This is a genomic window from Bacillus cereus group sp. MYBK195-1 (genome assembly GCF_051916605.1).
Lineage (GTDB): Bacteria > Bacillota > Bacilli > Bacillales > Bacillaceae_G > Bacillus_A > Bacillus_A cereus.
The window spans coordinates 856,539-1,087,224 of sequence record NZ_JBQAGZ010000001.1; the positions used below are offsets into that span (position 1 = coordinate 856,539).

Sequence of the window (230,686 nt, forward strand, 5' to 3'; positions counted from 1 at the left end):
GGTACCGATTTGTTAATTGCAGGAACAGTAGGGATTATGTTTCTTTGTTCAGGAGTAAGGATTAATTTATGGATTAAACGAATTGTTTTAACTTCTATAGTATGGATTCCAGCTCTATATTTTTTGGCTAATTATAAATTAAGTGGATATCAAAAGGCACGTTTTTCAGTTTTTCTTGATCCATTCAATGATCCTCAGAATGATGGATTCCAATTAGTAAATTCTTTTATTGGAATTGCTTCAGGAGGGCTAAATGGTCGAGGATTAGGAAATAGTGTGCAAAAATATGGGTATTTACCAGAACCGCAAACAGATTTTATTATGGCTATTATATCTGAAGAATTAGGTTTTATTGGTGTAGCTATTATTTTAATTTGCTTGCTACTTATTATTATTCGTTCATTCAGGATTGCTCAAAAATGTAACGATCCTTTTGGAAGTTTAATTGCAATCGGAATTGCAAGTTTAATAGGAGTACAAACTTTTGTTAATGTTGGTGGTATGTCTGGATTAATACCGCTTACGGGAGTGCCTTTACCGTTTATTAGTTATGGTGGAAGTTCCTTAATAGCTAATCTACTTGCAATGGGAATACTACTCAATATTGCTAGTCACGTGAAACGACAAGAGAAACAACAGAATGGTGTAATGAAAGAAAGAGAACAAAATGGACCACATCTTGTAGTTGTAAAATAAAAACACATTGTGCTTTAGAGCATGATGTGTTTTTTATTTTTAAATATGATGTACTAATTTCTCTTTCAGTTAAAAGATATATCACATTAAGTTAAATGTGATATACAATTAAGTTGTTAGGAAAGGAAGAGGTATGCTATACTATTTTTGTGAAACAAATTGCACAGAAAACTTATCATTTGTTAGAAAATAAGGTATGATGGATAAAAATAAAGTGAAGCTTTCTAAGTATAATATAATGTGGAAAGTGAAGAACTTCACGCTTTTTAAGGTGTGTGTATATTTTATCTCTAGAGTGGTAGGAAAGTAGAGGGGGAAAATCATGACAAAGCTGCAACGTATTCAAAAAGTATTGGTAGCTAACCGTGGAGAGATTGCAATTCGTGTGTTTCGAGCTTGTTCGGAACTTGGATTAAAAACAGTTGCAATCTATTCTAAAGAGGATAGTGGTTCTTATCATCGCTATAAAGCCGATGAGTCCTATTTAGTTGGGGAAGGAAAAAAACCAATTGATGCTTATCTAGATATTGAAGGCATTATTGAGATTGCAAAAAGTAATCATGTAGATGCAATCCACCCTGGATATGGTTTCTTGTCAGAAAATATTCAATTCGCTAAACGTTGTGAAGAAGAAGGAATTATCTTTATCGGTCCGAAAAGTAAGCATTTAGATATGTTTGGAGATAAAGTGAAAGCAAGAACACAAGCGCAGCTAGCACAAATTCCAGTTATACCTGGTAGTGATGGTCCAGTAAATTCATTAGAAGAAGTCGAAAAATTTGCTGAAAAGTATGATTACCCGATTATTATTAAAGCATCCCTTGGGGGTGGCGGTCGTGGTATGCGTATTGTGCGTACTAGTGAGGAATTAGGAGAATCATATAATCGAGCGAAATCAGAAGCGAAAGCAGCTTTTGGTAATGATGAAGTTTACGTCGAAAAATTTGTTGAAAAACCTAAACATATAGAAGTACAAATTTTAGCAGATGAAGAAGGCAATGTTGTTCATTTATACGAGCGTGACTGCTCTGTACAACGTCGTCATCAAAAAGTTGTAGAAATTGCACCGAGTGTATCACTTTCAGATGATCTGCGTCAGCGTATTTGTGATGCTGCTGTGAAGTTAACGAAAAATGTAAACTATTTAAATGCAGGAACAGTAGAATTCCTTGTAAAAGATGATGAGTTTTACTTTATTGAAGTAAATCCACGTGTTCAAGTAGAACATACGATTACAGAAATGATTACGGGAGTAGATATTGTTCAATCACAAATTTTAATAGCGGATGGACATTCATTACATAGCAAAATGGTAGGTGTTCCGAAGCAAGAGGAAGTAGTTGTACATGGATTTGCAATTCAATCTCGTGTAACAACTGAAGATCCGCTAAATAATTTTATGCCGGATACAGGAAAAATTATGGCGTATCGATCAGGTGGTGGTTTTGGTGTGCGTCTTGATACAGGAAATAGCTTCCAAGGTGCAGTTATTACACCGTACTACGATTCTTTACTTGTAAAAGTTACAACTTGGGCACTTACTTTTGAGCAAGCTGCTGCAAAAATGGAACGTAACTTAAAAGAATTCCGTATTCGTGGTATTAAAACAAATATTCCATTCCTAGAGAATGTAGTAAAGCATAAAAACTTCTTATCAGGAGAATATGATACTTCATTTATCGATGCGTCACCTGAATTGTTCTTGTTCCCGAAACGTAAAGACCGTGGAACGAAAATGTTAAATTACATTGGTACAGTAACAGTAAATGGTTTCCCAGGAGTAGGGAAAAAAGAAAAACCAATATTCCCAGATGCTCGTATTCCATGTTTAAAACATTCAGAGCCAATCCAAAATGGAACGAAACAAATTTTGGACGAGCGTGGAGCGGACGGATTAGTAAAATGGGTACAGGATCAAAAACGTGTACTTTTAACGGATACAACATTCCGTGATGCACACCAGTCATTACTTGCAACTCGTATTCGTACAAAAGATTTACATCAAATTGCGGAGCCAACAGCGAGAATGTTACCGAACCTATTCTCAGCAGAAATGTGGGGCGGTGCAACGTTTGATGTTGCGTATCGTTTCTTAAAAGAAGATCCATGGGAACGATTACTAGATCTTCGTGAAAAAATGCCGAATGTGTTATTCCAAATGTTACTTCGTTCTTCAAACGCAGTTGGATACAAAAACTATCCAGATAATTTAATTCAAAAATTTGTGGAATGTTCTGCTCAAGCAGGCATTGATGTATTCCGTATTTTTGATAGTTTAAACTGGGTGGAAGGCATGAGAGTTGCAATTGACGCTGTACGAGACACTGGTAAAATTGCAGAAGCAACAATGTGCTACACAGGGGATATTCATGATCCACTGCGTAGTAAATATGATTTAAATTATTATAAAAATTTAGCAAAAGAGTTAGAAGCATCAGGAGCTCACATTTTAGGTATTAAAGATATGGCGGGCTTACTAAAACCAAATGCAGCATATGATTTAGTTTCTGCATTAAAAGAGACAGTGTCGATTCCAATTCATCTGCACACGCACGATACGAGTGGAAATGGTATATTAACGTATACGAAGGCAATTGAAGCAGGTGTTGATATCGTCGATGTAGCAGTGAGTTCTATGGCTGGTCAAACGTCACAACCAAGTGCGAACACGCTATACTATGCGTTAGGCGGAAAAGAAAGACAACCAGATGTTAATATAGATTCTTTAGAAAAACTATCTCACTATTGGGAAGATGTACGCAAATACTATGCACCATTTGAAAGTGGTATGAATGCGCCTCATACAGAGGTATATATGCATGAAATGCCGGGTGGGCAGTATAGTAATCTTCAGCAACAAGCGAAGGCGGTTGGTTTAGGAGATCGCTTCGATGAAGTGAAAGTAATGTACCGCCGTGTGAATGACATGTTTGGAGATATTGTAAAAGTAACACCATCATCAAAAGTTGTTGGTGATATGGCATTATTTATGGTTCAAAACCATCTGACAGAACAAGATGTTTTAGAGCGTGGACATGCGATGGACTTCCCAGGGTCTGTTGTTGAAATGTTCTCTGGTGATTTAGGTCAACCGTACGGTGGTTTCCCGAAAGAATTACAAAAGATTATTTTAAAAGGGAAAGAGCCATTAACAGTAAGACCAGGTGAATTACTAGAGCCAGTAGATTTCGAAGCGTTAAAAGAAGAATTATTCCATAAACTTGGACGCGAAGTAACGATTTTTGATGTAGTAGCATATGCTTTATATCCAAAAGTATTTATGGATTATGAAAAAGTTGCTGAGCTTTATGGAAATGTATCTGTACTTGATACACCGACGTTCTTCTATGGTATGAGACTAGGTGAAGAAATTGATGTAGAAATTGAACAGGGTAAAACATTGATGGTTAAACTAGTATCAATTGGAGAACCTCAGCCGGATGGAAATCGTGTTCTTTACTTGGAATTTAACGGTCAACCACGTGAAATTATCGTGAAAGACGAGAGTGTAAAAGCAACAGTTGCACAACGTGTGAAAGGAAACCGTGAGAATCCAAATCATATTAGTGCAACGATGCCAGGAACGGTAATTAAAGTAGTTGTAAAAGAAGGCGAAGAAGTGAAAAAAGGCGATTCTATGGCAATTACAGAAGCGATGAAAATGGAAACGACAGTTCAAGCGCCGTTCAATGGTAAAGTGAAGAAAGTATATGTTAACGATGGTGATGCAATTCAAACGGGTGATTTACTTATTGAATTAGATCACTAAAATAAGAAAAGAGCTGTGTAAATACAGCTCTTTTTTATTGCAAAAAATCCCTTGCCGAATTGGCAAGGGATTTTAGTTTTAAATTATTTTGTTTGTTTAGAAGTTGATTCGGCTTCTTTGGCATTCACTTTACTTCTTGTTCCTAACATAACTAAATAGCATAGTACGGCAAACAAGCAAGAAATGAATAGAGAATGTAACAATGCCATCGCTAAACTAGCGTTTGTAAATACAACTAAAACTCCTACTACAGCTTGAAGTGTAACGAGGATAAATGAAATGATCCATCCCCAATATACTACAGGTTGCTGCTTGTAATGGCGAATAGCGAGAATCATGGCGTATAGTATCCAAGCGAAAATTAACATCGCTGCAACTCTATGGCCCATTTGAACCCATTCATGTAGTTGAGTTGGCATAGGTCTGTTTTTGCTACATAAAGGAAAGTCTGGACAGGCTAAGCTAGCTCGTTCGTGACGTACTAAAGCACCTGTGTAGACGACAATATAACTGTAAATTGTTACACCATAAATATGAAATTTCATTTTTTTGTCCATAATAAGTGAACGTGCATCAAATTTTTGGTCAATTTCAAAGATAAGACACGTTAATAAAATGACAGAAGCAAATGAAATTAAGGAAATACCGAAATGGATAGCAAGTACAGCTGGCATTTGTCCCCAAACAACTGCTGCTGCTCCCATTAATGCTTGTGCAACTAAAAATACGAAGGATAAAATTGCTAACGTTTTTGTTTCACGCACATGTTTATAATATTTCCAGGACAAAATACAAAGGAGAGTGACAAGAATTCCAGCTGATCCTGATGTTAATCGGTGGCTAAGTTCAATAATAGTTTCCATTGATAAATTAGATGGAACAAATTCACCGTTACAAAGTGGCCATGATTTACCACAACCTTGACCAGAACCTGTTTTTGTAACTAAAGCGCCTCCTAATAAAACTATTAATAAATCAATGCTTGTAATGACTGCTAACCATTTAATAAAGCGTTGCAATCTCTTTCACCATCTTTCTGCTATGAAGTTATTGCGAAATATTTTCATTCCATTATGTATAGAATAAAACGCGCTAGTTCCTATGATATATAAAAAATAATAAAATAGCAAAGAAATGGAGGGGGAAGGAAAGGGAGAGAAAATAGGTGTAAAAACAGGGTTTGAAAGGAAAAAATTAGGTGAAAAATAGGCTGTTTTGAAAAGAAATGGGGAGAATACGTGTTAAATAGGACAAAATAGTTTATTATAGAAGGTAACATCATGTTATGATAAGGACAAGTCAGAATGAAGTTTTTTATATCCGACACAAAAAGTTCATGTTTTCTTCACAAAATGTTCGGGAAATATGATTTAATATATTGGAGTATGGGCGTAGATTAGTAGTAGAATGGGTTAACAATGTTTCTACTGTAATAATATTGCTATATAGAAGCGAATTATTTCATTTGAAATAAGCGCAAAAAGAAAGATGAAAGTTTTAAGAGGGGGTTAGAGTGATGAACCATGCAACAAGTGAGCTGCATGATGAGTCCGCTGTTACAAGTGTACCGGAAACAACTCGGTTACAAGATTTATCAGCACTCGTTAAAATGGGGATTGTAAACTCAAATACACTTACTGTATTTACAGGATTTTGGTTGGCGTTACACTTTAATGGATTAAGTGTGATGGACAATCTGGATAAGCTATTTTTTACAATCGTTGGTTCAGGATTAATTATGGCGGGGGTATGTTGTTTAAATAACTACATCGATAGAGACATCGATCCGTTAATGGAAAGAACAAAGACTCGTCCAACGGTTACTGGAAAGTATAAACCAGGATTTGCACTTACATTTGGACTAGTTATATTACTTCTTGGATTTGTATTCTTATTATTAACAACACCAATGGCAGTTTTAATGGGATTTATTGGTGCTTTCACATATGTTGTCCTATATACTTTATGGACAAAGAGAAAGTATACACTAAATACTGTTGTAGGTAGTATATCTGGAGCAGTTCCACCTTTAATTGGATGGGCAGCAATCGATCCATCTTTAGGTCATCCAATTGCTTGGATGTTATTTTTAATTATGTTTATTTGGCAAATCCCACATTTCCTTGCATTAGCGATGAAACGTGTTGATGAATATCGAAATGCAGGAGTTCCAATGCTTCCTGTAGTTCATGGATTTGAAATTACGAAACGCCAAATTATGATTTGGACAGTATGTTTATTACCACTCCCATTTTATATGAGTGGACTAGGGATAACATTTATGGTAATTGCAACACTGCTTAACATCGGATGGATCGTTTTAGGATTTTATGGCTTCCGTAAGAAAGATGACATCAAATGGTCCGTGCAAATGTTTGTTTATTCCCTAAATTATTTAACAATCTTATTTGTATCAATGATTGTAGTTACATTCTTCTAAGACAACGACATAATTGGATTTCTTTACGTTGAGATTTACTTTACTTAACTATAAAGTACAATCTAATTCACAAGGAAAGTGGGGGTTGTTTGTATGAAGAAACAGTGGCGACTGCTTTCGTTCGTTTCACTGCTGGCTTTACTGTTAGGGGGATGCGGTAAAGCCTTTCAATCTACTTTAATTCCGCAAGGAGAAGTAGCAAAAATGCAATATGATTTACTTCTACTGGCTAGTGCAATCATGGTAGGAGTAGTACTAGTAGTTACTATTATTTTCTTGTATGTAATTGTGCGTTTCCGACAAAAGAAAGGTCAGGAAGATTATATTCCAGAGCAAGTTGAAGGGAATCACAAGCTAGAAATTATATGGACAGTTATTCCGATTATTCTTTTACTAATCTTAGCTGTTCCAACGGTTACATATACATTCAAACTTGCTGATGTAAGTGCGATGGAGAAAAAGAATATTGATAAAGATACTATCGTTGTTGATGTAACAGCGAATCTTTATTGGTGGGAATTTTCTTATAAATCAGAAAAGATAGTAACTTCGCAAGATTTGGTCATCCCCACAGGTAAGAAAGTGTATTTAAATTTGAAGGGTGCCGATATTAAACACTCATTTTGGGTTCCATCTTTAGCAGGGAAAATGGATACAAATACAGACAATGTGAACAAAATGTGGTTAAAGGCAGATAAATCGGGCACTTATAATGGTTTTTGTACAGAATTTTGCGGTCCATCACATTCTTTAATGCAATTTAAAGTGAAAGCTTTAGATGAAAGCGAGTACAAAAAATGGCTTGCTGATATGAAGAAGATTGATGGAAAAAAAGAAGTAGCTTCAACAAAGGCGCAAGAGGGCCAAGAAATATTTAATAAAAGCTGTATTGGTTGTCACGCAGTTGGATCTAATGATAGTAGACCACCTTCCGCTCGTATCGCACCAAACTTAGCAAACTTTGCGGATCGCGATATGGTTGCCGGTATTGCCGAAAACAATGAAGAAAACTTAAAAAAATGGCTGAAGGATCCTGAAAATATGAAGCCAGGAAACAAAATGACTGGCAAATATGGCAACTTAACGGATGATCAAATTGATGCATTAAATGCATACTTACAAACGTTAAAAGTTGAAAAGTAAAGAGGGATTATTCGCGAAGGGGAGGTTGAAAACGTGAGTTCTGTAGCAAAAAAACAGGGGATGGGTGCTGTCATATGGGATTATTTAACGACAGTAGACCATAAAAAGATTGCCATTCTCTATTTAATTGCAGGTGGATTGTTTTTTGTAATAGGCGGAATAGAAGCTCTATTTATTCGCCTTCAATTAGCAATTCCTAACAACGCTTTTCTTGTTGGGGATGCTTATAATCAAGTATTAACGATGCACGGTACAACAATGATTTTCCTCGCAGCTATGCCACTCGTGTTTGCATTTATGAACGCCGCTGTACCACTTCAAATTGGTGCACGTGATGTAGCGTTCCCGTTTTTGAATTCACTCGGATTTTGGTTATTTTTCTTTGGTGGAGTATTTTTAAATTTAAGTTGGTTTTTAGGTGGAGCACCTGATGCAGGATGGACATCTTATGCATCTTTAGCTTTAGCCTCTAAAGGTCATGGTGTTGATTTCTATGTACTCGGCTTGCAAATCTCAGGTATTGGTACATTAATTGGAGGAATTAACTTCCTTGTAACCATTATTAATATGCGCGCGCCAGGAATGACGTATATGCGTATGCCGATGTTTACATGGACAACATTTGTAACATCTTCGCTTATATTATTCGCTTTTCCGCCGTTAACTGTAGGATTAGGACTTTTAATGTTAGATCGTTTATTTGGAACAAGTTTCTTTAATCCGGCATTGGGCGGGAATACAATTATATGGGAGCATTTATTCTGGATTTTCGGTCATCCAGAAGTATACATTCTTATACTCCCAGCTTTCGGAATATTCTCGGAAATCTTCGCGACATTTTCGAAAAAACGATTGTTTGGCTATTCATCGATGGTGTTTGCGACGGTATTAATTGGATTTTTAGGATTTATGGTATGGGCGCACCATATGTTTACTGTTGGACTTGGTCCAGTTGCTAATGCTATTTTCTCAGTTGCAACAATGGCGATTGCGGTTCCGACTGGTATCAAAATATTCAACTGGCTCTTTACAATGTGGGGTGGAAGTATTCGTTTTACGACACCAATGATGTGGGCAGTAGCTTTCATTCCATCATTCGTAATGGGTGGAGTTACAGGGGTTATGCTAGCATCTGCACCAGCTGATTATCAATTTCATGATAACTATTTCGTAGTAGCGCATTTTCATTATGTAATCGTTGGCGGTGTTGTATTTGGTTTACTTGCAGGAGCCCATTATTATTGGCCACTGATGTTCAATAAAGTATTAAATGAAACATTAGGAAAGATAACGTTTTGGCTATTCTTTATCGGTTTCCATTTAACGTTCTTTATTCAGCATTTCCTTGGCTTGATTGGTATGCCACGCCGTTACTACACATATCTTGAAGGGCAAGGGTTGGAAATGGGGAATATGATTAGTTCTATCGGAGCGGTGTTTATGGCTCTTGGAACGATTGTTCTTCTATTCAATGTAATTAAAACGACAGTATCAAAAGAAAAAGCTGGTCGTGATCCGTGGGATGCACGTACATTAGAATGGACAATGCCAGCACCGACACCAGAATATAACTTTAAACAATTACCATTTGTTCGCGGATTAGATCCGTTTTGGATTGAAAAACGTGAAGGTAATAAAGAGATGACAGCAGCGGAACCAGTTGGTGATATTCATATGCCAAATCCTTCGTTTTCACCATTTGTCATTTCTTTCGGATTGTTTATAGCGGCATTTGGTGCGATGTATATGCAGGGCGGAAAAGATAAGTTCTGGTTATTAGTAGCAATTATTGGTTTAATCATTACATTTGGCGCAATGTTCCTACGTTCAGTAATTGATGATCATGGGTATCATATTCATAAAGAAGATTTAGAGGATAAGGGGGGCAAGGCATAATGCATGTAGATGAAAAATTAACGAATGAAACATTTCCAGCAGAGCCTGAAAAAGCAACCCTTGAAGGGAAAAATAAGTTTGTCGGTTTTTGGTTATTTCTTGGAGGCGAAACAGTGCTGTTCGCTTCATTATTCGGCACATATTTAGCGTTAAAGAATTCTACAAATGGTGGACCAACATCTCAAGAGATGTTCCAAATGCCACTCGTTTTTATTATGACGATGCTTTTATTAACGAGTAGCTTAACGAGTGTATATGCGATGTATCACATGAAAAACTTTAACTTTAAGAAAATGCAGCTTTGGTTACTAGTAACAGTATTGCTAGGTTTAGGGTTTTTAGGATTTGAGATATATGAGTTTTATCATTATACACATGAATTTAAGCATACTATGAGAAGTAGTGCGTTTGGCTCTGCGTTTTATGCTCTTGTTGGTACACATGGACTCCACGTATTGTTTGGGTTATGTTGGATTTTAACATTAATCTTTAGAAATGCGAAGAGAGGTCTAAATTTATACAATGCACCGAAGTTTTATGTTGCATCGATTTATTGGCACTTTATTGACGTAGTTTGGGTGTTTATTTTCACTGTAGTATATTTAATGGGAATGGTGGGATAAACAATGGCGATAAAGCAAACGAATAATCCTAAAGTTGATCTTGTTTATCGGAAGAGAAAAAGTGCGGAGGAAATGAGGCATCAAGTTATTACGTTTGCATTAATGATTTTTTTAACATTAGTTGCATTTGTAGCAGTGGCGTATCCAAAAACTTTTAGTCCGATTTTCTCTGTACCGTTTATTTTACTATTAGCAGTGGTACAAGTAATTTTTCAATTGTATTATTTTATGCATATGAGTCATAAAGGACATGAAGCAGCAAGTTTCTTTCTTTACTCTGGTCTGCTAATAGGATTAATTACAATTTTAGCTTTTATGACAATCGTGTGGATTTGAAAAGTGAAAAATAAGGGAGCTTGTGTTGTCACAGCTCCCTCTTCATATTATGAGATAACCTTACGAAGGTAGGTGTGAAAATGAGTAACTTGTGGATATTTGGTTTTCAGGCTTTATGGAGTCCAATCTTTTTATTATTTATGCTTTCAATTCTTATTGGGTACTTCTTAATTATTGGGCCATATAGAATGCAATTTGAAAATGCGACGAAGGTAAGTAAGAAGCAAATTTTTTATTTTACGACTGGTATTGTTCTTTTGTATTTTGTAAAGGGAGGACCTATTGATTTAATTGGCCATATTATATTTAGTGCTCATATGTTTGAAATGGCAGTCATGTATATTGCAGTTCCACCGTTACTGTTGCTTGGTATACCAATTTGGTTATATCGTTACATTACTTCTTTTAAGTTCGTTCAAATTATATTAAAGGCATTTGCTAAACCACTTATTGCGTTGTTTGTATTTAACGGCCTGTTTTCTTTTTATCATTTACCAGTTGTTTTTGATACAGTAAAACAAAGTCAAATAGCTCATCCTATTTGTCTCGCTATATTGTTTTTTACAGCAATCATGATGTGGTGGCCGATGTTAAATCCATTACCAGAATATCAAACGTTAAGTGATATAAAGAAACTTGGTTATATGTTTGCTAACGGCATATTATTAACGCCTGCCTGTGCGTTAATCATTTTTGCGACAGCGCCGTTATTTGCAACGTATACGGATCCAGCTGCTTGGATGAAAGCGATGGAACTATGTGTACCAGTGGACACTTTATCAGATTTGAATATAACGGGACCAGAATTTTTGCACTGGATGCCAGTCGTACAAGACCAGCAAACTGGTGGTATTATAATGAAAATTGTCCAGGAAATAGTATACGGTACAATTATAGGCTATGTATTCTTTAGATGGGCACGTAGAGAACGTGAAAAGGATAAGGAGCAGTTGCAACAATTGCCGCCGTATTTACAGACTAAGTAAAAAAGTGTATGGGATTCCATGCGCTTTTTCTTTTTTAGTTTTAGCTACCTTTAAAAAGATTGAATTTTCTAACTTTTTATGTTAAGTTAGTGTAGGCGTGTACTAAAAGTGGAGATAAAATTTACTACTAGCTTTCATGCGTAATAATTCCATATGTAGTGCAAGTTTTTTAGAGAGTTACAAATATATATTGTTATCTTTAATAAACACGAACTATTTTAAGGGGGAGTTTAAATGGGTAGTAGTGGAAGTATGGTAAAGCCGATTAGTGGTTTTTTGACAGCACTAATTCAATATCCAGTACCAGTAGTAGAATCGCGTGCAGACATTGATAAACAAATTCAACAAATCATAAAAACAATTCATTCGACCAAATCAGGTTACCCTGGTTTAGAATTGATAGTATTTCCTGAATATAGTACACAAGGGCTCAATACAAAAAAATGGACTACAGAAGAATTTTTATGCACAGTGCCTGGGCCAGAAACAGACTTATTTGCTGAGGCATGTAAAGAATCTAAAGTATATGGTGTTTTTTCAATAATGGAGAAAAATCCTGATGGTGGAGAGCCATATAATACAGCAGTTATTATTGATCCACAAGGTGAAATGATTTTGAAGTATCGTAAGCTAAATCCTTGGGTGCCAGTCGAGCCTTGGAAAGCTGGAGATTTAGGCTTACCTGTTTGTGATGGACCTGGAGGAAGTAAATTAGCTGTTTGTATTTGTCATGATGGCATGTTCCCTGAAGTAGCTCGTGAAGCGGCCTATAAAGGTGCAAATGTCTTAATTCGTATTTCTGGATATAGTACACAAGTTAGTGAACAATGGATGCTAACCAATCGCTCAAATGCATGGCAAAATTTAATGTATACATTGTCGGTAAACTTAGCGGGTTATGATGGTGTATTTTATTACTTTGGTGAAGGACAAGTATGTAACTTTGATGGGACTACTTTAGTACAGGGTCATCGAAATCCGTGGGAGATTGTTACTGCTGAAGTATATCCAGAACTAGCAGATCAGGCTAGATTAGGATGGGGATTGGAAAATAATATATATAATCTAGGTTCAAGAGGATATGTAGCAACTCCTGGTGGGGTGAAAGAAAATCCATATACGTTTGTAAAAGATTTAGCTGAAGGTAAATATAAGGTTCCTTGGGAAGATGAGATTAAAGTAAAAGATGGATCTATTTATGGATATCCAGTAAAAAAAACGATTCATTCTTAGGGAAGGGAAATAAAACAAGCGCATCATATTGATGCGCTTGTTTTTGTTAATCAATAATTTGAAATTCTTTTAACTCTTTTTCGACATTTTGTAGGAGTTGTTCGCTTTTTTGAAGTACATTCGTTGGGAAAGTCTCATCATCACCATATTCAACGCCGTGAGGATAATAATGTTTTCCTAATAAGGGGGGAAGTAGTTTTACTTCAGCGTGTCTACTGCCGATGTCACCTTCAACAGCAACTCCTTGCACTCGTAAATAATAAACATCCTTTAATATTTCAAATTTATAATCGTATGTAACTCGTTCATAATCCCACTGTCCGGCAAGTACGAAGTGGTTGTTTTCCATGATTTCAGTTAAAAGAGTTAATTCAACGACGGCTCCATTAAATTTCGTATTTGTAAATTGCATATAATACCTCCTTTTTTAATGTTACACCATTATTTTTATAATAGTATGAATAATAAGAAAGTGCAATTCATATTGAGAGAAAAGGGATAATCCAGACTTTTTTCACAAAAATATGATATAGTGAAAAGAGTACGGTACACACAAAAAGAAAGAAAAGGATTTGTGTATATCTCAATTTTATGTTTTGTTCAGGAGGTATATCGTTTGAAGAAATTATTGCGTATCGTAATGATTACATTTTTAATTTTAGCTGTTGATTTATACGGGAAATTACTCGTTTCACAATATATATTAACCCCATCTCAATCAAAGCAAGAAAATAAAATTGTGAAAAAGAAAAAGCAAATTAAGGAAGACTCCTCAGACACTGTTTTAAATATGATTGGTGAAGACTCTGAAAACTTATTAGCGAAGTGGGGAGAACCCTCTCGAATAGAGCCATCTGCATACGGATATGAATGGTGGGTATACAACCAGGATTTAACTCAGTATGTTCAATTTGGAGTTTCTGAACGTAAAGTTGTAACGGCATACGCAGCTGGTGAACAAGTTAAGGTTCCACCTTATTATATAAATGAAAAATATGAAGAAGTATATAAAAAAAGTCCGCTTTCGCATGAAATTTCATTAAAAAGAGGGAAAAATAGTTATCAATTTGAGCTATCTGATACCGAAGTCATGGAACAACCGTTAATACCTGTAGAAGATGGATGGGCGCAATTGTATTTTGATCAATTTACACATGAGCTTGTTGGTGTTCGTTATATGGATGATGAAACTTTATTACGCCAAAGACCGTATCAGCTCGTTTATTCAGGTGAATTAATAGCAGAACAACCATTGACTCCAGAAAAAATAAAACAAGTAGAAAATGGGAATATGCAACAAATTTTTGATTTAACAAATATCATTCGAAGTCGTCATAAATTACCGTTATTAACATGGGATCAGGAAACAGCAGATGTTGCTGTTGGTCACAGTAAAGATATGAAAGACAATAATTATTTTTCTCATGACTCACCTACATTAGGTACACTAGGAGATCGTTTGCAGCGCGGGAAAGTAGGATTTCAACTTGCTGGTGAGAACATAGCGGCGCAACATAGTGATGGAATTGCGGCAGTGCAAGGTTGGTTAAATAGTGAGGGGCATAGAAAGAATTTATTAAATGAACAATTTACAGGATTAGGTGTTGGTGTATACGATAAATTTTATACACAAAACTTTATTCGAAAATAAAGCGAAACTGTAAGCGGTGGGGTGTCACATTACCAAATTAGTTACTTCGTATTCACTGAATTGTAGGTGGGAATCTGACCGTATGCAAATAGCAGAAAAAAAGGTGCATGAATCGTCTAAAAATAGGCGAACCATGCGCCTTTTTTTTCTTACTATATAGTAGATATACATGGAGAGGTGAGGATTATGCCAACAACAAAAGGACCGTTACATCCATCGATTCAACAGTTTAAAGAATTTGTAAACCATCACCCTAAAATGGTTCATGAGGTTAGAAGTGGTCATAAAACATGGCAACAATTTTATGAAGAATGGTACTTACTTGGTGAAGAAGATCCAATATGGGCAACTTATAGACCGGATGGAGCGCCTGCGTTTTCTTCGGTAAAAGAAAATAAAAAAGAAAAAGATAATCGAACTGAAGAGGAAAAAACTGCTGATGTGATGGGGCAAATGCTTTCTTTTTTTAAAAAGTTGGACGTGGAACAAATGCAGAACCATTTAGCCAATGTGACGAGTGCAATTGGGAGCGTGCAACAAGTTATTCAGCAATTTCAAGGTAACCGTACGCAGCAAGAGCAAAGTACTTCAGAAAATAACCCGTTTTTCTTTCAAAAGGATTAGGGGGAAAGATGATGAGAGCAGAAATTATGGAGTTTATAAAGGCTGATGAGGATTTATCTCGCTATATTAGAGAGCAACCGTACTGGTATAGAAAATTAACACGAAATCCTGAAGAAAAAGAGGCTTTTGAGTTAGCGGCGATGCAACATTTCAAAAAAACGATACCAGATAAAGTGGAAAAGTTTCAAAATCAATTGGCCGTTGCTTCGATCATGATTGATATGTTTCAGTATATGAAGCAACAAAATGCAACCTAATTGGAAGTGAAAAATATGTCCGTCATGCAGAACTTTTGTTACAATAGAAGTTGATTATTTAAAAAGGAGTTGCAGCATGACGGAAATTTGTTTAGTACGACATGGACAAACTGATTGGAATTTTCAAGAAATTATTCAGGGGCGAGAAGATATTCCGCTTAATAAAGTTGGTAAGAAGCAAGCGAGTCAAAGTGCAGCTGCTTTACAAGAAGAAACGTGGGATATCATTATAAGTAGCCCGTTAATTAGAGCGCAAGAAACGGCTAATGAAATCGCAACGGCAGTTGGATTACAATCGATTTTATTAGATGAGCGATTTGTTGAACGGAATTTTGGAGAAGCTTCAGGGAAGCCGGTTGCGGCTGTTAGAGAGTTGATTGCTGAGGGTAAAGTAGAAGGTATGGAGCGAGATGAAGAGATTGTAGCTCGTTGCTTTGCTGCTTTAGAAGATGTTGCGACAACTCATTTTGGCAAACGTATTATTATTGTTGCTCACTCACACGCGATAAAAGCGATTTTACATGCCATTGAACCAGATGAAATTACATTTAAGACACCATTAAAAAATGCGTGTATTAGTTATGTGAAACAAAATAGTGGAAAATGGGATGTTCTTAAATATAATATAGCGGAACATATTAATGTATAAGTGTGTACGGATATAGTGTAAAAATAGTTACGTTATATCTTTCTTTTGAGTAAGTCACTTCAATTAGTAGTTCTAATCTAAATGTGGTATGATGGATACTCGGAGGTGTCTCTCATGATTGTAGCGACGCTAGAAAGCGTATTAATATTAGATAAGGCAGAGCAGCTTGCAAAAGCGATTATCTGTTCAGATATAGCAGAAGATTATCGTAAGTATTATAGAGAATTACATGAAGATATGGAACTTCAGACGCTAATTCAGCAATTTACAGCGATGAAAGAACGGTATGAGGAAGTACAGCGTTTTGGAAAATACCATCCTGACTATACTACCGTGTCGATGAAAATGAGAGAATTAAAGCGTTCTGTGGACTTACATGATAAGGTTGCAGCTTTTAAAAGAGCAGAAACTGCTTTGCAGAAGTTATTAGACGAAGTTAGTGTAGCAATCGGTTCGGAAGTGTCTTCTTCCATTAAAGTGCCAACAGGAAATCCATTCTTTGATGCTGGTGGCTGTGGTGGAGGTTGTGGTACTGGCGGAGGTTGTGGTTGTAAAAAAACGGGGTGATGTACCCCGTTTTTTAGAAGTTGGAAGAAAACGTATACAGAGTTTGTCCTGTAATGTTATAAATTTCTGATTGGTTTTCATAGAATATAAAATATATGTTTTTAAAAGGAGAAGATGGAGAAGATTATGTTCGGGCAACGACAAAGTATGATTGTTTATTTACATTCATTGAAACATGCCAAGATTTTAAGGAAATATGGTAACATACATTACATATCAAAACGATTAAAATATGCTGTAGTATATTGTGATATGGAACAAATTGAGCATATGATGCATAAGTTGAACAAACTTCCTTTTGTGAAAAAGATAGAACAGTCGTATCGCCCGTATTTAAAAACGGAATTTGAAAATTCCCGTCCTGATCGAGCAAAAGAATACGATTATAGCTAATAGAAAAAATCCCCTGCTAAATTTAGCCGGGGATTTTTCACTTGAAATAACACGTTATTTCATCGGAGGAATGAAATTGTTCATTCGTAAAATACCAATTAAATGATTAAAAAATAGTTCTTTTTCTGGGAAAGTTGTAGATGGTTTTACAGTAAAGGTAGCCACTTTTTTTCCGAGTTGTTCTGCCGTTTCTTCAAATAAAATGACACGTTTACTTTTTTTATTTTCAAATACAGGAATGCCTTCACGACATATGTATAATGGTTGGAAATCACCAGTAGTAGTTGGTTTTAATATTACAACAAGCGAACACACTTTTTTATCGTTTTTTATCGTTTCAAATTGTAACATATGTGCTATACGTTCTTGATTTGTTTTGGCAATTTCAAGTAATTCATATAAATCAGAGTAGCCTTCTCCAAGTTCTATAAAGCGTTGAATCATATCTTTTCCTCCTCTTTCTTTTACTGTACCATTTCACTTTTTAAATGAAAAGCACACAAAGAAAAAAAAACCCTGCATAGCAGGGCCCTTCTTATACTAGCATGTACTAGTAAGAAGGCAAAGGGAGAGGAGAAACCGGAGGAAGAACTTATGGGGAAACGTAAGTCTTCTCCGCGGTTGGCAACAACATCGAAGGTGATGTTGTTATAATTATTTATGTCCAATCTAAATGAAGATATACATAATGAAATTAAATTTTATGTTGGGCTTTTTATTTTTCTTTTTTTTATTTTGTGATAGGATAAAAAAGATAAAGTGGAACTAATATACATATTGGGTTCATATTAGTGAATGATGAGATGAATACATAAAAATAACGAGAGGTTATTTGAGGCCGAGTTTTTCTATAGTTAGGTGAATGTGGTTTGTTAACTGTTACCGAAGTGGGAATGGCTTTCTATAATCGCTCGATAGATTGAAATAAAGGTAGTGACAACAGATGAGAGTAGTTTCAGGAAAATGTAAAGGACACCCACTTAAAGCGGTTCCTGGTAATACAACACGTCCAACGACAGATAAAGTAAAAGAATCTATTTTTAATATGATAGGTCCTTATTTTGATGGTGGTATCGCCCTTGATTTATTTGGTGGTAGTGGTGGTCTTGGAATTGAGGCTTTGAGCAGAGGGATCGATAAAGTAATTTTTGTTGATCGGGATAGTAAAGCAATAAAAGTAATTCATCAAAATTTAGAAAGTTGTAGAGTACAGGAACAAGCTGAAGTATATCGAAATGATGCAGAACGCGCGGTAAAGGCTCTTATAAAACGTGAAATAGCATTCGATCTTATATTAATTGATCCGCCATATAAAGATCAAAAAATTGTATCTTTAATTAGTGTGATGGATCAACATGGATTGCTACATAGAGATGGATTAATTATGTCAGAGCATGGTAATGATGTAGTTTTACCTGAGTCTATAGGAAGACTTGTAAAAGTGCGAGCTGAGAATTACGGCATTACAGCAATATCGATCTATAAGTATGAAGGTGAGGGGACAGAATGACTAGTATAGCTATTTCGTCGGGAAGTTTTGATCCAATTACCCTTGGGCATCTGGATATTATTAAAAGGGGAGCAAAAGTATTTGACGAGGTATACGTAGTAGTTTTAAACAACTCGTCAAAAAAACCGTTCTTTTCAGTTGAAGAGCGTTTAGACTTAATTCGAGAAGCAACAAAGGAAATCCCGAATGTAAAAGTAGATTCACATAGTGGACTATTAGTAGAGTATGCGAAAATGCGTAATGCAAATGCAATTTTACGTGGGTTACGAGCAGTTTCTGATTTTGAATATGAGATGCAAATTACTTCTATGAATCGAAAATTAGATGAAAACATTGAAACCTTTTTTATTATGACAAATAACCAATATTCATTTTTAAGCTCGAGCATTGTGAAAGAAGTTGCGAGATATGGCGGAAGTGTAGTAGATCTTGTACCTCCTGTTGTAGAACGTGCTTTAAAAGAAAAGTTTCAAACCCCGTTAAAGTGAACGGGGTTTTTCTTTGTTGCTACGGAAAAATAATAAAATAACATATACGTATAAACAAAATAAAGTAAATATCGGTCCATAGTGTATAAAAGATGTCCAAATTTCATGCAGTATAAAAGAAGAATTGGAAAAAAATACGGGAATATCTTTTTGCATAGGTGAAAAAGAGCTTACTTTTTCATAAAATGGTTTCCAAAATATAAAGGTAAAAATAGGAGCGAGAATACTTTGGATAATTCGTGCGAAAAAATAGGGCTTAAATCGTATGTCTGTTTCAGCTAATATGCTAGCAACTTGTGCCTGAATAGAAAGGCCGCTAAATGCTAAAATGAAGCTTGTTACCATCGCTTGCTGCAGGAGGGGTGTTTCATTTATTTGACTAATCATTTGGCTCCCGAGTGTCATTTCGAAAATGCCTGATAAAATGGGAATACTAAATTCAGTAGTTAGTTGGAAGAATGATAAAATATGTTGCATAATAAAAGAAAGAGCTGCTGTAATGTGGAATACAGTAATCATTTTATTTAACACAGAGAATAAAATAATAAATCCGCCAATCATAAGTAATGTTTGAATAGAAGAAACAATGGCATCCCCAAGTAATTTACCAATTGGTCTTTTTTCTTGTAAGCGTGTCTCGTGAAGAATTAAAAAAGGGTTTTGAAAGCGACGTTTTTTTGTAGTGTGTGTATTATTTTTGTAAGCGGTATTATCGCCGTAAAAACGCATAATTAATCCGACAGCAAAGTTACTGAAATAATGGGCAGCGGCTAATATAATTCCTAATTTCGGATTATTAAAAAAACCGATAGACACAGCACCGAAAATAAAAAGTGGATTGGAAGAATTTGTGAAAGAAACGAGGCGCTCCGCTTCAATCTGAGTTAAAAGATTGCTTTTTCGTAGTCTAGCGCTTAATTTGGCGCCTGCAGGGAAACCAGAAGCCATTCCCATCGCCCAAACAAATCCGCCTATCCCTGGAACGCGAAAAAGTGGGCGCATGAGTGGTTCTAATATAACGCCAATAAATTTTACAACACCGATACTAATTAGAAGTTCCGCAATGATGAAAAACGGTAGTAGTGAAGGGAATACAACTTCCCACCATATATTTAACCCGCGAATAGAAGCTTGCAAAGCGGCTTGGGGGTGGAGTACAAGAGAAAAGGTTAAAAATAGCGTTGATATGGTAAGGAAAGCGGTTTTCCATTTTTCATACATGTAAGTAAATCCCCCTTTGTCCCAAAAAACGTTCATTTCAGTATACGTGGATACGTAGTGAATTTAGACCATAAGTATGAAAAAGGAATGAAAAAAATTAAAGGGTGAGAAAAATGAAAGAACCAAAGATTGGTTTAGCACTTGGGTCTGGAGGAGCGAAAGGGTTTGCTCATATTGGTGTAATAAAGGTTTTAAGGGAAGCGGGTATCCCTATTCACATGATTGCAGGAAGTAGTATGGGGGCGCTAATAGGTACGTTTTATGCGGCAAGTAGTAACGTTGAAAGATTGTATAAATTGGCATCTGTTTTTAAGCGGAAGTATTATTTAGATTTCACGGTACCGAAAATGGGATTTATTGCTGGAAAACGTGTCAAAGATATGATTAAAATGTTTACATATAATAAAAATTTAGAAGAGTTAGATATCCCGACGGCTGTTGTGGCTACTGACATATTGAAGGGGGAAAAAGTGGTTTTTACAAGTGGGCCAGTTGCAGATGCGGTGAGGGCTAGCATATCTGTTCCTGGAGTGTTTGTACCAGAAAAAATAGATGGAAGATTATTAGTGGATGGTGGAGTCATTGATCGCATCCCAGTATCGGTTGTGAAAGAGTTAGGGGCCGATATTGTTATCGCTGTTGATGTATCTCCAATTAAGGTGAATGGCGATGTTACGTCCATTTATGACGTAATTATGCAAAGTATTGAAATTATGCAGCATGAGCTTGTAATGAATCGGCAAATTGCATCGGATTTAATGATGCGACCAGCTGTAGAGCAATTTAGTTCACGTGCTTTTACAAACATTGAAGACATTATTCGAGTTGGAGAAGTAGAAGCAGAAAAACATGTTTCAAATATTTATTTATTAATTGAGCAGTGGAAGGAGAAACATAATGTTTAAGCGTTTTCGGTTTATATATGCAATCTTAATAGGGGTTATATTGGCGATGTTACTTGTTTACGTACGTTTACCGTATTATGTAACAAAACCAGGAATGGCTGCCAAATTAGAGCCTTATGTTCAAGTTGAGGGTGGAACGAAAGAATCTGGTGATTTTATGCTTGTTACGGTTTCAATGGGACCAGCAAATGTGGTGAATTTAATAGCGGCACAGTTTAATAAATATACACATATTTCGAAAGCGGAAGAAATATTGCAAAAAGGTGAGAGTGATGAAGAATATCAATTTCGCCAAAATTATGCGATGAAAGATTCGCAAAATGCAGCAATTTATAATGCATATAAACGTGCAAATCGCTCAGTATCTTTTGAAAATAAAGGTGTATTAGTTGCTGGTGTGGCAAAAGGAATGCCGTCAGAAGGAAAGCTTAAGCTTGGTGATGTTATTATAGCTGTTGACGGAAAAACATTTGAAAAGACGGAGCAATTTATTGAATATATGACAGGGAAAAAAGAAAACGATGCTGTAAGTATTGAGTACATGAGAAATGGAAAACAATTGAAAGAGAATTTAAATGTAAAGACGATTCCTAATGGGAATGGACGTGTCGGTATAGGTGTTTCTATCGTTACGGAAAGAGAATTAGTGGTCGATCCGAAAGTGAAAATTAATTCTCATGAAATTGGTGGACCATCCGCAGGTTTAATGTTCACATTAGAAATATATAATCAACTTGTGGAAGAAGACTTAACGAAAGGACATGAAATAGCTGGAACAGGTACAATTAATGAAAAAGGAGAAGTGGGCCCGATTGGTGGTATAAATCAAAAAGTGGTGGCTGCTAGCGATGCCGGGGCTGAAGTGTTCTTTGCGCCAAATGAAAAAGGTGCGGAGAAATCGAACTATAAAGATGCACTTGAGACTGCAAAGGATATTAAAACAAAAATGAAAATTGTACCAGTAGATACGCTGGATGATGCGTTAACATATTTAGAAAAGATGGATAAGGAAAAAACCTCTCTGAAATAGAGAGGTTTTTTATAGGAATTTTGTAGTTGTTTCATCATAGCGAATAGGATGGTGTGTTATATCCTGTTTTAATAGTTGTGTGCGTAACGGTTCGTGCATGATGGAGAAATATACAGAGTTTGCTTTTTTCTCTATATCTAAAGCGGCATGGTCGAATGTTTTTGTATGAGTAAGGATTGGAAGTTCGATTTTTTTCTTGTTTTTTGAAAGGTAAGTTTGTCCTTTTTGTGACATGCCTAGCAGGCGAATATATGGTGCGTGTTGTTCTATATTTGCGCTACGTATTTCCTCTTTTGTTGTGTTTGTTAAAATGTGTGTACAAGCTCTTTGTAATCTAGTCCATGTATAACGTTTTGTTTTTAATGCTTCCATGAATGAATAGAAGGAGGAACTGTTTTGTATTTTTGATAAAATACGATGCTCTAAACCTTCTTCTATTTCATATATATGTCGTAAGTCCCCTGGAGACATCGTCATGAGTCTATATTTAAAAAATGAAAAGTATTGTTCCCAATTATGTAATATCCCGTAGTTTTGTTTGTAATTTGCTAAAAGCGAAGTGGTTGCCTGTGGGAGAAAAGGTTTAATTGTTGTAAATGATCCTTCTTCGCTAAAGAGTTGTTTTCGGATGCTTGTTGCGCTTGCAATATGTTGGTCATTAAATGTTTCATCATGATAATGAGAGGCAAATCTTTTTATAGTTTGAGCTTGTATAGAGCTATTTTGTGACAGAATTGCTTTCATATATTGGAAGCCTAAAATATTATTTGGTTGTGACATATCTATGTTTTTTTCAGATGTTAAAATGTGTGAGAAAGCATCCGATGTTGCTTTTGCATAACTATTACCAGCGTCCATGAATTGTTTTACAAGGTAGTTAAAAGTCTCTTCTTCGTTTTTTTGTACGGAGATGGTATTATAAAAATTTTCGATTTGTCCATCCTCACTACCGAAACAAATTTCAGAAACACGTAGGGCATTTAAAATGGAAATAGCACCATTTGCGAAGGTTTCAGCCTTTTGTGTTGCAAAGACGTATGGAAGCTCTACAACAAGGTCTACGCCGTTTGCTAAGGCCATTTTAGTGCGATACCATTTGGAAATGAGTGCGGGCTCACCACGCTGTAAAAAAGGACCACTCATAACGGCAATTATTATATCAGATTGTGTTAACTTTTTTGTCTGTTGCACATGATAAAGATGACCGTTATGAAAAGGGTTATATTCAACAACAATACCACCAGCTTTTATGGTAATCTCTCCTTTCGATGTAGCATCTTTTTGAAAAACGTGATACTCTATATATTATTTACTATGATGACTTCATTATAGTGTAAAGAAAAAACATTGACAAATATAAAATGGCTAGCTATAATTTTGTTTGTTGCCTTGAGGTGATATGATATGAAATGGTCCATCCATCAATTGAATAAATTGAGAAATAAAGGATTGACATTGGATGAGATGGTAGATGTAAGTGAGCTAAAAGAGGTCGAGAAAGATATTCGTGAAATTAATCCTGTTCATGTAACGGGAAGAGTTGATTTTGGCTCCGGTAAGTTTACGTTTCATCTACATATAACTGGAAGCATGGTTTTACCATGTTCTCGCTCTTTAGTAGATGTGACATTACCATTTGACATTAAAACAACTGAGGTGTTCCAAACTTCACAAGAAGAATTTGAAACTGAAGCTGAAATTCATTCTTTAGAAGGAGAAGTACTTGACTTACTGCCCGTAATCAAGGAAAATATACTTTTGGAGATTCCAATGCAAATTTTCAGTGATGATGTTTCTGGTGGAGCACCGACGCAAGGTCAAGACTGGCAAGTGATTTCGGAAGAAGACAAAGAAAAGACTGTTGATCCAAGATTGGCAGGACTTGCAAAGTTTTTTGACAAATAATCGGAAGACTGGTTCAGGCCTTCATATGAAAATAACTATTTCTTTTAAGGAGGTGGGAAGAATGGCTGTACCTTTTAGAAGAACTTCTAAAACAGTAAAAAGAAAGCGTCGTACGCATTTCAAATTATCAGTACCTGGTATGGTAGAGTGCCCAAGCTGTGGTGAAGCGAAATTAGCTCACCGTGTATGTAAAGCATGCGGTACTTACAAAGGTAAAGAAGTAATCAGCAAGTAATTGCGGGAAAATAAACGCAGAAGATATCTTCTGCGTTTATTTTTTTTGTCTTAATCTTTAGTTGTTGTATTCTATCTTTTCTAGTAACTGCATATGCTTAATAAAAAATGCATAGGGAGGACTAGAGAGATGGCGACAACAAGACAAGATGCTTGGACTGATGATGAAGATTTGCTTCTGGCAGAAGTAGTACTCCGGCATATTCGAGAAGGTGGAACACAACTTTCTGCCTTTAAGGAAGTGGGGAAAAATTTATCTCGTACACCAGCAGCATGTGGGTTTAGATGGAATTCTTACGTAAGAAAGCAATATAAAGAACGTATTGAGGAAGCAAAGCAACTTCGTAAAGTAGAAAATTATGAAGTGAAAGAGACAAAGGTGTTAGAACCTACGTCAATTACGTTGAATGATGTTATTGATTTCTTGCAAAATTATAAAGATGAAAACTCTTTAACAGTGTTGCAACAACAAGTTGAATCATTACAAACAGAAAGAGAGCGTCTTCTGGAGCGATTATCAGTATATGAAGAAGAGTATAGAACACTACTTGATTATATCGATCAAAAAAGAAGTGTAATGGTAGCGGAAAGAAACAATGCTCGCTCGAATGAGAAGTTAGAGAAGCTTAAGAAATAAAAAACAGCTGTTATACAGCTGTTTTTTTATTTCTTAAGCCGATTCTTCGTTTGTAACCGCATTCAAATTTGCTTCTGGCTGCCAAATATAAAAATCTCCATCAGTTACTGATACGGGGTTGAAATTTAATTTATCCCAAAAACCAGCTGAATGAATACGTGCTATCGTTTTAATAGGAAATTGCATTTGTTTCGCATGATTTACAAGCATTTGCCCGAATCCTTGTTTTTGAAAAGTTGGTAATACTTCAAGTTTATAAAGTTCTAGGTAGGGACCTGTAATTTCGAATGGTTCTCCGCCGTTTCTTTTCATATATAGACTCATACGTGCGATTAGTGATCCGCCATAATAAATACCGTAAAATGGAGATTCACTGTCGTTTTCAATAATGTTTGCTTGCAATTCTTCCAGCATAGATAGTTCCTGGGCTCCGCACCCTTTAAATTTTTTGAATTCATCTAACGTTTTATAATTGATGAGCAAGCGCTCAACTTTTGGGAATCCCATTACATCACATCCTTTTCTTGTCTCGTTGAATGCAGAAAAGTAAAAATATTTATAATAATAGTATAACTCATTTTTTTATTTTTATGAAGAAGATAGTATATTTCTTTTTTTATTTTTTTTGAGGATTTGCTAAACTAAGAGTAGAAGCGTATTAATAGGTGGTACATACATAGTGAAAAATGAGAGTATATTTGTTGGGCAGAGGACAGCGGAATTATAGGGCGTGCTCAGGTGCTTTAAAAAGATATAAAGGGGGGAAGGCAAGGGCACTTAGTGTGAATTCCTTGTGTGAAAATGAAAATTGGAATTGTCGGACCAGGTGCTATTGGTCTATTGTATACATTTTATTTACAAAAAAATAACCAAGATGTTACGTTGTTTACAAGAACAGCTAAGCAAGCTGAAGAATTAAATGAAATAGGTGTAACTTGTATTAGAGATGGAAGATGTGAAACAGTATATCCATCTGTTTTACCGATAGAAAGTATGGTAGCGCAAAATTTAGATTATATATTTATTGCTGTGAAGCAATATCATATAGATGACGTACTACCGTTTGTGGAAGGGGCATCATCATTAATCTTTTTGCAAAACGGAATGTCGCATCTTCAAAAGATGCTGAACATAGGGAGTAAAAATATAGCTGTTGGTATTGTAGAACATGGTGCGAAAAAAGAGGGAGGGCATATCGTTCATCATACTGGGATAGGGGTAACAAAATTTGGAGTGGTTTGTGGTCAATCTATACATTTTAACAAAATATTCAATTATTTTCCTGTTGCTTATTTTCCAGTTCAAATAGAAACGGATTGGGAAGAGATTATGCATAAAAAATTAGTAGTAAATGTATGTATCAATCCGTTGACAGCACTATTGGGAGTTAAGAATGGTGAATTAATCACGAATCGTTTTTTTTATCAAATGATGGAGCAAGTGTTTCAGGAGGCAGCATTTCTTATTAGAGGAGAAAAAGAAATGGTATGGCAAATGGTACGAAATGTGTGTGAAGGAACGTCTCGTAATACATCTTCTATGCTAGCGGATGTAAGAGCGAGTAGACAGACGGAAATTAATGCGATTGTTGGATATGTATTAGAAGAAGCTAAGAAACAGCAACGACCAGTTCCGACACTTCAATTTTTGTTCGATGCAATAAAAGGTTTAGAAACAAGAGTATAAGTGTTATTCTTTGCTTTTACGTGAAACATTGACTACAATGTGGATTGGTGAGAGAACTGGATACGAAAGGAAGAATTATATGGAGATAAAAGAAATCTCTGTTCCGCAACAAGGTATTGTAGCGGACTATATGAACGGTAAAAAAGAGATACAGTCATGTTTTGATTATATGTTAACAGAAGATGCTTTTAAACAACGTTTACATGATTTGCGTGAAAGGGAGTTTTTCCGCCAAGATTTAGTAGCGCATTTATTAGAATATAATACAAAATTACAAGCGGGAGAATCTACACTTCAAAATGTAAAAGCGCTTGGAGATGAAAATACATATGTTGTTATAGCTGGACAACAAGCGGGGTTATTAACTGGACCGCTTTATACAATTCATAAAGTTATTTCAATTTTACAGCTTGCAAAGGAAAAGGAAGAAAGTTTAGGAGTTAAAGTTGTCCCTGTCTTCTGGATTGCGGGTGAAGACCATGATATGGATGAGATTAATCATACTTTTGTAGCGAAAAATAAAAAGATGAAAAAAACTATTTTTTATGACCGTAATCCGAAAAAGGCAAGTGCTTCTGAGTCTGAACTTTCTGTTGAAGATTGTAGAAATTGGATTGAAGAGATTTTTAAAACATACCCAGAAACAAATTTTACAAAAGATGTATTAAAATTTGTTGATGATGCTTTGAAAAAATCGAATACGTATGTAGATTTCTTTGCTCATCTTATTACGAAAATCTTTGCTAATTCTGGTTTAATCCTTGTTGATTCACATCATCCTGAATTAAGAAAGTTAGAAATTCCATTTTTCAAGCGAATTATAAGTAAGTATAAAGAGGTACAAAAGGGCCTTCGTAATCAGCAGGAAGTAATTAAAGAACTAGGATACAAACCGATTATTGAAACGAAGTCTCATGCAGTGCATATATTCATGGAAATAGATAATGAACGAGTATTGCTTGAAGAGCATCAAGGGAAGTTTGTTGGAAAGGATGGGGCGCATTCCTTTTCATACGAAGAGTTGATTGAAGAGATGGAGAGAAATCCGGCACGTTTTAGTAATAATGTTGTAACACGTCCTCTTATGCAAGAGTATGTATTTCCTACGCTCGCATTTATTGGAGGTCCAGGGGAATTAGCTTATTGGAGTGAATTACAACAAGTATTCCATACTGTCGGTTTTCAAATGCCACCTGTCGTTCCTCGTCTTACAATTACTTATGTGGAGAGAGATATAGCGACAGATTTATTCGATCTGCAATTGAGAGAAATTGATCCGTTTTTAAATGATGTCGATAAACTGCGTGAAAACTGGTTGTCTAATCAAATAGAGGAACCGATTGATGATCATTTTGAAAAGGCGAAAAAAGAAATTGCCGATATTCATACATCTTTACAGCAATTTGTAAAGAAAATAGAGCCAGGGTTAGGTGCGTTTGCAGGGAAAAACGAATTGAAAATTAATGAACAAATTGAACTGTTGGAAAGAATGTTGAAAAGAAATGTTGAGAAAAAGTATGAGGTTCAGCTAAATAAATTCCGCCGTATACAATTCGCACTTCGTCCATTAGGTGCACCGCAAGAACGTGTGTGGAATGTATGTTATTATTTAAATCAGTTTGGTTTGGATTTCGTTGATCGTGTAATGGAAAACCCTTTTTCTTGGGACGGAAAACATCATGTTATAAAACTATAAAATCTTGCTCTTTGGAGCAGGATTTTATTTTTATTCCGTTGAATTTACTGTGAAGTGATTTTTTTCTGAATTATCAATCAAAAAATGTTAGATATGGCAATTGTGTTGGATACTTAAATATATGACAAAATAGCACAAAATGTAAACGTATTATTCGCTTTTTCGACAGTTTTTTATTTAAATTCCCGCAAAAGATGATAAAATTTAGTATATAATAAAAGAAAATAGCGATTTGTATAGTATGTTGCCTTTGTTGGTAAGTTAAATGAGTCGTTCTTTCGTATTATTTCATTCTCTAAGCGTGAAATATGTGTTTAGAGGAAGGGATACATTCAACATAATTAATTGGAAAAAGAGTAGGTGCAACAATGTTTAAACACGTAACAGTGCTTTTAAAGGAAACAGTAGACGGCTTAGATATAAAGCCAGATGGTACATATGTAGATTGTACACTGGGGGGAGGAGGACATAGTTCTTATTTATTATCCCAATTAACTGAAGGTGGAAAATTAATAGCGTTTGATCAAGATGAGATAGCGATTCAAAACGCGAAAGAAAAGTTCTCTTCATACGGTGAACAGTTTATAACAGTAAAGAGTAACTTCCGTTATTTAGCTGAAAAACTGCAGGAAATAGGTATAACAGAAGTAGATGGCATTTTATTTGATTTAGGTGTTTCATCCCCACAATTAGATACACCAGAACGAGGCTTTAGTTATCATCATGATGCACCGCTAGATATGCGGATGGATCAAGATGCCCCATTAACAGCGTATGATGTTGTAAATAGCTGGTCATATGAACAACTTGTAAGGATTTTCTTCCAATACGGTGAAGAGAAATTTTCAAAACAAATTGCAAGAAAAATTGAAGCTTATCGTGAGAATAAAGCTATTGAAACGACAGGAGAATTAGTAGAGCTAATTAAAGAAGGTATTCCGGCTCCAGCTCGTAGAACGGGTGGGCATCCTGCTAAGCGAGTGTTTCAGGCAATTCGTATAGCTGTAAATGATGAATTAAAAGTATTTGAAGAAGCATTGGAATCTGCTATTGAGATGGTTAAGCCAGGTGGAAGGGTTAGTGTTATAACATTCCATTCATTAGAAGATCGTATTTGTAAAACAACGTTTAAGCGAAATAGTACAACGCCACAATTGCCGCCAGGATTACCGATTATTCCTGATGAATTTAAGCCGAAATTAAAGCTTATTACAAGAAAACCGATTTTACCTTCTGATATAGAGCTAGAAGAAAATAATCGTGCGCGTTCTGCGAAGTTGAGAATCGCTGAAAAACGATAAAAGGGAGAGAGAGGTATGACTAATTTAGCTGTAAAGTACAAACAACAAGCGCAAGAAGAGGTGCAAATTCAAACGCCCCCACAGCAGATGGCTAAGCCGAAGGTTAAAGCAAAAATTACAAGAATCGAAAAACTGTTGTATGTAGCGTTTATTGGCTTTTTATTGTATGCCTGTGTCGCGTTTATTGGAAATAAAGCAGGCCTTTATCAAGTTAATGTAGAAGCAGCGACGATAGAAGAAAAAATTGTACAGCAGCAAAAAGAAAATCAAGAATTACAAGCTGAAGTAGAGAAGTTAAGTCGCTATGAACGAATCGCTGAAGTTGCAAAAAAACACGGGCTAGAAATTAATGCGAATAATGTGAAAGGCCTCAAATAAGGCAATAGGTGTGAAGGAACGATGAAGAAGAATATGACTAAATTTCATACCAATAAGGGAGCAGGTTATTTTATGATATTTTTCCTCCTGCTCTTTTTGCTGTTATTAGCCCGATTTTTTTACATACAATCAACAGGAACAGTTCATAATCAGGATTTAGATGCACTTGCTAAACAAAAGCATAGTAAAAAAGGAGTTCTTGAAGCGAACCGAGGAACCATTTATGATCAAAACGGTCATGTGTTAGCGCAAGATGCAAACTCTTACAAAATGGTAGCTGCACTAAAAGGTGCTAACTCAGTTGAGAATAAAGAAGATACTGCAAAGAAAATTGCAGGAGTACTTGGAAAAGGCGAAGAGGATATTTTAGCTTCTTTAAATAAGGAAGGTAGAAGTCAAGTCGAATTTGGAACGTTAGGCAAGGATTTGACGAAAGAAAAGAAGGAACAAATAGAAGCGTTGAAGTTGCCGGGAATATCTTTTATTACAGAAAATGCAAGGGTGTATCCAAACGGTGATTTTGCATCTTACGTTATAGGTCATGCAAAACCAAATGAGAATGGAACCTCGGTAGGTCAATTTGGCATAGAGAAAAGCTTGGATAAATACTTAAGTGCTTCGAACGGAGAAGTAGCGTATACAGGTGATCGTAAAGGTGTGTCCCTTGATGGTGGAAAAGTTAATGTAAAGGCACCTAAAAATGGAGATAACGCGTATTTAACAATTGATCAACGTGTCCAAAGTTATTTAGAAGACGCGATGAAAGCAGCAAGTAAGCAATATGAGCCAGAAAGTTTAATAGGGATTGTTGCAGATCCGAAAACTGGGAAAATATTAGCGATGTCTACTAAACCTAGTTATGACCCTAATGATCGTCAAATTAAATATTTCTTCAATGATGCAATTGCCAATGCATTTGAACCTGGATCAACAATGAAAATTTTCACGTTAGCGGCAGCCATTAATGAAGGTGTGTACAAAGGGCAAGATTATTATCAGTCCGGGACATATCAAGTCGGAAATAGGAAAATAAAAGATCATAACGGTGGTGCTGGTTGGGGCTCTATCACGTTTGATGAAGGGGTAGAGCGTTCTTCAAACGTAGCGTTTGCAATTTTAGGAGATCAAAAACTTGGTCCAGAACGTTTCCGAAAATATATTCATAGTTTTGGATTAGATGAAAAAACGAACATTGATTTATCAGGTGAAGGATCGAATACAATTTTATTTGATCAGCAAATACAACAAGTGACAACAGCTTTTGGACAAGGTTCCACTGTAACACCAATTCAGCTTGTACAAGCTGCAACGGCCATTGCAAATGATGGGAAAATGATGAAACCTTATGCAATTGATAAAATTGTAGATCCGATAACAGACAAAGTAAAATTAGAACATAAGCCAGAAGAAGTAGGAAAACCTGTTACAAAGGAAACAGCAGCGCAAGTAAGACAATTATTAGAACGTGTTGTTACATCTCCGAAAGGTACAGGGACAGCTTATAAAATTGATGGATATTCAGTTGGTGGTAAAACAGGTACAGCGCAAATTCCGGATGGAAAAGGCGGCTATATGACAGGGAGACAGAATTATATATTCTCATTCTTAGGTATGGCACCAATGGACGATCCACAACTTGTTGTGTATGTAGCTGTTAAACAGCCGAAATTAAAAGATGATGAGAACGGTGCACAACCGTTAGCTGATATTTTTAAATATGTAACAAAAAATAGTTTAGAGTATTTAAAGATTAAGCCAAATGAAGTGAAAGATCCGAAAAAACATCTGAAAGAACAACAAACTACTGTTCCGGATGTAAATGGTAAAACGATGGCTGAAGCGGGGAAAGCGATTGATAAAGCAAAACTTCGTCCAATCGTACTAGGTGAAGGGAAAGTACAGCAACAAGTACCAAAAGCGACTGAACAAACATTAAAAGGCGACCGAGTCTTCTTGGTAGGAGATAAGCCTACAATGCCAAATATACAAGGATGGGCACTGCGTGATGTTATGAATTTAGCGAAGACATTACAGCTTAACTTGAAACCTTCTGGTACAGGATACGTAACAGAACAAAGTGTGGCGGAAGGAACATTATTACAACCTGGTACAGAATTAGGTGTCACACTCGTACCGCCACTCGAACCACAGCAAGAAGCAGAAAAGCCGTAATGGTAAAAGAGAATAAGTTCTAATTAAATAAGTACAAGCATATATTGGAACAAGCTAGGCGTAAGGGAGGCTTGTTCCGATATGCGTGTATCAAATGTAACAGTTAGAAAACGACTTATTTTTATACTTATATCAGGTATACTTATTTTCACGATTATCGATATTCGTCTTGGATATGTGCAATTTTTTCTTGGGAATATGTTAACGGATCGTGCGAAAGATTCATGGAGTCGTAATATTACTTTTGAACCCGAACGTGGGAAAATTTTAGACCGAAATGGTGTGGAACTTGCCACGAATAAAAGTGCTCCAACTGTCTTTGTTGTACCGAGGCAAATTGAAAAACCAGCAGAGACTGCAGAGAAGTTAGCTGCAGTATTAGGTGTGGAAAAAGATGAGATTTATAAAAGGATTACAAAAAAAGAATCGATTGTAAGGTTAGATAAAGGCGGAAGGAAAATATCACATGACAAAGCGAAAGAAGTACGAGGATTAAGTCTGAAGGGCGTGTATATCGCAGAGGATTCTATCCGGTACTATCCATTTGGAAACTTTTTATCACATGTATTAGGTTTTGCAGGTAGCGATAACCAAGGTCTTATGGGACTAGAAAAATATTATGATAAAGAGCTAAATGGGGACAAAGGTCATGTGCGTTTTTTTGCAGATGCGAAAGGACAAAGGATGCCTAATGTTGGTGATGATTTCAAAAAGCCAGAAGCCGGTTTAAATTTAGGATTAACAATCGATGCGCGTATTACAAGGATTATGGAAAGAGAAATGAATATTGCGGAGTCAACTTATAATCCTGACGGTATGATTGCGATTGCGATGAACCCTAAAAATGGTGAAGTTTTAGGGATGTCTAGTCGACCGAGTTTTGACCCAGCGGATTTTCAAAGTGTCTCTCCAGAAGTGTATAACAGAAATCTACCTGTATGGAGTACGTATGAGCCTGGTTCAACATTTAAGATCATTACATTAGCTGCAGCATTGAATGAAAATTTAGTAGACTTAGAGAAGGATACGTTTTATGATGATGGAGCAGCTGAAGTAGGTGGAGCTAGATTGAAATGCTGGAAAGCAGGAGGTCATGGCAGTCAAACGTTTTTAGAAGTCGTTCAAAACTCATGTAACCCGGGATTTATTGAACTTGGTGATCGCCTTGGTAAAGACCGATTATTTAAATACATTCGTAATTTTGGTTTTGGGCAGAAGACTGGAATTGACTTGCAAGGTGAAGGCAGTGGGATTTTATTTAATTTAGATAAAGTTGGTCCAGTAGAGCAAGCAACAACTTCATTCGGCCAAGGGGTTTCTGTTACACCGATTCAACAAGTAGCAGCTGTAGCGGCGGCTGTAAATGGTGGAACATTGTATCAGCCGTATATAGCTAAGGAGTTTATTGATCCGAAAAATAATCAAGTTGTTAGTAAAAAGACACCTGTTGAGAAAAGAAAAGTTATTTCCAAGGAAACTTCAGAAAAAGTTCGTTATGCATTAGAGAATGTTGTAGCGAAAGGTTCTGGTAAAGGTGCTTATATTGATGGATATCGTGTAGGTGGAAAAACGGGTACTGCTCAAAAGGTGAAAGATGGTAAATATTTAGAGAATAATTATATAGTATCTTTTATCGGATTTGCTCCAGCGGATGATCCAGAGATTGTTGTGTATGTTGCTGTTGATAATCCAAAAGGGGTTACACAGTTTGGTGGAGTGGTAGCAGCTCCAATTGTCGGGAATATTCTTCGAGATGCGCTTCCTGTTATGGGAGTGAAACCGAGAAAAGAACAAGTTGAGAAAGAATATAAATGGGGCGATACACCAACTGTGGAAGTTCCGAATTTAATTGGAATGAAAAAGAAAGACTTACAAACACAACTCGTCGATTTGAAGCTTGATATAAGTGGAGATGGAGAGAAAGTAATTAAACAATCACCAGAAGCGGGAGCTAAAGTAAAAGAAGGCTCAAAAATTAGAATTTACTTCGGGAATTAAAGGTAACATAGTACGTTTTATGGTACAATTGGTGGAAGTGAGTTCTTTATAGAACAGTTACTTAATTTGAGACAGTAAGTGTCTCATTCATAAATAGGTCAGTAGCACTTACCTCCTTATATAGGAGGTAATGTGTTGCTTACTAAAAAAGATAAATAAACAATGTAGAGAGGGTTTAGTGAAATGAAGTTGCATACACTTGTATCATGTTTGCATGATTTTCCAGTTGTTCCAAAAGAAAATCCAGAAATCACATCTATAGAAGCTGATTCACGTAAAGTGAAAGAGGGAAGCTTATTTGTATGTATGAAAGGATATACGGTTGATAGCCATGATTTTGCTAAGCAAGCAGCGGCACAAGGAGCGGCTGCTATTGTTGCGGAAAGACCAATTGATGTTGACGTTCCAGTTGTACTTGTGAAAAATACTTTTCGTTCGTTAGCGGTTTTAGCTGATTATTTTTATGGTCAACCGACACACAAGTTACATTTAATCGGAATTACAGGTACAAATGGAAAGACAACAACATCGCATATTATGGATGAGATTATGCGAGCACATGGTCATAAAACAGGGCTAATTGGAACGATTAATATGAAAATCGGTGATGAAACATTTGAGGTGAAAAATACAACACCAGATGCACTAACACTTCAACAGACGTTTTCAAAAATGGTTGAACAAGGTGTGGACAGCACGGTAATGGAAGTTTCGTCACATGCGTTAGATCTTGGTCGTGTACACGGATGTGATTACGATGTAGCGGTATTTACGAATTTAACACAAGATCATTTAGACTATCATCAAACGATGGAAGAATATAAACATGCAAAAGGGTTACTATTTGCACAGCTTGGCAATAGTTATAATCATAATGGCGAAAAGTACGCTGTGCTGAATAGCGATGATAATGTAACAGAAGAGTATATGAGAAGTACTGCAGCAACAGTTGTAACATATGGTATTGATACAACAAGTGACATTATGGCAAAAAATATCGTTATGACGAGTGGCGGGACTACATTTACGCTTGTCACACCATATGAAAGTGTAAATGTTACGATGAAATTAATAGGTAAATTTAATGTATATAACGTACTTGCAGCAACAGCAGCAGGACTTGTTTCGGGTGTGAAATTAGAAACAATCATTGCTGTTATAAAAGAACTAGCTGGGGTTCCAGGGCGTTTTGAAGTTGTTGATGGAGGACAAAATTATACAGTTATTGTTGATTACGCACATACGCCGGATAGTTTAGAAAATGTATTAAAAACTGCAAAACAATTTGCAAAAGGTGATGTGTATTGTATCGTTGGTTGTGGCGGCGATAGGGACCGAACGAAGAGACCGATAATGGCAAGTGTTGCAACAAAATATGCAACTCATGCAATTTACACATCAGATAATCCAAGAAGTGAAGATCCAGCGGCTATTTTAGATGATATGGTACATGGTGCAAGTGGGAAAAATTATGAAGTGATTATTGATAGAAAAGAAGCGATACACCATGCAATCACTAAAGCGAAAGCAGATGATATCATTATTATTGCTGGTAAGGGTCATGAAACGTATCAAATTATTGGTAAAGAAGTTCATCATTTTGATGATCGTGAAGTTGCTAAAGAAGCAATTAAAGGGCGTTTAAGCAACGAAGAGTAACAACGTGAGAGGAGGACTACATGTGCTTGAGCAAGGTTTATTAGTAACGGCTGGGGTAGCATTCTTAATTTCTGTTGCCCTTTCGCCATTGTTTATTCCATTTTTAAGAAAATTAAAGTTCGGACAGAGTATTCGTGATGAAGGACCAAAGTCACATCAAAAAAAATCAGGGACACCAACAATGGGTGGTATCGTCATATACGTATCTATGATGGTAACTTCACTTATTATGGCGATTAAGTTTAATTATTTAGGTGCAGAGGTTTCGTTATTACTATTAGTGACGTTTGGTTACGGATTGATTGGATTTTTAGATGACTACATAAAGGTAGTTAAGAAGAGAAATCTTGGTTTAACATCAAAACAAAAATTAGTAGGTCAGCTTGTTATTGCTATTGCATTCTTTTTAATTGGAAAAGGGCAAGCGTTCCACACATACATCATGATTCCGGGAACGGATGTTAAGTTTGAATTAGGTTGGGCGTATTTCGTACTTGTACTATTTATGCTTATTGGTGGATCAAATGCAGTTAACTTAACTGACGGTTTAGATGGTTTATTATCAGGAACAGCTGCTATTGCATTTGGAGCATTTAGTATTATTGCTGTGGCACAAGAGCAATTTGGAGTAGCGATATTCTGTATGGCAGTTGTAGGAGCTGTACTTGGATTTTTAGTATTCAATGCGAATCCAGCAAAAGTGTTTATGGGAGATACAGGTTCATTAGCTTTAGGTGGAGCCATTGCAGCTGTAGCGATTTTATTAAAACAAGAATTGCTACTTGTAATTATTGGCGGAGTATTCGTAATGGAAACTTTATCGGTTATCATTCAGGTCATTTCATTTAAAACAACAGGAAAACGTGTCTTTAAAATGAGTCCATTACACCATCATTATGAATTATGTGGTTGGTCAGAGTGGCGTGTTGTTGTGACGTTTTGGTCTGCAGGATTTTTATTAGCTGTGTTAGGAATTTATATCGGGGTGTGGATGTAATTGAAAACTGTAACTGAATTTCAAAATAAGAATATTCTTGTATTAGGCATTGCAAAAAGTGGTTATGCAGCAGCTACATTGTTACAAAAGTTAGGGGCAAATGTTATTGTAAATGACGGAAAGCCTTTAGCAGAGAATGTACTTGCTGCAGAATTACAAGCAAAAGGAATGGACGTTGTATGCGGTGGTCATCCTTTAGAATTATTAGAGAGAAATATTTCTCTTGTAGTAAAAAATCCAGGAATCCCGTATTCTAATCCAATATTAGTTGCTGCGAAAGAAAAGCAAATTCCAATTGTTACGGAAGTTGAATTAGCATATCGTATTTCAGAAGCACCATTTGTTGGGATTACGGGGTCTAACGGTAAAACGACGACGACAATGCTGACATTTGAAATGCTAAAAGAAGGACAAAAGCATCCTGTAATTGCAGGGAACATTGGAACTGTAGCGTGTGAAGTAGCACAGGGTGCAAAAGAAAGTGAAGTTGTAGTTACAGAACTTTCATCGTTTCAATTGATGGGAGTAGAATTGTTCCAACCTAAAATTGCTGCGTTTTTAAATTTATTTGAGGCCCACTTAGATTATCATGGGACGAAGAAAGAATATGGTTTAGCGAAAGCAAATATTTTTAAAAACCAAACAGAAAATGATTATAGTGTAATAAATGCGGATGATGCAGATGTGATGGCTTTGTCTGCGTATTCTAAAGGTCAAAAAATCCTGTTTTCGACAACGAAAGAAATTGAAGATGGCGCGTGTATAAAAGATAACGCTCTTTATTTCAAAGGTGAAAAAGTTGTTGAAGTAAGCGATATCGTTTTACCTGGTCAACATAATTTAGAAAATATTTTAGCTGCGATGAGTATTGCGAAATTATTAGGTACTTCTAATGAAGCAATTACGGTCGTGTTAAAACGTTTTACGGGTGTAAAACATCGTTTAGAATATGTAACAACGATTAACAACCGTAAGTTTTATAATGATTCAAAAGCAACGAATATGTTAGCGACTGAGAAAGCACTATCTGCGTTTACACAACCGATTGTGTTACTAGCAGGTGGGCTTGATCGCGGAAATGAATTCGATGATTTAATTCCGTATTTCAAAAATGTAAAAGCGATTGTAACATTTGGACAAACAGCTCCTAAACTAGTAAGAGCGGCAGAAAAAGCGGGATTAGATATAATTGAAAGTGCCGATACTTTGGATGAAGCAGTGGTGAAGGCTTATGCTCATTCTAAAGATGGCGATGTTGTTCTTCTTTCTCCAGCGTGTGCAAGCTGGGATCAATTTAAAACATTTGAAGAAAGAGGAGACATTTTTATACAAGCTGTGCATAAACTTATATAAAGTAAATCAAAACATCAGTAGGCTAACACCTACTGATGTTTTGTTACATAGGGCAAAAGGTTCTGCCTAAAGAGGTGGTGTTTGTGGGTAATGAAGAAAACGCCTGATTTTATTCTCATCATCGTAACACTTTCATTGTTGACAATCGGAATGATTATGGTTTATAGTGCGAGTGCAGTTTGGGCCTCTTATAAAATGGGGGACTCATTCTTTTTTGCAAAAAGACAATTACTGTTTGCGGGTCTTGGTGTAGTAGCTATGTTTTTTATTATGAAAATTGATTATTGGGTGTGGCGTACGTATTCAAAAGTGATTTTGCTAGTTTGCTTCATTCTTCTTATTCTCGTTCTTATTCCTGGAGTAGGTCTTGTTCGAGGAGGAGCACGAAGTTGGATTGGAATCGGAGCATTTTCGATTCAACCGTCAGAATTTATGAAGTTTGCGATGATTATTTTCTTGGCAAAGTTTTTAGCAGAACGGCAAAAATTGATTACATCTTTTAAACGTGGTTTATTACCGGCTCTTAGTTTTGTTTTTCTTGCTTTTGGGATGATTATGTTACAGCCAGACCTTGGGACAGGAACGGTAATGGTTGGGACATGTATCATTATGATATTCATTTCGGGAGCGAGAGTCTTTCACTTTGCAATGTTTGGTTTGATTGGTGTAGCAGGATTTGTAGGGTTAATTGCATCAGCACCGTATCGAATGAAACGCATTACATCATATTTAGATCCGTGGTCAGATCCGCTCGGGAGTGGATTTCAAATTATCCAATCATTACTTGCAATTGGACCTGGTGGATTATTTGGGCTTGGACTTGGACAAAGTAGACAAAAATTTCTTTATTTACCTGAACCGCAAACTGACTTTATATTTGCAATCTTATCCGAGGAATTAGGTTTTATTGGTGGTTCATTTGTGTTATTATTATTTAGTCTATTATTATGGCGCGGGATTCGTATCGCATTAGGAGCGCCAGATTTATATGGTACGTTTTTAGCAGTAGGTATTGTGGCGATGATTGCGATTCAAGTAATGATTAATGTTGGTGTTGTAACAGGACTGATGCCTGTTACGGGTATTACCTTGCCGTTTTTAAGTTATGGTGGATCAAGTTTGACATTAATGTTAATGGCAGTAGGTGTATTATTAAATATAAGTCGCCATTCTCGCTACTAAACCCTGTTTATAAGACAGGGTTTTTCGTATGTGTGTAAAAATGCAATATGTATATAGAAATAAGTATAATGGAAATAAGAAAAGAGAAGCGGAGGAGTTAGTAGTGCGTGTATTAGTGAGTGGTGGGGGTACTGGTGGTCATATTTATCCAGCTCTTGCTTTAATTAGAGAAATAAAAAAGTTAAATCCAGAAGCGAGATTTTTATATATTGGTACGGAAAATGGACTAGAGAGTACAATCGTTCCAAAAGCAGGTATACCATTTCAATCTATTGTTATAAGTGGATTTAAACGAAAAATATCATTAGATAATGTGAAAACAGTAATGCGTTTTCTAAAAGGTGTACAGGATAGTAAACGATACATTCGTCGTTTTAATCCGGATATCGTAATTGGAACGGGTGGATATGTATGTGGACCAGTTGTATACGCTGCAGCCAAACTAGGTATTCCAACTATTGTACATGAACAAAATAGTGTACCAGGTGTAACGAACAAGTTTTTAAGCCGTTATGTTGATAAAGTTGCTGTTTGTTTTGAAGCAGCTATAGAGCATTTTCCAGAGTCAAAAGTGGTAATGACAGGCAATCCACGAGCATCAGAGGTAATGGATCAAAATGGAATGAAGGGGAAACGTTCAGTTGGGCTTTCTCTTCCTAAAAAGTCTGTACTTATATTTGGTGGAAGTCGTGGGGCTAGACCGATTAACGATGCCTTCGTTGAAGCAATTGAACAGTTTGGGAACAAAAGCTACGAAATACTATATGTAACGGGTGAAGTACATTATGATAAAGTGATGGAAGCCGTGAAGCAAAAAGGAAACCCAAGCAATGTTATTATTAAGCCGTTCATTCATAATATGCCAGAGGTACTAACTGGTGTAGACCTTGTTGTTTCAAGGGCTGGGGCAACAACACTTGCAGAATTAACAGCGTTAGGAAAACCAAGTGTGTTAATACCGAGTCCGTATGTAACAAATAATCATCAGGAAAAGAATGCACGTTCAGTTGTTGATAAAGGAGCGGCAAAAATGTTACTTGAAAAAGATTTAACAGCTGAAACGCTTATTCGTGATATTGATGAGATTTTATTGAATGCACAAACATTACAAAATATGAAGCTAGCGGCTAAGCAACTAGGTATTCCAGATGCAGCAAATAAGCTGTATGAAGTAATGAATAAGCTTGTAAAAAAATAAAGTGAGGCTTTAATCAGTGGGGAGTGATTCTCTCTCTTTGATTATTATCTTTCACTAATAGGATGTTTACTGACATCCTGATTCCGTCTAATTTCTTTGTTATCGCCGAATTTTGATTTAGGAGCTGTACTGCCCGTAAATAGAGGGATAACGTTAGGTGAACGCCCTGCATATTATTGTCATAAGGAGACTTAATATGGGGGAGATTGTCTATGGAACAATTAGTAAATGAGCTTATAGAAGCAGACGTTGGTCGTGTTTTAGTTAACGAGCCGTTAGCACGTTATACAACTATGAAAATAGGTGGACCAGCGGATATTTTAATTGTGCCAAAGCATGTAGCCGGTATTGAAAAAACATTACAGTTAGTAAAGCAATACAAAACGAAGTGGACTGTAATTGGTCGCGGTTCAAACCTTCTTGTATCTGATCAAGGCATAGAAGGTGTTGTTATTCGTTTAGGAGAAGGATTAGATCACTTAGAGGTCGAAAAACATAAGGTAAGAGTTGGTAGTGGATATCCTCTTATTAAATTGTCAACTTTACTTAGTCGTCAAGGGTTAGCTGGATTGGAGTTTGCGAGCGGTATTCCAGGAAGTGTCGGTGGTGCAGTATACATGAATGCAGGTGCACATAAATCGGATATATCGAGTGTATTATCGAAGGCTCTCATTCTGTTTGAAGACGGTACAATTGACTGGTTAACAAATAAAGAACTGGAGTTTTCTTATCGGGCATCTGTATTGCAAACGAAACGTCCTGGTATTGTTTTAGAGGCGGTGTTTCAATTACAGGCGGGAAAACGTGAAGAAATTGTACGTAGTATGCAAAATAATAAAGATTACCGCCGTGAAACGCAACCATGGAATCACCCGTGTGCAGGAAGTGTATTTCGGAATCCAATCCCACATTTTGCAGGAGATTTAGTAGAAAAAGCAGGGCTTCGTGGTTATAGGATTGGTGGAGCTCAAATTTCTGAAATGCATGGCAATTTTATTGTTAATACCGGGGGAGCTTCAGCGCAAGATGTATTGTCTTTAATTGAATTAATAAAACATACAATTAAGGATAAATTTGATGTAGATATGCACACAGAAGTAGAAATCATTGGAAGATAACGGTTATTCGTTCCGCTCATTATCATTTATGTTATAATAAGAAGATAAGAACGGCATGAGGAACATGCCGTTCTTTATGTTACATAGGGGGATCGTACATGAATAATAGTAAAGTGATTAAACTACAAGATCGTGTACCAAAATTGAAAAATCAAAAGAAAAAAAACAAAAAAAATGTTAATCATCGATTGATTTTATACATATCAATTTTATTTTTATTAGTGCTCTTTTTAATTTATTTTCGGTCTCCGCTTAGTAATATAAAAAAGATTAGTGTGTTTGGAAATCACTATATGACGGATGAGCAAGTAATGAAGGATTCAGGCGTGACATATGATACAAGTTATTTCCGAGTGACAGCACATAAAGCTGAAGAAAACTTAACGAAGCGAAAAGAAATTAAAGCAGTAAATGTAAAAAAACGTTTTCCAAACAAGATTGATATTCATATCGAAGAATATTTAACGATTGGTTATATAAATAAAGAGGGAAAATTACAACCGTTATTAGAAAATGGAAAAACGCTTGATGTACTACCTAATGGAAAACTTCCTGTTGCAGCACCGATTTTTGAACCTTTTAAAGAAGAGAAAATGAAGGAGTTAATCGCTGAACTAGAAAAATTAACACCAGCTATTTTAAAATCTATTTCGGAGATTCGCTATTCACCAACGAATGCGAATGAAGATCATCTTACTTTATATATGAATGAAGGTTATGAAGTGAGCACTACGATTCAAAATTTCGCAAAACGTATGGAAGCCTATCCACTTATTTTAAAAACAATTGAGCCAGGTAAGAAGGTATTAATTGACTTAGAAGTAGGTGCATATACGAAAGAATTAGGTGCGGAAGAAAAAAAAGAATAGAATGGTAGTTTTCGTTGCTTATAGCAGAAAAAACAAAACAAACGTTCTATTATATGTATACGAATTTAGAAGAATGGTTCATTTGATGAAAAATATGTAAAAATTCTTAGATTCATACTAGTATTGGTACAAGTTTCACTTTTCTATGAGTACATCTTAGTGTAGACTTATACTTGGCGGTAAACTTTACACTCGAAATAGAATTATTTCAAGATAAGCAGTTATTCATAGTTTACTGCGATATTCTTAATTGAATGCTAAATAAAAATAAGAAAAATATAGGGTTAAAAAAGGGAAACGTATAAAGACGTTGAATATTTTTCTTATAAATAGTAAAGTTGCGATTGTTGTTCCATATATTGAGTTGTATGGTATAAATAAAGAAGGAGGTGCCAAAGAATGAACAGCAATGAAATATATGTTAGTCTTGACATCGGTACATCCAATGTTAAAGTCATCATTGGTGAAATGGTTAATGACAGCTTAAACATTATTGGTGTTGGAAATGTAAAATCAAATGGTTTAAAGAAGGGATCGATAGTTGATATAGACGAGACTGTTCGATCAATTAAAAAAGCAATTGAACAAGCTGAGCGCATGGTGGGAATCCACATTGAGCAAGTTGTAGTAGGTGTCAATGCAAACCAGGTACAGCTACTTCCTTGTCACGGAGTAGTCGCTGTTTCAAATGAAGATCGTGAAATCGGGAATGAAGATGTCTTACGCGTTCTAGATGCAGCACAAGTTGTGTCAATTGCTCCAGAACGTGAGTTTATTGATGTGGTACCTCGACAGTTCATCGTAGACGGTCTTGACGAGATTAACGATCCACGCGGGATGATCGGTGTAAGATTAGAAATGGAAGGTACACTTATTACAGGCTCGAGAACTTTACTACATAACCTACTTCGTTGTGTAGAAAAAGCAGGTCTTGAAATTGTTGATATTTGTCTTCAACCTTTAGCGGCTGCAACAGTTGCTATATCTTCAGATGAAAAAAATAGAGGAGTAGCCCTTGTTGATATGGGGGGAGGCTCTACAACTTTATCTATTTTTAAAGATGGAGAGTTACAAGCGACGAGCGTATTACCATTAGGTGGAGACCATATAACGAAAGATATTGCGATTGGGTTGAAAACTTCAACAGAAAATGCAGATCAAATTAAGTTGAAATATGGACATGCTTTTTATGATACAGCATCTGAAGAAGAGATGTTTACGGTTTCTATTATGGGAAGTGATCAAACAGAACAATATTCTCAGTTGGAATTATCGGATATAATAGAGGCTCGTGTAGAGGAAATTTTAATGTTTGTTCAAGATGAAGTGCGTAAGTTAGGAGTAAAGCAAGTGGCTTCTGGTTATGTACTAACTGGCGGAATTGCTTCTATGCCAGGTGTTCTTGATCTTGCATATGATATTTTACATGAAAATGTTCGTGTAGCAACTCCTGATTATATTGGTGTGCGTGAGCCTCAATATACAAGTGGAGTTGGATTAATTAAACATTCTTATCAAAAAGCTAAATTACGTGGGAAAAATGTGCAGGAAAAGCAAGAGCATTTTGAACCAGTACCAGCACCAGCACCAACGCCGGTACAACAGCAACCCGCGAAACAAAAAACTCGTAATCAAAACAATAATAATCAAAATGATGACCGCATGATGTCAAAAGTAAAACGTGTATTCCGTTATTTATGGGATTAAAATTGGACACGAAAAATGAGGTTCTAGGGGGATTTCGACATGTTAGAGTTTGATACTACTCAAGATCAATTAGCGAATATAAAAGTTATCGGTGTCGGCGGTGGCGGAAACAATGCTGTAAACCGTATGATTGAACACGGTGTACAAGGTGTAGACTTTATCGCTGTGAACACTGATGCACAAGCATTAAATCTATCAAAAGCTGAAACAAAAATGCAAATTGGTGGAAAATTAACGCGTGGACTTGGTGCAGGCGCAAACCCTGAAGTAGGGAAAAAAGCTGCAGAAGAAAGTAAAGAACAGATCCAAGAAGCACTTCGTGGTGCGGATATGGTCTTCGTAACTGCCGGTATGGGCGGTGGAACTGGAACTGGTGCAGCTCCAGTTGTTGCTCAAGTTGCAAAAGAATTAGGTGCTTTAACAGTTGGTGTTGTAACACGTCCATTTACTTTTGAAGGACGTAAGCGTGCGACGCAAGCAGCATCTGGTATTGCAGCATTTAAAGAAAATGTAGATACTCTTATTGTAATTCCAAACGATCGCTTATTAGAGATTGTTGATAAAAATACGCCAATGTTAGAAGCATTCCGTGAAGCTGATAACGTATTACGTCAAGGTGTTCAAGGTATTTCGGATTTAATTGCAACGCCAGGTTTAATTAACTTAGACTTTGCAGACGTAAAGACAATTATGTCTAATAGAGGTTCTGCTTTAATGGGTATTGGTTCTGGTAACGGGGAAAATCGTGCTGCAGAAGCTGCGAAAAAAGCGATTTCTAGTCCATTACTAGAAACATCTATTGATGGAGCTCAAGGTGTTATCATGAACATTACGGGTGGCGCTAACTTAAGCTTATATGAAGTACAAGAAGCGGCAGATATTGTAGCTTCAGCTTCAGATCCAGAAGTAAATATGATCTTCGGTTCTGTTATTAACGAAGGATTAAAAGATGATATCGTTGTAACTGTAATTGCAACTGGTTTTGATGATAGCATTGCAACTCAACCACCAAAACCAATTATTCGTCCGAATGCGAACCACACGCAACAACAGCAACAACCAGTAGCTCAACCTTCAAAACAACGTGAAGTAAAACGTGAAATGAAGCGTGAAGAGCCAGTTGTACATGAGCGTCATTCAGATTCAGATGATATCGATATTCCAGCATTTTTACGTAACCGTCGTAGACGATAAAAAAAGGAGCTTTCATGCTCCTTTTTTGTTTTTTAAATGGAAAAGACCTGCTAAGCAGGTCTTTTTTTTATTTGGTATATTTTGTTGGTGAAAATAAGAGTATATCATTCTATGAATTTGTACTTTTATTTTTTACCGACAGATTATGTCTAGAAATCACAAAATAACAAAAAAACACCTCCGCAAATTGACACACTTTCCTATTGGATATGCATTATACTAGTCTCAACTTGAAAAAAGAGGTGAATTGTTTGGTTGTTTACGCCGACGTTGTTTGGTTGTTAAACGCCTGCATTGATTTTCTTTTGCTTTTATTAACAGCTACCGTGTTAAAAAAGAAAATCAAAAAATGGAGGCTTGTGTTAGGGGCATTTATAGGTTCAACTATTGTTATTTTTGCCTTTACTCCTTTTGCTTCTATGATGACACATCCAATTATGAAACTACTGTACTCATTACTTATTGTGTATACAGCATTTGGGTTTACAACATTTAGAAATTATGCACAAACTGTTTTTACTTTTTACTTTGTAACCTTTATGGTTGGCGGAGGATTAATTGGAACTCATTTCTTTTTGCAAACGAATGAAATGGTAAATGGATTGGTTCAATCTCAGTCAATTTCTTACGGTGATCCAATTAGTTGGTTATTTGTTATTTTTGGTTTTCCAGTAATTTATTATTTTTCTAAAAAGCGTATTGAAAGCGTAGAGGTCACGAAAATACACTATGATCAAATTGTGAAAGTAAAAATTCAATTAGCAGAAGAAGAACTAGAACTGGCAGGTCTTATTGACAGTGGGAACCAACTTTATGACCCATTAACAAAAACACCCGTTATGATTATGCATGTTTCATCATTAGAACATTGCTTACCATCTTGGTTAACAGAACAAATTTATTCCAAAACAGAAATTCCTCAAATACCAGAAAATGATTCTGGTTGGGCGACAAAATTACGCTTAATTCCTTTCCGTGCAGTAGGAGTAGAGAGTCAATTTTTGTGGGCAATTAAGCCTGACAGTGTGCAAGTTGACCATGAAGGTAGTTCTATTGTTGTAAACAAAGTATTAATTGGATTAAATACACAACAGCTGTCTACTAATGGGGAGTATCAATGTATTGTGCATCCAAAAATGTTAATTTCGCAAAAAATGGTAATCGCTTAATAATGAGAGGCGGGATAATATGATGAAATTAAAATTTTATTTAGTATACCTTTGGTATAAAGTATTGCTGAAATTAGGAATTAAGACCGATGAAATTTATTATATTGGTGGAAGTGAAGCGTTGCCACCACCGTTAACAAAAGAAGAAGAGGAAGTTCTTTTGAATAAATTGCCAAAAGGAGATCAGGCAGCAAGGTCATTACTTATTGAACGTAACTTAAGGCTCGTTGTATATATAGCAAGAAAGTTTGAAAATACAGGGATAAATATTGAAGATTTGATTAGTATCGGAACAATCGGCCTTATTAAAGCGGTAAATACATTTAATCCAGAAAAGAAAATAAAATTAGCAACATATGCATCGCGTTGTATAGAAAATGAAATTTTAATGCATTTACGTCGAAATAACAAAAATCGTTCGGAAGTTTCTTTTGATGAACCACTAAACATTGATTGGGATGGGAATGAACTGTTATTGTCTGACGTGTTAGGTACAGATGATGATATTATTACAAAAGATTTAGAAGCTACTGTAGATCGTCACCTTTTAATGAAAGCATTACACCAATTAAATGATCGTGAAAAACAAATTATGGAACTTCGGTTTGGGCTTGCTGGAGGAGAGGAAAAGACGCAAAAAGATGTGGCTGATATGCTTGGGATTTCACAGTCATACATTTCGCGTTTAGAAAAAAGAATTATAAAAAGATTACGAAAAGAATTTAATAAAATGGTGTAAAGAATAAGACCAGCCGTTATGTAGGCTGGTCTTATTCTATTTAGTTGTATTAGGAAAGATAATTTAAATAACAAATCGTGAAAAAACCACATGCATAAAATCCCCTTCAAAGGAAATACTTTACACTGTACAGCAACTCCCGATAGGAGGGAACACTTTGACGAGAAACAAAGTAGAAATTTGCGGTGTTGATACAGCTAAACTTCCAGTATTAAAAAATGAAGAGATGCGTAAATTATTTCGTGAAATGCAAAGTGGAGAGATAAGCGCAAGAGAAAAATTAGTGAATGGAAACTTACGTCTTGTACTGAGCGTCATCCAAAGATTTAATAACAGAGGAGAATATGTTGACGATTTATTTCAAGTTGGTTGCATCGGACTTATGAAATCAATTGATAATTTTGATTTAGGCCAAAATGTAAAATTTTCAACGTATGCTGTGCCGATGATTATTGGGGAAATACGCAGATATTTGCGTGATAATAATCCGATTCGCGTATCGCGCTCATTGCGAGATATTGCGTATAAAGCTTTGCAAGTAAGAGAAAAGTTGATTGCAGAAAATTCAAAAGAACCAACAGCAATGGATATTGCAAAAGTGCTAGAAGTAACTCATGAAGAGATAGTATTTGCTTTAGATGCAATTCAAGATCCAGTCTCATTATTTGAACCGATTTATAATGATGGGGGAGATCCTATCTTTGTTATGGATCAGTTAAGTGATGAAAAACAAAAGGACGAGCAGTGGGTTGAAGAATTAGCATTGAAAGAAGGAATGAAGCGTTTAAATGATAGAGAGAAAATGATTATTAGAAAACGTTTCTTCCAAGGAAAGACACAGATGGAAGTTGCAGAAGAAATTGGGATTTCCCAAGCGCAAGTATCACGTTTAGAGAAGTCAGCCATTAAACAAATGAATAAAACGATTCAAGGATAAGGTCTCACCAATTATGGTGAGACCTTTTTATATGTAATATGGTTTGTGCTCATAGTAGGGGATTAGTGTTCATATAATTTCGTATAGGTGGCTTCCTGTAAATATGAGAAACAGTTTCCAATTTGTCATATAAGGGAGAGGATGAAAATGGTGATACGAATTTCAGAGTTACAGATGAAGGATGTTATAAATATTTCAGATGGAAAAAGGATTGGGAATATTGGAGATATTGAAATTGATATGAACACAGGGAAAATTTGTTCTGTTATTATTTCCAAACAGACACGTATGCTAGGTATTTTTGGAAAAGATGTTGAGATTGTAATTCCTTGGAAGGAAATTGTGAAAATTGGGGAAGATGTCATACTTGTAAGAGTAAATCCTGTTAATTCTGTAACAGAATCAATACAAACACCGACAATTTCATAAAGAATATTACAAATTCCTCTTTTTTTTCTGTTAGGATTATGAAAAAATAAAAGTATGGTAAAATAGACAGGAAGTACCATGCTTTTTTCTGTTATTTTAATTAAAAGGAGCCGCTTTATTATGAGAGAACCATTTAAATATGTGGACGGTATACTGTATTTACAAGCGTGGAAAGAACTTGGAAACATTACTGCTGGATTTACGACAAAAGATGGTGGGATAAGTACGGGCTCCTTTCATGCGATGAATTTAGGATTACATGTGAATGATATCGTGGAGAACGTTCATGAAAACAGACGCATTTTAGCAAATAAGTTACAAAAACCATTAGAAAACTGGATTTGCTCTGAACAAGTTCATGCTCATCATGTTGAAAAAGTAGGGCAACAGGAAAAGGGAAGTGGTGTCTATTCATATGAGGACGGCATTTCAAAAACAGATGGCATTTATACGAGCAATGAAGATGTTCTGTTAACGTCTTGTTACGCGGATTGTGTTCCGCTCTATTTTTATGCACCATCACATGGTATGATAGGACTTGCGCATGCTGGATGGAAAGGTACTGTACAAGAGATTGCAAAGGAAATGATTCAAAAGTGGAATGCAGAAGGTATTTCAAGTGATGAAATTCATGTTGCAATTGGGCCGTCGATCGGATCTTGTTGTTATGTTGTGGATGATCGTGTATTAACAGCAGCACAGGAAGTAGTTAGGGGTGCTGTTCCTCATCAAAAAATTTCTGACGGGCAGTACGCAATTAATTTAAAAGAAATTAATCGTATATTATGTGTACAAGCAGGCATAAAAGAAGAGCATATTGTAATGTCATCTCTTTGTACAAGCTGTGAAGAGCAACTATTTTTCTCTCATCGTCGTGATCAAGGTAAGACAGGAAGAATGTTGAGTTTCATAGGTTTTAAGGAGGAAGAAAGCAAGTGACAGTACAAGAAAATTTAGTAATTGTAAACGAAGCTATTAAAGAATCTTGCGCTCGAGCTGGACGTTCGTTGCAAGATATTAAACTTGTTGCAGTTACAAAAACTGTAGGGATTGAAAAAACAAACGAAGTAATTGAAGCTGGAGTTATCGATTTAGGTGAAAATAGAAATGAAGGTTTCTTACAGAAATACGAGCATTTCGGTTCAAAAGTTAATTGGCACTTTATTGGCTCATTACAAACGAGAAAAGTAAAAGAAATCATTAATGAAATTGATTATTTACATTCGTTAGATCGTCTTTCACTGGCGAAAGAAATTCAGAAACGTGCTGATAAGAAAGTGAAATGCTTTATTCAAGTGAAAACCTCATCTGAAGAATCGAAGCAAGGATTGGCAATAGAAGAGGTTGTTTCTTTTATTCAAAGTTTGCAAGAATTCGATAAAATTGAAGTGGTTGGACTAATGACGATGGCTCCATTTACAGAAGAAGAGGAAGAAATCAGACGCTGTTTTAAGGAATTACGTATGCTGCAAACAGAGGTGCAGGAGCTAGAGTTATTACATGCGCCATGTAAAGAATTATCAATGGGAATGTCCAACGATTACAAGATTGCAATTGAAGAAGGGGCTACATATATTCGTTTGGGAACGATTTTAGTAGGAAAAGCGTAAAAGGAAGGAGAATCTTATTATGAGTTGGTCAAAAGTAAAATACTTCTTTTTTGATACACCGGAAGAAAAAGAAGCAGCTCAATATGGTTATGAAAAGGAGCAAACAGACATGAAAAAGCAGCAAGATCCACCAGAACAACAAGACGTTACGTTTCCGAAAGCGCAACCGAAGCAAAATGTTGTGAGTATTGAAACAGCAAAACAATCTTCAAAAGTTGTTTTATTAGAACCACGCACATATTCGGAAGCACAAGGGATTGCGGACCACTTAAAAGGTAGACGAGCTGTTGTAATTAATTTGCAGAGAATGTCTACTGATCAAGCGGTACGTATCGTTGACTTTTTAAGTGGTACTGTATACGCTATAGGCGGGGACATTCAAAAAATAGGGCCGAAAACATTTATGTGTACACCTGAAAATGTAGATATTGTTGGTGCGATTTCAGAGTTATTCGGTGAAGAAGAAGAAACAAATATAAAGAGGTGGTAATACGCCATGACAACAGTTTTTATAGTGTTAAGTTATGCTATCGAGATTTACTCGTGGGCACTTATTATTTACATTCTCCTATCATGGTTTCCTGGTGCGAAGGAATCATCTTTTGGAGAGTTCCTGGCACGTATTTGTGAACCGTATTTAGAACCGTTCCGCCGCTTTATTCCGCCGCTTGGAATGATTGATATTTCTCCAATCGTTGCGATCTTTGCGTTGAAACTTGCTAAAACTGGTTTGTTCAGTTTATTAAGCTATTTCTTATAGTAAGAAGGTAAATACATGAGCATCTACGAACATTTTAGGCCTGATGAGGAGGTCTTTGTGGATAAAGTGCTAGAGTGGAAGCGAGCGGCGGAGTACCATCAAGTGAAGTTAACGGATTTTCTCGATCCTAGGCAACAACAAATTGTTTCTATGGTAATAGGACAAGGTGATGTTGCTGTGCAATTTGGTGGTGCAACGCCTAATGCAGAGCGTAAAAGAGCACTTATTTATCCAGACTATCTAGAATTAAATGAAGAAGAATTTCAAGTAGAAGTATTAGAAATTGACTATCCTTCCAAGTTTTATACGCTAGAACATAGGCAAATATTAGGTACATTTATGTCTCTTGGTTTAACAAGAGAAAAATGTGGTGATATTTTGCTGCAAGAAAATCGTGCCCAAATTGTAGTTGCGAAAGAAATTGTATCGTATATTGAGATGAACTTACAATCAATAGGGAAAGTAAAAGTCTCTTTAGCGTCAGTGCATGGAGAACAAATTCTACAGATACATGAAACGTGGGGAGAGAAATCTGGAACGGTTTCTTCACTTCGTTTAGATGTTATGTTAGCTGAAATGTTACATTTATCTAGACAGAAAGTACAACCTTTCATAAAAAATGGTTTAGTAAAAGTCAATTGGAAAACAGTGGAGCAAACTTCTTATGAATGTTATCCAGGAGATGTTTTTTCTGTTAGAGGATATGGCCGAAGTAAATTATTTTCTGTAGAAGGTAGAACAAAACGCGACAAATGGAGAATTTTGTATGGTATACTAAAATGATTGGTTTTTTAGAAGGAAATCCTCCTATTTTGTCGAAGAAAAGATATAATTGAAAGAGGAAATTTAGATAACTACTTGGAGGTGGCGTTGTGCCGTTAACACCATTAGATATTCATAACAAAGAATTTGGTCGCGGATTCCGTGGCTATGATGAAGATCAAGTAAATGAGTTTCTTGATCAAATTATCAAAGATTATGAATTGGTCATTCGTGAGAAAAAAGCTTTAGAAGAAAAAGTTGCGCAGTTAGAAGGGAAGTTAGATCATTTCTCTAATATTGAAGATACGTTAAACAAATCTATCGTTGTTGCACAAGAAGCAGCGGAAGAAGTAAAACGTAATGCGCAAAAAGAAGCGAAATTAATTGTGCGTGAAGCTGAAAAGAATGCTGATCGTATTATTAACGAAGCATTAGTAAAATCAAGAAAAGTTGCTTTTGATATTGAAGAGCTAAAGAAACAAGCGAAAGTATTCCGAACTCGTTTCCGTATGTTATTAGAAACACAGCTTGAGATGTTAAACAACGATGATTGGGATAAACTAATTGAATTAGAAGACGAAGTAGATGAACTGTTGAAAAAAGAAGAAACAGTGTAAGCTTGACGTTTTTCTCATTATTACATATAATTTTAAACAACATATTTATTAAGAAAAACGAAGATAGGGATAAGTACCTTTTCAAACCTTATATAGCGAACTGAGGATGGTGTAAGCTCAGGATAAGGAGATAGTGGGAATATCACCCTGGAGTTCCGCGCTGAACAAATAGAGTAAGCGTAGGCGTGTATTCGCGTTAAGAATATAAAGAGGATTCTATACATATGTATATGATCTACTAGGGTGGTACCGCGGGAGACTTTCTCGTCCCTTTTTGGGATGAGAAGGTCTCTTTTTTATTCCGTTTTTTAAGTATTTCTTTTATACATGTAAGGAGGAATTGAGCATGGAGTACAAAAATACATTACTGATGCCAAAAACTGAGTTCCCAATGCGTGGGAATTTACCAAAACGTGAGCCTGCAATGCAAGAAAAATGGGCTGAAATGAATATTTACGAAAAAGTACAAGAACATACAAAAGGTCGTCCTTTATTTGTATTGCATGATGGACCTCCATATGCGAATGGTGACATTCATATGGGACATGCATTAAATAAAGTATTAAAAGACTTTATTGTTCGTTATAAATCAATGAGTGGTTTTAGTGCGCCATATGTTCCAGGATGGGATACGCACGGTTTACCAATTGAACAAGCTTTAACAAATAAAGGTGTAAAACGTAAAGAAATGACAGTTGCTGAGTTCCGTAAGTTATGTGCAGAGTATGCATATGAACAAGTAGAACGTCAACGTGAACAATTTAAGCGTCTAGGTGTACGTGCAGATTGGGATAATCCATATATTACTTTAGAGCCAGCTTATGAAGCACAACAAATTAAAGTGTTTGGTGACATGGCGAAAAAAGGTTATATCTATAAAGGTCAAAAACCAGTTTACTGGTCTCCAACGAGTGAATCTGCTTTAGCGGAAGCTGAAATTGAATATCAAGATAAAAAATCAGCATCTATTTACGTAGCATTCCCTGTAAAAGATGGAAAGAACGTATTAGAAGGTGATGAAAAGTACATCATTTGGACAACAACACCTTGGACATTACCTGCAAACTTAGGTATTTCTGTTCATCCAGAGCTTGAATATAGCATTGTAAAAGTAAATGATGAGAAATATATCATTGCTTCTGAGCTGTTTGAGACAGTTGCAAAAACGTTAGAGTGGGAAAATGCTGAAGTTGTGAAAACAGTAAAAGGTAGCGAACTTGAGTATACAGTTGCAAAACATCCATTCTACAATCGTGATTCATTAGTTATGCTAGGAGATCACGTAACAACAGATGCAGGTACAGGTTGTGTTCATACAGCACCAGGACACGGGGAAGATGACTTCGTTGTTGGTAAAAAGTATGGATTAGAAGTACTTTGCCCAGTCGATGATAAAGGTGTATTAACAAATGAGGCACCTGGATTTGAAGGCTTATTCTATGATAAAGCTAACAAACCAATTACAGAAAAATTAGAAGAAGTAGGCGCGTTACTGAAACTAACATTCATTACACATTCATACCCACATGATTGGAGAACGAAAAAACCAATTATTTTCCGTGCGACAGCACAGTGGTTTGCATCTATTGAAGCATTCCGTAAAGAATTAATAGAAGCTGTAGCAGAAACAAAATGGGTACCAGCATGGGGAGAAACTCGTCTTCATAATATGGTTCGTGACCGTGGTGACTGGTGTATTTCTCGTCAGCGTGCATGGGGTGTGCCAATTCCGGTATTCTATGCTGAGAATGGTGATCCAATTATTACGGATGAAACAATTAACCATGTAGCAGATTTATTCCGTGAACACGGTTCTAACGTATGGTTCGAGCGTGAAGCGAAAGATCTATTACCAGAAGGATTTACACATCCAGGTAGCCCAAATGGCGAATTCCGTAAAGAAACAGACATCATGGATGTATGGTTCGATTCAGGTTCTTCTCACCAAGCGGTATTAGAAGAGCGCGAAGATTTACAGCGTCCAGCTGATTTATATTTAGAAGGATCTGACCAGTATCGTGGTTGGTTTAACTCTTCATTATCAACAGCAGTTGCTGTAACAGGTAAAGCTCCATATAAAGGCGTACTAAGCCACGGTTTCGTACTAGATGGTGAAGGACGTAAAATGAGTAAGTCGATTGGAAACATCGTCGTACCGAAGAAAATCATGGATCAATTAGGCGGAGACATTTTACGCTTATGGGTATCTTCTGTTGACTATCAATCTGACGTACGTATTTCAGATGATATTTTAAAACAAGTAGCAGAAGTGTATCGTAAAATCCGTAACACATTCCGTTTCTTATTAGGAAACTTAGACGACTTTAAGCCAAGTGAAAATGCAGTAGCTGTAGCTGAACTTCGTGAAGTAGATCGTTACATGTTAGTAAAATTAAATGACTTAATTACAAAAGTTAAAGAAGCATATGAGACATACGACTTCGCTGCTGTGTATCATGCAATTCATAACTTCTGTACAATTGATTTAAGTTCATTCTACTTAGACTTTGCAAAAGACATTTTATACATTGAAGGTGCAAACCACGAAGATCGTCGTGCAATTCAAACTGTATTATATGATGTTCTTGTTGCGTTAACGAAACTTGTAACACCAATCTTACCGCACACAGCTGATGAAGTATGGCCATATATTCCAGGCGTAACAGAAGAAAGTGTACAATTAACTGATATGCCAGAAGCTGTACAATTAGATGACGCGGAAGCGTTAAAAACAAAATGGGATGCATTTATGACATTACGTGATGACGTGTTAAAAGCACTAGAAGTAGCTCGTAATGAAAAAGTAATCGGTAAGTCATTAAATGCAAGCATTACGCTATATCCAACTGCAGAAATGAAAGCTATGTTAGAGTCTATTAGCGAAGACTTAAAGCAATTATTCATCGTTTCTGAGTATAAACTTGGTGGTATGATGGATGAAGCGCCAGCAGATGCACCGAAGTATGAACATACAGCGGTTGTTGTTGTTCAAGCAACTGGTGAAACATGTGAACGTTGTTGGGTAGTTTCAGAAACAATTGGTAAAGATGCTGAACATGAAACATTATGTGAGCGTTGTGCAACAGTTGTTAAAGAAAACTATGTAAAATAATAAAAAACTGACTGCTATTGATGCGGTCAGTTTTTTTGTTGATGGCATATCAAGATCACTTTCAGACTCTTTCCTGTGAAGGAAAAATGTGTGTGAGGTAAGCAAATAAATTTCGGACACACTAACTGTACATTACAGCTAGGAGGAATGTACACGTGAATGAAATTTACATGGAAATAAAAGAAGAATTGCAATTGATGAGAAAAGAGTTGCAAGAGAGACTAGCTAAAGAAGTAATGCACAAATATGATGTCGAGTTCAGCCAAGAGCTTGGATATGAAATTAAGGAAGAGATAAAGAAAAAATTGCTATTACATGATATAAAAGAGGATTTAAAGGATGTAGAACGCGCATTATTTAAAATGGAAATAGACATGTATGGTATTTGTGAAGAGACAGGGAGATTAATTTCGACAAAGCAAATGAAGACAATGCCGACTGCCCGTACGATTCATGAATTCTTCTACGAAAAGGTAAATGTATGAATACGCACAACGATATTATATTACCTTTTTTAAATTTATTTTATTCTTCTATAAAGGTTCATTGTGAAAAGGTAGCAGCTATGCTAAAATTTTGAGGTACACTGTCTTTGTGGGGGAAATGAAAATGATATATTATGTAATAGCGTTATTCGTCATTGCTATCGATCAAATATCGAAGTGGTTAATTGTAAAGAACATGGAATTGGGTACGAGTATTCCGATTATCGACAATGTATTATACATAACATCACATCGAAATAGAGGCGCTGCTTGGGGTATTTTAGAAAATAAAATGTGGTTCTTCTACATTATTACAGTTGTTTTTGTAGTGTTTATTGTATTTTATATGAAAAAGTATGCGAAAACAGACAAGCTTCTAGGTATTTCGTTAAGCCTAATTTTGGGCGGGGCAATTGGTAACTTTATTGATCGTGTATTTAGACAAGAAGTAGTGGATTTCATTCACGTGTATATTTTCTCGTACAACTATCCAGTATTCAATATAGCTGATTCAGCATTATGTATTGGTGTTGTATTAATTATTATTCAAACATTATTAGAAGGCAAGAAAGCGAAGGAGTAATTGAATGAGTGAAGTAGTACAAGTAACAGTTGCAGCAGAGCAAAAAAACGAGCGAATTGATAAATTCGTTGCAGGGATAAATAACGAATGGTCACGTACGCAAGTGCAGCAATGGATTAAAGATGACGTTGTGACAGTAAACGGAAAAGCGGTAAAAGGGAATTATAAAGTAAAAGAAGAAGATGAAATTACAGTAACAATTCCTGAACCAGAAGAGTTAGATATTCAACCAGAGGATTTAAATTTAGAAATTTATTATGAAGATGCAGATGTGCTTGTTGTAAATAAGCCACGTGGTATGGTTGTACATCCAGCACCAGGGCATACAAGTGGTACACTTGTAAACGGCCTTATGCACCATTGTACAGACTTATCAGGCATTAACGGTGTAATGCGCCCAGGTATCGTGCATCGTATTGATAAAGATACATCTGGACTATTAATGGTTGCTAAAAATGATATGGCACATGAATCGCTTGTAAATCAGCTTGTAGCAAAAACAGTAACGAGACGTTACAAAGCGATTGTACACGGTGTGATTCCGCATGATAAGGGAACGATTGATGCTCCGATTGCTCGTGATAAGAAAGAGCGTCAAAGTATGACAGTTGATGAAAATGGTAAGAACGCTGTTACGCACTTCCAAGTGTTAGAACGCTTTAAAGACTTTACGCTTGTAGAATGTCGCTTAGAAACGGGACGTACGCACCAAATTCGTGTTCATATGAAATATATTGGCTATCCACTTGCAGGAGATCCGAAGTATGGTCCGAAGAAAACGTTAGATATGAATGGACAAGCACTTCATGCGGGTATTTTAGGCTTTGATCATCCTCGTACTGGTGAATATATTCAGTTTGAGGCACCGATTCCAGAAGTGTTTGAAGACGTATTAAATATTTTACGAAAATAGTATTGACAAATCATAAGAAAACTGAGATACTGACAACAGTTAAATAATGATCCTTTAACACAGCCCCGTGAGGTTGAGAAGGTAACGGTTTGAAATACTTAGGGTATGTTGTACCCTTTTTTCAAAAGTCCTCTCGCACACGCTGAGAGGACTTTTTTTATACCATTACTCTCACGCAAGAAAAAAGCTTGGAGGTGTAGAGCATGCAAGAGAAAGCTGTCGTTTTAGATGACCAAATGATTCGCCGCGCTTTAACACGAATTAGTCATGAAATCGTGGAACGAAATAAAGGTGTCGATAATTGTGTTCTTGTCGGAATTAAAACTCGTGGAATTTTTATTGCACAACGTTTGGCAGAACGAATTGGTCAAATTGAAGGAAAAGAAATGGAAGTTGGAGAGTTAGACATTACGTTATATCGTGATGATTTAACACTACAATCGAAAAATAAAGAACCACTTGTAAAAGGTTCTGATATCCCTGTAGATATTACGAAGAAGAAAGTTATCCTTGTGGATGACGTATTATATACAGGAAGAACAGTTCGAGCAGCAATGGATGCTCTTATGGATTTAGGTAGACCATCTCAAATCCAATTGGCGGTTCTTGTTGATAGAGGTCATCGCGAATTACCAATTCGCGCTGATTATGTAGGGAAGAACATTCCAACATCAAGTGAAGAGCGTATCGAAGTTGATTTGCAAGAGACAGATCAACAAGATCGAGTAAGCATATACGATAAGTAAAGCCCTTTTAAATGTAGTCCTGTGAGGCTGCCAAAGGGTCTTGGCTTTCATATGTCAAATTTGGCATACGAAAGTGTAGGACTCTTTGTGCACAGGCACAAAGAGTTTTTTTATTGCAAAGATTTAAACTGAAGGAGGATGTAACAATGGAACAAAAGCCAGTGTTAGACGTTAATGAAGTACCGAAACCGGGAAAATGGTTATTTTTAAGTATACAACATTTGTTCGCGATGTTTGGATCAACAGTGCTTGTTCCGTTTTTAACAGGATTGAATCCATCAGTAGCATTAATATCAAGTGGATTAGGAACGTTAGCGTTCCTTCTTATAACGAAAGGTCAAGTACCTGCCTATCTAGGATCATCATTCGCCTTTATCGCACCGATTATAACAGCGAAAACGGCAGGTGGACCGGGAGCAGCAATGCTTGGTGGTTTGCTAGCAGGACTTGTGTACATCTTAATCTCACTCGGAATTAAGAAGTCAGGATCAGAGTGGATTATGAAATTACTTCCGCCAATCGTAGTTGGTCCAGTAGTAATGGTAATCGGTCTAGCTTTAGCACATACAGCAGTTAACATGGCGATGAACGGTGCGGATGGCAAATATAGCTTTACACACTTTTCAGTAGCGTTAGTAACGTTAGCAATTACAATTATCTGCTCGATATTCGGGAGAGGTTTTTTCAGTATCATACCAGTGTTACTAGGGATTGTCGGCGGATATATCTTCGCTTACTTCCAAGGGCTAGTAGACTTAAAGCCGGTAGCTGAGGCAAAATGGTTTGTTATACCAGATTTCACAGTACTATTTGTAACATATACGCCGGAGTTTTCGTGGAAGATTGTACTCCTGATGGTACCAGTTGCACTAGTAACAATTTCAGAGCATATCGGACATCAAATTGTACTTGGAAATGTTATTAAAAGAGATTTAATTGAAAAACCAGGTTTACACCGTTCAATCTTCGGTGATGGGGTAGCGACATTAATCGCGTCACTAATCGGTGGACCGCCGAATACGACGTATGGTGAAAACATCGGTGTGCTAGCAATTACGAGAGCATACAGTGTATACTTATTCATCGGTTCAGCAGTGTTTGCAATCATATTCGGGTTTATCGGTAAGATTTCTGCACTGATTCATTCGATCCCAACACCAGTTATGGGTGGTGTATCAATCCTACTATTCGGTGTAATTGCATCAAGCGGATTACGCATGATGGTAGATGATAAAACAGACCTAAGTGACAAACGAAACTTAATGATTGCATCAGTGATACTAGTGATTGGTATTGGCGGAGCGGTACTTCACGTAGGAGAATCGTTCCAAGTAGAAGGAATGGCACTAGCAGCAATTGTAGGTGTACTATTAAATCTACTACTACCAGAAACGAAACAAATAAAACAATCTAAGCAAATTGCTTCATAATAATAACCTTTTAATTCAGTCCTGTGAGACCGAAAAGGGTGACTTCTTTCTTGCACCCTAGTCTCACATGACTAGGGTATTTTTATACAAAGGTTGTTATAAATATACGAAAGTGGTAACATAAAAATTAGAAAGATGAGGGATGACGATGAGCCATTTGTTAACGATGAGTGAATTATCGGAAGTAGAAATTTCAGAAATCCTAAAAGACGCAGAAGATTTTGCGAATGGAAAAGAAAGCAAAACGACAGAGCAAACTTTTGTTGCGAACTTGTTCTTTGAGAATAGTACGAGAACGAGATTTAGCTTTGAGGTTGCTGAGAAGAGATTAGGACTTGATGTTTTAAACTTTTCAGCTGATGCATCTAGCGTACAAAAAGGAGAAACTTTATACGATACGATAAGAACATTAGAATCAATCGGAACAAAAGCGGTAATCGTCCGCCATGAGCAAGATCGCTACTTCGATGAACTAAAAGATCAGGTGAATATCCCAATCTTAAATGCTGGAGATGGATGTGGAAACCACCCAACGCAGTGCCTACTCGATCTCCTTACAATTAAACAAGAGTTTGGAAGATTTGAAGGATTAAAGATTGCGATAGTAGGAGATGTTCGTCATAGCAGAGTAGCGCGTTCGAATGCAGAAGCATTAACGAAACTAGGTGCAACAATCTACTTTGCAAGTCCAGAAGAGTGGAAAGATGAAGACAACACATTTGGAACATACAAACCATTAGATGAACTTGTTCCAGAAGTGGATGTAATGATGTTACTTCGTGTACAACATGAGCGTCATGATCATTATGAAACAGACATTATGAAAGAGTATCATGAGAAACACGGATTAACAGTGGAAAGAGAAAAGCGTATGAAAGAAGGAAGCATTATTATGCATCCAGCTCCTGTAAACCGTGATGTTGAAATTGCAAGTGAACTTGTTGAGTGTGAGCGTTCACGCATATTTAAACAAATGGAAAATGGAGTTTACGTAAGAATGGCTGTACTAAAACGCGCCTTACCAAATGTATTAGGAGGAATGAAACATGAATTACTTGTTTAAAAATGGTCGTTATATGAATGAAGAAGGAAAAATCGTAGCAACGGATCTTCTCGTACAAGACGGTAAAATCGCTAAGGTAGCAGAAAATATTACGGCAGATAATGCTGAAGTAATCGATGTGAACGGAAAGTTAATCGCACCTGGATTAGTAGATGTACACGTACATCTTCGTGAACCAGGTGGTGAACATAAAGAAACAATTGAAACAGGTACACTAGCAGCGGCAAAAGGTGGATTCACTACAATTTGCGCAATGCCAAATACACGTCCGGTACCAGATTGCAGAGAACATATGGAAGACTTGCAAAAACGTATTGAAGAAAAAGCTCATGTTAACGTACTACCATACGGAGCAATTACAGTACGTCAAGCTGGTTCTGAAATGACAGATTTCGAAACATTAAAAGAACTTGGAGCATTTGCTTTCACAGATGACGGCGTAGGCGTACAAGATGCGAGCATGATGTTAGCGGCTATGAAACGTGCAGCAAAATTAGATATGGCAGTAGTTGCGCACTGTGAAGAGAATACGCTTATTAATAAAGGTTGTGTACATGAAGGGAAGTTTTCTGAGAAACACGGATTAAACGGTATCCCATCAGTATGTGAATCTGTACATATTGCAAGGGATATACTGCTTGCTGAAGCAGCAGATTGCCACTATCACGTATGTCATGTAAGTACGAAAGGTTCGGTACGTGTAATCCGTGATGCGAAACGCGCTGGAATTAAAGTAACAGCAGAAGTAACACCGCATCACCTAGTGTTATGTGAAGATGATATCCCATCAGCTGATCCTAACTTTAAAATGAACCCACCGCTTCGTGGAAAAGAAGACCATGCAGCATTAATTGAAGGTTTATTAGATGGAACGATCGATATGATTGCAACTGACCATGCACCGCATACAGCGGAAGAGAAAGCACAAGGAATTGAAAGAGCACCGTTTGGAATTACTGGTTTTGAAACAGCATTCCCACTTCTATACACAAACCTTGTGAAAAAAGGAATTATTACATTAGAACAATTAATTCAATTCTTAACAGAAAAGCCAGCTGATACATTCGGCTTAGAAGCAGGTCGCCTGAAAGAAGGTAGAACAGCTGATATTACAATCATTGATTTAGAACAAGAAGAAGAGATTGACCCAACAACATTCTTATCAAAAGGAAAAAATACACCATTCGCAGGTTGGAAATGCCAAGGATGGCCGGTAATGACAATCGTTGGTGGTAAGATCGCATGGCAAAAGGAGAGTGCATTAGTATGAAAAGACAACTTATCTTAGAAGATGGAACAGTATTAATTGGAACAGGTTTCGGAGGCGAAATCGAAAAGTCAGGTGAGGTTGTATTTACAACAGGAATGACTGGATATCAAGAAACATTATCTGATCCATCATATTGCGGTCAAATCGTAACATTCACGTACCCATTAATCGGAAACTACGGCATTAACCGTGACGATTTTGAATCCATTCACCCATCTGTAAATGGTTTAATCGTAAACGAAATTTGTGATCATCCATCAAACTTCCGTAATGAAATTTCGTTAAATGATTACTTGAACGAAAGAAATATCCCAGGATTAGCAGGGATTGATACGAGAAAATTAACGAGAAAAATTCGTCAATACGGTACATTACGCGGACGCCTTTGTAATATGGATGCAGATGTAGAGTACATTGTAAGTCAATTAAAAGCGACAGTATTTACAGATCATGTAAAACGCGTATCAACGAAAGATCCATACCCAAGCCCAGGTCGTGGTCACCGAGTTGTACTAGTAGACTTCGGTATGAAACATGGTATTTTACGAGAATTAAATAAGCGTGACTGTGATGTAATTGTAGTTCCTTACAACACAACAGCAGAAGAAATTTTACGCCTTAGCCCAGATGGAATTATGTTAAGTAATGGACCTGGAGATCCGAAAGATGTACCAGAAGCAATTGAAATGTTAAAAGACATTATCGGTAAAGTTCCTTTATTCGGAATTTGCCTAGGACATCAATTGTTCGCTCTAGCATCAGGTGCAAATACAAGTAAGTTGAAATTTGGTCACCGTGGTTTAAACCATCCAGTAAAAAATCTTGCAACTGGAAAAGTAGCAATTACATCTCAAAACCACGGATACGCAGTAGAAGAAGAATCAGTTGAAAATACAGATCTTGAAATTACACATGTTGCTTTAAACGATGGAACGGTAGAAGGTCTTCGTCATAAGAAGTTCCCAGCATTTACAGTACAATACCATCCAGAAGCTTCAGCGGGACCAGAAGATGCAAATGATTTATTCGAAGATTTCTTAACAATGATTGAAAACTTCAAGAAAGAAGGGGAAGAGTTATGCCAAAACGCCTAGACATTAACACAATTTTAGTAATCGGATCAGGACCAATTGTAATTGGGCAAGCAGCGGAGTTTGACTACTCTGGTACACAAGCTTGTCAATCTCTTAAAGAGGAAGGTTACAAAGTAATCCTTGTTAACTCTAACCCAGCAACAATTATGACGGATACTGCAACAGCAGATAAAGTATACATCGAGCCATTAACATTAGAATTCGTAAGCCGTATTATTCGTAAAGAACGTCCTGATGCAATCCTACCAACATTAGGTGGTCAAACAGGTTTAAACATGGCTGTTGAACTTGCAAAATCAGGCGTACTTGACGAGTGCGGAGTTGAAATTTTAGGAACAAAATTATCAGCAATCGAGCAAGCGGAAGATCGTGATTTATTCCGTACATTAATGCAAGATTTAAATGAACCAACACCACCAAGTGAAATTATTCATAACCTTGATGAAGCATATGGATTTGTAAACGAAATTGGTTATCCAGTAATCGTTCGACCAGCGTTCACATTAGGAGGAACGGGCGGCGGAATTTGCCATAACGAAGAAGAGCTAATTGAAATCGTAACAAGTGGTTTAAAACATAGTCCAGTAACACAATGTTTATTAGAGAAAAGTATTGCTGGCTGTAAGGAAATTGAATATGAAGTAATGCGTGATTCAAATGATAACGCGATTGTAGTATGTAACATGGAAAACATCGATCCAGTTGGTGTTCACACAGGTGATTCGATTGTAGTAGCACCGAGCCAAACGCTAAGCGACCGTGAATATCAAATGTTACGTAACACTTCATTACGAATTATTCGTGCACTAGGAATTGAAGGCGGATGTAACGTTCAGCTTGCGCTTGATCCATATAGCTTCCAATACTATGTAATTGAAGTAAATCCACGTGTAAGTCGTTCATCTGCACTAGCATCTAAAGCAACTGGATATCCAATTGCGAAATTAGCAGCAAAAATTGCAGTCGGCTTAACGTTAGATGAAATCGTAAACCCAGTAACACAAAAAACTTACGCTTGTTTCGAGCCAGCGTTAGACTATGTTGTTTCAAAAATTCCACGTTGGCCGTTTGATAAGTTTGAATCAGCGAACAGAACGCTTGGAACACAAATGAAAGCAACTGGTGAAGTTATGTCAATCGGACGTAACTTAGAAGAATCATTACTAAAAGCAGTTCGTTCTTTAGAGCTTGGCATTTATCACTTAGAATTAGAGCACTTAAAAGAACTTGATAAAGAAACGATGAAAAAACGTATCATTAAAGCGGATGATGAACGACTGTTTATTGTAGCAGAAGCAATTCGCCAAGGTGTAACGAAAGAAGAAATCAATGAATGGTGTGAAATGGACTTCTTCTTCTTACAAAAAGTTGAAAACATCGTAAATATGGAACGTGAAGTAAAAGCGAACGTAGGAAATATGGAAGTACTACAAACTGCAAAAGAAATGGGCTTCAGCGATCACTACATTGCAGCAGCTTGGAACAAAACGGAGCGCGAAATTTACGATATGCGTAAAGAAAATAATATGATGCCAGTATTCAAAATGGTAGATACTTGTGCGGCAGAGTTTGAATCTGCAACGCCATATTACTACAGCACATATGCGGACGAAAATGAATCGATTGTAACAGATCGTAAGAGTGTAGTAGTTCTAGGATCTGGTCCGATCCGCATTGGTCAAGGTGTTGAGTTTGACTACGCAACAGTTCACTCAGTATGGGCAATTAAAGAAGCTGGATATGAGGCAATCATTGTTAATAACAACCCAGAAACAGTTTCAACAGACTTCAGTATTTCTGACAAATTATACTTTGAACCATTAACGATTGAAGATGTAATGCACATTATCGATTTAGAAAAACCAGAAGGTGTTATCGTTCAGTTCGGTGGACAAACGGCAATTAACTTAGCTGCTAAATTAGAAGCTCACGGTGTGAAAATCTTAGGAACATCACTTGAAGATTTAGACCGCGCAGAAGATCGTGATAAGTTTGAAGCAGCGCTAACACAACTTGGTATCCCGCAACCAGTTGGTAAAACAGCAACGACTGTAGAGCAAGCAGTAGCAATCGCTGACAAAATTGGTTACCCAGTATTAGTAAGACCATCTTACGTACTAGGTGGACGCGCGATGGAAATCGTATATCGTCAAGAAGAACTGCTGCACTACATGAAAAATGCGGTTAAAGTTCACGCAGATCACCCAGTATTAATCGATCGTTACATGGTTGGTAAAGAAATTGAAGTAGATGCAATTTCAGATGGTGAGAATGTATTCATTCCGGGTATTATGGAACATATTGAACGCGCTGGAGTTCACTCTGGTGACTCAATCGGAGTATATCCACCGCAAAGCTTATCTGCAAAACTAAAAGAACAAATTATTGAACATACAATTGCACTTGGAAAAGGTTTAAACATTGTTGGATTACTAAACATTCAGTTTGTAGTATTCAAAGATGAAGTGTATGTAATCGAAGTAAATCCACGTGCGAGCCGTACAGTACCATTCTTAAGTAAAATTACAGGCGTACCGATGGCGAATGTTGCAACGAAAGTTATTTTAGGGCAAGACCTAGTAGAGCAAGGATACGGAACTGGTTATCACCCAGAAGAGAAAGAAGTATATGTAAAGGCTCCGGTATTCTCATTCGCAAAACTACGCTCAGTTGATACAACATTAGGACCTGAAATGAAATCAACAGGGGAAGTAATGGGTAAAGACTTAACGCTTGAAAAAGCATTATACAAAGGATTAGTTGCTTCTGGAATTAACATCCCAACGCACGGATCAGTAATCATTACTGTAGCGGATAAAGATAAAGAAGAGGCAATGGAAATTGCAAAACGTTTCCACGAAATCGGTTATAACTTATTAGCAACAGCTGGAACAGCACAGTCGTTAGCTGAGCAAAATATTCCAGTGCAAGTTGTAAACAAAATTGATTCTGAAGACTACAACTTACTAGATATTATCCGTCAAGGAAAAGCACAGTTTGTAATCAATACGCTAACGAAAGGCAAACAACCAGCGCGTGATGGTTTCCGCATTCGCCGTGAATCAGTAGAAAATGGTGTGGCTTGCTTAACATCACTTGATACAACGAGAGCAATCTTACGAGTACTAGAATCTATGACATTCTCAGCTCATTCAATGAAAGAAATTACGCAAACAAAGCGTCACGAGGTGGTACATGCATGATGCAAAAGCAAAATATGATTGTCGTTAACCAAAAAGAAATCGCAAAAAACATTTACGAATTAGTGCTTCAAGGAACGTTAGTACAGCAAATGAACGAACCAGGGCAGTTTGTACACATTAAGGTAGCAGAGGGCATTGCGCCCCTTCTGCGCCGCCCGATTAGTATTTGTAATGTAAATCAAGAGAAGAACGAATTTACAATGCTATATCGTGCAGAAGGACAAGGGACAAAAACATTAGCAACTAGAAAACAAGGTGAAATGGTAGACGTACTAGGACCGCTAGGACATGGTTTTCCTGTAGAAGAAGCAGAAGCTGGTCAAACAGCTTTACTAGTAGGCGGGGGAATTGGTGTACCACCACTTTATGAATTATCACAGCGCCTCGTTGCAAAAGGGGTACGCGTAATTCACATCCTAGGTTTTCAAACGAAAGATGTAGTTTTCTATGAAGAAAAATTTGCAGAACTTGGTGATACGTACGTTGCAACAGTAGACGGTACACACGGTACAAAAGGATTTGTCACAGATGTAATTGATAATTACGGAATTGACTTTGATATTCTTTATTCATGTGGTCCGTTAGCGATGCTTCGTGCATTAGAAGGACGTTACAAAGAGAAAAAAGCCTATATTTCATTAGAAGAACGTATGGGCTGTGGTATTGGAGCTTGTTTCGCATGTGTATGCCACTTACAAGAAGATCCAAGTGGACATTCTTACAAGAAGGTGTGTAGCGACGGACCAGTATTTCCAATCGGGGAGGTTGTACTATGAACAGATTGCAAGTTGAATTACCAGGATTATCGTTAAAAAATCCAATTATACCGGCATCTGGATGCTTTGGGTTTGGTCGTGAATATGCACAGTTTTACGATTTAAGTGTACTAGGATCAATCATGATTAAAGCGACGACAGAACAACCACGTTATGGAAATCCAACGCCTCGTGTTGCTGAAACACCAGGCGGCATGCTAAATGCAATCGGACTTCAAAACCCGGGATTAGACAAAGTAATGAATTCGGAATTACCATGGTTAGAACAATTTGACCTTCCAATTATTGCGAACGTTGCAGGCTCACAAGCTGAGGATTACGTAGCGGTTGCGAAGGAAATTTCTAAAGCGCCTAATGTCCATGCGCTAGAATTAAACATTTCTTGTCCGAACGTAAAAACAGGTGGTATCGCCTTTGGTACAAATCCTGAAATTGCTGCTGATTTAACGAAGCGAGTAAAAGAGGTTTCTGAAGTACCTGTATACGTGAAGTTGTCACCGAACGTGGCAAACATTGTGGAAATTGCAAAAGCGATTGAAAATGCAGGTGCAGATGGTTTAACGATGATTAATACATTGCTTGGTATGCGTCTAGATTTAAAAACAGCTAAACCAATTTTAGCAAACCGTACAGGTGGATTATCAGGTCCTGCGATTAAGCCAGTAGCAATTCGTATGGTACATGAAGTAAGCCAAGCGGTAAACATTCCGATTATCGGAATGGGTGGTATTGAGACAGCGGAAGATGTAATTGAATTCTTCTACGCTGGCGCAAGCGCAGTTGCAGTAGGTACAGCGAACTTTATTGATCCGTTCGTATGTCCGACAATTATTGAAGAGTTACCAGCATTACTAGATGAATTAGGATTTGATCACATTTCGGAATGTCAAGGAAGGAGCTGGAAGCAAACATGTCACAGTCGTTAATCGTTGCATTAGATTTTCCAGGGAAACAAGATGTAGAACAATTCTTGCGCCACTTTGAAGGGGAAAAGTTATTTGTCAAAGTTGGTATGGAGTTATTTTACAAAGAAGGCCCTGCGATTATTACGTACTTAAAAGAAAAAGGACATAAGATTTTTCTAGATTTAAAACTTCATGATATTCCGAATACAGTAAAAAGCGCTATGCGTAGCCTAGCTAGTCTAGATGTTGATATGGTAAATGTTCATGCTGCTGGGGGAAGCAGTATGATGAAAGCTGCGATTGAGGGATTAGAGGAAGGTAAGCAAGAAGGAAAAGAGAGACCGATTTGTATTGCAGTTACACAACTAACAAGCACTTCGGAAGCTATGATGAAAAAAGAGATCGGCATTGAGAAAACGTTAGAAGAAGCGGTTGCTCATTATGCAAAACTAACGAAAGAAAGTGGACTTGATGGCGTTGTTTGTTCAACACTTGAAGTTCCAAAATTACGTGAAGTATGCGGAAATGAATTTGTAACAGTAACACCGGGGATTCGTCTTGCAAGCGATGATGTAAATGACCAGGTGCGCGTAGCAACACCGAAACGTGCGAGGGAACTTGGCTCAAGCTACATCGTAGTTGGACGTAGTATTACAAAAGCAGAAAATCCGCTTGAAGCGTATAAAACAGTAAAACAACAGTGGGAAGGTGTAACAGTATGAAAAAAGAAATCGCATCGCATTTATTAGAAATTGGAGCAGTATTTTTACAACCGAACGATCCATTCACATGGTCTTCAGGTATGAAATCACCAATTTATTGTGATAACCGTTTAACTTTATCTTATCCAAAAGTACGTCAAGCGATTGCAGCTGGATTAGAAGAGTTAATTAAAGAGCACTTCCCAACTGTAGAAGTTATTGCAGGAACAGCAACTGCTGGTATTGCGCACGCTGCATGGGTAAGCGATCGTATGGATTTACCAATGTGCTACGTACGTAGTAAAGCAAAAGGTCACGGTAAAGGGAACCAAATCGAAGGAAAAGCTGAAAAAGGTCAAAAAGTAGTAGTAGTAGAGGACCTAATTTCAACTGGCGGTAGTGCAATTACATGTGTAGAAGCACTTCGTGAAGCTGGCTGTGAAGTATTAGGGATCGTATCAATCTTCACATACGAGCTAGAAGCAGGAAAAGAAAAGTTAGAAGCAGCGAACGTAGCATCATATTCTTTAAGTGATTACAGTGCATTAACTGAAGTTGCAGCAGAAAAAGGTATGATTGGACAAGCTGAAACGAAGAAATTACAAGAGTGGCGTAAAAATCCAGCTAACGAAGCTTGGATCACAGCGTAACACGAAAAAAGACGACCGCGGGGGAACGCGGTCGTCTTTTATATCATTGTTAAAACTTCAAGTAAAGTTCCATCAATATCAAAGAAAATCATATTACAATCTCCTTAATTACTTAGCGCTTTCTGCAAGCTCATATCCTCTTACAAACAATAAAGTCATATAAGAAACAATAAATGAGAAGATGCTGTACATGCCAACCCAAAAGAAAAATTTTGGAGTAAAGGCGATAACACCTATTATTAAAAAACTAGCAAACGTTACAATCGGCATTACGTAATACGTTTTCGTCTTGCGCGTTCCAATAACAGAAACGATAAAGATAAGTAATGGACAAATTAATAAGACGAAAATCAATTCATTCATAGGTATGTCCCCTTTTCTAATTGCAGTAATCTGTTTCTCGTAAACGTTTTGAAATAATTACTCTCCTAATATAATTTCGCTAAGTAATAACGAATCCCTCTTGAAAACTGATAATTCATGATGAATTTTACAAGCAAAAAACGTAAGCAAGAGAACACTTGCTTACGTTATAGGATAAACATCGCAACGATCGTGGTGACAATTAAACCGATAACAACCGGTAAAAAGTTTCGGCGTGCAAGTTCAAATGGATCGACTTTACAAATCGCAGCAGCAGGAATAAGTGCCCAAGGAATTAACGTCCCGCCCCCGGTCCATATAGCCGCAATTTGTCCGAGTGCTGTTAATGTAGCTGTTCCATGACCTAAAGCTGTTCCGAAAAGGTTTGCAATGGAACCAGCAAGCGATATACCGGAAAAACCAGATCCATCTAAGCCTGTTATGACACCAACGATAGTTAATGTTCCCGCCGATACATATTGGTTTAAAGGAACCGTTTGAGATAAGGCAATCCCTAAGTCGTTAATGATTCCATGTGAACCTTTCGGTAAATAGTCTCCGATAATTTTTACAAAGCCGCTATCTCCTAAATAAAAGAGTGCAGCAATTGGAATAACTGGGCCGAAAATTTTAAATCCAAATTGGAGCCCTTCTATAAAATAATCGGTCGTTTTAGTCAGCCCAGTTCCTTTGTAGGCGATGAGTGAAATGATGATAATCATAATAACAGTTGTTCCGCCGATAAGTGCAGTTGCGTCGCTTCCTTGTAGTTTAAATTGAATCATGCAAAGGATATCAATGATATATACGATAGGGATACATATAGCGAGCCATTTCTTTGTGCGAGGAGATAATGAAGTGAGCGTTTTAGAAGACTCAGTTGATGGAATAGATTCTTGTATAGATAAGCCTGTATGAAATTCTCTTCGTAAGAAGAAAAAAGCGACGGAAGTTGTTACAATGCCCATAACGATAACGAGTGGAATACTTGCAGATACGACGCTGGAAACAGGGAGACCAGCCGCGTCTGCAGTTAATTTCGATGCACCTTGAATAACGAAGTCACCAGATAAGGCAATGCCGTGTCCAAATAAGTTCATAGCAATTGCAACCCCAATTGGAGGAAGGCCGACACGTACAGCAACCGGTAATAAAATAGCTCCCATTAAGGCGACAGCTGGAGAAGGCCAAAAGAAGAAAGAAATGGTCATCATTAAAAGGCCGATAATCCAGTAGGCGAGTGTAGGTGTACGAATCATTTTTGTAAATGGTGAAATCATCGTATCATTTATGCCAGTATGAACGAGTAAATTGCTCATTGATACGATAATGGAGATGATTAATATAGTTGGTAATAGCTCAGTAATGGCGTAAATGAAACTTTGAAAAATCCCACTAATGGCAAGAGGGATAGAACTTGTTGCAGTTAATGCTAATAAAAAGATAAAAACGATACAAATGATAGTCGTATCTTTTTGGAGAATAAAAAAGGTAATAATAGTGAGTAAACAAATAATGTAGAGAGCGTGTAATAGCGTTAATTCAACTCCCATAACATTCACATCCTTTAGGCATTCGTGTAGTTTATTGTATGAAAGCAGTGAAAGTATGTGAGTATAGGAAAAAGAAAAAAGTGAAATTTCATGTACTGTAATGATAAGAATAAAAAATGGATGATACAATACAATTAATCCTAAAAATGGGATTTGAGGAGAAGGGGAATGGGGAAGTACGAATGAGAGAAAAAATAGGATATTATGGTGTGCTAGTTTGTTTACTATTATCAGTTATTTCAGGACAATTTCTTAACAGTGAATGGGTACCAGTTATATTATGTATAGGAGTATTGATTTTTGCTCCTATGTATCGCTGGAATGAATGGAAAGCATATAGTCGAAAAAAGAAAATGGTTTTCAGCATCGAATTTGTCATTATAATCAGCACAATTCCGTTTTTGTTATGGAATGGAAAGGAAATGAGATAATAGATGGAATTGTAATGTTTCAAGGGTGGTTGTTTATTGCGAAAATGCTATATTTAATATGCATTTTAATGTTGGTAGTGGTAGTCACTAAAATAGTAAACGAAAAGCTATTCGTTAATGAATAAAAGGAAATGCCACCTTATTCGGTGGCATTTTTTTCTATGATTTCAACAAGGAATAACAATTAGTTCCCGATTTGATTTTGTAATAACTTCATATCCGTCTTTCGTGATAACGATATCATCTTCAATTCTACAGCCGCCCCAGTTTGGTATGTAAATACCAGGTTCAACGGTAACGACCATACCTTCTTCTAAAGTAGCTTTACTTTCTTGGGATAAGCGAAGAGGTTCATGTATTTCTAACCCAAGACCATGACCAGTAGAGTGTCCAAAATATTGACCATATCCATGCTCAGTAATGTAATCTCTCGTTATATCATCGATACTTTTCGCAGTTTCTCCAGGCTTAATCGCTTCAGTCCCACGTTTTAACGCTTCTCGTACAACATTGTATATTTTTTTGAATTCTTCCGATGGTTCCCCGATTGCTACAGTACGTGTTATATCGGAACAATATCCGTCGTAAAGTGCACCGAAGTCTAATGTAACGATATCGCCTCGTTCGATTATTTTATTTGATGCAACTCCATGGGGAAGTGAAGAACGAACGCCTGAAGCTACAATGATTTGGAAGGAAGAAGATGTAGCCCCTTTTTTTCGCATGAAAAATTCTAATTCATCTCGAACGTCAGTCTCGCTTATTCCAGGCTTTAGAAATGTAACAATATGGTGAAATGCTTGATCAGCGATCGTAGCTGCGATTTTCATTGTTTCTATTTCAGATGTGTCTTTAATAAGGCGAATATTTTCAATGATCTCACATACTGGAACCATTTCTGTATGTATATATTTTTGTAGTTTCTTAAATTGTTGCAAAGTCATATTATTGTCTTCTATACCAAGTTTTTGAATGTTTAATTTTGATACTTGATTTGCAACTTCTTCTTCTAAATTTCCTTTATCCATAATAATTTCTGCTGCTTTTATTTCCGTTTTTGCTTGATCTACGTAACGGAAATCGGTAATAAAAATAGCTTTATGCGCAGAAATTAAGACAACGCCTGCGCTACCTGTAAAGCTTGTTGCGTATTGACGGTTTTCTTTCTTTGTAATAAGTAACCCGTCGATTCCGTAATTATGTAGTTGTTTTTGGATGTTAGTTATTCTTATATTCATTTTAATTCCTCCTTTTTACATTAATAAAGCAAGAATTGTGCCAATATATTTATTTAGAATAAAAGAGAAGAGGGTAGCTGTGTGTCAAAAAAACTAGACGGATGTAAAATAAATATATATAAAATTTTTACAGTAAGTTTTTATGTGAATGAACAATAATGTAAACTTGCAAACAAAATCTTTTTAATTTAAATATTATATTTTTTGTATAAATAAATTAAAAAAATTGGTATAATAAGGGATTGTTACGTTTTTTTGTAGGTAAAGAGATGTAACGAAAAAATTGGGTTAAGGAATGTGAATGTATGAAGAAATTAAGTAAAGTAATGTCATTTTGTTTGGCCGCTAGTATGCTTGTTATAACGGGGTGTGAAACAAGTGAAAACAAAGTTCAAGTGAATAAAATGATTGACCAGCTTGATGAAGCGCCAGAAGTGACAGAAAAAGAAGCAAAAAAGATTGTAAGAAAGAATGTAGATGGAATAGCAAACGCGTTTAGTGAGATGGAAAAAGAAAATGGATGGAGCCGAAATAATCCTGGGGATTTAGAGACAGTTAAAAAAGGAGTTAAGGGATTAGTTTCAGAAAAGTTTGTAGAGAATCAGCTTCCTGAATTGCTTAATAACTTTAATAGATCGAGAGAGACTGATATGTTACCATTCCCAAATTATTTTCAATCTGAAATAAGATTTTCTTCTTCACAAGATAAAGAAAATTTAACGGTACATACATTAAGTTTAGAAGATGAAATAGGTCATGCGGCCCAAGAATGGGAATTTCATTTGGTGTATAAAGAAGGGGAATGGTTAATGGATAAATGGTCATTCGTTTTTCCTGAAGATTTAAAACTTACAAAAGAAGAAGCAAATAGAATTTTACAAATGCCAGACGATAAGAATGTGTCATTTGTAAGTGAAGAAAATAGTGGCGATAAGAAATATATATTCAAAGATAGTAACGGATTAATTACTGTAAATGCGAAAACATCTCTTATTTCATACAATGTAGATGAAAATAGGTATGAAAAAGTAACGAAAGAAAGAAATATTCAAGAAACAGAACAAGTACAGAGAAAGGATTCCAGTGCGTATACAGGCTCAAAAGACGAGAAACAATCGCAAAAAGAATCTTCTTCAAAGATAGATAGAGCAAATGTTTTAAGCGAATTAGCTGCTATAGATAAACAAGAAAAACATACGAATGCTATGTCAACCAATGATATAGTAAATGAAATAGAAGGAAATTATGAACTGTGGGATAATAAACTAAATGAAATTTACAGTACATTAAAAAGTACGATGTCAGCTGATGCGTTCCAGTCGTTAAAAACGAAACAAATTGCGTGGGTTAAAGAAAAAGAAAGTAAAGTTAAAGCAATTGGTACTGATACAAATAACGGAACGATGAGGCGTATCGAAGCCTCAGAAGAGAAATATAAGATGACAAAAGCAAGGTGTTATGAATTAGTAAATGGGTATATGAATTAGTGTGAACGAATATAAAAAAATGCGTTGCTTATAAGCAACGCATTTTTTTATTTACGCTTTTAATTTCATTACAATATCAACATCTGGTGTTACATATACGGTTTGCTGATTGTCGTACGTAACAAAACCAAGTTTTGCACCACTCGGTTTTTTGACATGGCGTATTTTGGTGAAATCAACAGGTACAGAGCTAGACTCTTTCGCTTTACTGTAATAGGCAGCAATTTTGGCAGCTTCTAGTAAAGTTTCTTCAGCAGGCTCTAAAGAACGAATGACAACGTGAGAGCCAGGTATGTCTTTCGTATGTAACCAAATTTCATCACGGCGGGCAAACTTCGTTGTTAAATAATCATTTTGTTTATTGTTTTTACCAACGAAAATCTCTGTGCCATCACTTGCTACATATTTATCTAATACTGGTTTAGTAGGCTTTTTCTTTGCGTTTTTCGTTTTACGATTGCGCACATAACCTTCTTCAGCTAATTCCTCACGAATTTCTTCAATATCTTTTGAAGAAGCAGCTTCCATTTGTTGAAGTAAGCTATCAAAATAAAGAATTTCTTCATTTGTTTTTTCGATTTGTTCTTCTACAACAACAACTGAATTTTTTGCTTTTTGATACTTTTGGAAATAGCGTTGTGCATTTTCAGATGGTGTTTTTAAAGGATCTAATGTAATTTTTACAGTTCCACCATTCTCATCGTAATAATTAACGACCTCAATATCTTTATCGCCCTTTTTTAAAGCGTACATATTGGCTGTAAGTAGCTCTCCAAATAGTTGATATTTATCTGCTTTTCCAGCATCTTGCAGTGTTTTTTCGAGTTTAATGAGTTTTTTCTCGTTTTTATTTTTTTCGTTTTGCATAAAGCGTTCTAAATCATGAGCTTGTTGTTTTACACGATCACGTTCTGCTTTGCCAAAGAAGAAACGATCTAACAATTCGCTCACTGATGAGAATGTTTTTTCTTCTCCTTGCAAGTGTGTAAGAGGGAAAAGATAAAAGAATTCTTTTCCCTTTGCAGTAATCATTGTAGGTGTATATGCATGAGATAGTAATGGTGTTTGTATAGAGAAAAATGCTTCTGATAATGCTTTCTCGTTTACCATACCGGCTTTCTTTACTACTTCTTTTGCAAATAATGGGGATATTCCCATGAAAGCACCGACGAGTTGTTTATCCATATTTCCAGATAGAAAGTCTAGCGGTCTAATAAAATCATCTGCAGTTTCAATTTGCAGAGGATTGATTTTATGTTGGGCTGGTGGCGCGACGTACTCAGCACCAGCATATACAGTTCGGTGACGGTTTACGGCTAATGAAACGTGTTTTAAGCTATCTAAAATCACGTTTGTTTTCGTATCTAATAAGATAATGTTACTATGTCGTCCCATTATTTCAATTACTAATGTTTTTAATGATTCGTCTCCGATTTCATTACGACTGCGAACTGTAATTTGAATAATGCGTTCTAAGTCGATTTGTTCAATTTTTTCAATAAATCCACCTTCTAAATGTTTGCGAAGAAGCATACAGAACATCGGCGGTATTGCTGGCGAATCGTAGTTTTGATTCGTTAAGTGCATACGCGCATATGTAGGATGAGATGAAAGAATTAGTTTTTGGTTCTTTCCATTCGCTCGAATATGTAATAAAATCTCGTATTTTGAAGGTTGATATATTTTGGAAATTCTTCCTGTGTAAAGAGAATTTTCAATTTCATGTGTAATCGCTCTTGTAAATAATCCATCGAATGCCATAAATGAACACTCCTTTCTAACTAAATGTTAATTATAGCATTTTTTTGGACGAGGCTGAATAAGCTTTCAATAGAGTATGTCTGGAATCAGGAGGTCGATAGCAGGATGAACTGGTATGGAATGCGAGCACATGAAGTGGAAGAAAGAACGAATACGAATGTAAAGGTTGGACTTACAGAGAAAGAAGCAGAAGGGCGAGTAAAGAAATTTGGTACTAATGAATTAGAAGAAGCAAAAAGGCCTTCTGCACTAATGGTATTTTTAGCACAGTTTAAAGATTTCATGGTACTCGTTTTGTTTGGAGCAACAATTGTTTCTGCGTTTTTAGGTGAATACATTGATTCTATTGCTATTGTTGCCATTGTTATTATCAATGGTATTCTCGGCTTTTTTCAAGAAAGAAAAGCTGAAAAATCATTGGAAGCTTTAAAGGAACTAGCCGCTCCGCAAGTTACTGTAATGCGGAATGGAAAGTGGGTAAAAGCACCATCTAAAGCACTTGTTTTAGGGGATATTATTAAGTTTTCCAGTGGTGATCGTATTGGGGCTGATGTGCGTCTTGTTGAGGCATCAAGTTTATATATTGAAGAGTCTGCTTTGACAGGGGAGTCCGTACCTGTACAAAAGAAGGTAGAAGCATTGCAAGGGCAAGATGTTGCAATTGGGGATCAAAAAAATATGGCTTTTATGGGGACAATGATTACGCGAGGATCTGGTACAGGAGTTGTTGTAGCAACTGGTATGAATACAGCGATGGGGCAAATTGCAAATATGTTGCAAAATGCAGAGCAAATGGAAACGCCACTGCAAAGAAGGTTAGAACAGCTCGGAAAAATATTAATTATTGTAGCTCTTATTTTGACAGCGCTCGTTGTATTGGCTGGTGTGTATCAAGGGAATGAAGTATATCATATGTTTTTAGCTGGCGTATCGCTAGCTGTTGCGGCTATTCCAGAAGGATTGCCAGCAATTGTTACAGTAGCTTTATCACTTGGTGTACAGCGTATGATAAAAAAGAGAGCAATTGTAAGGAAGTTACCGGCCGTAGAAACGTTAGGCTGCGCTTCTGTTATATGCTCTGATAAAACGGGAACAATGACGCAAAACAAAATGATGGTAACACATATGTGGTCAGGCGGAGAATTGTGGAAAGTGACAGGGCAAGGATATGAACCTAATGGCTCTTTTATGAAAGGTGAAAAAGAAGTGAATCCAGCTAAGACAAAATCACTTTATCAGCTGCTTACATTTGGTTCACTATGTAACAATGCAAATATTATTCAAAAGAAAAAGGCGTACGTATTAGATGGAGATCCGACAGAGGGAGCGCTTGTAGCTGCAGCAATGAAAGCCGGGATAACACGTGAGGCATTAAAAGGGAAATTTGAAATTATTCGTGAATTCCCCTTTGATTCAACTCGAAAAATGATGAGTGTTATTGTACGAGATCGAGAGGGGAAAAAGTTTATTGTTACGAAAGGAGCACCGGATGTTCTTTTGCAACTGAGTCAAACAATCTTATGGGGGGATAAGCAGCAGCCGTTAAGTGAGCTATATAGAAAAGAAGTACAGGCGGCTATTCATAGCTTAGGTAGTCAAGCGCTTCGAACAATTGCAGTTGCGTTTAAACCTTTAAAAGTCACGGATTCTATTGAACATGAAAGAGACGTTGAAAAAGATTTTATGTTGGTTGGAATACAAGGTATGATTGACCCGCCAAGGCCAGAAGTGGCGCAGGCGGTAAAAGAGTGTAAAGAAGCTGGTATTCGAACAGTAATGATTACAGGTGATCATAAAGTGACAGCAATGGCGATTGCTGAACAATTAGGAGTTTTACCACCAGATGGACGCGTTGTTGAAGGAGTAGAACTCGCGAATATGGATGTGGAGGAATTAGAAAATGTTGTAGAAGATACGTATGTATTCGCTCGTGTATCACCTGAGCATAAATTGAAAATTGTTAAGGCACTGCAAAATCAAGGACATATAGTAGCGATGACAGGTGATGGAGTGAACGATGCTCCAGCGATAAAAACAGCGGATATTGGGATAGCGATGGGAATTACAGGGACAGATGTTGCGAAAGAAGCCTCTTCACTTGTTTTACTAGACGATAATTTTGCTACAATTAAATCAGCAATTAAAGAAGGAAGAAATATATATGAGAACATACGTAAGTTCATTCGCTACTTATTGGCGTCAAATGTTGGAGAAATTTTAGTTATGTTATTTGCGATGTTACTTGCATTACCACTGCCGATGGTTCCTATTCAAATTTTATGGGTGAACTTAGTTACTGATGGTTTACCAGCGATGGCATTAGGTTTGGATAAGGCTGAAGGAGATGTGATGAAGAGAACACCGCGTCACCCGAAAGAAGGGGTATTCGCTAGAGGGCTTGCGTGGAAAATAATAAGTCGAGGGTTTTTAATTGGGGCAGTGACGTTAGTGGCGTTTATTATTGCGTATAACCAACATCCAAATGAACTGAAATATGCACAAACTGTAGCGTTCGCGACGTTGGTACTTGCTCAGCTTATTCATGTATTTGATTGTCGTAGTGAGCATTCTGTCTTTCACCGTAATCCATTTGGGAACGTGTATTTAGTAGGGGCGGTTATTATTTCGTTACTACTCATGCTAGTGGTTATATATTATCCACCGTTACAACCAATCTTTAGCACAATGCCGATACAAGCAAGAGATTGGTTATTAATTGGAGGTTTGTCATCAATTCCGACTTTCTTACTAGTAGGTTCTTTATTAACAGGGAAAAAGGCTAAGAAGAAAAAGCCGATATTATATAAGAAGGGATTAAACTTGAAATAGTCAATGTTATGAAAATGTGATATAATTTACAGAAGGTAGTAGAGCCTTGTCTCTATTACCTTTTTCATTGAGTTATTTTATGGCTTGGATGTGATAAAAATGATTTCTAGTATGACAGGGTTTGGAAGATCGAAAGTAGAAAGTGATACTTTTCAAATTACAGTAGAAATGAAATCGGTGAACCACCGTTTTTTAGAGATGAGTATTCGACTTCCTAAGCAAATGATGGTATTTGAGGACAAAATTCGTAAAATAATTGCACAGCAAGTTCGACGTGGACGCATTGAAGTGTCTATTAGTATAGCGGGTGAAGGACTTGTTGAAAGAAAATTAAGTGTGAATTGGTCACTTCTTGAGCAGTACCAATCGATGATGGAAGATATAAAAGGGAAATTTCAATTACAAGATTCTATTACACTTCAGCAATTAATGGCAATGCCAGAAGTAACAGCAATTGAAGAAATAGAAAATGTAAATGAACATTTTGAGAACAGTTTATATGAGGCTGTTCGTCAAGCTGCTCATATGTTGAAAACGATGAGAGATGGCGAAGGAGAACGATTACATAAAGATATAGCGTATCGTTTACAAGAGATTAGCAATTGTGTAAATGCAATTATTCCACATGCACCAATTGTTACACAAAAATATCGTGAACGATTAGAAAATCGCTTAAAAGAATTACATAATCAAGATCTAGATGAACAAAGATTGCTAACAGAAGTCGCAATCTTTGCAGAGCGTTGTGATATTCATGAAGAGTTAGTTCGTTTGCAAAGTCATTTAGAGCAATTTCGTGAAACATTGCAGATTGAAGAGCCTGTTGGAAGGAAAATGGATTTCATCGTGCAAGAGATGCATAGAGAAATTAATACGATTGGTTCTAAGGCAAATGACTTAACAATTTCAAAATATGTTGTAGAAATGAAAAATAACCTTGAAAAAATTCGTGAACAAGTACAAAATATTGAGTAGCTTTCAAAAAATATATAAAGTTATACGTGGTGGAGAAATCGGATAGACTTACTAGGAGGCGCAAACTATGGCCATGCGGTTTTTAAATATTGGATACGGAAATATTGTATCTGCTCATCGAATTATTGCTATTGTAAGTCCGGAGTCAGCTCCTATTAAACGAACAGTACAAGAAGCACGCGAACATAATGCTTTGCTTGATGCTACGTATGGGAGAAAAACAAGGGCGGTTATTGTTATGGATGATGGGCATGTTGTATTAAGTCCAATTCAACCAGAGACGATTGCACATCGTTTGAATAATAAAGAAGATTTAAGTGAGGAAGGGTAGGTTTTACATATTTATGAGAAGTAGAAGAGGATTGCTCATCGTTCTTTCAGGGCCTTCTGGGGTTGGAAAAGGGACGGTTCGTAAAGAGCTGTTTAGCCATGAGGATACACGTTTTCAGTACTCTATTTCAGTAACGACACGTAAGCCGCGTGAAGGTGAAGTAGATGGTGTGGATTATTTCTTTAAAGAAAGAGAAGAATTCGAGGAAATGATTCGTAATGAAAAATTACTTGAGTGGGCTGAGTTCGTAGGTAATTATTACGGAACACCGATTGACTATGTTGAAAAAACATTACAAGAAGGAAAAGATGTATTCTTAGAAATTGAAGTGCAAGGAGCAATTCAAGTTAAGAAAGCTTTCCCAGAAGGTGTATTTATTTTCTTAGCACCTCCAAGTTTATCTGAACTAAAAAGCCGTATTGTCGGACGTGGTACAGAGACTGAAGATGTTATTGAAAATCGTTTAACTGTAGCGAAAGAAGAAATCGAGATGATGGACGCTTACGACTATGTAGTAGAAAACGATCAAGTTGAATTAGCCTGTGATAGAATTAAAGCAATTGTGGTTGGCGAACATTGCCGCCGCGAAAGGGTAGCAAAATATTATAAAGAAATGACGGAGGGTCTATAATTATGTTAAATCCATCAATTGACTCATTACTACAAAAAATCGATTCTAAGTACACATTAGTAACAGTAGCTGCAAAACGCGCGCGTGAAATGCAACTTGCTAATAACTGTGTTGTAGAAAAACCTGTTTCTCATAAATGTGTAGGTAAAGCATTAGAAGAAATCGATGCAGAAGCATTAAGCTACGTACCAAGTGAAGATAAAGTAGCTGAATAAGCCTTTGCCTTCGACAAAATAAAACATAGACTTTATAATTTTCTATGTAACGGTAACAACCTATTTACAAGTAGGTTGTTATTTTTTTACGAAAGGAATGAAATATTGGTACTGACGAGCTGAGAATTCTATTTCAGTATTATAAGTTTGAAAAAGAAAGAGGACGAGTCATATGCTAAAAGGGAAAAAGATACTTCTATGTGTAACAGGAGGCATTGCGGTTTTTAAAGCAGCTGCGTTAACGAGTAAATTGACACAATCTGGCGCGATTGTAAAAGTAATGATGAGTGAGTCGGCAATGAAGTTTGTTACGCCTCTTACATTCCAAGCGCTTTCTCGCCATGATGTATATACGGATACATTTGATGAGAAAGACTCAGCTGTTATTGCTCATATTGATGTAGCAGATTGGGCGGATGTTGTACTTGTCGCACCTGCTACTGCCAATTGTATTGGAAAGTTAGCTGGTGGTATTGCAGATGATATGATTACAACTACTTTGTTAGCTACTACAGCTCCGGTATGGATTGCGCCTGCTATGAATGTGCATATGTATGAAAATAAAATAGTTCAAAAAAATATGATGACATTGAAAACGCTAGGATATACATTTATTGAGCCTGGGGAAGGCTTTTTAGCATGTGGATATGTAGCGAAGGGACGACTAGAAGAACCTGAAGCAATTATCGCACGGTTAGAGGAAGCTTTCTCAGAACACAAACCATTGCAGGGCAAAAGAATATTAATAACTGCTGGCCCAACACGTGAAAAGGTTGATCCAGTTCGTTTTATGACAAATTTTTCTTCTGGAAAAATGGGGTATGCGATTGCGGAAGTGGCAGCGAATTTAGGCGCTGATGTTATACTCGTTTCAGGACCGACAGCATTAAATCCACCGTTACATGTAACGACAGTGCAAGTGGAATCTGCACAAGATATGTTAGAAGTGGTTCTTCAACATTATCAAAACGTAGACGTTGTCATTAAAACAGCAGCAGTTGCAGATTATCGTCCGAAATATGTTCATGAGAATAAAATGAAAAAGCAAAATGGTGATGCTGTCATTGAACTTGAAAGAACGGTGGATATTTTAAAAACGTTAGGTCAGAAAAAGGATAAACAGTTACTTATCGGTTTTGCTGCTGAAACGACAAATGTAGAGGAATATGCAACGAAAAAACTACGTGAGAAAAATGCAGATATGATTGTCGCGAATGATGTAAAAGCGCAAGGAGCTGGATTTGGCACGGATACGAATATTGTAACAATGTATAGAAAAGATGGAAAAGTTATTGAGTTGCCACTTTTAATGAAAAAAGAGGTAGCTCGTGAAATATTGAAGCAAATTGAAATGATGTTAGAAGATGATCGTTTATGAAATTTGCAAGTGTCATTGTTGATGTACCTGCCCGTCAGACAGATCGACCATTTGATTACATTATCCCTAAAAAATGGGAAGATATTGTACAGACAGGAATGCGTGTAGTAGTTCCGTTTGGCCCAAGAAAATTGCAAGGTTTTATTATTGGGATTAAAGATTCGGTGGATGTAGAAAGTAAGAAGTTAAAGACAATCCATGAAATATTAGATGTAACACCGGTTTTAAATGATGAATTATTAAAGCTTGGATATTGGCTTACAAGTGAAACGTTATGCTACATGATTTCAGCTTTTCAAGTGATGCTTCCAACTGCGATAAAAGCAACGTATAAAAAACGTCTACAACTTTGTAAACAGGAAGAAATAGCACCTGAAATACTATATTTATTTCAGGATAAAGAAGCAATTGATTTTGAAGTAATCGAGCAACAGCCACATTTATACCGAGCTATTCAACAAGAAATTAAAAATGGTACGGTTGAAGTCGTTTATCAAGTGAAAGATAAAGTACAAAAGAAGAAGCAAAGAGTGGTTCAGCCGGAGTTGCCAGAAGATAAATTGGAATTAGCGGCATTTGAACTGAAAAGTAAAAAACAACAAGATGTACTTTATTATTTTGTGGAAAATTATAAAAGTGCACCGTTGAAAGTAATTACAGAAGAGTTACAAATAACAGATGCTCCAATAAAAGCACTTGTTAAAAAGGGATTCATTTCAGAAAAGTATGTGGAAGTATACCGAAATCCGTATGACGATGATGATTTTGAACAAACAAAACCATTTCCACTTACGGAGGAACAAAAACAAGTTATTACACCGATTTTATCATCAATTACAAATGAAACTTATAATCCATTTTTACTATATGGTGTTACAGGAAGTGGAAAGACAGAAGTATATTTACAATCTATAGCAGCAGTGCTCAAGAAAGGAAAAGAAGCTATCGTTCTTGTTCCTGAAATTGCACTAACGCCCCAAATGGTGGATCGTTTTAAAGGTAGGTTTGGCTCACAAGTTGCAGTTCTTCATAGTGCGTTGTCTGTTGGAGAAAAGTATGACGAGTGGCGTAAGATTTTAAGAAAAGAAGTGAAAGTTGTAGTTGGTGCGCGTTCAGCTGTTTTTGCGCCTTTTGAGAATTTAGGGATTATTATTATTGATGAAGAGCATGAATCAAGTTACAAACAAGAAGATAATCCGAGGTATCATGCAAGAGATGTAGCTGTCTGGAGAGGACAATATCATAAATGTCCTATCGTTCTTGGTAGTGCGACACCAACACTTGAATCGTTTGCAAGGGCGAAAAAAGGTGTTTATGAACTATTAACAATGGAAAAACGTATGAATGAACAAGCTTTACCAACGGTAGAGATTGTTGACATGCGAGAAGAACTTCGTGACGGGAATCGATCAATGTTTTCTAAGGCGCTGCATGAAAAAATAGCAGATCGATTAGAAAAGAAAGAACAAATGGTACTCTTTTTAAATAGAAGAGGTCATTCTACATTTGTTATGTGCCGTGATTGTGGGTATGTTGTTCAATGTCCGCATTGTGATATTTCATTGACATATCATAAAATGAATCATCGTTTAAAATGTCATTATTGTAGTTACGAAGAGAATATGCCAACTGAGTGTCCAGCTTGTCAAAGTACATACATTCGTTTCTTTGGTACAGGTACACAAAAGGTAGAAGAAGAAATTACAAAACTATTTCCAGAGGCACGAGTCATTCGAATGGATGTAGATACGACAAGTCGAAAAGGAATGCATGAAAAATTATTAAAGGCGTTCGGGGAAGAAAAAGCAGATATATTACTCGGAACACAAATGATTGCTAAAGGATTAGATTTTCCGAAAGTAACGCTCGTTGGGGTTTTAACTGCAGATACGATGCTTCACTTACCTGATTTTCGGGCGAGTGAAAAGACATATCAGCTATTGACGCAAGTAAGTGGACGAGCAGGTAGACATGAATTGCCAGGGGAAGTTGTGATTCAAACGTATACGCCAGAACATTACAGTATAGAGTTAGCGAAGAACCAACAATATGATGTGTTTTTTGACCAAGAAATGCAAATGAGACGAACAAGACAATATCCCCCATATTACTATGTTGTACTCGTAACTGTATCTCATCCTGAATTATTAAAAGCGGTACAAGTGACGGAAAAAATTGCCTCGTATTTACGAACGCATTGCTCACAGCAAACAATGGTGCTAGGACCAGTTGCTTCAGCGATTCCAAGGATAAAAGATAGATATCGTTATCAATGCATGATAAAATACAAACGGGAACCAAACTTAAAGAACGTGCTCAAAATGGTAAATGAACATTATCAAGCAGAAATGCAAAAAGAGCTACAAATCTCAATTGATTTTAATCCAACAATGTTAATGTAGCGGAGGGAAATATGGCAGTTTTAGAAATAATAAAGCATCCAAATGAAGTGTTAGAAACACCATGCGAAAGAGTAATTAACTTTGATAAAAAGTTAGTGAAATTGTTGAAAGATATGCATGAAACAATGTTAATTGCGGACGGAGTCGGTTTAGCTGCGCCTCAAGTAGGTGTAAGCTTGCAAGTAGCGGTTGTTGATGTCGATGATGATACTGGGAAAATCGAGTTAATCAATCCATCAATATTAGAAAAACGTGGTGAACAAGTAGGTCCCGAAGGCTGTTTAAGCTTCCCGGGACTTTATGGTGAAGTAGAACGTGCCGATTATATTAAAGTAAGAGCACAAAATCGCCGTGGGAAAGTATTCTTATTAGAAGCGGAAGGATTTTTAGCGCGTGCAATTCAACATGAAATCGATCATTTACACGGTGTTTTATTTACATCGAAAGTGACAAGATATTATGAAGAAAACGAACTAGAATAGGTGTTAAAAGGAGCGGTTTTTAAATGATAAAAGTAGTGTTTATGGGAACACCGGACTTTTCAGTGCCGGTGCTTCGTCGTCTTATTGAAGATGGCTATGAGGTAGTAGGTGTTGTGACGCAACCTGATCGTCCAGTAGGTAGAAAAAAAGTATTAACACCTACACCTGTTAAAGTTGAAGCGGAAAAACATGGTATCCCTGTGTTACAGCCGTTAAAAATTCGTGAAAAAGATGAATATGAAAAAGTATTGGCATTAGAGCCAGATTTAATTGTAACAGCTGCATTTGGGCAGATTGTACCAAATGAAATTTTAGAAGCACCGAAGTATGGATGTATTAATGTTCACGCTTCTTTACTTCCTGAACTTCGTGGTGGTGCACCAATTCATTATGCAATTATGGAAGGTAAAGAAAAAACAGGTATTACAATTATGTATATGGTAGAAAAATTGGATGCTGGTGATATCTTAACGCAAGTGGAAGTTGAAATTGAAGAGCGTGAAACGACAGGCTCATTATTTGATAAATTAAGTGAAGCAGGAGCACACCTTCTATCTAAAACAGTACCTTTATTAATCCAAGGTAAGTTAGAACCGATTAAACAAAACGAAGAAGAAGTAACGTTTGCGTACAATATAAAACGTGAGCAAGAGAAAATTGATTGGACAAAAACAGGTGAAGAAGTATACAATCACATTCGCGGATTGAATCCATGGCCAGTTGCTTATACAACTTTAGCAGGACAAGTTGTTAAAGTATGGTGGGGAGAAAAAGTGCCTATAACTGAACCGGCTGAAGCAGGTACAATTGTTGCAATCGAAGAAGATGGTTTTGTTGTAGCAACGAGTAATGAAACAGGTGTTAAAATTACTGAATTGCAACCTTCTGGTAAAAAGCGTATGAGTTGTTCACAATTTTTACGTGGAACAAAACCTGAAATTGGAACGAAGTTAGGAGAAAATGCATGAGACAAAATGTTCGTGAATTAGCTCTTGATGGTTTAATTCAAGTGGAAAAAAGTGGTGCATATAGCAACTTACTTTTAAATAATCTAATTGAAAAAAGTGCAATTGATAGAAAAGATATTGGTTTATTAACTGAAATTGTATATGGAACGATTCAACGTCGTGACACATTAGATTATTATTTACAGCCTTTTCTAAAAAAGAAGGTTGAGGCGTGGGTAAGAGTATTGCTTCGCTTATCTTTATATCAAATGATTTATTTAGACCGAGTGCCAGAAAGAGCGGCTATTCATGAAGCGGTTGAGATTGCAAAGCGTCGCGGGCATAAAGGAATTGCTGGTATGGTGAACGGTGTATTACGTTCGATTCAGAGAGAAGGTGTACCTTCTGTAGATGAAATCAAGGATCCAGTAGAACGTCTTGCAATTACAACAAGTCATCCAGTTTGGCTTGTCCAAGAGTGGACTTCAGAATACGGTTTAGAAACTGCAGAAAAAATGTGCGAAGTAAACATGTTACCACCTGTACCAACAGCGCGTGTGAATGTTGATAAGGTAACGGTAGAAGAAGCGATTGAGTTGTTGGCAAGTGAAGGTATAGAAGCAAAACGTGGTGACTTATCAGATGATGCAATTCAGATTGAAAGAGGAAATGTAGCGCATACAGAAGCGTTTAAAAAAGGATTTCTTTCTATTCAAGATGAAAGTTCTATGCTTGTAGCACGCGCTTTAGAACCGAATACGGGAGATGCAGTTCTTGATAGTTGTGCTGCTCCAGGCGGAAAAACAACGCATATCGCGGAACGATTAAAGGGAACTGGTAAGGTCATGTCCCTTGATTTACATGCACACAAAGTACGTTTAATTAAACAGCAAGCAGAGCGACTTGGTCTAGAAAATGTCGAAACTAAAGCGCTAGATGCTAGAAAAGTGCAAGAACACTTTGCGAATGAAACGTTTGATAAAATATTGGTAGATGCACCGTGTTCTGGATTTGGTGTAATTAGACGTAAACCTGATATTAAGTTAGGAAAAGATAAAGGCGATAGTGAAAGATTATCGACGATTCAAATTGCAATACTAGAAAAAATAGCACCATTATTAAAACAAGGCGGTCGTCTTGTTTATAGTACGTGCACAATTGAGAAAATAGAAAATGAACAAGTAATAGAGAAATTTTTACAAGAACATCCTGAATTTGAATGGGATACTACGCTTAAAGAGCGTATGCCAGAAAAATTAACTCCGTATATTGATGAAGGTCAAGTACAAATTTTACCGCATTATTTTGCGACGGATGGCTTTTATATTGCTTGTTTAAGGAAGAAGGTGTAGCATCATGGAAACGACTGTAAGAAAACAAAAGAAAAATTTAGAAACGAAGAAACCATCAATTTACTCTTTACAACTTCATGAAATGCAAGATTGGTTAAAGGAACAAGGAGAACCGAAGTTCCGTGCTGGACAAATTTTTGATTGGTTATATAAAAAACGTGTAAAAAATTATGAGGATATGTCAAACCTTTCTAAAGGATTGCGTGATAAATTGTCGAATTCCTTTGATATTACTACTTTAAACACGTTAGTAAAACAAACGTCTTCGGATGGAACAATTAAATTCTTATTCCAATTATATGACGGATATTCTATTGAAACGGTATTAATGCGACACGAATATGGAAATTCCATTTGTGTAACAACGCAAGTTGGTTGTCGTATTGGGTGTACGTTCTGTGCTTCGACACTTGGTGGATTAAAGCGAAACCTAGAAGCTGGAGAAATCGTAGCGCAAGTAGTAGAAGTTCAGCGCGCGCTTGATGAAACAGAAGAACGTGTAAGTTCTCTTGTTGTTATGGGGATTGGAGAACCATTTGATAACTATGATAATTTAATGGGATTCTTACGCATCATTAACCATGAAAAAGGACTTCATATTGGTGCGAGACATATGACTGTTTCGACGAGTGGAATTATCCCGAAAATTTATAAGTTTGCTGAAGAAGATCTACAAATTAATTTTGCGATTTCATTGCATGCTCCAAACTCAGAATTACGTTCAAAATTAATGCCGATTAACCGTGCTTATAAATTACCAGATTTAATGGAAGCTATTAAATACTATGTAAATAGAACAGGGCGTCGTATTACTTTTGAATATGGATTATTTGGAGGAGAAAATGACCAAGTAGAGCATGCTGAAGAGCTTGCTGCGCTCTTAAAAGGTGTAAAATGTCATGTGAACTTGATTCCGGTAAACTACGTACCTGAACGTGATTATGTACGTACGCCACGTGAACAAATTTTCTTGTTCGAGAAAACGTTAAAAGATCGTGGAGTAAATGTAACGATTCGCCGTGAACAAGGTCATGATATTGATGCAGCCTGCGGTCAGTTGCGTGCGAAGGAGCGCAAAGAAGAGACGAGGTGACGAGATGAAAGCCGTATTTCTATCGGATAAAGGAAAAGTTCGTCAACATAATGAAGATAGTGCAGGAGTTTTTCACAATTTAGATGGAAATGTATTAGCGGTAGTAGCAGATGGAATGGGAGGTCATCGAGCTGGTGATGTAGCTAGCTCGATGGCCATTCAATTATTCCATGATTATTGGAAGCAAACACATAATATGAATGAGCCGAAAAAAGTAGAACAATGGTTACATACTAGTGTTGGGATTATTAATGAGCGTATATATGAATACGCTCAGCAAAATGCAGAATGTAATGGTATGGGAACAACGCTTATAATAGCTGTTTGTACACCAAGCTTTGTGACAATAGGGCATATAGGAGATAGTCGTTGCTATATGGTATCAGAAGGAGAAATGACGCTAGTAACGGAAGATCATTCGCTTGTAAATGAGCTTGTGAAACATGGTGAAATTTCAAAGGAAGACGCAGAGTATCATCCGAAAAAGAATGTGTTATTAAGAGCATTAGGAACAGAAGAAAAAGTTGGGTTAGATGTTAAAACGTTGGTGATTGAGGAAGATGATCAATTACTTCTTTGCTCTGATGGGTTATCAAACAAAGTTTCTATTGATGATATGCGACAAATTTTACAGTTAAATGAACAGCTTGAAGGTAAAGGGCAGTGTCTCATTCAATTGGCAAATGATCGCGGTGGAGAAGATAATATCACACTTGTTCTTATTGATTATGCGGGTTCGACAAACGAAAGTAGGTGAAGTGCAACGTGCTGATTGGAAAACGCTTAAATGACCGTTATAAGCTGCTGAAAATGATTGGTGGTGGCGGAATGGCCAATGTATATTTAGCTCATGATGATATACTTGGCCGAGATGTAGCGGTAAAAATATTAAGACTCGACTACTCAAATAACGAAGAGTTTATTAAACGTTTCCATCGAGAAGCGCAGTCTGTTACAACGTTGTCGCATCCAAATATTGTGAATATGTATGATGTCGGAGAAGAAGATGGTATATACTATCTTGTTATGGAATATGTACCAGGGCAAACATTGAAGCAATACATAATTGAGCGAGGGATGTTACCTATAGGAGAAGCTCTTGATATTATGGAGCAGTTAACATCCGCTATGGCACATGCCCATCATTTTGAAATTGTGCATCGTGATATAAAGCCGCACAATATTTTAATTCGAGCTGATGGAATAATAAAAGTAACAGATTTTGGAATTGCGACAGCTACAAGTGCAACAACAATTACACATACAAATTCAGTGCTCGGTTCAGTCCATTATTTATCACCAGAACAGGCACGTGGCGGGATAGCAAATAAACAATCAGATATCTATTCTCTTGGGATAGTTATGTTTGAATTGTTAACAGGAAGACAACCGTTTTCTGGCGAATCTGCTGTTGCCATAGCTTTAAAACATTTACAAAGTGAAATCCCATCACCAAAAAGATGGAATGAAAATATTCCGCAAAGTGTTGAAAATATTATATTAAAGGCAACTGCAAAAGATCCGTTTCACCGATATCAATCTGCCAATGCGATGAAGCGAGATATTGAAACTGCGCTATATCCAGAGAGGATAAATGAGCAACCATTTTACATACCGGAAGATATGGAAGCGACGAAAGCGATTCCGATTATTCAACAAGAACAATTATTTGAAAATGTAAGTGATGAAACGATTGTTTTAAAAGGGAGTAAGGTGGAAGAACCGATAAGAGCAGAAGCAGCTGAGTTAGATAAGAAGAAAAAACGGAGTAACAAGTGGCTTAAAGTTTTAATTTCAACATTTTTATTTTTAGCAATAGGAATAACATTAGCACTTACGGTTATTCCAGGATTATTTATTCCGAAAGATGTGAAAGTTCCTGATGTGGCTGGTATGAAATACACGACAGCTGTAAATACATTAGTAGAAAAGGGCTTTGAGGTGACGGAGCCTAATATTGTATATACAGATGATGTTGAAGTTGGGGATGTAATAAAAACGGACCCTGTAGCAGGAAGAGTCGTAAAAGAAAACGCTAAAATTACTATCTATCAATCAGGTGGAAAAAAGAAAAGTAAGATGGCAAATTTCACAGGTCAAAACTTTGAGAGTGTAAAAGCTGAGTTAGAAGAAAAATATAAACAAGTTACGGTAAATTATATTGAAAATGATAAGCCGAAAGGTGAAATTGTAGAACAAATTCCGACGCCTGATCAGATGGTTATAGAAGCGGAGCAAGAACTGAAAATCTGGGTAAGTAAAGGGCCTTATCAAATTAGACCAGGTGACTTTTCGGGGTGGACTGAAAATAGTGTAACTGGTTATTTGAATGAGAGAAAACTAACGTCAGATATAAAACGAGAGTATTCAGATACAGTCGAAAAAGGACTTGTAATTTCGCAATTTCCAAAACCAGGTACACCATTAAAAGAGGGAGATAAAGTAACTATTATTATCTCTGATGGTCAAAAGCCTAAAGTGACTAAAACGGTAAAAGTGGACAATATCTCTATCCCATATGAGCCTGCTGTAACAGGTGAAAAAAAGCCGCAAACAATAGAAATTTATAAAGAAGACATGCAGCAAAAAATGGATAGACCGGTTGAAACGAGAACAATTACTGAATCAGCGACTATTTCTTTAGAATTTGTAATTCAAGAAGGTTCAAAGGGACACTATAAAATTGTACGGGATGGAGTAACGATTATTGATAAAGAAGTACCATATCCAACTCAATAATAGTGAAAGTCTACTTATTATTATTGCCTGTTATGCTGTCTACAAAGTGGACGGTATAGCAGGCAAAAATATATGATTCAAAAAGCTAGTAAAGTGATGCAGCTGTAAATATTTTTTTGCATTTAATGGGAAATTCAATGTATATTAGCGAAAGTATATATGGTAGGTTTTGAAATCGTTATTTGGAAAATTTAAATCCATTCATTTTTAAATTCAGCATCACCTTATACAAAAAAGGAGAATTCTATGCCAGAAGGAAAAATTATAAAAGCTTTAAGTGGGTTTTATTACGTGCAGCATGAAGAAGGGGTTACGCAATGTCGTGGGCGAGGTGTATTTAGAAAAAATAAAATTACACCACTTGTAGGAGACCAAGTTGTTTTTCAGGCAGATAATCCAACTGAAGGTTATGTGCTTGAAGTGTTTGATCGAAAAAATGAACTTGTTAGACCTCCTATTGCTAATGTCGATCAAGCGATCCTTGTGTTCTCTGCAGTAGAACCAGATTTTAATCCTGGACTGTTAGATCGATTTTTAGTGCTGATTGAATATCATAACATTAAGCCAATTATTTGTATTAGCAAGATGGATTTAGTAGATGAAAAGATGAAAGCAACTGTTGAAGCTTATGCGAATGATTATCGTGAGATGGGTTATGATGTTTTATTTACTTCTATTAATACGTCAGAAAGTATTGATATATTAAAACCATACTTAGAAAATTGTGTTTCTGTCGTTGCGGGTCAATCTGGTGTTGGGAAATCTTCAATGCTTAATGTGCTACGTCCAGAATTAGAGCTGAAAACAAATGATATTTCCTCCCATTTAGGACGCGGGAAGCATACGACAAGACACGTAGAATTAATTGCAATTGGGAGTGGACTAGTAGCAGATACACCGGGTTTTAGTTCACTAGATTTCATTGATATAGAAGTAGAAGATCTTACATATTGTTTTCCAGAGTTGAAAGAAGCGAGCCAATACTGTAAATTTAGAGGGTGTACACATCTTTCTGAACCGAAATGTGCGGTGAAAGCTGCGGTTGAAGAAGGGAAGATTACAGAATATCGCTATAAGAACTATAAACAATTCGTAGAAGAAATTAGAGAGAGAAAGCCGAGGTATTAGTTATGATTAAAATTGCACCATCGATTTTATCAGCAGATTTTTCAAAATTAGGGGAAGAGATTAAAGATGTAGAAAAGGGCGGAGCGGATTACATTCACGTTGACGTAATGGATGGACATTTCGTACCAAATATTACGATTGGACCGTTAATTGTAGAAGCAATCCGCCCGATTACATCATTACCATTAGATGTACATTTAATGATTGAAAATCCTGATAACTATATCCCGACTTTCGCACAAGCGGGAGCGGATATTATTACTGTTCACGTAGAGGCGTGTCCGCATCTACATCGTACAATTCAGTTAATTAAATCTCATGGTATTAAAGCGGGCGTTGTATTAAATCCACATACGCCAGTTTCAGTGATTGAGCATGTATTAGAAGATATAGATATGGTATTACTTATGACAGTAAACCCTGGATTTGGTGGACAGAAGTTTATCCATTCTGTATTACCGAAAATTAAACAAGTTGCAGACATGGTGAAAGAGCGCAATCTAGAAGTAGAAATTGAAGTTGATGGTGGTGTAAATGCTGAAACAGCAAGACTTTGTGTGGAAGCAGGAGCAAATGTACTTGTAGCTGGGTCAGCAGTATACAATCAAAAAGACCGCGGTGAAGCAATTCGCGTAATTCGTGGGTAGTGATGAACTTTTATCCTAGTAAGGTATTTATAGGATAGGATAAAAATATGTAAAAAGGCAATCTACCGAATGGCAGATTGCCTTTTTACAATGGAAGGAGAAGAAAAAATGATTATTCATATTTTGGCAGGAGGACCTTCGGAATATTGCGCAGATTTTGCTCGATACGAGAATGAGGAAGTAGTGTGGGCAGCGGTTGATAGGGGAGTATACCGTCTATTAAAGAAAGGGATTATCCCGGCTGTTGCGTTTGGAGATTACGATTCAGTTACTGAAGAAGAATTAGTATGGATGGGACAGCAAACGAACGAATTACATATTGTTCCGCGGGAAAAAGATCAAACGGATTTAGAAATTGCAATCAACTGGGCATTAGAACAGAAGCCGGCACTAATTCGTATTTTTGGTGCTACTGGTGGAAGGCTTGATCACGGTTTGGCAAATATACAGATGCTTTTAAAAGGGTTAGAAGTAGAGATAGAAATGTGTATTGTGGACAATAAAAATGAAATAACAGTTAAAAAAATGGGTACACATATAATTGAAGAAAATAAAAATTTTCCTTATGTATCTTTTGTACCAGTTACTGAAATAGTGGAAGGGATTACATTGTTTGGTTTTAAGTACCCTCTTACTAATAAAACAATAGAGTGGGGATCAACACTTTGTATTAGTAACGAACTCGTTGAGGAAAAAGGTACTTTTTCATTTACTTCTGGCATATTAATGTTGATAAGAAGCACTGATTGAAGAAACAATTTTGCTCCTTACATCATATAGTGACCAAGTGGAGTAATGGGGATTAGGAGGGAAACCATGAGATTTTATACAATTAAGTTACCTAAATTTCTTGGTGGAATAGTTCGTGCAATGTTAAATACCTTCAAAAAAGATTAAAAAAAGCACCTATCACCGGTGCTTTTTCCATTGTTATAGTAAAAAAAGAGCCTATCGGCTCTTTTTTTTATTATTAAACACGTTCGATTTTGCCAGATTTTAATGCTCTAGCAGAAACGTAAACACGTTGAACTTTTCCGTCGATGCGTACGCGAACTTTTTGAAGGTTAGCGCCCCACTTACGTTTTGTAGCGTTCATTGCGTGAGAACGAGAGTTACCAGAACGAGCTTTTCTTCCAGTAATAGCACAAACACGAGCCATTTATATTTCCCTCCCTTGATACCTTACCATACGTAATTTTTCAATGTTAGTCTTTTATGCGATGCTAAAAACACTACTATAATTTAACACAACTAAAAAGAGAATGCAACACCGTAGAAAAAAGAAATCAAGAAAATTTACTTGACACTATATGTCAATGAAGAAAAGTTGAAATCCATAAAAATTGCTTGACATATTATAGTGGTACATGTTGTATAATAACAATGGACTATTTTGCTCATCATAAAAAAGTGTAATTTAAAACATAAAATATGAGAGTGAAAAGAAAGAACGATGGAATTTTCTTTAAAAAGATTATATGATAGTAACTAAAGTAGTCTAGCTCACTTTCACCATTTATGAAGGGGGAAACGAGATGTCAATTGAAATTAAAACGAAGTACGGTCAAATTGATATTAGTACAGATGTAATTGCAACAATTGCTGGAGGTGCCGCGGTAGATTGCTACGGTATCGTAGGTATGGCATCAAAAAATCAGTTAAAAGATGGATTAACAGACATTTTACGAAAAGAAAACTTCACTAGAGGTGTTATTGTTCGTAAAGATGAAGATGAAGTACATATTGATATGTATATTATTGTGAGCTATGGTACGAAAATTTCAGAAGTGGCACATAATGTGCAGACGAAAGTGAAATATACATTAGATCAAACTGTAGGACTAGCAGTAGATTCTGTAAACATCTACGTACAAGGAGTTAAAGTAATAAACTTGTAATGTGCATTAAGGAGGAAAATCTGTGTCAATTCAAAAAATTGATGGAAAACGTTTATCACAAATGATCATGCAAGGAGCGAATAATTTAACAAACAATGTTCAGCTTGTTGATGCATTAAACGTATTTCCAGTTCCAGATGGCGATACCGGTACAAACATGAACTTATCTATGACTTCAGGTGCGCGTGAAGTGAAAGCAAACCCTTCACAGCATGCTGGTAAAGTCGGCGTAAGTTTAGCCAAAGGATTATTAATGGGAGCTCGTGGTAACTCTGGAGTTATTTTATCTCAGTTGTTCCGTGGTTTCTCTAAATCCATTGAACAAAAAGAAGAATTAACAACAGTTGATTTTGCTGCAGCACTAGAAGCTGGAGTAGAGGCGGCTTATAAAGCGGTTATGAAACCGATTGAAGGAACGATTTTAACGGTTGCAAGAGAAACGGGTAAATATGCAGTAACAGTTGCGAAAAAACAGCGCGACTTTGTTTTGTTTATGGAAGACGTTGTGAAAGAAGCAAACGCATCGTTAAATCGTACGCCAGATTTATTACCTGTATTAAAACAAGTTGGCGTTGTAGATAGCGGTGGTAAAGGTCTTGTAGTGGTATACGAAGGATTTTTAGCTGACTTAAAAGGAGAAACGATTTCTTCTGATGCACCGACGCAACCATCTATGAATGAAATGGTACGCGCAGAACATCACCGTAGTGTACAAAGCCAATTGAGTACAGAAGATATTAAGTATGGATATTGTACGGAGTTCATGGTGAAATTAGAGGCTGAAAAGGTGAAAGAGCATAATTTCTCTGAACAAAAATTCCGTGAAGATATTAGTGTATATGGTGATTCGCTACTAGTTGTGTCTGATGATGAAATTGTAAAAGTTCATATCCATGCAGAACATCCTGGAGACGCTATGAACTACGGGCAAAAATACGGTAGTTTAATTAAGATTAAAGTAGAAAATATGCGTGAACAGCATACTGCTTTATTAGATGAACCTACTATGGTTCCTGAACAACCAGCTCAATCGAAAGAAAAACAACCATATGGTATCGTAACTGTAGCTATGGGGTCTGGTATTAAAACTTTATTTGAGAGCATCGGCGCAACGAAAGTTATCGAAGGTGGTCAAACGATGAATCCAAGTACGGAGGATATCGTGAAGGCAATTGAAGAAGCAAATGCTGAAAAAATCATTATTTTACCGAATAACGGAAATATTGTAATGGCAGCAGAACAAGCGGCATCAGTTGTAGATCAAGAAGTTATTGTTGTTCGTTCGAAAACAGTTCCTCAAGGTATGGCAGCAATGTTAGCATTTAACCCAGTTGGAACGTTAGAAGAGAATGAAGAAAACATGCAAGAAGCTTTATCTCATGTGAAAACAGGTCAAATTACGTATGCTGTACGTGATACGGAAATTGATGGTGTAGCAATTCAAAAAGATGACTTCATGTGTATTGCAGATGGGAAAATTGTATCTACAAATGCTGAAAAAGTAGGAGCTGCGAAGCAATTACTAGAAGCGCTTATTGATGAAGATTCTGAAATCGTAACGATTCTACAAGGTGAGGATGCAACTGACGAAGAAGTAGCGGAGTTAGTTGAATTTGTAGAAGAGAAATTTGAAGATGCAGAAGTAGAAGTGCATGCTGGAAACCAACCAGTGTATTCTTTCATCTTCTCTGTAGAATAAGATAAGATTCGTTTTGAAAATAAATGGATTACTTACTTGCTAATGGATAAGAAGTAGTAATATGAAGTTTATTACTAGTTTTTATTCAAAAGGCTAGCATATTGAAGAGAGAAAAGAGCCTTGCTGCTAATAGTGAGGCTCTTTTTTACTTGTTTTATATAAGGGATTTGAGTAGTTTCTCTTAGAATGCCTATGATAGAATATATAAGGTGAAAGAGAGCGATTACAGATGCTAATTGGTACTCAAATAAAATGCAATAAAGAAAATAATGTGACGGGGTGTGAGAATCTTGAATGATGTTGTACAAGTTCCTGTTACGGATGTAAAGGGGATCGGAGGAGAAACATCTGAGTTACTACATGAGATGGGTATTTACACAGTTTCTCATCTATTAGAACATTTTCCATACCGTTATGAAGATTATGCGATGAAAGATCTTGCTGAAGTAAAGCATGATGAACGTGTAACGGTTGAAGGGAAGATTCATAGTGCTCCTTTGCTGCAATATTATGGTAAGAAGAAATCGCGTTTAACAGTTCGTGTTCTCGTCGGTCGTTATTTAATTACGGCGGTATGTTTTAATAGGCCTTACTATAAGCAAAAATTAAAGTTAGATGAAACGGTAACGATTACTGGTAAATGGGATCAACATCGTCAAACAATTGCTGTATCAGAACTTCATTTTGGGCCGGTTGTACGTCAACAAGAAGTGGAACCTGTTTATTCAGTAAAGGGGAAACTTACAGTAAAACAGATGCGTCGTTTTATTGCTCAAGCGTTAAAGGAATATGGAGATTCTATAGTCGAAGTGTTACCGGATGGTTTGTTAGGGCGATATAAATTATTACCAAGATATGAAGCGCTTAGGGCATTGCATTTTCCGGTAGGACAGGAAGATTTGAAGCAAGCGCGTCGCCGTTTTGTATATGAAGAATTTTTCTTATTTCAGCTGAAAATGCAAACGCTCCGGAAAATGGAGAGGGAAAATTCAAAAGGGACGAAGAAAGAGATTCCCTCAGTAGAATTACAAGAATTTATCGATGCACTGCCGTTTCCATTAACGGGTGCGCAGCGCCGAGTTGTAGATGAAATTTTGAAAGATATGACATCTCCTTATCGGATGAACCGACTATTGCAAGGTGACGTTGGTTCTGGGAAAACAGTTGTTGCTGCGATTGGCCTTTATGCATCGAAATTAGCTCATTATCAAGGTGCTTTAATGGTTCCTACAGAAATTTTAGCTGAGCAACATTATCAGTCGCTTGCTGAAACGTTTTCGCATTTTGGTATGAAGGTGGAACTGTTAACAAGTTCTGTTAAAGGTGCGAGACGTCGAGAAATTTTAGCGAAGTTAGAACAAGGAGAAATAGATATTCTTGTTGGAACGCATGCCTTAATTCAAGATGAAGTTATATTTCATAGGTTGGGTCTCGTTATTACAGATGAACAGCATCGATTTGGTGTAGCGCAGCGCCGAGTTTTACGGGAGAAAGGTGAAAGTCCAGATGTATTATTTATGACAGCGACACCAATTCCGCGTACGCTTGCAATTACTGCATTTGGAGAGATGGATGTTTCGATAATCGATGAGATGCCAGCAGGTAGAAAGGTGATTGAAACATATTGGGCAAAACATGATATGTTAGATCGCGTTCTCGGTTTTGTTGAAAAGGAGATAAAAAAAGGAAGACAGGCATACGTTATTTGTCCTCTAATTGAAGAATCTGAGAAACTTGATGTGCAAAATGCTATCGACTTACATAGTATGCTGACGCATCATTACCAAGGGAAATGCCAAGTTGGATTGATGCATGGGAGATTATCGTCTCAGGAAAAAGAAGAGATAATGGGACAGTTTAGTGAAAATAAAGTGCAAATTCTTGTATCGACAACAGTTGTTGAAGTAGGTGTGAACGTACCGAATGCGACTGTAATGGTTATTTATGATGCAGAACGTTTCGGTTTATCGCAGCTTCATCAGCTTAGAGGGCGTGTCGGCCGTGGTAGTGAACAATCATATTGTTTATTAATAGCAGACCCTAAATCAGAAACAGGGAAAGAAAGAATGCGCATAATGACTGAAACAAATGATGGATTTGTATTGTCAGAAAAAGATTTAGAATTACGAGGTCCTGGAGATTTCTTTGGGAGTAAGCAAAGTGGCTTACCAGAATTTAAGGTTGCTGACATGGTACATGATTATCGAGCGTTAGAAACAGCAAGGCAAGATGCGGCGATACTAGTAGATTCAGAAGCGTTTTGGCACAATGATCAGTACGCTGCCTTGCGTACGTATCTTGATGGGACAGGTGTGTTCCAAGGAGAGAAGCTCGATTAAAGGGAGTCAACAAAAGTTTTTGTTGCATTCTACTTTTAATGATTATATACTACTGTTAGTACCTAGTCATAAAAATGGATGGTGCGGTATGAAAAAAAGAAGAAGTAAAAAAGAAAGACAAGAGTTATTACAACAAACAATCGAATCAAATCCTTTTATTACGGATGAAGATTTAGCGGAAAAATTTCAAGTGAGTATACAAACAGTACGACTTGATCGTATGGAATTGTCTATTCCTGAATTAAGAGAGAGAATTAAACATGTAGCTACAAAGCAACATGAAGAAGATGTGAAATCTTTACCGTTAGAAGAGGTTGTTGGAGAAATTATTGATATTGAATTAGATAGACATGCAATCTCTATCTTTGAAGTAAAGGTAGAACATGTATTTAAAAGAAATCAAATTGCCCGTGGGCATCATCTGTTTGCACAAGCAAACTCACTAGCTGTTGCGGTTATTGATGAAGAATTAGCTTTAACTGCAAAGTCTACCATTCGATACATTCGCCCTGTAAAATTAGGAGAGCGTGTTGTTGCAAAAGCGCGCGTTGAAGATGTAGAGAATGATAAGGGACGGACGGTTGTCAAAGTGCGTAGCTTCGTTGGAGAAGAACTTGTTTTTACAGGCACTTTTGAAATGTATCGATCTAGTAATTATAGTGAGGAAGGTAACAACTTATGAAAATCGCAATAGATGCAATGGGCGGAGATCACGCTCCAAAGGCTGTAGTATTAGGGGCAATGAAAGCTATTAAGGAATATTCTGATTTACATATTACGTTAGTAGGGAAAGAAGAGGAAATTCGTCAATACTTAACGAGTGATGAACGAATTACTATTCTTCATACAGACGAAAAAATAGAATCAACGGAGGAACCAGTAAGAGCGGTTCGTCGAAAAAAACAAGCTTCAATGGTGCTTGCGGCACAACAAGTAAAGGATGGAGAAGCAGACGCTTGTATATCCGCAGGTAGTACAGGAGCTTTAATGGCAGCTGGATTATTTGTTGTCGGTCGTATGGAAGGAATTGAGCGACCAGCTTTATCGCCTACAATGCCGACTGTAGATGGAAAAGGTTTTGTTATGTTAGATGTTGGAGCAAATGTTGATGCAAAACCAATTCATTTATATCAATATGCAGTAATGGGATCTGTTTATGCTGAGAAGGTAAGAGGAATTGAAAATCCTCGCGTTGGACTATTAAACGTTGGAACAGAGGATGGAAAAGGAAACGAGCTTTCAAAGCAAGTATTTGCAATGCTTAAAGATGCGCCAATTAATTTCGTTGGGAACGTTGAATCAAGAGATTTATTGCAAGGTGTAGCAGATGTTGTTGTATGTGATGGTTTTACAGGGAATGTAGCGTTGAAATCATTAGAGGGAACAGCACTTGCGCTATTCTCTATGTTGAAAGAACAATTAATGAGTTCATTTACGAGCAAATTAGCAGCGGCGGTATTAAAGCCAAAACTTATGGTATTAAAAGATAAAATGGATTATTCGGAGTATGGCGGAGCTGCATTATTTGGATTGAAAGCACCTGTCATTAAGGCTCACGGTTCTTCTAATGACCAGTCGGTATTTAGTGCGATTCGTCAAACGAGAGAAATGGTAGCGAAAGAAGTAATTCCTACGATTTCAAGCGTAATGGAGAAAGAGTCACTCCAATAAGAGGAGGATTTGAAATGGGAAAAATAGCATTTCTTTTTCCGGGCCAAGGTTCACAGGCAGTTGGAATGGGTAAACAATTAGCAGAGAATAATAAAGAGGTTGCAAAAGTGTTTGCAAAAGCAGATGAGGTGTTGCAAGATTCACTTTCAGAAGTGATTTTTGAAGGACCGCAGGAAAAGCTTACATTAACAACAAATGCGCAGCCTGCATTATTAACAACGAGTTTTGCTATTTTGACAGCTTTGAAAGAGTATGACATTACACCTGACTTTGTCGCTGGTCATAGTTTAGGTGAATATAGCGCTCTTGTAGCAGCTGGTGCATTAACTTTTGAAGATGCTGTATATGCTGTAAGGAAACGCGGGGAATATATGGAAGAAGCTGTTCCGGGAGGGGAAGGCGCAATGGCAGCTATATTAGGTGCTGACCCACATATGCTGAAACAAGTTACAGAAGAAGTAACAAGTGAAGGATATGCAGTGCAAATCGCTAATATGAATAGTACGAAGCAAATTGTAATTTCTGGAACGAAGCAAGGCGTAGAGGTTGCCTCTCAAAGAGCGAAAGAAAATGGTGCAAAGAGAGCGATTCCACTAAAAGTAAGTGGGCCATTCCATTCTTCACTTATGAAGCCGGCAGCTGAGAAGTTCCAAAGTGTTTTAAATGAAATTACAATTCATGACACGAATATTCCTGTTATTGCAAATGTTACGGCGGAAGTTATTACACGTGGTGCAGACATTCAAGAAAAGTTAATCGAACAGCTTTATTCGCCTGTATTATGGTACCCGTCTATTGAATATATGGTGAAGCAGGGAGTAGATACATTTATTGAAATTGGACCTGGAAAAGTACTTGCTGGACTTATGAAGTCAATTGATTCATCAGTAAAAGCATATGCGATATACGATGAAGAGACATTAAAAGATACCATTTCAAATTTGAGAGGAGAAAACTGATGTTAAAAGGGAAGGTAGCATTAGTAACTGGCGCTTCACGTGGAATTGGTCGCGCGATTGCGATCGATTTAGCGAAACAAGGGGCAAATGTAGTAGTAAATTATGCTGGCAATGAACAAAAAGCAAATGAAGTAGTAGATGAAATTAAAAAATTAGGTTCTGATGCAATTGCGGTAAGAGCAGATGTTGCAAATGCTGATGATGTTACAAATATGGTGAAACAAACAGTAGATACATTTGGACAAGTTGATATTCTTGTAAATAATGCTGGTGTAACGAAAGATAATTTATTAATGCGTATGAAAGAAGAAGAATGGGATACAGTTATTAATACAAACTTAAAAGGTGTATTCTTATGTACAAAAGCAGTATCTCGTTATATGATGCGTCAACGTCACGGTAGAATTATAAATATCGCTTCTGTTGTTGGTGTCATAGGAAACCCAGGACAAGCTAATTATGTTGCTGCTAAAGCGGGTGTTATTGGATTAACAAAAACATCTGCAAAAGAGTTAGCAAGTCGAAATATTACAGTGAATGCAATTGCGCCGGGCTTTATTGCGACTGATATGACGGATGTACTAGATGAGAATATTAAAGCTGAAATGTTAAAAGTTATTCCAGCTGCTCAATTTGGTGAAGCGCAAGATATCGCGAATGCTGTAACGTTTTTTGCTTCTGATCAAAGCAAATATGTTACAGGTCAAACGTTAAATGTTGATGGCGGTATGGTAATGTAATAAAAGAATCGATTTCACCTAGTTTTTTTGGTCAATATTTAATATAATATTTGAGGGGAGGTGAATGGAATGGCAGATGTTTTAGAGCGCGTAACAAAAATCATCGTTGATCGTTTAGGAGTAGAAGAGACTGAGGTAGTACCAGCTGCAAGCTTCAAGGAAGATTTAGGAGCAGACTCCCTAGATGTAGTAGAACTTGTAATGCAATTAGAAGATGAATTCGAAATGGAAATTTCTGATGAAGATGCTGAAAAGATTGCTACTGTTGGCGATGCTGTGACTTACATAGAGAGTCATCTATAATGCTTAAGTGAAGTCCCGTTTTTTAGCGGGGCTTTCTGGCTTATATCTGGAGGGACCTATGCCGTACCGAAAATATAGAGAAAAAAAATACGAAACAAAATATCGTGAAGCATTTAAAGTGTTTCAAGAAAAGATAGGTATTACGTTTACAGATGAAAAATTATTGATTCAAGCATTTACGCATTCATCGTATGTGAATGAGCATCGAAAAAAACCGCATGAAGATAATGAGCGTCTTGAATTTCTTGGAGATGCAGTATTGGAACTGACTGTATCACAGTATCTGTTTCAAAAATATCCGACAATGAGCGAAGGAGAGTTAACAAAACTACGTGCAGCTATTGTATGTGAGCCATCTCTTGTTCGTTTTGCGAACGAATTGTCATTTGGCAGCCTTGTTTTATTAGGAAAAGGTGAAGAAATGACAGGTGGACGTGAACGACCAGCTTTATTAGCGGATGTCTTTGAAGCGTTTATTGGTGCCCTTTATCTTGATCAAGGGCTAGAAACAGTTTGGGAATTCTTAAAAGAAATTGTATATCCGAAAATTAATGAGGGTGCTTTTTCTCATGTGATGGATTATAAGAGTCAGTTGCAAGAATTGATTCAGCGTGATGGCAGTGGCAATGTTGAGTATCAAATTTTGCAAGAAAAAGGACCAGCTCACAATCGAGAATTTGTGTCACGTGTTACGTTAAATAACGTAGCTTTAGGTCTTGGTAGTGGTAAGTCGAAAAAAGAAGCAGAGCAACAAGCTGCTGCAGAAGCATTGAAAAAATTAAAAGAACAACTATAAGGAATCCCCCTTTGAATGAGGGGGATTCCTTATGCATAGAATGAAACTTTCTTTTTGTTTATAAAGAAAAAGAAGGTAAATCCGTATAATACTTGTTTTTATATAGAGAACATTTATAACGACGGAGAATAGGAGGAAGGCCTTTCGTGTTTTTAAAAAGATTAGAAATAGCAGGGTTTAAGTCTTTTGCTGAGCATGTATCTGTTGATTTTGTCCCAGGTGTAACTTCTGTAGTAGGACCTAATGGAAGCGGGAAAAGTAATATTACTGATGCAATTCGCTGGGTACTTGGTGAACAATCTGCAAAATCATTACGTGGTGCAAAGATGGAGGATATTATTTTTGCAGGCAGTGATACGAGGAGAGCGGTTAATGTTGCTGAAGTAACAATAACTTTAAATAATGAAGATCAACGTTTACCAATTGAATACAATGAGGTGTGTGTAACACGTCGTGTATCTCGTTCAGGTGATAGTGATTTTTATATTAATAAACAATCATGTAGATTGAAAGATATTATCGATTTATTTATGGACTCTGGCATGGGAAGAGAAGCTTTTTCAATTATTAGCCAGGGGAAAGTGGAAGAGATTTTAAGTAGTAAGTCAGAAGAGCGTCGAGGTGTATTTGAAGAAGCGGCAGGCGTATTAAAATACAAACTTCGCAAAAAGAAAGCTGAAGGAAAATTAGCAGAAACACAAGAAAACTTAAATCGTGTACAAGATATAATTCATGAATTAAGTAGTCAAGTAGAACCTTTAGAAAGACAAGCTTCTATTGCGAAAGATTATCTTGAGAATAAAGAAGAATTAGAGAAAGTAGAAGCTGCGCTTATTGTCCATGAAATTGAAGAACTGCATGAGAAATGGGAAGCGCTTCGAAATCAGTTTGGGCATAATAAAAACGAAGAAGCTAAAATGTCAACGAATTTACAAAAAAGTGAAGAAGAGCTTGAGGAATTACGAGGACAATTACAGGCGGTAGATGAGTCTGTAGATTCGTTACAAGAAGTACTTCTTCTTTCTAGTAAAGAGCTAGAAAAACTAGAAGGGCAGCGAGAGTTGTTAAAAGAGAGAAAGCAAAATGCTACGACGCATTGTGCGCAACTTGAGCAGTTAATTGTTGAATTAACAGAGAAAGCTAAAAGTTACGATGGTGAGATTGAGTCAAGTACAGAAGCTTTAATGCAATTTGTGAATGAAGTAAAAGAGTTGGAGCAAAAATTGCATGATAATGAGCAACTGCTTGCTACTTTTGCTGACAATTTAGAGGAACAGATTGAGAATTTAAAAGGTGACTATATTGAGCTTTTAAATCAACAAGCTAGTCATCGTAATGAATTATCTATGATTGAAGAACAATCGAAACAGCAAACGTCTAAAAACGAGCGTCTAGATGAAGAGAATGCGAAATATGTAGAAATGCGTATGGAAATTACAGCGAAAAAGACGAAACTTGTAGAAAGTTACGAACAAGCGAAAGAAAAAGTAGCTGGCATTCTCTCAAACATACAGAAGACAGAGGCGGCGCTTGGGAAATGTAAGACGCAGTATAGTGAAAATGAAACAAAACTGTATCAAGCATATCAATTTGTGCAACAGGCACGTTCTCGAAAAGAAATGCTTGAAGAGATGCAAGAAGATTATTCTGGATTCTATCAAGGTGTACGTGAAGTATTGAAAGCTAGAGAAAATAGGTTGCAAGGTATCGAGGGTGCTGTTGCGGAACTGTTAACGGTACCGAAAGAATACGAAGTTGCAATGGAAATCGCTCTAGGTGCAGCGATGCAGCATATTGTTGTACAAACAGAGGAACATGCTCGTAATGCGATTGCATTTTTAAAGCAAAATAAACAGGGACGTGCAACGTTTTTACCGCAAGCTGTTATTAAAAGCAGATCGTTATCATTTGAGCAATTACGCATTGCAAATCAACACCCATCGTTTGTAGGTGTGGCGGCAGAACTTGTGCAGTACAACAATAAATATGAAAATGTAGTTTCAAATTTATTAGGTACTGTTATTGTTGCGAAAGATTTACGTGGAGCAAATGAGTTGGCGAAACAACTGCAATACCGTTATCGTATTGTAACAATCGAAGGTGACGTAGTGAATCCTGGCGGTTCTATGACTGGTGGGGCGGTAAAGCAAGCGAAATCTTCTTTATTAGGACGCCAACGTGAACTGGAAGAGTGGACTCGCAAGTTAACTGATATGGAAGAAAAAACAACGAAGTTAGAAAACTTTGTTAAAGCAGTAAAACAAGAGATTCAAGAAAAAGAAGTGAAAATACGCGAACTAAGGCAAACTGTAGAAGCAGATCGTGTAGATGAGCAGAAATTAAGAGAAGAGATTAATCGTTTAGAATTAGAAGAACATCGTATTAATGATCGGTTGTCTATTTATGATTTAGAGATTGAAGGTTTTTTACAAGATCGAGTAAAAATGCAAGGGCGTAAAGAGGAGTTAGAAGGGGTTTTAACGAATCTTCAAGCTGAAATCACTAAGTTAGATAGTAAAATTGTAGCTTTAACAAAACAAAAAAGTGAGCAACATTCTTCGAAAGAAAAAGTTCAAAAAGAAATGACTGAGTTAAAAGTGCTGGCAGCTGAAAAGCAACAACGCTTATCTAATCAAAAAGAAAAAGTTGAACGATTGACGAAGGAAAAAGAAGAAACGGATGCGACACTTGTAAAAACGAAAGAGGATTTAGCGTTCTTAAAACAAGAAATGACATCTAATTCAAGTGGTGAAGAGCAAATTACGAATATGATTGAGAAGAAAGCATATGATCGTAATCAAACTTCAGAATTAATTCGCTCTCGTCGTGAACAACGTGTATCGTTGCAAGAGAGAGTAGAACATTTAGAGCACCATTTGAAAGAAACGACAGGTAAACATAAATATATTCTTGAAATGTTGAAAGATCAAGAAGTGAGAATAAATCGACTTGATGTAGAGTTGGAAAATAGATTACAACATTTACGTGAAACATATACGATTTCATTTGAAGCGGCAAAACTAAAATATACAATGACAATGCCTGCAGAAGATGCGCGTAAGAAAGTAAAATTAATCAAATTATCCATAGAAGAGTTAGGTACAGTGAACCTAGGGGCAATTGATGAATATGAACGTGTAGCGGAGCGTCATACATTCTTACTAGAGCAGAGAGACGACCTAGAAGAAGCGAAAGCGACATTGCACCAGCTTATTACCGAAATGGATGAAGAAATGAAAAAACGCTTTTCTACTACGTTTGAAGGCATTAGAATGGAGTTTCAATCGGTATTCTCTGAATTATTTGGAGGCGGTAGAGCAGATTTAGTAATGACTAATCCAGAGGATTTACTAAATACGGGTATTGATATTGTAGCACAACCGCCAGGGAAGAAACTGCAGAACTTAGGTTTACTTTCAGGTGGAGAGCGTGCTTTAACAGCAATTGCGCTTTTATTTGGTATTTTAAAAGTACGCCCAGTACCGTTCTGTGTACTAGATGAGGTAGAGGCAGCCCTTGATGAGGCGAATGTAGCTCGTTTTGCACAGTATTTAAAGAAATTCAGTGATGAGACGCAGTTTATTGTAATTACACATAGAAAAGGTACAATGGAAGAGTCTGATGTGTTGTACGGTGTAACAATGCAAGAATCAGGGGTATCTAAACTTGTTTCGGTTCGTTTAGACGCCGGAGAAGAACTTATTGCAAGTGAATAGGAAGGATGGGAAAGTATGAGTTTTTTTAAAAAACTAAAAGAAAAAATTTCAAAACAAACGGATACAGTTACAGAGAAATTTAAACAAGGATTAGAAAAAACGAGAAATTCATTTGCGGATAAAGTGAATGATTTAGTGTATCGTTACCGTAAAGTGGACGAAGATTTCTTCGAAGAGTTAGAAGAAATTTTAATCGGTGCAGACGTTGGCGTTGCGACGGTAATGGAATTAATTGACCAATTGAAAGAAGAAGTACAACGTCGTAACATTCAAGATCCAAAAGAAGTACAAGCTGTTATTTCAGAAAAACTAGTAGGAATTTACAAAGGTGACAGCGATTTTAGTAACGAAATTAATATGCAAGAGGACCAATTAACGGTCGTTTTATTTGTTGGTGTTAATGGTGTAGGAAAAACGACGACAATTGGTAAACTGGCGCATAAGTTTAAATCAGAAGGTAAGTCAGTCCTATTGGCGGCAGGAGATACATTCCGTGCTGGAGCGATTGAACAATTAGAAGTATGGGGCGATCGCGTTGGTGTAGAAGTGATTAAACAAGGATCTGGATCTGATCCAGCGGCGGTTATGTATGACGCTGTACAAGCAGCGAAAGCACGTAAGGTAGATGTATTACTATGTGACACAGCAGGACGCTTGCAAAATAAAGTGAACTTAATGAAAGAGTTAGAGAAGGTGAAGCGTGTAATTGAGCGTGAAGTACCAGGTGCTCCTCATGAAGTATTGCTTGTTATTGATGCAACAACGGGACAAAACGGTTTAAGCCAAGCGAAAACATTCCGTGAAGCAACGAATGTAACTGGTATTGTTTTAACGAAGTTAGATGGAACTGCTAAAGGTGGTATTGTATTAGCGATTCGTAACGAAATGGATGTACCGGTGAAGTTTGTTGGATTAGGAGAGCAAATGGATGACTTGCAGCAGTTTGATCCAGAACAATATGTGTATGGTTTATTTGCGAACTTAGTAGAAACAGAAGAAGTATAAGCGAAAGAAGCGGTATTTCCGCTTCTTTTTCTATAAAAAATATATGATGTTAAGAAAAAAACTTGACACTCTTTTGGACTACATGTAAACTAATTCATGTAAAGGGAAATCACTTAACAAAGGATGATCCAACATGCTCGAAAAAACAACGAGAATGAACTATTTATTTGATTTTTATCAATCGTTGTTAACGCAAAAACAAAGAAGTTATATGTCGCTTTATTATCTAGATGATTTATCTCTTGGTGAAATTGCGGAAGAATTTGATGTAAGTCGCCAAGCCGTGTATGATAACATTAAACGGACTGAAGCGATGCTTGAAGAATATGAAGAAAAATTAGTATTACTTCAAAAGTTTCAAGAGCGACAGCGACTTGTTGCAAAGCTAAAACAGCTAATCAGCGAAGAAGAGCATGTGAATGAAGAAATGAAACAAGTTGTTGAAGCTATCGAAAAATTAGATTAGGAGGGCGGCAATATGGCATTTGAAGGATTAGCCGACCGACTTCAACAGACAATGCAAAAAATCCGCGGCAAAGGAAAAGTTTCTGAAGCCGATGTGAAAGAAATGATGAGAGAAGTTCGTCTAGCTCTTTTAGAAGCGGATGTTAACTTTAAAGTAGTAAAAGATTTTGTGAAGCGTGTGTCTGAACGTGCTGTCGGACAAGATGTAATGAAAAGTTTGACACCTGGACAACAAGTAATTAAAGTTGTACAGGAAGAACTTACAGAACTTATGGGCGGAGAGCAAAGCAAAATTGCTGTTGCTAATAAGCCACCGACTGTTATTATGATGGTTGGTCTGCAAGGTGCGGGTAAAACAACGACGACAGGTAAGCTTGCGAATTTGCTTCGTAAAAAGCATAATCGTAAACCGATGCTTGTTGCAGCGGATATTTACCGTCCAGCAGCGATTAAACAGCTTGAAACATTAGGGAAGCAATTGGACATGCCTGTATTTTCTTTAGGAGATCAAGTAAGTCCTGTTGAAATTGCGAAACAAGCGATTGCAAAAGCAAAAGAAGATCATCACGATTATGTTTTAATCGATACAGCGGGTCGCCTGCATATTGATGAAGAATTAATGGATGAATTAGCGAAAGTGAAAGAAGTTGCGAAACCGGATGAAATTTTCCTTGTTGTCGATGCGATGACGGGGCAAGACGCGGTAAATGTTGCACAAAGTTTCCATGAACAGTTAGGTTTAACAGGTGTTGTATTAACGAAATTAGATGGTGATACGCGCGGTGGTGCTGCATTATCTATTAAGGCTGTAACAAACACGCCGATTAAATTTGCTGGTATGGGTGAAAAACTAGATGCAATTGAAGCGTTCCATCCAGAGCGTATGGCATCCCGTATTTTAGGGATGGGCGATGTCTTAACATTGATTGAAAAAGCGCAAGCTACAGTTGATGAAGAGAAAGCAAAAGAACTTGAGCAAAAAATGCGTACGCTTTCGTTTACGCTTGACGATTTCCTAGAACAACTTGGACAAGTGCGCCAACTTGGGCCGCTTGATGAATTGTTAGGAATGCTTCCTGGTGCAAATAAAATTAAAGGGCTGAAAAATGCGCAAGTTGATGAAAAACAAATTGGGCATATTGAGGCAATTATTCGTTCTATGACTAAATTAGAACGAGAACAACCGGAAATAATCAATGCTAGTCGCAAAAAGCGCATTGCCAAAGGTAGCGGTACAACTGTACAAGAAATCAATCGTCTAATTAAGCAATTCGATGACATGAAAAAAATGATGAAGACGATGACGGGAATGCAAAAAGGTAAGAAAAAAGGACTAGGTGGATTGAAGTTTCCATTCATGTAAGGAAAAAAAGATGGCTCTGTTAAGAAAAAATACTTTACAAAGCAATAGTCTTTTTGCTAATATAATTATCTGTGTGAAATAAATTCGGAGGTGCTTTATAAATGGCAGTTAAAATTCGTTTAAAACGTATGGGAGCTAAAAAAACTCCTTTCTATCGTGTAGTTGTTGCAGATTCTCGTTCTCCTCGTGACGGACGTTTCATTGAGGAAATCGGAACTTACAATCCAGTTGCTCAACCAGCTGAAGTTAAGATCAACGAAGAAGCAGCATTAAAATGGTTAGGAAATGGTGCTAAACCATCTGATACAGTTCGTAACTTATTCTCTAACCAAGGTATCATGGAGAAATTCCACTTATCTAAACAAGGTAAGTAATTGAGGCAATGACTATGAAGAAGTTAGTCGAGACGATTGTCAAGCCTCTTGTCGATTATCCTGAAGATGTAAAAGTTACACAGGAACTTTGCAACGGAGAGATAAAGTATCGATTAACTGTACATCCTGAGGATGTTGGAAAAGTCATTGGAAAGCAAGGGAGAGTTGCGAAAGCGATTCGAATGCTCTTGTATTCAGTGGGACATCATAATGATGAAAAAGTAACACTGGAAATTCAATAAACGTAAAAAGGGCGAGGAGTTATTCCTCTCCCTTTTTTAACATTTAAATAGAGATTGCATGTTCCATCTGTGAAATGGAGATGCTTAATTTATATAGAAACCAGGGGTGACATACTATTTATGACAAAATGGTTTAATGTAGGAAAAATTGTAAATACTCATGGCGTAAGAGGAGAAATCCGTGTTATTTCTCGTACTGATTTTCCAGAAGAGCGATATAAAGTAGGAAACACGCTATACATATCGAATGAGAAAGGCACAGACTATCTTCCGGTAAAGGTAACTTCTCATCGCCAACATAAGACATTCGATTTATTAACATTTGAAGGATATAACAATGTAGATGAAGTAGAGAAGTTTAAAGGTTCTTTAATAAAAGTACCAGAAGAGCAGTTAGGTGAACTTGCTGAAGGTGAATACTACTATCATGAAATTATTGGTTGCAGTGTTGTAACGGAAGAAGGAGAAGCGCTAGGGACAATCAAAGAGATTCTATCTCCTGGTGCAAATGATGTTTGGGTAATTAAACGCCCGAAGGGTCAAGATCTCTTAATTCCTTATATCGATGACGTTGTACTTCAAGTTAATATTGAAAATAAATTAGTAACCATTCATGTAATGGAAGGGCTGCTATAATGAAAATTGATATTTTAACGTTGTTCCCAGACATGTTTACCGGTGTATTTGGATCTTCTATATTAAAGAAGGCGCAAGAAAAAGAAGCGGTAAACCTTCGTGTTGTTAACTTTCGTGATTATACAACAAGTAAGCATAATAGCGTAGACGATTATCCTTACGGCGGAGGAGCTGGTATGGTGCTTACTCCTCAGCCTATTTTTGATGCTGTAGAAGATTTGACGAAAGAGACAGAGCGTAAGCCGAGAGTTGTCTTAATGTGTCCGCAGGGCGAAAGATTTACGCAGAAGAAAGCGGAAGAGCTTGCAGGGGAAGAACATTTAATCTTCGTATGTGGGCATTATGAAGGATATGACGAACGAATTCGTGAGCATCTCGTAACGGATGAGATTTCTATTGGTGACTATGTATTAACGGGCGGAGAATTAGCCTCTATGGTTATTACTGATAGTGTGGTACGTCTCTTGCCAGGGGTGCTAGGAAATCATGCTTCACAAGTAGAGGATTCGTTTAGTACAGGTTTATTAGAGCATCCTCATTATACACGTCCAGCTGATTTTCGTGGTATGAAGGTACCGGATGTATTAATGTCAGGGAATCATAAAAACATTGATGAATGGCGACATAAGGAATCTTTGCGCCGAACGTATACGCGTAGACCTGATTTATTAGATGAGAGAGAGTTATCTAAACAAGAGAAAAAATGGCTTGAGGAAATAAAGCGAGAGCAGTAATAACTTCATATATTTGCTATTGCAACAGGCCTAGTAATATGCTATTATAACATTTGTGCTACTGAAATCAGTAGCCGTATTAACGATGTTCCGCTGTAATTTATTAAGACTTTATAAGAGCATCTGTTTAAAGGAGAGAATTTAATATGCAACAATTAATCGCAGAAATTACAAAAGGCCAATTAAAAACTGACCTTCCTTCATTCCGTCCTGGTGACACTTTACGTGTACACGTAAAAGTTGTTGAGGGAACTCGTGAAAGAATTCAGCTTTTCGAAGGTGTTGTAATTAAACGTCGTGGTGGCGGAATCAGTGAAACATTCACAGTTCGTAAGATTTCTTACGGTGTAGGTGTTGAGCGTACATTCCCAGTTCACACGCCAAGAATCGCGAAAATCGAAGTACTTCGCCGTGGTAAAGTACGTCGTGCTAAGTTATACTACTTACGTAACCTTCGCGGTAAAAAAGCACGTATTAAAGAAATTCGATAAGACATGTATGGGAGCTTGTAAATGCACAAGCTCCCTTTTTCCAATCTATATGAAATTTTGGTATAATACGAGCAGTTTACATAACCGTGGAGGGGAAATGCATGAAAAAAGAGAAGAGTTCACTTTGGGAATGGATTAAAGCAATTTTGATTGCTGTTGTATTAGCTGGTGTTATTAGACAGTTTTTCTTTGCGCCAATTCTCGTAGACGGGGTATCGATGGCACCTACTTTACATGATCGTGATCGAATGATTGTGAATAAAATTGGTTATCACATTGGAGATCCAAAACGCTTTGATATTATCGTATTTCGAGCAACAGAAGATAAAGATTACATTAAGCGCATTATAGGCCTGCCAGGCGATGAAATAGAGTATCGTAATGATAAACTGTATGTTAACGGAAAGGCTTATGAGGAGCCGTATTTAGACAAGCAGAAAAAGCAAATTGCTGACGGACCGCTTACATATGATTTTAATCTTGAAGAAATGACAGGCAAGAAAACCGTTCCAAAAGATCAATTATTTGTTTTAGGTGATAATCGTCGTTTTAGTAAAGATAGCCGTTCAATCGGTACGATTTCAATGGATCAAGTAATTGGTAAAGCTAATATGTTATATTGGCCGTTAGAAGACGCACGTATTGTGAAATAAATGAAAAAGAAGGTGGCAACATGGTAATTCAATGGTTTCCAGGGCATATGGCGAAGGCTAGACGCCAAGTAACGGAGAAATTAAAATTAATTGATGTTGTAATTGAACTTGTAGATGCTCGATTACCATTATCATCTCGAAACCCAATGATTGATGAAATCATTACACATAAGCCAAGGCTTGTTGTTTTAAATAAAGCGGATATGGCGGATGATCGTTTAACAAAACAATGGATCGCATATTTTAAAGAAAAAGGCCATATGGCAATTTCGATTAACGCACAAGCTGGACAAGGTATGAAGGAAATTGCAGCAGCTTGTAAAGTGCTTGTTAAAGAAAAATTTGATAAAATGGTTGCAAAAGGTATTAGACCGAGAGCGATTCGTGCATTAATCGTAGGTATACCAAATGTTGGTAAATCTACATTGATTAATAAATTGGCAAAGAAAAATATTGCTAAAACAGGAGATCGTCCAGGTGTGACAACAGCTCAACAATGGATTAAAGTTGGGAAGGAAATGGAATTGTTAGATACACCAGGTATTCTGTGGCCTAAATTTGAAGATCAATTAGTGGGTCTTCGCTTAGCGACAACGGGTGCAATTAAAGATTCAATTTTAAATTTACAAGATGTAGCTGTTTACGCATTACGTTTTATGGAGAAACATTATCCAGAACGCTTGAAAGAACGCTATAATTTAAATGAGATTCCAGAAGATATTGTGGAATTATTCGATGCAATTGGAAAAAATAGAGGCTGCTTAATGGGCGGCGGAATGATTGATTATGATAAGACATCTGAGCTTGTGCTTCGTGAGCTTCGTGGTGGCAAACTTGGAAAAATGACGTTTGAAACACCGGAAGAGTTTGCAGAGCAAGTAGAAGATGTGGAAAAAATAGAAGAAGTATAAGACGTGCGTTTGTGCGTCTTTTCTTTTTGGATATGTTTAAAAAGGAGCTTGTATAAATGCAAACTATGACGATAAAAGAAGCGGAAAATGTATTGAAAGAAATTATGAATGAAGAAGATGATCGCTTTCAACTGTTAATGAAAGATGATCGAAAAGGTGTTCAAAAGCTCGTTTTGAAGTGGTATAAACAAAAAGAGTTAGAACAGAAAGAAAAAGAGAAGTTTTTTGAAATGTCCAAGTATGAAAATGCTTTGCGTGAAAAAGGGGTCACATATATCGCGGGTATTGATGAAGTAGGGCGCGGGCCATTGGCTGGGCCTGTTGTGACGGCAGCTGTCGTTCTTCCTGAGGATTTTTATATTCCAGGGTTAAATGATTCGAAAAAGTTGAGTGAAGCGAAACGTGAGCGTTTTTATGATGAAATAAAAGTACAAGCAATTGCAATTGGAGTAGGAATTGTATCACCAGAAGTTATTGATGACATTAATATTTACCAAGCAACGAAACAAGCGATGTTAGATGCAGTTGCGAATTTATCTTGTACACCCCAACATTTATTAATTGATGCGATGAAACTTCCTACACCAATTCCGCAAACATCAATTATTAAAGGTGATGCGAAAAGTGTTTCGATTTCAGCCGCATCCATTATCGCAAAAGTAACGAGAGATCGTATGATGAAAGAACTGGGAGAGAAGTATCCTCAATATGGATTTGAGCAACATATGGGATATGGCACAAAGCAACATTTAGAGGCAATTCAAGTGCATGGAGTATTAGATGAACACCGAAAGTCATTCGCGCCAATTAAAGATATGATTCAAAAATAAGCTGTAAATATACAGCTTATTTTTTTATTTTGGCATATAAACATTACTATTTCCGAAAAAGAATAAAGCGATTTCAGTTTTCTGACACTTTATTGTAGACAGCGTGCCAATCATCTTATACAATGGCAATGTAATGTTTTTTAAACATTAAAAAACTTTTCGAGTAAAACAGGAAAACAGGGGAGGATGGGACCATGAATATCCATGAGTACCAAGGTAAGGCAGTCCTTAGAAGCTATGGGGTTAGCGTTCCGAACGGGAAGGTTGCATTTACAGTAGAAGAAGCTGTAGAAGCGGCGAAAGAATTAGGAACAGATGTATGTGTAGTGAAAGCACAAATTCACGCTGGTGGACGCGGCAAAGCTGGCGGAGTAAAAGTTGCAAAAAATTTAGATGAAGTTCGTACATATGCAGAAAGCATTTTAGGAACTACACTTGTGACACATCAAACAGGTCCTGAAGGTAAGGAAGTAAAACGCTTACTTATCGAAGAAGGTTGCGATATTAAAAAAGAATATTATGTAGGTCTAGTTTTAGATCGTGCAACTTCTCAAGTTGTTTTAATGGCGTCTGAAGAAGGCGGAACAGAAATTGAAGAAGTAGCAGAAAAAACACCTGAAAAAATCTTTAAAGAATATATTGATCCAGCAGTAGGCTTACAAGGTTTCCAAGCGCGCCGAATCGCATTTAACATCAATATTCCAAAAGAGCTTGTAGGACAAGCTGTGAAGTTTATGATGGGCTTATACCGTGCGTTTATCGAAAAAGATTGCTCTATCGCTGAGATTAACCCACTTGTTACAACAGGTGAAGGTAAAGTTATGGCATTAGATGCAAAATTAAACTTTGATTCTAATGCATTATATCGCCATAAAGACATTTTAGAGCTTCGTGATCTTGATGAAGAGGATTCAAAAGAAATTGAAGCTTCAAAATACGACTTAAACTACATTCCTTTAGATGGAAATATCGGTTGTATGGTTAATGGTGCAGGTTTAGCGATGGCTACAATGGATATCATTAAACATTACCACGGTGACCCAGCTAACTTCTTAGATGTTGGTGGCGGTGCAACTGCAGAAAAAGTTACAGAAGCATTCAAAATTATCCTTTCTGACAAAAATGTAAAAGGTATCTTCGTTAACATTTTTGGTGGCATTATGAAGTGTGATGTTATTGCAGAAGGTGTTATTGAAGCAACGAAACAAGTAGGTCTTGAGTTACCTTTAGTTGTACGTCTTGAAGGTACAAACGTAGAACTAGGTAAGAAAATTTTAAATGAGTCTGGCTTAAATATTGTTGCAGCAGAATCTATGGCAGACGGTGCACAAAAAATTGTTTCACTAGTGGGCTAATAGAAAGCGGGGGAGAAAAATGAGCGTATTAGTTAATAAAGATACAAAAGTTATTGTTCAAGGTATTACAGGTTCTCAAGGTTTATTCCATACAAAACAAATGATTGAATACGGCACGAAAATTGTCGGTGGTGTAACACCAGGTAAGGGCGGCACTGATATTGAAGGTGTACCAGTATTTGATACAGTAGAAGATGCAGTGAAAGCAACAGGGGCAAACGCTTCAGTTGTATACGTTCCACCCGCTTTTGCGGCAGATGCAATTATGGAAGCTGTTGATGCAGAAATTGATTTAGTAGTATGTATTACTGAAGGGATTCCTGTATTAGATATGGTAAACGTAAAGAGATATATGGCGGGTAAACATACACGTTTACTTGGACCAAACTGCCCAGGTGTAATCACACCGGATGAATGTAAGATTGGTATTATGCCAGGATATATTCATAAAAAAGGTCATGTTGGTATCGTATCTCGCTCTGGTACATTAACGTATGAAGCTGTACATCAGTTAACACAAGAAGGTATTGGCCAATCTACTGCTGTAGGTATCGGCGGAGACCCTGTTAACGGTACAGACTTTATTGATGCTTTAAAAGCATTTAATGAAGATGAAGAAACACATGCTGTAATTATGATTGGTGAAATCGGCGGTACAGCAGAAGAAGAGGCAGCTGAATGGGTAAAAGCTAATATGACAAAACCTGTTGTAGGCTTCATTGGTGGTCAAACAGCGCCTGCTGGCAAACGTATGGGCCATGCTGGTGCAATCATTTCTGGCGGTAAAGGAACTGCTGCTGAAAAGATTAAAACAATGGAAGCTTGTGGCATTAAAGTAGCTGAAACTCCAGCAGTTATGGGAGAAACGCTAATCTCTGTTTTAAAAGAAAAAGGTTTATTTGAGACTTGTAAAAACTATTAATCTGTTGAAAGACACCTTCTTACTTGAGGGTGTCTTTTTAGACTTTTTCTGTTTACATAATAAAAATTATGGGTAAGGAGAATCAAGATGAAAAGAGAGAGATTATTACATCTTCATTACTTGCTAGCAGATTATTGGAAAGCGATGGAGAGGCTACTATATGTCGATCCAGAATTAGAGAACATATATAATTTTAACGAAAAACAAATGGAACACTACACTGGAATATCCTCGAAAAAATCTTCAGAACTAGTAAAATTTCTTCAAAGTTCAAATCTTCCGCAATATATATCTTATTTAGAGAAAAATCGTATTTTTTATATAACGATATGGGATGAAAATTATCCGCAATTATTACGTGAAATACAAGATCCTCCCTTCGTTTTATATGGAAAAGGAGAGAAAGATTTCCTGAATAAAGTAAATAAATTAGCAGTTGTTGGAACGAGAGAACCATCATTATATGGTCATGAGAGTTTGAAGTTTATTTTACACCCTTTATTAGAAAGAGAGTGGCTTATTGTCAGTGGGTTTGCAAAAGGGATAGATACAATGTCTCATGAGATTACAGTAAGGCATCATTGCCCGACTATTGCGATATTAGGGCATGGATTGTCTTTTATGTATCCGAAAGAAAATAGACCTTTATATGAAATGTGGAAGGAATATATATTGTTATTGACAGAGTATCCGCCGCACTATGCACCGAAAAAATGGTATTTTCCAAAAAGAAACCGGATTATTAGTGGTATAAGTAAAGGTGTTTTAGTTGTAGAAGCGAAATCGAGAAGTGGAACACTTATTACTGCGGACCTTGCGTTAGAGCAAAGTAGAGAGGTATTTGCGCTTCCTGGACCTATATTTATAGAGGGGGCATCGGGAACGAATCATCTTATTCAGCAAGGAGCAAAACTAGTAAGAAATGCAGAAGATATCTTGGAAGAGATTTTAAATTAACCTTATATTTTTATGTTTTTATTAAACAATTATTGACAAATGGTAGATTGGCACTGTATGGTATATTCATTCTTGATTGACAAAAACAAGAGAAATCAATAAGATTAATGAAGACTTGAATCCACCTCTTAAGGAGGCACTAGCATGTCAGATTACCTCGTAATCGTGGAGTCGCCTTCTAAGGCGAAGACCATTGAGAAATATTTAGGGAAAAAATACAAAGTTGTCGCGTCTATGGGACATGTTCGCGATTTGCCAAAAAGTCAAATGGGGATAGAAGTAAAGAACAACTTCACCCCGAAGTATATTACCATTCGTGGTAAAGGTCCCGTCTTAAAAGATTTAAAATCAGCGGCCAAAAAAGCAAAGAAAGTCTATCTCGCGGCCGATCCAGACCGTGAAGGGGAAGCGATTGCTTGGCATTTAGCGAATACGTTAAATGTGGACGTTGAATCAGATTGTCGGGTTGTGTTTAATGAGATTACGAAAGATGCAATCAAAGAATCATTTAAACATCCTCGTGCAATCAATATGGATTTAGTGGATGCACAACAAGCAAGACGTATACTTGATCGTCTTGTTGGTTACAATATTAGTCCTTTATTATGGAAGAAAGTAAAAAAAGGATTAAGTGCAGGACGTGTACAATCTGTAGCAGTTCGTTTAATCATCGAGCGTGAAAGGGAAATTCAAAACTTTGAACCTGAAGAATTCTGGACAATTAAAACAGAATTTGTAAAAGGAAAAGACACATTTGAAGCAAGCTTTTACGGTGTAGATGGTGAAAAAGTTCAATTAACAAATGAAACGCAAGTGAATGAAATAATTGAACAGATGAAAGAGAATGCGTTTTCAGTTGAAAATGTAACGCGCAAAGAGCGAAAACGTAACCCTGCATTACCGTTTACAACATCTTCCTTGCAACAAGAAGCAGCCCGTAAGTTAAACATGCGAGCAAAGAAAACAATGATGCTTGCACAGCAATTGTATGAAGGGATAGATCTTGGAAAACAAGGAACTGTAGGTCTTATTACGTATATGAGAACTGATTCAACACGTATCTCAGAAACAGCTCAAACAGAGGCTCGTACTTACATCACTGAAGCGTATGGTACGGAATACATAGGAACAGAAAAGAAGAAAGAAACGAAAAAGTCAAATGCACAAGATGCGCATGAGGCAATTCGTCCTACTTCGGTAATGAGAAAGCCAGAGGAACTAAAAAGTTTCTTAGGTCGTGATCAACTTCGATTATATAAATTGATTTGGGAGCGATTTGTTGCAAGTCAAATGGCGTCTGCTATAATGGATACTGTGACAGCGAGACTCATTAATAACAATGTTCAGTTCCGTGCAAGTGGATCGGTTGTAAAGTTCCCAGGATTTATGAAAGTGTATGTAGAGTCAAAAGATGATGGTGCTGAAGAAAAGGATAAGATGTTGCCGCCTTTAGAAGTAGGGGAAACTGTATTTTCAAAGGATTTAGAACCAAAGCAACATTTTACACAACCTCCTCCGCGCTATACAGAGGCTCGCCTAGTAAGAACACTTGAAGAACTTGGAATTGGAAGACCGTCGACATATGTACCTACACTTGAAACGATTCAAAAGCGTGGGTATGTAGGCTTGGATAATAAACGCTTCGTTCCGACTGAACTTGGTGAAATAGTAATTGAACTTATTTTAGAGTTTTTCCCAGAAATTATTAACATTGAATTTACTGCCAATATGGAGCAAAGCCTTGATGAAGTAGAAGAAGGAAATGCGAATTGGGTAAAAATTGTTGATGATTTCTACGTAGGTTTTGAACCGCGTTTAGAAAAAGCGGAAAAAGAAATGCGTGAAGTGGAAATTAAAGATGAACCAGCTGGGGAAGATTGTGAACTATGTAATCACCCAATGGTCTTTAAAATGGGTAAATACGGGAAATTTATGGCTTGCTCGAATTTCCCAGATTGTCGTAATACAAAGCCGATTGTGAAAGAAATCGGTGTTACTTGTCCGAAGTGTGATAAGGGTCAAATTATTGAACGCCGTAGTAATAAAAAGAAACGTCTTTTCTATGGGTGCGGTACGTATCCGGAATGCGACTTTGTATCTTGGGATAAGCCAATTGGTCGTAAGTGTCCGAAGTGCGAAGGCATGCTTGTAGAGAAAAAGTTGAAAAAAGGCGTGCAAGTACAATGTATTTCGTGCGATTATGAAGAAGAACAACAAATGTGAGCGTAACTGCTCACATTTTTTTCGGGAAGAAAAGGAAAGGTGATATAAATGACAACACAAGTAGTAAACGTCATTGGCGCAGGTCTTGCAGGAAGTGAAGCAGCTTACCAAATTGCAAAACGTGGTGTCCAAGTTAGATTATATGAAATGAGACCGGTAAGGCAAACGCCAGCTCATCACACAGATAAATTCGCTGAATTAGTATGTAGTAACTCACTTCGTGCAAACACTTTAACAAATGCGGTTGGAGTTATTAAAGAGGAAATGCGCTTAATGGATTCTGTAATTATTCGTGCGGCGGATGAGTGCTCTGTACCAGCTGGAGGCGCTTTAGCTGTAGACCGTCATGAGTTCGCAGCTAAAGTAACAGAATACGTAAAGAACCATCCAAATGTAACTGTAATGAATGAAGAAATTACAGATATTCCAGAGGGACCGACAATTATTGCTACAGGTCCATTAACATCTCCTGATCTTTCTGCAAAATTGAAAGAATTAACAGGAGAAGATTATTTCTACTTCTATGATGCTGCAGCCCCAATCGTAGAAAAAGACAGCATTGACATGAATAAAGTATATTTAAAATCGCGTTATGACAAAGGTGAAGCTGCATATTTAAATTGCCCAATGACAGAAGAAGAGTTTGATCGTTTTTATGAGGCTCTAATTGCTGCTGAGACAGTGCCTTTAAAAGAGTTTGAAAAAGAAATTTTCTTTGAAGGTTGTATGCCAGTAGAGGTTATGGCAAGTAGAGGGAGACAGACGTTAGTATTTGGACCTATGAAACCTGTTGGATTGGAAGATCCAAAAACAGGGAAAACGCCATATGCTGTTGTTCAGTTACGTCAAGATGATGCAGCGGGAACTTTATACAATATCGTAGGTTTCCAAACACATTTAAAGTGGGGACCGCAAAAAGAAGTGCTACAGTTAATTCCAGGATTGGAAAATGCAGAGATTGTACGTTATGGTGTAATGCATCGTAATACGTTTATTAATTCACCTAATTTGCTTCGTCCAACATATCAATATAAACAACGGGATGATTTATTCTTCGCTGGTCAAATGACTGGAGTAGAGGGATATGTTGAATCAGCAGCATCAGGATTATTAGCAGGAATTAATGCTGCGCGTCTTGTGCAAGGTGAAGAGCCAGTTGTATTACCGCCAGTAACTGCGATGGGTAGCATGGCAAATTACATTACGGCAACGAACGCTAAAAACTTCCAACCGATGAATGCGAACTTCGGTCTATTTGCACCGTTAGAGAAGAAGATTAAAAAGAAAGCAGAACGAAATGAAGCGTACGCAGCACGCGCTTTAGAAACGATTCGAAATTTTGTAAATATTTAGTTAAATTTCTTGCAAAGGCTACTAAGTTGTGATACGATTTAGTAGCCTTTATTGAGGTGAGTTGTGTGAATGTGAAGAAATTGTTACAATTATTCGTTGGATATTTACAAATTGAAAGAAATTATTCAAAATATACAATTGCAAGTTATCAAAATGATTTAGAACATTTTGTGCAATTTATGGAACGAGAAGGCATATCCTCTTTTTTAGACGTTACATACGCGGATGTTCGTTTGTACTTAACGACGTTGCACGATGAGAAGTTAGCCCGTAAATCTGTCGCAAGAAAAGTATCAAGCTTACGAAGTTTATATCGTTTTTTGATGCGTGAAGGTTATCGAAAGGATAATCCGTTTGCACTTGCGTCACTCCCCAAAAAAGAATTGTCAATCCCAAAGTTTTTATATGCTGAAGAGTTAGAGGAATTATTTGAAGTTTCTGACACGGAAACACCATTAGGTCAAAGGAATCAAGCTTTGTTAGAGTTGATGTATGCGACTGGGATCCGTGTGAGTGAATGTGTCAATTTACAACTTACCGATATTGACTTTGCGGTGGGAACAATTTTAGTAATGGGAAAAGGAAAAAAACAAAGGTATATTCCGTTCGGAAGCTATGCGCAAGATTCTTTAATTACTTATATAGAGAATGGGAGAAAACAGTTAGTTAATAAGACTGACGAAGACTCTCATATGGTATTTTTAAATGCGAAAGGTAAACCGCTAACAAGTCGTGGAGTTCGTTATGTTTTAAATGAACTCATTAAAAAGGCTTCGCTGACAATGCGGATAAGTCCCCATATGTTAAGGCATACATTTGCTACACATATGCTAGATGAAGGGGCGGATTTACGTACTGTACAGGAGTTATTAGGCCATGAAAATTTGTCGACGACACAAATTTATACGCATGTCTCTAAAGAAAGATTGCGTTCTGTTTACATGAAGCATCACCCGCGGGCATAAATTGCTTTAAAAGCTATAAAAACAAATAAAGGAGTTTTTTCTATGGGAAATTTCCACGCTACAACGATATTTGCAGTTCATCATAATGGAGAATGTGCAATGGCTGGAGATGGCCAAGTGACAATGGGAAATGCTGTTGTAATGAAACATACAGCTCGTAAAGTTCGTAAACTTTTCCAAGGTAAAGTTTTAGCTGGTTTCGCAGGATCAGTTGCTGACGCATTTACTCTTTTTGAAATGTTTGAAGGGAAATTAGAAGAGTATAATGGCAACTTGCAGCGTGCTGCTGTTGAAATGGCTAAACAATGGCGTGGCGATAAAATGTTACGTCAGCTAGAAGCAATGCTCATTGTCATGGATAAAACAACTATGCTCCTTGTTTCAGGTACAGGAGAAGTGATTGAACCGGATGATGGTATTTTAGCAATTGGATCTGGTGGGAATTATGCACTTTCTGCAGGTCGTGCTTTAAAGCAATATGCAAGTGAACACTTAACAGCGAAGCAAATTGCGAAAGCGAGTTTAGAGATTGCTGGCGATATTTGTGTTTATACGAATCACAACATAATTGTTGAAGAATTGTAGAATCGTAAGGGAGGCATTTTATATGCATTTACATTTTACTCCGCGCCAAATTGTGGAAAAATTAGATCAATACATCATCGGTCAAAAAGACGCAAAGAAAGCGGTTGCTGTAGCGTTGAGAAATCGATATCGTCGCAGTAAATTAGCTGAAAATTTACGTGACGAAATTGCACCTAAAAATATCTTAATGATTGGACCGACAGGTGTTGGGAAAACAGAGGTAGCACGACGAATGGCGAAACTCGTTGGAGCACCTTTTATTAAGGTTGAGGCTACAAAATTCACAGAAGTTGGATATGTGGGTAGAGATGTAGAGTCAATGGTACGTGACCTGGTGGAAACATCGGTTCGTATCGTAAAAGAAGAAATGGTAGTGAAAGTTCAAGATAAAGCCGAAGAGCAAGCGAATCAACGTCTTGTTGAAATTTTAGTACCGAGTCCAGAGAAACAATCTGGATTCAAAAATCCATTAGAGATGCTTTTTGGAGGTACTCAAAATTCGAATCAAACGTCTGATACACAAGAAGATGTTGAAATCGAAAAGAAGCGTCATGATGTGGAGAGAAAGCTTGCTGCAGGGCTTCTTGAAGACGAAATTGTATCGATTGAAGTGACTGAACAACAGTCTTCCATGTTTGATATGTTACAAGGAACTGGCATGGAGCAAATGGGAATGAATTTCCAAGATGCGCTAGGAAGTTTTATGCCGAAAAAAACGAAAAAACGTAAACTTTCTGTAAAAGAAGCAAGAAAACTCTTGACAAATGAAGAGGCACAGCGCTTAATTGATATGGATGAAGTTACACAAGAGGCTGTTTATCGTGCTGAACAGCTCGGGATTATTTTTATCGATGAAATTGACAAAATTGCTGGTAAGCAGTCGAATAGCGTAGATGTATCACGTGAAGGTGTGCAACGTGACATTTTGCCGATTGTAGAAGGGTCGAATGTTGCGACAAAATACGGATCAGTAAAAACGGATTATATTTTATTCGTTGCAGCTGGAGCGTTCCATATGTCTAAACCGTCGGATTTAATTCCGGAATTGCAAGGGAGATTTCCGATTCGAGTAGAATTAACAAAATTATCGACAGACGATTTTGTTAAAATACTAATCGAGCCTGACAATGCGTTAATTAAACAATATATGGCATTATTAGCGACTGAAGGTATAGAAATTGAATTTTCAGACGAAGCTATTCGTAAGATTGCTGAGATTGCTTATCAAGTTAATCAGGATACAGATAATATTGGAGCAAGAAGACTTCATACAATTATGGAGAAGCTCCTTGAAGATTTATCGTTTGAAGCATCTGAAATTACGTTAGAGAAAATAACGATAACACCTCAATACGTTGAGGAGAAATTAGCAACAATTGCTAAAAATAAAGATGTGAGCCAGTTTATTTTGTAATAGTGTCATCAGGTGACTCGCCCTAGTTTCCAAGTGATGAAAAAATATGTGAGTAACATGTAGGAGGAACTTTTGAAATGGAATTATTAGCAAAAACGAGAAAATTAAATGCGTTATTACAGAGCGCAGCAGGGAAGCCTGTAAACTTTAGAGAAATGTCTGACACAATGTGTGAAGTAATCGAAGCAAACGTATTCGTAGTTAGCCGTCGTGGTAAATTACTAGGTTATGCAATTCACCAACAAATCGAAAACGAACGCATGAAGCAAATGCTTGCAGAACGTCAATTCCCAGAAGAATATACACAAAGCTTATTCAACATTACAGAAACATCTTCAAACTTAGATGTGAACAGTGCTTACACAGCATTCCCAGTAGAAAACAGAGAATTATTTGGTCAAGGTTTAACTACAATCGTACCAATCGTTGGTGGCGGTGAGCGTCTAGGGACATTAGTATTAGCTCGTCTTGGTCAAGAGTTCTTAGATGATGATTTAATCCTTGCTGAGTACAGCTCAACTGTTGTAGGTATGGAAATCTTACGTGAAAAAGCAGAAGAAATCGAAGAGGAAGCACGTAGTAAAGCTGTTGTTCAAATGGCGATCAGCTCATTATCTTACAGTGAGTTAGAAGCGATTGAGCACATCTTCGAAGAATTAAATGGAACAGAAGGTTTACTTGTTGCAAGTAAAATTGCTGATCGCGTAGGAATTACTCGTTCTGTAATCGTAAATGCACTACGTAAATTAGAAAGTGCTGGTGTTATTGAGTCTCGTTCTTTAGGTATGAAAGGAACATACATTAAAGTGCTAAACGACAAGTTTCTACAGGAACTTGCTAAATTAAAAACAAACTAATTTGTAAAAAACTCTCCTCAATCGAGGAGAGTTTTTTATGTGCAATGGATAGATGGTGCTTGTGAAAAGTGTCATAAGCGTGTTTTCTGAGAAAACTATTAATTGTATTTATTTTTTTGCTTAAAAGAAATGAAGGTTGGTAATACTAGAATTCGAGTATGAACAAAGAAAGTTTTACATTGTTCGCATTTTCGACTTGATTGTAATATTTCAGTATGATATAGTAAGCAGTGGTGTCAGTACAAAGTACACACGTTTACTGATTTAAGTGTTGGTGCTACGTTTGTAGTTTCGCTTAGAGATGAAGTAAACGGAGGATATCAAAAACCATTTAGGAGGAACTATATTATGTCAGTAATTTCTATGAAGCAATTGCTTGAAGCTGGTGTTCATTTCGGACATCAAACTCGTCGTTGGAACCCAAAAATGAAGCGTTACATTTTCACAGAGCGTAACGGTATCTACATCATCGACTTACAAAAAACTGTGAAAAAAGTTGAGGAAGCTTACAGAACGATGCGCGACATCGCTGCTGAAGGCGGAGACATCTTATTCGTAGGTACTAAAAAACAAGCACAAGAAGCTATTAAAGAAGAAGCAACTCGTGCTGGTATGTACTTCGTTAACCAACGTTGGTTAGGCGGAACTTTAACAAACTTCCAAACAATCCAAAAGCGTATCAAGCGTCTTAAAGACATCGAAAGAATGCAAGAAGATGGTACTTTCGAAGTACTTCCTAAGAAAGAAGTTGTTCAACTTAAAAAAGAGTTAGAGCGTCTTGAGAAATTCTTAGGCGGTATTAAAGATATGAAAGGTCTTCCAAGTGCATTATTCGTAGTAGACCCTCGTAAAGAGCGTATTGCAGTTGCTGAAGCACGCAAATTACACATTCCAATCATCGGTATCGTTGATACAAACTGTGATCCAGACGAAATCGATCACGTTATCCCAGCAAACGATGATGCAATTCGTGCTGTAAAACTTCTTACATCTAAAATGGCAGACGCGATCCTTGAAGCAAAACAAGGTGAAGAAACTGTTACTGCGTAACAAAGTTGGAAAGGTGATAAGGGGTTCGGCCTTTTATCACCTTTTTTAAGGTATAAACACCTTTATAAAAGGTATAAATACATATTTTAGGAGGATGAAAAGTATGGCAATCACTGCTCAAATGGTAAAAGAATTACGTGAAAAAACTGGCGCAGGTATGATGGACTGTAAAAAAGCTTTAACAGAAACTAACGGCGACATGGAGAAGGCAATTGACTTCTTACGTGAAAAAGGTATTGCGAAAGCTGCTAAAAAAGCTGACCGCATTGCTGCTGAAGGTTTAACTTTCATCGAAACAAACGGTAACGACGCTTTAATCTTAGAATTAAACTCTGAAACTGATTTCGTTGCGAAAAACGAAGGTTTCCAAACACTAATTAAAGAATTAGCTGCTCACTTATTAACTAACAAACCAGCTAACGTTGAAGAAGCTATGGCTCAAACAATGGAAAACGGTAAAAAAGTTGAAGAGCACATCAACGAAGCAATCGCTAAAATTGGTGAAAAACTTACACTTCGTCGTTTCGAAATCGTATCAAAAACTGATGCAGATGCATTCGGCGCTTACCTACACATGGGTGGACGCATTGGTGTATTAACAGTTCTTGAAGGTTCTACTGATGAAGCTGCTGCTAAAGATGTTGCAATGCACATCGCTGCAGTTAACCCTAAATACATCGACCGCGATGCTGTAACAGCTGAAGAAGTTGAGCATGAGCGTCAAGTATTAACACAACAAGCATTAAACGAAGGCAAGCCTGAGAAAATCGTTGCAAAAATGGTTGAAGGCCGTTTAGGCAAATTCTTCGAAGAGATTTGCTTACTTGACCAAGCATTCGTTAAAAACCCTGATATGAAAGTTCGTCAGTTCGTTGAGTCTAAAGGCGGAACATTAAAAGGATTCGTTCGCTACTCTGTTGGTGAAGGTATCGAAAAACGCGAAGACAACTTTGCTGAAGAAGTAATGAACCAAGTAAAAGGTAGCAACTAATACAGATTAGGGAACACATTGTGTTCCCTTTTTTAAAATAAAGATGTAAGCAATTGGAGGTTCATTATGAGTAAACCGAAATATAATCGTGTCGTTTTAAAGCTAAGTGGAGAAGCTTTAGCTGGAGAGCAAGGATTTGGAATTAACCCAACTGTTATTAAGTCAGTTGCGGAACAAGTAAAAGAAATTGCAGAACTTGATGTAGAGGTTGCTGTTGTTGTTGGTGGCGGTAACATTTGGCGTGGGAAAATTGGAAGTGAAATGGGCATGGATCGTGCAGGGGCAGATTACATGGGCATGTTAGCGACAGTTATGAATTCATTAGCTCTTCAAGATAGCTTGGAGAATATCGGAATTCAAACTCGTGTACAAACTTCAATTGAGATGCGTCAAGTTGCAGAACCTTACATTCGTCGTAAAGCAGTTCGTCACTTAGAGAAAAAACGTGTTGTTATCTTTGCAGCAGGTACAGGTAACCCATATTTCTCTACAGATACAACAGCAGCATTACGTGCGGCAGAAATTGAAGCAGATGTAATTTTAATGGCGAAAAACAATGTAGATGGTGTATATAATGCGGATCCATCTATTGATCCAACAGCTACGAAATATGAAACGCTTACTTACTTAGACGTATTAAAAGAAGGTTTAGGTGTAATGGATTCTACAGCTTCTTCTCTATGTATGGATAATGATATTCCATTAATTGTATTCTCAGTTATGGAAAAAGGTAATATTAAACGTGCCGTTTTAGGCGAAAATATCGGAACAGTGGTAAGGGGGAAATAAATATGGGACAACAAGTATTGAAGTCTTCAAATGAAAAAATGGAAAAAGCAGTTGCTGCTTATTCTCGTGAATTAGCAACAGTTCGTGCTGGCCGTGCAAACGCGTCTGTATTAGATAAGGTACAAGTTGATTACTATGGTGCACCAACACCAGTTGTGCAATTAGCGAACATTACAGTTCCAGAAGCGCGTTTACTAGTAATTCAACCTTATGATAAAACTTCTATCGGTGATATTGAAAAAGCAATTTTAAAAGCAGATTTAGGCTTAAATCCTTCTAATGATGGAACTGTAATTCGTATTGCATTCCCTGCATTAACAGAAGAACGTCGTCGTGATCTTGTAAAAGTTGTGAAAAAATATGCTGAAGAAGCTAAAGTTGCTGTTCGTAACGTACGTCGTGACGGAAATGATGATCTTAAGAAGCTTGAAAAAGCTGGCGAGATTACAGAAGATGATTTAAGAGGATATACTGAAGATATCCAAAAAGAAACAGATAAATATATTGCAAAAGTTGACGAAATCGCAAAAAACAAAGAAAAAGAAATCATGGAAGTGTAATAGCGATAACTTCGCAATTATGACCCTCTTCTTAAGGGGGTCTTTTTACACTTTTAGGCATACGTCTGCTTGCTGGAGGGTATGAATGATGTTTAAAAACTTTCCTTTTTTTAAAGGTAAAAAGGACACATCGTTTGATCATCTCGTTGAAGAAGTGAAAAAAGGATATATCCCAGAACATATTGCCATCATTATGGATGGGAATGGAAGATGGGCAAAGAGGAGAGCAATGCCTCGTATTGCGGGACATCATGAAGGTATGCAAGTTGTAAAGAAAATTACAAAATTTGCAAGTAAACTTAATGTGAAAGTGTTAACTCTTTATGCTTTTTCAACTGAGAACTGGAAAAGACCGAAAAAGGAAGTTGATTATTTAATGAAGCTTCCAGAAGAATTTCTAGGTACATTTTTACCAGAATTGATTGAAGAAAACGTACAAGTCCGAGTAATAGGGCAAAAAGATCGTCTTCCTACGCATACACGCAGAGCGATGGAGAAAGCCATGGAAGATACGAAAGAGAATACGGGATTAATTCTTAATTTCGCGTTAAACTATGGAAGTCGAGATGAAATCGTTTCTGCTGTGCAACATATGATGAAAGATAATGAGGAAGGAAAAATTCGTTCTGAAGAGGTAAGTGAAGAAATGCTTTCCTCCTACTTAATGACGAGTTCTTTACCTGATCCAGAGTTGTTAATCCGAACAAGCGGAGAGCTACGTATTAGTAATTTCATGTTATGGCAAATTGCATATTCGGAGTTTTGGTTTACAGACGTGTATTGGCCAGACTTCAAAGAAGAACATTTGCTAAATGCGATTACTGACTTTCAACATAGAGGGCGCAGATTCGGAGGCGTGTAGAAAGAGAGGGTTTGGTAGTGAAACAGAGAATTATTACTGGAGTGGTTGCTGCCGCGCTATTCATTCCCATCGTAATATACGGTGGCGTGCCTTTTACGGTTTTAGTGTATGCACTTGCTTCTATAGGTTTATATGAATTAATTCGTATGAATAAGCTTACGCTTATTTCAGTACCGACAGTTTTAGCTGCAGTATTATTGTGGATTCTTTTAATTCCAAGTAGTGCATCAGAACTGTTTACATGGATTGGATTAGGTAAATTGGAAATCACATTTGTGATTGTTTTATTACTTTTATCATATACAGTCCTTTCTAAGAATACATTTACTTTTGATAATGCTTCATTTTTACTGATGGCGACGACATATGTGGCAATGGGATTCTTATATTTAAATGAAACGAGAATATTAGGAATTAAATATGTATTTTGCGCATTATTTGTTATATGGGCTACTGATTCAGGCGCATATTTCGTAGGAAAAGCATTGGGCAAGAGAAAATTGTGGCCAGAAATCAGTCCAAATAAAACGATTGAAGGTTCATTAGGGGGCATCGTTTGTGGAATTATTGTGGCACTTGTTTACAACGTGTTCTTCCCAGTCGAATCGAATGTAGTAATTTTAATTGTGCTGACAATTACCATTTCTATTTTTGGACAAATTGGTGATTTAGTACAATCTGCTTTTAAACGTCATTATGGCGTAAAGGATTCAGGTACAATTTTACCTGGGCATGGTGGTATATTAGACCGAACAGATAGTTGGTTATTCGTTTTACCAATTCTCTACTTCTTATTACAATACAATTAATAAATGAACGAGGGGTTGGAGTCATGAAAAACATTAGTTTATTAGGTGCAAGCGGATCAATTGGTACACAAACTTTAGATGTATTACGCTCGCACCCAGACCAATTCCGTCTCGTTGCTTTTTCTGTAGGGAAAAATATTGACTACGCAGTAAAGGTAATTCAAGAATTTTCTCCGCAAATCGTCTCTGTGCAAAGAGAGGAAGATGTTTTAAAATTACAATCTGTTTCTGGTAATACAAAAATTGTATATGGTAGTGAAGGACTTTTAGAAGTAGCATTACATCCAGATGCGGAGATTGTAGTAAATGCTGTTGTAGGTAGCGTAGGGTTGTTACCAACACTTCGTGCAATTGAGGCGAAAAAAACAATTGGAATTGCAAATAAAGAAACGTTAGTAACTGCAGGACATCTTGTAATGGAAGCAGCACGAAAACATAATGTTTCGTTACTTCCAGTTGATAGTGAACATTCGGCTATTTTTCAATGCTTGAATGGTGAAAGTGAAAAAAGAATTTCTCGTCTTATTATAACGGCTTCTGGTGGAAGTTTCCGCGATAAAACGAGGGATGAATTGCATCGTGTGACCGTAGAAGATGCGCTTCGACATCCAAACTGGTCAATGGGTTCGAAAATTACAATTGATTCTGCTACAATGATGAATAAGGGACTAGAAGTAATTGAAGCACATTGGCTTTTTGGTATCCCTTATGAGCAAATCGATGTTGTTTTACATAAAGAAAGTATTATCCATTCTATGGTTGAATTTGAAGATCGTAGTGTAATGGCGCAGCTTGGTTCACCTGATATGCGAGTACCAATTCAATACGCACTTACATATCCTGATAGATTGCCTCTTTCAGACACAAAACAGTTAAACTTATGGGAAATAGGGACGTTGCATTTTGAGAAAATGGACCAAGAACGATTCCGTTGTTTACGTTTTGCGTATGAAGCTGGAAAAGCAGGTGGAAGTATGCCAGCTGTAATGAACGCAGCGAATGAAGTAGCTGTTGAAGCCTTTTTACAAAAGAGAATTGATTTCTTAACAGTGGAAGACCTCATTGAAAAAGCAATGAACCATCACAATGTCATTGCACGACCGAGCTTAGAGGAAATTTTGGAAATTGATGCGGCCACAAGACGGTTTGTGATGGAACAAATTTAGCAAAGGTGGTTATGGAATTGAATACAGCGATTGCCTTTATATTAATTTTCGGTGCACTCGTATTTTTCCATGAGCTAGGGCATCTATATTTCGCAAAAAGAGCAGGTATTTTATGCCGCGAGTTTGCGATTGGTTTTGGTCCGAAAATATTCTCATTTGAAAAGAATGAAACGGTGTATACGATTCGATTACTGCCCCTTGGTGGCTATGTAAGAATGGCTGGCGAGGATGCGGACACAGTTGAGTTAAAGCCTGGGAAAAAGGTTGGCCTTGTATTAAATGAAAAAGACGAAGTTGTGAAATTAGTTTTTGATGGATATGAAAAGTATCCAAATGTTCGTGTTATTGAAGTCGAACAAGCTGATTTGGAGCATAATTTAACAATTTCGGGCTATGAAGAGTACGAGGAAGAGCTTCAAACATTCCGAGTGAATGAAAAGGCTCGTATTATTACTGCGGGGGAAGAAATTCAAATTGCCCCGTATAATAGACAATTTGGCTCGAAAAAACTAGGGCAACGCGCTTTAACAATCTTTGCGGGTCCTGCAATGAACTTCATTTTAGCATTTGTTATTTTTGTGATTCTTGGATTTGTACAAGGGGTCCCTATTGACAAACCAATGGTCGGAAAAGTGATGGATAACAGTGCAGCACAGCAAGCTGGATTGAAAGAGAATGATACAATTCAAGCTATTGATGGGAAAAACACAAGTACATGGAAAGATGTTGTTACTATTGTACGTGAAAACCCAAATAAAGAAATTACGTTACAAGTAAAGCGTGATAATGAACAGTTTAATGTGAAAGTAACGCCAACACTCGATAAAGAAGGAAAAGACGAAGTTGGTAGGATCGGTGTTTATTCTCCTGTAGAGAAAACAGTGATGGGTTCTATTAAATCAGGTTTTGAACAAACGTACCAATGGACGAAACTAATTTTTGAGTCTCTTGTGAAATTAGTAACTGGTCAATTTTCTATTAATGAGTTGTCAGGTCCAGTAGGAATTTATAATCTAACAGATCAAGTTGTAGATTATGGGTTTACGCGTGTACTAAGTTTAGCTGCAGTTCTAAGCATTAATCTTGGTTTATTTAATTTATTACCAGTTCCTGCTTTAGATGGTGGCCGTTTATTCTTCTTCTTAATTGAAGCGTTACGAGGGAAACCAATTGATCGCCAAAAAGAAGGAATGGTTCACTTTATTGGGTTTGCATTATTAATGTTACTTATGTTAGTTGTAACTTGGAATGACATTCGTAAGTTTTTCTTGTAAAATAAAGTGAAACTTATAATGAAATAGAGCTCGTAGAATAAAATCCCTCACCTAACTCGAGGTGAGGGGTTTTACTGCGTGTAAGAGTAAAATGAAGAGGTGCAAATAAATGAAACAAAGTATGGTATTCAGTCCTACATTACGTGAAGTTCCAGCTGATGCTGAAATTAAGAGTCATCAGCTATTACTTCGTGCAGGTTTTATGCGTCAAAATGCTTCTGGTATTTATAGCTTTCTACCATTTGGATTAAAAGTATTACACAAAGTAGAACGTATCGTTCGAGAAGAAATGGAGCGCGCAGGAGCTGTAGAATTATTAATGCCAGCTATGCAAGCTGCAGAATTATGGCAAGAATCAGGTCGTTGGTATTCTTACGGATCTGAATTAATGCGTATGAAAGATCGTAACGCTCGTGAATTCGCATTAGGAGCGACACATGAGGAAGTAATTACGGATCTTGTGCGTGATGAAGTGAAATCATATAAAAAATTACCGTTAACATTATACCAAATTCAAACAAAATTCCGTGATGAGCAAAGACCTCGTTTCGGCTTATTACGTGGAAGAGAGTTTCTAATGAAAGATGCATACTCTTTCCATGCTACACAAGAGAGCTTAGATGAAGTATACGATCGCTTATATAAAGCATACTCTAACATTTTTGCTCGCTGTGGCTTGAATTTCCGTGCAGTTATTGCTGATTCTGGAGCAATGGGCGGAAAAGATACACATGAATTTATGGTATTATCTGATGTTGGTGAAGATACAATTGCATACTCTGACACATCTGATTATGCAGCAAACATCGAAATGGCTCCTGTTGTAGCTACGTATACGAAGAGTGACGAAGCAGAAAAAGCACTTGAAAAAGTAGCAACACCAGACCAAAAAGCAATTGAAGAAGTATCTGCATTCTTAAACATTGCAGCTGACAAGTGCATTAAGTCTATGGTGTTTAAAGTAGATGAGAAATTAGTAGTTGTACTTGTTCGTGGTGATCACGAAGTAAACGATGTGAAAGTGAAAAATGTATACGGCGCTTCAGTTGTTGAGCTTGCTTCTCATGAAGAAGTAAAAGCATTATTAAATTGTGAAGTTGGTTCATTAGGACCGATTAATGTAACAGGTGATATCGAAATTATTGCTGATCACGCTGTAGCATCAATTGTTAACGGATGTTCAGGAGCGAATGAAGAAGGGTTCCATTATGTAAATGTAAATCCAGAACGTGACTTTAAAGTAAGTCAATATACAGATTTACGCTTTATTCAAGAAGGAGACCAATCTCCAGATGGAAACGGAACAATTCTTTTCGCACGCGGAATTGAAGTTGGTCATGTATTCAAATTAGGAACTCGTTATAGTGAAGCAATGAACGCAACATTCCTAGATGAAAATGGAAAAACACAACCACTTATTATGGGTTGTTACGGTATCGGTGTATCTCGTACAGTAGCAGCAATTGCAGAGCAATTTAACGATGAGAACGGCTTAGTTTGGCCAAAAGCGGTAGCACCGTTCCATGTGCATGTAATTCCAGTAAATATGAAATCTGATGCACAACGTGAAATGGGTGAAAATATCTACAACTCATTACAAGAACAAGGCTATGAAGTGTTATTAGACGATCGTGCAGAACGTGCAGGTGTTAAATTTGCAGATGCAGATTTATTCGGTCTTCCAGTTCGTGTTACAGTTGGTAAAAAAGCAGACGAAGGTATTGTAGAAGTGAAAGTACGTGCTACAGGTGAGTCTGAAGAAGTAAAAGTAGAAGAACTTCAAACATATATTGCAAATATTTTAAAATAAGAAGAGGTACCTCGTAATGGGGTACCTTCTCTTTCTTTGTAAACGTATTTTGTAAAAGAAGAGGTGAGAAATCTTTCTTTGTGGTACGTTTCAATTTATAATAGCAAATGGAAGGAGAGTGCTTATGTCTTTAACAAATGAACAACAAGAGCGATTTCAAATTTTGCTCCAGCAGTTGCAAATACCAGACGACCTTATAAATCAATATTTACAAGGCGGTGGTATTGAAAGGCTCGTTATTGATAAAGCGAATAAAAGTTGGCATTTTGATTTACAAGTGCCACGTATTTTGCCTACAGAATTATATGAATTGCTAGAAACAAAGCTTAAGCAATCATTTTCTCATATTGCAAGAACAACATTTGCATTAGAAACAGAGAATAAACAATTTACAGAAGAAGAAGTGAGGGCGTATTGGCCGCTTTGTACGGAACGAATTACATTTTCACCTATGTTCGCATACTTAAAGAAGCAGCTTCCACAGGTGAATGGAGTGAAGTTGCTAATAAATGTAAATAACGAGCTGGAGTCTACGGCTTTAAAGAAAAACGTTGCGAAACCAGTAGGGGATCAATACGAAGTTTTTGGATTCCCGCGTTTTCAGTTAGACACACATATACAGCAAAATACAGAAGAAATGCAAAAGTTTCGTGAACAAACGCAGCAAGAAGACCGTGAGCGTGTTATACAAGCTATGGAAGAAATGGCGAAGAAGCAAGCTGAAGAAAGCAGCGTTGTGTATGAAGGACCGATTACACTCGGGTATCTTATTAAGCCAGATGAAGAGATTACACCGATGCGAGAAATTCAAGATGAAGAAAGAAGAAAAACGGTTCAAGGATATGTCTTCCATGTAGAAACAAAAGAGCTTCGTAGTGGGCGTACGTTATTAACTTTAAAAATAACGGATTATACGGATTCTATTATGATCAAAATGTTCTCACGTGACAAAGAAGATATTCCAATGCTGCAATCCTTGAAAAAAGGAATGTGGGTGAAAGCGCGTGGTTCTGTTCAAAATGATACATTCGTTCGAGATTTAGTAATGATTGCAAATGATATTAATGAAATAACAGGACCGTCTCGTAAAGATAAAGCACCAGAAGGCGAAAAACGAGTAGAGCTGCATCTCCATACTCCGATGAGTCAAATGGACGCTGTCACTCCAGTTTCTAAGCTTGTTGCTCAAGCTGGTAAATGGGGACATGAGGCTATTGCGGTTACAGATCATGCCGTGGCTCAGTCCTTCCCAGAGGCGTATTCTGCAGGGAAGAAGGCTGGTGTTAAAGTTATATATGGTGTAGAAGCAAATCTAGTTAATGATGGTGTACCGATAGCGTATAACGAAGCGCATCGTTTACTTGCAGAGGAAACGTATGTTGTTTTCGACGTTGAGACGACAGGTTTATCAGCTGTATACGATACAGTCATTGAGTTGGCTGCCGTAAAAGTAAAGGGTGGCGAAATTATTGATCGCTTTGAATCTTTCGCAAATCCACATCAACCATTATCAGCGACGATTATTGAATTGACAGGTATTACGGATGATATGTTAACTGATGCACCTGAAGTGGACGAAGTGTTTAAAAAGTTTGAGGAATGGATGGGCGACCATACACTTGTTGCCCATAACGCGAGCTTTGATATGGGCTTTATTAACGTAGGTTTTAAAAAGGCTGGACTAGAAAAAACGAATAATCCAGTTATTGATACGTTAGAACTTGCACGATTTTTATTCCCAGAAATGAAAAATCATCGATTAAATACGATGTGTAAAAAACTTGATATTGAATTAACACAACATCACCGTGCGATTTATGATACAGAAGCGACGGGATATTTACTTGTGAAAATGTTGAAAGACGTAATTGAAAAGGGATTTGAATATCACGATCAATTAAATGATAGCATGGGACAAGGGGATGCGTATAAGCGTGGCCGTCCAAGTCATATGACGTTACTTGCCACATCAGATGTTGGATTGAAAAATTTATATAAACTTGTTTCATATTCTCACCTTAATTACTTTTACCGTGTACCACGTGTGCCGAGATCACTATTAAAAAAATATCGTGAAGGGATTTTAGTAGGAACGGCTTGTGATAAAGGTGAAGTGTTCGAGGCAATGATGCAAAAGGCACCTGAAGAGGTAGAAGAAATTGCCCAGTTCTATGATTACATTGAAGTAATGCCTCCAGAGGTGTTGCGTCATTTAGTAGAACGTGAGCTTGTTCGAGACGAAGGTCAATTAAAAACAATTATTTCTAACTTAGTAAAACTAGGTGAGACGTTAGATAAACCAGTTGTTGCTACAGGAAACGTGCATTATTTAGACCCTGAGGATGCGATGTATCGTAAAATTTTAGTCAGTTCGCAGGGCGGAGCCAATCCGTTAAATCGACATTCATTACCGCCAGTACATTTCCGTACAACTGATGAAATGTTAGAATGTTTTTCATTCTTAGGTGAAGACAAAGCGAAAGAAGTTGTTGTAACAAATACACAAAAGATTGCGTCATTAATTGGTGATGTGCATCCAGTAAAAGACGATCTATACACACCGAAAATTGAAGGTGCTGATGATGAAACGCGTGATATGAGTTATAAAATGGCGCGTAGCATTTATGGTGAAGAGCTACCGGAAATTGTAGAAGCACGTTTAGAAAAAGAATTAAAAAGTATTATTGGGCATGGATTCGCCGTAATTTATTTAATTTCACATAAGCTTGTGAAAAAATCGTTAGTAGACGGATATCTAGTAGGTTCGCGTGGATCGGTAGGGTCATCATTTGTTGCAACGATGATGGAAATTACAGAAGTAAACCCATTACCACCACACTATGTATGTCCGAAGTGTAAGCAATCAGAATTCTTTAATGATGGTTCTGTAGGTTCTGGTTTTGACTTACCAGATAAAGAATGTCCTGCTTGTAATATTCCATATGTAAAAGATGGACATGACATTCCTTTCGAAACGTTCCTTGGATTTAAAGGAGATAAGGTGCCCGATATCGATTTGAACTTCTCCGGGGAATACCAACCACGTGCCCATAACTATACGAAAGTACTGTTCGGTGAAGACTATGTATATCGTGCAGGAACGATTGGTACAGTTGCGGAAAAAACTGCTTACGGATATGTAAAAGGTTATGCAAATGATCATAACTTAACGATTCGAAATGCAGAGATTGATCGCTTAGTAGCAGGGTGTACCGGTGTAAAACGTACAACAGGACAGCATCCAGGCGGTATTATCGTTGTGCCAGATTACATGGATATCTTTGATTTCTCACCAATACAGTACCCAGCTGATTCAATTGGTGCTGAATGGAGAACAACGCATTTTGATTTCCACTCGATTCATGATAATTTATTAAAACTTGATATACTAGGACACGATGATCCGACCGTTATTCGTATGTTACAAGATTTAAGTGGTATTGATCCGAAAACAATCCCAACGGATGATCCAGAAGTAATGAAAATTTTCTCTGGTCCAGAATCGTTAGGGGTAACAGAAGAGCAAATTAACTGTAAAACAGGTACACTTGGTATACCAGAGTTTGGTACAAAATTCGTAAGACAGATGTTAGAAGAGACAAAACCGACGACATTCTCAGAGTTAGTCCAAATTTCTGGACTATCACATGGTACTGACGTATGGCTTGGTAATGCAAACGAGTTAATTTATAACGGTACATGTACGCTGAGCGAAGTTATCGGTTGTCGTGATGACATCATGGTATATTTAATCTATCAAGGTCTAGATCCATCATTAGCCTTCAAAATCATGGAGTCGGTTCGTAAAGGTAAAGGTGTACCGGAAGAATGGGAAGAAGACATGAAAAATAATAATGTACCAGGTTGGTATATTGATTCATGTAAGAAGATTAAATACATGTTCCCTAAAGCCCATGCGGCTGCTTACGTACTTATGGCTGTACGTATCGCATATTTTAAAGTACATTTTGCACTGTTATTCTATGCCGCATATTTTACAGTTCGTGCAGATGATTTTGATGTAGAGGCAATGGCGAAAGGTTCAGCATCTATACGTGCAAGAATTGATGAAATTGCTCAAAAAGGATTGGATGCAGCGCCGAAAGAGAAAAGTTTATTAACAGTACTAGAAATGACACTTGAAATGTGTGAGCGAGGATACTCATTCCAAAAGGTGGATTTATACCGCTCACATGCAACAGAATTTATTATTGATGGAGACACATTAATTCCTCCATTTAATGCGGTACCTGGTCTTGGTACAAACGCAGCTTTAAGTATTGTGGAAGCACGTAAAAATGGAGACTTCTTATCAAAAGAGGACTTGCAGCAGCGTAGTAAGGTCTCGAAAACAATTATTGAGTATTTAGATAGTCAAGGTTGTTTAGGAGATTTACCGGATCAAAACCAGTTATCACTGTTCTAGTAGGTAGGAAAAGTCTTTGCAAATCAACATTTCCTATGATATACTATTAACCGAGATAACCATGTCATGTATATTGTGTAAAGAAAAGAGTGGGGAAACCCACTCTTTCGTGTTACTATCTATGTTTTCTCTACGTAGATAGGTAAAAGATTTCTGTCGTATATACATATTTTGTTACAAGTTTTACTTCTTAAATTTGGTAATACTAAGACAGATAATCCCTGCTGAACAGCAGGGGCTTTTGTTAGCTAACGAGAAAGAATAAGATAGACCGTTTTTAAAGTGGCGGGGTCTTCTTCTTTTAAATGGTACATGACGGCAGGAAGGAGGCTGTTTATGGATAAGAAAGTCACAGAAGTTGTAGAAGCATTTGCGCAGCCGATCGTTGAAGAGTTAAATCTTGAACTTGTAGATGTAGAGTATGTGAAAGAAGGACAAGACTGGTTCTTACGCGTATTCATCGATTCTGAAAAGGGAGTCGACATTGAAGAATGCGGTGCGGTAAGTGAACGTTTAAGCGAAGCTTTAGATAAAGAGGATCCAATTCCTCATCTTTACTTTTTGGATGTATCATCTCCTGGAGCGGAACGCCCATTAAAGAAAGAAAAAGACTTCCAGCAAGCGGTAGGAAAACAAGTGGCAATTAAAACATATGAGCCGATTGATGGTGAAAAGATGTTTGAAGGAAAACTGCTTTCTTACGATGGTACAACAATAACATTATTATTAACAATTAAAACACGTAAAAAAGAAATCCAAATTTCGATGGATAAAGTCGCAAATGCGCGACTTGCTGTTACGTTTTAGTTAGAAGGGGGATCTTCATGAGCACTGAGTTATTAGATGCTTTGCTCGTATTAGAATCTGAAAAAGGCATTAGCAAAGACATTATTATTGATGCGATTGAAGCAGCTTTAATCTCTGCTTATAAGCGCAATTTTAATCAAGCACAAAACGTTCGTGTGAGCTTTAACCCAGAAGTGGGAACAATTCAAGTTTTAGCACGTAAAGACGTAGTAGACAATGTGTTTGATCCACGTCTTGAAATTTCTGTAGAGGAAGCAAGACAAATTAATCCAAACTACCAAGATGGTGACGTACTAGAAATTGAAGTAACACCAAAAGACTTTGGTCGTATTGCAGCACAAACTGCAAAACAAGTTGTCACACAACGAGTGCGTGAAGCAGAGCGCGGTGTTATTTACTCTGAGTTTAGTGACCGTGAAGAAGATATTATGGTAGGTATTGTACAACGTCAAGATGCTCGTTTCATCTATGTAAGCTTAGGAAAAGTAGAAGCTTTATTACCTGTAAGTGAGCAAATGCCTAATGAGCAATACAAACCACATGATCGTATTCGCGTATTCATTACGAAAGTAGAAAAAACGACAAAAGGACCACAAATTTACGTATCACGTACACATCCTGGTCTTTTAAAACGTTTATTCGAAATGGAAGTTCCTGAAATCTATGATGGAACTGTAGAAATTCGTTCTGTAGCACGTGAAGCTGGCGATCGCTCTAAGATCTCTGTATATGCAGAGAACACTGATGTTGATCCAGTTGGTTCTTGTGTAGGACCAAAAGGGCAACGTGTACAACGCATTGTAGACGAATTAAAAGGTGAAAAAATTGACATCGTCCGCTGGTCAAATGATCCAGTTGAATATGTTGCAAATGCATTAAGCCCATCACAAGTTGTTAAAGTACTTGTAGATGAAGAAGAAAAAGCGACAACAGTAGTTGTTCCAGACCACCAGTTATCATTAGCTATCGGTAAGCGTGGACAAAATGCACGTCTTGCAGCTAAATTAACAGGCTGGAAAATTGATATTAAGAGTGAGTCTGATGCGAAACAACTTGGTATTGTAACAGAAGAAGATAGGGTAATCGCATTTGGATTCGATTCAGTGGAAGACGAAATCGAATAGAGGTGATGAGTATGAGCAATCGAAAAGTTCCGTTACGAAAATGTGTTGCAACGCAAGAAATGAAATCAAAACGAGAGCTCGTTCGCATTGTTCGTTCCAAAGAGGGAGAAGTGTCCATTGATTTAACTGGGAAAAAATCAGGACGAGGTGCTTACTTGTCGAAGGACAAGGAGAGCATTCTTCAAGCTCAAAAGAAAAATGTTTTGGAACATCATCTAAAAGCGAAAATCGACGGTTCTTTATATGAAGAGCTTCTTGAGCTTGTTGAGAAGGAGTCGAAATAAGTGTCCGATTGGAAATCGTTTTTAGGACTAGCAAACCGGGCTCGGAAAATTATTTCGGGTGAAGAACTCGTTTTAAAAGAAGTACGAAGTGGCAAAGCAAAACTTGTATTGCTATCTGAAGATGCGTCAGTAAATACTACAAAACGCATCACAGATAAAACTACGTACTACAACGTACCAATGAGAAAGGTCGAAAATCGACAACAATTAGGGCATGCGATTGGGAGAGATGAGCGAGTCGTTGTAGCTGTGTTAGATGTAGGCTTTGCGAAAAAGCTGCGTAGCATGCTCGATACAAATTACCGGGGGTGAAGGTATGAGTAAAATTCGAGTGCATGAATATGCAAAAAAACATAATATCTCAAGTAAAGATCTTATGACAAAACTAAAAGAAATGAATATCGAGGTTTCGAATCATATGACAATGTTAGACGATGAAGTAGTAAATAAATTAGATAATGAATATCAAACTGAAAAACCTTCTGTTGCAGATGAGTTTGAAGTAGAAGAAAAAGTTGTTCGCAGTAAAAAGAACAGCAATAAGAAAAAGAAAAAAGGCAAAGGAAACGAAGACAAACGTCAAGAGAACTTTGCTGGTAGACAACAAACTCAAATTGTAGAAACACCAGATAAAATTACTTTCTCTGGAAGCCTTACAGTAGGAGATCTTGCTAAAAAATTAAGCAAAGAGCCATCTGAAATTATTAAGAAGCTCTTCATGCTTGGAATTATGGCAACAATTAACCAAGACTTGGATAAAGATACAATTGAGTTAATTGCTAACGACTACGGTATTGAAGTAGAAGAAGAAGTAATTGTAAGCGAGACTGAGTTTGAAACATTCATTGATGAGCAAGATGATGAAGAGAACTTAAAAGAACGTCCAGCTGTAGTTACAATCATGGGACACGTTGACCATGGTAAAACAACATTACTGGATTCTATTCGTAACTCAAAAGTAACTGCAGGCGAAGCGGGTGGAATTACTCAGCATATCGGTGCATATCAAGTTGAAGTAAACGATAAGAAGATTACATTCTTAGATACACCTGGTCACGCAGCATTTACAACGATGCGTGCTCGTGGGGCACAAGTAACGGATATTACAATCCTTGTTGTTGCAGCGGATGACGGTGTTATGCCACAAACGGTTGAAGCAATTAACCATGCGAAGGCAGCAGGAGTACCAATTATTGTTGCTGTGAATAAAATGGATAAACCAGCTGCAAACCCTGATCGCGTAATGCAAGAACTAACTGAATATGAATTAGTTCCAGAAGCTTGGGGCGGAGATACTATTTTCGTACCAATTTCTGCAATTCAAGGCGAAGGCATTGACAACTTACTAGAAATGATCCTTCTTGTAAGTGAAGTAGAAGAATATAAAGCAAATCCAAACCGCTATGCAACTGGTACAGTAATCGAAGCACAGCTTGATAAAGGTAAAGGAACTATCGCGACATTACTTGTTCAAAATGGTACGCTTCGAGTTGGAGATCCAATCGTTGTTGGAACTTCATTCGGACGTGTTCGTGCAATGGTAAGTGATATTGGTCGTCGTGTAAAAGTTGCTGGTCCATCAACTCCTGTTGAAATTACTGGTTTAAACGAAGTACCACAGGCTGGAGATCGTTTCATGGCATTTGCTGATGAGAAGAAAGCTCGTCAAATTGGTGAATCACGTGCACAAGAAGCGTTAGTTGCACAACGTGGTGAGAAATCTAAATTAAGCCTTGAAGATTTATTCCAACAAATCCAAGAGGGCGATGTAAAAGAAATTAACTTAATCGTAAAAGCAGACGTACAAGGTTCTGTTGAAGCGATGGCAGCATCACTTCGTAAAATTGATGTTGAAGGCGTAAAAGTTAAAATCATTCACACTGGTGTAGGTGCGATTACAGAATCTGATATCATTTTAGCTTCTGCATCTAATGCAATTGTAATTGGATTTAACGTACGTCCAGATGTGAACGCGAAGCGTACAGCTGAATTAGAGAACGTTGATATTCGTTTACACCGTATTATTTATAAAGTAATCGAAGAGATTGAAGCAGCTATGCAAGGTATGCTTGATCCAGAATTCGAAGAAAAAGTAATCGGTCAAGCAGAAGTTCGTCAAACGTTTAAAGTAACAAAAGTTGGAACAATCGCAGGTTGTTACGTAACAGACGGTAAAATTACGCGTGATAGTGGCGTACGTATTATCCGTGACGGCGTAGTAATTTTCGAAGGACAACTTGATACGTTAAAACGTTTCAAAGACGACGTAAAAGAAGTTGCACAAAACTATGAGTGTGGTATTACAATTGAGAGATATAATGATCTTAAAGAAGGGGACATCATTGAAGCGTACATTATGGAAGAAGTGAAGCGATGATTATCGCTTCACTCTCATTCGAGTGTATGATTTACGATGTGCATTCTTTAAAAGAGAAACGTGCAATTTTACAACGTGTGTTAACTCGTGTAAAACAGCGCTATAATGTAGCTGTTTCTGAAGTTGGGCACCAAGATGTATGGCAACGTACAGAAATTGCAATTGTTTCCGTATCCTCAAATCGTGTTATCTGTGAGAAAGAAATGAATCGTGTACTTGAGTACATCGATTCATTTCCTGAAATTGAACGTACAATAACACATTTGGAATGGTATTGAATGAGGTGAAGAGTTATGAAATTACGTGCGAACCGTGTGGGCGAGCAAATGAAAAAAGAATTAGGCGACATTATCAGTCGTAAAATTAAAGACCCACGTATTGGATTTGTTACAGTAACTGATGTACAAGTGAGTGGTGATTTACAAATTGCTAAAGTATATATTTCTGTTTTAGGTGATGAAGAACAGAAAGAAAATACTTTAAAAGGTTTAGCGAAGGCAAAAGGCTTTATTCGTTCAGAAATTGGCCAACGTATTCGTCTTCGTAAAACACCAGAAATTACCTTTGAGTTTGATGAGTCTATCGGATATGGTCATCGAATTGATACACTTTTACATGAAATTAATAAAGACGGTAAACGTGAAGAATAATGGATAGACATTTGTCTATCCATTTTTTCAATGCAAAATAAGTTTTGGATATTTACTACGAGAGAATTATGATGAGGTGAACATATATGGAAGGTGTAGTATTATTACATAAGCCAAAAGGCATGACATCACATGATTGTGTATTTAAATTAAGAAAGATATTGCGAGAAAAGAGAATTGGTCATACGGGAACATTAGACCCTGATGTAACAGGAGTATTACCAATTTGCGTTGGAAGAGCAACGAAAATTGCACAATTTTTAACAAGTGAAACGAAAACATATGAAGGTGAAGTAACATTAGGGTTTTCAACGACAACTGAAGATGCTTCTGGTGAGGTTGTTGAAACGAAAAATGTAGATCGTACTATTACTCGTAAGGAAGTAGAGAAAGTCCTTGCGGAATTAACAGGCACGATTGAACAAATGCCACCAATGTTCTCGGCTGTAAAAGTAAACGGGAAAAAATTATACGAATATGCAAGAGCAGGGCAAGAGGTGGAACGTCCAGTTCGTACAATTACAATTCATGAATTCATATTACTTGATGATCGTGAAGTTTTTGAAGGAGAAAATATTTCATTCCGTTTCCGTGTAACGTGTAGTAAAGGAACATATGTAAGAACGTTAGCTGTAATGATCGGGGAAAAACTTGGTTTCCCATCACATATGTCGCACCTTATAAGAACGGCATCTGGTGAATTTTTATTAGAAGATTGCATATCATTTGAAGAAATTGAAGAAAACGTGCAAAATGGAACAGTAGAGTCTATCTTCATTTCAATTGATGAAGCATTAAGTAAGTTTCCAAAAATGGTTGTAGATGAAAAGCAAGCAGAGAAAATAAAGAATGGTATGTTCTTAAAAAATGAATTAGAAATAACAGCACCATTTATTACAGTGTTTGATAAAAATGATCGTTGCTTAGCAATTTATGAACATCATCCGAAACATCCTGGTATGTTAAAGCCGATGAAAGTACTTGTGAATAATCAAGAACTAAAGCTATAATGAATTATTGGAAGGATTATTACAGAAAAAGGTGAATTCAAGCGTGAAACTTATTCATTTAACTCATCCACATGAACAAAATAAATTAGAATTACCACCTACTGTAATGGCATTAGGATTTTTTGATGGCATTCATTTAGGACATCAATGTGTAATTCGAACTGCGAAAAAAATAGCGGACGACCGAGGATATAAAAGTGCAGTTATGACATTTCATCCTCATCCATCTGTTGTTTTAGGAAAAAAGGATGCGCATGTGGAGTATATTACACCGATGCGCGATAAAGAAAAAATAGTCGAAAGCTTAGGAATCGATATATTATATGTAATTAAATTTGATGAATCATTTGCAGGGTTATTACCGCAACAATTTGTAGATGATTATATTATTGGTTTAAATGTAAAGCATGTAGTAGCAGGGTTTGATTATTCATATGGACGTTTAGGAAAAGGAAAGATGGAGACTTTACCATTTCATGCAAGAGGGGAGTTTACACAGACTGTGATTGAAAAAGTTGAATTTCAAGAAGAGAAAGTAAGTTCTACAGCATTACGAAAGTTAATTCGAAATGGCGAAATGGAGCAAATTCCATCGATTTTAGGTAGAGCCTATACTGTAGCGGGAACAGTTATACACGGCGACAAACGTGGACGTCAAATTGGTTTTCCAACAGCTAATGTAGGTTTAAGTGATGAGTATTTATTGCCACCTGTAGGTGTTTATGCAGTGAGATTAAAAGTTCACGATGAATGGTACGATGGTGTATGTAATATTGGATATAAACCGACTTTTAAAGAAGATGAGCGTCAATTATCAATTGAAGTGCATTTATTTGAATTTAACAAAGATATATACGATCAAAATGTTACAGTAGAGTGGCATATGCGTATAAGAGCAGAAAAGAAATTCAACGGTATTGATGAGTTAGTTGAACAAATCGCAAAAGATAAGAAAACAGCCCAAGAATATTTTGTGAGCGAAAAGAATATACTTGCTTTTTCAAATGAAAAGTAGTATTCTATGTTATGTACTTTATGACAACCATTGCTTGGCATTGCGACTCACCGACGCTTGCTAGGTAATTGGGGGTTTAATTAATAGGAGGTGAAATAGGATGGCTTTAACACAAGAGCGTAAAAATGAAATCATTGCACAATTTAGAACTCATGAGACTGATACTGGTTCTCCAGAGGTTCAAATTGCTGTCCTAACGGAGCAAATTAACACTCTAAACGAGCACTTACGTACTCACAAGAAAGATCATCATTCACGTCGTGGTCTATTAAAGATGGTTGGTAAACGTCGTAACTTACTAACTTACCTTCGTAATAGCGATATCACACGTTACCGTGAATTAATCACAAAGCTTGGCTTACGTCGATAGTCAAAGAAGCGGGAATATTCCCGCTTTTTTGTTAGGTAAAAATATATCTTCTACGCTTTATAGCTTACTTAATTTTAGGCAATACTAGAGGTAGAATATTGTGATATACTATCCATTTACATAGAAGAATTGAATACTTTAAATTGAGAGGGGTACTTAAATGAGTCAAGAAAAGCAAGTCTTCTCGATAGATTTAGCTGGTCGCCAGCTAACAGTTGAAACTGGTCAGCTTGCAAAACAAGCGAACGGAGCAGTATTAGTAAGATATGGCGATACAGCGGTTCTATCTACAGCAACTGCATCAAAAGAAGCAAAAAATGTAGATTTCTTCCCACTTACAGTAAACTATGAAGAGCGTTTATATGCAGTCGGAAAAATTCCTGGCGGTTTCATTAAACGTGAAGGTCGTCCAAGTGAAAAAGCAATTTTGGCAAGTCGTTTAATCGACCGTCCAATCCGTCCACTTTTCGCAGATGGTTTCCGTAACGAAGTACAAGTTGTCAGCATCGTAATGAGTGTTGATCAAGATTGTTCTTCTGAAATGGCAGCTATGCTTGGTTCTTCATTAGCGTTATCGATTTCAGATATTCCATTTGAAGGTCCAATCGCGGGTGCAACAGTTGGTCGTATTAACGGCGAATTCGTTATCAACCCAACAGTAGAACAGCAAGAACAAAGTGATATTCACCTTGTTGTAGCTGGTACGAAAGATGCAATTAACATGGTTGAAGCAGGAGCAGATCAAGTGCCTGAGGAAACAATGTTAGAAGCAATTATGTTTGGTCATGACGAAATTAAACGTCTAATTGCATTCCAAGAAGAGATTGTACAAGCTGTAGGTAAAGAGAAATCAGAAGTGAAACTTTATGAAGTTGACGCTGATCTTAACCAAGCTGTACGTGAAATGGCTGAAGAAGATATGCATTCAGCAATTCAAGTACATGAGAAACATGCACGTGAAGATGCAATTAACGAAGTGAAAAAGCGTGTTATTGAGCATTACGAAGCGCAGGAAGCTGACGCTGATACATTAGGACAAGTAAATGAGATTTTATATAAAATTGTAAAAGAAGAAGTACGTCGTCTTATTACAGTTGAAAAAATCCGCCCAGATGGCCGTAAAGGTGACGAAATCCGTCCATTAGCATCAGAGGTTGGCATTTTATCTCGTACACACGGTTCTGGTTTGTTCACTCGTGGACAAACACAAGCATTAAGTATTTGTACATTAGGTGCATTAGGCGATGTGCAAATTTTAGATGGTCTTGGTGTAGAAGAATCAAAACGCTTTATGCACCATTACAATTTCCCATCATTTAGTGTTGGTGAAACTAGACCAATGCGTGGACCAGGTCGTCGTGAAATCGGTCACGGTGCACTAGGAGAACGCGCACTTGAGCCTGTAATTCCATCTGAAAAAGATTTCCCATACACAGTACGTCTTGTATCTGAAGTTTTAGAATCAAATGGTTCTACTTCACAAGCAAGTATTTGTGGTAGTACTTTAGCAATGATGGATGCTGGTGTTCCACTTAAAGCTCCAGTTGCAGGTATTGCAATGGGTCTAGTTAAAACTGGTGAGCATTACACAATTTTATCTGATATTCAAGGTATGGAAGATCATTTAGGTGATATGGACTTTAAAGTAGCAGGTACAGCACAAGGTGTAACTGCACTACAAATGGACATTAAAATCGATGGTCTATCTCGTGAGATTTTAGAAGAGGCATTACAACAAGCGAAAGTTGGTCGTGTGCACATTCTAAATCATATGTTATCTGTTATTCCAGAGCCACGCACTGAATTATCAGCGTACGCTCCAAAGATTATTACAATGACAATTAATCCAGATAAAATCCGTGACGTTATCGGACCGAGCGGTAAACAAATCAATAAAATTATTGAAGAAACTGGCGTTAAAATTGACATCGAGCAAGATGGCACAGTATTCATTTCTTCAATAAACCAAGAAATGAACGACAAAGCTAAGAAAATTATCGAAGATATCGTTCGCGAAGTACAAGTAGGTGAAATCTACGAAGGAAAAGTGAAACGTGTTGAGAAATTCGGTGCTTTCGTTGAATTATTCAGCGGTAAAGATGGATTAGTTCACATTTCTGAACTTGCACTTGAGCGTGTAGGCAAAGTAGAAGACGTTGTAAAAATCGGTGACGTAATTACGGTTAAAGTTATCGAGATTGACAAGCAAGGTCGTGTTAATCTATCTAGAAAAGTATTGCTAAAAGAAGAGCAAGAAAAAGAAGCTGCTAAAGAAGAAAACAAACAAGAGCAGCAATAAGCGAAAGCCAGTTTAACTGGCTTTTTTTGTTATGTAAAAATATGATTTATATATATTTTTATGTCAGTATAGGTATAGTTTTCATTATAACGCTCAAATTAACAAAGATAAGAAGAAAAATGTTTTTTTATATAGTTAATTTGGGAGGGTTTATATGAAAGTTCGTATATTGGCATACATATGTATATTTTCTTTATATGTCAGTTTAGGCTCTTATTCTGTTTTTGCACAGGATAACTTATATGAAGAAATTCAAAAGCATGCAAAACAATATGAGATTGCACCTCAAAATGCGATGATTGATAAGATATGGAAAGCAACACCAGGATATAATGGAAGACAAGTTGATATGGAAGCATCCTATAACAATATGAAGAAGCTAAAGGAATTTGATCAAAAACACCTTGAATTTAAGGAAGTATCACCGAGTGTCCACTTAGAAGATTTATCACCTGCTCCAATTTATAGGGGGCATCCGAATAAAAAGATGGTGGGATTAACAATAAATGTGGCATGGGGAAACGAGTATTTGCCTCGTATATTAGAAATATTGAAAAAGCATGATGTGAAGGCGACTTTCTTTTTAGAAGGACGTTGGGTGAAAGAAAATTTACGATTTGCAAAAATGATTGTCGATGCAAATCAAGAAGTCGGAAATCATTCTTATACGCACCCTAATATGAAAACGCTATCGTCTGATGAAATACGAGAGCAGTTACAAAAAACAAATCGAATGATTGAAGCTGCTACGAATCAAAAGGTGAGATGGTTTGCCCCGCCGAGTGGAAGTTTTCGGGATGAAGTCGTGAAAATCGCTGATGATTTCCAAATGGGAACGATTATGTGGACTGTCGATACAATCGATTGGAAGCGACCTGAGCCAGATGTACTATTGCAGAGAGTAATGAGAAAAATACACCCAGGTGCTATCGTATTAATGCATCCTACTTCGTCAACGGCAGAAGCATTAGATACAATGATTAAAAAATTGAAGGAACAAGGATATAAAGTAGGGAATATAACAGAATTACTGGATGAAAAACGTGTGGATTAAATACATTTGCATGACATTCATCCTTAAACTTGTTATCATTAAATAATAGCACTTATTTAGAGAAACTGGCAGTAGGAGGAAAGTTTTTGATTAAAAAATATACTTGTAAAAATGGTGTAAGAATAGTTATGGAGAATATACCAACTGTAAGATCGGTTGCGATTGGTATTTGGATCCATGCGGGATCAAGAAATGAAAATGAAAAAAATAACGGGATTTCTCACTTTTTAGAGCATATGTTCTTTAAAGGGACAGAAACACGTAGTGCACGCGAAATTGCAGAATCATTTGATAGTATTGGTGGGCAAGTGAATGCTTTTACTTCAAAAGAGTACACTTGTTACTATGCAAAAGTGCTAGATGAACATGCTAAATATGCTTTAGATGTATTAGCTGACATGTTCTTTAATTCAACATTTGATGAAGAAGAATTGAAAAAAGAGAAGAATGTCGTATGTGAAGAAATTAAAATGTACGAAGATGCTCCAGACGATATTGTGCATGATATGTTAACGAAAGCAACATATGAAACGCATCCGCTTGGATATCCTATTTTAGGAACAGAAGAAACACTTGATACGTTTACAGGTGATACGCTACGCCAATATATTAAGGATCATTATACACCTGAAAATGTAGTTGTTTCAGTTGCAGGAAATATTGATGAAGCCTTCTTACAAACGGTAGAGCAATATTTCGGTAGTTATGAAGGAACAACAAACCGTGAACAAGTACATAGTCCAATTTTCCATTTTAACAAAGTAGCACGTAAAAAGGAAACAGAACAAGCTCATTTATGTTTAGGATATAAAGGCTTACAAATGGGACACGAAGATATTTATAACTTAATTGTATTAAATAACGTTTTAGGCGGTAGTATGAGTAGCCGTTTATTCCAAGAAGTACGTGAGCAACGTGGGTTAGCTTACTCAGTATTTTCTTACCATTCTTCTTATGAAGATACAGGTATGTTAACACTGTATGGTGGAACAGGTAGTCAACAATTAGATACACTGTATGAAACAATGCAAGAAACATTAGAAACATTGAAAAATACAGGTATTACAGAAAAAGAGCTTATTAATAGTAAAGAGCAATTAAAAGGAAACTTAATGTTAAGTTTAGAAAGTACGAATAGTCGTATGAGCCGTAATGGTAAAAATGAATTGCTACTTCGTAAGCATCGTTCACTTGATGAGATTATCGAAAGTGTAAACACTGTAACAAAAGAAAATGTAGATGGGTTAATTCGTAACATGTTTACAGATGAATTCTCTGCAGCATTAATTAGTCCAGATGGAAAACTTCCAAAAGGAATAAAACTATAATCAACTTTTACGATGTATCTGAAAATAACCTTCTCTCTTTTTAAATGAGAGAAGGTTATTTTTTTTATACATATAGAATAGGTACTAATTATAGACAATGCAAATGAAAAATTTAGTAGGGGAGTGGAGTGAGTATGCGATTAAGTGAATTAAGCGGTAAAGAGGTTGTAGATATAGAAAAAGCGGAAAAAATGGGAGCCTTAGGTTATATGGATTTAGAGATTAATGAGAAAGACGGACAAATACAAACACTTATAATACCTGTAGGGAAGTGGGGAGGTTTTAAAAAGGAACCACAAGAAGTAAGAGTGGCATGGAGTCAAATAAAGAAAGTCGGACACGATATGCTTCTTTGTGATAGTATAGATCGTTCAAATTCGGAGTGAAGGATGGCCATTTTGGTCATCTTTTTTTGTATCTACATAGAAACCTGATAAATCATATGTGCATTTGGATTTTCAATCACCATAAACTCGTACATTACATATGATGTGGAGGAAAAAGAAAAAGTAGGCACTTTTCTTATAAATGACAGAAAAAGAAGGTGAATTAGGGAATGTTGACTGAGATGCATATTGCTGTCATAGGAGGAGATGCAAGGCAGCTAGAAGTAATTCGTAAGCTAGTTGAATTGGATGCGAAACTTTCTTTGATAGGTTTTGATCAGTTAGATCATGGTTTCACAGGGGCAGCAAAAGAAAGTATACAAAATTTAGATTTCACTTCTGTAGACGCAATTATTTTGCCGGTTGCCGGTACAAATGCCAAAGGAGAAGTAGATACTATTTTTTCAAATGAAAAAGTTTCAATAACGAAAGAACAAATTGAAAATACACCAGAACACTTTACTATATATTCAGGTATTGGTACACCTTACTTGGAAAATCTCGTATCTACTACGAATCGAAAACTTGTTAAATTATTTGATCGTGATGATGTAGCAATATACAATTCTATTCCAACGGTAGAAGGTACATTAATGATGGTAATTCAACATACCGACTATACAATTCATGGGGCCAATGTAATGGTTCTAGGATTTGGGAGAACAGGAATGAGTGTTGCGAGAGCATTTCAATCATTAGGAGCCCATGTCAAAGTTGGAGCAAGACGATCTGAACATATTGCACGTATTACAGAAATGATGTTTTCTCCTTTTCATATGCAAGACATAGAGAAAGAAGTAGGAAATATCGATATTGTAATTAATACGATTCCGCATCTCGTTGTAACAGCGAATGTTATTGCAAAAATGCCAGCTCATACGTTAGTGATTGATTTAGCTTCTAAACCAGGCGGTACTGACTTTAGATATGCGGAAAAAAGAGGAGTCAAAGCATTGCTAGCACCTGGATTACCAGGTATTGTTGCCCCAAAAACGGCTGGGCAAATTTTAGCAAATGTTCTTTCTCAGTTATTAGCAGCAGATGCAATTGCAAAGGAGGAGGAAAAGAAATGAGTTTGAAGGGGAAACGAATTGGTTTCGGATTTACAGGTTCACATTGTACGTACGAAGAAGTAATGCCTCATTTAGAAAAATTAATTGCTGAGGGAGCAGAAGTACGTCCTGTTGTTTCTTACACTGTTCAATCAACAAATACTAGATTTGGAGAGGGAGCAGAGTGGATTAAGAAGATTGAAGAAATAACAGGTTTTAAAGCAATTAATTCAATCGTTGGTGCAGAACCACTAGGACCTAAAATTCCACTAGATTGTATGGTAATTGCACCACTAACAGGGAATTCTATGAGTAAATTTGCAAATGCAATGACAGACTCTCCAGTATTAATGGCAGCGAAAGCGACGTTAAGAAATGGCAAGCCTGTCGTATTGGCTGTTTCGACGAATGATGCTCTAGGGCTTAATGGAGTAAATCTAATTACACCAACAAGGTGACGACAAAGCATAAACGCTTATATGTCGCCATCTTGAGGGAGCTTAGGGTAAAGCACAAGTTCGAAATCATCGAGTCTTTGCCACTTTTCCTTTTTATAAACAGCCTTTTCTAAAACTGACTTTAGGAGGCTGTTTTTCTTTTTGGGATCATCTGTTTTAAAGTACAGATCAAGAACATGCTCTACTTGAGGTATCGTATCTTTCTTCACTTTTTCTTTCTTAATTTCTGTTTTAATTTCTTTTTTTAGGTTTTCCATCGTGAAAGTAATTTCAGTAATGCGATTAGAAATTACATTCGAACGTTCTAAAAACATATCGACTGTGTAAACACCACGCTCCAATAAATCATGTAAATTATTTTTTTGTTTTTGGACATCTACTAATTCTTTATCAAGCTTACGTAATGCAGCTTCATTCATTTGAATAACTTGTGTTTCTTTTAATTTGTTATCTTGCTTATGTTTTTCAAAATCAGCTTTATAATTGATGTACCATTCTTTTAATGCCTCGAGTAAACGCTTCTCAATTAATTCAGTATAACTTGATTTGTTTTCACAGCCACGGTGTTTACAATCCATCGTTTCTTTTCGATTCTTCGGATAACGTTGGACCATGCTATAACCACATTTACTACATTTAATAATGCCAGCTAGAGGATTTTTAATTCCATTCGTATTGTAAGGAACGTGATATCTTGAGTTTAATTTTTCTTGTACTTGTTCAAATAAACTTTCCGGTATGATTGGCTCATGTTTGCCATCAGCAATAATCCAATCTGATTTATCTTGACGAGCACAACTTCTTTTTACGGCATCAGGCTGTTTTACTTCTTTTCTCTTTTGCCAAGTCACTTTTCCGATGTACACATTGTTTTTTAATATATCCAAGATGCTGTAGGGGTTCCATTCATTCCCTAACTTACTTTTGTAACCAAGATCATTTAACTTGCTTCGGATTGTATTAGCGCCCATATCCTCATTTGCATACCAATCAAATATCATCCTTACAACAGAAGCTTCTTCTGAATTAATCGTTAAAGTACGCTCTCGCTTATTTAAACGATGTATATCATATCCGAATGGTGCATGTGTACCAAGGTAATTCCCAGCCTCTACACTAGCGACACGACCTCGTTGCATACGTCGTGTAATAATCTTTAACTCCTTACGAGCCATAAACGCTTCAAATTCGCTATATTCTTCATCCCACTCATCATTAAGGTCATAAGTCTTCCTAGGTGTCATAATCTTCGTATTCGAGCGTTTAAACGTCTCTAAAATGATTCCTTGCTCTTTCATACCACCACGACCTAAACGATCCATATCCATACAAAGAACAACATCATATTTGTTATCTTCAATTTCTTCAAGCAGCGCTAACATCTCAGGGCGTTTTACTAAGCTCTCGCCAGATACGATTTCCTCACGGACAGATAAAACATTTAAGTTCATTTCCTTGGCAATTTTCAGCAGGGTAGTTCGATGTTTTGCTAATGTTTCGCCTTCGCCGCGAGCTTCAGCTTCGAGATCGGCACGGGACTTACGTAGGTAGATTGCGGTTTTCATGGTTAGACCTCCTTATATAGTTAATTCATATACGAGAAATGTATATATAAGAAGTAGAAACGGCTATTTGAGGTAGCGAAAGTCATGACATGTTTGATTTAAGAAAGCATTTAAGATTCTTCGTCGTTTTCCGATGCTTTAATATTTCGATGATTGGTCTGCTTTGAAATGGTTAGCAACTAATATGGCAGTACTAACAAATTAGCGGCATACAAATATAGAAAGCACTTCAAGAGGTGACACCATGAGCCAACAAGAAGAATATGCGGCGACTTATGAATTTGGAAAAACGAAAGTCCATGTTGTGGCTCCTGAGCCAAAATCACAAAAGGATATTGATAAAATCCGTCAAGCATATTACAAGGCTGGTTGGGCCATCATCAAAGAGATACAAGTAAAAGCAAACGTTGAGGAATAGTTCCTCTCTTTTTATACGAAAAGTAGACAAGTTACATATGTACTAAGTTCATTGTAACCATTTGAAAACTAAATATGGAGGCGAACAGATATGGGAACAAGCACATACTGCAATTCAGCGATAGGAGAATTATTACAGAATGCCAGAGAATGTTGTGACAATGTTCAGCTGAAAACGAAGAAAGGGCTATCTAAGTACCTTGGTATTACACATGAAAGATTAACCCGTATTGAATCTGGACTTTCTAAACCAGAATTTGAACTTGCGATGGATTGGTGCCATGCAACAGGGGCAAAGTTGAATCAACAAGCAATCAAACATATTTATGGTGTTGGGTTACCTCCTACAGATCCACGCTTAACTCAAGATTTAAATCTACAATTGATGAACTACATTAAACAGGCCGAAGAGGGGATTGCGGCAGCAAAGGAAATCATGAACTTACAAGTTACAACAAGGTCATGGAAGCATGATGAAAAAAAGAAACATGAATATGCAGTTCATGCAAAAGAAATCTTCGATACAATCCAAGCTACTCAATGTGTAGTTCAAGCTCTTGAACAAGTTCATTTTGGCATTATGGAACAAATACAAAGAAGTTGGTTGCAAAAGGCTATGGCGGAGAACGTTATTATTCAATCGGTGGATAGCTTAATGAATTTAACAAAGGTGCTGTAAAGGGGGAAGGAAAATGACAGTAGATTATAAGAAACCGAGTCTAAGAGAATACAAGGAATTAATTCGTTATGATGCAAAACTAACTGGTGAAATTAAAATAGCAGAATTACTTAATGAAGATTCAAAAACAGTTGAGTTAAAGCAAGAGAAGAAATTATAGAGGCATCATTTATTTTGAAGCATAAATGGGTAAATAAAAAAGCTACCGTCTAGACAACAGTAGCTCTGAAAAATATCGTAAAGCAATTATAACATTATATAAATCATTTGGACAAGCCACTGTGCTTGTCGTTATGACCAGAAAGGGATTGTTCCTCCCATACCTCTACAATGTTCCTTTCTGGTTGTAACGATGCGTACAGCATTAATTTAATTAGAAAGGAGATGTAATTTATGAATGATAAAAACAATTATCTTCATGATCTAGTTCTTCCAGGAGATTTCTCATTCGCTAATAAACTTCGTAACTGTATGAGTGAATGTATTTATAACATGTTTAATGCAGAATCAACCGAAGAATCAAATCACTGGGAAGAAGAGCTGGAGCGATGTATAAGGGAATTTAAAATGCTTCGTGATACAAAAGAGGAACATGAGGCGTCTATGAGTTATCGTGTAGTAATTAAAGATTTAAGAGCAAGAGAAGTTAACGCTTCGTTAGTAACACGTAGAAAATAAAAAAGATCTATCACTTGGCAGAGTGATAGACAAACGGTCTTGCAAAGATCTTAGGATTAATTATATCAAATTAGCATTCGTATAACAACGGAGTGTGCTACATGCTTTTAGACAAATCATTACATAGAGTGTTGCTGAATCCTGAAGTGTTTTAAAAAGCAACATCAGAGCAACACCTAATTTACTTAGTAAAACAATATCTCAAAATAGGATACAAGAATTATCGCTTATTACGTGTAGAGGACGGATTCGCGATATGTAAACGGGAGGATGAATAATATGGCAGTTTATAGACCAGTACACGTTTCATTTTGGCAGGATTCATTTGTTTTAGATCTTACACCGGAGGAGAAGTATTTCTACTTATATTTGATGACAAACAGTAAGACGTCTCAATCAGGAATCTATGAGCTTCCACTTCGTATCATTGAAACTGATACAGGATATAACCGTGAAACTGTTATGAAGCTATTAGAACGTTTTGCTGAGTATGGAAAAATTAATTACAACCAAAAAACAAAAGAATTGTTCTTAATCAATTGGTTGAAATTCAATCCAATTAAAAATGTAAACATTGAAAAGTGTGTTTTAAAAGAGATTCAATCTGTGAAGGACCAGGATTTTCTAGTTGATTTCTATGAAACCTGTTTGCAATTAGAAAAAGAGCAAGATTTTAAAATCCCTCGTATTAAGGAGTATTTATCAGTCCGTTTGGAGGGGCTTATTAGGATGCGTTGTAGGTTCGGTTATTACTTGTGGGCTATTCTATTTGGGGTTTAGATCTGAAGAAAGCAAAAAAGCTGACATGCAAAAAAGAATGATAGATGAATCGGTAAAGAAAGAAATGGAGCAACTGAAAGAGATAAAGAATGATGTAAAGTAAGCTCAATAACATCCTGAATATAAACAGAGCGCCTTGGAAGAAAGACGCTCAACGACCAAGAATTGATTGAAAAGATGACCACGATTATATCGTATGTATGTTTTTAGTGTGTGTGTGCAAGTTTAAATAAAATCGTTATTTAATCGTGAAATAAAAAGAGCACTTATAGAAGTGCTCTGGGTAAAATGCCTATCCCTCTTGTTGGTAAGGGGTACAGGGTATTATATGTGATGTTTTTATGAGTGTGAAACATTTCTAATAAAAACGCTATTTTATTAGAAAACATTAAAAAAGGACCCGAAAAGGGGTATGGGTCCTTTTTAATGGAACAATAGAACTCTATGGGATTACCAATACGCTACCATAAAAGGTAATTAATTTCCATAATATAGATATTGAGAAAACTTTATATAAAAACTACATTTTACACAACAAAGCAGTTAGTTTTGTTAACTAACTACTTGTTGTACAAAAGAAAATTAGGCCCTACAAGTAAATGATATGTAACTTTAAGTTACAGCTATAGTATAAGCAGAATTAACAGTATTATGTGGAAATAATAATGATTTAAAAAACTTTCATTTTGTCACAAATAAAAGAGTAGCTAGCCCAGTCTAACTACTCGACACAAAGGTAATGATCTAGATGCATAGATATTATATGCTGAATTATTGACTTTATTCTAGAAGGAGTAAAGATGTCTTTAAGAAAAAGGAGGAGGGACGAAACAAAAGAGCAGCTAGCACAAAAGCTAACTGCTCGCCTCTCGACCAAGAGAGCAAGAGTGGAAGAATTTAAAACTACCTTTTAAATTCTTCCATAGTATCGGAAAATACTTAGAATTTTATTCGTGTAAAACATAAAAAGAGCAGCTAACAAAAGCTAACAGCCAAACCCTCGGATATGAAGGGAATAAGAAACTGTATTTATAGGATTGACGAAATATTGATTTTTATTCAGGTAATTACGTTACATGTTTGACGATATAGTCTTTTATTAATAAAAAAGCTACAAGAAGAAACATTACGTCAATCGAGAACCAAAACATATCTTTTTGAGGTTTTTTAAACTCTGATATTATGGAAAACATTAAAAATAAGGCAACGACTATTACAATACAGAGCTTAATTATATCAGACATTTATAGCACTCCTAACATTTAATCTTTTTTATTATATAGCTATTACCAATGTTGAGGAATTTAAAAAGTGTTTTATGAGAATTTAAACAAAATAATCCTTTGTTAATAAAAAGTTACTAAAATATGAAAAGATAATATCATAATCCCAATTACACATTTTGTCCTACTGGAAGAACCAGCGGACACTGAACTGCAAAGAGCATTAATGAGATTGCTCTGTAGTTTAGTGTCCGCTTTTTTATTTGAAAAATAGACAAGGAGCGTTTGTATATATGGATCAATTAACTTTCTTATCTAAAATAGATCGTGCAGCTACTCAATCAAAACTAGAACGATTACTTGAAGAAGTAAGGATTTATAAACAGTTTGGTATGGTTCGGGAAGAAATGAAAGTAACACCTTCATATGAGGTGCGATATCATGGTCCTACAAATACGGTAGTAAATCGATTAGAAGATGTAGCTTTAGAAAATTTAAAGCGTAGCGAACGCGAACAGTACCTAAAAGATATGTCATTCCGTATCAATCAGTTTTTAATTCGTTTAGGTAATGGTCGATCGGGAAAGATTCAAAGGGATATTATTAATAAGCGTTATTTAGAAGAAGATGTGTGTGATTATATGATTTATAACGAAATTGGAATGGCTGAACGCACTTATCGCCGTTGGAAGTCTAGAGCATTTTATAATTTAGCTTTTGCTCTTAGATTAGAAGTATATGAGGTAGAAGAAAATGGAGGTAATGAATAATGAATTTTGTTCAACCAATACGTAATCCAGAGCAAATACAGCAGTTAAAAGAGTATTTTAAGGAAAAGAGCTTACGTAATTACATTCTCTTCATTATGGGTATTAATACAGGTCTTAGAATCTCAGATATTTTGAAATCGAAAGTAGGGGATGTTAAAGGCAGTCATATATCTATGCGGGAAAAGAAAACAGGGAAACAGAAACGAATACAAATTACTGCAGCACTGAAAAGAGAACTTAAATGGTTTATTATAGAAAGACAAGACAATGAGTATTTATTGCAAAGCAGACAAGGTAATAATCGTCCAATTGGTCGTAGCATGGCATATAAGATATTAAGCGGAGCAGCGGCAGAGTTCGGGTTAGATGAAATAGGAACACATACGTTAAGAAAAACATATGGGTATCACATGTACATGCAAACGAAAAACATAGCATTACTCATGGAGATATTCAATCACTCTTCAGAGAAGGTCACATTACGTTATATAGGTGTTAACCAAGATGCAATGGATAAAGAAATGACTAGGTTTAAAATCTAATCATTGCTTATTTCTTTTTTAGTCTAGGGGTATCACAGCATTTTGGAAAAAACGACGTTAAGAGTGTGCAAGATTTTATACAGTTCCAGTAACAAACAGGAACCCTAAAACCTCGCTAGGATAGGAATGTATAAAAAATGCATAGATCCATAGAACAAAAAAAGAAGGTTTCTTGCTACCAATAATGAGACGTTATGTTAACTAAATTTGAATATCGTATACAGACTAATAACAGAAAAAATTTCCAGTTGTGTAGGTTGTTTTTTCTGTTTTTTTGATGATAGTTGTTAACTGATGTCTCACATTTCAAAAAAACAACTCTTTTGTTTGCTTGTCCACACCATTTCACCTCTTTATGAATTATATAGTATTAAAGGAGGTGAAAAGAATGAATGAAGATATTATTTCAATTGGGGCAAATTGTATAGTGAGAATTAGAAACAGATTCTTTCTTCTAGTAGAAATTGAAGTGGAATTTGGAAATGTAGCCATAGAGGAATTTGTTTTTATTCGAATATCTGAGCAAGAAGCTAGAACATTGTTAGCAGGGGGTATTCAACGTTGTACTATTTCTAATTGTATTCCTAGGTCTCATGATGATTTAGAAGTAGAATTCATTTGTGTTTTAATCGTGGGTGGGGAAGCATTTGCGGTTTTTGATGTAGAAGACGATGTTGATGAAGCTGTACTTGTTCCAATTTCATTAAGAGAAGCCGAGCGTTTAATCTGTAGAGGAGCAAGACGATGTACAGTTATTAATAGATAAGAGTAAGCCTTTTGGGAGCTAAAGGGGTTTCATTTTGTGTGGCTTCTTTTAAGAATGAGTATGTAAATATGAATATCCTCCAGAGTAATTGACTGGAGGATATTTTTGTAGACTTCTAGATGTATTAACTACCAATAATGAGACATGTATGAGATATACAATCAAAATTCCACCAACAAATAAGATTGAAAATCCTACAACTATATATAATCTGTTTTTTGGTATTCCTAATATAATTGCAAGATAACTAAAAGAAAAAGCCCATAATGCTAAAACTATGATTTCTAACATCTTCTGTTTTATTAAAAGTTAAGCACCCAAAATCCCCTTGAAAAAGTTGTATTCGGAATATTGTAATGAAATAAAAAAAAGACCCTACAAGAGGGTCTTTCATCAGCTAATATTAAGCTTTTTGAACATTAGTAGCTTGTAGGCCACGTTGTCCTTTTTCTACTTCAAACGTTACACTTTGTCCTTCGTCTAAAGATTTGAAACCGTCGATTTGGATAGCTGAGAAATGTACGAATACGTCTTCTCCACCTTCACGCTCGATGAATCCAAAACCTTTTTCTGCATTAAACCATTTTACTTTACCTTGTTCCATAATTGTTGCCTCCTAGTGTGGATACCCACACATATGTTACTACCCTTGCTCAAATACCTTAGACGAAAAACAAAATCTATTCTTAATCTCAAGTCAAACAAAAATAGGTCTTTCTTAAATTAACACACTTTCTAAAAAATAGCAAATTTCAAAAATAAGTTCTTATGGTAATTAGCTACTAATAGTTGTTGCTGGAGAAAAAGTCACTATGATAGTCATCACAGCAAGAAATTGCCAAAGGATCTCAACTATATCATTGGTTTAATTTTTTTTCAAACATTCAACAACTGATAAAATTAGCTATTTTCGAGTTGAATTTTACTTTTGATAACGATAATTATGTAAATAAGCTGTCCATATGGGCAGCTTATTTTATTTTTCCGCATAGCGTAGGTTATTTTGCAAAATGCTGGTGGTATCCCTATACAGTTACTCATAATTTTCGTACTATGTAACTCAAAAGAGAAAATTAAATGAAATCAATGATACCAAGGGATTCAGCGAAGAGGTCAGTTACACACAATATAAGATATGGGTAATCTAATCTAATAAGAAGTGATTTGTAACTTATTATATTATAAAATGGTAATGTTATATATTGGAAAGTAGAAAGGGGATGGTGAAATGTCATTTAGGTATGATATGCGAGGTAAAGATCCTCAGCAACAGGCAATTGTTAGAGCTAAAGATAAAGCAGACCAAAGGTTAAAAGAAGAACGAAAGAAAGAAGTCTCTAAACCTAATTATATCGATAAAAATATACAAGGGTATAAAGTTTTAGGGCATGGGAGTTACTCTGCTGTAGATTTTTATAAAGACTCAAAGTTTATACTTAAATTGGGGGTGTCAATCGCTGCCCAAAAAGATGTCGATTGTGGTTTGAACGAATTGGACATCCATCAATGGCTATGGGATACAGGGAATCTGTTTGTAAATGACTTAAAAGAAGAACAAAGGTTATTAATTAAAGTAGTTAATGTAGATAAAGGGAAATTAATTACTCTTTGGTCAGATTTAGAAAAAATAGAAGTTTGATTTTTATAGTAAGTAAGAGAGCATCCATTCGGGTGCTTTTTATTTTGAATAAGGAGTGAGATGGATGTGTGAGCATAAGTACCAAGTACTAGATAGTGAGACTACTTCTTTCTACTCGGATGCTAATCGTTACGGTATAGATGTATCAGCTACTTTCTACTGTGAGAAATGCCTTGATATTCAACACCTAGAGAAGCGGATTGATGCAGGTGCAATTGAGGTAAAGGATAGTGAATGAATATAAGACCAAACAACAGAAGCGTAAGTTCTATGACAGCGGTGAGTGGAAGAGCATACGTGAACAAGTAAAGAAGCGTGACAACTATGAGTGCCAAGAGTGTAAGCGAAATGGTAGTGTTCGTGTGGATACCGATGAGTATAGTGAAGGTGCGAAGCGTAAGAAGATTCAACTCGTTGTCCATCATATAAAGGAATTAGAACATCATCCAGAACTTGCATTAGAAATGGACAATCTCGAAACAGTCTGTGCGGGTTGCCATAATAAAGAACATGGAAGATTCTTTGAAAAGAAACCGAACAAATGGGAAAACGATGAAAAGTGGTAAAAATGGTTCGGTAATAACACCCCCCGGTTCAAGAATTGGGCTTTTTTTCGTCTAAGGGGCACCGGAGGAGGGGGTCGTTTTTCCAGATTTTTAAGTTGTTTCGTATAGGACCCCTACCCAGTATGAAAATATGATTGAATCGAGGTGATATTATGGCGGATATTGATGAGCGTGAGGTGCTAGTTAACAAAGAAAAAAATCGTTTGAAAAGATTATTTAAAGACATCCCACCTAGTAAGTTAAAAGTGGTTGAAGGATTAATTATTCAGGCAGCAAGATTACGAGTTTTATTAAATGAGATGTGGATGGATATATCTGAGAATGGTGACTATGAAATGTTCTCACAATCTGATAAAACAGAGCCGTATGAGAGAGAACGACCTGTTGCCAGGTTATATAATACCCGTGATCAATCATATCAAAGGGTCATTAAACAACTAACGGATTTGTTGCCAGAAGGAAATAATAAAAAAGAAATTAAGAAGTATTCGGCAAGTGATTTAATATGATTTCCCATAAGTGTGTAAGTGAATATATAGAATTATATGAAACAGGAACAGTAGTATTAAATAAGGAACGTATCATGCTTATTCATTATTTAAAGCAAGATATATTAACCCGTAATGATTTACATTTTGATGTGGATTTAATTCATAAATGTGTAACTTTCATAGAAAAGTGGCATTTCAAATTAAATTCCTTTCAGAAATTTTTAATAGCATTTGTGTTTTTGTTTGATGAATATGAGGATGTTTATTTTGATCAACACTTCTGGATGATGGCAAGGGGTGCTGGTAAAAACGGATTGATTAGTGCGTTGACACACTTCTTTATTAGCGAATTGCACGGTATTGAGCATTACAACGTATCAGTAGTTAAACCGAAAGCATCCGTGCAATATAAAGAACACGATTTAAAAGGAAAAACTTACTACATTACGACTTATAACGTCTATATTTCTATAAAATAAAAAAAGGCCAGCTTATAGGCTGGCTCTTTTTTATGGATGATATACTCCCTGAGCGTAATGATAAACTGTTTTTTCATTTGCTTTTGAAATCGGATTAGTTTTGTTAGGACCATTGTAATAACCAAGAGTCACAATATCGTAGTAGTGTGTTGATCTTGAAGCCCAGAAAGAATAATTCCCCTTACCACTAGGCATTTCCACTGAACCTTCAAATGCGCCATTTGCTCCTACAGTACATAAAATATCTTTTTTAGCAAAATTTAGTGCGCCATCGAAGTAAATGTAAAAAGTTGTACCAGCAGGTACTGCTTGTCCATTTGCGTCATATGCATATCCTTTGAATGTTGTGTTTTTATATGCATAAACTCGATACTTTTTACCTTGCCCATAGTCGATATACTCATTGTTTCCGATGTTAGTAATTTGCACTTTGTCGACAAGTGGCGTGTTTTCAGCTGCACTTGCATTATTGCTTGGTAAAATAAAGCCAAATACTACTAATCCAATTAGCATAAGTGAAGTTAAAATTTTCTTCATAATCACATCTCCTATAATGGTTTTTACACCCTAAATTTTACAGGGGTTAAATGTAAATTACAACATTTATATATATTGTATTAATATGCAATGTTGCATATTAATAATGAGGCCACATATAAATTACACAATAGCAAAGGGATACTATGTAACGGCAAGTGAAGTCTATGCATAGACTAAATATTTCATAGAAAAGAATAGTTTTATGAACAAAATTATTATCTGGTTCTATATGTAGATAATTATATATTGATTTTCATCTTTATAAATGTTAGGGTAAATATACACCGTTTCTTATTTATCTATGAGTACTGTCTGTAGAACGAATAGAATAATTTGAAAAAAATCCCCTTTTGCACCTATATGCAGAAGGGGATTTTAATATTTATGAGATTTAAAATTTACTTTTAGATAATGCTTTAAGTACTGGCTTTACAATTAAACATATTAAACGAAAGCCTTTAAATATAGAGCGTACAACTTTCAAGGAATGTTCCTCCTAGTTGATATTAATAAATGTATCATTATATAAAAAATTTTCTTCCATATAAAATCACAGCGATTTAACAAAACATGATTTCTATATAAGTGTTCTATATTATGCTAGTGATATGTATGTGAATATGCTTTAATTTAACGAAAAAGGCCATCTATTATGAAATGCACCCCAAATGTTAGATATAATTGGGGTGCACGTCTAATTCGTGAGGTATTTGAGTCGTAACTTTAAATAAGTCCATTTCAAACAAATTTTAAGCTAAAAAATTTGGTAAATCCTCTATCCATGCTTTGAAGCTGTCGCAATATTCTTCGAATTTCCCTTTATCATCATAGTAATAATACACCTTCGATTCTAACCTATGTAAGCAAAAATAATCTCCATTTCCAATACCATAGAATGGGAGCATATTTGAATCCCAATTACCATTACTCATTTCATAATTATATACCTCTTCTAGTGTATCATTTCCATTTGTTTTACCCTTTGAAATATTATAAATATCACCTGGAAATGACCAGAACGTCATCAACTCAATAAAATATTTAAATTCATTACTAAACGAGCAATTAAATTTATCACTTAATTCTTTCCATTCTTTATCTGTTGGCTTGTCTAATACCTCAGTTTCTCTTTCTAGAATATTTGATAATATAGACTCTACTTCATTATAATTCATTTGTTTTCACCTCTATTTTTAATTTTAAATACCTTCTCCTGGTAAAACATACTCACTACCACGTTTTTTCCAATGTTCCCGTATTTCCTTGGCTCTTTCTGCTGGAGTAAGTTCAGATGGTTTTGTGTGATCATTTATCCAAATGTGTATTAGATTTCGTAATATAATAGTTTCTATTTTAAGAGAGATTTCAATTTCATCTTCATCATCGAACTTGTCTTGGAAATGCAGAAATAATTTTACCATTACCATTTAAAAACAAACGAATAATTACCTTAATTAATCTTCAGAACCCTCATCTGTAAATTCATTGCCTTTAAATACTGGATGCCCATTTGGATCGAGCATACCCATCACTTTTTTATCCCTATCAGAGACAATCAGTGTATAGTCCTCCATAAGAAAAGGTTTTTTTGGTAAATCCACTAGTATTCTCCAAGCTGGTCTTATATCATCGTTGTTTCTATTTTCTTTCTCAATTTTAAATGTATAAGCCTCATCAAAGAAAAGATGGTTGATATCTTCATTAACTACTCCATCTAATTTATTTTTCTTATGATAATGTTTAGCAATTTCTATTGCTTCCTGAGGTTTTAACATCACATCTATAGTAATTTCATTTATTTTCCTATAATGTCTTGAAAAATCTTCTTGCTTTAATCTTATATAGTTTTGAAATTCTTGAGTAGACAATTGTTTAAACTCTTCATCAGACATATTTTTATACTTATCTAAAGACATATAAATTTCTCCTTTCCATGAATCTCCTTTTTGGCAGGGTAAAGATGTTGCTGTTTCTATAGATATTGGTTTAAACTTTACTATTGGTGCAAAGGTAAGTGTGAATGGTTCGCCAAAATACAAAGTACAAAATAGAAAGGGCAAAACATACTATGTATCAGCAATTGGAGCCTATGTGTATGTAAAGTAAGAGTTACAAAAGAGACCTCAAATGTGAGGTCTCTTTTGTTGATTATTCTCCATATGTAACTTCTCTTCACTTAATCCAAGCTAGATAACATGCTTCATTGAAATATCCAATCTTAAAGAAAGCTGTTTCTTCGAAAAGTTCTCTACTTTACTTGTGCTCAGAATCTAGTAAAATAGCTAGTCAAATTCAATTACTTTCACCCATGCTACTTCTTCTTTATATCCCGAAAAATTAATTTTTAATATCTTTCAAAAAATCTTCTAGAACTCTTTTGACGGGTAAGCTAGCCTTTTCCAATAATTTTTGTGCTGTATCAATTACTCGACTATTGGATACTATCATCTTTTTATGTTCTTCAGAATTGAAAGACCTTAAAGAATCTATAGTAGTCTCAACAACTTCATCACTTTCTTCAAGCATATTCAATAGTAATTCTAATCCATTTATTCCTAAATCATCATCAATGCAATAAGCCAGCCTAATTTTCCACTTATCATTTTTATCATTAATACTTTGAAATAATTTTCCCCAATCTTTGTCAGTAAAATCATTCAGCAGTTCTTGAGCATACATAAATCCATCATCATACCAAGAATCTTCTGAACTATTTTCGGATAATATTTCATTTAATTCTTCATACATTTCTTATTCCTCCTTTATTTCTAAAATCCAGATGGTGGTAATGCATTAGCTTTACCTGTCGGATAGGCACTAATAACACTATCTCCTTTCTTTATCACATCTATTTCTACACCATCAATAGTACCTCGATGCCAAGTTGCTCCGTCCCTAGCTCTAGTACTAATTAATTTAGAATTCCCGATATTCTCAACGCTATTTATTATTTTTGTGTCACTCCACCCATCTGGAAATACTGTACTACTTTTTATTTTAGATAATTTACCATCTGGAAACTGAGTAGTATACTTAATGTTCTTTGTTCCATCTGGATTAATTTTAATTTCCTCTACAACATAGTTATGATGATTATTATTTATTCCAGAAGAATGTCCCCCAATAATCTCATTCTTATTAGGATTTTTTCTTTGTCCCCACAGAATTTTTTCTTCCATTTCGGGTGTGATTGTGGAATTAGCTCCGTTGGCTTCCTTATCAGCATTATCTATTTTTTTAGTTGCATTTCCCTCTTTATCAAGTTTACCATTCTCTTTAACTTTATTAACACGCTCACCAGAAGATGGAGAAGACTTGAATTTTTGAAGAGTATCCTGGGCATTTTGAATCGATTTATCCCAAACCAATCCACCGTGTACAACAGCACCAACACCAGCCGCTGTAGCAGCTGCATCTAATGGAAGAACAATTGGTGATGCTAACCCACCACTTCCTACTTCTGCGAAGAATGTTAAGAAATTAGCCCCACCTATGACTGAAATACCTTCAAAAATTTCTACAATAGATCCTGCCGTTGATATAACATGTCCAGTAAATCTTCCAGCTTGATAAGTTGCTTTGCTTTCTAATTTATCATTATCAGGTGGTGTTAGTCCAATATAGTCTTCAGCTACTGCACTGCCAGCGCCTTGTATAAAGTCCAAAGCACCTTCATAAATATCTTCGACACCATGTTTAAACGTATCTAGTAAAGATTCATCTTTTTTCTCACTATTTAATGGACCACACATTGCTCCTTCTTCAATTGAACTACCATTTAAAAGATTGTCGGCCTGACGCTTCCTATCTTCTTCAATCTCCTGAATGGAAGTCGTCCACTCCATATTCAATCCTTGTGTACTAAACGTGCCACTTGCAGGACTAAAGCCTTTTCCACTTTGGACTTCGGCAAGACCAGTAGCAATACTAGCTGCTAGTTGAAGAGCCGTACTATAGTTATTACTGGATGTATATTCAAATTCATGTAAATGCTCTAGTTTTTCTTCAAGTTTTTTTCTCATCGTAACTAAGACTGCAACAATTGCGTCTATTCCAGGCATTGGCATAGCTACATCTACCGCTTCTATACTTGCAATCGATTGATTGATTTCCTGTATTTGTTCTCTTATCTCTTGTTCGATAACATCAGTTGAAGCTACCTGTGATTGAAATTGACTTGGAAAAGCATCATTCTGACGGATTAATTCTTCACATAAATAAATGATTCCTTGCGCTAAAGGACGAAAGGTTTGAACAAAAAATGCTTTTGCACTGCTATATGTTTGCCCTTGTAACACAGTATCAGTTGCAAAAGCGTCAATCGACTGAATGGCTTGTTCCATACCTTGAATGGTAGCCGTACATACAGCATTCATACTTTGTGTTTGGGCATGTACTTCCCCTAAATACATATTTAAACTCAAAAATCTCCCCCCCTTTTATGCAAACAGGTAAATCATACCAATTAAAGGATATATATGTAAATATGCTGCTGTAGTAAACTCAATATCAAAGTAGGGATTTTCCATTTAATTACTAAATTACCGTCTGATTCGTTTTTGGGTACCTGTGAAGAATATGGTATACAAAATAAATTTACAGGATTTGAAATGAATATATAATAGAAGAAAAAAGAAATATTTATATTGTCATCACCCTGTTGGCGTCAACCTCATGCGCCTAATGGCAACAAAAAACATCTACTTCGTCCCATTCGGCCAAGATGCACCAGAGAAAAAACCGAACTCAATGGTAGCTCGCATGGAGCTGCTGGAAGATACAGTGTTAGAAGCGCTGCAAGGGAAGCAATTGCAACCGGTTGTCGTAGAAAAATTCAGATATATGAATTAAAAAACGAAAAAAAACGGACAATTTTTGATGAAACCATCATTCTTACTGTAGAATATGATAAAATTAACGTTATTAAGATCAGAAGGGGTATTGTTATTGTATACTCCTTCTGATTCTAAGTTATAGAAGGATTGGTATCTAGAAAGGGGCATAGTGATGGAAAAGCAAAAAACTTTTCATGTCGCTGTAGTTGGAGCAACCGGCGCAGTTGGTGAACAAATGTTAAATACTTTAGAGAAACGAGAATTTCCAATCGGGAAATTAACGTTACTTTCATCTAAACGATCTGCAGGTAAGAAACTTGTATTTAAAGGCGAAGAATTTACAGTTCAAGAGGCAACTCCTGAAAGCTTTGAAGGAGTAGATATCGCACTATTTAGTGCTGGTGGATCTGTATCGAAACAATTAGCGCCAGAAGCAGCAAAACGCGGTGCGATTGTTGTTGATAATACAAGTGCATTCCGTATGACAGAAAACGTGCCACTTGTTGTACCTGAAGTAAATGAAAACGACTTAAAAGAACATAATGGTATTATTGCAAATCCAAACTGTTCTACAATTCAAATGGTAGTAGCTCTTGAGCCAGTTCGTCAGCAATATGGTTTAAAACGAGTAATCGTTTCCACATATCAAGCTGTATCAGGTGCTGGTGCGGCAGCTATTGAAGAACTGCATGAACAATCACAAGCAATCTTAAATGGCGAAGAAGTTAAGGCAAATGTTCTTCCTGTATCAGGTGATAAGAAGCATTTCCCAATTGCTTTTAATGCGATTCCACAGATTGATAAATTCCAAGATAATGGATTTACGTTTGAAGAAATGAAAATGATTAACGAAACGAAAAAAATTATGCATATGCCTGAATTAGAAGTAGCGGCAACATGTGTACGTTTACCAGTTGTATCAGGACACTCTGAGTCTGTTTACATCGAAGTAGAAAAAGAAGGCGTAACAGTAGCAGAATTAAAGAGCTTACTTGCAAATGCGGAAGGTATTGTTCTGCAAGATAATCCAGAAGAGCAGTTATATCCAATGCCAGCTACTGCAGTAGGTAAAAACGAAGTATTCGTTGGAAGAATCCGTAAAGATTTAAATAACGATAAAGGATTCCATCTTTGGGTCGTATCTGATAACTTATTAAAAGGCGCTGCATGGAATTCTGTTCAAATTGCAGAGCGCTTAGTAAAATTACAATTAGTGTAAACGGCTAAGAGAAGGTGCAAAATATGAAAATAATTGTTCAAAAATTTGGTGGCACATCAGTACGTGATGACAATGGACGTAAGCATGCGCTTCATCATATAAAAAAATCATTAGCTGCTGGTTATAAAGTAGTTACTGTCGTATCTGCTATGGGCCGTAAAGGTGAACCATATGCAACGGATACGTTATTAAGTCTTGTAAATCAAGAGGAATCTACTATTTCTAAACGTGAGCAAGATTTATTATTATCATGCGGAGAGTTAATCTCTGCAATTGTTTTCTCTAATATGTTGAATGAGAACGGTATAAAAGCAGCAGCATTAAATGGTGCACAAGCTGGTTTTGTAACGAATGATGACTTTACGAATGCAAAGATTATTGAAATGAATTGCGATCGTATACATGAAGAGTTAGAAAATGTAGATGTAATCGTCGTTACAGGATTTCAAGGGCAAACGAAAAAAGGTGATACGACAACACTTGGACGCGGAGGTAGTGATACTTCAGCTTCAGCATTAGGTGTTGCACTTTATGCTGAATATATCGATATATTCACTGATGTAGAAGGTGTTATGACTGCGGATCCTCGTATTGTAAAAGATGCACGTCATCTTCAAACTGTAACGTATAACGAAATTTGTAACATGGCTTATCAAGGTGCGAAAGTCGTTCATCCACGTGCAGTTGAAATTGCGATGCATGCAAAAGTGCCACTTCGTGTACGTTCTACGTATTCTGAAAGTGAAGGTACTCTTATTGCAGCATACGATGGTGCTACAAAAGGGCAGGATGTAGAAGAACGTCCTGTTACAGGTATTGCCCACGTATCGAACGTAACGCAAATTAAAGTACTTGCAAAAGAAACGGCATACGACATACAGCAGCATGTATTTAAAGAAATGGCAAACGAAGGCATTAGTGTTGATTTAATTAACATTTCTCCTACTGGTGTAGCTTACACAGTAAATGATAATGTATCAGCTCGTGCTGTCGAAGTGCTAAAACAACTTGGATATGAGCCAATTGTGACAGAACATTGTGCGAAAGTATCTATCGTTGGGGCTGGAATGGCAGGATACCCAGGGGTTACTGCGAAAATCGTTACAGCTTTAGCGGAAAAAGGTATTCAAATCCTGCAATCGGCAGATAGTCATACAACAATTTGGGTTCTTGTAAAAGAAACTGATTTAGTGGAGGCTGTAAATGCATTACATAGTGCGTTTGAGCTTTCAAAAGAAAAGCAACTGGAACAATAAGGAGTGAGACCATGATAGATTTTGGGACAATTGCAACCGCGATGGTAACACCGTTTGATATAAACGGGAATATCGATTTTGCAAAGACAACGAAATTGGTAAATTATTTAATTGATAATGGTACAACAGCAATCGTGGTAGGAGGAACGACAGGAGAATCTCCTACATTAACTTCAGAAGAGAAAGTAGCGTTATATCGCCATGTCGTATCTGTTGTCGATAAAAGAGTGCCCGTAATCGCTGGAACAGGTAGCAATAATACGCATGCTTCTATTGACTTAACTAAAAAGGCAACAGAAGTTGGTGTGGATGCAGTAATGCTAGTAGCACCGTATTATAACAAACCGAGTCAAGAAGGAATGTATCAGCATTTTAAAGCAATTGCTGAAAGCACGCCGCTTCCGGTTATGCTATATAACGTTCCAGGACGATCTATTGTACAAATCTCCGTTGATACAGTTGTTCGTTTATCAGAAATAGAAAACATTGTTGCTATTAAAGATGCCGGCGGCGATGTGTTAACAATGACAGAAATCATTGAAAAAACAGCGGACGACTTTGCGGTATACAGCGGTGATGACGGTTTAACGTTACCAGCTATGGCAGTTGGAGCGAAAGGTATCGTTTCGGTAGCCTCTCATGTTATCGGAAACGAAATGCAAGAAATGATTACAGCATTTCAAGCAGGAGAATTTAAGAAGGCACAAAAATTACATCAATTACTTGTAAGAGTAACTGATTCATTATTTATGGCGCCAAGTCCAACTCCAGTAAAAACAGCGTTACAAATGGTTGGATTAGATGTAGGTTCTGTACGTTTACCACTTCTTCCATTAACAGAAGAAGAAAGAGTAACGTTACAATCTGTAATGCAATCTATCCCTCGTTAATAAAAAATGACCTAGTGTAGAACTAGGTCATTTTTTATTATATGCAAATCTTTTCCTCTTTTTCTTACTTATATGTGTTCTTATAAGAATATTAATCGCTTCTTCATTATGTGTATAAGAAAATAATCGTATCCCTTTAACTGAGTCAAAAAATGATAGATATTATGGCATAAACGTAATAAACTACGGTGTCTGTTTTTAGAGAAATCCCCTCAAATGTGACGTAATTCATAAAAAAACTCCATTTTGTAAGTGTTTTTGTTGGATTCTAGAAAAATAAATCTTGAAACTCCCTATTATGAAATGAATTTAGCGTATGTATGGCTAGTTCTTCAAAATAATATGGAGTATAAAATCGGAGAAAATATAAAGGAAATACGTTCGATACTTTTGTTGTCATTCCGTTCTTTTCCTCTTTCTTTCGCACGATTTAACTTGTGTTCTATTTCTTGTATCAGGTATAATATGGCTAAGTAGCTTAGTACGGGTATGCTTAGCAAAATTGGGAAAAATTATAATTTAATTAAATTTTCATATCATATCGAATAAGATATTTGATTTATATAATGAAAGAGAGGTGAAACCTGGTTTAAAAAATAAACAAGGACATGATATCGCATAACGGTAAGGACATTCGTCTTGGACGGTGAAAATATGGTGGTTGTAGAGTTTCCCCTGGTGTCTCTGCAATTTTAGTGAAATCAGTGTTTGCAAGATTTTTAAACCAGGCAACAACATGAAGAGAAAAGAGAATGAGTCTGTTAAAGTATTTGCTCTTGGTGGAGTAGGTGAAATCGGGAAAAACATGTACTGTGTTGAAATTGATTCTGAAATCTTTATCGTAGATGCAGGGTTAATGTTCCCGGGAGATGAAATGTTTGGAATTGATATCGTTATTCCTGATATTACATATTTAGTGGAAAATCAAGAGCGAGTAAAAGGTTTATTTATTACTCACGGTCATGAAGATCATATTGGTGGAATTGTGTATGTACTTCGTAAATTATCTATTCCAGTCTATGCAACGAAATTAACAGTAGGACTTATACAAGAAAAACTTGGTGAAGCGGGCATGTTAGGCCGTGTAGACCTAAAAACAATCGATTCAAATTCAACAGTAGAATTTAACACTACAACGGTGTCATTCTTCGGAACGACACATAGTATTCCGGATTCTGTTGGCGTTTGTTTCCATACATCAAAAGGTGCAGTCGTATATACGGGAGACTTTAAATTCGATCAAACTCCAATTGGAAATAGTGGAGCAGACCTTGGTAAAATGGCACAAATCGGAAATGAAGGCGTACTTTGCTTATTATCTGATAGTACAAACGCAGAGCGCCCAGGCTATACAGGTTCAGAAAAAGAAGTTGGTGTAGAAATCTCTAAAGTGTTCTACGGCGCAGAAGGTCGCATTATCGTTGCTTCATTTGCATCGAATGTACATCGTATTCAACAAGTATTTGATGCAGCTGCTGAAACAGGGCGAAAAGTAGCAGTAGTAGGACGTAGTATGGTGAAAGTAGTAGACATTGCAAGACGTCTTGGTTATTTAGATGTTCCAGAAGGTATGGTTATTTCATTACAAGAAGTAGACAACTTCCCAGAGAAAAAGGTAGCTATTTTAACGACAGGTAGTCAAGGTGAACCGATGGCTGCTCTATCTAGAATGGCAAAACAAGCGCATAAACAAATTTCAATTCGTAAAGGTGATACTGTTATCATTGCTGCTTCGCCAATTCCGGGTAATGAAATATCTGTATCAAAAATTATTGATTTGTTATTTAGAGCTGGAGCTGAAGTTGTTTATTACGGCGAACGAAAAGTTCACGTGTCAGGTCACGGTAGCCAAGAAGAATTAAAATTAATGTTAAATTTAATGAAACCGAAGTACTTTGTACCCGTACATGGTGAGTTCCGTATGCAAAAAGCACATGCATATTTAGCTGAAGATGTAGGTATTACAAGAGAAAATATCTTTATCGTAGAAAAAGGCGATGTAATTGCTTTTGGTGACGATGAAGCAAACTTAGTCGGTAAAGTACAAGCTGGTAATGTTTTAATTGATGGATTAGGTGTAGGTGACGTTGGTAATATCGTTCTTCGAGATAGAAAGATGTTATCTCAAGATGGAATACTAGTAGTTGTTGTAACGCTTGGTAAAGATGAAAAGAAAATTATCTCTGGCCCAGAAATCATTTCACGTGGTTTCGTATATGTTCGTGAATCAGAAGCGTTAATTGAACGATCTACAGAGATTGTACGTATGATTGTTGAGCAGTCAATTAAAGAATATTCAATTGAATGGTCAATGTTAAAACAAAATATTCGTGAATTATTAGGACAGTTCTTGTACGAAGAGACAAAGAGAAAACCTATGATTTTACCGATTATTATGGAAGTATAAAAAGATCACCCTTATGGGTGATCTTTTTTCTTTTTAACCCTATCGAATGAAATTTATAACTTAAGAAATAATAGTTATATACGAGTGAAAGGGGATGCGAAATGACAGAACGTGATCGATATACAAATGAAGAAAAAGAAGCTGAGCCAAAAGAAGCTGGAAAAGAGGCTTCAATAGTTGAAAAAATTCAACAGCTTGGACAGACAAATGTACCACAGATGAATGAATCACGTATTCATTGTTTAACGATTATCGGACAAGTGGAAGGTCATGTTCAATTACCACCGCAAAATAAAACAACAAAATATGAGCATATCATTCCGCAAATTGTTGCGATTGAACAAAATCCGAAAATTGAAGGTTTGCTTTTAATATTAAATACAGTTGGAGGTGACGTTGAAGCTGGGCTAGCAATTTCTGAAATGGTAGCTTCACTTTCAAAACCAACAGTATCTCTAGTTTTAGGTGGGGGACATTCCATCGGTGTACCGATTGCTGTTTCTACTGACTATTCGTTTATTGCGGAAACTGCGACGATGACAATTCATCCAATTCGTTTAACAGGTCTTGTCATAGGTGTGCCACAAACATTTGAGTATTTGGATAAGATGCAAGAAAGAGTCATTCGTTTTGTGACGAAGCACTCGAAAGTAACAGAAGATCGTTTTAAAGAGCTTATGTTTGCGAAAGGAAATTTAACGCGAGATATTGGGACGAATGTAATTGGTGGGGATGCAGTAAAGTACGGTCTTATAGATGATGTCGGCGGTATTGGAAATGCGATTCGAAAATTAAACGAATTAATAGATGTTCGTGCGGAAGATAGTACAGAAGGGACAATGCTACAATGATTTTATATACAATTATGCCAGAGCAACTTGTGTATCCGGTCGATTATTCACAATGTGAAAGTCAAAAAGTTGTAAATATAAATGGTGTGGAATTAATGGTTTCTGAAGAGGAACATGGATGTTATTCTATTGTACGTGTGCTAAGTACGGACCCACTTCACTATTTAGAGTTTGAGCCCGGTCAGAAAATAACCTTTTAGCAAAAAGAAGGATTTTGTTTAGAAGCTATGGTATAATATAAAAAACAAGACGGTTGAGCAGCCATGAGTAGGCTGCTTTCTTCTGTTTATTTAGCATTTTACAAGAAGTGTAAAAATAGAAGATATAAAGACCAGAAAAATAGAGAAAACAGACATATAAATAGAGCGTTTTGAAGGGAGCTTTACTTATATGTAGAACACGAGGTGAAGAAATGGCAAAACAAAAGCAAAGAGGGACGAAGGCAAAGGCAAGACGTACGATAAAGCCAACTTTGTATTATGAAATCGTCGGTTTAACTCTTTTTGCACTTTCAATCATTACGATTTTACAGCTAGGCGTTGTAGGGAAATCGTTTGTGTTATTTTTTCGCTTCTTCTTTGGTGAGTGGTACATAATTGGTGTGTTAGGTGTAATAGCTTTATCGGTTTCCTTTGTTATAAAACGCGGATGGCCGAACCTTTTAAATAAACGATTAATTGGATTTTATTTAATTGTATTGGCGATATTAATGTTTAGTCATATTACATTATTTAACCTTCTTACAAAAGATGGAGCAGTGCAAAATACTTCTGTTATTGTGAGTACGAAAGATAACTTCTTTCTTGAAATGAAAAAGGGGCCAGATAGCGTTCATTTAGGTGGTGGTATGTTTGGTGCGCTTATGTTCGCAACATGTTACTTCTTATTTGACGAAGTAGGAGCTTATATCATTGGTATTATTCTAGTTATTCTCGGTATACTTTGTATAACAAATAAGCATATTGGAGAAGTGTTAGCTCCAGTTGGTAGAATTCTTAGAAGTCAGTTTCAAGTGATGCAAGGGGATTATAAAGATTGGAGAGCCAAAAGAACGGCTGAACAAACAGAAAAGAAAAAAACAACAAGAAGCACAAGAAGCAAACGTGCTGCAGAACAAGAAGAAATTATTGAGCCGATGGAAGAAATCTCAATTGATCCTCCGATTATTTCGAATTTCACTGAGAATTATCCTGTAAATGAAGAAGAGGATAAACGAATCGAAGTAGAGCAAGAAGAGTTGATCACTTCACCGTTTATTGAAGAGACTCCGCCAATTGAAGAACCAAAGAAAAAGCGTGGAGAAAAAATTGTTGAATCGTTAGAGAGTGAAGCGCAAGCACCTCCTATGCAATTTTCAAATGTAGAAAATAAAGATTACAAGCTTCCTTCACTTGATATATTAAAATTTCCAAAGAATAAGCAAGTTACAAATGAAAATGCGGAAATTTATGAGAATGCTCGTAAATTAGAACGTACATTCCAAAGTTTCGGAGTGAAAGCGAAAGTAACAAAAGTGCATAGAGGTCCTGCAGTTACAAAATATGAAGTGTATCCTGATATGGGGGTAAAGGTAAGCAAAATTGTCAGTTTAAGTGATGATTTAGCCCTTGCTTTAGCTGCAAAGGACATTCGTATTGAAGCGCCAATTCCCGGGAAATCAGCTGTAGGGATCGAAGTTCCAAACTCAGAAGTTTCGATGGTAACGCTGAGGGAAGTTCTTGACTCTAAGGCTAATAATCATCCGGAAGAGAAGTTGTTAATTGGTCTTGGCCGAGATATTACAGGTGAAGCTGTATTAGCCCGTCTAAATAAAATGCCTCATTTACTCGTAGCTGGTGCGACAGGTAGCGGGAAAAGTGTATGTATTAACGGTATTATTGTTAGTATTTTAATGCGTGCAAAACCACATGAAGTAAAATTAATGATGATTGACCCGAAAATGGTAGAGCTAAATGTATATAACGGTGTGCCTCATTTGTTAACGCCAGTTGTAACTGATCCGAAAAAAGCATCGCAAGCATTGAAAAAAGTTGTGAGTGAAATGGAACGTCGTTATGAATTGTTTGCTCATAGTGGTACACGTAACATTGAAGGATACAACGATTATATAAAAGAGCATAATAGTCAATCAGAAGCGAAACAACCCGAATTACCTTATATTGTAGTAATTGTGGACGAGTTAGCAGATTTAATGATGGTTGCTTCGTCTGATGTAGAGGATGCGATTATGCGTCTAGCGCAAATGGCTCGTGCTGCTGGTATTCATTTAATTATTGCAACGCAACGTCCGTCAGTTGACGTTATTACGGGTGTTATTAAAGCAAATATTCCATCACGTATTGCATTCGCTGTATCTTCTCAAACAGATTCTCGTACAATTCTTGACGGTGGTGGTGCAGAGAAGCTACTAGGTCGTGGAGACATGCTGTTTATACCAATTGGTGCATCGAAACCTGTACGTGTACAAGGCGCATTTTTATCAGATGATGAAGTTGAGAGAGTTGTAGAATATGTTATTGGACAGCAAAAAGCACAATATCAAGAAGATATGATTCCGCAAGATGTTCCTGATACGAAGCAGGAAGTAGAAGATGAATTATATGATGAAGCGGTTCAACTTGTAGTGGAAATGCAAACAGCATCTGTTTCTATGTTACAACGTAGGTTTAGAGTAGGTTATACGCGAGCTGCTCGCCTAATTGATGCAATGGAAATGAATGGTGTAGTAGGTCCGTATGAAGGGAGTAAACCGAGAGAAGTACTCATTAATGATGTACAAGAAAAAAGTTCTTAAAAAAAGCCTAATTGTTTTTACAATTAGGCTTTTTTATATAGTGTTTTTGTTATATACTATACTCAGCGATAAAGAAAGGGCTTACATTTAGGGGTGCCCTTTAGAATACGAATACTTTGAGTATGTTTTATGTAAATGTTCGATATTTAATGCAGAAAAATGTTCGATTTTGTTGACACGTATGAGAGCAAGTGGTAAGATTACTTCGAAAAGAATCACTGCCTCATATAATCTTGGAGATAAGGTCCATAAGTTTCTACCTGGCAACCATGAATTGCTAGACTATGAGGGGAAAAGTGTGTAACAAAGGATGTAAAGGATCTTTGTGCCGAACTTTTTCTCGAAATGAGGAATGTTTATGGTGCAAAGTTTTTTTTATGCAATAAAGAGTGAAAATTTTATTTTAAAAAATTATTATTATTTATTCGACAATTACACTTATTTTGGTGTTTAGTCATTTGTACTATGTTGTAAGTTGAAAAAAGAGAAAAGAAGTCTTACATCAGAGGTCGAATAATTGAAATGCGGGGGAGTCTTATGTCAGTAAAATCTGATAGTCGTCACCTATATCTACGGGTGATTGATCACATCAAAGAAAAAATTAAAGATGGCGCTTATAAAGAACGACAAAAGTTACCATCAGAGTTTGATTTAGCGAAAGAACTTGGTGTAAGTAGAGCGACTTTAAGGGAAGCGTTGCGTATTTTAGAAGAAGAAAATGTTGTCATTCGTAGACATGGTGTAGGGACATTTGTAAATGCAAAGCCATTATTTTCTTCTGGAATAGAACAACTTTCTAGTATTACAGATATGATTTCTAGTGTGGGGAAAACACCAGGAACAATCTTTTTATCATCATCTACTACAACTTTAACAGAAGAGGAAAAAGAGAAGTTTAATAGTGAAGATGGTTTTAATGCAGTGATGATTGAACGCGTGCGTACAGCAGATGGGGAACCTGTTGTGTATTGTATCGATAAACTTGCAAAAGAAATATTGCCAGACTTATCGGGTTACAATGAGGAATCATTATTAACGGTGATACATAATAACACGCATAAGCGCATAACATATGCGGTTGCTCACATTGAGCCAATTGGCTATCACCCTAAAATCTCACCGATTTTAGAATGTGAGCCTGAAACAGCACTGCTTGTATTAAAACAAATGCACTATGATCAAAATGATGAGCCAATCTTATATTCTATCAATTACTTTAGAGCTGATAAATTTAGCTTCCACGTATTAAGAAAGCGTATGTAGGTAAATTCCTTTTTAGGGAGGTGACAGCAAGAAGTAAGGAACAGCAGCGTAAGAATAAATAAATATATATCATTTTTGGAGGGGTTTCTAGTATGAAGAAAAAAGCAGGCCTTTTATTATCATTAACTTTAGCAGCAAGTACAGTTTTAGGTGCATGTGGTAACTCGGATAAGGCGAGCAGTGACAAGAAAGACACGAAAGACAATAAAGACTTCAAGGTTGGTCTCGTAACGGATGTTGGGGGCGTTGATGATAAGTCATTTAACCAATCTTCTTGGGAAGGGTTACAAAAGTTTGGTAAAGATAATGGTTTAAAAGAAAAGACAAATTATCGTTACCTTCAGTCTGAAAAAGAAGCTGATTATATTCCGAATTTAAAAAAATTCTCAAAAGATAAATATGATTTAACATTCGGAATTGGTTATAAATTAGAAGGTGCAATTAAAGAAGTAGCAAAAGAATCTTCAAAACAACAATTTGCAATCGTAGATACTGTTGTAGATGCACCGAACGTAACGAGTATTACGTTTAAAGATCATGAAGGATCATTCCTTGTAGGTGCGGTAGCAGCTATGTCAACAAAATCGAATAAAGTAGGATTTGTTGGTGGAATGAAAAGTGATTTAATTAGTAAATTTGAAAATGGATTTAAAGCTGGTGCAAAGGCAGTAAATCCAAACATTGAAATCGTATCTGAATATGCAGAAGCATTCGATAAGCCTGAAAAAGGTACAGTTCTTGCTTCAGCAATGTATGGTCAAGGCGTAGACGTAATTTATCATGCTGCTGGTGGTACAGGTAACGGTGTGTTCACAGAAGCGAAAAACCGTAAGAAAAAAGGTGAAAATGTTTGGGTAATCGGTGTTGACCGTGACCAACATCAAGAAGGTATGCCTGAAAATGTAACATTAACTTCAATGATTAAACGTGTTGATGTAGCAGTAGAAAAAGTAGCTAAAGAAGCAAAAGATGGGAATTTAAAAGGCGGGAAAATTGAAGAGTTTGGCTTAAAAGATGACGGTATTGGTATTTCAAAAACAACTGATAACGTGAAAAAAGTTAACCCTGAAATTTTAACAAAAGTAGAAGAGCTTGAAAAGAAAATTACAGCCGGTGAAATTAAAGTGCCAGCTACAGATAAAGAGTATAAAGAATATGAAGCTTCTCTAAAAAAATAAATAGAGAAATAGCAAAGGTTAGTTCATAGAACTAACCTTTGTATGTATAAAACTTCCGAATTGCTTAATAAGTTAATAGTGTAATAGGGAATGTTCCCTGTTAAAAGGAGGAACACAATGGAATACGTAATTGAGATGAATAACATTACGAAAGTATTCCCAGGCATTGTAGCGAATGATGATATTACGCTGCAAGTAAAGCAGGGTGAGATACATGCTTTACTTGGAGAAAATGGTGCAGGGAAATCCACATTGATGAATGTACTATTTGGTTTGTACCAACCAGAGCAGGGTGAAATTAAAATTAAAGGTAAACCTGTAAAAATCACAAATCCGAATATAGCAAATGACCTTGGTATTGGAATGGTCCATCAACACTTTATGCTTGTTCATAATTTTACAGTTACAGAGAATATTATTCTCGGAAATGAACCGAAGAAAAAAGGGAAAATTGCTGTTGAGGAAGCTGCTAAAGAAATTCAAAAACTGTCTGAACAATACGGTTTATCTGTAGATCCATATGCGAAAATACAGGATATTTCAGTTGGTATGCAGCAGCGTGTTGAGATTTTGAAAACTCTTTACCGCGGTGCAGAAATTTTAATATTTGATGAACCAACAGCTGTGTTAACACCGCAAGAAATTCATGAGCTAATTCAAATTATGAAAAAGCTTGTGCAAGAAGGAAAATCTATTGTTCTTATTACACATAAGTTGAAAGAAATTATGGAAGTTTGCGATCGTTGTACGATTATTCGTAAAGGAAAAGGGATTGGAACGGTTGACGTTGCAAATACGGATGAAAATAAACTTGCAGAATTAATGGTCGGACGTCAAGTGAATTTTAAAACAGAAAAAATAGACGCGAAGCCAAAAGAAGAGGTACTTTCAATTGCAAACCTTGTTGTTCACGATGCACGTCAACTACCTGCTGTAAAAGGCCTTGACTTAACTGTTCGTGCGGGGGAAATTGTTGGGATTGCAGGGATTGATGGAAACGGACAAAGTGAATTAATAGAAGCAATTACTGGTTTACGAAAAGTTGAGTCAGGTTCTATTGCAATTAAAGGAAAAGAAATAACAAATTGGCCTGTTAGAAGAATAACAGAAGAAGGAATTGGTCATATTCCAGAAGATCGTCATAAACACGGACTCGTTCTTGATTTTTCTGTTAGAGATAATATAGTTCTGCAAACGTATTATAAAAATCCATTTTCAAAGAAAGGGATTTTAAATTTCAGCAAAATTACAGAAAAAGCAAAGGCTCTTATTGAACAGTTTGATGTGCGTACACCTGGTGAGCAAACGTTAGCACGCGCTCTATCTGGGGGGAATCAACAAAAAGCAATTATTGCACGTGAAGTAGACCGAAATCCAGATTTATTAATTGCGGCACAGCCAACACGTGGTTTAGATGTAGGAGCAATTGAATTTATTCATAAGAGATTAATAGAGCAAAGGGATAAAGGAAAAGGTGTATTACTTTTATCATTAGAGTTAGATGAAATCTTAAATGTTAGCGATCGAATTGCTGTTATTTATGAAGGGGAAATTGTAGCAATAGTTGATGCGAAAGAAACGAATGAACAACAGCTTGGATTGTTAATGGCTGGAGGAACAAAGAAGGAGCAGGTGGGTACAAATGGCTAAAAAGCTTTTAAAAGAACGAACGATAAATATTTTAGTCCCAGTACTATCCGTTATTTTCGGCTTACTTGTAGGAGCGATTGTAATGCTAGTTAGTGGCTATGATCCAATTGTTGGTTATAGTGCACTTTGGACAGGAATGTTCGGCAGCGCAAGTGCGATTGGTGAAACGCTTCGTACAATGATACCGCTTATTCTTGCTGGCTTATCGGTGGCGTTTGCATTTCGTACAGGTTTATTTAATATCGGGGTAGAGGGTCAATTGTTAGTTGGTTGGCTTGCAGCGGTTTGGTTCGGTTATGCAGTCTCACTACCAGCTTTCCTTCATATTCCATTATCTATTTTATTTGCAGCATTGGTGGGCGGAATTTGGGGCTTCATTCCGGGATATTTAAAAGGGAAGTTTCAAGTGAATGAAGTTATTGTAACTATTATGATGAACTATATCGCGTTGTATGTAACGTATGACATCATTAAGCGTTTCTTACATGCGGGTAATGACAAAACGTATGATATTAAAGAGAGTGCGTCACTATCTTCAGACTGGCTTGCTTCTATTACTGATGGTTCACGTCTACACTGGGGAATTATTGTAGCAATTTTAATCGCTATTTTAATGTGGTTCTTATTAGATCGAACAACTTTAGGTTACGAATTAAAGTCAGTAGGATTTAATCAGCATGCTTCTCAATATGCAGGTATGAAAGTTTCTCGTAATGTAGTATTCTCCATGACAATTGCTGGTGCATTTGCGGGGATTGGTGGAGCGATGGAAGGATTAGGGACATTCCAGAGTATGACAGCGATGTCTTCGTTTACAGGAGTAGGATTTGATGGGATTGCCGTAGCATTACTTGGAGGGAATAATCCGTTTGGTATAATCCTTTCAGCTTTATTATTTGGTGGTTTGAAAAGTGCTTCCCCTCAAATGAACTTTGAGGCAGATGTACCGTCAGAGCTTATTAATGTAATTATTGCATGTATCATCTTCTTTGTTGCATGTAGTTATGTGTTAAGATGGGCGCTTACACGCATGAGCAAGGAGGGGAAATAAATGAGCTTTTTAGATATATTAGCCATTCTTGTGACGGGTACGTTATATACATCGGCACCTATCATTTTCACAGCACTAGGTGGTGTATTTAGTGAACGATCGGGTGTTGTAAATATCGGATTAGAAGGACTAATGCTATTTGGTGCATTTATTGGAGTCGTTACAAACTTATTAATGGGTGATACTTGGGGAACGATGACTCCGTGGATTGCGTTACTATTTGCGGCAATTGGTAGTGGATTATTTGCATTACTTCATGCGGTAGCTTCTATTACATTCCGAGCAGATCAAGTTGTAAGTGGTGTAGCCATTAACTTCTTATCTCTTGGTTTAACAGTATTTGCAATTAAGAAGATTTTTGATAAAGGGCAGACTGACTTTATTCAGTATCGTATTGAAAAGATTGATATTCCAGGCCTTTCGGATATTCCGGTTTTAGGGAAAATATTTTTCTCAAACGTACCAATAACGTCATATATTGCCATTATTTTAGCATTCGTTGTTTGGTATGTTATTTATAAAACACCGTTCGGTCTTCGTCTACGTGCTGTTGGTGAACACCCAATGGCAGCGGATACGATGGGGATTAACGTATATAAAATGCGCTATATTGGAGTCTGTATTTCAGGAGTGTTTGCTGGAATTGGTGGAGCGATTTTTGCAATGTCAATTTCTAATAACTTCTCAGGGGCAACTATTACAGGACAAGGTTTCTTAGCTTTAGCTGCTATGATTTTTGGAAAGTGGAATCCACTAGGCGCACTAGGTGCAGCTCTATTCTTTGGTTTTGCGCAATCTCTAAGTGTAACAGGCGGAACAATCCCTGTATTAGATCAAATTCCAAGTGTTTTATTAACGATATTACCATATATATTCACAATATTAGCGCTTGTTGGTTTTGTAGGTCGTTCTGAAGCTCCGAAAGCTTTAGGAACTCCTTATGAAAAAGGAAAACGATAAGTATTTTATAAGTATAAAAAAGCTCGCACATTAGTGTGGGCTTTTTTACATAGAATATATTTAATACGGAATTTTACTATGTTCCTTACATATTAAAGTTTTTAGAAAGAATCATATGTAAGCATAATAAGGGAGAAAAGTTGATTTTTTATTTCTAAAAACTGTATATTGAAGAGGAATATTCCTATATACGTAAAGGAGGGCTATAAATGAAACTAATGGAACAACAACTACATGAGTTAGGTGGTTTGCGCGTACATATTATTCCGACTGATAAATATAAAACGAATACCTTTGTATTTCGTTTTAAAGCGCCTTTAAATGAGGAGACGGTGACAGAGCGTGCCCTATTGCCATACGTATTGCAAAGTGCGACAGAAAAATTACCTTCTGTAATTCGTCTTCGTCAATATTTAGAAGAATTATACGGATCTTCTTTAGCGGTAGATGTAAGTAAAAAAGGGGAAGACCATATTATCTCCATTTATGTAGACATTGCAAATGAAGTTTATTTACATGATGCACCACCGTTATTTGAAAAAGCGCTTTCTATGTTGTCAGATATTGTGTTACATCCAGCAACGGAGGGGAACGGTTTCCTATCTTCTATCGTAGAAAGTGAAAAAAGAGCACTGTTACAGAGAATTGAAGCTACTTATGATGATAAAATGCGTTATGCAAACGAGCGTTTAATTGAAGAAATGTGCAAAGTAGAACCGTATCGTTTAAGTGCAAATGGAAAAAAAGAGAGTGTTATGTCTATTACAAATGAAAGTTTGTATCAATATTATCAAAAGGTGTTAGCGGAAGATGAAATGGATCTATATATTATTGGTGATATTTCAGAAAACGCCGTTGATCTTGTAAGTAAGTATTTTTCTATTTCAACTCGTCCAGTGAGAGAAAGAAATGTACTCCTTCATAGACGAAATAATGAAGAAAAAGAAGTTGTTGAAAAACAAGAATTAAAACAAAGTAAATTACACATCGGTTATCGTACATTTGTCACATATAAAGATGAAGATTATTTTGCATTGCAATTGTTCAATGGATTGTTTGGTGGCTTTTCTCATTCGAAGTTATTCGTAAATGTGCGTGAAAAAAATAGTTTAGCGTACTATGCAGCATCGCGCTTTGAAAGTCATAAAGGTTTATTATTTGTTATGTCAGGAATCGAAGCGAAAAATTATGAAAAAGCAGTTGAGATTATTAAAGAACAAATGCTTGCGATGCAAAACGGAGAGTTTTCTGAAGAAGAAATACATCAAACAAAAAGTGTCATCCAAAATCAAATATTAGAGGCAATTGATACACCACGTGGCTTTGTAGAAATGCTATATCATGGTATTATTTCAGATCGTACACGTCCAGTTGAAGAATGGCTTACAGGTATAGAAAGTGTGACGAAAGAAGAAATTGTAAAAGTTGCTAAAAATATTGAACTAGATACAATTTACTTTTTACAAGGAACGGAGGGAGAGTAAATGGAGAAAATTGTTTATGAGCAATTAAAAGAAACACTCTATTATGAAAAACTTCCTAATGGATTAGATGTATATGTTTTACCGAAACAAGGATTTAATAAAACATTTGCGACGTTTACGACGAAATATGGTTCTGTAGATAATACATTTGTACCATTAGGGAAAGAGGAAATGATTCGTGTGCCTGATGGAATTGCACATTTTCTTGAGCATAAATTATTTGAAAAAGAAGATCACGATGCTTTCCAATTGTTTAGTAAACAAGGAGCATCGGCAAATGCTTTTACATCCTTTACACGAACAGCTTACCTTTTTTCATGTACTTCAAACGTAGAACAAAATTTAAATACATTGCTAAACTTCGTGCAAGAGCCTTATTTCTCTGAAAAAACGGTTGAAAAAGAGAAGGGGATAATTGGGCAAGAAATTCAAATGTATCAAGATAACCCAGATTGGCGTTTGTACTTCGGGTTAATTGATAGCTTGTTTGTAAAACACCCAATTAAAATTGATATTGCAGGGACAATCGAATCTATTAGTAAAATTACGAAAGATTTATTGTATGAATGTTATGAAACATTTTATCATCCGAGCAATATGTTATTATTTGTTGTGGGTGCAATTGATCCAGAGGAAACAATGGATTTAGTACGTGAAAATCAAGCGAAAAAAGATTATAAAAACCAGCCAGAAATTGTGCGTTCATTTGAAGAAGAACCAAATGAGGTAAATGAAAAGAAAAAAATTATTTCAATGCCTGTGCAAACGCCGAAATGTTTAGTTGGTATTAAAGCGACTAATTTAAAGGAAAAGGGGCAAGCGCTTTTAAAACAAGAAATTGCGCTTACGTTACTTTTAGATTATTTATTTGGGAAAAGTTCTGTTCATTACGAAGCTTTATATAATGAAGGGCTTATTGATGATTCATTCTCGTATGACTATACAGAAGAAAATAACTTCGGTTTTGCAATGGTTGGCGGTGATACGAAACAACCTGATGAATTGGCAAATCGTTTAAAAGATATTTTATTAAAAACAGATTATGATCAATTAGATGCGGCGGCATTAGAACGAGTGAAGAAAAAGAAAATTGGTGGTTTTTTACGCTCGTTGAATTCACCAGAATATATTGCAAATCAATTTACACGATACGCGTTTAATGAATCTAGCCTATTTGACGCATTGACTGTATTAGAAGGACTAACCGTTCAAGACTTACAAGAAGTAGCGAAATTATTGTTATCAGAAGACAAAATGAGTATTTGTCAGGTGTTACCGAAAAAATAAAATTAAAAAGATACCCTCATCTTATCATTGGAAAATTGTAAGATGAGGGTATTATTTAGTTATGTGAAAATTGAACTTGTAGAGATAAGAGAGGGACTTTATGAAAAAGTATGCGTTAGTAACTGGAGGGAGCGGAGGAATTGGCTCTGCTATTTCGAAACAATTAATTCAAGATGGATATACAGTTTATGTTCATTACAATAACAGTGAAGAAAAGGTATTGGAATTGCAGAAGGCATGGGGAGAAGTTATCCCTGTTCAAGCGAATTTAGCTTCTAGTGATGGAGCAGAGCAATTGTGGGGACAAATTGAACATCCTATTGATGTTATTGTATACGCAGCTGGGAAGAGTATTTTTGGACTAGTAACAGATGTAACAAACGATGAATTGGATTATATGGTAGAACTTCAAGTGAAGAACGTATATAAATTACTTTCTATGGCACTTCCGCCTATGATCGGGAGAAGAAGTGGTAATATTGTAATTGTTTCATCTATATGGGGACAAATAGGGGCTTCTTGTGAAGTGCTTTATTCAATGGTAAAAGGGGCACAAAATTCATATGTGAAAGCTTTAGCGAAAGAAGTTTCTTTAAGTGGATTACGTGTGAATGCAGTAGCACCAGGAGCAATTGAAACGGAAATGTTAAGTGTTTTTTCTGAAGAAGATAAAATGGGAATTGCTGAAGATATACCATTAGGTAGAATAGGATTACCAGAAGAAGTAGCGAAAACAGTTTCATTCCTCGTATCACCAGGAGCGTCTTACATAACTGGACAAATTATCGGAGTGAATGGCGGTTGGCACTGCTAAAAAAATTCTTACATAAAAAATGAATAGTTGCACAAATTAAGGATGATTTTATTACTCAATAGTGAGGTGCTTAATTATGTCAGTATTAGATAATTTTGATCAGTGGAAGAGCTTTTTAGGAGAACGTTTAGAGCAAGCGCAAGACAAAGGTTTAGATGGCGGTGCGGTATCAGATATGGCGTTTCGTGTTGGCGACTATCTTGCTAATGAGGTAGAAGGACGCAATGACCAAGAGAAATTATTAGCTGAGCTTTGGAAAGTTGCTGATGAACAGGAGCAACATACAATTGCAAATTTAATGGTTAAGTTCGTACAACATAAGTAAAAGTAGAGAGGAGATTCTCCTCTCTACTTTTTTTGTATAATAATTACACAGGGTAGATTATACATTTAGCTTCCCTATTAAGGTGAAATCATATAATATAGTACGTAGGTGTAAAGTAAGCAAGGGGAGTGATCTTGGATGATTGAATGGTATTTTGAATATGAAATACATAAAAACCGACCTGGCTTGCTTGGTGACGTTTCTTCGTTAATCGGTATGCTCGGCATTAATATTGTCACAATTAATGGTGTAGATAATGCACGACGTGGGTTACTTCTTATGTGTGATAATCAAGAGCAAATCTCTAGACTTGAATCAATTTTAAATACGATGGATAACATAACGGTAACGAAATATCGTCCGCCCAAGCTAAGAGATAAGCTAGCGGTTAGACATGGTAGGTACATACAACGAGATGCAGATGATAAGAAAACATTTCGATTTGTGCGTGATGAATTAGGCTTACTTGTAGACTTTATGGCAGAAATTATGAAAAAAGAAGGCCATAAACTAATTGGGATACGCGGAATGCCTCGTGTCGGAAAAACAGAATCCATTGTTGCTGCAAGTGTTTGTGCAAATAAAAGGTGGTTATTTGTATCATCTACTCTTATTAAACAAACTGTTCGTAGTCAATTAATTGAAGATGAGTATAGCGATGACAATATTTTCATCCTAGATGGAATTGTGTCAACGAAGCGTGCTAACGAAAGACATTGGCAGCTCGTTCGTGAAATTATGAGATTGCCTGCAACGAAAGTTGTGGAACATCCTGATGTATTTGTGAGTCAGTCAGAATACACATTGGATGATTTTGATTATATTATCGAGTTGCGTAACGATTATGATGAAGAAATTCAATATAATTTAGTAGATGAAATTGAGCAAGGTACGCAAAATAATTTCTCTATGTTTGACTTTTAAAGAAATATTGAGGTGTTAGTAGTGACGGAATTGGGACAAAAGCTGAAAGAAGCAAGAGAAGCGAAAGGCTTGTCTATTGATCAGCTGCATGAGATTACAAAAATTCAAAAACGCCATTTAGTGGCAATTGAAGAAGGCAATTATGATGTATTGCCAGGAGCTTTTTATGCGCGTGCATTCATTAAACAATACGCAGATGCGGTTGGATTAAATGGAGAGGAACTGCTCGTAGAACATCAGAGTACGATACCACAATCTGAAAAGCGTGAAGTTCCACAAGTATCAACGGGACAAAAAACACAAGAAACAATGCAAAAATCTTCATCATGGCCAATTGCAGATCACATGCCGAAAATCTTAGTTGCGCTGTTAGTAATCGCAGTTGGAGTGGTAATCTGGTTTGTGTTTCAAGCGTTAACTGGAAAAGATGATGAAAAAGTTCCGAGTGCTCAAAGTGAGAAAATTGAAGTTCAAAAAGCGAAAGATTCTCCGTTAGATACGAAGAAAGATGAAGTGAAAGCGGAAGAGCCAAAAAAAGAGGAACCAAAGAAAGAAGAACCAAAGAAAGAGGAGCAACCAGCACAACCAACTGGACAGCAAGAAGTGAAAGTAGTTGGAACAACTGGAAAAGTATCTACTTTGGAAATTCATAATAATAAAACATTAGAACTGGAATTATCGGGTAAAGGTGCGAGTTATGTAGATGTTAAAGATGATGCTGGGAATGTGATTCTAAACGCTACAGTACAAGAGGGCCAAATAGAAAAACGTGATGTATCAACATTAAAAGAAGTGCGACTTAATATTGGAAATGCAACGAATGTTGAAGTTAAACTGAATGGCCAAGTGGTCGCTTATCCATTGGATCCAGAAAAAGAACTTCACCAAAGATTGGTGATAAAAAACCAAGGGATAGAGCAACCTGCACAATAACAGTCATCGCTTCGATGACTTTTTTTCGATGAACAAATGTTTTTGATATGATGGAGGAATAGCTGTGAATTTACCAAATAAAATTACAATATCTAGAATCTTCTTAATTCCAATTTTTATGGTAATTATGTTAGCACCCTTTGATTGGGGTTCATACAAAATTGGTGATGTTGATTTACCGATTCAACATTTAGTGGGGGCACTTATCTTTATCATTGCTTCAGCTACAGATTGGATTGATGGACATTACGCAAGAAAATATAATCTTGTAACGAATTTAGGGAAGTTTCTTGACCCGTTAGCTGATAAATTACTTGTTTCGGCAGCACTTATTACATTGGTAGAGATGCAATATGTACCGGCTTGGATTGTTATTGTAATTATCAGTCGTGAGTTTGCGGTAACTGGTTTACGTCTTGTACTTGCTGGAACAGGGGAAGTAGTTGCAGCAAACCAGCTAGGAAAAATTAAGACATGGACACAAATTATTGCGATTGCAGCATATTTATTACACGATGTACCTTTAAATTTAATCCATATTCCAGTTGCGGATATCTTCATATGGATTGCATTAATCTTTACTGTTATTTCAGGATGGGATTATTTCTGGAAAAATAGAGCTGCTTTTGTAAACTCAAAATAGAAGTTTATGGGGGAATTGGGATGAATGCTGAGATTATTGCGGTTGGAACTGAATTATTACTTGGACAAATTGCAAATACAAATGCCCAGTTTTTATCTGAAAAGTTAGCTTCAATCGGAATTAACGTGTACTATCATACTGTTGTTGGTGATAATAATAAGCGATTGCAAAAGGCGATTGAAGCTGCGGAAGAACGTGCTGATATACTTATTTTTACAGGTGGATTAGGACCGACAAAAGATGATTTAACGAAAGAAACGATAGCTGCTAGTTTAGATGAAGAGCTTGTGTATGATGAAAAGGCATTAGCCTTAATAAGTAATTACTTTAAGCGTACAGGCCGTGAATTTACGGAGAATAATAAAAAGCAAGCGCTCGTTTTAAATGGAGCAACAGTATTTGCAAATGATCACGGTATGGCGCCGGGTATGGGGGTAAATAAGAACGGAAAAGTTTATATTTTATTACCAGGGCCGCCAAAAGAAATGAAACCAATGTATGTAAGTTACGTAGAGCCTTTTTTACGTAATTTTACAACAGGAGAAAACATTTATTCTCGTGTGCTTCGTTTCTTCGGTATTGGGGAGTCCCAATTAGAGGTGAAAGTTCAAGATTTAATTGATGGACAAACAAACCCAACAATTGCCCCGTTAGCAAATGATGGAGAAGTGACATTACGTTTAACCGCTAAGCATCAAAATGTTAGCGAAGCGGAGAAACTAATTCAACATGTGGAAGATTTGATTTTAGAAAGAGTAGGAGAATTTTTCTACGGATATGACCAAGAATTTTTGCATTATAAGGCAATCGAGTTATTGAAGAGAAAAGGGTTAACTTTAGCGTGTGCAGAAAGTTTAACAGGTGGTCTTTTTGGAAATCAAGTAACTGAAAACGCTGGTGTTTCTTCTGTGTTTAAAGGCGGTGTCATTTGTTATCATAATGATGTGAAGCAATCTGTTTTACGTGTGCCTGAAGAAGTGTTGCATACTGATGGTGCAGTTAGTAAAGAATGTGCTCGTTATCTTGCTGAAAATGTTAAGGATGTACTAAAAGCGGATATTGGAATTAGTTTCACTGGGGTAGCAGGGCCAGATGCTTCAGAACAGAAAGAACCAGGAACAGTATTTGTTGGGCTTTCGATTAAGGATGAACCAACTGTAGTCTTTTCTCTTAATTTAAGCGGAAGTCGTCAACAAATTAGAGAACGAACAGCAAAATATGGATTTTATCATTTATATAAAAAGCTAGAAGAGATATAAGTTTCTTCTAGTTTTTTTACGGTTAAATTTAGATGTTATTTGATAGAAAATAAAAAAATCGAATAAATGTTCGATTTTTGTTGGCAAATTGAATTGAAAATAGGTATAATAAGATTAGCAATTCAGTTAAGGAGGAATTTTGAATGAGTGATCGTCAAGCAGCGTTAGATATGGCGTTAAAACAAATAGAGAAGCAATTCGGTAAAGGTTCAATTATGAAATTAGGAGAACAAGCGGAGCGTAGAGTTTCTACGGTTTCTAGTGGTTCTTTAGCACTTGATGTGGCACTAGGGGTAGGCGGATATCCACGTGGCCGTATTATCGAAATTTACGGACCTGAAAGTTCAGGTAAAACGACAGTTTCATTACATGCAATTGCAGAAGTACAACGTCAAGGTGGACAAGCAGCATTCATTGATGCGGAGCACGCAATGGATCCTGTATATGCACAAAAATTAGGCGTTAACATAGATGAATTACTATTATCACAGCCTGATACAGGGGAGCAAGGATTGGAAATCGCGGAAGCACTTGTACGAAGTGGTGCGGTTGACATTATCGTAATTGACTCTGTAGCAGCTCTTGTACCGAAAGCAGAGATTGAAGGCGATATGGGTGACTCACACGTAGGTTTACAAGCACGTTTAATGTCACAAGCACTTCGTAAGCTTTCAGGAGCAATTAACAAATCAAAAACAATTGCAATCTTTATTAACCAAATTCGTGAAAAAGTTGGGGTTATGTTCGGAAACCCAGAAACAACTCCAGGTGGTCGTGCGTTGAAATTCTATTCAACTGTCCGTCTTGAAGTGCGTCGTGCGGAGCAATTAAAGCAAGGTAACGACATCGTTGGTAATAAAACAAAAGTAAAAGTAGTGAAAAATAAAGTAGCACCACCATTCCGTGTTGCGGAAGTTGATATTATGTACGGAGAAGGTATTTCAAGAGAAGGTGAAATCTTGGATATGGCTTCTGAGCTTGATATCGTTCAAAAGAGCGGTGCTTGGTATTCTTATAATGAAGAACGCCTAGGACAAGGTCGTGAAAATTCGAAGCAGTTCTTAAAAGAAAATACAGATTTAAGAGAAGAAATTGCCTTCTTTATTCGTGAGCATCACGGAATTAGTGAAGATTCTGGTGCTGAGGGCGCAGAAGATTCAACTCTTCTTGATTAAAAAAATAAAAGACACGGTCTCGTGTCTTTTATTTTTTTATCTACTATTAAGGAGCATAATACTATAGATAAAAATATTTTTTGACTTCAAATGGGTTGTGTAAAGAAGGATATGTAAATATTTTAAGTAAAGAAATGGGAATTACTAAGGTTTTCCAGTATAATAGGCTCCTTACTTTTCAAATTTAGGTCACATTCAAGGCTGAAGGTAAAGAAAGTAAAAGTAGACAACGCTTGACAATGAAAATTACGATAGATACAATGAGAATGTATATTTTTTCTTATATACGATATACTCTTCTCAAGAAGAGAAGTAATATTCGGAGTAAGGTTTAAATCTTACCGAAATAATAATATGACATTTTAATTGTGAAATGAAGAAAGTCCCTTAAAAAAGCGGGACGACGGTCTTTGCTGTATGTTGTAATTCAATGTACATGCCGACAGTCTTTTTTCATTCATAGCAAGGGGAGGTGAAATCATGAGTAGTACAGTTTGGATACTCATCTCCATTTTGCTTGCAACAACAGTCGGTGCAGTTGTTGGCTTTTTTGTTCGAAAGTCTATTGCTGAAGCGAAGATTAATGGTGCGGCTAATGAAGCAAAACGTATTCTAGACGAAGCGAATCGTGAGGCTGAAGCACTTAAGAAAGAAGCGCTTTTAGAAGCAAAGGATGAAATTCATACACTTCGTACAGAAGCTGAATTAGAAATTCGTGACCGTAGAAGCGAATTACAAAAACAAGAAAATCGTTTAATGCAAAAAGAAGAGAACCTTGATCGTAAAGACGAAACGCTCGATAAACGCGAGCAACAGTTAGAGAAGAAAGAGGAATCTCTTGTAGCGAGACAACAACAGATTGAAGAGTTGGAAAGCAAAGTGGGAGAGTTAGTTCAAAAGCAACAAACAGAATTAGAGCGCATTTCCAATCTGACACGCGAACAAGCGAAAGCAATTATTCTTGGTAAAGTAGAAAATGAAGTTTCTCATGAAATCGCTGTTATGGTAAAAGAAAGTGAAGTTCGCGCGAAAGAAGAAGCGGATAAGAAAGCAAAAGAGATTTTATCTCTTGCAATGCAAAGATGTGCAGCTGATCATGTTGCTGAAACAACCGTTTCGGTTGTAAATCTTCCAAATGACGAAATGAAGGGACGTATTATCGGGCGTGAAGGTCGTAATATTCGTACGTTAGAAACGTTAACGGGTATTGACTTAATTATCGATGATACACCAGAGGCGGTAATCCTTTCTGGATTCGACCCAATTCGTCGTGAAACAGCTCGTATCGCTCTTGATAAACTAGTACAGGACGGACGTATTCACCCAGCGCGTATTGAAGAGATGGTCGAAAAATCAAGACGTGAAGTGGACGAGTATATTCGCGAAGTCGGAGAGCAAACAACGTTTGAAGTGGGTGTTCATGGATTACATCCAGATTTAATTAAAATTTTAGGTCGTTTAAAATACCGTACAAGTTATGGTCAAAACGTCTTAAAACACTCTATGGAAGTTGCATATTTAACTGGACTTATGGCGGCAGAGCTTGGCGAGGATGAAAAACTAGCAAGACGTGCAGGTCTATTACATGATATCGGAAAAGCGATTGACCATGAAGTAGAAGGAAGCCACGTTGAAATTGGTGTTGAACTTGCAACGAAATATAAAGAGCATCCTGTAGTTATAAACAGTATCGCATCTCACCATGGTGACACAGAACCAACTTCTATCATTGCAGTTTTAGTTGCAGCAGCAGATGCTTTATCAGCTGCAAGACCGGGAGCTCGTAGTGAAACACTTGAAAACTATATTCGTCGTCTTGAAAAGTTAGAAGAGATTTCAGAGTCTTATGAAGGCGTTGAAAAATCATTTGCAATTCAAGCAGGACGTGAAGTTCGTATTTTGGTAAAACCAGATACAATCGATGACTTAGAAGCTCATCGTTTAGCTCGTGATATCCGAAAACGTATTGAAAATGAACTGGATTACCCAGGGCATATTAAAGTAACTGTTATTCGTGAAACACGTGCAGTGGAATACGCAAAATAAAGTGGTGAAACACCACTTTATTTTTTTGTGTTGGAATTGGATAAAATAAAGACAGTTAGTTATATAGCATAAAAGTGAAACAAACTTATAATAAAGATATTATAAGGAATTTACTTGATGCTATAGCAATAAAAAATGCAGTACATAGAAAGGGTAAGACATATGAGAATATTATTTGTTGGGGATGTAGTAGGATCTCCTGGTAGAGGTATGATTCAACAATACGTACCGGCATTAAAGAAAAAATATACACCTACAGTAACAATCATTAATGGAGAAAATGCAGCAGGTGGCCGTGGGATTACAGAAAAAATATATCGAAACTTTTTAGAGTGTGGGGCGCAGGCAGTTACACTTGGAAACCACGCTTGGGATAATCGTGAAGTATTTGAATTCATCGATGATGCAAAATATCTTGCAAGACCAGCTAACTTCCCAGAAGGAACTCCAGGAAAAGGACTTATCTTTGTGAACTGTAATGGAACAGAAGTTGCAATTATTAATTTACAAGGACGTACTTTCCTTCCTCCAATTGATTGTCCATTCCGTAAAGTGGATGAATTAATTAATATTGCGAAAAAACGTACGAATATTATATTTGTTGATTTCCATGCGGAGACTACAAGTGAAAAACAAGCGCTAGGTTGGTATGTAGATGGACGTGCTACAGCAGTAGTAGGTACGCATACGCATGTCCCTACAGCGGATAACCGTATTTTACCAAGCGGAACGGCATACATTACAGATGTTGGGATGACAGGGCCGTATGACGGAATATTAGGTATGGACAGAGAAGCAGTATTGAAGAAGTTTTTAACAAACTTACCAGTACGATTTGAAGTAACAAATGGTAGAACGCAATTAAGTGCAGTGTTAATTGATGTGGATCCAAATACAGGAAAAGCAAAGAAAATTGAACGTATTTTAATTAATGATGATCAACCATTTTTTGAGTAAATTTTCGTTAAATTTTAGATAAGTTATTATATTTTAATTTTTTAGAAAAATTACGAAAATTTAGCAGGAATACGCGCCATTCCTCGTGAATATAAGTTAAAGTGAAATAATTGCTAATACTTTTTAAAGAAACGAGGAGGAAACGCGGAATGGAAATATTAAAAGTTAAAGCAACGTCGGTCCCTAATTCTGTAGCTGGTGCACTTGCAGGTGTTATTCGCGAACGCGGAACAGCAGAAATTCAAGCTATTGGTGCAGGTGCATTGAACCAAGCTGTAAAGGCAGTAGCAATCGCAAGAGGATTTGTAGCGCCTAGTGGTTTGGACCTGATTTGTATCCCAGCGTTTACAGATATTATGATTGATGGCGAAGAGCGTACAGCAATAAAATTAATTGTAGAACCTCGTTAAGTTTAAACAACCTGTTTGCAGTATGCAAACAGGTTGTTTTTATAATGGAGGAATGAAAATGAAAATTTTTGATGCTCATTGTGACGTGCTTCTTCAGTTATGGAGTGCACAAGGGAAAAGGGATTTTAAAGATGATTCACAATTACATATTACATTTGAACAGTTAAAGAGAAGAAAAGGAAGTATACAATGTTTTGCTATATATGTACCAGAAACAGTGGCATATGAAAACCGATTTGAAGTAGCATTACAAATGGTAGATATTTTTTATAATGAGATTTTATCCCTACCAGGTGTGAAGTTTATTCAGACAAAAGATGATATTAACATATTAAAACAGGACGAGATTGGAGCGATATTAACAATAGAAGGATGCGAAACAATTGGAAAAGATGCAATGAAATTACGGTTGTTGTATCGCCTAGGAGTACGTTCTTTTGGACTAACATGGAATTATGCCAATCTCTTAGCTGATGGTGCGCTAGAGACACGTGGGGCGGGTTTAACGACTTTTGGTAAACATGTTGTACAAGAACTGAATACGTTACATGTATGGACTGATGTGTCTCATTTGAATGAAAGAAGTTTTTGGGATGTTATAGAGATTGCAAAAAATCCTATTGCTTCCCACTCAAATTGTATGAAACTTTGCGAGCACCCACGTAATTTAAACGATGAACAACTTAAAGCTCTTATAAAGCGAAATGGCATGATTGGTGTCACTTTTGTACCGCAGTTTCTAACAAATGAAAAACAAGCGAATGTAGCAGATATAGTAAGACATATCGAATATATTTGTTCATTAGGTGGAGAGCGCAATATAGGATTTGGTTCCGATTTTGATGGGATTTTAGAAACAGTTGTAAATGTATCAGCGTATCGAGATTATGAAAATGTAATGAATGAGCTTTGTAAACACTATGCTGCATCTACTGTAGAACGATTTTTATATGATAATTTTGTAGAACATATGAGTTTTTAAATCCCGATTTAAAATTCAGAAAAATTAAAATTAATTCATTTGATTTTATTGCTTTTTTTAAGACCTAATACTAGAATGAAAAACAAAATAGCTTTATACTAAAGATTCAGGGAAATCAGAAGAGGCATAATTTGCGTCCGTTGTAGTTTATTTGCATAAAAAATGCTAAACTATTACTGTAAAAAAATACACTACAATGAATGCAGCCAAAAGGGGTGTAGGAGATGATTAGTCAACTTTCATGGAAAGTTGGAGGCCAACAAGGTGAAGGAATTGAAAGTACAGGAGAAATCTTCTGTATTGCATTAAACCGATTAGGATATTACCTATACGGTTACCGCCACTTCTCATCACGTATAAAAGGCGGCCATACAAATAATAAAATTCGTGTAAGTACAACAGAAGTACGAGCGATCTCAGATGATTTAGATATTTTAATTGCTTTTGACCAAGAAACAATTGATTTTAATTTCCACGAACTACGTCCAGGTGGAATTGTAGTTGCGGATGCGAAATTTAATCCAACAATACCTGACAATACAGATGTAAATCTATATGTGATACCGTTTACAGATATTGCTTCAGAATTAGGCACATCATTAATGAAAAACATGGTTGCTGTTGGAGCATCAAGTGCAGTATTAGGATTAGATGAAACAGCTTATTTAGATGTTGTTGAAGAAATCTTTGGTCGTAAAGGAGAGCAAGTCGTTCAAAAGAATATGGACGCAATTAAACGCGGCTCTCAATATATGAAAGAATTACTAGGTGAGAAAGTAAACATGATGCAGCTTGAAAAAGCTGATGGTAAAAAACGCATGTTTATGATTGGAAACGATGCAATCGCATTTGGTGCGGTAGCTGGTGGTGCTCGTTTTATGTCAGCATACCCAATCACACCTGCATCAGAAATTATGGAATACTTAATTAAAAAATTACCGAAAGTCGGCGGAACAGTAATCCAAACTGAGGATGAAATCGCAGCTTGTACAATGGCAATCGGTGCAAACTATGCTGGTGTTCGTACATTAACGGCATCTGCTGGTCCTGGTCTTTCATTAATGATGGAAGCAATCGGTTTAGCGGGTATTACAGAAACCCCATTAGTAATTGTTGATACACAACGTGGCGGCCCAAGTACAGGATTACCAACGAAACAAGAACAGTCTGACTTAATGGCGATGATTTACGGTACGCATGGTGAAATTCCAAAAATCGTAATGGCGCCAAGTACAGTTGAAGAAGCTTTCTATGACATTGTAGAAGCATTTAACTTATCTGAAGAATATCAAGTTCCTGTTATTTTCTTAACAGATTTACAGCTTTCGTTAGGAAAACAAACAGTAGAACCACTTAAATTAGATAAAGTGGAAATTCGTCGTGGTAAGCTTGATTTAGAAGCAGAATTACCAGAACGTGAAAATAAAGCATACTTCAAGCGTTATGAAGTAACAGAAGACGGCGTTTCACCACGTGTTTTACCTGGTATGAAAAATGGTGTTCACCATGTTACAGGTGTAGAACATGATGAAACTGGAAAACCGTCGGAATCAGCAATAAACCGTAAAGATCAAATGGACAAACGTTTCCGTAAAATGGAGAACTTGAAGTTTAATACCCCTGTTTATAAAAATGTTAAGCATGAAGAAGCAGACGTATTGCTTGTTGGATTTAACTCAACTCGTGGTGCGATCGAAGAGGCAATGACGCGTTTAGAACAAGAGGGTATGAAAGTAAACCATGCTCATGTGCGTTTAATTCACCCGTTCCCAACAGCTGAAATCGATCCACTTGTGAAAAAGGCGAAGCGTGTTGTAGTAGTAGAAAACAATGCAACAGGTCAGCTTGCTAACATTATGAAAATGAATCTTGGTAATGGTGAGAAAATTTCTAGTCTTTTAAAATATGATGGAAACCCATTCTTGCCGAAAGAGATTTACAACGAATGCAAAAAAGGGGTTGTATTAAATGGCAACATTTAAGGACTTTCGTAACAGTGTAAAGCCAAACTGGTGCCCAGGTTGCGGAGACTTCTCAGTGCAAGCTGCAATTCAACGTGCGGCAGCTAACGTTGGCCTAAATCCAGATGAACTTGCTGTTATTTCTGGTATCGGCTGTTCAGGCCGTATTTCAGGTTATATTAATTCATATGGTGTGCATAGTATTCATGGTCGTGCCCTTCCGATTGCACAAGGTGTGAAAATGGCAAATCGTGATTTAACAGTTATCGCTTCAGGTGGTGACGGTGATGGATTTGCGATTGGTATGGGACATACAATCCATTCTATTCGTCGTAATATCGACATTACGTACATCGTAATGGATAACCAAATTTATGGATTAACAAAAGGGCAAACTTCACCACGTAGTGAAGCTGGATTTAAAACGAAAAGCACACCACAAGGTTCAATTGAACCATCACTAAATGTAATGGAAATGGCCTTAACAGCTGGTGCGACATTTGTGGCGCAAAGCTTTTCGAGTGATTTAAAAGAATTAACACAAATTATTGAAGCTGGTATTAACCATAAAGGATTTTCATTAATTAACGTATTTAGCCCATGTGTTACTTACAATAAAGTAAATACTTACGATTGGTTTAAAGAGAATTTAACGAAACTAAGCACAGTAGAGGGATATGATCCATCTAATCGCATGATGGCTATGCAAACTTTAATGGAAAATAACGGTTTAGTAACAGGGTTAATTTATCAAAATACTAAGCAACCATCATATCAAGAACTTGTTAAAGGCTATAGTGAAGAGCCTTTAGTGAAATCTGATTTAAATATGGATCAGAAAATGTTTGATGAGCTTGTTGCTGAATTTATGTAATGTAAGAAGAGGAGGTTGCCGATTTGGTAACCTTTTTTTATGTACAAAAATATAGGGTAGTCTTATTTACTTAGAAAATTCAGAATGATAAAATAATATATAAATCGTTGTATGAAAATGGCAAGTTCATTGCTTATGAAATGTAAGATAATAAAGGGCCTCTTTATTGTTAAAATTGGCGAAATACATCATACTATGGTAATGTTTATAGGGATAAAGCAATATGCTTTTTGGTAGGACAACAAGAAATGATAAAAAGGGAATGTCTATTTGCGTGGGGAAGACTTCATTCTTATGAATGATTAGATTGATTACTCAAGTTTCAAAGGACAAGTTATCTCTCAAGCTATCTAACCATTTTTGAGGTGAGTCTAGGCGCATTAAAATGGACTATAGAGTATGTATAGTTAAGGGTGAAAGGAGATTACCGATGAACGAGCAACAACGATTAGCAAGTCAACAAGCAAATTCCTCTACGAAAAAAGAAGAGAAAGATTATAGTAAATACTTTGAAAGTGTATATCAACCACCTTCCTTAAAGGATGCGAAAAAGCGCGGGAAAGAAGAAGTTAAAATTGAACGGGATTTTGGCTTACCTGAAGAGTTTCGCAATTTTGGTACAGGAAGAAAGTTCTATATTCGTACATATGGTTGTCAAATGAATGAGCATGATACGGAAGTAATGGCAGGCATTTTCACCGCACTTGGATATGAACCAACTTTTTCAACTGAGGATGCAGATGTAGTTTTATTAAACACTTGTGCAATTCGTGAAAATGCTGAAAATAAGGTGTTTGGTGAGCTAGGCCATTTAAAGTCACTCAAACGAAGAAATCCAGACCTTTTAATTGGTGTATGTGGTTGTATGTCTCAAGAGGAATCTGTTGTAAATAAAATTATGCAAAAAAATCAGCATGTAGATATGGTATTTGGAACGCATAATATTCATAGATTACCGTACATTCTAAAAGATGCGATGTTCTCGAAAGAGACGGTAGTTGAAGTATGGTCAAAAGAAGGTGACGTAATTGAAAACCTTCCGAAAGTACGTCGTGGTGAAATTAAAGCTTGGGTAAATATTATGTATGGCTGTGATAAATTCTGTACGTATTGTATTGTACCGTATACACGCGGAAAAGAGCGAAGTAGACGTCCAGAAGATATTATCCAAGAGATTCGTCATTTAGCTGCAAATGGTTATAAAGAAATTACTTTACTTGGTCAAAACGTAAATGCATATGGTAAAGACTTTGAAGATATAGAATACGGTCTTGGCGATTTAATGGACGAACTTCGTAAAGTTGATATTGCCCGTATTCGTTTTACAACGAGCCATCCACGTGATTTCGATGATCACTTAATTGAAGTGCTTGGCAAAGGTGGCAACCTAGTAGAACATATCCATTTACCAGTTCAATCTGGAAGTACGGATATGCTGAAAATTATGGCACGTAAATATTCGCGTGAGCATTATTTAGAACTTGTAAGAAAAATTAAAGAAGCAATTCCAGATGCAGTATTAACAACAGATATTATCGTTGGTTTTCCAAATGAAACAGATGAGCAATTTGAAGAAACGATGTCGTTATATCGTGAAGTAGGGTTTGATACTGCCTTTACATTCATTTACTCTCCTCGCGAAGGTACACCAGCTGCAAAAATGAAAGATAATGTACCGATGGAAGTAAAGAAAGAACGTCTTCAACGCTTAAATACACTAGTAAATACGTTGGCAATTGAAAAGAATAGTCGTTACAAAGGTCAAATTGTAGAAGTGTTAGTTGATGGGGAAAGTAAAAATAATCCGGAAGTACTTGCAGGTTATACTCGTACGAATAAACTTGTAAACTTCGTCGCTTCAAAATCTTTAATTGGACAGCTTGTGAAAGTAAAAATAACGGAAGCAAAAACTTGGTCTCTTAACGGGGAATTAGTTGAAGAGCCGATTGAGGTGAAATAATAGATGAAAGTATATTCGAAAGATGACATTGTTGAACAAGCGAAAGAATTAGCAAAAATGATTTCTGAAACAGAAGAAGTTGATTTTTTTAAGAAAGCAGAGGCGCAAATTCATAAAAATGAAAATGTAAAGCGCGCAATCGATGAAATTAAAGCACTGCAAAAACAAGCAGTAAACTTGCAACATTACGGGAAATGGGAAGCTTTAAAAAAGGTAGAAGCTGAAATTGATGCATTGCAAGATAAGTTAGACAGTATTCCAGTCGTACAACAATTTAAATCTTCACAAACATACGTAAATGACTTATTACAGTTAGTTGCTAGTACAATTTCTAACAACGTAACAGATGAAATATTAATTTCAACTGGTGGCGATGTACTAAAGGGTGAAACTGGCGCAGCGGTAGAAAGTAAAAAAGGAAATTGTGGTTGTTAAAGAGATGTCATATTGACATCTCTTTTTTTTTTGGGATTAAACGTAAGTTCTTCTCAAAAAAAGAATGACACATTCCGCTATTGTCACGCATATGATTAAGTGAATAGTGATTGAGGAGGGTTACGAATGTCCGAATTTAGAGAGATTATTACAAAAGCAGTGGTTGGAAAAGGACGTAAGTATACAAAGTCAACGCATACATGTGAATCGAATAATGAGCCAACAAGTATTTTAGGGTGCTGGGTAATTAACCACTCGTACGAAGCAAGAAAGAATGGAAAACATGTGGAAATTGAAGGTTTCTATGATGTGAACACTTGGTATTCATTTGATGGAAATACAAAGACTGAAGTTGTAACAGAACGTGTGAACTATACGGACGAAGTAAGTATTGGTTATCGTGATAAAAACTTTTCTGGTGACGATTTAGAAATTATTGCTCGTGTTATTCAGCCGCCAAATTGTTTAGAAGCACTTGTATCACCAAATGGTAATAAAATTGTTGTAACTGTAGAACGTGAATTTGTAACAGAAGTAGTTGGAGAAACGAAAATTTGTGTAAGTGTAAATCCTGAAGGCTGCGTAGAATCAGATGATGATTTCCAAATTGCTGATGATGAATTTGAAGAATTAGATCCGAACTTTATCGTTGATGCAGAAGAAGAGTAATAGAAAGCTAGGGAGAAGTTCTTCCTAGCTTTTTACTTTACATAAGTGGCGCTGAATGAACATGATTCTTTATGAAATATGTTATAATGAAGAAAGACTCCTGAAATAGGAGATAAGAGTGTCCGTGAAATGCGACATATATGAAAATAGATTATCATGTAAGAATTATGGAGGAAAAGTATGACTCAATATACGCCTATGATACAGCAATATTTAAAGGTTAAGGCAGATTATCAAGATGCCTTTTTATTTTTTCGCTTAGGCGATTTTTATGAAATGTTCTTTGAGGATGCTGTAAAAGCAGCTCATGAACTTGAAATTACATTAACGAGCCGAGATGGCGGTAGTAGTGAACGTATACCAATGTGCGGTGTACCGTATCATGCGGCTAAAAACTATATTGAACAACTTGTTGAAAAAGGATATAAAGTAGCTGTTTGTGAGCAAGTAGAAGATCCGAAAACAGCTAAAGGTGTAGTACGTCGTGAAGTAGTACAATTAATTACGCCAGGAACGATGATGGAAGGGCGTACAATTGATGAGAAAGAAAATAACTTCTTAGCCGCATTAACACATTTTGAAGATGGATCGTATGCATTAGCTTGTAACGACTTAACGACTGGACAAAATACAGTAACGTTATTGACTGGTTCAGTAGAAGATATTTTATTAGAAGTGTATGCAACTGGTTCGAAAGAAATTGTTGTTGATTCTTCATTTTCTAAAGATGAACTAAACAAGTTAACTGAAACATTGAAAATGACGATTTCGTATGAAGATGCAACGGCAATTCCGGAAGGATTAGAACATCTTGTGAAAAATGTTTCACAAGCAAAATTAATTAAAGCAGTTGGACGCTTATTTAACTATGTAATAAGAACACAAAAACGTTCTTTAGATCATTTGCAACCAGTAGAAATTTATTATACGAATCAATTTATGAAAATTGATGTACATTCAAAGCGGAATTTAGAACTGACAGAAACACTTCGAACGAAAGAGAAAACAGGATCACTATTATGGTTATTGGATAAGACGAAAACAGCTATGGGTGGTCGTATGTTAAAACAGTGGATGGAACGTCCACTTATACAGAAAGAAAGAATTGAAGAGCGTTTAGAAATGGTTGAAACGTTTGTAAATGATTACTTCTTACGTGAAGATTTAAAAGAAAAGTTAAAAGAAGTATATGATTTAGAACGCTTAGCAGGAAAAGTTGCATTTGGTAACGTAAATGCAAGAGACTTATTACAATTAAGACGTTCATTGCTGCAAGTACCAGCTATTTTAGAAGCAATTAGTTTGTTAGATAACGCTTATGCATCGAGATTAATTCAAGGTGCAGATCCATGTGAAAGCTTAACAGAATTACTAGGAAGAAGTATTCAAGAAAACCCACCGCTTTCGATTAAAGATGGAGATATTATTAAAGATGGTTATAATGACAAGCTTGATCAATATCGTTACGTTAGTAAAAACGGGAAAACGTGGATTGCTGAGCTTGAAAAAAGAGAACGTGATATTACCGGAATTAAATCATTAAAAATCGGATACAACCGTATTTTCGGTTACTACATTGAAGTAACGAAAGCGAATCTTGCAGCACTTCCAGAAGGTCGCTATGAGCGTAAACAGACGCTTGCTAATGCTGAACGTTTCATTACAGATGAACTGAAAGAAAAAGAAACGTTAATCTTAGAAGCTGAAGAAAAAATTGTACAGCTAGAATACGATTTATTTACAGCACTTCGTGAAGAAGTAAAAGTATTTATTCCGAAATTACAACATTTAGCGAAAGTAATTAGTGAATTAGACGTACTGCAAAGTTTTGCGACAGTTAGTGAAGAAGAACAGTTTGTAAAACCTGTACTGACAACGAAGCGCGAAATCTTTATTAAAGATGGTCGTCATCCTGTTGTTGAAAAAGTATTGAACGGGAAATTGTATGTACCGAATGATTGTATTATGCCAGAGAATATGGATGTCTTTTTAATTACAGGTCCGAACATGTCTGGTAAAAGTACGTATATGAGACAATTAGCACTTGTAACGGTTATGTCGCAAATCGGTTGTTTCGTACCAGCAACAGAAGCAGTATTACCTGTATTTGACCAAATCTTTACGAGAATTGGTGCAGCGGATGATTTAATTTCAGGTCAAAGTACATTTATGGTCGAAATGTTAGAAGCGAAAAATGCAATTGCAAACGCATCAGAAAGAAGTTTAATTTTATTCGATGAAATTGGACGCGGTACATCTACGTATGATGGTATGGCACTTGCACAAGCGATTATTGAACATATTCATGACCAAATTGGTGCAAAAACGTTATTCTCTACGCATTATCACGAATTGACGGTGTTAGAAGAGAGTTTAGATCAACTGAAAAATGTACACGTTTCAGCAATTGAAGAGAATGGAAAAGTAGTATTCCTTCATAAAATTCAAGATGGAGCAGCTGATAAAAGTTACGGAATTCACGTTGCGCAACTTGCGGAGCTTCCAGATAGCCTAATCGCTCGTGCGAAAGAAGTGTTAGCACAGCTAGAAGGACAGGAAGAAATTATTATTCCAAAACGAGTAGAAGTAAAAGTACAAGAAGCTGCTCCAGAACCTGTAGTTGTAAAAGAGGAAATAGCAGAAATACAGGAAACGAAAGTAGAGACTGAAGAAGAATCGCAACTATCTTTCTTTGGAGGAGAACAGTCTTCGAAGAAACAAGAAAAGCCTCTGCTAGATCAAAAAGAAACAGCAGTACTGGCGCAAATTAAAAAAATCGATTTACTTGATATGACACCTTTAGAAGCGATGAACGAATTGTATCGCTTACAGAAAAAGTTAAAGAAAGGATGAGTAAGTAGATGGGGAAAATTCGCAAACTCGATGACCAACTCTCTAACTTAATTGCGGCAGGGGAAGTAGTAGAGCGCCCTGCTTCAGTCGTAAAAGAACTTGTGGAAAATTCTATCGATGCGAATAGTACATCTATTGAAATCCACTTAGAAGAAGCTGGGTTATCGAAAATTCGTATCATTGATAACGGTGATGGTATTGCAGAAGAAGACTGTATCGTCGCTTTTGAACGCCATGCAACGAGTAAAATTAAAGATGAAAACGATCTGTTCCGTATAAGAACACTCGGTTTCCGCGGTGAGGCATTGCCAAGTATTGCCTCAGTTAGTGAATTAGAATTAATTACTAGCACAGGTGATGCGCCTGGTACACACCTTATTATTAAAGGTGGAGACATTATAAAGCAAGAGAAGACTGCGAGCCGAAAAGGAACAGATATTACAGTACAAAACTTATTCTTTAATACACCAGCGCGTCTTAAATATATGAAAACCATTCATACAGAGCTCGGAAATATTACAGATATCGTGTATCGTATTGCAATGTCACATCCAGAGGTATCGTTAAAACTGTTTCATAATGAAAAGAAATTGCTTCATACGTCAGGTAACGGTGATGTAAGACAAGTACTTGCATCGATTTACAGTATTCAAGTTGCGAAGAAGCTTGTTCCAATTGAAGCCGAATCTTTAGACTTTACAATTAAAGGCTATGTAACATTACCAGAAGTAACGAGAGCATCTCGTAATTATATGTCAACGATTGTAAATGGTCGTTACGTTCGAAACTTTGTATTAATGAAAGCAATTCAGCAAGGATACCATACATTACTGCCAGTTGGCCGGTATCCAATTGGTTTCTTATCGATTGAAATGGATCCAATGCTAGTTGACGTTAACGTACATCCAGCGAAGTTAGAAGTTCGTTTTAGTAAAGAACAAGAATTGCTAAAGCTGATCGAAGAAACATTGCAAGCTGCATTTAAAAAAATACAGCTTATTCCAGATGCAGGTGTAACAACGAAGAAAAAAGAAAAAGACGAAAGTGTGCAAGAACAGTTCCAGTTTGAGCATGCGAAGCCGAAAGAACCATCTATGCCGGCCATCATTTTACCGACTGGCATGGATGCAAAACAAGAAGAACCGCAGACTGTGAAACAGCCAGCGCAGCTTTGGCAACCACCGAAGCAAGAATGGCAACCACCACAGTCGCTCGTGAGAGAAGAACAAAGTTGGCAACCATCCACTAAACCGATAATCGAAGAACCAATTCAAGAAGAGAAATCGTGGGACAGTAATGAAGAGGACTTTGAACTAGAGGAATTAGAAGAAGAAGTTCGGGAAATAAAAGTGATTGAAATGAACGGGAATGACTTACCACCGCTTTATCCAATTGGACAAATGCATGGAACATATATTTTCGCTCAAAATGATAAAGGCTTATATATGATTGACCAGCATGCTGCGCAGGAACGTATTAATTATGAATACTTCCGTGATAAAGTAGGAAGGGTAGCGCAAGAAGTACAAGAGTTACTTGTACCGTACCGTATTGATCTATCTCTTACTGAATTTTTACGTGTCGAAGAACAGTTAGAAGAACTAAAAAAAGTCGGGCTATTTTTAGAACAATTCGGCCATCAATCCTTTATCGTCCGCTCGCATCCAACGTGGTTCCCGAAAGGACAAGAAACAGAAATTATCGATGAAATGATGGAGCAAGTTGTTAAACTAAAAAAAGTTGATATTAAAAAGTTACGTGAAGAAGCAGCCATTATGATGAGCTGTAAAGCATCCATTAAAGCGAATCAATATTTAACGAACGATCAAATATTTGCTTTACTGGAAGAACTACGTACAACAACAAACCCGTACACATGCCCGCACGGAAGACCAATTCTTGTGCATCATTCTACTTATGAGTTGGAGAAGATGTTTAAGAGGGTTATGTAGAGTGAATAGATTACATTTCAAAAGGGAGCAACATTTACTGTTGCTCCCTTTTAATATGTAGATTTAATTGTTAAACGAGAATATGGTGGAGTAATTTTGTATTGTATTTCTTGGTTGCGTTAACTTAAATTTATCTATGTATAAAAAAGCGCTGTATACAGCACTTTTTAAAAGGTGCATGAATTGTAGCATTACTAACTAAATAACTATCATGGCCAAATGTTGCTTCTTATTTAGCTAATTGTCATAAGGATCTATACAATTACTTATTTTTATTATTATTAATTTTTTCAGTGTATAGAACTTGCTCTTTATAGTGCTTCTTAATTGGGAAGTTATGTGTACCTGTGCCGTTCTTGAATTTTTTGTCAATGGGGTTCTTTAGAGGAACTGTTGTAGTTTCAGTAAATTCATATGGGTAATTTATTTTAGATTTATCTTCAAACATGAAAATGCCTCCTTTTAGGATCTCCTAAATTCTTTACTATAACATGATATGCATATAGATATTTTTTGGACTAGTTATTTATATAGGTTAATGGAATTTAATTACATAACTACTGAAACATTTTAAAGGAAAACAATTTGAGAAAGAAATGGTATGAATAGCTGTTGGCTCCTATTGTTGTTTTTTTTGTTTGACAGTACAGTTAATTATGTATATAAATTCAATATAGATTGTTTTTATAATATGGTTTATATGGGGTTTTCTTGATAATATAATGTGGAATATTATAGTGTTATTAGGTTATTAGGAACATTTAATGCTGTTTCATAACTGAAAGGTAATTGAAAAAAAACTGAAACTTTTCTCATAAAAATTCAATCTAACTTGAAAAATGAAAGGAAAATGAAATTTTCCAAAAGATATTCTTTGTTAAGATAAAAAGCATACATACAAAAAGTATTGACATATCTTAAAAATGTATTTTCAAGATATAGTGGGGGAAAAGATGAGATTAGAAAAACAATTAATAAAAAAGATGTATTATGAAACATTCCTAATGGAGAATGAAACAAAACCAACTCTTGACGTACTTGGACAAGCTTATGTAAACGAAGAAAAAAATGAGATTTCTGATGGGTCTTATATTCGTTTTGCACAAGGTGAATTTTATTATCGTCATCAAGATTTTGAAGCAGCTATTTTTAAATGGGAGAAGGTTAGTAATGAATTAGCACCATGGGCACAAAAAAATATTGCGGATGCTTATTTCGAACTTAATCAATTACCAGATGCTGAAAATATTTATACTTCCATTACTACTGATAATAAAATATTGATGACCGAAATTAGACTACAATTACTTTCTCTTTACATTGAGCAAAATAATTTTGACTCAGCTTTCGGTGTTATTAAAGAAGCAGTTTCTTTAAATCCTGATTATCCGAATGTCACAAAAATTGCCCGTTCCTTTTATGAGGAACAGCAAGATTTTGATAGTGCAGTAGAGCTTGCTGTGAATGAGTTAATTCGCATAGAATCGTATCCTTGGTTTGAGGTGTTAAAAGGATATATCGATAAAGGGTTTACTAAACATATTTCACCAGACTATTTTTATGATGCATTAGCTACATTAAATAATGTAGATCAAGTACAATTTACACAAATGGTTTCATCACTTTGGAACAGTTATAAAGATGAACCAAATTATTTATTATGGCTTAATACAATAAATGAATTTTTCTTACATATTGAAATACATTCGTCCGATATATGGAACAAAGTTTCTGCTCTTTACGAAGAAACGTACTTTGCATTAATTCAAGGTCAATATACGCTTAGACAATTAGACGATATCATACCAAATCTGTTAGCAAACTGGTTAAAGGTAGTCAATCCATCTTATGCTGTATTTCCATCTGCAGCTGTATTGGCATGGGATGAGATTTTCCCTTCCAAAATAGATTCAGCAAATATAGAACATGCGGAAAACTTACTGTCACATTCTATTAATCATGTAAATGGCTTAGAGTACAGCTTACACCTTTTTGAATCTATTACACAGTGGGCACAAAAGCAGAATATAGAAATAGGTCACCGATTTAAGTGGTTAGTTGACGAGCTCGCAGATTTAAGAACAAATCGTATTTTAGTAACGGGAACTTCAGGAAACGGAAAAACTACATTTATTAACTCTATATTAGGAGAAAATATATTAGAAAAATCAATTTCAAATGTAGTAGTTTTAAAAAATGATGCTCATATAGAAATAAACGCTATAACAGACTCAGCAATTACAACAACGGAAGATATCACTGATTACCATAATATGATGTCTCAGCACCATCAAACATATAGAGATAGAGCGTGTGTTGAATTTAAATTACCATGCAGATTTTTAAATGAAAATAAACTTACATTTGTAGTGACACCTGGCTTTAATAGAAATAACGACACTAGAGATGAGATATTCGAATATTTAAATTCTGTAGACGAATTACTATTCGTATTGAATGCGGATTCACCTTTTACTGATAAAGAACGTGATATTCTATTAAGTATTCAAGAACATACGCCAAATTTACAAATTCATTTCTTATTAAATAAAATCGATAACATTTACAGTGAAGCAGAAGTGAAAAGGGTATTACATGATACGGCAACGAGAATAAATACATATTTCCCGTATGCGAGAATTTTCCCTTATTCCTCGTTATATACAAGTAGTCAACAATTAAATGGTCTAATCGAGTTTATTCATTTTAACTTTAATCATAAAAATATCGATGCAGAACGTACTGAAAAGTTATTATTTTTCATTCGAAAAACAATTACATATCTTTTGGATAAACGTGTTGAGAAAGAAAATAATCTGGTGGATGCTATTAATTGGAATGAAGATATGCTAGTGAAACTAAACGGTAGCATTAATAACCTTACTGCATTTGAGAGGGAAAAAATTCATTTCATTACACAATCATATCGTTCAATGAAGACTGAAATTACAAATGATCTTACCGAAAATATTCCGAAGATATTAAAGAGCTGTTCTAATTTAATTAGTGAAGAAAGTGATTTCGGGCACATGGATACGGAACTAAATAAAGCAATGAATGAAAGAGTGCATAAATATTTAGAACAAACTGTATTACCTAATCTTGCTCTTTCTATGCAAAATTGGATTGCAACTTCTAATAATGAGCTTCTTCAAAGTCAAACGTATTTAGAAGAACTTAGTGAAGGGCTTAATTCACTATTTGGAGAAAATAGAATACAGTTAGAATGTGACTTTAAAGTGCTTGATGACTGGCGCAGAGATACTGACAGGATGACGACTAAAATACAAATGGATGAAGTAAATATTTTACGTCGATTTACGCCAGCACAATTTTTACTGAAAAGTGCCGGTAAATTATTTGGAGTTCTTCCTAAAAATAAATCTATGCTATATAACAAATATAAACAGTATGTAGAAAATGAAGATTATACTGAAGTAACGGCTTCTATTATGAAGAAATTTTTCTTGCAATTTGAGCTGTTTGAAAACACACAAGAGCGAGATATTAATATATTCTTTAGGAATCCCTTTAACTCCTTAAAGCAGGCTGTAGAAAACACGCATTTAGAAATACAAGAAAAACAAGAGATGTTACATAAGATGAAATCAAATCCTGAAATCTATCATGATTCTATCATGCTCTTTGAATTGAGATTGCGTCAATGTGAAGTAATTTTAAATATAGGTGATGATAATACCTATACGGATGTAGCTTTAGAAACAAGCGTAGAATAAAAGTAAACACATCAGATTTTGTATATACACGATCTGATGTGTTATAAGAAAGTAAAAGGAGCAACTGTAATAAGTTGCTCCTTTTTCATATATAGATTATTTTTCTGTTTCTTTAATTTTAGTTTGTACTTCGCCAGTTTTAATTTTATTGCTTTCTGAGAAACGTAATAAATCGCCTTCAATAATTTTGTCAGACATTCGTAATTCATTTTGTGCACGTTTAATGAGGGCTTGAGCTTCTTTTTTTGGTAAATCTACAATTTCACCTGTTATACGGTCGTAGAAAGTGTTGTTTTTGTATGCATACTTATCTGTAACGAAGCTACCATCACGTAAAACAACAAAGCCAGTATATTCATCTGAAAACATATCATGGCCAAAACGGATATCATTCGTAGAATCAACACCTAATAAATTTAGAATAGTAGGTTTCATATCGATTTGTCCCGTAGGCTTTGAAATAGTTTGACCTTCTGTTTGTCCTGGAATATGAATATATAAAGGTGTACGTTGTAAATTTAAAGTATCAAATTCTGTTATTTGATCTTTTTCTAAAAACTGTGCCATTGCACGATTATGTTTTTCGGAAATGCCATAATGATCACCGTATAACACAATAATAGAATTATCGTAAAGCCCCTCGGCCTTTAGACGTTCAATAAATTTTTTAATGGATTCGTCTAAGTAACGTGCTGTTACGATGTAACGATCAAATACGCCATTACCAGAGGTGTATGGTTCAATGAATTTTGTATCTTCATCATACGTAAATGGATAATGGTTTGTTAAAGTAAGGAAACGAGCATAGAATGGTTGATTAACAGTTTTTAATATATCTACTGATTGATCAAAGTATTCGATATCTTTTAATCCCCAATTTAAATTTGTTTCTGGTGTGATTTTGTAATCAAGTTCATTATAGTAACGGTCATAACCAAGAGCGGAGTACATAATATTACGATTCCAAAATGTTGCGTTATTTGCATGAAATACAGAAGTGAAATAACCTTGTTGACGTAAAATTTCTGGAGTTGCAGTATAATCATTGTTACCGTGTGTGAAGAATACAGCTCCTCGATTTAATGGATACAACGACGTATCGATTAGAAATTCTGAATCGGATGTTTTCCCTTGACCAGTTTGATGGAAAAAGTTATCAAAGTAATAACTTTCATTTATGAATTCATTTAGGAATGGTGTAACTTCTTGCCCGTTCACTGATGCGCCTATTAAGAAGGTTTGCAAGGATTCAAGAGTGACGACAATTACGTTTTTTCCTTTCGCTGCACCAAACATATTAGGGTTTGGCTCGCTTTGATTTGCTTTTACGTAGTTTTCAGTTTCTTGTAATTTACTACTATCAGCAAGTGCTTTTTGTGACCCAGCTTTTACTTGCAGTGTTAAGTCATATACTTGGTGAGTATATAAGCCTAAATTTTTGACAAGCATGACTCGGTCGAATGATCTTGTTAATAATTCAGGGCGCTCTTTTTCTGCAAGATGTAGATTCGCAAAGAATACACCAATCGTTAAAAGAAAGTATAAAAAGCGCGTAGAATGAGTTACACGTTCTGTTTTAAAGACCAATGATTTCTTTTTTAATAAAATAAAGAAGAAAACAATGTCTACGAATGCGAGTATAATTTTGTAGTTTAATATTTCTATAATACTGCCGCCTAATTGGCCAAAGTTTGAGGTTTGTCCAAGTACTGGTAATGTAACGAAATCACTATAAAAATCATAGAACATTACATTTCCAACAAGTACGATTGTTAATAAGAAATTAATACAGAGCGCTATATAATTTCGCTTTTTACCAGTTGCAAATAATGCTAATCCAACAAACGCTAATGATGCGGCTAGAGGGCTAATAAATAAAATAAGCTCTTGCGTTGAAGACTCAATTTTTAAATCAAAACTGAATCGCGTAATAAGATATGTTTTTAACCATACTGCTAAAGCCATTATTATAACAAAACTTATATTTTGCATCTGTAAATTTATTTTGTTCTTCATTTTTACACCTTCTTTATATAATTTATTTAACTAAAGTTATATATTATGTTTTTATAACTATTAGAATGGAATGAACCATGTAGACTTTGTTTTCTAAAGGGAATAATTTGAAGTATTCATATACATACAATGGGGATTTTTAAAGCGTAGTAGCATAAATATAACTCTTTTTGAGAAACGGGCAGAAAAAGTCATAGTTGTAGTGAAATTGACTTATAGACATCCTACCATATTAAACACTATGATGATGTTACAAAATATCGAACAAATAAAAGTGAAAATGGATAGAGACTTTTAAAACTGTTGACATTCAATTTATTAGAATTGAATGCCAATCGTTTTAAATATACAGTTATATTACATATGTATTTTGTAAAATCCTGATTTTTTGTCGGTTAATCATTAGCCGGGAAGGATAGGGGGCTTATTAATATACTTTTACTATATATGAGTAAAGTGTTTTGAAATTAAAAATATTTGACTGATATTTTAATGATAGAAATTAAATGTCAGATAAGTACTTTCCAACATACAGACCACTTGCAGCTGCTTGAGATAATGAATGCGTAACGCCTGAACAATCTCCAATTAAAAATAGCCCATGCACACTTGTTTCAAAATAGTTATTGAGTTTTATCGTAGGAGCATAGAACTTTCCGTCAATTCCATATAACAAAGTATCTTTATCAATCGGTTCTTGTATAAATTGTTCTAAGCGTAATAAAAACTCTTTGAGCCCTTCAATATATAATTGAGGGATTTCTTGATTCAAATCTCCATAATCCCCCTGTAGTGTAGGGTGTATACGATTATGCTCCATGCTGTTTTCCGCCGTAGGTTGTTTCTTTAGTAAGTCCTCTAAGCGCTGTATAACAATCCGATCTCGTCCTTGGTTAATGTCTTTAATAATTGAACTTGCGTATACATTTGCTTCTTTGAGAGTTGGAAAATAGCGAGGAATAAATAAAGTGAAATTTAAATTAGAAGTGCCAGTTCCTTGCTCTCGAAAATTTTGACCGTCAGGCATAACTAAACCTTCTTCGTACTTTCGAATGATGCGGCCTTGTGGATTCATACAGTAAGTAGTTGCTGTGAAATGCTCACCTTGATAAGAAAGTTTTGTTTCAAAAGTATCTTTTAATATAGAACGTAATTGATGTTCTTTCATTTCTACTCTAATTCCTAAATCTAAACGTGTTTGCTCCTGAGAAATATTTAGGGAACTGCATATTTCTTTTAACCAATCGGCCCCAGAGCGCCCAGTTGCAAATACAAGTTGCTTAGTTTGAACTGTTCCTTGATTTGTCTCTATTGTAAAATGATCTTCCTGTTTCAGAATATGTTGTACATCTATATGAAATTGGATCTTTATTTTCGTCAGTAAAAATTCATAGAGCTGCTGAAAAATGTTACTGGAAAGTGTAGTACCAAGATGTCTTACTTCTGTTGTTAGCATTTGTAAACCACACGCTTCAGCTCTCTTAGTGAGACTTGAATTTTCAGTAGAATATTTTGAAACCGAACTTCCACCAAACTGACATAGAATTTCATCTACTTCAGCCATGAGTTGTATAAAACCCTCTTTACCGACTTTTTTCTCAAGTTCTCCGCCAAATCCGTTTGTATAATTAAATTTCCCTTCAGATTTTCCTAAACCACCAAACCCGAAATATTTATCACATGTAGTACAATTACACACTTTTCCTTCGTCTAAAGGACAATGGCGATCTTCTAGCGCTTTACCTTTATCAAGAATTAAAACTTTTTTGTTACTTTTAGCTAGTGAATAAGCCATAAAAATGCTACTTACTCCAGCGCCGATAATCGTAACATCATACATATTCTTCCACCTGCTAACGAATAGTTTGTTTTTTATTTTTCTAGTGTATAACAATTTTATGAAGTTAAGAAATAGCTTTTATTAATAAAGTGGGAGTTTTTGAACTTGATGCTTTATTAATTTCTACGAGTGGTGGAGTAAATACAAAAATTTTTATTTGAAAGAAGAAACAGTTTAAAAAATAACTATGTCATATGATTAATAACATCTTACATAGAAAAAAACAGACCTTTTAAGTGAAGAGGTCTGTTAATGATTTTAAATCTTATTTAGCAAATACATGGTTACCAATTACTGCTACTGTTTGACGTGTCGTAATCCACTTGTCTGTTGATGTTTTTGGATTGTAGAAATAAAGCCAGTCAGAATGTACTCCATTTGTGGAGATAGCCTCTTCTACAGCCATTTTTGCTTCTGCGCTTGCAGGCTGATTAATTCTTCCATCTGTAACAGGAGTAAATGCATATCCGTATTTAATAGGTTCATAAATAACGCCTGTTATTGTATTTGGAAAACCTTTTGCATTTACACGATTTAGTATAACTTTCGCTACTGCTACTTTTCCTTTATAGGATTCGCCACCTGCTTCAGCGGTAACTAAGCGTGCCATTAAGTCTTTTTCTTTTTGTGAAATGCTTGAGTTGATTTTTAAATGTTGTCCTGTATAAAGCTTGTTTCCGACTGTATTGTTCATTTGTTTTATAGATTGGACAGTGACATTGTAACGCCTTGCTATCGTTTCTAATGAATCTCCCGGTTGTACTTGATAAATAATTTGTCCAGAAATGTTGGCTGGCTTGGCGTTTTGAGGAACAGTGATTTCATTTGATTTCACGGACCCTGGAATATGTAACTGTTCGCCAATAAAGGTTTGATCGTTTCCTTTATTATTAGCCTGTTTAATGGATTGTATTGAAACTCCGTATTGTTTACTAATGCCCCAAAGTGTATCGTTCTTTTTTACTGTATGAATGGTAGAAGCTTCAGCTGTGCTTTGACTACATACGAATGTAATTGCAGCTGCAGATAAAGGGATTATATGTTTTAGTTTTAGTAATTTCATTGTAAATCCTCCTAAGAAAAAATTAAGGTGAAACTATTAAGTAATGTAGTTTGAAATGTATATATGCGTAATATATTAATGTAAGTATATTAGCACATATAAAATAAATAATCACTATAAGTTTCATCTTCGTGTAGTGTAGAGTCCGAATATGAAATATTGCATATGAAAATACATTGAAGTTCATATTTCTGATTACTATAATCTATTTAGTAGAAAGGGAATACGTTATAGAAATAAAATCATTATAGATTAATATAATGATTAATTATTAATTATTAATAGGAGGATTAATGCAATGAAAATATTTCAAAAAATGTGTGCGTCAACTGTAATCATTACAACACTTTTAGGAACAGGGGGTACTATCAATAGTGTACATGCTGATTCTATAGAACAGCAGATTAAATCAGGGATAGAACAAGAAACAGATAAGCAAATCATTGTAAAATTTAAAGCGGATTTGGATTTGCCATATGAAGATGGTATTGAAAAACAAATACAATCTCAAACGAATGATAAAGTAATAAAAGATTTTTTGAAAGAATATCCAGATGTAACATTTACTCGTTTATTCACATCTGTAAGCCCGGAACAAATACAAAACCTTGAAGTGAAAGCACCTAATCATGTATCTACAAGTTTATTAAACTACTATATTCTTCAAAATCAAAATAGTGGGTATGAAGAAGAAATAGTAGATAAGTTAAAGGCATCTTCTTTAATAGAAGATGCGTATATGAAGAAACAAGAGAAAATAATGCCACCTGAAGTGCAATCATCAAGTGTAGCTCTTAATCCTAGTAACAATCCTAGATTTAAAAAACAAGGTTATCTTGAAGCGGCCCCATACGGTATTAATGCGCCTTTCGCCTGGGGAATTCAAGGCGGTAATGGAAATGGTATCACTTTTGTTGATATGGAATACGGATGGTTATTAAATCATGAGGATTTATTACATCAAAAAATTGAGTTAATGTCTGGAAGAAATATAGATCAGCATGTCGGTCATGGGACGTCTGTACTAGGAATTGTATCCTCTGAGGACAATGAAGTTGGGAATATTGGGATTGCGCCAAAAGCGAAAGCAAAGGTTATCTCTCAAATAAGAGATAATGGACAGTATAATACGGCTGATGCAATATTAAGCGCTGTAAATCAGTTAGAAGCTGGGGATGTTTTATTGTTAGAGGCGCAAGCATCTTTCGATGGATATGGTGATAAATATTTACCTGTTGAAGTACAACCAGATATCTTTGATGCAATTCGTGCTGGTACAGATAAAGGGATTGTAATTATAGAGGCCGGAGCAAATGGGTGGAATGATTTAGATGAGTTCAAAGATAGAAAGGGTAAGCAAGTCTTAAATCGTAATAGTAAAGATTTTAAAGATTCGGGTGCAATTATGGTAGGAGCTGGCTCTTCATCTTTCCCTCATGAACGTATGTGGTTTTCGAATTATGGAAGCCGTATTGATGTGTACGGATGGGGAGAAAATGTAGATACAACTACAGCTGAACAAAGTAGAAGTGCTGTAAACCTTTATACTTCAAGCTTTAGCGGAACATCTAGTGCTTCGCCAATTATTGCTGGGGCAGCGACTTTAGTACAAAGCATTGCTAAAGAAAATTTAGGACAACCATATAGACCTAGTGAACTAAGAGCAATATTAAGCAACCAGAGTACAGGAACAAAATCTAAAGATCCATATGCAGATAAAATTGGTGTTTTACCAGATTTGAAGTCTATACTAGTAAACTTAGGCTATGAACAAAGAAAACCAAACGTTGGGAATGAATTACAAGTAACAGAAAATGAACCAAATAATGAGCCTAGACAGGCAAATAAAGTTAACTTTCATACACCGGTGAAAGGAACGCTACATAATAGTGATAGAGTAGATGTATTTACTTTCCAAATTGATTCGCCGGAAAATATTAATATTTCTTTACTAAATGAACAAAATATCGGAATGACATGGGTACTTCATCATGAATCAGATTTAAATAACTATGTAGCATATGGTGAAAATGAAGGCAATGTAGTTAAAGGAACTTATAATGCAAAGCCAGGTAAATATTATTTATACGTCTATAAATATGAGAATAAAGATGGTTCATACGTATTGAACATAAAATAAGTAAAAGGAACTTCAGATGAAGTTCCTTTAAATTTTTCTAATTTAGTATATGTGAATGATTTTTTAACTTTACTTCTATGCAATATTTCATATTGATGAAATGTTATTTATTTTTTCTGAACTAGCTTATATTATATTCAATAAGTTTGATGTAAAAACAGAAAAAGAGAGGGATAATAATGAGCAATAAGAAGTTAATTTTGAAATTATTCATATGTAGTACAATATTTATCACATTTGTATTTGCTTTACATGATAAGAGAGTAGTTGCAGCTAGCTCTGTTAATGAGCTTGAAAATTTATCAAAATGGATGCAACCTATACCTGATAGTATCCCGTTAGCACGAATTTCAATTCCAGGAACACACGATAGTGGGACGTTCAAGTTGCAAAATCCGATTAAGCAAGTATGGGGAATGACGCAAGAATATGATTTTCGCTATCAAATGGACCATGGAGCTCGCATTTTTGATATAAGAGGACGTTTAACAGATGATAATACGATAGTTCTTCATCATGGGCCATTATATCTTTATGTAACACTGCATGAATTCATAAACGAAGCGAAACAATTTTTAAGAGATAACCCGAGTGAAACGATTATTATGTCTTTAAAAAAAGAGTATGAGGATATGAAAGGGGCAGAAGGTCCATTTAGTAGTACGTTTGAAAAAAATTATTTTGTTGATCCTATCTTTTTAAAAACAGAAGGAAATATAAAACTTGGAGATGCTCGTGGGAAAATTGTACTACTAAAAAGATATAGTGGTAGTAATGAATCTGGAGGATATAATAATTTTTATTGGCCAGATAATGAGACGTTTACCACAACTGTAAATCAAAATGTAAATGTAACAGTACAAGATAAATATAAAGTGAGTTATGATGAGAAAGTAAAATCTATTAAAGATACGATGAATGAAACGATGAACAATAGTGAGGATTTAAATCATCTATATATAAATTTTACAAGCTTGTCTTCTGGTGGTACAGCATGGAATAGTCCATATTACTATGCCTCTTATATAAATCCTGAAATTGCAAACTATATAAAACAAAAGAATCCTTTGAGAGTGGGCTGGGTAATTCAAGACTATATAAATGAAAAGTGGTCACCATTATTGTATCAAGAAGTTATAAGAGCGAATAAGTCATTAATAAAAGAATAAAGATGATGAGAGTAAGAAGCGATAAAATATATCGCTTCTTTTTATTTTCCAATAACCAACAATATAAATTGTACTTTTATAATAGAAAAAAATAAAAACATAAGATATAATCATACATATAAAATTTGTACCAATAAATTATAAATGTATCATTAAATTTAATTTGTTGTAATGAAATGGAGGTATATACTATGAAGTTTCCACATGATTTTTTATTCGGAGCTGCTTCAGCTTCTTATCAAGTAGAAGGTGCATGGAATGAAGATGGAAAAGGTGTTACGAATTGGGACGAGTTTTCAAAAGTTCCTGGCAAAACATACAATGGAACAAATGGTGATGTAGCTGTTGATCATTATCATCGATATAAGGAAGATGTTCGCTTAATGGCTGAGATGGGATTAGAATCGTATCGTTTTTCTATTTCTTGGGCAAGAATATTGCCGACTGGAGATGGAGAGGTAAATGAAAAAGGGATTGAATTTTATAACAACTTAATTGATGAATGTTTAAAATACGGGATTGTACCGTTTGTCACTTTATATCATTGGGATTTACCATTACCGTTAGAAAAAGATGGTGGATGGACGAATAAAAGAACAGCAGAGGCTTTCGTAAAATATGCAGAAACTTGTTTTAAGGCATTTGGTGACAGAGTTAAGCATTGGATTACTTTTAATGAGACAGTAATGTTTTGTGGACTAGGTTATTTAAAAGGTGCACATCCACCAGGAATACAAAATGATGTTCCAAAGTATTTTCAAGCGACTCATTATGTATTTTATGCACATGCGAAAACAGTTGCGGTATATAAGCAGCTGAAACAATATGGTGAGATTGGGATTACACATGTTTTCTTACCTGCTTATAGTGTGGATAACCAAAAAGAAAATATACAAGCAGCAAATCATGCGAATGAATATGAAACGTATTGGTATTATGATCCAGTTTTAAAAGGTGAGTATCCGTCTTATGTTGTACAACAATTAAAGGAAAAAGGGTGGACTCCTAATTGGACGGTTGAAGAATTAGAAATTATTAAACAAAATGCAGAAGAAAATGATTTTATTGGTTTGAATTATTATCAACCAATACGAGTAGAAAGATACGATATGGATATAAAGAGTGAGGAACATTCTCGAGAAAACTCAACGCTTGCTCCAGGTAATCCTTCTTTTGATGGTTTTTATCGAACAGTTAAAATGGATGATAAAACATATACAAAATGGGGATGGGAAATATCTCCCGAAGGTTTCTTAGAGGGATTGCATATGTTGAAAGCGCGTTACGGTGACATAAAGATGTATGTAACGGAAAATGGACTTGGTGATGAAGATCCAATCATTGACGGAGAAATTGTAGATGTTCCGAGAATTAAATTTATTGAAGCGCATTTAAAAGTAATGAAGCGTGCAATTGAAGAGGGAATTAATTTAAAAGGTTATTATGCATGGTCAGTGATTGATCTTTTAAGTTGGTTAAATGGATATAAAAAGCAATATGGCTTTATTTTTGTCGATCATAATGATAACTTAAAACGTAAGAAGAAACTTTCGTTTCATTGGTATAAACATGTGATCGAAACGAGAGGGGAAGAGTTATAACAGATAAAAGAGTATTTTAGGAGAAAGTGTATGAGTGCAAAGTATAAACAAATTGCAGATATGTTAGAGCAAAACATTCGAGATGGGCTTTTTAATGAAACGAAAAAACTACCTACAGAAGAAGCGTTGATGAATCGATTTGAAGTAAGCCGTAATACGATACGTAAAGTAATTAGTCAGCTTGTGAATAGAGGTTATATTTTTCAAGTACAAGGTAGTGGTATGTTTTTACGCGAAACTTCTGTAACAGATTACATTAATTTAGGAAGTTTACGTGGATTAACGAAAAATCTTGTTTCACAAAATATTGAAACGAAAGTGTTAGAGCTTGAAGTAATAGATGCGGACGAAGAAATAGCAAAGCGAATGCAATGCGAAGCTGGAACTAGGTTGTATTTTTTGAAGCGCTTAAGAATTGTAGATGCTAAGCCGTTCTCTATTGAAGTAAGTTATTTCAAAAAGGATATTATTCCATATTTGAACGAAGAAATAGCATTAAGCTCTGTATACAGTTATTTCATTGAAGATTTACGATTAAATATTGGTTTTGCTGATAAAGTTATTAGTTGTGAAAAAGTAAATAAAGAAAATGCACAGCTTTTAGAATTAAATGAAGGTGATCCGGCGCTTCTTATTGAAAATACAGTGTATCTTGTAAATGGAACAATTTTCGAGTTATCTCAGTCGATGTTTCATTATGAAAAGACTAAACTTTTAAATCGAATTAATTTTAAATGAAAAATTATCGTGTGAAAAAAGCAACTGATCCTAAGTGATCAGTTGCTTTTTATTTTTAAAGTGGATGAGCAAAAAAACACGAAAGTGGTTGGTCCGCTTTTTACAAACATCTATTATGATAAGAGAAGAAAGGTAGTATGTTATCAACGTTTTAAAGAGGAAGGTTTTTATGTAAGTTCTTTAATTAAAATAGATGGGGCTTAGAGAGGTGAAAAGACAATGAGTTTTGCAATTTCACTAGTCGTTATTATTGTAATTGTATCGCTATTTGGGACTGTACTAGTTGCAAGAAACGTGGAGGATAATTATGGTAAGTCTACAAAAAGAAATGTGAAAAACTTATCTGCAATCTATATTCTTCTTCTTTTTGTTCTACTGCTTGGGGTAACATGGTATGCGGTAATGATCTGATAGTTTGTAAAAGAACTGAAATGAGAGTATGAAGTTGGAATTTTAGAAGGTATCGAGTAATCAGAAAGAGAGCCATTTTGGATATATCTATTTGCGGATAAGAAGATGTGACTAATTAATACTATTTTTAGAGTAAATACTGTTAGTAATAAATTGAGATTAGTTTGTTTTGAGAGGGAGCAACTATATGGAATGGAAACCAAATCGTGCAGATAAGACACCTGTATATAAACAAATCGCGGATTATATTGAAAGAGGCATTTCTTCAGGAGAATTACCTTCTGATAGTAAGTTACCTTCTGAGCGTATGTTAGCAAAGGAATTACAGGTGAACCGGAGTACAATAGTAGCTGCGTATGAAGAATTAAAATCACTTGGAGTAGTAGAACGACAAAAGGGAAGCGGAACACGGGTCAATACGGACATATGGGGTGTCTTACATAAACGAATACCGAACTGGGGTAGGTACGTGGAGGATGGATCGTTCTTACCTAACGTACCACTCGTTCAACAAATTCGAACGGAAACACAAAAAGATGATTTAATTAATTTAGCAAGCGGTGAACTGTCACCAGAATTAATTCCAAGTGATAGATTTCGAACAATTTTGTCGGAGAAAACATTTATGGAAAACCTCGGTTATGACCATCCACTTGGAAATGAGATGTTGAGAAAAACAATTGCAGCACATGTTCAGCAATATAAACAAATTGAAGCAGATTCAAGCTCTATTCTTATTACGTCAGGAGCACAACAGGCGCTTAATCTTATCGTTCAATGTTTATTAAAACCTGGTGATGCGATTGCGATTGAAGATCCTTCGTATTGTTTTTCGCTCCCAATGTTTAAATCGGCCGGTTTAAACATATTTCATTTACCTGTTGATAAGGATGGAATGAATCCAGATGACTTAATCGATTTGCACAAAAAGCATCGCATTCGTATGGTGTTTTTGAATCCAGATTATCAAAATCCAACGGGTACTGTGCTTTCATTAGCGAGACGTAAAAAAATTTTAGAACTGTCTTCTGAGTTCGGTATACCAATTGTAGAAGATGATCCGTATAGTTTAATTTCTTTTAATGGAGAAGTGAACCCGACATTAAAATCAATGGACCAAAATGGAAATGTTCTTTATATAAGTTCATTATCAAAAATTGTTGCATCAGGATTACGTATTGGATGGATAATTGGTCCTACACGCGTAATTGAGCGTTTAGCAGATGCAAAGCAACAAGTTGATTTTGGCCATAGTGTATTTACGCAGTGGGTAGCAAATCAATTTTTAGAATCAAAGGATTTCCATACACATATTACGATACTTCGTGGACAATTGAAGCAAAGAAGAGATGAATTAATTGCAGAGCTTGAAGGAACATTGGGAGAACGAGTTGAATGTTTCGTGCCAGAGGGTGGAATACATGTATGGTGTAAAGTAACAGGAAAATTTGATGAATATCACTTATTAGGTGAATCTATACGGAATGGTGTCGCATTTGTTCCGGGCAGTGTTTTAGGTTCGAAAAATGAATATATACGATTTACGTTTGGTAGAGCGAATATAGAACAAATTCAACTTGGAATTAAACGGTTTGCCGACACGCTAAATGAGATTTCATAATATGGATGTGTGATAGTGAAATGAGGGAAAGAAATGAAGTACGTGACGCTTTTACTTCAAGTAGGCGTGCTATATGTATTTAGCCTAGTGGGTACGTGGATTCAGGAAATATTCCATCTATCAATACCGGGGAATTTAATAGGGATGTTAATACTGTTCCTGCTCCTTTCCACTCGCGTTTTACCGTTAAAATGGTTTGAGTTAGGTTCGGAAAAGTTAATCGTATTTTTACCGTTATTTTTAATCCCTTCGACAACAGGGCTCATGGAATACGGGTCTTTTCTTTTCAGTAAGGGAAGTATTATATTCCTTTTAGTAGTTGCAAGTACTGTAGTAACTTTGATTGTTTCAGGGTATATAAGTCAATTATTAGTCACATCAAAAAAATAAAATCGACAAGGTGCACGATTCAAATGGTCTTAATTATTATTACTGTAGCAATTTATTTCTTGGCGACAAAGCTATATAAAAAAATTACGTTTGCATTTACGTTACCAGTGTTAACAGTTACGGCAATTATGATTTGTTTATTTTTGATTTTTGGTATTTCTCATCATGAGTATAGGGAAAATGGGGGAAACATTCTTTCAAGCTTATTGAGCCCTGCAATTGTAGCATTGGCCATACCTCTATTTAAAGAGCGAAAGATACTGATGAAAAATTTTTCATCGATACTAATCGGAGTAGTGATAGGTATAGTGGCTGTAACGAGCATGAATGTAGTGATTGGCGGAATTTTAAATATAGATAAGGAACTTATATTAACTACTTTACCACAGGTAGCGACAATGCCAATTGCCCTTTCAATAGCGGATCAAATTGGTGGTATTCCATCTATGACTTCTAGTTTTGTAGTTGTTGCAGGAATAACAGGCGCTATTATGGGACCAACAGTACTTAAGTTTTTCCGTATAACAAGTACGATTGGAAAAGGAGTTGGAATGGGCTGTGCATCACATATTATCGGTGTGAGTCGTTTAGTGAAAGAAGGCGAGAAAGAAGCGACTATCGGTTCGGTAACGATGATTGTAACTGGAATACTTATTAGTATACTAATAAGTATGGAACGAAATTTATTTTTTAAATGTAATGGAGATGATAACAATGACAACATGGTTTATAGTTACATTATTTGTTTTTGGAGCTATTAAAGTATTAGTTTCTAGCATGCCCACTTCTGTTGTAGAATCAATTATTAGTAAATTTGAATTGCATCAAAAGCTTGAGGTGGAAAATACTTCTATATCGATAGATGGAAAAAATATAGAGGGAGAAATGAAACTACAAGTTATTCATGAATTTAATGAGGCTTTGTTTTTAGATAAACATTATTTCCCGCCGCACGGAGAAGGAACACCGATCGTTATTAACACGAAGAAAGGGAATAAAGAGATTAGATTTTCGCTATATAGCTATGAGGAACATGTTGATGTCATTAAGCAATATAAGAAGAAAGTCGTTGCCTATCGTTTACGCTCTAAAAGCCTTCAAACATTGGCACCATTAGTAATAACGGAAGAGTATGCTTAAGAAGAGACCTATAATGGTCTCTTTATTTTTTTATCCAATTATATACGTTCCAAATAAAAGAATGAAAAATCATATAACCAAATAAAGAATATGTATGGTTCCAATTCGCACTATGTACAAATAAACCTAAACTTTCAGCAATCTGTTCAAAAAGGCTAGCACAAATACCGATTGAAATAATAAATAAAATTCTAGAAACTTTAGATAATTTTTTTGAAATGTGTATAAAGATAACTGTTAAAATCGGCAGTACGAACAATGTAAAAGCTATATTCACCGAAAATGTGGATGAGAAGGGCCTAGCCGGAAAAGAATATATTTGTTTATGAACAAAAAAGGCATCTAAGCAAGTTCCAATAATAGAAGAGAGAAAGATTGTAACTACTAATGCTAGAAACTCATTCTTCTTCTCGGAGGAGGACATTTTTCTTTGCGAGAATGGCGAGTTCAATTTTTTCGAGTGTTTTGCAGTAGTCTTCTGTAATTTGTCCATTTATATTTTCCTCCTTATCAACTAAGTAATTTACAACTTGCCAATCGGTAAACCAATCTTCACTGTCAACTGCTTCATGCTTCATATCTCGCCATGCATAGATGAGTGCAGGGCTGTATATGCGATAAGCGCCATTTCGTAACTGGCATTTCTTTATTCGGCGCTTATAAAACTCACGGGAAAAAGATTCATTTACACTTGAAAATAAATGGGGCCAGTAATCTTTCCTAGATCCTGTATGTGGATGGTGTTGAGCCCAGCTTATTATTTGAGATAAAACATGTGTATCTCGAAATAATAATGAGTACAATCTTTTTCCAATTAATATCCGTTCATGTAAGGAAGTGAAATGTTTCATTGTATCACCAAATAGTAATACTTTTTGTTTCTTATCATTTTCGTAGAATGGGAAAAGGATATGATTAAACTGAAAGAAATCAAAGAGTTTAAATCCAATACTATTTAGTACAGTCTTTTTAAATTGTACATTTTGAATCACTCTTTTTTCTAAGTAGTTTTGTTCATTAATAATAGTTGCAATTGCTAAAGTTTTTTTGTTACCTGTTTTCCAAAAATGGTTCCACATCGTTTCCATAAATGTAGAAACATTTAGGTGAGGGAGAAGGTGAAATAACTTTTGTGATCTCTTTACACTTTGTTCGTAAAGTAAAAATTGAGGGTATACATCTTGGAAAATAAGCCAATTCCCTCTTTCTAAAAAAGAAAAAAATATGAATTGATCTTTCTCTGATAAAATTCTCGTATATAAATCGCCCTTTAAATCAGTCATATTCCAACCACCGTTACGTGATACCATATGCCCAAGCAGTGCCCAATGTATTTCTGGATATTGAATGTAAAATTGGTAGTATGCGCGTGTTCTTGTAACATTATTTTTATTTAGCTGTTCTGTTTGTATTTTTATTTTGTTGATGATGAGTTGTTCTTCTTTCGTTAATTTATACATGGTGCCAGAAGGAATAAGTTTGCTTTTTTGTTTCAATTCATTTTTTACGTCGAATAGGGAGAGAGGCAGTGCTTTGGAAGGTCCGTTATATGTATGATTTGAATTGCTTCGGTCCATTCCGTTACCTCCCTTTTTCATAAATTTAAACATGATTATTGGCTATGAATCATTCTATTTATTTTATTACGAGTATAAGAAATAAATGAGCGGTGTTTTTTACAAGGAATTTATTTATCATGAAAACCGTATAGAAAATCTTACTGTTGTGAGATGAAATGAAAAACAGAAACTACGTTTAATAGTTTCTGTTTTTTTATTTTGTCAATTAAATGTAACAAACGACGATTATGATTTGAATCAATTGAAAATAATTCAATAAATATTATTTAAATTGAGATGTTTCGTAGGAGGAAAAAGAATGTTAAATAAAATAATTTTAATTACTGGTGGGACAGGTTCGTGGGGGCATGAACTTATAAAACAACTATTAGAAAAATCACCGAAAGAAATTAGAATTTTTTCAAGAAATGAAACGGTTCAGTTTGAAATGCAGCAACAGTTTATAAATGATGATAGGTTAAAATTTATTATTGGAGATATTCGTGATAAAGATCAACTAGTCTATGCTTGCCAAGGTGTACATTATGTGTTCCATCTGGCAGCTTTAAAACATGTTCCAGTATGTGAGTATTATCCTTATGAAGCTATAAAAACAAATATACATGGTACGCAAAATGTAATTGAAGCCTCTATACAGATGCAAGTTGAAAAAGTTATATATGTTTCAACGGATAAAGCAGCTGATCCATCAAATACGTATGGGATGACAAAAGCAATTGGTGAAAAATTAATGGTTCATGCGAATATACAAACGAAGAAAACAAAATTCATTTGTGTTCGTGGTGGAAATGTTTTAGGAACGAGTGGAAGTGTAGTACCACTTTTTAAACAACAAATTAAAAAATCTTCAGAAGTAGGGATTACCGATGCGAATATGACTAGATTTTTCTTAACAGTTGAGGATGCTGTTGGATTGTTATTTAAAGCCGTATCTCAAGGTAGAGGCGGGGAAATCTTTGTTATGAAAATGCCGGCATGTAAAATAACAGATTTAGCAGAAGTATTAATTGAATATTCTGGAAAAGAAAAAGTTAAGGTAAAAGAGGTAGGGATAAGACCGGGTGAAAAATTAAGTGAAATGCTTCTATCTGAGGTAGAGAGTAAAACAAGTATAAGTTTTGATCAAAATTATTTTGTGGTACTACCGACTATTCCTATAGAAGGACTTCAAGAATATTATTCTAGCTATCCTCTAGTGGATGTGAAGAGTTTTAGTTCTCAACAAGACTTACTTGAAAAACATGAGGTGAAACAAATGCTATTAAAAGGAGGATTTTTGCGATGAAAAAAAATGCGATCCTTTTAATAACTGGTGCAAATGGTTTCACAGGACGCCATGCTTGCCACTATTTTTTAGAGCAGGGCTTTCATGTAATTCCTATGTTTCAAAATCGTGCACATAGAGAAAAAATTAAAAATGGTATTACTTGTAATTTAACTAATAAGAGCGAAGTAATGAAGGTAATGAAACAAATAAAGCCAGACTACGTATTGCATTTAGCAGGAAGGAATTCGGTCATAGAATCTTGGACAGCTGCCCTTGAATATATAGAGATTAATGTAATAGGAACGTTATATTTATTAGAAGCAATTAAGCAAGAAGCCTCGCATTGTAGAACATTAGTTATAGGATCTGCTTTGCAAGCAAATAGTATGAACGAAATAAAAATTTCGAATCCATATAGTTTAAGTAAAACGATGCAAGTCATTATTGCAGAGGCTTGGGGAGGATTAATGGATTCAAATATTATCATTGCAAAGCCC

211 protein-coding genes, 9 pseudogenes, 1 riboswitch and 1 other annotated feature (2 of these 222 only partly in view) are annotated in these 230,686 nt (G+C 36.2%); of the genes and pseudogenes, 195 read left to right on the top strand and 25 right to left on the bottom strand.

Features of this window, described 5'->3' with window-relative positions:
• Positions 1-696 carry the 3' portion of an FtsW/RodA/SpoVE family cell cycle protein gene (locus ACTFRY_RS04740; RefSeq protein ID WP_000758413.1) on the top strand. The gene continues 483 nt to the left of window position 1, outside the view, so 696 of the gene's 1,179 nt are visible here — the last part of the coding sequence; the start codon falls outside the window, past its left edge; its stop codon occupies positions 694-696.
• A 322-nt stretch (positions 697-1,018) separates the two neighbouring features.
• Positions 1,019-4,465: a pyruvate carboxylase gene (gene pyc, locus ACTFRY_RS04745; protein ID WP_098616209.1), complete on the top strand. Its 3,447-nt coding sequence runs from the start codon at positions 1,019-1,021 to the stop codon at positions 4,463-4,465.
• Between the two features lie 83 nt (positions 4,466-4,548).
• On the opposite strand, the gene ctaA is transcribed toward pyc, so the two are convergent.
• Complete coding sequence (gene ctaA, locus ACTFRY_RS04750) at positions 4,549-5,484, bottom strand: heme A synthase (protein ID WP_016118565.1); 936 nt, start codon at positions 5,482-5,484, stop codon at positions 4,549-4,551.
• Between the two features lie 497 nt (positions 5,485-5,981).
• On the opposite strand from ctaA, the gene ctaB reads away from it, so the two are divergent.
• From ctaB to ACTFRY_RS04785, 7 genes are all read left to right on the top strand, one after another.
• Positions 5,982-6,905, top strand: a complete 924-nt coding sequence (gene ctaB, locus ACTFRY_RS04755) for a protoheme IX farnesyltransferase (protein ID WP_001015064.1) — start codon at positions 5,982-5,984, stop codon at positions 6,903-6,905.
• Positions 6,906-6,998: 93 nt separating this feature from the next.
• A complete protein-coding gene (gene coxB, locus ACTFRY_RS04760) occupies positions 6,999-8,048 on the top strand; it encodes a cytochrome c oxidase subunit II (protein ID WP_000745268.1) in 1,050 nt (349 codons plus the stop codon).
• A 60-nt stretch (positions 8,049-8,108) separates the two neighbouring features.
• Positions 8,109-9,944 (top strand): cytochrome c oxidase subunit I, encoded by a 1,836-nt coding sequence (gene ctaD, locus ACTFRY_RS04765; protein WP_153579316.1) that lies wholly within the window; start codon positions 8,109-8,111, stop codon positions 9,942-9,944.
• Positions 9,944-10,567: a cytochrome c oxidase subunit III gene (gene ctaE / locus ACTFRY_RS04770; RefSeq protein WP_000557861.1), complete on the top strand. Its 624-nt coding sequence runs from the start codon at positions 9,944-9,946 to the stop codon at positions 10,565-10,567. The genes ctaD and ctaE overlap by 1 nt, the downstream gene beginning before the upstream one ends.
• A gap of 3 nt (positions 10,568-10,570) precedes the next feature.
• Positions 10,571-10,903, top strand: coding sequence for a cytochrome c oxidase subunit IVB (gene ctaF, locus ACTFRY_RS04775; RefSeq protein WP_000985706.1), 333 nt, complete (start codon positions 10,571-10,573; stop codon positions 10,901-10,903).
• An 80-nt stretch (positions 10,904-10,983) separates the two neighbouring features.
• On the top strand, positions 10,984-11,889 hold the full coding sequence (gene ctaG / locus ACTFRY_RS04780; protein ID WP_098616210.1) for a cytochrome c oxidase assembly factor CtaG: 906 nt from the start codon (positions 10,984-10,986) through the stop codon (positions 11,887-11,889).
• 234 nt (positions 11,890-12,123) lie between these two features.
• Complete coding sequence (locus tag ACTFRY_RS04785) at positions 12,124-13,122, top strand: formamidase (protein WP_000535802.1); 999 nt, start codon at positions 12,124-12,126, stop codon at positions 13,120-13,122.
• A 46-nt stretch (positions 13,123-13,168) separates the two neighbouring features.
• On the opposite strand, the gene ACTFRY_RS04790 is transcribed toward ACTFRY_RS04785, so the two are convergent.
• Positions 13,169-13,534, bottom strand: coding sequence for a YugN family protein (locus ACTFRY_RS04790; RefSeq protein WP_001160947.1), 366 nt, complete (start codon positions 13,532-13,534; stop codon positions 13,169-13,171).
• Between the two features lie 204 nt (positions 13,535-13,738).
• Between ACTFRY_RS04790 and ACTFRY_RS04795 the strand changes: the two genes are divergently transcribed.
• From ACTFRY_RS04795 to ACTFRY_RS04820, 6 genes are all read left to right on the top strand, one after another.
• The gene (locus ACTFRY_RS04795; RefSeq protein WP_000735378.1) at positions 13,739-14,773 is read left to right on the top strand and encodes a CAP domain-containing protein; all 1,035 of its coding nucleotides are present in this window, start codon (positions 13,739-13,741) and stop codon (positions 14,771-14,773) included.
• 186 nt (positions 14,774-14,959) lie between these two features.
• Entirely contained in the window at positions 14,960-15,397 is a 438-nt protein-coding gene (locus tag ACTFRY_RS04800; protein WP_001143324.1) for a YlbD family protein, read from the top strand.
• Positions 15,398-15,408: 11 nt separating this feature from the next.
• The gene (locus tag ACTFRY_RS04805) at positions 15,409-15,654 is read left to right on the top strand and encodes a YlbE-like family protein (protein ID WP_001200990.1); all 246 of its coding nucleotides are present in this window, start codon (positions 15,409-15,411) and stop codon (positions 15,652-15,654) included.
• Positions 15,655-15,730: 76 nt separating this feature from the next.
• Positions 15,731-16,303 (top strand): histidine phosphatase family protein, encoded by a 573-nt coding sequence (locus ACTFRY_RS04810; protein WP_098616211.1) that lies wholly within the window; start codon positions 15,731-15,733, stop codon positions 16,301-16,303.
• A gap of 114 nt (positions 16,304-16,417) precedes the next feature.
• Entirely contained in the window at positions 16,418-16,870 is a 453-nt protein-coding gene (locus ACTFRY_RS04815; RefSeq protein ID WP_000634366.1) for a YlbF family regulator, read from the top strand.
• 126 nt (positions 16,871-16,996) lie between these two features.
• Complete coding sequence (locus tag ACTFRY_RS04820; RefSeq protein ID WP_002082261.1) at positions 16,997-17,263, top strand: YlbG family protein; 267 nt, start codon at positions 16,997-16,999, stop codon at positions 17,261-17,263.
• A gap of 54 nt (positions 17,264-17,317) precedes the next feature.
• Here ACTFRY_RS04820 and ACTFRY_RS04825 read toward each other — a convergent pair whose 3' ends face one another.
• A complete protein-coding gene (locus tag ACTFRY_RS04825; RefSeq protein ID WP_000616017.1) occupies positions 17,318-17,707 on the bottom strand; it encodes a DUF7147 family protein in 390 nt (129 codons plus the stop codon).
• Positions 17,708-18,206: 499 nt separating this feature from the next.
• Between ACTFRY_RS04825 and rsmD the strand changes: the two genes are divergently transcribed.
• Both rsmD and coaD read left to right on the top strand, forming a co-directional pair.
• Positions 18,207-18,773, top strand: a complete 567-nt coding sequence (gene rsmD / locus ACTFRY_RS04830; RefSeq protein WP_001266980.1) for a 16S rRNA (guanine(966)-N(2))-methyltransferase RsmD — start codon at positions 18,207-18,209, stop codon at positions 18,771-18,773.
• Positions 18,770-19,261: a pantetheine-phosphate adenylyltransferase gene (gene coaD / locus ACTFRY_RS04835; RefSeq protein ID WP_000200599.1), complete on the top strand. Its 492-nt coding sequence runs from the start codon at positions 18,770-18,772 to the stop codon at positions 19,259-19,261. The genes rsmD and coaD overlap by 4 nt, the downstream gene beginning before the upstream one ends.
• Here the strand turns inward: coaD and ylbJ are convergent.
• Positions 19,253-20,482, bottom strand: a complete 1,230-nt coding sequence (gene ylbJ, locus ACTFRY_RS04840; protein WP_000273085.1) for a sporulation integral membrane protein YlbJ — start codon at positions 20,480-20,482, stop codon at positions 19,253-19,255. The genes coaD and ylbJ overlap by 9 nt on opposite strands.
• Before the next feature lie 113 nt (positions 20,483-20,595).
• On the opposite strand from ylbJ, the gene ACTFRY_RS04845 reads away from it, so the two are divergent.
• Positions 20,596-21,387 carry a patatin-like phospholipase family protein gene (locus tag ACTFRY_RS04845; RefSeq protein ID WP_000662590.1) on the top strand — a complete coding sequence of 264 codons (792 nt, stop codon included), beginning with the start codon at positions 20,596-20,598 and terminating at the stop codon, positions 21,385-21,387.
• Positions 21,380-22,417 (top strand): SepM family pheromone-processing serine protease, encoded by a 1,038-nt coding sequence (locus tag ACTFRY_RS04850; protein ID WP_016118562.1) that lies wholly within the window; start codon positions 21,380-21,382, stop codon positions 22,415-22,417. Before ACTFRY_RS04845 ends, ACTFRY_RS04850 begins: the two co-directional genes overlap by 8 nt.
• Before the next feature lie 9 nt (positions 22,418-22,426).
• Here the strand turns inward: ACTFRY_RS04850 and ACTFRY_RS04855 are convergent, their stop codons facing one another.
• Positions 22,427-23,608, bottom strand: coding sequence for a nucleotidyltransferase (locus ACTFRY_RS04855; protein WP_002000715.1), 1,182 nt, complete (start codon positions 23,606-23,608; stop codon positions 22,427-22,429).
• Positions 23,609-23,821: 213 nt separating this feature from the next.
• Here ACTFRY_RS04855 and ACTFRY_RS04860 point away from each other — a divergent pair, with 213 nt between their 5' ends.
• The 3 genes from ACTFRY_RS04860 (at position 23,822) to ACTFRY_RS04870 (ending at position 25,193) form a co-directional block, all read left to right on the top strand.
• On the top strand, positions 23,822-24,322 hold the full coding sequence (locus ACTFRY_RS04860) for a YceD family protein (RefSeq protein WP_000872149.1): 501 nt from the start codon (positions 23,822-23,824) through the stop codon (positions 24,320-24,322).
• Between the two features lie 61 nt (positions 24,323-24,383).
• A complete protein-coding gene (gene rpmF / locus ACTFRY_RS04865; protein WP_001984764.1) occupies positions 24,384-24,557 on the top strand; it encodes a 50S ribosomal protein L32 in 174 nt (57 codons plus the stop codon).
• A 129-nt stretch (positions 24,558-24,686) separates the two neighbouring features.
• Positions 24,687-25,193, top strand: coding sequence for an RsfA family transcriptional regulator (locus ACTFRY_RS04870; RefSeq protein WP_000246468.1), 507 nt, complete (start codon positions 24,687-24,689; stop codon positions 25,191-25,193).
• Positions 25,194-25,226: 33 nt separating this feature from the next.
• On the opposite strand, the gene ACTFRY_RS04875 is transcribed toward ACTFRY_RS04870, so the two are convergent.
• Complete coding sequence (locus ACTFRY_RS04875; RefSeq protein ID WP_000506695.1) at positions 25,227-25,700, bottom strand: N-acetyltransferase; 474 nt, start codon at positions 25,698-25,700, stop codon at positions 25,227-25,229.
• Between the two features lie 294 nt (positions 25,701-25,994).
• On the opposite strand from ACTFRY_RS04875, the gene panE reads away from it, so the two are divergent.
• The 39 genes from panE to pyrE all read left to right on the top strand — a co-directional run bounded on the left by panE (position 25,995) and on the right by pyrE (position 69,655).
• Complete coding sequence (panE, locus tag ACTFRY_RS04880) at positions 25,995-26,879, top strand: 2-dehydropantoate 2-reductase (RefSeq protein ID WP_136986570.1); 885 nt, start codon at positions 25,995-25,997, stop codon at positions 26,877-26,879.
• Between the two features lie 79 nt (positions 26,880-26,958).
• Positions 26,959-28,575, top strand: coding sequence for a bacillithiol biosynthesis cysteine-adding enzyme BshC (gene bshC / locus ACTFRY_RS04885; protein WP_000403029.1), 1,617 nt, complete (start codon positions 26,959-26,961; stop codon positions 28,573-28,575).
• Positions 28,576-28,943: 368 nt separating this feature from the next.
• Positions 28,944-29,876 (top strand): 16S rRNA (cytosine(1402)-N(4))-methyltransferase RsmH, encoded by a 933-nt coding sequence (gene rsmH / locus ACTFRY_RS04890; RefSeq protein WP_000472508.1) that lies wholly within the window; start codon positions 28,944-28,946, stop codon positions 29,874-29,876.
• 15 nt (positions 29,877-29,891) lie between these two features.
• The gene (ftsL, locus tag ACTFRY_RS04895) at positions 29,892-30,254 is read left to right on the top strand and encodes a cell division protein FtsL (protein ID WP_000182804.1); all 363 of its coding nucleotides are present in this window, start codon (positions 29,892-29,894) and stop codon (positions 30,252-30,254) included.
• 21 nt (positions 30,255-30,275) lie between these two features.
• Positions 30,276-32,426 (top strand): penicillin-binding protein, encoded by a 2,151-nt coding sequence (locus tag ACTFRY_RS04900; protein ID WP_000739958.1) that lies wholly within the window; start codon positions 30,276-30,278, stop codon positions 32,424-32,426.
• A gap of 81 nt (positions 32,427-32,507) precedes the next feature.
• On the top strand, positions 32,508-34,424 hold the full coding sequence (locus tag ACTFRY_RS04905) for a stage V sporulation protein D (RefSeq protein WP_001266237.1): 1,917 nt from the start codon (positions 32,508-32,510) through the stop codon (positions 34,422-34,424).
• Between the two features lie 183 nt (positions 34,425-34,607).
• Positions 34,608-36,083, top strand: a complete 1,476-nt coding sequence (murE, locus tag ACTFRY_RS04910; RefSeq protein ID WP_000766319.1) for a UDP-N-acetylmuramoyl-L-alanyl-D-glutamate--2,6-diaminopimelate ligase — start codon at positions 34,608-34,610, stop codon at positions 36,081-36,083.
• 22 nt (positions 36,084-36,105) lie between these two features.
• A complete protein-coding gene (mraY, locus tag ACTFRY_RS04915) occupies positions 36,106-37,080 on the top strand; it encodes a phospho-N-acetylmuramoyl-pentapeptide-transferase (RefSeq protein WP_000893060.1) in 975 nt (324 codons plus the stop codon).
• Complete coding sequence (gene murD / locus ACTFRY_RS04920) at positions 37,081-38,433, top strand: UDP-N-acetylmuramoyl-L-alanine--D-glutamate ligase (RefSeq protein ID WP_098616213.1); 1,353 nt, start codon at positions 37,081-37,083, stop codon at positions 38,431-38,433. It abuts the gene before it with no gap.
• Positions 38,434-38,523: 90 nt separating this feature from the next.
• Complete coding sequence (spoVE, locus tag ACTFRY_RS04925) at positions 38,524-39,615, top strand: stage V sporulation protein E (RefSeq protein WP_000753520.1); 1,092 nt, start codon at positions 38,524-38,526, stop codon at positions 39,613-39,615.
• A 103-nt stretch (positions 39,616-39,718) separates the two neighbouring features.
• Complete coding sequence (murG, locus tag ACTFRY_RS04930) at positions 39,719-40,813, top strand: undecaprenyldiphospho-muramoylpentapeptide beta-N-acetylglucosaminyltransferase (RefSeq protein ID WP_021728036.1); 1,095 nt, start codon at positions 39,719-39,721, stop codon at positions 40,811-40,813.
• A gap of 212 nt (positions 40,814-41,025) precedes the next feature.
• Positions 41,026-41,931: a UDP-N-acetylmuramate dehydrogenase gene (murB, locus tag ACTFRY_RS04935; protein ID WP_000437024.1), complete on the top strand. Its 906-nt coding sequence runs from the start codon at positions 41,026-41,028 to the stop codon at positions 41,929-41,931.
• A 98-nt stretch (positions 41,932-42,029) separates the two neighbouring features.
• Complete coding sequence (divIB, locus tag ACTFRY_RS04940) at positions 42,030-42,800, top strand: cell division protein DivIB (protein ID WP_001065789.1); 771 nt, start codon at positions 42,030-42,032, stop codon at positions 42,798-42,800.
• Between the two features lie 399 nt (positions 42,801-43,199).
• Positions 43,200-44,507 (top strand): cell division protein FtsA, encoded by a 1,308-nt coding sequence (gene ftsA, locus ACTFRY_RS04945; RefSeq protein ID WP_098361292.1) that lies wholly within the window; start codon positions 43,200-43,202, stop codon positions 44,505-44,507.
• Positions 44,508-44,546: 39 nt separating this feature from the next.
• Positions 44,547-45,701: a cell division protein FtsZ gene (gene ftsZ, locus ACTFRY_RS04950; RefSeq protein ID WP_000888984.1), complete on the top strand. Its 1,155-nt coding sequence runs from the start codon at positions 44,547-44,549 to the stop codon at positions 45,699-45,701.
• Between the two features lie 251 nt (positions 45,702-45,952).
• Positions 45,953-46,870: a sigma-E processing peptidase SpoIIGA gene (gene spoIIGA, locus ACTFRY_RS04955; protein WP_000261970.1), complete on the top strand. Its 918-nt coding sequence runs from the start codon at positions 45,953-45,955 to the stop codon at positions 46,868-46,870.
• A gap of 19 nt (positions 46,871-46,889) precedes the next feature.
• Positions 46,890-47,609: an RNA polymerase sporulation sigma factor SigE gene (gene sigE / locus ACTFRY_RS04960; RefSeq protein WP_000976948.1), complete on the top strand. Its 720-nt coding sequence runs from the start codon at positions 46,890-46,892 to the stop codon at positions 47,607-47,609.
• Between the two features lie 157 nt (positions 47,610-47,766).
• Positions 47,767-48,546 (top strand): RNA polymerase sporulation sigma factor SigG, encoded by a 780-nt coding sequence (sigG, locus tag ACTFRY_RS04965; RefSeq protein ID WP_000197755.1) that lies wholly within the window; start codon positions 47,767-47,769, stop codon positions 48,544-48,546.
• Positions 48,547-48,693: 147 nt separating this feature from the next.
• A complete protein-coding gene (locus tag ACTFRY_RS04970) occupies positions 48,694-48,975 on the top strand; it encodes a YlmC/YmxH family sporulation protein (protein WP_000236745.1) in 282 nt (93 codons plus the stop codon).
• Positions 48,976-49,095: 120 nt separating this feature from the next.
• On the top strand, positions 49,096-49,914 hold the full coding sequence (gene pgeF / locus ACTFRY_RS04975) for a peptidoglycan editing factor PgeF (RefSeq protein ID WP_001209006.1): 819 nt from the start codon (positions 49,096-49,098) through the stop codon (positions 49,912-49,914).
• Positions 49,911-50,585 (top strand): YggS family pyridoxal phosphate-dependent enzyme, encoded by a 675-nt coding sequence (locus ACTFRY_RS04980; protein ID WP_000218007.1) that lies wholly within the window; start codon positions 49,911-49,913, stop codon positions 50,583-50,585. Before pgeF ends, ACTFRY_RS04980 begins: the two co-directional genes overlap by 4 nt.
• A 19-nt stretch (positions 50,586-50,604) precedes the next feature.
• Positions 50,605-51,075 (top strand): cell division protein SepF, encoded by a 471-nt coding sequence (locus ACTFRY_RS04985; protein ID WP_000119129.1) that lies wholly within the window; start codon positions 50,605-50,607, stop codon positions 51,073-51,075.
• A 6-nt stretch (positions 51,076-51,081) separates the two neighbouring features.
• Positions 51,082-51,345 carry a YggT family protein gene (locus ACTFRY_RS04990; protein ID WP_000214233.1) on the top strand — a complete coding sequence of 88 codons (264 nt, stop codon included), beginning with the start codon at positions 51,082-51,084 and terminating at the stop codon, positions 51,343-51,345.
• Between the two features lie 15 nt (positions 51,346-51,360).
• Positions 51,361-52,128 carry an RNA-binding protein gene (locus ACTFRY_RS04995; protein ID WP_016118557.1) on the top strand — a complete coding sequence of 256 codons (768 nt, stop codon included), beginning with the start codon at positions 51,361-51,363 and terminating at the stop codon, positions 52,126-52,128.
• Positions 52,129-52,217: 89 nt separating this feature from the next.
• Positions 52,218-52,724 carry a septum site-determining protein DivIVA gene (gene divIVA, locus ACTFRY_RS05000; RefSeq protein WP_001131611.1) on the top strand — a complete coding sequence of 169 codons (507 nt, stop codon included), beginning with the start codon at positions 52,218-52,220 and terminating at the stop codon, positions 52,722-52,724.
• A gap of 51 nt (positions 52,725-52,775) precedes the next feature.
• Positions 52,776-52,999: a binding site (T-box leader), on the top strand.
• A 71-nt stretch (positions 53,000-53,070) separates the two neighbouring features.
• Positions 53,071-55,836 (top strand): isoleucine--tRNA ligase, encoded by a 2,766-nt coding sequence (gene ileS2, locus ACTFRY_RS05005; protein ID WP_000455920.1) that lies wholly within the window; start codon positions 53,071-53,073, stop codon positions 55,834-55,836.
• A gap of 155 nt (positions 55,837-55,991) precedes the next feature.
• A complete protein-coding gene (locus ACTFRY_RS05010; protein ID WP_001002956.1) occupies positions 55,992-56,321 on the top strand; it encodes a molecular chaperone DnaK in 330 nt (109 codons plus the stop codon).
• Positions 56,322-56,445: 124 nt separating this feature from the next.
• Complete coding sequence (gene lspA, locus ACTFRY_RS05015) at positions 56,446-56,904, top strand: lipoprotein signal peptidase LspA (RefSeq protein ID WP_000642184.1); 459 nt, start codon at positions 56,446-56,448, stop codon at positions 56,902-56,904.
• A gap of 4 nt (positions 56,905-56,908) precedes the next feature.
• Complete coding sequence (locus ACTFRY_RS05020) at positions 56,909-57,817, top strand: RluA family pseudouridine synthase (protein ID WP_000005830.1); 909 nt, start codon at positions 56,909-56,911, stop codon at positions 57,815-57,817.
• Positions 57,818-58,020: 203 nt separating this feature from the next.
• Positions 58,021-58,563 carry a bifunctional pyrimidine operon transcriptional regulator/uracil phosphoribosyltransferase gene (pyrR, locus tag ACTFRY_RS05025; RefSeq protein WP_001156491.1) on the top strand — a complete coding sequence of 181 codons (543 nt, stop codon included), beginning with the start codon at positions 58,021-58,023 and terminating at the stop codon, positions 58,561-58,563.
• A 146-nt stretch (positions 58,564-58,709) separates the two neighbouring features.
• A complete protein-coding gene (gene uraA / locus ACTFRY_RS05030) occupies positions 58,710-59,993 on the top strand; it encodes a uracil permease (RefSeq protein ID WP_136986567.1) in 1,284 nt (427 codons plus the stop codon).
• A 148-nt stretch (positions 59,994-60,141) separates the two neighbouring features.
• On the top strand, positions 60,142-61,056 hold the full coding sequence (pyrB, locus tag ACTFRY_RS05035; RefSeq protein ID WP_000018845.1) for an aspartate carbamoyltransferase: 915 nt from the start codon (positions 60,142-60,144) through the stop codon (positions 61,054-61,056).
• On the top strand, positions 61,040-62,326 hold the full coding sequence (gene pyrC, locus ACTFRY_RS05040) for a dihydroorotase (RefSeq protein ID WP_001108366.1): 1,287 nt from the start codon (positions 61,040-61,042) through the stop codon (positions 62,324-62,326). Before pyrB ends, pyrC begins: the two co-directional genes overlap by 17 nt.
• Positions 62,323-63,420 (top strand): carbamoyl phosphate synthase small subunit, encoded by a 1,098-nt coding sequence (locus tag ACTFRY_RS05045; RefSeq protein WP_000828685.1) that lies wholly within the window; start codon positions 62,323-62,325, stop codon positions 63,418-63,420. Before pyrC ends, ACTFRY_RS05045 begins: the two co-directional genes overlap by 4 nt.
• Positions 63,405-66,623, top strand: coding sequence for a carbamoyl-phosphate synthase large subunit (gene carB, locus ACTFRY_RS05050; protein WP_001126104.1), 3,219 nt, complete (start codon positions 63,405-63,407; stop codon positions 66,621-66,623). The genes ACTFRY_RS05045 and carB overlap by 16 nt, the downstream gene beginning before the upstream one ends.
• Positions 66,620-67,399: a dihydroorotate oxidase B electron transfer subunit gene (gene pyrK / locus ACTFRY_RS05055; protein WP_000983368.1), complete on the top strand. Its 780-nt coding sequence runs from the start codon at positions 66,620-66,622 to the stop codon at positions 67,397-67,399. The genes carB and pyrK overlap by 4 nt, the downstream gene beginning before the upstream one ends.
• Positions 67,396-68,325 (top strand): dihydroorotate oxidase B catalytic subunit, encoded by a 930-nt coding sequence (gene pyrD / locus ACTFRY_RS05060; protein WP_001081049.1) that lies wholly within the window; start codon positions 67,396-67,398, stop codon positions 68,323-68,325. The genes pyrK and pyrD overlap by 4 nt, the downstream gene beginning before the upstream one ends.
• On the top strand, positions 68,310-69,026 hold the full coding sequence (pyrF, locus tag ACTFRY_RS05065) for an orotidine-5'-phosphate decarboxylase (RefSeq protein ID WP_000083505.1): 717 nt from the start codon (positions 68,310-68,312) through the stop codon (positions 69,024-69,026). Before pyrD ends, pyrF begins: the two co-directional genes overlap by 16 nt.
• Positions 69,023-69,655 (top strand): orotate phosphoribosyltransferase, encoded by a 633-nt coding sequence (gene pyrE, locus ACTFRY_RS05070; protein ID WP_000711449.1) that lies wholly within the window; start codon positions 69,023-69,025, stop codon positions 69,653-69,655. Before pyrF ends, pyrE begins: the two co-directional genes overlap by 4 nt.
• Positions 69,656-69,763: 108 nt before the next feature.
• Here pyrE and ACTFRY_RS05075 read toward each other — a convergent pair whose 3' ends face one another.
• Positions 69,764-70,018 (bottom strand): YbeF family protein, encoded by a 255-nt coding sequence (locus ACTFRY_RS05075; protein WP_001003933.1) that lies wholly within the window; start codon positions 70,016-70,018, stop codon positions 69,764-69,766.
• Between the two features lie 167 nt (positions 70,019-70,185).
• The gene (locus tag ACTFRY_RS05080; protein WP_098616215.1) at positions 70,186-71,571 is read right to left on the bottom strand and encodes a hypothetical protein; all 1,386 of its coding nucleotides are present in this window, start codon (positions 71,569-71,571) and stop codon (positions 70,186-70,188) included.
• Between the two features lie 182 nt (positions 71,572-71,753).
• Here ACTFRY_RS05080 and ACTFRY_RS05085 point away from each other — a divergent pair.
• Positions 71,754-72,127 (top strand): annotated as a pseudogene (locus ACTFRY_RS05085) (YoqO family protein).
• A 42-nt stretch (positions 72,128-72,169) separates the two neighbouring features.
• On the opposite strand, the gene ACTFRY_RS05090 reads toward ACTFRY_RS05085, so the two are convergent.
• Positions 72,170-73,240, bottom strand: a complete 1,071-nt coding sequence (locus tag ACTFRY_RS05090; RefSeq protein WP_044795365.1) for a M24 family metallopeptidase — start codon at positions 73,238-73,240, stop codon at positions 72,170-72,172.
• A 305-nt stretch (positions 73,241-73,545) separates the two neighbouring features.
• Here ACTFRY_RS05090 and ACTFRY_RS05095 point away from each other — a divergent pair, with 305 nt between their 5' ends.
• A complete protein-coding gene (locus ACTFRY_RS05095; protein WP_000736523.1) occupies positions 73,546-74,727 on the top strand; it encodes a lysozyme inhibitor LprI family protein in 1,182 nt (393 codons plus the stop codon).
• 51 nt (positions 74,728-74,778) lie between these two features.
• Here ACTFRY_RS05095 and ACTFRY_RS05100 read toward each other — a convergent pair whose 3' ends face one another.
• Complete coding sequence (locus ACTFRY_RS05100) at positions 74,779-76,488, bottom strand: Rqc2 family fibronectin-binding protein (RefSeq protein WP_061663123.1); 1,710 nt, start codon at positions 76,486-76,488, stop codon at positions 74,779-74,781.
• A 105-nt stretch (positions 76,489-76,593) separates the two neighbouring features.
• Here ACTFRY_RS05100 and ACTFRY_RS05105 point away from each other — a divergent pair, with 105 nt between their 5' ends.
• From ACTFRY_RS05105 to spoVM, 17 genes are all read left to right on the top strand, one after another.
• Positions 76,594-79,317, top strand: coding sequence for a calcium-translocating P-type ATPase, SERCA-type (locus ACTFRY_RS05105; protein ID WP_001104775.1), 2,724 nt, complete (start codon positions 76,594-76,596; stop codon positions 79,315-79,317).
• A gap of 99 nt (positions 79,318-79,416) precedes the next feature.
• Positions 79,417-80,292, top strand: coding sequence for a YicC/YloC family endoribonuclease (locus ACTFRY_RS05110; protein WP_000625869.1), 876 nt, complete (start codon positions 79,417-79,419; stop codon positions 80,290-80,292).
• Positions 80,293-80,359: 67 nt separating this feature from the next.
• Positions 80,360-80,623, top strand: coding sequence for an extracellular matrix/biofilm regulator RemA (gene remA, locus ACTFRY_RS05115; protein ID WP_001251456.1), 264 nt, complete (start codon positions 80,360-80,362; stop codon positions 80,621-80,623).
• Between the two features lie 13 nt (positions 80,624-80,636).
• Positions 80,637-81,254 (top strand): guanylate kinase, encoded by a 618-nt coding sequence (gene gmk, locus ACTFRY_RS05120; RefSeq protein WP_001257741.1) that lies wholly within the window; start codon positions 80,637-80,639, stop codon positions 81,252-81,254.
• 2 nt (positions 81,255-81,256) lie between these two features.
• The gene (gene rpoZ / locus ACTFRY_RS05125) at positions 81,257-81,469 is read left to right on the top strand and encodes a DNA-directed RNA polymerase subunit omega (protein ID WP_000933960.1); all 213 of its coding nucleotides are present in this window, start codon (positions 81,257-81,259) and stop codon (positions 81,467-81,469) included.
• Between the two features lie 172 nt (positions 81,470-81,641).
• Positions 81,642-82,847, top strand: a complete 1,206-nt coding sequence (gene coaBC, locus ACTFRY_RS05130) for a bifunctional phosphopantothenoylcysteine decarboxylase/phosphopantothenate--cysteine ligase CoaBC (RefSeq protein WP_000911761.1) — start codon at positions 81,642-81,644, stop codon at positions 82,845-82,847.
• Positions 82,844-85,249, top strand: coding sequence for a primosomal protein N' (gene priA / locus ACTFRY_RS05135; protein ID WP_016118548.1), 2,406 nt, complete (start codon positions 82,844-82,846; stop codon positions 85,247-85,249). The genes coaBC and priA overlap by 4 nt, the downstream gene beginning before the upstream one ends.
• A gap of 11 nt (positions 85,250-85,260) precedes the next feature.
• On the top strand, positions 85,261-85,731 hold the full coding sequence (gene def, locus ACTFRY_RS05140; RefSeq protein ID WP_000279455.1) for a peptide deformylase: 471 nt from the start codon (positions 85,261-85,263) through the stop codon (positions 85,729-85,731).
• Positions 85,732-85,754: 23 nt separating this feature from the next.
• Positions 85,755-86,699 carry a methionyl-tRNA formyltransferase gene (fmt, locus tag ACTFRY_RS05145; protein ID WP_000598804.1) on the top strand — a complete coding sequence of 315 codons (945 nt, stop codon included), beginning with the start codon at positions 85,755-85,757 and terminating at the stop codon, positions 86,697-86,699.
• Positions 86,696-88,030, top strand: a complete 1,335-nt coding sequence (rsmB, locus tag ACTFRY_RS05150) for a 16S rRNA (cytosine(967)-C(5))-methyltransferase RsmB (protein WP_001249666.1) — start codon at positions 86,696-86,698, stop codon at positions 88,028-88,030. The genes fmt and rsmB overlap by 4 nt, the downstream gene beginning before the upstream one ends.
• A gap of 4 nt (positions 88,031-88,034) precedes the next feature.
• Positions 88,035-89,123, top strand: a complete 1,089-nt coding sequence (rlmN, locus tag ACTFRY_RS05155; RefSeq protein WP_000450541.1) for a 23S rRNA (adenine(2503)-C(2))-methyltransferase RlmN — start codon at positions 88,035-88,037, stop codon at positions 89,121-89,123.
• Positions 89,124-89,127: 4 nt separating this feature from the next.
• The gene (locus ACTFRY_RS05160) at positions 89,128-89,880 is read left to right on the top strand and encodes a Stp1/IreP family PP2C-type Ser/Thr phosphatase (protein ID WP_000648703.1); all 753 of its coding nucleotides are present in this window, start codon (positions 89,128-89,130) and stop codon (positions 89,878-89,880) included.
• Between the two features lie 8 nt (positions 89,881-89,888).
• Positions 89,889-91,862, top strand: coding sequence for a Stk1 family PASTA domain-containing Ser/Thr kinase (gene pknB, locus ACTFRY_RS05165; protein WP_000904748.1), 1,974 nt, complete (start codon positions 89,889-89,891; stop codon positions 91,860-91,862).
• Positions 91,863-92,108: 246 nt separating this feature from the next.
• A complete protein-coding gene (rsgA, locus tag ACTFRY_RS05170; RefSeq protein WP_001113932.1) occupies positions 92,109-92,990 on the top strand; it encodes a ribosome small subunit-dependent GTPase A in 882 nt (293 codons plus the stop codon).
• A 2-nt stretch (positions 92,991-92,992) separates the two neighbouring features.
• Positions 92,993-93,637, top strand: coding sequence for a ribulose-phosphate 3-epimerase (rpe, locus tag ACTFRY_RS05175; RefSeq protein ID WP_000589974.1), 645 nt, complete (start codon positions 92,993-92,995; stop codon positions 93,635-93,637).
• A 69-nt stretch (positions 93,638-93,706) separates the two neighbouring features.
• Positions 93,707-94,387 (top strand): thiamine diphosphokinase, encoded by a 681-nt coding sequence (locus ACTFRY_RS05180; RefSeq protein WP_033683160.1) that lies wholly within the window; start codon positions 93,707-93,709, stop codon positions 94,385-94,387.
• A 66-nt stretch (positions 94,388-94,453) separates the two neighbouring features.
• Positions 94,454-94,534 carry a stage V sporulation protein SpoVM gene (gene spoVM, locus ACTFRY_RS05185; protein WP_001213599.1) on the top strand — a complete coding sequence of 27 codons (81 nt, stop codon included), beginning with the start codon at positions 94,454-94,456 and terminating at the stop codon, positions 94,532-94,534.
• A 73-nt stretch (positions 94,535-94,607) separates the two neighbouring features.
• Here the strand turns inward: spoVM and rpmB are convergent, their stop codons facing one another.
• Positions 94,608-94,796: a 50S ribosomal protein L28 gene (gene rpmB / locus ACTFRY_RS05190; protein WP_000124776.1), complete on the bottom strand. Its 189-nt coding sequence runs from the start codon at positions 94,794-94,796 to the stop codon at positions 94,608-94,610.
• 376 nt (positions 94,797-95,172) lie between these two features.
• Between rpmB and ACTFRY_RS05195 the strand changes: the two genes are divergently transcribed.
• The 56 genes and pseudogenes from ACTFRY_RS05195 to dpaB all read left to right on the top strand — a co-directional run.
• Positions 95,173-95,535, top strand: a complete 363-nt coding sequence (locus tag ACTFRY_RS05195) for an Asp23/Gls24 family envelope stress response protein (protein ID WP_000021109.1) — start codon at positions 95,173-95,175, stop codon at positions 95,533-95,535.
• A gap of 22 nt (positions 95,536-95,557) precedes the next feature.
• A complete protein-coding gene (locus ACTFRY_RS05200; protein WP_000027129.1) occupies positions 95,558-97,234 on the top strand; it encodes a DAK2 domain-containing protein in 1,677 nt (558 codons plus the stop codon).
• A gap of 290 nt (positions 97,235-97,524) precedes the next feature.
• Positions 97,525-99,573 carry an ATP-dependent DNA helicase RecG gene (recG, locus tag ACTFRY_RS05205; RefSeq protein WP_001000813.1) on the top strand — a complete coding sequence of 683 codons (2,049 nt, stop codon included), beginning with the start codon at positions 97,525-97,527 and terminating at the stop codon, positions 99,571-99,573.
• A gap of 88 nt (positions 99,574-99,661) precedes the next feature.
• Complete coding sequence (gene fapR, locus ACTFRY_RS05210) at positions 99,662-100,255, top strand: transcription factor FapR (protein ID WP_000747349.1); 594 nt, start codon at positions 99,662-99,664, stop codon at positions 100,253-100,255.
• Positions 100,252-101,244 carry a phosphate acyltransferase PlsX gene (gene plsX / locus ACTFRY_RS05215; protein WP_000684101.1) on the top strand — a complete coding sequence of 331 codons (993 nt, stop codon included), beginning with the start codon at positions 100,252-100,254 and terminating at the stop codon, positions 101,242-101,244. Before fapR ends, plsX begins: the two co-directional genes overlap by 4 nt.
• A 14-nt stretch (positions 101,245-101,258) precedes the next feature.
• Complete coding sequence (fabD, locus tag ACTFRY_RS05220; protein WP_016118545.1) at positions 101,259-102,203, top strand: ACP S-malonyltransferase; 945 nt, start codon at positions 101,259-101,261, stop codon at positions 102,201-102,203.
• On the top strand, positions 102,203-102,943 hold the full coding sequence (fabG, locus tag ACTFRY_RS05225) for a 3-oxoacyl-[acyl-carrier-protein] reductase (RefSeq protein WP_000911774.1): 741 nt from the start codon (positions 102,203-102,205) through the stop codon (positions 102,941-102,943). The genes fabD and fabG overlap by 1 nt, the downstream gene beginning before the upstream one ends.
• Positions 102,944-103,012: 69 nt before the next feature.
• Positions 103,013-103,246 carry an acyl carrier protein gene (gene acpP, locus ACTFRY_RS05230; protein WP_000786062.1) on the top strand — a complete coding sequence of 78 codons (234 nt, stop codon included), beginning with the start codon at positions 103,013-103,015 and terminating at the stop codon, positions 103,244-103,246.
• A 58-nt stretch (positions 103,247-103,304) separates the two neighbouring features.
• Positions 103,305-104,042 carry a ribonuclease III gene (rncS, locus tag ACTFRY_RS05235; protein WP_001146875.1) on the top strand — a complete coding sequence of 246 codons (738 nt, stop codon included), beginning with the start codon at positions 103,305-103,307 and terminating at the stop codon, positions 104,040-104,042.
• A 146-nt stretch (positions 104,043-104,188) separates the two neighbouring features.
• Positions 104,189-107,758, top strand: coding sequence for a chromosome segregation protein SMC (gene smc / locus ACTFRY_RS05240; RefSeq protein WP_000478955.1), 3,570 nt, complete (start codon positions 104,189-104,191; stop codon positions 107,756-107,758).
• Between the two features lie 15 nt (positions 107,759-107,773).
• Positions 107,774-108,763, top strand: coding sequence for a signal recognition particle-docking protein FtsY (gene ftsY / locus ACTFRY_RS05245; RefSeq protein WP_000007655.1), 990 nt, complete (start codon positions 107,774-107,776; stop codon positions 108,761-108,763).
• Between the two features lie 133 nt (positions 108,764-108,896).
• Entirely contained in the window at positions 108,897-109,229 is a 333-nt protein-coding gene (locus ACTFRY_RS05250) for a putative DNA-binding protein (RefSeq protein WP_000891062.1), read from the top strand.
• Between the two features lie 12 nt (positions 109,230-109,241).
• Positions 109,242-110,591 carry a signal recognition particle protein gene (gene ffh, locus ACTFRY_RS05255; RefSeq protein WP_000863460.1) on the top strand — a complete coding sequence of 450 codons (1,350 nt, stop codon included), beginning with the start codon at positions 109,242-109,244 and terminating at the stop codon, positions 110,589-110,591.
• A 101-nt stretch (positions 110,592-110,692) separates the two neighbouring features.
• Positions 110,693-110,965, top strand: coding sequence for a 30S ribosomal protein S16 (gene rpsP, locus ACTFRY_RS05260; protein ID WP_000268750.1), 273 nt, complete (start codon positions 110,693-110,695; stop codon positions 110,963-110,965).
• 14 nt (positions 110,966-110,979) lie between these two features.
• Positions 110,980-111,207, top strand: coding sequence for a KH domain-containing protein (locus ACTFRY_RS05265; RefSeq protein ID WP_000737401.1), 228 nt, complete (start codon positions 110,980-110,982; stop codon positions 111,205-111,207).
• A 120-nt stretch (positions 111,208-111,327) separates the two neighbouring features.
• Complete coding sequence (gene rimM, locus ACTFRY_RS05270) at positions 111,328-111,843, top strand: ribosome maturation factor RimM (protein WP_000170278.1); 516 nt, start codon at positions 111,328-111,330, stop codon at positions 111,841-111,843.
• Positions 111,843-112,577 (top strand): tRNA (guanosine(37)-N1)-methyltransferase TrmD, encoded by a 735-nt coding sequence (trmD, locus tag ACTFRY_RS05275; RefSeq protein WP_000686903.1) that lies wholly within the window; start codon positions 111,843-111,845, stop codon positions 112,575-112,577. The genes rimM and trmD overlap by 1 nt, the downstream gene beginning before the upstream one ends.
• Positions 112,578-112,723: 146 nt before the next feature.
• Positions 112,724-113,068 (top strand): 50S ribosomal protein L19, encoded by a 345-nt coding sequence (rplS, locus tag ACTFRY_RS05280; protein ID WP_001186516.1) that lies wholly within the window; start codon positions 112,724-112,726, stop codon positions 113,066-113,068.
• A gap of 101 nt (positions 113,069-113,169) precedes the next feature.
• Positions 113,170-113,721, top strand: a complete 552-nt coding sequence (gene lepB / locus ACTFRY_RS05285; RefSeq protein ID WP_000711853.1) for a signal peptidase I — start codon at positions 113,170-113,172, stop codon at positions 113,719-113,721.
• Between the two features lie 20 nt (positions 113,722-113,741).
• Complete coding sequence (ylqF, locus tag ACTFRY_RS05290) at positions 113,742-114,632, top strand: ribosome biogenesis GTPase YlqF (protein ID WP_000236702.1); 891 nt, start codon at positions 113,742-113,744, stop codon at positions 114,630-114,632.
• 56 nt (positions 114,633-114,688) lie between these two features.
• Complete coding sequence (locus ACTFRY_RS05295) at positions 114,689-115,462, top strand: ribonuclease HII (RefSeq protein WP_001194262.1); 774 nt, start codon at positions 114,689-114,691, stop codon at positions 115,460-115,462.
• A gap of 194 nt (positions 115,463-115,656) precedes the next feature.
• Positions 115,657-116,817 (top strand): ADP-forming succinate--CoA ligase subunit beta, encoded by a 1,161-nt coding sequence (gene sucC, locus ACTFRY_RS05300; RefSeq protein ID WP_001020791.1) that lies wholly within the window; start codon positions 115,657-115,659, stop codon positions 116,815-116,817.
• 19 nt (positions 116,818-116,836) lie between these two features.
• Positions 116,837-117,739, top strand: coding sequence for a succinate--CoA ligase subunit alpha (gene sucD, locus ACTFRY_RS05305; protein WP_000115178.1), 903 nt, complete (start codon positions 116,837-116,839; stop codon positions 117,737-117,739).
• A gap of 87 nt (positions 117,740-117,826) precedes the next feature.
• The gene (dprA, locus tag ACTFRY_RS05310; RefSeq protein ID WP_000818039.1) at positions 117,827-118,696 is read left to right on the top strand and encodes a DNA-processing protein DprA; all 870 of its coding nucleotides are present in this window, start codon (positions 117,827-117,829) and stop codon (positions 118,694-118,696) included.
• Positions 118,697-118,840: 144 nt separating this feature from the next.
• Positions 118,841-120,919 (top strand): type I DNA topoisomerase, encoded by a 2,079-nt coding sequence (topA, locus tag ACTFRY_RS05315; protein WP_001286964.1) that lies wholly within the window; start codon positions 118,841-118,843, stop codon positions 120,917-120,919.
• Positions 120,920-120,967: 48 nt separating this feature from the next.
• Positions 120,968-122,272 carry an FADH(2)-oxidizing methylenetetrahydrofolate--tRNA-(uracil(54)-C(5))-methyltransferase TrmFO gene (trmFO, locus tag ACTFRY_RS05320; RefSeq protein WP_000213002.1) on the top strand — a complete coding sequence of 435 codons (1,305 nt, stop codon included), beginning with the start codon at positions 120,968-120,970 and terminating at the stop codon, positions 122,270-122,272.
• A 65-nt stretch (positions 122,273-122,337) separates the two neighbouring features.
• Positions 122,338-123,237, top strand: coding sequence for a tyrosine recombinase XerC (xerC, locus tag ACTFRY_RS05325; RefSeq protein WP_001101241.1), 900 nt, complete (start codon positions 122,338-122,340; stop codon positions 123,235-123,237).
• 42 nt (positions 123,238-123,279) lie between these two features.
• Entirely contained in the window at positions 123,280-123,822 is a 543-nt protein-coding gene (gene hslV, locus ACTFRY_RS05330) for an ATP-dependent protease proteolytic subunit HslV (protein WP_000526272.1), read from the top strand.
• Between the two features lie 22 nt (positions 123,823-123,844).
• Complete coding sequence (hslU, locus tag ACTFRY_RS05335) at positions 123,845-125,236, top strand: ATP-dependent protease ATPase subunit HslU (protein ID WP_016118541.1); 1,392 nt, start codon at positions 123,845-123,847, stop codon at positions 125,234-125,236.
• Between the two features lie 77 nt (positions 125,237-125,313).
• Entirely contained in the window at positions 125,314-126,093 is a 780-nt protein-coding gene (gene codY, locus ACTFRY_RS05340) for a GTP-sensing pleiotropic transcriptional regulator CodY (protein WP_000421290.1), read from the top strand.
• Positions 126,094-126,441: 348 nt separating this feature from the next.
• The gene (gene rpsB, locus ACTFRY_RS05345) at positions 126,442-127,143 is read left to right on the top strand and encodes a 30S ribosomal protein S2 (protein ID WP_000111485.1); all 702 of its coding nucleotides are present in this window, start codon (positions 126,442-126,444) and stop codon (positions 127,141-127,143) included.
• A gap of 103 nt (positions 127,144-127,246) precedes the next feature.
• The gene (tsf, locus tag ACTFRY_RS05350) at positions 127,247-128,134 is read left to right on the top strand and encodes a translation elongation factor Ts (RefSeq protein WP_440032184.1); all 888 of its coding nucleotides are present in this window, start codon (positions 127,247-127,249) and stop codon (positions 128,132-128,134) included.
• Positions 128,135-128,200: 66 nt separating this feature from the next.
• Complete coding sequence (gene pyrH, locus ACTFRY_RS05355) at positions 128,201-128,923, top strand: UMP kinase (RefSeq protein ID WP_000042668.1); 723 nt, start codon at positions 128,201-128,203, stop codon at positions 128,921-128,923.
• Positions 128,924-128,925: 2 nt separating this feature from the next.
• Entirely contained in the window at positions 128,926-129,483 is a 558-nt protein-coding gene (gene frr, locus ACTFRY_RS05360; protein WP_000531501.1) for a ribosome recycling factor, read from the top strand.
• Between the two features lie 85 nt (positions 129,484-129,568).
• Positions 129,569-130,345 carry an isoprenyl transferase gene (uppS, locus tag ACTFRY_RS05365; RefSeq protein ID WP_000971296.1) on the top strand — a complete coding sequence of 259 codons (777 nt, stop codon included), beginning with the start codon at positions 129,569-129,571 and terminating at the stop codon, positions 130,343-130,345.
• A gap of 17 nt (positions 130,346-130,362) precedes the next feature.
• The gene (gene cdsA / locus ACTFRY_RS05370) at positions 130,363-131,154 is read left to right on the top strand and encodes a phosphatidate cytidylyltransferase (protein ID WP_044795354.1); all 792 of its coding nucleotides are present in this window, start codon (positions 130,363-130,365) and stop codon (positions 131,152-131,154) included.
• A 23-nt stretch (positions 131,155-131,177) separates the two neighbouring features.
• Entirely contained in the window at positions 131,178-132,320 is a 1,143-nt protein-coding gene (gene dxr, locus ACTFRY_RS05375) for a 1-deoxy-D-xylulose-5-phosphate reductoisomerase (protein ID WP_000790378.1), read from the top strand.
• 17 nt (positions 132,321-132,337) lie between these two features.
• Positions 132,338-133,594, top strand: coding sequence for an RIP metalloprotease RseP (rseP, locus tag ACTFRY_RS05380; RefSeq protein ID WP_001090243.1), 1,257 nt, complete (start codon positions 132,338-132,340; stop codon positions 133,592-133,594).
• Positions 133,595-133,703: 109 nt separating this feature from the next.
• A complete protein-coding gene (locus ACTFRY_RS05385) occupies positions 133,704-135,404 on the top strand; it encodes a proline--tRNA ligase (RefSeq protein ID WP_000814299.1) in 1,701 nt (566 codons plus the stop codon).
• Positions 135,405-135,528: 124 nt separating this feature from the next.
• Positions 135,529-139,830, top strand: coding sequence for a PolC-type DNA polymerase III (locus ACTFRY_RS05390; protein ID WP_000060005.1), 4,302 nt, complete (start codon positions 135,529-135,531; stop codon positions 139,828-139,830).
• Positions 139,831-140,166: 336 nt separating this feature from the next.
• On the top strand, positions 140,167-140,637 hold the full coding sequence (gene rimP, locus ACTFRY_RS05395) for a ribosome maturation factor RimP (protein WP_000359096.1): 471 nt from the start codon (positions 140,167-140,169) through the stop codon (positions 140,635-140,637).
• Between the two features lie 17 nt (positions 140,638-140,654).
• Entirely contained in the window at positions 140,655-141,761 is a 1,107-nt protein-coding gene (nusA, locus tag ACTFRY_RS05400; RefSeq protein ID WP_000102603.1) for a transcription termination factor NusA, read from the top strand.
• Positions 141,762-141,772: 11 nt separating this feature from the next.
• Positions 141,773-142,045, top strand: a complete 273-nt coding sequence (gene rnpM, locus ACTFRY_RS05405) for an RNase P modulator RnpM (protein ID WP_000071127.1) — start codon at positions 141,773-141,775, stop codon at positions 142,043-142,045.
• Positions 142,046-142,357, top strand: a complete 312-nt coding sequence (locus ACTFRY_RS05410) for a YlxQ family RNA-binding protein (protein ID WP_001286524.1) — start codon at positions 142,046-142,048, stop codon at positions 142,355-142,357.
• Positions 142,358-142,361: 4 nt separating this feature from the next.
• Positions 142,362-144,422 carry a translation initiation factor IF-2 gene (infB, locus tag ACTFRY_RS05415; protein WP_000036343.1) on the top strand — a complete coding sequence of 687 codons (2,061 nt, stop codon included), beginning with the start codon at positions 142,362-142,364 and terminating at the stop codon, positions 144,420-144,422.
• Positions 144,419-144,700, top strand: coding sequence for a DUF503 domain-containing protein (locus ACTFRY_RS05420; protein ID WP_000582363.1), 282 nt, complete (start codon positions 144,419-144,421; stop codon positions 144,698-144,700). The genes infB and ACTFRY_RS05420 overlap by 4 nt, the downstream gene beginning before the upstream one ends.
• Before the next feature lie 15 nt (positions 144,701-144,715).
• Positions 144,716-145,072, top strand: a complete 357-nt coding sequence (rbfA, locus tag ACTFRY_RS05425) for a 30S ribosome-binding factor RbfA (protein ID WP_000776437.1) — start codon at positions 144,716-144,718, stop codon at positions 145,070-145,072.
• 86 nt (positions 145,073-145,158) lie between these two features.
• Entirely contained in the window at positions 145,159-146,082 is a 924-nt protein-coding gene (gene truB, locus ACTFRY_RS05430) for a tRNA pseudouridine(55) synthase TruB (RefSeq protein WP_000399348.1), read from the top strand.
• 43 nt (positions 146,083-146,125) lie between these two features.
• Entirely contained in the window at positions 146,126-147,097 is a 972-nt protein-coding gene (gene ribF / locus ACTFRY_RS05435) for a bifunctional riboflavin kinase/FAD synthetase (RefSeq protein WP_000766702.1), read from the top strand.
• Between the two features lie 100 nt (positions 147,098-147,197).
• The gene (gene rpsO, locus ACTFRY_RS05440; RefSeq protein ID WP_001229392.1) at positions 147,198-147,467 is read left to right on the top strand and encodes a 30S ribosomal protein S15; all 270 of its coding nucleotides are present in this window, start codon (positions 147,198-147,200) and stop codon (positions 147,465-147,467) included.
• Between the two features lie 160 nt (positions 147,468-147,627).
• Positions 147,628-149,766, top strand: coding sequence for a polyribonucleotide nucleotidyltransferase (gene pnp / locus ACTFRY_RS05445; RefSeq protein ID WP_000076737.1), 2,139 nt, complete (start codon positions 147,628-147,630; stop codon positions 149,764-149,766).
• A 154-nt stretch (positions 149,767-149,920) separates the two neighbouring features.
• Positions 149,921-150,820 (top strand): polysaccharide deacetylase family protein, encoded by a 900-nt coding sequence (locus tag ACTFRY_RS05450; protein WP_000868232.1) that lies wholly within the window; start codon positions 149,921-149,923, stop codon positions 150,818-150,820.
• A gap of 86 nt (positions 150,821-150,906) precedes the next feature.
• The gene (locus tag ACTFRY_RS05455; protein WP_000592989.1) at positions 150,907-152,148 is read left to right on the top strand and encodes a M16 family metallopeptidase; all 1,242 of its coding nucleotides are present in this window, start codon (positions 150,907-150,909) and stop codon (positions 152,146-152,148) included.
• A gap of 134 nt (positions 152,149-152,282) precedes the next feature.
• Positions 152,283-152,534 carry a YlmC/YmxH family sporulation protein gene (locus tag ACTFRY_RS05460; RefSeq protein ID WP_001239756.1) on the top strand — a complete coding sequence of 84 codons (252 nt, stop codon included), beginning with the start codon at positions 152,283-152,285 and terminating at the stop codon, positions 152,532-152,534.
• Between the two features lie 170 nt (positions 152,535-152,704).
• Positions 152,705-153,607: a dipicolinic acid synthetase subunit A gene (gene dpaA / locus ACTFRY_RS05465; protein ID WP_098616216.1), complete on the top strand. Its 903-nt coding sequence runs from the start codon at positions 152,705-152,707 to the stop codon at positions 153,605-153,607.
• A pseudogene (dpaB, locus tag ACTFRY_RS05470) lies at positions 153,604-154,029 on the top strand (dipicolinate synthase subunit B); the annotation flags it as partial. The gene dpaA and the pseudogene dpaB, both read left to right, overlap by 4 nt.
• 32 nt (positions 154,030-154,061) lie before the next feature.
• Here dpaB and ACTFRY_RS05475 read toward each other — a convergent pair.
• Positions 154,062-155,609: a recombinase family protein gene (locus tag ACTFRY_RS05475; protein ID WP_098617311.1), complete on the bottom strand. Its 1,548-nt coding sequence runs from the start codon at positions 155,607-155,609 to the stop codon at positions 154,062-154,064.
• A gap of 244 nt (positions 155,610-155,853) precedes the next feature.
• On the opposite strand from ACTFRY_RS05475, the gene ACTFRY_RS05480 reads away from it, so the two are divergent.
• The 8 genes and pseudogenes from ACTFRY_RS05480 to ACTFRY_RS05515 all read left to right on the top strand — a co-directional run bounded on the left by ACTFRY_RS05480 (position 155,854) and on the right by ACTFRY_RS05515 (position 161,464).
• Complete coding sequence (locus ACTFRY_RS05480) at positions 155,854-156,027, top strand: hypothetical protein (protein ID WP_000082592.1); 174 nt, start codon at positions 155,854-155,856, stop codon at positions 156,025-156,027.
• Between the two features lie 90 nt (positions 156,028-156,117).
• Positions 156,118-156,705 (top strand): hypothetical protein, encoded by a 588-nt coding sequence (locus tag ACTFRY_RS05485; RefSeq protein ID WP_016118539.1) that lies wholly within the window; start codon positions 156,118-156,120, stop codon positions 156,703-156,705.
• A gap of 13 nt (positions 156,706-156,718) precedes the next feature.
• Positions 156,719-156,918 (top strand): annotated as a pseudogene (locus tag ACTFRY_RS05490) (RNA polymerase subunit sigma).
• A 180-nt stretch (positions 156,919-157,098) separates the two neighbouring features.
• Complete coding sequence (locus ACTFRY_RS05495) at positions 157,099-157,383, top strand: hypothetical protein (protein ID WP_016118537.1); 285 nt, start codon at positions 157,099-157,101, stop codon at positions 157,381-157,383.
• A gap of 279 nt (positions 157,384-157,662) precedes the next feature.
• Positions 157,663-158,112, top strand: a pseudogene (locus tag ACTFRY_RS05500) (DnaD domain-containing protein); the annotation flags it as partial.
• 1,567 nt (positions 158,113-159,679) lie between these two features.
• Entirely contained in the window at positions 159,680-160,156 is a 477-nt protein-coding gene (locus ACTFRY_RS05505; RefSeq protein WP_098617312.1) for an ArpU family phage packaging/lysis transcriptional regulator, read from the top strand.
• On the top strand, positions 160,156-160,698 hold the full coding sequence (locus ACTFRY_RS05510) for a site-specific integrase (RefSeq protein WP_016118532.1): 543 nt from the start codon (positions 160,156-160,158) through the stop codon (positions 160,696-160,698). Before ACTFRY_RS05505 ends, ACTFRY_RS05510 begins: the two co-directional genes overlap by 1 nt.
• 388 nt (positions 160,699-161,086) lie before the next feature.
• Positions 161,087-161,464 (top strand): hypothetical protein, encoded by a 378-nt coding sequence (locus ACTFRY_RS05515; protein ID WP_001001282.1) that lies wholly within the window; start codon positions 161,087-161,089, stop codon positions 161,462-161,464.
• A gap of 403 nt (positions 161,465-161,867) precedes the next feature.
• Here ACTFRY_RS05515 and ACTFRY_RS05520 read toward each other — a convergent pair whose 3' ends face one another.
• On the bottom strand, positions 161,868-162,068 hold the full coding sequence (locus ACTFRY_RS05520) for a cold-shock protein (RefSeq protein WP_060750964.1): 201 nt from the start codon (positions 162,066-162,068) through the stop codon (positions 161,868-161,870).
• Between the two features lie 624 nt (positions 162,069-162,692).
• Between ACTFRY_RS05520 and ACTFRY_RS05525 the strand changes: the two genes are divergently transcribed.
• From ACTFRY_RS05525 to ACTFRY_RS05545, 5 genes and pseudogenes are all read left to right on the top strand, one after another.
• Complete coding sequence (locus ACTFRY_RS05525; RefSeq protein ID WP_098617342.1) at positions 162,693-163,103, top strand: hypothetical protein; 411 nt, start codon at positions 162,693-162,695, stop codon at positions 163,101-163,103.
• 64 nt (positions 163,104-163,167) lie between these two features.
• Positions 163,168-163,341, top strand: a complete 174-nt coding sequence (locus ACTFRY_RS05530; RefSeq protein WP_170968606.1) for a hypothetical protein — start codon at positions 163,168-163,170, stop codon at positions 163,339-163,341.
• Positions 163,334-163,669, top strand: coding sequence for an HNH endonuclease (locus ACTFRY_RS05535; RefSeq protein WP_098617343.1), 336 nt, complete (start codon positions 163,334-163,336; stop codon positions 163,667-163,669). Before ACTFRY_RS05530 ends, ACTFRY_RS05535 begins: the two co-directional genes overlap by 8 nt.
• Positions 163,670-163,821: 152 nt before the next feature.
• Complete coding sequence (locus tag ACTFRY_RS05540) at positions 163,822-164,178, top strand: hypothetical protein (RefSeq protein WP_000763336.1); 357 nt, start codon at positions 163,822-163,824, stop codon at positions 164,176-164,178.
• A pseudogene (locus ACTFRY_RS05545) lies at positions 164,175-164,546 on the top strand (terminase large subunit); the annotation flags it as partial. The gene ACTFRY_RS05540 and the pseudogene ACTFRY_RS05545, both read left to right, overlap by 4 nt.
• 123 nt (positions 164,547-164,669) lie before the next feature.
• On the opposite strand, the gene ACTFRY_RS05550 reads toward ACTFRY_RS05545, so the two are convergent.
• From ACTFRY_RS05550 to ACTFRY_RS05565, 4 genes and pseudogenes are all read right to left on the bottom strand, one after another.
• Positions 164,670-165,176, bottom strand: coding sequence for a hypothetical protein (locus tag ACTFRY_RS05550; protein ID WP_016118526.1), 507 nt, complete (start codon positions 165,174-165,176; stop codon positions 164,670-164,672).
• Positions 165,177-165,928: 752 nt separating this feature from the next.
• On the bottom strand, positions 165,929-166,354 hold the full coding sequence (locus ACTFRY_RS05555) for an SMI1/KNR4 family protein (RefSeq protein WP_001108706.1): 426 nt from the start codon (positions 166,352-166,354) through the stop codon (positions 165,929-165,931).
• Positions 166,355-166,378: 24 nt separating this feature from the next.
• Positions 166,379-166,573, bottom strand: a pseudogene (locus ACTFRY_RS05560) (hypothetical protein); the annotation flags it as partial.
• A gap of 60 nt (positions 166,574-166,633) precedes the next feature.
• Entirely contained in the window at positions 166,634-167,095 is a 462-nt protein-coding gene (locus ACTFRY_RS05565) for a hypothetical protein (RefSeq protein ID WP_098617344.1), read from the bottom strand.
• Positions 167,096-167,108: 13 nt separating this feature from the next.
• On the opposite strand from ACTFRY_RS05565, the pseudogene ACTFRY_RS05570 reads away from it, so the two are divergent.
• Positions 167,109-167,285: pseudogene (locus ACTFRY_RS05570) on the top strand (N-acetylmuramoyl-L-alanine amidase); the annotation flags it as partial.
• Positions 167,286-167,516: 231 nt separating this feature from the next.
• Here ACTFRY_RS05570 and ACTFRY_RS05575 read toward each other — a convergent pair.
• Positions 167,517-167,927: a hypothetical protein gene (locus tag ACTFRY_RS05575; RefSeq protein ID WP_000272779.1), complete on the bottom strand. Its 411-nt coding sequence runs from the start codon at positions 167,925-167,927 to the stop codon at positions 167,517-167,519.
• Positions 167,928-167,947: 20 nt separating this feature from the next.
• Positions 167,948-169,603: an EndoU domain-containing protein gene (locus tag ACTFRY_RS05580; RefSeq protein WP_098617345.1), complete on the bottom strand. Its 1,656-nt coding sequence runs from the start codon at positions 169,601-169,603 to the stop codon at positions 167,948-167,950.
• Between the two features lie 238 nt (positions 169,604-169,841).
• On the opposite strand from ACTFRY_RS05580, the pseudogene spoVFB reads away from it, so the two are divergent.
• The 33 genes and pseudogenes from spoVFB to mutL form a co-directional block, all read left to right on the top strand.
• Positions 169,842-170,030 (top strand): annotated as a pseudogene (gene spoVFB, locus ACTFRY_RS05585) (dipicolinate synthase subunit B); the annotation flags it as partial.
• A 156-nt stretch (positions 170,031-170,186) separates the two neighbouring features.
• Entirely contained in the window at positions 170,187-171,233 is a 1,047-nt protein-coding gene (gene asd, locus ACTFRY_RS05590) for an aspartate-semialdehyde dehydrogenase (protein ID WP_000414846.1), read from the top strand.
• Between the two features lie 23 nt (positions 171,234-171,256).
• The gene (dapG, locus tag ACTFRY_RS05595) at positions 171,257-172,489 is read left to right on the top strand and encodes an aspartate kinase (protein WP_098616339.1); all 1,233 of its coding nucleotides are present in this window, start codon (positions 171,257-171,259) and stop codon (positions 172,487-172,489) included.
• 11 nt (positions 172,490-172,500) lie between these two features.
• Entirely contained in the window at positions 172,501-173,379 is an 879-nt protein-coding gene (gene dapA, locus ACTFRY_RS05600; RefSeq protein ID WP_000564763.1) for a 4-hydroxy-tetrahydrodipicolinate synthase, read from the top strand.
• A gap of 736 nt (positions 173,380-174,115) precedes the next feature.
• The gene (locus ACTFRY_RS05605; protein ID WP_000823096.1) at positions 174,116-175,786 is read left to right on the top strand and encodes a ribonuclease J; all 1,671 of its coding nucleotides are present in this window, start codon (positions 174,116-174,118) and stop codon (positions 175,784-175,786) included.
• 101 nt (positions 175,787-175,887) lie between these two features.
• The gene (tepA, locus tag ACTFRY_RS05610) at positions 175,888-176,637 is read left to right on the top strand and encodes a translocation-enhancing protein TepA (protein WP_000139806.1); all 750 of its coding nucleotides are present in this window, start codon (positions 175,888-175,890) and stop codon (positions 176,635-176,637) included.
• Positions 176,634-176,837 carry a YlzJ-like family protein gene (locus tag ACTFRY_RS05615; protein WP_000605036.1) on the top strand — a complete coding sequence of 68 codons (204 nt, stop codon included), beginning with the start codon at positions 176,634-176,636 and terminating at the stop codon, positions 176,835-176,837. Before tepA ends, ACTFRY_RS05615 begins: the two co-directional genes overlap by 4 nt.
• 212 nt (positions 176,838-177,049) lie before the next feature.
• A complete protein-coding gene (locus ACTFRY_RS05620; RefSeq protein ID WP_001118782.1) occupies positions 177,050-179,431 on the top strand; it encodes a DNA translocase FtsK in 2,382 nt (793 codons plus the stop codon).
• Between the two features lie 203 nt (positions 179,432-179,634).
• Positions 179,635-179,736, top strand: a riboswitch (purine riboswitch).
• Between the two features lie 232 nt (positions 179,737-179,968).
• Positions 179,969-180,694, top strand: coding sequence for a GntR family transcriptional regulator (locus ACTFRY_RS05625; RefSeq protein WP_000114182.1), 726 nt, complete (start codon positions 179,969-179,971; stop codon positions 180,692-180,694).
• A 92-nt stretch (positions 180,695-180,786) separates the two neighbouring features.
• Positions 180,787-181,872, top strand: coding sequence for a BMP family lipoprotein (locus ACTFRY_RS05630; protein WP_000725771.1), 1,086 nt, complete (start codon positions 180,787-180,789; stop codon positions 181,870-181,872).
• A gap of 117 nt (positions 181,873-181,989) precedes the next feature.
• On the top strand, positions 181,990-183,522 hold the full coding sequence (locus ACTFRY_RS05635; RefSeq protein ID WP_000456913.1) for an ABC transporter ATP-binding protein: 1,533 nt from the start codon (positions 181,990-181,992) through the stop codon (positions 183,520-183,522).
• A complete protein-coding gene (locus tag ACTFRY_RS05640; RefSeq protein ID WP_098616340.1) occupies positions 183,515-184,573 on the top strand; it encodes an ABC transporter permease in 1,059 nt (352 codons plus the stop codon). The genes ACTFRY_RS05635 and ACTFRY_RS05640 overlap by 8 nt, the downstream gene beginning before the upstream one ends.
• A complete protein-coding gene (locus tag ACTFRY_RS05645) occupies positions 184,574-185,533 on the top strand; it encodes an ABC transporter permease (protein ID WP_000008856.1) in 960 nt (319 codons plus the stop codon). It begins immediately after the preceding gene.
• A 209-nt stretch (positions 185,534-185,742) separates the two neighbouring features.
• Complete coding sequence (yfmF, locus tag ACTFRY_RS05650) at positions 185,743-187,017, top strand: EF-P 5-aminopentanol modification-associated protein YfmF (protein WP_000772418.1); 1,275 nt, start codon at positions 185,743-185,745, stop codon at positions 187,015-187,017.
• Positions 187,018-188,304, top strand: coding sequence for an EF-P 5-aminopentanol modification-associated protein YfmH (gene yfmH, locus ACTFRY_RS05655; protein WP_098616341.1), 1,287 nt, complete (start codon positions 187,018-187,020; stop codon positions 188,302-188,304).
• Between the two features lie 100 nt (positions 188,305-188,404).
• Entirely contained in the window at positions 188,405-189,118 is a 714-nt protein-coding gene (ymfI, locus tag ACTFRY_RS05660) for an elongation factor P 5-aminopentanone reductase (RefSeq protein ID WP_000759604.1), read from the top strand.
• Between the two features lie 76 nt (positions 189,119-189,194).
• On the top strand, positions 189,195-189,443 hold the full coding sequence (locus ACTFRY_RS05665) for a DUF3243 domain-containing protein (protein WP_000114450.1): 249 nt from the start codon (positions 189,195-189,197) through the stop codon (positions 189,441-189,443).
• A 138-nt stretch (positions 189,444-189,581) separates the two neighbouring features.
• Positions 189,582-190,367 (top strand): DUF3388 domain-containing protein, encoded by a 786-nt coding sequence (locus ACTFRY_RS05670; protein WP_000574107.1) that lies wholly within the window; start codon positions 189,582-189,584, stop codon positions 190,365-190,367.
• Positions 190,368-190,388: 21 nt separating this feature from the next.
• A complete protein-coding gene (locus ACTFRY_RS05675; protein WP_000137461.1) occupies positions 190,389-191,300 on the top strand; it encodes a helix-turn-helix domain-containing protein in 912 nt (303 codons plus the stop codon).
• Positions 191,301-191,364: 64 nt separating this feature from the next.
• Positions 191,365-191,943, top strand: coding sequence for a CDP-diacylglycerol--glycerol-3-phosphate 3-phosphatidyltransferase (gene pgsA / locus ACTFRY_RS05680; RefSeq protein ID WP_001052967.1), 579 nt, complete (start codon positions 191,365-191,367; stop codon positions 191,941-191,943).
• Between the two features lie 20 nt (positions 191,944-191,963).
• On the top strand, positions 191,964-193,202 hold the full coding sequence (locus ACTFRY_RS05685; RefSeq protein ID WP_048656453.1) for a competence/damage-inducible protein A: 1,239 nt from the start codon (positions 191,964-191,966) through the stop codon (positions 193,200-193,202).
• 143 nt (positions 193,203-193,345) lie between these two features.
• Positions 193,346-194,377 carry a recombinase RecA gene (gene recA / locus ACTFRY_RS05690; protein ID WP_001283860.1) on the top strand — a complete coding sequence of 344 codons (1,032 nt, stop codon included), beginning with the start codon at positions 193,346-193,348 and terminating at the stop codon, positions 194,375-194,377.
• Between the two features lie 480 nt (positions 194,378-194,857).
• Complete coding sequence (gene rny / locus ACTFRY_RS05695) at positions 194,858-196,423, top strand: ribonuclease Y (protein WP_000099770.1); 1,566 nt, start codon at positions 194,858-194,860, stop codon at positions 196,421-196,423.
• Between the two features lie 162 nt (positions 196,424-196,585).
• The gene (locus ACTFRY_RS05700; protein ID WP_098616342.1) at positions 196,586-197,380 is read left to right on the top strand and encodes a TIGR00282 family metallophosphoesterase; all 795 of its coding nucleotides are present in this window, start codon (positions 196,586-196,588) and stop codon (positions 197,378-197,380) included.
• 149 nt (positions 197,381-197,529) lie between these two features.
• Positions 197,530-197,790, top strand: a complete 261-nt coding sequence (gene spoVS, locus ACTFRY_RS05705) for a stage V sporulation protein SpoVS (protein ID WP_000404341.1) — start codon at positions 197,530-197,532, stop codon at positions 197,788-197,790.
• A gap of 58 nt (positions 197,791-197,848) precedes the next feature.
• Positions 197,849-198,772: a dipeptidase gene (locus ACTFRY_RS05710; protein ID WP_025966586.1), complete on the top strand. Its 924-nt coding sequence runs from the start codon at positions 197,849-197,851 to the stop codon at positions 198,770-198,772.
• A gap of 224 nt (positions 198,773-198,996) precedes the next feature.
• On the top strand, positions 198,997-200,754 hold the full coding sequence (locus ACTFRY_RS05715; protein ID WP_000625417.1) for a 2-oxoacid:acceptor oxidoreductase subunit alpha: 1,758 nt from the start codon (positions 198,997-198,999) through the stop codon (positions 200,752-200,754).
• Positions 200,741-201,607, top strand: a complete 867-nt coding sequence (locus ACTFRY_RS05720) for a 2-oxoacid:ferredoxin oxidoreductase subunit beta (RefSeq protein ID WP_000190155.1) — start codon at positions 200,741-200,743, stop codon at positions 201,605-201,607. The genes ACTFRY_RS05715 and ACTFRY_RS05720 overlap by 14 nt, the downstream gene beginning before the upstream one ends.
• Before the next feature lie 430 nt (positions 201,608-202,037).
• Entirely contained in the window at positions 202,038-203,567 is a 1,530-nt protein-coding gene (gene miaB, locus ACTFRY_RS05725; protein ID WP_098616343.1) for a tRNA (N6-isopentenyl adenosine(37)-C2)-methylthiotransferase MiaB, read from the top strand.
• A gap of 3 nt (positions 203,568-203,570) precedes the next feature.
• The gene (locus ACTFRY_RS05730) at positions 203,571-204,002 is read left to right on the top strand and encodes a RicAFT regulatory complex protein RicA family protein (RefSeq protein ID WP_000870461.1); all 432 of its coding nucleotides are present in this window, start codon (positions 203,571-203,573) and stop codon (positions 204,000-204,002) included.
• 126 nt (positions 204,003-204,128) lie between these two features.
• Positions 204,129-204,671 (top strand): outer spore coat protein CotE, encoded by a 543-nt coding sequence (gene cotE / locus ACTFRY_RS05735; protein ID WP_001288799.1) that lies wholly within the window; start codon positions 204,129-204,131, stop codon positions 204,669-204,671.
• Positions 204,672-204,851: 180 nt separating this feature from the next.
• Positions 204,852-207,524 (top strand): DNA mismatch repair protein MutS, encoded by a 2,673-nt coding sequence (gene mutS / locus ACTFRY_RS05740; protein ID WP_000196027.1) that lies wholly within the window; start codon positions 204,852-204,854, stop codon positions 207,522-207,524.
• Positions 207,525-207,532: 8 nt separating this feature from the next.
• Positions 207,533-209,476: a DNA mismatch repair endonuclease MutL gene (gene mutL, locus ACTFRY_RS05745; protein ID WP_098616345.1), complete on the top strand. Its 1,944-nt coding sequence runs from the start codon at positions 207,533-207,535 to the stop codon at positions 209,474-209,476.
• Positions 209,477-209,738: 262 nt separating this feature from the next.
• Here the strand turns inward: mutL and ACTFRY_RS05750 are convergent, their stop codons facing one another.
• Positions 209,739-209,924 carry a hypothetical protein gene (locus ACTFRY_RS05750; protein ID WP_000461138.1) on the bottom strand — a complete coding sequence of 62 codons (186 nt, stop codon included), beginning with the start codon at positions 209,922-209,924 and terminating at the stop codon, positions 209,739-209,741.
• A gap of 505 nt (positions 209,925-210,429) precedes the next feature.
• On the opposite strand from ACTFRY_RS05750, the gene ACTFRY_RS05755 reads away from it, so the two are divergent.
• A complete protein-coding gene (locus ACTFRY_RS05755) occupies positions 210,430-213,213 on the top strand; it encodes a dynamin family protein (protein WP_061664431.1) in 2,784 nt (927 codons plus the stop codon).
• Positions 213,214-213,309: 96 nt separating this feature from the next.
• On the opposite strand, the gene ACTFRY_RS05760 is transcribed toward ACTFRY_RS05755, so the two are convergent.
• The 3 genes from ACTFRY_RS05760 to ACTFRY_RS05770 all read right to left on the bottom strand — a co-directional run bounded on the left by ACTFRY_RS05760 (position 213,310) and on the right by ACTFRY_RS05770 (position 218,132).
• Positions 213,310-215,229, bottom strand: coding sequence for an LTA synthase family protein (locus ACTFRY_RS05760; protein WP_000791037.1), 1,920 nt, complete (start codon positions 215,227-215,229; stop codon positions 213,310-213,312).
• A gap of 502 nt (positions 215,230-215,731) precedes the next feature.
• Positions 215,732-217,069: an NAD(P)/FAD-dependent oxidoreductase gene (locus ACTFRY_RS05765; RefSeq protein WP_000272400.1), complete on the bottom strand. Its 1,338-nt coding sequence runs from the start codon at positions 217,067-217,069 to the stop codon at positions 215,732-215,734.
• Positions 217,070-217,334: 265 nt separating this feature from the next.
• Positions 217,335-218,132 carry a cell wall hydrolase gene (locus tag ACTFRY_RS05770; protein ID WP_000771175.1) on the bottom strand — a complete coding sequence of 266 codons (798 nt, stop codon included), beginning with the start codon at positions 218,130-218,132 and terminating at the stop codon, positions 217,335-217,337.
• A 298-nt stretch (positions 218,133-218,430) separates the two neighbouring features.
• Here ACTFRY_RS05770 and ACTFRY_RS05775 point away from each other — a divergent pair, with 298 nt between their 5' ends.
• The 9 genes and pseudogenes from ACTFRY_RS05775 (at position 218,431) to ACTFRY_RS05815 (ending at position 227,342) form a co-directional block, all read left to right on the top strand.
• Complete coding sequence (locus ACTFRY_RS05775; protein ID WP_000689189.1) at positions 218,431-220,272, top strand: S8 family peptidase; 1,842 nt, start codon at positions 218,431-218,433, stop codon at positions 220,270-220,272.
• Positions 220,273-220,451: 179 nt separating this feature from the next.
• Entirely contained in the window at positions 220,452-221,441 is a 990-nt protein-coding gene (gene plcA / locus ACTFRY_RS05780; protein ID WP_000066294.1) for a phosphatidylinositol diacylglycerol-lyase, read from the top strand.
• A 191-nt stretch (positions 221,442-221,632) separates the two neighbouring features.
• Positions 221,633-223,042, top strand: coding sequence for a glycoside hydrolase family 1 protein (locus ACTFRY_RS05785; protein ID WP_000671637.1), 1,410 nt, complete (start codon positions 221,633-221,635; stop codon positions 223,040-223,042).
• Positions 223,043-223,072: 30 nt separating this feature from the next.
• Positions 223,073-223,780: a GntR family transcriptional regulator gene (locus ACTFRY_RS05790; protein WP_001274901.1), complete on the top strand. Its 708-nt coding sequence runs from the start codon at positions 223,073-223,075 to the stop codon at positions 223,778-223,780.
• Positions 223,781-223,999: 219 nt separating this feature from the next.
• Complete coding sequence (locus tag ACTFRY_RS05795; protein ID WP_000006452.1) at positions 224,000-224,191, top strand: hypothetical protein; 192 nt, start codon at positions 224,000-224,002, stop codon at positions 224,189-224,191.
• 187 nt (positions 224,192-224,378) lie between these two features.
• Positions 224,379-225,812, top strand: a complete 1,434-nt coding sequence (pdxR, locus tag ACTFRY_RS05800) for a MocR-like pyridoxine biosynthesis transcription factor PdxR (protein WP_044796952.1) — start codon at positions 224,379-224,381, stop codon at positions 225,810-225,812.
• Between the two features lie 33 nt (positions 225,813-225,845).
• The gene (locus ACTFRY_RS05805; RefSeq protein ID WP_000878485.1) at positions 225,846-226,202 is read left to right on the top strand and encodes a CidA/LrgA family holin-like protein; all 357 of its coding nucleotides are present in this window, start codon (positions 225,846-225,848) and stop codon (positions 226,200-226,202) included.
• A 23-nt stretch (positions 226,203-226,225) separates the two neighbouring features.
• Positions 226,226-226,896, top strand: a pseudogene (locus ACTFRY_RS05810) (LrgB family protein).
• Positions 226,897-226,916: 20 nt separating this feature from the next.
• The gene (locus tag ACTFRY_RS05815; protein ID WP_044796957.1) at positions 226,917-227,342 is read left to right on the top strand and encodes a YfmQ family protein; all 426 of its coding nucleotides are present in this window, start codon (positions 226,917-226,919) and stop codon (positions 227,340-227,342) included.
• 22 nt (positions 227,343-227,364) lie between these two features.
• Here ACTFRY_RS05815 and ACTFRY_RS05820 read toward each other — a convergent pair whose 3' ends face one another.
• Positions 227,365-227,766 carry a CBO0543 family protein gene (locus tag ACTFRY_RS05820; protein WP_033683151.1) on the bottom strand — a complete coding sequence of 134 codons (402 nt, stop codon included), beginning with the start codon at positions 227,764-227,766 and terminating at the stop codon, positions 227,365-227,367.
• On the bottom strand, positions 227,741-228,919 hold the full coding sequence (locus ACTFRY_RS05825; RefSeq protein ID WP_016118506.1) for a DUF2515 domain-containing protein: 1,179 nt from the start codon (positions 228,917-228,919) through the stop codon (positions 227,741-227,743). Before ACTFRY_RS05825 ends, ACTFRY_RS05820 begins: the two co-directional genes overlap by 26 nt.
• 301 nt (positions 228,920-229,220) lie before the next feature.
• Here ACTFRY_RS05825 and ACTFRY_RS05830 point away from each other — a divergent pair, with 301 nt between their 5' ends.
• Complete coding sequence (locus ACTFRY_RS05830) at positions 229,221-230,207, top strand: UDP-N-acetylglucosamine 4,6-dehydratase family protein (protein WP_000932588.1); 987 nt, start codon at positions 229,221-229,223, stop codon at positions 230,205-230,207.
• Positions 230,204-230,686, top strand: partial view of an NAD-dependent epimerase/dehydratase family protein gene (locus ACTFRY_RS05835; protein ID WP_000739017.1) — the 5' portion only. The gene runs 429 nt beyond the window's last position; the window shows 483 of its 912 coding nt (coding positions 1-483); the start codon lies at positions 230,204-230,206; the stop codon falls past the right edge of the window. The genes ACTFRY_RS05830 and ACTFRY_RS05835 overlap by 4 nt, the downstream gene beginning before the upstream one ends.

Coding starts and splice junctions, on each gene's coding strand:
- ACTFRY_RS05620 (WP_001118782.1), top strand. CDS start 177,050: ATGGCAAAACAAAAGCAAAGAGGGACGAAGGCAAAGGCAAGACGTACG.
- ACTFRY_RS05625 (WP_000114182.1), top strand. CDS start 179,969: ATGTCAGTAAAATCTGATAGTCGTCACCTATATCTACGGGTGATTGAT.
- remA (WP_001251456.1), top strand. CDS start 80,360: ATGGCCATGCGGTTTTTAAATATTGGATACGGAAATATTGTATCTGCT.
- ACTFRY_RS04985 (WP_000119129.1), top strand. CDS start 50,605: ATGAGTTGGTCAAAAGTAAAATACTTCTTTTTTGATACACCGGAAGAA.
- ctaF (WP_000985706.1), top strand. CDS start 10,571: ATGGCGATAAAGCAAACGAATAATCCTAAAGTTGATCTTGTTTATCGG.
- ACTFRY_RS04875 (WP_000506695.1), bottom strand. CDS start 25,700: ATGGGATTCCCAAAAGTTGAGCGCTTGCTCATCAATTATAAAACGTTA.
- sucC (WP_001020791.1), top strand. CDS start 115,657: ATGAATATCCATGAGTACCAAGGTAAGGCAGTCCTTAGAAGCTATGGG.
- ACTFRY_RS05525 (WP_098617342.1), top strand. CDS start 162,693: ATGTCATTTAGGTATGATATGCGAGGTAAAGATCCTCAGCAACAGGCA.
- uraA (WP_136986567.1), top strand. CDS start 58,710: ATGGAACAAAAGCCAGTGTTAGACGTTAATGAAGTACCGAAACCGGGA.
- rsmD (WP_001266980.1), top strand. CDS start 18,207: ATGAGAGTAGTTTCAGGAAAATGTAAAGGACACCCACTTAAAGCGGTT.
- ACTFRY_RS05665 (WP_000114450.1), top strand. CDS start 189,195: ATGTCAGTATTAGATAATTTTGATCAGTGGAAGAGCTTTTTAGGAGAA.
- coxB (WP_000745268.1), top strand. CDS start 6,999: ATGAAGAAACAGTGGCGACTGCTTTCGTTCGTTTCACTGCTGGCTTTA.
- ACTFRY_RS05605 (WP_000823096.1), top strand. CDS start 174,116: ATGAAGAGAAAAGAGAATGAGTCTGTTAAAGTATTTGCTCTTGGTGGA.
- ACTFRY_RS05295 (WP_001194262.1), top strand. CDS start 114,689: ATGCAAACTATGACGATAAAAGAAGCGGAAAATGTATTGAAAGAAATT.
- rpe (WP_000589974.1), top strand. CDS start 92,993: ATGATTAAAATTGCACCATCGATTTTATCAGCAGATTTTTCAAAATTA.
- ACTFRY_RS04970 (WP_000236745.1), top strand. CDS start 48,694: ATGGTGATACGAATTTCAGAGTTACAGATGAAGGATGTTATAAATATT.
- ACTFRY_RS05825 (WP_016118506.1), bottom strand. CDS start 228,919: ATGGACCGAAGCAATTCAAATCATACATATAACGGACCTTCCAAAGCA.
- ACTFRY_RS05505 (WP_098617312.1), top strand. CDS start 159,680: ATGGATCAATTAACTTTCTTATCTAAAATAGATCGTGCAGCTACTCAA.
- ACTFRY_RS05195 (WP_000021109.1), top strand. CDS start 95,173: ATGTCAATTGAAATTAAAACGAAGTACGGTCAAATTGATATTAGTACA.
- ACTFRY_RS05635 (WP_000456913.1), top strand. CDS start 181,990: ATGGAATACGTAATTGAGATGAATAACATTACGAAAGTATTCCCAGGC.
- ACTFRY_RS05805 (WP_000878485.1), top strand. CDS start 225,846: ATGAAGTACGTGACGCTTTTACTTCAAGTAGGCGTGCTATATGTATTT.
- ACTFRY_RS04790 (WP_001160947.1), bottom strand. CDS start 13,534: ATGCAATTTACAAATACGAAATTTAATGGAGCCGTCGTTGAATTAACT.
- frr (WP_000531501.1), top strand. CDS start 128,926: ATGGGACAACAAGTATTGAAGTCTTCAAATGAAAAAATGGAAAAAGCA.
- asd (WP_000414846.1), top strand. CDS start 170,187: ATGGAAAAGCAAAAAACTTTTCATGTCGCTGTAGTTGGAGCAACCGGC.
- plsX (WP_000684101.1), top strand. CDS start 100,252: ATGAAAATCGCAATAGATGCAATGGGCGGAGATCACGCTCCAAAGGCT.
- uppS (WP_000971296.1), top strand. CDS start 129,569: ATGATGTTTAAAAACTTTCCTTTTTTTAAAGGTAAAAAGGACACATCG.
- fabG (WP_000911774.1), top strand. CDS start 102,203: ATGTTAAAAGGGAAGGTAGCATTAGTAACTGGCGCTTCACGTGGAATT.
- recA (WP_001283860.1), top strand. CDS start 193,346: ATGAGTGATCGTCAAGCAGCGTTAGATATGGCGTTAAAACAAATAGAG.
- dprA (WP_000818039.1), top strand. CDS start 117,827: ATGAAAAGAGAGAGATTATTACATCTTCATTACTTGCTAGCAGATTAT.
- coaBC (WP_000911761.1), top strand. CDS start 81,642: ATGCTAAAAGGGAAAAAGATACTTCTATGTGTAACAGGAGGCATTGCG.
- murB (WP_000437024.1), top strand. CDS start 41,026: ATGGAACAATTAGTAAATGAGCTTATAGAAGCAGACGTTGGTCGTGTT.
- rsmB (WP_001249666.1), top strand. CDS start 86,696: ATGAGACAAAATGTTCGTGAATTAGCTCTTGATGGTTTAATTCAAGTG.
- ACTFRY_RS04995 (WP_016118557.1), top strand. CDS start 51,361: ATGAGCATCTACGAACATTTTAGGCCTGATGAGGAGGTCTTTGTGGAT.
- ACTFRY_RS05385 (WP_000814299.1), top strand. CDS start 133,704: ATGAAACAAAGTATGGTATTCAGTCCTACATTACGTGAAGTTCCAGCT.
- ACTFRY_RS05530 (WP_170968606.1), top strand. CDS start 163,168: ATGTGTGAGCATAAGTACCAAGTACTAGATAGTGAGACTACTTCTTTC.
- pyrE (WP_000711449.1), top strand. CDS start 69,023: ATGAAAAAAGAAATCGCATCGCATTTATTAGAAATTGGAGCAGTATTT.
- ACTFRY_RS05715 (WP_000625417.1), top strand. CDS start 198,997: ATGATTAGTCAACTTTCATGGAAAGTTGGAGGCCAACAAGGTGAAGGA.
- priA (WP_016118548.1), top strand. CDS start 82,844: ATGAAATTTGCAAGTGTCATTGTTGATGTACCTGCCCGTCAGACAGAT.
- ACTFRY_RS05830 (WP_000932588.1), top strand. CDS start 229,221: ATGTTAAATAAAATAATTTTAATTACTGGTGGGACAGGTTCGTGGGGG.
- ACTFRY_RS05100 (WP_061663123.1), bottom strand. CDS start 76,488: ATGGCATTCGATGGATTATTTACAAGAGCGATTACACATGAAATTGAA.
- ACTFRY_RS05755 (WP_061664431.1), top strand. CDS start 210,430: ATGAGATTAGAAAAACAATTAATAAAAAAGATGTATTATGAAACATTC.
- topA (WP_001286964.1), top strand. CDS start 118,841: ATGTCAGATTACCTCGTAATCGTGGAGTCGCCTTCTAAGGCGAAGACC.
- rimM (WP_000170278.1), top strand. CDS start 111,328: ATGACAAAATGGTTTAATGTAGGAAAAATTGTAAATACTCATGGCGTA.
- lepB (WP_000711853.1), top strand. CDS start 113,170: ATGAAAAAAGAGAAGAGTTCACTTTGGGAATGGATTAAAGCAATTTTG.
- mutS (WP_000196027.1), top strand. CDS start 204,852: ATGACTCAATATACGCCTATGATACAGCAATATTTAAAGGTTAAGGCA.
- ACTFRY_RS05550 (WP_016118526.1), bottom strand. CDS start 165,176: ATGAAGAAAATTTTAACTTCACTTATGCTAATTGGATTAGTAGTATTT.
- rpsO (WP_001229392.1), top strand. CDS start 147,198: ATGGCTTTAACACAAGAGCGTAAAAATGAAATCATTGCACAATTTAGA.
- tsf (WP_440032184.1), top strand. CDS start 127,247: ATGGCAATCACTGCTCAAATGGTAAAAGAATTACGTGAAAAAACTGGC.
- carB (WP_001126104.1), top strand. CDS start 63,405: ATGCCAAAACGCCTAGACATTAACACAATTTTAGTAATCGGATCAGGA.
- panE (WP_136986570.1), top strand. CDS start 25,995: ATGAAAATTGGAATTGTCGGACCAGGTGCTATTGGTCTATTGTATACA.
- ACTFRY_RS05265 (WP_000737401.1), top strand. CDS start 110,980: ATGAAGAAGTTAGTCGAGACGATTGTCAAGCCTCTTGTCGATTATCCT.
- ACTFRY_RS05795 (WP_000006452.1), top strand. CDS start 224,000: ATGAGTTTTGCAATTTCACTAGTCGTTATTATTGTAATTGTATCGCTA.
- ACTFRY_RS04850 (WP_016118562.1), top strand. CDS start 21,380: ATGTTTAAGCGTTTTCGGTTTATATATGCAATCTTAATAGGGGTTATA.
- dapA (WP_000564763.1), top strand. CDS start 172,501: ATGATAGATTTTGGGACAATTGCAACCGCGATGGTAACACCGTTTGAT.
- hslU (WP_016118541.1), top strand. CDS start 123,845: ATGCATTTACATTTTACTCCGCGCCAAATTGTGGAAAAATTAGATCAA.
- ctaG (WP_098616210.1), top strand. CDS start 10,984: ATGAGTAACTTGTGGATATTTGGTTTTCAGGCTTTATGGAGTCCAATC.
- ffh (WP_000863460.1), top strand. CDS start 109,242: ATGGCATTTGAAGGATTAGCCGACCGACTTCAACAGACAATGCAAAAA.
- ACTFRY_RS04905 (WP_001266237.1), top strand. CDS start 32,508: ATGCGTGTATCAAATGTAACAGTTAGAAAACGACTTATTTTTATACTT.
- pnp (WP_000076737.1), top strand. CDS start 147,628: ATGAGTCAAGAAAAGCAAGTCTTCTCGATAGATTTAGCTGGTCGCCAG.
- ACTFRY_RS05450 (WP_000868232.1), top strand. CDS start 149,921: ATGAAAGTTCGTATATTGGCATACATATGTATATTTTCTTTATATGTC.
- ACTFRY_RS04990 (WP_000214233.1), top strand. CDS start 51,082: ATGACAACAGTTTTTATAGTGTTAAGTTATGCTATCGAGATTTACTCG.
- infB (WP_000036343.1), top strand. CDS start 142,362: ATGAGTAAAATTCGAGTGCATGAATATGCAAAAAAACATAATATCTCA.
- pyrD (WP_001081049.1), top strand. CDS start 67,396: ATGAACAGATTGCAAGTTGAATTACCAGGATTATCGTTAAAAAATCCA.
- ACTFRY_RS05250 (WP_000891062.1), top strand. CDS start 108,897: ATGCTCGAAAAAACAACGAGAATGAACTATTTATTTGATTTTTATCAA.
- ACTFRY_RS04785 (WP_000535802.1), top strand. CDS start 12,124: ATGGGTAGTAGTGGAAGTATGGTAAAGCCGATTAGTGGTTTTTTGACA.
- ymfI (WP_000759604.1), top strand. CDS start 188,405: ATGAAAAAGTATGCGTTAGTAACTGGAGGGAGCGGAGGAATTGGCTCT.
- dxr (WP_000790378.1), top strand. CDS start 131,178: ATGAAAAACATTAGTTTATTAGGTGCAAGCGGATCAATTGGTACACAA.
- ACTFRY_RS05770 (WP_000771175.1), bottom strand. CDS start 218,132: ATGAAATTACTAAAACTAAAACATATAATCCCTTTATCTGCAGCTGCA.
- ACTFRY_RS05565 (WP_098617344.1), bottom strand. CDS start 167,095: ATGTCTTTAGATAAGTATAAAAATATGTCTGATGAAGAGTTTAAACAA.
- rbfA (WP_000776437.1), top strand. CDS start 144,716: ATGAAATTACGTGCGAACCGTGTGGGCGAGCAAATGAAAAAAGAATTA.
- dpaA (WP_098616216.1), top strand. CDS start 152,705: ATGTTGACTGAGATGCATATTGCTGTCATAGGAGGAGATGCAAGGCAG.
- ACTFRY_RS05670 (WP_000574107.1), top strand. CDS start 189,582: ATGATTGAATGGTATTTTGAATATGAAATACATAAAAACCGACCTGGC.
- divIB (WP_001065789.1), top strand. CDS start 42,030: ATGAATAATAGTAAAGTGATTAAACTACAAGATCGTGTACCAAAATTG.
- ylbJ (WP_000273085.1), bottom strand. CDS start 20,482: ATGTATGAAAAATGGAAAACCGCTTTCCTTACCATATCAACGCTATTT.
- ACTFRY_RS05540 (WP_000763336.1), top strand. CDS start 163,822: ATGGCGGATATTGATGAGCGTGAGGTGCTAGTTAACAAAGAAAAAAAT.
- dapG (WP_098616339.1), top strand. CDS start 171,257: ATGAAAATAATTGTTCAAAAATTTGGTGGCACATCAGTACGTGATGAC.
- ACTFRY_RS05710 (WP_025966586.1), top strand. CDS start 197,849: ATGAAAATTTTTGATGCTCATTGTGACGTGCTTCTTCAGTTATGGAGT.
- pgeF (WP_001209006.1), top strand. CDS start 49,096: ATGAGAGAACCATTTAAATATGTGGACGGTATACTGTATTTACAAGCG.
- ACTFRY_RS05420 (WP_000582363.1), top strand. CDS start 144,419: ATGATTATCGCTTCACTCTCATTCGAGTGTATGATTTACGATGTGCAT.
- ACTFRY_RS04860 (WP_000872149.1), top strand. CDS start 23,822: ATGAAATGGTCCATCCATCAATTGAATAAATTGAGAAATAAAGGATTG.
- truB (WP_000399348.1), top strand. CDS start 145,159: ATGGAAGGTGTAGTATTATTACATAAGCCAAAAGGCATGACATCACAT.
- ACTFRY_RS05075 (WP_001003933.1), bottom strand. CDS start 70,018: ATGAATGAATTGATTTTCGTCTTATTAATTTGTCCATTACTTATCTTT.
- ctaE (WP_000557861.1), top strand. CDS start 9,944: ATGCATGTAGATGAAAAATTAACGAATGAAACATTTCCAGCAGAGCCT.
- ACTFRY_RS05615 (WP_000605036.1), top strand. CDS start 176,634: ATGATTTTATATACAATTATGCCAGAGCAACTTGTGTATCCGGTCGAT.
- plcA (WP_000066294.1), top strand. CDS start 220,452: ATGAGCAATAAGAAGTTAATTTTGAAATTATTCATATGTAGTACAATA.
- rpmF (WP_001984764.1), top strand. CDS start 24,384: ATGGCTGTACCTTTTAGAAGAACTTCTAAAACAGTAAAAAGAAAGCGT.
- trmD (WP_000686903.1), top strand. CDS start 111,843: ATGAAAATTGATATTTTAACGTTGTTCCCAGACATGTTTACCGGTGTA.
- spoVS (WP_000404341.1), top strand. CDS start 197,530: ATGGAAATATTAAAAGTTAAAGCAACGTCGGTCCCTAATTCTGTAGCT.
- ACTFRY_RS05390 (WP_000060005.1), top strand. CDS start 135,529: ATGTCTTTAACAAATGAACAACAAGAGCGATTTCAAATTTTGCTCCAG.
- pyrF (WP_000083505.1), top strand. CDS start 68,310: ATGTCACAGTCGTTAATCGTTGCATTAGATTTTCCAGGGAAACAAGAT.
- ftsL (WP_000182804.1), top strand. CDS start 29,892: ATGACTAATTTAGCTGTAAAGTACAAACAACAAGCGCAAGAAGAGGTG.
- ACTFRY_RS05485 (WP_016118539.1), top strand. CDS start 156,118: ATGGGAACAAGCACATACTGCAATTCAGCGATAGGAGAATTATTACAG.
- sucD (WP_000115178.1), top strand. CDS start 116,837: ATGAGCGTATTAGTTAATAAAGATACAAAAGTTATTGTTCAAGGTATT.
- ftsZ (WP_000888984.1), top strand. CDS start 44,547: ATGTTAGAGTTTGATACTACTCAAGATCAATTAGCGAATATAAAAGTT.
- ACTFRY_RS05720 (WP_000190155.1), top strand. CDS start 200,741: ATGGCAACATTTAAGGACTTTCGTAACAGTGTAAAGCCAAACTGGTGC.
- ACTFRY_RS05730 (WP_000870461.1), top strand. CDS start 203,571: ATGAAAGTATATTCGAAAGATGACATTGTTGAACAAGCGAAAGAATTA.
- lspA (WP_000642184.1), top strand. CDS start 56,446: ATGATATATTATGTAATAGCGTTATTCGTCATTGCTATCGATCAAATA.
- ACTFRY_RS05510 (WP_016118532.1), top strand. CDS start 160,156: ATGAATTTTGTTCAACCAATACGTAATCCAGAGCAAATACAGCAGTTA.
- ACTFRY_RS05750 (WP_000461138.1), bottom strand. CDS start 209,924: ATGTTTGAAGATAAATCTAAAATAAATTACCCATATGAATTTACTGAA.
- ACTFRY_RS05105 (WP_001104775.1), top strand. CDS start 76,594: ATGAACTGGTATGGAATGCGAGCACATGAAGTGGAAGAAAGAACGAAT.
- ACTFRY_RS05760 (WP_000791037.1), bottom strand. CDS start 215,229: ATGAAGAACAAAATAAATTTACAGATGCAAAATATAAGTTTTGTTATA.
- gmk (WP_001257741.1), top strand. CDS start 80,637: ATGAGAAGTAGAAGAGGATTGCTCATCGTTCTTTCAGGGCCTTCTGGG.
- fabD (WP_016118545.1), top strand. CDS start 101,259: ATGGGAAAAATAGCATTTCTTTTTCCGGGCCAAGGTTCACAGGCAGTT.
- ACTFRY_RS05045 (WP_000828685.1), top strand. CDS start 62,323: ATGAAAAGACAACTTATCTTAGAAGATGGAACAGTATTAATTGGAACA.
- ACTFRY_RS05785 (WP_000671637.1), top strand. CDS start 221,633: ATGAAGTTTCCACATGATTTTTTATTCGGAGCTGCTTCAGCTTCTTAT.
- pyrH (WP_000042668.1), top strand. CDS start 128,201: ATGAGTAAACCGAAATATAATCGTGTCGTTTTAAAGCTAAGTGGAGAA.
- ACTFRY_RS05090 (WP_044795365.1), bottom strand. CDS start 73,240: ATGAATATAAGAATAACTAACATCCAAAAACAACTACATAATTACGGA.
- ACTFRY_RS05480 (WP_000082592.1), top strand. CDS start 155,854: ATGAGCCAACAAGAAGAATATGCGGCGACTTATGAATTTGGAAAAACG.
- ACTFRY_RS05685 (WP_048656453.1), top strand. CDS start 191,964: ATGAATGCTGAGATTATTGCGGTTGGAACTGAATTATTACTTGGACAA.
- murE (WP_000766319.1), top strand. CDS start 34,608: ATGAAGTTGCATACACTTGTATCATGTTTGCATGATTTTCCAGTTGTT.
- ACTFRY_RS05080 (WP_098616215.1), bottom strand. CDS start 71,571: ATGGGAGTTGAATTAACGCTATTACACGCTCTCTACATTATTTGTTTA.
- spoVM (WP_001213599.1), top strand. CDS start 94,454: ATGAGATTTTATACAATTAAGTTACCTAAATTTCTTGGTGGAATAGTT.
- ACTFRY_RS05555 (WP_001108706.1), bottom strand. CDS start 166,354: ATGAATTATAATGAAGTAGAGTCTATATTATCAAATATTCTAGAAAGA.
- ACTFRY_RS05640 (WP_098616340.1), top strand. CDS start 183,515: ATGGCTAAAAAGCTTTTAAAAGAACGAACGATAAATATTTTAGTCCCA.
- ACTFRY_RS05815 (WP_044796957.1), top strand. CDS start 226,917: ATGACAACATGGTTTATAGTTACATTATTTGTTTTTGGAGCTATTAAA.
- rsmH (WP_000472508.1), top strand. CDS start 28,944: ATGTTTAAACACGTAACAGTGCTTTTAAAGGAAACAGTAGACGGCTTA.
- rlmN (WP_000450541.1), top strand. CDS start 88,035: ATGGAAACGACTGTAAGAAAACAAAAGAAAAATTTAGAAACGAAGAAA.
- ACTFRY_RS05775 (WP_000689189.1), top strand. CDS start 218,431: ATGAAAATATTTCAAAAAATGTGTGCGTCAACTGTAATCATTACAACA.
- rpoZ (WP_000933960.1), top strand. CDS start 81,257: ATGTTAAATCCATCAATTGACTCATTACTACAAAAAATCGATTCTAAG.
- tepA (WP_000139806.1), top strand. CDS start 175,888: ATGACAGAACGTGATCGATATACAAATGAAGAAAAAGAAGCTGAGCCA.
- ACTFRY_RS05160 (WP_000648703.1), top strand. CDS start 89,128: ATGAAAGCCGTATTTCTATCGGATAAAGGAAAAGTTCGTCAACATAAT.
- rsgA (WP_001113932.1), top strand. CDS start 92,109: ATGCCAGAAGGAAAAATTATAAAAGCTTTAAGTGGGTTTTATTACGTG.
- pyrC (WP_001108366.1), top strand. CDS start 61,040: ATGAATTACTTGTTTAAAAATGGTCGTTATATGAATGAAGAAGGAAAA.
- pyc (WP_098616209.1), top strand. CDS start 1,019: ATGACAAAGCTGCAACGTATTCAAAAAGTATTGGTAGCTAACCGTGGA.
- miaB (WP_098616343.1), top strand. CDS start 202,038: ATGAACGAGCAACAACGATTAGCAAGTCAACAAGCAAATTCCTCTACG.
- ACTFRY_RS04810 (WP_098616211.1), top strand. CDS start 15,731: ATGACGGAAATTTGTTTAGTACGACATGGACAAACTGATTGGAATTTT.
- ACTFRY_RS05110 (WP_000625869.1), top strand. CDS start 79,417: ATGATTTCTAGTATGACAGGGTTTGGAAGATCGAAAGTAGAAAGTGAT.
- trmFO (WP_000213002.1), top strand. CDS start 120,968: ATGACAACACAAGTAGTAAACGTCATTGGCGCAGGTCTTGCAGGAAGT.
- ACTFRY_RS05460 (WP_001239756.1), top strand. CDS start 152,283: ATGCGATTAAGTGAATTAAGCGGTAAAGAGGTTGTAGATATAGAAAAA.
- ACTFRY_RS04870 (WP_000246468.1), top strand. CDS start 24,687: ATGGCGACAACAAGACAAGATGCTTGGACTGATGATGAAGATTTGCTT.
- rplS (WP_001186516.1), top strand. CDS start 112,724: ATGCAACAATTAATCGCAGAAATTACAAAAGGCCAATTAAAAACTGAC.
- rnpM (WP_000071127.1), top strand. CDS start 141,773: ATGAGCAATCGAAAAGTTCCGTTACGAAAATGTGTTGCAACGCAAGAA.
- rpsB (WP_000111485.1), top strand. CDS start 126,442: ATGTCAGTAATTTCTATGAAGCAATTGCTTGAAGCTGGTGTTCATTTC.
- ftsA (WP_098361292.1), top strand. CDS start 43,200: ATGAACAGCAATGAAATATATGTTAGTCTTGACATCGGTACATCCAAT.
- yfmH (WP_098616341.1), top strand. CDS start 187,018: ATGGAGAAAATTGTTTATGAGCAATTAAAAGAAACACTCTATTATGAA.
- nusA (WP_000102603.1), top strand. CDS start 140,655: ATGAGCACTGAGTTATTAGATGCTTTGCTCGTATTAGAATCTGAAAAA.
- pyrB (WP_000018845.1), top strand. CDS start 60,142: ATGAGCCATTTGTTAACGATGAGTGAATTATCGGAAGTAGAAATTTCA.
- coaD (WP_000200599.1), top strand. CDS start 18,770: ATGACTAGTATAGCTATTTCGTCGGGAAGTTTTGATCCAATTACCCTT.
- ACTFRY_RS04845 (WP_000662590.1), top strand. CDS start 20,596: ATGAAAGAACCAAAGATTGGTTTAGCACTTGGGTCTGGAGGAGCGAAA.
- fapR (WP_000747349.1), top strand. CDS start 99,662: ATGAAAAAAAGAAGAAGTAAAAAAGAAAGACAAGAGTTATTACAACAA.
- ACTFRY_RS05475 (WP_098617311.1), bottom strand. CDS start 155,609: ATGAAAACCGCAATCTACCTACGTAAGTCCCGTGCCGATCTCGAAGCT.
- fmt (WP_000598804.1), top strand. CDS start 85,755: ATGATAAAAGTAGTGTTTATGGGAACACCGGACTTTTCAGTGCCGGTG.
- bshC (WP_000403029.1), top strand. CDS start 26,959: ATGGAGATAAAAGAAATCTCTGTTCCGCAACAAGGTATTGTAGCGGAC.
- ftsY (WP_000007655.1), top strand. CDS start 107,774: ATGAGTTTTTTTAAAAAACTAAAAGAAAAAATTTCAAAACAAACGGAT.
- hslV (WP_000526272.1), top strand. CDS start 123,280: ATGGGAAATTTCCACGCTACAACGATATTTGCAGTTCATCATAATGGA.
- pyrK (WP_000983368.1), top strand. CDS start 66,620: ATGATGCAAAAGCAAAATATGATTGTCGTTAACCAAAAAGAAATCGCA.
- ACTFRY_RS05645 (WP_000008856.1), top strand. CDS start 184,574: ATGAGCTTTTTAGATATATTAGCCATTCTTGTGACGGGTACGTTATAT.
- mutL (WP_098616345.1), top strand. CDS start 207,533: ATGGGGAAAATTCGCAAACTCGATGACCAACTCTCTAACTTAATTGCG.
- ACTFRY_RS05630 (WP_000725771.1), top strand. CDS start 180,787: ATGAAGAAAAAAGCAGGCCTTTTATTATCATTAACTTTAGCAGCAAGT.
- rny (WP_000099770.1), top strand. CDS start 194,858: ATGAGTAGTACAGTTTGGATACTCATCTCCATTTTGCTTGCAACAACA.
- ctaD (WP_153579316.1), top strand. CDS start 8,109: ATGGGTGCTGTCATATGGGATTATTTAACGACAGTAGACCATAAAAAG.
- acpP (WP_000786062.1), top strand. CDS start 103,013: ATGGCAGATGTTTTAGAGCGCGTAACAAAAATCATCGTTGATCGTTTA.
- ctaB (WP_001015064.1), top strand. CDS start 5,982: ATGAACCATGCAACAAGTGAGCTGCATGATGAGTCCGCTGTTACAAGT.
- ACTFRY_RS04800 (WP_001143324.1), top strand. CDS start 14,960: ATGCCAACAACAAAAGGACCGTTACATCCATCGATTCAACAGTTTAAA.
- ACTFRY_RS05515 (WP_001001282.1), top strand. CDS start 161,087: ATGAATGAAGATATTATTTCAATTGGGGCAAATTGTATAGTGAGAATT.
- ACTFRY_RS05700 (WP_098616342.1), top strand. CDS start 196,586: ATGAGAATATTATTTGTTGGGGATGTAGTAGGATCTCCTGGTAGAGGT.
- ACTFRY_RS04825 (WP_000616017.1), bottom strand. CDS start 17,707: ATGATTCAACGCTTTATAGAACTTGGAGAAGGCTACTCTGATTTATAT.
- def (WP_000279455.1), top strand. CDS start 85,261: ATGGCAGTTTTAGAAATAATAAAGCATCCAAATGAAGTGTTAGAAACA.
- ACTFRY_RS04820 (WP_002082261.1), top strand. CDS start 16,997: ATGTTCGGGCAACGACAAAGTATGATTGTTTATTTACATTCATTGAAA.
- ileS2 (WP_000455920.1), top strand. CDS start 53,071: ATGGAGTACAAAAATACATTACTGATGCCAAAAACTGAGTTCCCAATG.
- yfmF (WP_000772418.1), top strand. CDS start 185,743: ATGAAACTAATGGAACAACAACTACATGAGTTAGGTGGTTTGCGCGTA.
- ACTFRY_RS05495 (WP_016118537.1), top strand. CDS start 157,099: ATGAATGATAAAAACAATTATCTTCATGATCTAGTTCTTCCAGGAGAT.
- ACTFRY_RS05765 (WP_000272400.1), bottom strand. CDS start 217,069: ATGTATGATGTTACGATTATCGGCGCTGGAGTAAGTAGCATTTTTATG.
- rimP (WP_000359096.1), top strand. CDS start 140,167: ATGGATAAGAAAGTCACAGAAGTTGTAGAAGCATTTGCGCAGCCGATC.
- ACTFRY_RS04900 (WP_000739958.1), top strand. CDS start 30,276: ATGAAGAAGAATATGACTAAATTTCATACCAATAAGGGAGCAGGTTAT.
- rpmB (WP_000124776.1), bottom strand. CDS start 94,796: ATGGCTCGTGTTTGTGCTATTACTGGAAGAAAAGCTCGTTCTGGTAAC.
- ACTFRY_RS05520 (WP_060750964.1), bottom strand. CDS start 162,068: ATGGAACAAGGTAAAGTAAAATGGTTTAATGCAGAAAAAGGTTTTGGA.
- ACTFRY_RS04805 (WP_001200990.1), top strand. CDS start 15,409: ATGAGAGCAGAAATTATGGAGTTTATAAAGGCTGATGAGGATTTATCT.
- ACTFRY_RS05820 (WP_033683151.1), bottom strand. CDS start 227,766: ATGTCCTCCTCCGAGAAGAAGAATGAGTTTCTAGCATTAGTAGTTACA.
- ylqF (WP_000236702.1), top strand. CDS start 113,742: ATGGTAATTCAATGGTTTCCAGGGCATATGGCGAAGGCTAGACGCCAA.
- rncS (WP_001146875.1), top strand. CDS start 103,305: ATGCCGTACCGAAAATATAGAGAAAAAAAATACGAAACAAAATATCGT.
- sigE (WP_000976948.1), top strand. CDS start 46,890: ATGATGAAATTAAAATTTTATTTAGTATACCTTTGGTATAAAGTATTG.
- spoVE (WP_000753520.1), top strand. CDS start 38,524: ATGAAGAAAACGCCTGATTTTATTCTCATCATCGTAACACTTTCATTG.
- ACTFRY_RS04815 (WP_000634366.1), top strand. CDS start 16,418: ATGATTGTAGCGACGCTAGAAAGCGTATTAATATTAGATAAGGCAGAG.
- ACTFRY_RS05575 (WP_000272779.1), bottom strand. CDS start 167,927: ATGTATGAAGAATTAAATGAAATATTATCCGAAAATAGTTCAGAAGAT.
- cotE (WP_001288799.1), top strand. CDS start 204,129: ATGTCCGAATTTAGAGAGATTATTACAAAAGCAGTGGTTGGAAAAGGA.
- pyrR (WP_001156491.1), top strand. CDS start 58,021: ATGCAAGAGAAAGCTGTCGTTTTAGATGACCAAATGATTCGCCGCGCT.
- codY (WP_000421290.1), top strand. CDS start 125,314: ATGGAATTATTAGCAAAAACGAGAAAATTAAATGCGTTATTACAGAGC.
- ACTFRY_RS05180 (WP_033683160.1), top strand. CDS start 93,707: ATGGCAGATTGCCTTTTTACAATGGAAGGAGAAGAAAAAATGATTATT.
- pdxR (WP_044796952.1), top strand. CDS start 224,379: ATGGAATGGAAACCAAATCGTGCAGATAAGACACCTGTATATAAACAA.
- ACTFRY_RS05020 (WP_000005830.1), top strand. CDS start 56,909: ATGAGTGAAGTAGTACAAGTAACAGTTGCAGCAGAGCAAAAAAACGAG.
- rpsP (WP_000268750.1), top strand. CDS start 110,693: ATGGCAGTTAAAATTCGTTTAAAACGTATGGGAGCTAAAAAAACTCCT.
- ACTFRY_RS05790 (WP_001274901.1), top strand. CDS start 223,073: ATGAGTGCAAAGTATAAACAAATTGCAGATATGTTAGAGCAAAACATT.
- ACTFRY_RS05095 (WP_000736523.1), top strand. CDS start 73,546: ATGAAGAAATTAAGTAAAGTAATGTCATTTTGTTTGGCCGCTAGTATG.